This window comes from Chromobacterium sp. FG89, assembly GCF_057808735.1.
The window spans coordinates 1-226511 of sequence record NZ_JBMDIQ010000007.1 but is presented as its reverse complement, the minus strand read 5'-3'; the positions used below and the strand labels follow the sequence as shown (position 1 = coordinate 226511).

General features: G+C 64.2%; 196 protein-coding genes and 1 other RNA gene (1 of these 197 running past the window's edge). 103 read left to right on the top strand and 94 right to left on the bottom strand.

From position 1 onward, the window contains the following. From ACODRW_RS09685 to ACODRW_RS09670, 4 genes are all read left to right on the top strand, one after another. A protein-coding gene (locus ACODRW_RS09685) for a hypothetical protein (RefSeq protein ID WP_488905641.1) crosses the window boundary here: on the top strand, positions 1–6471 show its 3' portion. It extends 702 nt beyond the left edge of the window; the window shows 6471 of its 7173 coding nt (coding positions 703–7173); the start codon falls outside the window, past its left edge; its stop codon occupies positions 6469–6471. A gap of 11 nt (positions 6472–6482) precedes the next feature. Continuing rightward, positions 6483–10253, top strand: a complete 3771-nt coding sequence (locus ACODRW_RS09680; protein WP_488905640.1) for a hypothetical protein — start codon at positions 6483–6485, stop codon at positions 10251–10253. Positions 10254–10263: 10 nt separating this feature from the next. Then, a complete protein-coding gene (locus ACODRW_RS09675; RefSeq protein ID WP_488905639.1) occupies positions 10264–13362 on the top strand; it encodes a phospholipase D-like domain-containing protein in 3099 nt (1032 codons plus the stop codon). A 469-nt stretch (positions 13363–13831) separates the two neighbouring features. Then, the gene (locus ACODRW_RS09670; RefSeq protein ID WP_199225834.1) at positions 13832–14578 is read left to right on the top strand and encodes a hypothetical protein; all 747 of its coding nucleotides are present in this window, start codon (positions 13832–13834) and stop codon (positions 14576–14578) included. Between the two features lie 429 nt (positions 14579–15007). On the opposite strand, the gene ACODRW_RS09665 is transcribed toward ACODRW_RS09670, so the two are convergent. The 5 genes from ACODRW_RS09665 to ACODRW_RS09645 all read right to left on the bottom strand — a co-directional run bounded on the left by ACODRW_RS09665 (position 15008) and on the right by ACODRW_RS09645 (position 21342). Beyond that, entirely contained in the window at positions 15008–16396 is a 1389-nt protein-coding gene (locus ACODRW_RS09665) for a carbohydrate porin (protein WP_488905638.1), read from the bottom strand. Between the two features lie 118 nt (positions 16397–16514). Continuing rightward, entirely contained in the window at positions 16515–17912 is a 1398-nt protein-coding gene (locus tag ACODRW_RS09660; protein WP_235088371.1) for a glycoside hydrolase family 1 protein, read from the bottom strand. A gap of 23 nt (positions 17913–17935) precedes the next feature. Further along, a complete protein-coding gene (locus tag ACODRW_RS09655; protein WP_488905637.1) occupies positions 17936–19789 on the bottom strand; it encodes a beta-glucoside-specific PTS transporter subunit IIABC in 1854 nt (617 codons plus the stop codon). Between the two features lie 154 nt (positions 19790–19943). Next, on the bottom strand, positions 19944–20762 hold the full coding sequence (licT, locus tag ACODRW_RS09650) for a BglG family transcription antiterminator LicT (RefSeq protein ID WP_488905636.1): 819 nt from the start codon (positions 20760–20762) through the stop codon (positions 19944–19946). A gap of 289 nt (positions 20763–21051) precedes the next feature. Next, entirely contained in the window at positions 21052–21342 is a 291-nt protein-coding gene (locus ACODRW_RS09645; RefSeq protein ID WP_488905635.1) for a hypothetical protein, read from the bottom strand. A gap of 469 nt (positions 21343–21811) precedes the next feature. On the opposite strand from ACODRW_RS09645, the gene ACODRW_RS09640 reads away from it, so the two are divergent. The 8 genes from ACODRW_RS09640 (at position 21812) to ACODRW_RS09605 (ending at position 31061) form a co-directional block, all read left to right on the top strand. Further along, positions 21812–25165, top strand: a complete 3354-nt coding sequence (locus ACODRW_RS09640; protein WP_488905634.1) for an EAL domain-containing protein — start codon at positions 21812–21814, stop codon at positions 25163–25165. A 464-nt stretch (positions 25166–25629) separates the two neighbouring features. Further along, positions 25630–26202: a PAAR domain-containing protein gene (locus tag ACODRW_RS09635; RefSeq protein WP_488905633.1), complete on the top strand. Its 573-nt coding sequence runs from the start codon at positions 25630–25632 to the stop codon at positions 26200–26202. Positions 26203–26205: 3 nt separating this feature from the next. Next, positions 26206–27054 (top strand): hypothetical protein, encoded by an 849-nt coding sequence (locus tag ACODRW_RS09630; RefSeq protein WP_488905632.1) that lies wholly within the window; start codon positions 26206–26208, stop codon positions 27052–27054. After that, positions 27039–27491 carry a hypothetical protein gene (locus tag ACODRW_RS09625; RefSeq protein ID WP_488905631.1) on the top strand — a complete coding sequence of 151 codons (453 nt, stop codon included), beginning with the start codon at positions 27039–27041 and terminating at the stop codon, positions 27489–27491. The genes ACODRW_RS09630 and ACODRW_RS09625 overlap by 16 nt, the downstream gene beginning before the upstream one ends. Before the next feature lie 138 nt (positions 27492–27629). Beyond that, positions 27630–28082, top strand: a complete 453-nt coding sequence (locus ACODRW_RS09620; protein ID WP_488905630.1) for a hypothetical protein — start codon at positions 27630–27632, stop codon at positions 28080–28082. A 43-nt stretch (positions 28083–28125) separates the two neighbouring features. Continuing rightward, entirely contained in the window at positions 28126–28497 is a 372-nt protein-coding gene (locus tag ACODRW_RS09615; protein WP_488905629.1) for a hypothetical protein, read from the top strand. 78 nt (positions 28498–28575) lie between these two features. Beyond that, complete coding sequence (locus ACODRW_RS09610) at positions 28576–29232, top strand: hypothetical protein (protein WP_488905628.1); 657 nt, start codon at positions 28576–28578, stop codon at positions 29230–29232. 584 nt (positions 29233–29816) lie between these two features. Further along, complete coding sequence (locus ACODRW_RS09605) at positions 29817–31061, top strand: peroxidase, FMP-type (protein WP_488905627.1); 1245 nt, start codon at positions 29817–29819, stop codon at positions 31059–31061. Positions 31062–31247: 186 nt separating this feature from the next. Here the strand turns inward: ACODRW_RS09605 and ACODRW_RS09600 are convergent, their stop codons facing one another. Further along, positions 31248–31907, bottom strand: a complete 660-nt coding sequence (locus ACODRW_RS09600; RefSeq protein WP_488905626.1) for a BRO-N domain-containing protein — start codon at positions 31905–31907, stop codon at positions 31248–31250. A 336-nt stretch (positions 31908–32243) separates the two neighbouring features. Between ACODRW_RS09600 and ACODRW_RS09595 the strand changes: the two genes are divergently transcribed. Together ACODRW_RS09595 and ACODRW_RS09590 are read left to right on the top strand one after the other, a co-directional pair. Continuing rightward, on the top strand, positions 32244–32672 hold the full coding sequence (locus ACODRW_RS09595) for a CDI toxin immunity protein (RefSeq protein WP_488905625.1): 429 nt from the start codon (positions 32244–32246) through the stop codon (positions 32670–32672). Positions 32673–32674: 2 nt separating this feature from the next. Beyond that, complete coding sequence (locus ACODRW_RS09590; protein ID WP_488905624.1) at positions 32675–33073, top strand: hypothetical protein; 399 nt, start codon at positions 32675–32677, stop codon at positions 33071–33073. 323 nt (positions 33074–33396) lie between these two features. On the opposite strand, the gene ACODRW_RS09585 is transcribed toward ACODRW_RS09590, so the two are convergent. The 8 genes from ACODRW_RS09585 to rluD form a co-directional block, all read right to left on the bottom strand. Then, positions 33397–35280, bottom strand: a complete 1884-nt coding sequence (locus ACODRW_RS09585) for an ATP-binding protein (protein ID WP_488905623.1) — start codon at positions 35278–35280, stop codon at positions 33397–33399. Positions 35281–35364: 84 nt separating this feature from the next. Then, a complete protein-coding gene (locus ACODRW_RS09580) occupies positions 35365–36444 on the bottom strand; it encodes a ribonucleotide-diphosphate reductase subunit beta (RefSeq protein ID WP_048410338.1) in 1080 nt (359 codons plus the stop codon). 19 nt (positions 36445–36463) lie between these two features. Then, on the bottom strand, positions 36464–36688 hold the full coding sequence (locus ACODRW_RS09575) for a hypothetical protein (RefSeq protein WP_227103441.1): 225 nt from the start codon (positions 36686–36688) through the stop codon (positions 36464–36466). A 13-nt stretch (positions 36689–36701) separates the two neighbouring features. Beyond that, on the bottom strand, positions 36702–37088 hold the full coding sequence (locus tag ACODRW_RS09570) for a hypothetical protein (RefSeq protein WP_019102819.1): 387 nt from the start codon (positions 37086–37088) through the stop codon (positions 36702–36704). A 184-nt stretch (positions 37089–37272) separates the two neighbouring features. Beyond that, entirely contained in the window at positions 37273–37653 is a 381-nt protein-coding gene (locus ACODRW_RS09565) for a DUF6841 family protein (protein ID WP_107798793.1), read from the bottom strand. 615 nt (positions 37654–38268) lie between these two features. Continuing rightward, positions 38269–41124, bottom strand: coding sequence for a ribonucleoside-diphosphate reductase subunit alpha (locus ACODRW_RS09560; RefSeq protein WP_107798794.1), 2856 nt, complete (start codon positions 41122–41124; stop codon positions 38269–38271). 650 nt (positions 41125–41774) lie between these two features. Beyond that, a complete protein-coding gene (pgeF, locus tag ACODRW_RS09555; RefSeq protein ID WP_107798795.1) occupies positions 41775–42530 on the bottom strand; it encodes a peptidoglycan editing factor PgeF in 756 nt (251 codons plus the stop codon). Next, positions 42520–43623, bottom strand: a complete 1104-nt coding sequence (gene rluD / locus ACODRW_RS09550; RefSeq protein ID WP_488905622.1) for a 23S rRNA pseudouridine(1911/1915/1917) synthase RluD — start codon at positions 43621–43623, stop codon at positions 42520–42522. Before rluD ends, pgeF begins: the two co-directional genes overlap by 11 nt. On the opposite strand from rluD, the gene ACODRW_RS09545 reads away from it, so the two are divergent. Together ACODRW_RS09545 and ACODRW_RS09540 are read left to right on the top strand one after the other, a co-directional pair. Beyond that, on the top strand, positions 43622–44413 hold the full coding sequence (locus ACODRW_RS09545; protein ID WP_107798797.1) for an outer membrane protein assembly factor BamD: 792 nt from the start codon (positions 43622–43624) through the stop codon (positions 44411–44413). The two genes, rluD and ACODRW_RS09545, sit on opposite strands and share 2 nt — an antisense overlap. A 142-nt stretch (positions 44414–44555) precedes the next feature. Next, entirely contained in the window at positions 44556–46070 is a 1515-nt protein-coding gene (locus ACODRW_RS09540; protein WP_488905621.1) for a hypothetical protein, read from the top strand. Positions 46071–46130: 60 nt separating this feature from the next. Here ACODRW_RS09540 and ACODRW_RS09535 read toward each other — a convergent pair whose 3' ends face one another. Continuing rightward, complete coding sequence (locus ACODRW_RS09535) at positions 46131–46469, bottom strand: P-II family nitrogen regulator (protein WP_019100167.1); 339 nt, start codon at positions 46467–46469, stop codon at positions 46131–46133. Between the two features lie 148 nt (positions 46470–46617). On the opposite strand from ACODRW_RS09535, the gene purL reads away from it, so the two are divergent. Continuing rightward, entirely contained in the window at positions 46618–50577 is a 3960-nt protein-coding gene (gene purL / locus ACODRW_RS09530; RefSeq protein ID WP_488905620.1) for a phosphoribosylformylglycinamidine synthase, read from the top strand. A gap of 81 nt (positions 50578–50658) precedes the next feature. Here the strand turns inward: purL and ACODRW_RS09525 are convergent, their stop codons facing one another. Further along, the gene (locus ACODRW_RS09525) at positions 50659–51579 is read right to left on the bottom strand and encodes a LysR family transcriptional regulator (protein WP_107798800.1); all 921 of its coding nucleotides are present in this window, start codon (positions 51577–51579) and stop codon (positions 50659–50661) included. Positions 51580–51693: 114 nt separating this feature from the next. On the opposite strand from ACODRW_RS09525, the gene ACODRW_RS09520 reads away from it, so the two are divergent. From ACODRW_RS09520 to ACODRW_RS09495, 6 genes are all read left to right on the top strand, one after another. Continuing rightward, a complete protein-coding gene (locus ACODRW_RS09520; protein ID WP_197081470.1) occupies positions 51694–52458 on the top strand; it encodes a sulfite exporter TauE/SafE family protein in 765 nt (254 codons plus the stop codon). 217 nt (positions 52459–52675) lie between these two features. Then, the gene (locus ACODRW_RS09515) at positions 52676–52966 is read left to right on the top strand and encodes a helix-hairpin-helix domain-containing protein (RefSeq protein ID WP_107798801.1); all 291 of its coding nucleotides are present in this window, start codon (positions 52676–52678) and stop codon (positions 52964–52966) included. Further along, a complete protein-coding gene (locus tag ACODRW_RS09510) occupies positions 52966–53592 on the top strand; it encodes a paraquat-inducible protein A (RefSeq protein WP_488905619.1) in 627 nt (208 codons plus the stop codon). The genes ACODRW_RS09515 and ACODRW_RS09510 overlap by 1 nt, the downstream gene beginning before the upstream one ends. Beyond that, positions 53574–54206 carry a paraquat-inducible protein A gene (locus tag ACODRW_RS09505; protein WP_107798803.1) on the top strand — a complete coding sequence of 211 codons (633 nt, stop codon included), beginning with the start codon at positions 53574–53576 and terminating at the stop codon, positions 54204–54206. The genes ACODRW_RS09510 and ACODRW_RS09505 overlap by 19 nt, the downstream gene beginning before the upstream one ends. Further along, positions 54196–55824, top strand: a complete 1629-nt coding sequence (locus tag ACODRW_RS09500; RefSeq protein WP_488905618.1) for a PqiB family protein — start codon at positions 54196–54198, stop codon at positions 55822–55824. Before ACODRW_RS09505 ends, ACODRW_RS09500 begins: the two co-directional genes overlap by 11 nt. Continuing rightward, a complete protein-coding gene (locus ACODRW_RS09495) occupies positions 55821–56414 on the top strand; it encodes a PqiC family protein (protein ID WP_227103423.1) in 594 nt (197 codons plus the stop codon). Before ACODRW_RS09500 ends, ACODRW_RS09495 begins: the two co-directional genes overlap by 4 nt. On the opposite strand, the gene ACODRW_RS09490 is transcribed toward ACODRW_RS09495, so the two are convergent. Both ACODRW_RS09490 and ACODRW_RS09485 read right to left on the bottom strand, forming a co-directional pair. After that, a complete protein-coding gene (locus ACODRW_RS09490; RefSeq protein ID WP_488905617.1) occupies positions 56404–57915 on the bottom strand; it encodes an amidase in 1512 nt (503 codons plus the stop codon). The genes ACODRW_RS09495 and ACODRW_RS09490 overlap by 11 nt on opposite strands. 227 nt (positions 57916–58142) lie before the next feature. Continuing rightward, on the bottom strand, positions 58143–58931 hold the full coding sequence (locus ACODRW_RS09485; protein WP_488905616.1) for a helix-turn-helix transcriptional regulator: 789 nt from the start codon (positions 58929–58931) through the stop codon (positions 58143–58145). 103 nt (positions 58932–59034) lie between these two features. Here ACODRW_RS09485 and ACODRW_RS09480 point away from each other — a divergent pair, with 103 nt between their 5' ends. Beyond that, positions 59035–60609, top strand: coding sequence for an MFS transporter (locus ACODRW_RS09480; protein ID WP_488905615.1), 1575 nt, complete (start codon positions 59035–59037; stop codon positions 60607–60609). Positions 60610–60714: 105 nt separating this feature from the next. Here the strand turns inward: ACODRW_RS09480 and ACODRW_RS09475 are convergent, their stop codons facing one another. After that, positions 60715–61623, bottom strand: a complete 909-nt coding sequence (locus ACODRW_RS09475; RefSeq protein WP_488905614.1) for a LysR family transcriptional regulator — start codon at positions 61621–61623, stop codon at positions 60715–60717. Positions 61624–61747: 124 nt separating this feature from the next. Between ACODRW_RS09475 and ACODRW_RS09470 the strand changes: the two genes are divergently transcribed. The 4 genes from ACODRW_RS09470 to ACODRW_RS09455 all read left to right on the top strand — a co-directional run bounded on the left by ACODRW_RS09470 (position 61748) and on the right by ACODRW_RS09455 (position 65681). Continuing rightward, positions 61748–62935 carry an MFS transporter gene (locus ACODRW_RS09470; RefSeq protein ID WP_488905613.1) on the top strand — a complete coding sequence of 396 codons (1188 nt, stop codon included), beginning with the start codon at positions 61748–61750 and terminating at the stop codon, positions 62933–62935. Between the two features lie 368 nt (positions 62936–63303). Then, on the top strand, positions 63304–64032 hold the full coding sequence (locus ACODRW_RS09465; RefSeq protein WP_107801719.1) for a pseudouridine synthase: 729 nt from the start codon (positions 63304–63306) through the stop codon (positions 64030–64032). A 34-nt stretch (positions 64033–64066) separates the two neighbouring features. Next, on the top strand, positions 64067–65068 hold the full coding sequence (locus ACODRW_RS09460) for a hypothetical protein (RefSeq protein ID WP_235088418.1): 1002 nt from the start codon (positions 64067–64069) through the stop codon (positions 65066–65068). A 253-nt stretch (positions 65069–65321) separates the two neighbouring features. Next, on the top strand, positions 65322–65681 hold the full coding sequence (locus ACODRW_RS09455; protein ID WP_107798808.1) for a hypothetical protein: 360 nt from the start codon (positions 65322–65324) through the stop codon (positions 65679–65681). Between the two features lie 92 nt (positions 65682–65773). Here ACODRW_RS09455 and ACODRW_RS09450 read toward each other — a convergent pair whose 3' ends face one another. Beyond that, positions 65774–67039, bottom strand: a complete 1266-nt coding sequence (locus ACODRW_RS09450) for an Hsp70 family protein (protein WP_488905612.1) — start codon at positions 67037–67039, stop codon at positions 65774–65776. A gap of 214 nt (positions 67040–67253) precedes the next feature. On the opposite strand from ACODRW_RS09450, the gene ACODRW_RS09445 reads away from it, so the two are divergent. The 3 genes from ACODRW_RS09445 to ACODRW_RS09435 all read left to right on the top strand — a co-directional run bounded on the left by ACODRW_RS09445 (position 67254) and on the right by ACODRW_RS09435 (position 69496). Next, on the top strand, positions 67254–67922 hold the full coding sequence (locus ACODRW_RS09445; protein ID WP_488905611.1) for a YiaD family glycine zipper/OmpA-like lipoprotein: 669 nt from the start codon (positions 67254–67256) through the stop codon (positions 67920–67922). A gap of 171 nt (positions 67923–68093) precedes the next feature. Next, the gene (locus ACODRW_RS09440; RefSeq protein WP_488905610.1) at positions 68094–69161 is read left to right on the top strand and encodes a DNA-binding protein; all 1068 of its coding nucleotides are present in this window, start codon (positions 68094–68096) and stop codon (positions 69159–69161) included. 98 nt (positions 69162–69259) lie between these two features. Next, positions 69260–69496 carry a hypothetical protein gene (locus ACODRW_RS09435; protein WP_107798812.1) on the top strand — a complete coding sequence of 79 codons (237 nt, stop codon included), beginning with the start codon at positions 69260–69262 and terminating at the stop codon, positions 69494–69496. Between the two features lie 99 nt (positions 69497–69595). Here the strand turns inward: ACODRW_RS09435 and ACODRW_RS09430 are convergent, their stop codons facing one another. The 5 genes from ACODRW_RS09430 to ACODRW_RS09410 form a co-directional block, all read right to left on the bottom strand. Then, a complete protein-coding gene (locus ACODRW_RS09430; RefSeq protein WP_253313612.1) occupies positions 69596–70078 on the bottom strand; it encodes a GAF domain-containing protein in 483 nt (160 codons plus the stop codon). A gap of 106 nt (positions 70079–70184) precedes the next feature. After that, the gene (gene phbB / locus ACODRW_RS09425) at positions 70185–70925 is read right to left on the bottom strand and encodes an acetoacetyl-CoA reductase (protein WP_474453587.1); all 741 of its coding nucleotides are present in this window, start codon (positions 70923–70925) and stop codon (positions 70185–70187) included. A 115-nt stretch (positions 70926–71040) separates the two neighbouring features. After that, positions 71041–71916, bottom strand: a complete 876-nt coding sequence (gene rsgA, locus ACODRW_RS09420) for a ribosome small subunit-dependent GTPase A (protein WP_227103405.1) — start codon at positions 71914–71916, stop codon at positions 71041–71043. Continuing rightward, positions 71913–72239, bottom strand: a complete 327-nt coding sequence (locus ACODRW_RS09415) for a 4a-hydroxytetrahydrobiopterin dehydratase (protein ID WP_048415508.1) — start codon at positions 72237–72239, stop codon at positions 71913–71915. The genes rsgA and ACODRW_RS09415 overlap by 4 nt, the downstream gene beginning before the upstream one ends. Before the next feature lies 1 nt (position 72240). Further along, complete coding sequence (locus ACODRW_RS09410) at positions 72241–73485, bottom strand: M48 family metallopeptidase (RefSeq protein ID WP_488905609.1); 1245 nt, start codon at positions 73483–73485, stop codon at positions 72241–72243. Positions 73486–73566: 81 nt separating this feature from the next. Between ACODRW_RS09410 and orn the strand changes: the two genes are divergently transcribed. The 3 genes from orn (at position 73567) to ACODRW_RS09395 (ending at position 76501) form a co-directional block, all read left to right on the top strand. Further along, positions 73567–74112, top strand: a complete 546-nt coding sequence (gene orn, locus ACODRW_RS09405; protein WP_107798817.1) for an oligoribonuclease — start codon at positions 73567–73569, stop codon at positions 74110–74112. Between the two features lie 228 nt (positions 74113–74340). After that, on the top strand, positions 74341–75990 hold the full coding sequence (gene pgi, locus ACODRW_RS09400) for a glucose-6-phosphate isomerase (protein ID WP_488905608.1): 1650 nt from the start codon (positions 74341–74343) through the stop codon (positions 75988–75990). 22 nt (positions 75991–76012) lie between these two features. Next, entirely contained in the window at positions 76013–76501 is a 489-nt protein-coding gene (locus ACODRW_RS09395; protein ID WP_370646600.1) for a CinA family protein, read from the top strand. 39 nt (positions 76502–76540) lie between these two features. Here the strand turns inward: ACODRW_RS09395 and xerC are convergent, their stop codons facing one another. The 4 genes from xerC to ACODRW_RS09375 all read right to left on the bottom strand — a co-directional run bounded on the left by xerC (position 76541) and on the right by ACODRW_RS09375 (position 79210). Beyond that, positions 76541–77425 (bottom strand): tyrosine recombinase XerC, encoded by an 885-nt coding sequence (xerC, locus tag ACODRW_RS09390; RefSeq protein ID WP_107798820.1) that lies wholly within the window; start codon positions 77423–77425, stop codon positions 76541–76543. Between the two features lies 1 nt (position 77426). Continuing rightward, positions 77427–78281, bottom strand: a complete 855-nt coding sequence (locus tag ACODRW_RS09385; protein WP_107798821.1) for an AAA family ATPase — start codon at positions 78279–78281, stop codon at positions 77427–77429. Between the two features lie 65 nt (positions 78282–78346). Then, complete coding sequence (locus ACODRW_RS09380) at positions 78347–78760, bottom strand: tellurite resistance TerB family protein (RefSeq protein WP_107798822.1); 414 nt, start codon at positions 78758–78760, stop codon at positions 78347–78349. A 12-nt stretch (positions 78761–78772) separates the two neighbouring features. Next, a complete protein-coding gene (locus tag ACODRW_RS09375) occupies positions 78773–79210 on the bottom strand; it encodes an acyl-CoA thioesterase (protein WP_107798823.1) in 438 nt (145 codons plus the stop codon). 117 nt (positions 79211–79327) lie between these two features. On the opposite strand from ACODRW_RS09375, the gene ACODRW_RS09370 reads away from it, so the two are divergent. Continuing rightward, complete coding sequence (locus ACODRW_RS09370) at positions 79328–79777, top strand: universal stress protein (protein WP_107798824.1); 450 nt, start codon at positions 79328–79330, stop codon at positions 79775–79777. A gap of 125 nt (positions 79778–79902) precedes the next feature. Here ACODRW_RS09370 and ACODRW_RS09365 read toward each other — a convergent pair whose 3' ends face one another. Together ACODRW_RS09365 and ffs are read right to left on the bottom strand one after the other, a co-directional pair. After that, a complete protein-coding gene (locus ACODRW_RS09365; RefSeq protein ID WP_107798825.1) occupies positions 79903–80226 on the bottom strand; it encodes a helix-turn-helix domain-containing protein in 324 nt (107 codons plus the stop codon). Between the two features lie 271 nt (positions 80227–80497). Next, positions 80498–80596, bottom strand: an RNA gene (ffs, locus tag ACODRW_RS09360) — signal recognition particle sRNA small type. A gap of 158 nt (positions 80597–80754) precedes the next feature. Here ffs and argE point away from each other — a divergent pair. Both argE and ACODRW_RS09350 read left to right on the top strand, forming a co-directional pair. Further along, positions 80755–81927 carry an acetylornithine deacetylase gene (argE, locus tag ACODRW_RS09355; protein WP_107798826.1) on the top strand — a complete coding sequence of 391 codons (1173 nt, stop codon included), beginning with the start codon at positions 80755–80757 and terminating at the stop codon, positions 81925–81927. A gap of 186 nt (positions 81928–82113) precedes the next feature. Further along, a complete protein-coding gene (locus tag ACODRW_RS09350) occupies positions 82114–83502 on the top strand; it encodes a sodium-dependent transporter (protein WP_227103392.1) in 1389 nt (462 codons plus the stop codon). A gap of 64 nt (positions 83503–83566) precedes the next feature. On the opposite strand, the gene ACODRW_RS09345 is transcribed toward ACODRW_RS09350, so the two are convergent. Further along, positions 83567–83845 (bottom strand): hypothetical protein, encoded by a 279-nt coding sequence (locus ACODRW_RS09345; RefSeq protein WP_107798828.1) that lies wholly within the window; start codon positions 83843–83845, stop codon positions 83567–83569. Between the two features lie 220 nt (positions 83846–84065). Here ACODRW_RS09345 and ACODRW_RS09340 point away from each other — a divergent pair, with 220 nt between their 5' ends. From ACODRW_RS09340 to ACODRW_RS09325, 4 genes are all read left to right on the top strand, one after another. Next, positions 84066–85265 (top strand): amino acid aminotransferase, encoded by a 1200-nt coding sequence (locus ACODRW_RS09340; protein WP_488877105.1) that lies wholly within the window; start codon positions 84066–84068, stop codon positions 85263–85265. 96 nt (positions 85266–85361) lie between these two features. Then, a complete protein-coding gene (locus ACODRW_RS09335; RefSeq protein ID WP_253313617.1) occupies positions 85362–85988 on the top strand; it encodes a YbhB/YbcL family Raf kinase inhibitor-like protein in 627 nt (208 codons plus the stop codon). A gap of 224 nt (positions 85989–86212) precedes the next feature. Further along, positions 86213–86560: a hypothetical protein gene (locus tag ACODRW_RS09330; protein ID WP_107798831.1), complete on the top strand. Its 348-nt coding sequence runs from the start codon at positions 86213–86215 to the stop codon at positions 86558–86560. A gap of 191 nt (positions 86561–86751) precedes the next feature. Beyond that, positions 86752–89691 (top strand): DNA translocase FtsK, encoded by a 2940-nt coding sequence (locus ACODRW_RS09325; RefSeq protein ID WP_488905607.1) that lies wholly within the window; start codon positions 86752–86754, stop codon positions 89689–89691. A 71-nt stretch (positions 89692–89762) separates the two neighbouring features. On the opposite strand, the gene ACODRW_RS09320 is transcribed toward ACODRW_RS09325, so the two are convergent. Beyond that, positions 89763–89897, bottom strand: coding sequence for a hypothetical protein (locus ACODRW_RS09320; protein ID WP_019100128.1), 135 nt, complete (start codon positions 89895–89897; stop codon positions 89763–89765). A gap of 159 nt (positions 89898–90056) precedes the next feature. Beyond that, a complete protein-coding gene (locus ACODRW_RS09315) occupies positions 90057–91241 on the bottom strand; it encodes a vWA domain-containing protein (RefSeq protein ID WP_488905606.1) in 1185 nt (394 codons plus the stop codon). A gap of 102 nt (positions 91242–91343) precedes the next feature. On the opposite strand from ACODRW_RS09315, the gene ACODRW_RS09310 reads away from it, so the two are divergent. The 3 genes from ACODRW_RS09310 to ACODRW_RS09300 are packed head-to-tail and all read left to right on the top strand — an operon-like array spanning position 91344 to position 94907. Next, the gene (locus ACODRW_RS09310) at positions 91344–92771 is read left to right on the top strand and encodes a coniferyl aldehyde dehydrogenase (RefSeq protein ID WP_488905605.1); all 1428 of its coding nucleotides are present in this window, start codon (positions 91344–91346) and stop codon (positions 92769–92771) included. 1 nt (position 92772) lies between these two features. Beyond that, a complete protein-coding gene (locus ACODRW_RS09305; protein WP_227103382.1) occupies positions 92773–93297 on the top strand; it encodes a twin-arginine translocation signal domain-containing protein in 525 nt (174 codons plus the stop codon). Beyond that, the gene (locus ACODRW_RS09300; RefSeq protein ID WP_488905604.1) at positions 93294–94907 is read left to right on the top strand and encodes a GMC family oxidoreductase; all 1614 of its coding nucleotides are present in this window, start codon (positions 93294–93296) and stop codon (positions 94905–94907) included. Before ACODRW_RS09305 ends, ACODRW_RS09300 begins: the two co-directional genes overlap by 4 nt. 75 nt (positions 94908–94982) lie before the next feature. On the opposite strand, the gene ACODRW_RS09295 is transcribed toward ACODRW_RS09300, so the two are convergent. After that, positions 94983–95567 (bottom strand): superoxide dismutase, encoded by a 585-nt coding sequence (locus ACODRW_RS09295; RefSeq protein WP_488905603.1) that lies wholly within the window; start codon positions 95565–95567, stop codon positions 94983–94985. A gap of 118 nt (positions 95568–95685) precedes the next feature. Between ACODRW_RS09295 and ACODRW_RS09290 the strand changes: the two genes are divergently transcribed. Next, the gene (locus tag ACODRW_RS09290) at positions 95686–96858 is read left to right on the top strand and encodes a BaiN/RdsA family NAD(P)/FAD-dependent oxidoreductase (RefSeq protein WP_107798837.1); all 1173 of its coding nucleotides are present in this window, start codon (positions 95686–95688) and stop codon (positions 96856–96858) included. 145 nt (positions 96859–97003) lie between these two features. Here the strand turns inward: ACODRW_RS09290 and ACODRW_RS09285 are convergent, their stop codons facing one another. After that, positions 97004–97342 carry a nuclear transport factor 2 family protein gene (locus ACODRW_RS09285; RefSeq protein WP_107798838.1) on the bottom strand — a complete coding sequence of 113 codons (339 nt, stop codon included), beginning with the start codon at positions 97340–97342 and terminating at the stop codon, positions 97004–97006. 156 nt (positions 97343–97498) lie between these two features. Here ACODRW_RS09285 and dnaB point away from each other — a divergent pair, with 156 nt between their 5' ends. The 3 genes from dnaB to ACODRW_RS09270 all read left to right on the top strand — a co-directional run bounded on the left by dnaB (position 97499) and on the right by ACODRW_RS09270 (position 99997). Next, the gene (gene dnaB / locus ACODRW_RS09280; protein ID WP_107798839.1) at positions 97499–98908 is read left to right on the top strand and encodes a replicative DNA helicase; all 1410 of its coding nucleotides are present in this window, start codon (positions 97499–97501) and stop codon (positions 98906–98908) included. 172 nt (positions 98909–99080) lie between these two features. After that, positions 99081–99389 (top strand): (2Fe-2S) ferredoxin domain-containing protein, encoded by a 309-nt coding sequence (locus tag ACODRW_RS09275; protein ID WP_107798840.1) that lies wholly within the window; start codon positions 99081–99083, stop codon positions 99387–99389. Then, the gene (locus ACODRW_RS09270) at positions 99389–99997 is read left to right on the top strand and encodes an alpha/beta hydrolase (RefSeq protein WP_488905602.1); all 609 of its coding nucleotides are present in this window, start codon (positions 99389–99391) and stop codon (positions 99995–99997) included. Before ACODRW_RS09275 ends, ACODRW_RS09270 begins: the two co-directional genes overlap by 1 nt. 59 nt (positions 99998–100056) lie before the next feature. Here ACODRW_RS09270 and rnk read toward each other — a convergent pair whose 3' ends face one another. The 5 genes from rnk to ACODRW_RS09245 all read right to left on the bottom strand — a co-directional run bounded on the left by rnk (position 100057) and on the right by ACODRW_RS09245 (position 105713). Then, the gene (gene rnk, locus ACODRW_RS09265; RefSeq protein ID WP_107798842.1) at positions 100057–100461 is read right to left on the bottom strand and encodes a nucleoside diphosphate kinase regulator; all 405 of its coding nucleotides are present in this window, start codon (positions 100459–100461) and stop codon (positions 100057–100059) included. A 167-nt stretch (positions 100462–100628) separates the two neighbouring features. Next, complete coding sequence (locus tag ACODRW_RS09260; protein ID WP_253313623.1) at positions 100629–101486, bottom strand: flagellin N-terminal helical domain-containing protein; 858 nt, start codon at positions 101484–101486, stop codon at positions 100629–100631. Positions 101487–101642: 156 nt separating this feature from the next. After that, entirely contained in the window at positions 101643–102437 is a 795-nt protein-coding gene (gene map / locus ACODRW_RS09255) for a type I methionyl aminopeptidase (protein WP_048415481.1), read from the bottom strand. Between the two features lie 99 nt (positions 102438–102536). Next, positions 102537–103916: an ATP-dependent RNA helicase DbpA gene (gene dbpA, locus ACODRW_RS09250; RefSeq protein ID WP_107801722.1), complete on the bottom strand. Its 1380-nt coding sequence runs from the start codon at positions 103914–103916 to the stop codon at positions 102537–102539. 168 nt (positions 103917–104084) lie between these two features. Further along, positions 104085–105713 carry a methyl-accepting chemotaxis protein gene (locus ACODRW_RS09245; protein WP_488905601.1) on the bottom strand — a complete coding sequence of 543 codons (1629 nt, stop codon included), beginning with the start codon at positions 105711–105713 and terminating at the stop codon, positions 104085–104087. Between the two features lie 241 nt (positions 105714–105954). On the opposite strand from ACODRW_RS09245, the gene ACODRW_RS09240 reads away from it, so the two are divergent. From ACODRW_RS09240 to ACODRW_RS09230, 3 genes are all read left to right on the top strand, one after another. Then, complete coding sequence (locus ACODRW_RS09240) at positions 105955–107193, top strand: TIGR03862 family flavoprotein (RefSeq protein ID WP_107798845.1); 1239 nt, start codon at positions 105955–105957, stop codon at positions 107191–107193. 189 nt (positions 107194–107382) lie between these two features. Continuing rightward, positions 107383–107595 carry a sigma factor-like helix-turn-helix DNA-binding protein gene (locus ACODRW_RS09235; RefSeq protein ID WP_048415477.1) on the top strand — a complete coding sequence of 71 codons (213 nt, stop codon included), beginning with the start codon at positions 107383–107385 and terminating at the stop codon, positions 107593–107595. A 150-nt stretch (positions 107596–107745) separates the two neighbouring features. Beyond that, positions 107746–109104 (top strand): aspartate aminotransferase family protein, encoded by a 1359-nt coding sequence (locus ACODRW_RS09230; RefSeq protein WP_488905600.1) that lies wholly within the window; start codon positions 107746–107748, stop codon positions 109102–109104. 141 nt (positions 109105–109245) lie between these two features. Here ACODRW_RS09230 and ACODRW_RS09225 read toward each other — a convergent pair whose 3' ends face one another. Next, positions 109246–111402, bottom strand: coding sequence for an HDOD domain-containing protein (locus tag ACODRW_RS09225; protein WP_488905599.1), 2157 nt, complete (start codon positions 111400–111402; stop codon positions 109246–109248). Between the two features lie 208 nt (positions 111403–111610). Between ACODRW_RS09225 and cysD the strand changes: the two genes are divergently transcribed. The 3 genes from cysD to ACODRW_RS09210 all read left to right on the top strand — a co-directional run bounded on the left by cysD (position 111611) and on the right by ACODRW_RS09210 (position 115399). Beyond that, positions 111611–112537 (top strand): sulfate adenylyltransferase subunit CysD, encoded by a 927-nt coding sequence (gene cysD / locus ACODRW_RS09220; protein ID WP_107798848.1) that lies wholly within the window; start codon positions 111611–111613, stop codon positions 112535–112537. Beyond that, a complete protein-coding gene (cysN, locus tag ACODRW_RS09215) occupies positions 112537–113973 on the top strand; it encodes a sulfate adenylyltransferase subunit CysN (RefSeq protein ID WP_488905598.1) in 1437 nt (478 codons plus the stop codon). The genes cysD and cysN overlap by 1 nt, the downstream gene beginning before the upstream one ends. A gap of 421 nt (positions 113974–114394) precedes the next feature. After that, positions 114395–115399, top strand: coding sequence for a BMP family lipoprotein (locus ACODRW_RS09210; protein ID WP_107798850.1), 1005 nt, complete (start codon positions 114395–114397; stop codon positions 115397–115399). A gap of 237 nt (positions 115400–115636) precedes the next feature. Here ACODRW_RS09210 and ACODRW_RS09205 read toward each other — a convergent pair whose 3' ends face one another. From ACODRW_RS09205 to dhbC, 4 genes are read right to left on the bottom strand one after another with little or no spacing between them, the layout of a single operon-like run. Beyond that, a complete protein-coding gene (locus tag ACODRW_RS09205) occupies positions 115637–116431 on the bottom strand; it encodes a 2,3-dihydro-2,3-dihydroxybenzoate dehydrogenase (RefSeq protein ID WP_107798851.1) in 795 nt (264 codons plus the stop codon). Continuing rightward, a complete protein-coding gene (locus ACODRW_RS09200; RefSeq protein WP_488905597.1) occupies positions 116428–117318 on the bottom strand; it encodes an isochorismatase family protein in 891 nt (296 codons plus the stop codon). Before ACODRW_RS09200 ends, ACODRW_RS09205 begins: the two co-directional genes overlap by 4 nt. Continuing rightward, positions 117315–118961, bottom strand: coding sequence for a (2,3-dihydroxybenzoyl)adenylate synthase (locus ACODRW_RS09195; RefSeq protein ID WP_235088450.1), 1647 nt, complete (start codon positions 118959–118961; stop codon positions 117315–117317). The genes ACODRW_RS09200 and ACODRW_RS09195 overlap by 4 nt, the downstream gene beginning before the upstream one ends. After that, the gene (dhbC, locus tag ACODRW_RS09190) at positions 118958–120142 is read right to left on the bottom strand and encodes an isochorismate synthase DhbC (protein ID WP_166451738.1); all 1185 of its coding nucleotides are present in this window, start codon (positions 120140–120142) and stop codon (positions 118958–118960) included. The genes ACODRW_RS09195 and dhbC overlap by 4 nt, the downstream gene beginning before the upstream one ends. A gap of 377 nt (positions 120143–120519) precedes the next feature. On the opposite strand from dhbC, the gene ACODRW_RS09185 reads away from it, so the two are divergent. Then, positions 120520–121365 (top strand): hypothetical protein, encoded by an 846-nt coding sequence (locus tag ACODRW_RS09185; protein ID WP_488905596.1) that lies wholly within the window; start codon positions 120520–120522, stop codon positions 121363–121365. Between the two features lie 7 nt (positions 121366–121372). Here ACODRW_RS09185 and ACODRW_RS09180 read toward each other — a convergent pair whose 3' ends face one another. From ACODRW_RS09180 to ACODRW_RS09135, 10 genes are all read right to left on the bottom strand, one after another. Further along, positions 121373–122278 (bottom strand): GGDEF domain-containing protein, encoded by a 906-nt coding sequence (locus ACODRW_RS09180; RefSeq protein ID WP_488905595.1) that lies wholly within the window; start codon positions 122276–122278, stop codon positions 121373–121375. A gap of 75 nt (positions 122279–122353) precedes the next feature. Further along, positions 122354–123691, bottom strand: a complete 1338-nt coding sequence (gene gntU / locus ACODRW_RS09175) for a gluconate transporter (RefSeq protein ID WP_253313630.1) — start codon at positions 123689–123691, stop codon at positions 122354–122356. Position 123692: 1 nt separating this feature from the next. After that, positions 123693–124220, bottom strand: a complete 528-nt coding sequence (gene gntK, locus ACODRW_RS09170) for a gluconokinase (RefSeq protein ID WP_488905594.1) — start codon at positions 124218–124220, stop codon at positions 123693–123695. A gap of 206 nt (positions 124221–124426) precedes the next feature. After that, positions 124427–125428 (bottom strand): substrate-binding domain-containing protein, encoded by a 1002-nt coding sequence (locus tag ACODRW_RS09165; protein ID WP_107798859.1) that lies wholly within the window; start codon positions 125426–125428, stop codon positions 124427–124429. 219 nt (positions 125429–125647) lie between these two features. Further along, complete coding sequence (locus tag ACODRW_RS09160) at positions 125648–127114, bottom strand: GDL motif peptide-associated radical SAM/SPASM maturase (protein WP_488877024.1); 1467 nt, start codon at positions 127112–127114, stop codon at positions 125648–125650. An 80-nt stretch (positions 127115–127194) separates the two neighbouring features. Continuing rightward, positions 127195–127797 (bottom strand): DUF1842 domain-containing protein, encoded by a 603-nt coding sequence (locus ACODRW_RS09155; protein WP_488905593.1) that lies wholly within the window; start codon positions 127795–127797, stop codon positions 127195–127197. Between the two features lie 45 nt (positions 127798–127842). Then, the gene (locus ACODRW_RS09150) at positions 127843–128466 is read right to left on the bottom strand and encodes a DUF1842 domain-containing protein (RefSeq protein ID WP_107798862.1); all 624 of its coding nucleotides are present in this window, start codon (positions 128464–128466) and stop codon (positions 127843–127845) included. Positions 128467–128513: 47 nt separating this feature from the next. Continuing rightward, positions 128514–128702, bottom strand: coding sequence for a DUF1843 domain-containing protein (locus ACODRW_RS09145; protein ID WP_107798863.1), 189 nt, complete (start codon positions 128700–128702; stop codon positions 128514–128516). Positions 128703–128993: 291 nt separating this feature from the next. Further along, on the bottom strand, positions 128994–129944 hold the full coding sequence (locus tag ACODRW_RS09140) for a M14 family metallopeptidase (RefSeq protein ID WP_488905592.1): 951 nt from the start codon (positions 129942–129944) through the stop codon (positions 128994–128996). Next, positions 129932–131512, bottom strand: coding sequence for an ABC transporter substrate-binding protein (locus ACODRW_RS09135; RefSeq protein ID WP_488905591.1), 1581 nt, complete (start codon positions 131510–131512; stop codon positions 129932–129934). The genes ACODRW_RS09140 and ACODRW_RS09135 overlap by 13 nt, the downstream gene beginning before the upstream one ends. A gap of 121 nt (positions 131513–131633) precedes the next feature. Between ACODRW_RS09135 and ACODRW_RS09130 the strand changes: the two genes are divergently transcribed. The 9 genes from ACODRW_RS09130 to ACODRW_RS09090 all read left to right on the top strand — a co-directional run bounded on the left by ACODRW_RS09130 (position 131634) and on the right by ACODRW_RS09090 (position 144738). After that, the gene (locus ACODRW_RS09130; RefSeq protein ID WP_488905590.1) at positions 131634–132857 is read left to right on the top strand and encodes a D-amino acid dehydrogenase; all 1224 of its coding nucleotides are present in this window, start codon (positions 131634–131636) and stop codon (positions 132855–132857) included. Positions 132858–132891: 34 nt separating this feature from the next. After that, on the top strand, positions 132892–133503 hold the full coding sequence (locus ACODRW_RS09125; RefSeq protein ID WP_486637285.1) for a M15 family metallopeptidase: 612 nt from the start codon (positions 132892–132894) through the stop codon (positions 133501–133503). A 281-nt stretch (positions 133504–133784) separates the two neighbouring features. Beyond that, on the top strand, positions 133785–134972 hold the full coding sequence (locus ACODRW_RS09120) for an O-succinylhomoserine sulfhydrylase (protein WP_488905589.1): 1188 nt from the start codon (positions 133785–133787) through the stop codon (positions 134970–134972). A gap of 202 nt (positions 134973–135174) precedes the next feature. After that, positions 135175–135822, top strand: coding sequence for a TetR/AcrR family transcriptional regulator (locus ACODRW_RS09115; RefSeq protein ID WP_019102939.1), 648 nt, complete (start codon positions 135175–135177; stop codon positions 135820–135822). A gap of 90 nt (positions 135823–135912) precedes the next feature. Continuing rightward, on the top strand, positions 135913–138366 hold the full coding sequence (locus ACODRW_RS09110) for an acyl-CoA dehydrogenase (protein ID WP_253313636.1): 2454 nt from the start codon (positions 135913–135915) through the stop codon (positions 138364–138366). Positions 138367–138492: 126 nt separating this feature from the next. Further along, positions 138493–138870 (top strand): acyl-CoA thioesterase, encoded by a 378-nt coding sequence (locus tag ACODRW_RS09105; protein ID WP_107801726.1) that lies wholly within the window; start codon positions 138493–138495, stop codon positions 138868–138870. A 185-nt stretch (positions 138871–139055) separates the two neighbouring features. After that, entirely contained in the window at positions 139056–140510 is a 1455-nt protein-coding gene (locus ACODRW_RS09100; RefSeq protein ID WP_488905588.1) for an OmpP1/FadL family transporter, read from the top strand. Positions 140511–140985: 475 nt separating this feature from the next. After that, positions 140986–143361, top strand: coding sequence for a 3-hydroxyacyl-CoA dehydrogenase/enoyl-CoA hydratase family protein (locus tag ACODRW_RS09095; RefSeq protein WP_488905587.1), 2376 nt, complete (start codon positions 140986–140988; stop codon positions 143359–143361). A 174-nt stretch (positions 143362–143535) separates the two neighbouring features. After that, the gene (locus tag ACODRW_RS09090; protein ID WP_488905586.1) at positions 143536–144738 is read left to right on the top strand and encodes an acetyl-CoA C-acyltransferase; all 1203 of its coding nucleotides are present in this window, start codon (positions 143536–143538) and stop codon (positions 144736–144738) included. Between the two features lie 82 nt (positions 144739–144820). Here ACODRW_RS09090 and ACODRW_RS09085 read toward each other — a convergent pair whose 3' ends face one another. Continuing rightward, positions 144821–146254, bottom strand: coding sequence for a PilZ domain-containing protein (locus ACODRW_RS09085; protein WP_227103326.1), 1434 nt, complete (start codon positions 146252–146254; stop codon positions 144821–144823). Between the two features lie 311 nt (positions 146255–146565). On the opposite strand from ACODRW_RS09085, the gene ACODRW_RS09080 reads away from it, so the two are divergent. The 3 genes from ACODRW_RS09080 to ACODRW_RS09070 all read left to right on the top strand — a co-directional run bounded on the left by ACODRW_RS09080 (position 146566) and on the right by ACODRW_RS09070 (position 150839). After that, positions 146566–148701 carry a patatin-like phospholipase family protein gene (locus ACODRW_RS09080; protein WP_488905585.1) on the top strand — a complete coding sequence of 712 codons (2136 nt, stop codon included), beginning with the start codon at positions 146566–146568 and terminating at the stop codon, positions 148699–148701. Between the two features lie 297 nt (positions 148702–148998). After that, positions 148999–149928, top strand: coding sequence for an esterase/lipase family protein (locus tag ACODRW_RS09075; RefSeq protein WP_107798874.1), 930 nt, complete (start codon positions 148999–149001; stop codon positions 149926–149928). Then, positions 149928–150839: a lipase secretion chaperone gene (locus ACODRW_RS09070; protein ID WP_488905584.1), complete on the top strand. Its 912-nt coding sequence runs from the start codon at positions 149928–149930 to the stop codon at positions 150837–150839. The genes ACODRW_RS09075 and ACODRW_RS09070 overlap by 1 nt, the downstream gene beginning before the upstream one ends. 11 nt (positions 150840–150850) lie before the next feature. Here the strand turns inward: ACODRW_RS09070 and trpC are convergent, their stop codons facing one another. From trpC to bluB, 3 genes are all read right to left on the bottom strand, one after another. Further along, positions 150851–151657, bottom strand: a complete 807-nt coding sequence (gene trpC / locus ACODRW_RS09065; RefSeq protein ID WP_227103318.1) for an indole-3-glycerol phosphate synthase TrpC — start codon at positions 151655–151657, stop codon at positions 150851–150853. Between the two features lie 79 nt (positions 151658–151736). Continuing rightward, positions 151737–152249 (bottom strand): prolyl-tRNA synthetase associated domain-containing protein, encoded by a 513-nt coding sequence (locus ACODRW_RS09060; RefSeq protein WP_488905583.1) that lies wholly within the window; start codon positions 152247–152249, stop codon positions 151737–151739. A 31-nt stretch (positions 152250–152280) separates the two neighbouring features. Continuing rightward, complete coding sequence (gene bluB / locus ACODRW_RS09055; RefSeq protein ID WP_227103314.1) at positions 152281–152922, bottom strand: 5,6-dimethylbenzimidazole synthase; 642 nt, start codon at positions 152920–152922, stop codon at positions 152281–152283. Positions 152923–153258: 336 nt separating this feature from the next. Between bluB and ACODRW_RS09050 the strand changes: the two genes are divergently transcribed. The 6 genes from ACODRW_RS09050 to aroF all read left to right on the top strand — a co-directional run bounded on the left by ACODRW_RS09050 (position 153259) and on the right by aroF (position 159942). Then, a complete protein-coding gene (locus ACODRW_RS09050; protein ID WP_227103309.1) occupies positions 153259–154713 on the top strand; it encodes an aminoacyl-histidine dipeptidase in 1455 nt (484 codons plus the stop codon). 267 nt (positions 154714–154980) lie between these two features. Continuing rightward, positions 154981–156189: an MFS transporter gene (locus tag ACODRW_RS09045; protein WP_166451425.1), complete on the top strand. Its 1209-nt coding sequence runs from the start codon at positions 154981–154983 to the stop codon at positions 156187–156189. Positions 156190–156584: 395 nt separating this feature from the next. Next, positions 156585–157658, top strand: coding sequence for a prephenate dehydratase (gene pheA / locus ACODRW_RS09040; protein ID WP_227103307.1), 1074 nt, complete (start codon positions 156585–156587; stop codon positions 157656–157658). Positions 157659–157739: 81 nt separating this feature from the next. Then, positions 157740–158321 carry an LOG family protein gene (locus ACODRW_RS09035; RefSeq protein WP_488905582.1) on the top strand — a complete coding sequence of 194 codons (582 nt, stop codon included), beginning with the start codon at positions 157740–157742 and terminating at the stop codon, positions 158319–158321. Positions 158322–158339: 18 nt separating this feature from the next. After that, positions 158340–158903 (top strand): hypothetical protein, encoded by a 564-nt coding sequence (locus ACODRW_RS09030; RefSeq protein ID WP_199225839.1) that lies wholly within the window; start codon positions 158340–158342, stop codon positions 158901–158903. Between the two features lie 22 nt (positions 158904–158925). Further along, entirely contained in the window at positions 158926–159942 is a 1017-nt protein-coding gene (gene aroF / locus ACODRW_RS09025; protein ID WP_107798883.1) for a 3-deoxy-7-phosphoheptulonate synthase, read from the top strand. Between the two features lie 73 nt (positions 159943–160015). Here the strand turns inward: aroF and ACODRW_RS09020 are convergent, their stop codons facing one another. From ACODRW_RS09020 to ACODRW_RS09010, 3 genes are all read right to left on the bottom strand, one after another. Next, positions 160016–160660 carry a TetR/AcrR family transcriptional regulator gene (locus ACODRW_RS09020; protein ID WP_107798884.1) on the bottom strand — a complete coding sequence of 215 codons (645 nt, stop codon included), beginning with the start codon at positions 160658–160660 and terminating at the stop codon, positions 160016–160018. 96 nt (positions 160661–160756) lie between these two features. Further along, entirely contained in the window at positions 160757–161623 is an 867-nt protein-coding gene (locus ACODRW_RS09015) for a mechanosensitive ion channel domain-containing protein (RefSeq protein ID WP_235088474.1), read from the bottom strand. Between the two features lie 20 nt (positions 161624–161643). Continuing rightward, entirely contained in the window at positions 161644–163254 is a 1611-nt protein-coding gene (locus ACODRW_RS09010) for a peptide chain release factor 3 (protein WP_227103300.1), read from the bottom strand. A gap of 196 nt (positions 163255–163450) precedes the next feature. Here ACODRW_RS09010 and ACODRW_RS09005 point away from each other — a divergent pair, with 196 nt between their 5' ends. The 9 genes from ACODRW_RS09005 to ypfJ all read left to right on the top strand — a co-directional run bounded on the left by ACODRW_RS09005 (position 163451) and on the right by ypfJ (position 171879). Then, entirely contained in the window at positions 163451–165610 is a 2160-nt protein-coding gene (locus tag ACODRW_RS09005; RefSeq protein ID WP_235088476.1) for a TonB-dependent receptor domain-containing protein, read from the top strand. A gap of 101 nt (positions 165611–165711) precedes the next feature. Beyond that, positions 165712–166329 carry a riboflavin synthase subunit alpha gene (locus ACODRW_RS09000; protein ID WP_107798888.1) on the top strand — a complete coding sequence of 206 codons (618 nt, stop codon included), beginning with the start codon at positions 165712–165714 and terminating at the stop codon, positions 166327–166329. Then, entirely contained in the window at positions 166326–166988 is a 663-nt protein-coding gene (locus ACODRW_RS08995; protein WP_488905581.1) for a Dph6-related ATP pyrophosphatase, read from the top strand. The genes ACODRW_RS09000 and ACODRW_RS08995 overlap by 4 nt, the downstream gene beginning before the upstream one ends. 190 nt (positions 166989–167178) lie before the next feature. Next, entirely contained in the window at positions 167179–168285 is a 1107-nt protein-coding gene (gene ribBA, locus ACODRW_RS08990) for a bifunctional 3,4-dihydroxy-2-butanone-4-phosphate synthase/GTP cyclohydrolase II (RefSeq protein WP_235088479.1), read from the top strand. A gap of 79 nt (positions 168286–168364) precedes the next feature. Further along, complete coding sequence (gene ribH, locus ACODRW_RS08985; RefSeq protein WP_081547190.1) at positions 168365–168835, top strand: 6,7-dimethyl-8-ribityllumazine synthase; 471 nt, start codon at positions 168365–168367, stop codon at positions 168833–168835. Between the two features lie 64 nt (positions 168836–168899). Continuing rightward, the gene (gene nusB / locus ACODRW_RS08980; RefSeq protein WP_081547192.1) at positions 168900–169346 is read left to right on the top strand and encodes a transcription antitermination factor NusB; all 447 of its coding nucleotides are present in this window, start codon (positions 168900–168902) and stop codon (positions 169344–169346) included. 80 nt (positions 169347–169426) lie between these two features. Next, complete coding sequence (thiL, locus tag ACODRW_RS08975; protein ID WP_488905580.1) at positions 169427–170377, top strand: thiamine-phosphate kinase; 951 nt, start codon at positions 169427–169429, stop codon at positions 170375–170377. After that, entirely contained in the window at positions 170361–170873 is a 513-nt protein-coding gene (locus ACODRW_RS08970) for a phosphatidylglycerophosphatase A family protein (protein WP_107798892.1), read from the top strand. Before thiL ends, ACODRW_RS08970 begins: the two co-directional genes overlap by 17 nt. 148 nt (positions 170874–171021) lie before the next feature. Next, positions 171022–171879 carry a KPN_02809 family neutral zinc metallopeptidase gene (gene ypfJ, locus ACODRW_RS08965; RefSeq protein ID WP_488905579.1) on the top strand — a complete coding sequence of 286 codons (858 nt, stop codon included), beginning with the start codon at positions 171022–171024 and terminating at the stop codon, positions 171877–171879. A gap of 64 nt (positions 171880–171943) precedes the next feature. Here the strand turns inward: ypfJ and ACODRW_RS08960 are convergent, their stop codons facing one another. The 5 genes from ACODRW_RS08960 to ACODRW_RS08940 are packed head-to-tail and all read right to left on the bottom strand — an operon-like array spanning position 171944 to position 177111. Next, on the bottom strand, positions 171944–172801 hold the full coding sequence (locus tag ACODRW_RS08960) for an efflux RND transporter periplasmic adaptor subunit (protein WP_488905578.1): 858 nt from the start codon (positions 172799–172801) through the stop codon (positions 171944–171946). Between the two features lie 43 nt (positions 172802–172844). Further along, complete coding sequence (locus ACODRW_RS08955; protein ID WP_107798895.1) at positions 172845–173042, bottom strand: DUF1656 domain-containing protein; 198 nt, start codon at positions 173040–173042, stop codon at positions 172845–172847. Further along, positions 173032–175191 (bottom strand): FUSC family protein, encoded by a 2160-nt coding sequence (locus tag ACODRW_RS08950; RefSeq protein ID WP_488905577.1) that lies wholly within the window; start codon positions 175189–175191, stop codon positions 173032–173034. The genes ACODRW_RS08955 and ACODRW_RS08950 overlap by 11 nt, the downstream gene beginning before the upstream one ends. Next, positions 175178–175693, bottom strand: a complete 516-nt coding sequence (locus ACODRW_RS08945; protein ID WP_107798897.1) for a MarR family winged helix-turn-helix transcriptional regulator — start codon at positions 175691–175693, stop codon at positions 175178–175180. Before ACODRW_RS08945 ends, ACODRW_RS08950 begins: the two co-directional genes overlap by 14 nt. Continuing rightward, entirely contained in the window at positions 175690–177111 is a 1422-nt protein-coding gene (locus tag ACODRW_RS08940; protein WP_488905576.1) for an efflux transporter outer membrane subunit, read from the bottom strand. The genes ACODRW_RS08945 and ACODRW_RS08940 overlap by 4 nt, the downstream gene beginning before the upstream one ends. A gap of 275 nt (positions 177112–177386) precedes the next feature. Between ACODRW_RS08940 and ACODRW_RS08935 the strand changes: the two genes are divergently transcribed. Together ACODRW_RS08935 and ACODRW_RS08930 are read left to right on the top strand one after the other, a co-directional pair. Next, positions 177387–179021 carry a methyl-accepting chemotaxis protein gene (locus tag ACODRW_RS08935; protein ID WP_107798899.1) on the top strand — a complete coding sequence of 545 codons (1635 nt, stop codon included), beginning with the start codon at positions 177387–177389 and terminating at the stop codon, positions 179019–179021. A gap of 134 nt (positions 179022–179155) precedes the next feature. After that, positions 179156–180775 (top strand): NAD(P)/FAD-dependent oxidoreductase, encoded by a 1620-nt coding sequence (locus ACODRW_RS08930; RefSeq protein ID WP_107798900.1) that lies wholly within the window; start codon positions 179156–179158, stop codon positions 180773–180775. Positions 180776–180873: 98 nt separating this feature from the next. Here the strand turns inward: ACODRW_RS08930 and ACODRW_RS08925 are convergent, their stop codons facing one another. Next, a complete protein-coding gene (locus tag ACODRW_RS08925; protein ID WP_488905575.1) occupies positions 180874–181656 on the bottom strand; it encodes a copper chaperone in 783 nt (260 codons plus the stop codon). A gap of 6 nt (positions 181657–181662) precedes the next feature. Further along, positions 181663–183207 carry a tyrosinase family protein gene (locus ACODRW_RS08920; RefSeq protein WP_488905574.1) on the bottom strand — a complete coding sequence of 515 codons (1545 nt, stop codon included), beginning with the start codon at positions 183205–183207 and terminating at the stop codon, positions 181663–181665. Between the two features lie 259 nt (positions 183208–183466). On the opposite strand from ACODRW_RS08920, the gene ACODRW_RS08915 reads away from it, so the two are divergent. After that, on the top strand, positions 183467–184360 hold the full coding sequence (locus ACODRW_RS08915) for a TraB/GumN family protein (RefSeq protein ID WP_488905573.1): 894 nt from the start codon (positions 183467–183469) through the stop codon (positions 184358–184360). Positions 184361–184367: 7 nt separating this feature from the next. Here ACODRW_RS08915 and ACODRW_RS08910 read toward each other — a convergent pair whose 3' ends face one another. Both ACODRW_RS08910 and ACODRW_RS08905 read right to left on the bottom strand, forming a co-directional pair. Continuing rightward, on the bottom strand, positions 184368–184796 hold the full coding sequence (locus ACODRW_RS08910) for a cytidine deaminase (RefSeq protein WP_107798904.1): 429 nt from the start codon (positions 184794–184796) through the stop codon (positions 184368–184370). Between the two features lie 130 nt (positions 184797–184926). Next, positions 184927–185817: a LysR family transcriptional regulator ArgP gene (locus ACODRW_RS08905; RefSeq protein ID WP_488905572.1), complete on the bottom strand. Its 891-nt coding sequence runs from the start codon at positions 185815–185817 to the stop codon at positions 184927–184929. A gap of 189 nt (positions 185818–186006) precedes the next feature. Between ACODRW_RS08905 and ACODRW_RS08900 the strand changes: the two genes are divergently transcribed. The 4 genes from ACODRW_RS08900 (at position 186007) to ACODRW_RS08885 (ending at position 190601) form a co-directional block, all read left to right on the top strand. After that, a complete protein-coding gene (locus tag ACODRW_RS08900) occupies positions 186007–188397 on the top strand; it encodes an EAL domain-containing protein (protein WP_107798906.1) in 2391 nt (796 codons plus the stop codon). Between the two features lie 69 nt (positions 188398–188466). Further along, complete coding sequence (locus ACODRW_RS08895) at positions 188467–189096, top strand: LysE/ArgO family amino acid transporter (RefSeq protein ID WP_107798907.1); 630 nt, start codon at positions 188467–188469, stop codon at positions 189094–189096. Positions 189097–189302: 206 nt separating this feature from the next. Then, a complete protein-coding gene (locus tag ACODRW_RS08890) occupies positions 189303–189854 on the top strand; it encodes a neutral zinc metallopeptidase (RefSeq protein WP_227103273.1) in 552 nt (183 codons plus the stop codon). A 6-nt stretch (positions 189855–189860) separates the two neighbouring features. Continuing rightward, positions 189861–190601, top strand: coding sequence for a hypothetical protein (locus ACODRW_RS08885; RefSeq protein ID WP_253313656.1), 741 nt, complete (start codon positions 189861–189863; stop codon positions 190599–190601). A 265-nt stretch (positions 190602–190866) separates the two neighbouring features. Here ACODRW_RS08885 and prmB read toward each other — a convergent pair whose 3' ends face one another. From prmB to wecB, 13 genes are all read right to left on the bottom strand, one after another. Beyond that, positions 190867–191781, bottom strand: a complete 915-nt coding sequence (gene prmB, locus ACODRW_RS08880) for a 50S ribosomal protein L3 N(5)-glutamine methyltransferase (RefSeq protein ID WP_107798910.1) — start codon at positions 191779–191781, stop codon at positions 190867–190869. A gap of 102 nt (positions 191782–191883) precedes the next feature. Then, a complete protein-coding gene (locus tag ACODRW_RS08875; protein WP_488905571.1) occupies positions 191884–193260 on the bottom strand; it encodes a phosphomannomutase/phosphoglucomutase in 1377 nt (458 codons plus the stop codon). A gap of 69 nt (positions 193261–193329) precedes the next feature. Next, complete coding sequence (gene trpD, locus ACODRW_RS08870) at positions 193330–194358, bottom strand: anthranilate phosphoribosyltransferase (protein WP_107798912.1); 1029 nt, start codon at positions 194356–194358, stop codon at positions 193330–193332. Between the two features lie 58 nt (positions 194359–194416). Next, positions 194417–194812 (bottom strand): lysozyme inhibitor LprI family protein, encoded by a 396-nt coding sequence (locus ACODRW_RS08865; protein ID WP_488905570.1) that lies wholly within the window; start codon positions 194810–194812, stop codon positions 194417–194419. Continuing rightward, complete coding sequence (locus ACODRW_RS08860) at positions 194812–195381, bottom strand: aminodeoxychorismate/anthranilate synthase component II (RefSeq protein WP_488905569.1); 570 nt, start codon at positions 195379–195381, stop codon at positions 194812–194814. Before ACODRW_RS08860 ends, ACODRW_RS08865 begins: the two co-directional genes overlap by 1 nt. A 166-nt stretch (positions 195382–195547) precedes the next feature. Beyond that, positions 195548–195823, bottom strand: coding sequence for a recombinase RecA (locus ACODRW_RS08855; RefSeq protein ID WP_488905568.1), 276 nt, complete (start codon positions 195821–195823; stop codon positions 195548–195550). Positions 195824–196066: 243 nt separating this feature from the next. Then, entirely contained in the window at positions 196067–196852 is a 786-nt protein-coding gene (locus ACODRW_RS08850) for a hypothetical protein (RefSeq protein WP_107798918.1), read from the bottom strand. Next, positions 196849–197679: a YaiO family outer membrane beta-barrel protein gene (locus tag ACODRW_RS08845; RefSeq protein WP_488905567.1), complete on the bottom strand. Its 831-nt coding sequence runs from the start codon at positions 197677–197679 to the stop codon at positions 196849–196851. Before ACODRW_RS08845 ends, ACODRW_RS08850 begins: the two co-directional genes overlap by 4 nt. Beyond that, entirely contained in the window at positions 197669–199546 is a 1878-nt protein-coding gene (locus ACODRW_RS08840) for a polysaccharide deacetylase family protein (RefSeq protein WP_488905566.1), read from the bottom strand. The genes ACODRW_RS08845 and ACODRW_RS08840 overlap by 11 nt, the downstream gene beginning before the upstream one ends. Continuing rightward, the gene (locus ACODRW_RS08835; protein ID WP_488905565.1) at positions 199543–200511 is read right to left on the bottom strand and encodes a hypothetical protein; all 969 of its coding nucleotides are present in this window, start codon (positions 200509–200511) and stop codon (positions 199543–199545) included. The genes ACODRW_RS08840 and ACODRW_RS08835 overlap by 4 nt, the downstream gene beginning before the upstream one ends. Continuing rightward, positions 200508–201518, bottom strand: coding sequence for a hypothetical protein (locus ACODRW_RS08830; protein WP_488905564.1), 1011 nt, complete (start codon positions 201516–201518; stop codon positions 200508–200510). The genes ACODRW_RS08835 and ACODRW_RS08830 overlap by 4 nt, the downstream gene beginning before the upstream one ends. Then, the gene (locus tag ACODRW_RS08825) at positions 201515–203113 is read right to left on the bottom strand and encodes a glycosyltransferase family 2 protein (protein ID WP_488905563.1); all 1599 of its coding nucleotides are present in this window, start codon (positions 203111–203113) and stop codon (positions 201515–201517) included. The genes ACODRW_RS08830 and ACODRW_RS08825 overlap by 4 nt, the downstream gene beginning before the upstream one ends. Positions 203114–203115: 2 nt before the next feature. Beyond that, entirely contained in the window at positions 203116–204285 is a 1170-nt protein-coding gene (gene wecB, locus ACODRW_RS08820) for a non-hydrolyzing UDP-N-acetylglucosamine 2-epimerase (protein WP_235088516.1), read from the bottom strand. A 406-nt stretch (positions 204286–204691) separates the two neighbouring features. On the opposite strand from wecB, the gene ACODRW_RS08815 reads away from it, so the two are divergent. Continuing rightward, positions 204692–205264, top strand: coding sequence for a hypothetical protein (locus ACODRW_RS08815; protein ID WP_488905562.1), 573 nt, complete (start codon positions 204692–204694; stop codon positions 205262–205264). Positions 205265–205271: 7 nt separating this feature from the next. Here the strand turns inward: ACODRW_RS08815 and ACODRW_RS08810 are convergent, their stop codons facing one another. The 3 genes from ACODRW_RS08810 to ACODRW_RS08800 all read right to left on the bottom strand — a co-directional run bounded on the left by ACODRW_RS08810 (position 205272) and on the right by ACODRW_RS08800 (position 209344). Further along, the gene (locus tag ACODRW_RS08810; RefSeq protein ID WP_488905561.1) at positions 205272–206615 is read right to left on the bottom strand and encodes an MFS transporter; all 1344 of its coding nucleotides are present in this window, start codon (positions 206613–206615) and stop codon (positions 205272–205274) included. 20 nt (positions 206616–206635) lie between these two features. Further along, the gene (locus tag ACODRW_RS08805) at positions 206636–208099 is read right to left on the bottom strand and encodes a 2-hydroxymuconic semialdehyde dehydrogenase (RefSeq protein ID WP_488905560.1); all 1464 of its coding nucleotides are present in this window, start codon (positions 208097–208099) and stop codon (positions 206636–206638) included. A gap of 267 nt (positions 208100–208366) precedes the next feature. Then, the gene (locus tag ACODRW_RS08800; RefSeq protein WP_488905559.1) at positions 208367–209344 is read right to left on the bottom strand and encodes a LysR substrate-binding domain-containing protein; all 978 of its coding nucleotides are present in this window, start codon (positions 209342–209344) and stop codon (positions 208367–208369) included. Positions 209345–209516: 172 nt separating this feature from the next. Here ACODRW_RS08800 and ACODRW_RS08795 point away from each other — a divergent pair, with 172 nt between their 5' ends. The 7 genes from ACODRW_RS08795 to ACODRW_RS08765 all read left to right on the top strand — a co-directional run bounded on the left by ACODRW_RS08795 (position 209517) and on the right by ACODRW_RS08765 (position 215187). Next, on the top strand, positions 209517–210329 hold the full coding sequence (locus ACODRW_RS08795; protein ID WP_488905558.1) for a 2-keto-4-pentenoate hydratase: 813 nt from the start codon (positions 209517–209519) through the stop codon (positions 210327–210329). Then, positions 210326–211264, top strand: a complete 939-nt coding sequence (locus ACODRW_RS08790) for an acetaldehyde dehydrogenase (acetylating) (protein ID WP_227103237.1) — start codon at positions 210326–210328, stop codon at positions 211262–211264. The genes ACODRW_RS08795 and ACODRW_RS08790 overlap by 4 nt, the downstream gene beginning before the upstream one ends. A 10-nt stretch (positions 211265–211274) precedes the next feature. Beyond that, complete coding sequence (gene dmpG / locus ACODRW_RS08785; protein ID WP_107798930.1) at positions 211275–212294, top strand: 4-hydroxy-2-oxovalerate aldolase; 1020 nt, start codon at positions 211275–211277, stop codon at positions 212292–212294. Further along, positions 212291–213070 (top strand): 2-keto-4-pentenoate hydratase, encoded by a 780-nt coding sequence (locus ACODRW_RS08780; protein WP_488905557.1) that lies wholly within the window; start codon positions 212291–212293, stop codon positions 213068–213070. The genes dmpG and ACODRW_RS08780 overlap by 4 nt, the downstream gene beginning before the upstream one ends. Continuing rightward, on the top strand, positions 213067–213483 hold the full coding sequence (locus ACODRW_RS08775) for a RidA family protein (RefSeq protein WP_227103231.1): 417 nt from the start codon (positions 213067–213069) through the stop codon (positions 213481–213483). Before ACODRW_RS08780 ends, ACODRW_RS08775 begins: the two co-directional genes overlap by 4 nt. A 65-nt stretch (positions 213484–213548) precedes the next feature. After that, positions 213549–214112, top strand: a complete 564-nt coding sequence (gene nbaC / locus ACODRW_RS08770) for a 3-hydroxyanthranilate 3,4-dioxygenase (RefSeq protein ID WP_488905556.1) — start codon at positions 213549–213551, stop codon at positions 214110–214112. A 91-nt stretch (positions 214113–214203) separates the two neighbouring features. Continuing rightward, the gene (locus ACODRW_RS08765; RefSeq protein WP_488905555.1) at positions 214204–215187 is read left to right on the top strand and encodes an amidohydrolase family protein; all 984 of its coding nucleotides are present in this window, start codon (positions 214204–214206) and stop codon (positions 215185–215187) included. A gap of 6 nt (positions 215188–215193) precedes the next feature. Here ACODRW_RS08765 and ACODRW_RS08760 read toward each other — a convergent pair whose 3' ends face one another. Then, positions 215194–216102 (bottom strand): aspartyl/asparaginyl beta-hydroxylase domain-containing protein, encoded by a 909-nt coding sequence (locus ACODRW_RS08760; protein ID WP_199225841.1) that lies wholly within the window; start codon positions 216100–216102, stop codon positions 215194–215196. Positions 216103–216384: 282 nt separating this feature from the next. Here ACODRW_RS08760 and ACODRW_RS08755 point away from each other — a divergent pair, with 282 nt between their 5' ends. The 4 genes from ACODRW_RS08755 to ACODRW_RS08740 all read left to right on the top strand — a co-directional run bounded on the left by ACODRW_RS08755 (position 216385) and on the right by ACODRW_RS08740 (position 219667). Continuing rightward, positions 216385–217146, top strand: a complete 762-nt coding sequence (locus tag ACODRW_RS08755; RefSeq protein ID WP_107798935.1) for a dimethylarginine dimethylaminohydrolase family protein — start codon at positions 216385–216387, stop codon at positions 217144–217146. A gap of 98 nt (positions 217147–217244) precedes the next feature. Beyond that, on the top strand, positions 217245–218003 hold the full coding sequence (locus tag ACODRW_RS08750; RefSeq protein WP_253313668.1) for a transporter substrate-binding domain-containing protein: 759 nt from the start codon (positions 217245–217247) through the stop codon (positions 218001–218003). Between the two features lie 250 nt (positions 218004–218253). Continuing rightward, positions 218254–218928, top strand: a complete 675-nt coding sequence (locus ACODRW_RS08745; protein WP_107798937.1) for an ABC transporter permease — start codon at positions 218254–218256, stop codon at positions 218926–218928. 10 nt (positions 218929–218938) lie between these two features. Continuing rightward, the gene (locus ACODRW_RS08740) at positions 218939–219667 is read left to right on the top strand and encodes an ABC transporter permease (protein WP_488905554.1); all 729 of its coding nucleotides are present in this window, start codon (positions 218939–218941) and stop codon (positions 219665–219667) included. Here ACODRW_RS08740 and ACODRW_RS08735 read toward each other — a convergent pair. Beyond that, the gene (locus ACODRW_RS08735) at positions 219659–220132 is read right to left on the bottom strand and encodes an Lrp/AsnC family transcriptional regulator (RefSeq protein WP_107798939.1); all 474 of its coding nucleotides are present in this window, start codon (positions 220130–220132) and stop codon (positions 219659–219661) included. The genes ACODRW_RS08740 and ACODRW_RS08735 overlap by 9 nt on opposite strands. Positions 220133–220250: 118 nt before the next feature. On the opposite strand from ACODRW_RS08735, the gene ACODRW_RS08730 reads away from it, so the two are divergent. Both ACODRW_RS08730 and ACODRW_RS08725 read left to right on the top strand, forming a co-directional pair. Then, entirely contained in the window at positions 220251–221366 is a 1116-nt protein-coding gene (locus ACODRW_RS08730; protein ID WP_488905553.1) for a succinylglutamate desuccinylase/aspartoacylase family protein, read from the top strand. 73 nt (positions 221367–221439) lie between these two features. Further along, positions 221440–222480 carry an arginine deiminase-related protein gene (locus ACODRW_RS08725; RefSeq protein ID WP_253313671.1) on the top strand — a complete coding sequence of 347 codons (1041 nt, stop codon included), beginning with the start codon at positions 221440–221442 and terminating at the stop codon, positions 222478–222480. A 49-nt stretch (positions 222481–222529) separates the two neighbouring features. On the opposite strand, the gene ACODRW_RS08720 is transcribed toward ACODRW_RS08725, so the two are convergent. The 4 genes from ACODRW_RS08720 to ACODRW_RS08705 form a co-directional block, all read right to left on the bottom strand. Further along, positions 222530–223585, bottom strand: a complete 1056-nt coding sequence (locus tag ACODRW_RS08720) for a hypothetical protein (protein ID WP_488905552.1) — start codon at positions 223583–223585, stop codon at positions 222530–222532. Between the two features lie 4 nt (positions 223586–223589). Continuing rightward, a complete protein-coding gene (locus tag ACODRW_RS08715) occupies positions 223590–224654 on the bottom strand; it encodes a hypothetical protein (protein ID WP_488905551.1) in 1065 nt (354 codons plus the stop codon). Beyond that, a complete protein-coding gene (locus tag ACODRW_RS08710; protein ID WP_488905550.1) occupies positions 224651–225499 on the bottom strand; it encodes a hypothetical protein in 849 nt (282 codons plus the stop codon). The genes ACODRW_RS08715 and ACODRW_RS08710 overlap by 4 nt, the downstream gene beginning before the upstream one ends. 2 nt (positions 225500–225501) lie before the next feature. Then, positions 225502–226511: DUF2345 domain-containing protein (locus ACODRW_RS08705; protein WP_488905549.1), on the bottom strand; the 1010-nt coding region annotated here is incomplete at its 5' end.

The window sequence follows — 226511 nt, the reverse complement described above, 5'->3', positions numbered from 1 at the left end:
ACGCCGCCCTATGCCTTTGTCGGCGACGGGCAGGTGGTGGGCTTCGGATTCCGCTCCGCCACGCTGGACCTGGCCGACGGCTACACGCCGCCGGAGGTGCTGGACCAGTTTGGCTTCGACGAGAGCTGGACCGGGCTTTATCTGCCGGAGATCCGCCTGTTCGTGGCCCCCAACGGCATGCAGGACTTCGCCGTGGACGCCGGGGTGCGCAACTTCCTGATCGGCTTCGGCCAATCCAGCGGCGTGACCGGCGATTTCGAGCTGATGGTGATCAATCAGGGCGCAGGCCAGCTCAATGTGTCGGCGCGCTTTTTCACGCCGGACGGCGCCGCCATCGGCATCCGCCGCACCGGCGAGCACACCGCCGAGGCGTCCTTGCCCGCGCACACGCGCATGGTGATCGACATCACGGGGGGCCGCGCGCCCTATGTCGGGCAGGCGAGCTTCGGCGGCGGCGCGCATAACGGCCTGGTGCACGACATCGATCTGTCCGGCGCCGCCGACATGAGCATAGGCGTCACCGCCACCGACGCGTCCAATCCGCAGAAAAGCGCCACCCTCACCATCACCGCGCGGCGGGAGCAGGCCGCGCAGAGCCTGCCCGCGCCCGGCGCCGCGCCCGGCCAGCCGGCCACGGTGCGCACCACCTCCATCACGCTGGAAGGGCAGCCGCAGACCACGCCCGAGCTGCTGCTCGTCCGTCAGGACGCGAGCTCCGTCACCGTCAGCCTCAACCCGGCCAATCCGGCCACGGCCTGGACCGTGGACGGCGCGGCGCAGAGCCCCGGCGCCACGGTGACGATCCCGGTGTCCGCCGGGCAAACCCGGGCGATACGCGCGGAGCTGAGCAGCGGCTCCGTGACCGGCATCACCTGCTACTACCGCTTCGATCACCCCAATGACAGCGATCCGGCCGACTACGCGCTGATCCCCGACAACACCAACAGCTCGCCGGCGGTGGACCCGAGCGGCAGCGCCGTCTGGACGCCGCCGGCGACGCCGTTCATGCAGCAGTACCGCGCGGCGCTCAAACGCATTTCCGCCGCCGCGCTGACGCTGACCGGCGTGGCCAGCTTCGAAGGCAATGTGGCCAAGGCCAAGTACAACTACCTGCTCTCGCGCCGCCGCGCGCGGGCGCTGCAGCAGATCCTGAGCGCGGAGGAGGCCAATCCGGACGCCAATCTGCGCATCCCCAGCTTTACGCTGACGCTGGACCCGCCCGACATCGGCGCGGCGGAGCCGCCGCCGGCCTGGACCGCGGACTGGCAGACGCATTCCGGCGCGCGCAATCTGTGGTGGAAGGCGAGCATCGGCGGCTTCGGGCCCATCGCCTTGCCGGGCACCGTCACCCAGGGCGACGCCACGCGGCCGGCGGCCCCGCCGCCGCCGCCGCCCACCATCCCCACGCGGGATCCCGCGCCCGCCACGCCGCCGCCGCCGGACTGGTTCCGCTCCGCCGCGCTCAAGGTGCGCATCGTGCGCGATCAGTTCGTCGCCATTGAATTGAGCGGGTCGATCGACTTTGAAACCGCGGCCGAACAGCGGCTGCGCAACGGCGGCGTCGCCCAGGGCGACATCCCCACCTTCCAGGGCCTGGGCAGCCAGAACCCGTCGGACGGCATCGTCAATTACCAGATCCTCTACCAGCGCGATCCGGCCAGCCAGACCGACGAGGTCAAGCTTTACCTGGGCGCCGATCCCAACGACCGCGACGGCCTGGTGATGACGGGGCAGCTGGCCGGCCAGCCGCTGCAAGCCCCCAGCACCGGCCGCAACGTGCTGGGCATGACCACGGTGTTCACGCCGCTGCTGGCCGCCACCGCGCCCGCCAATCCGGCCGACGGCGACGTCGGCGCCCTGGTGCTGACCGGGGCCGCGCTCGCGCTGCCCATCACGCTGGCGGAGCTGGGTCTGTTCAATGTGGAGCGCGTGGTGCTGTACGGCGGCGAGTTGCATGTGACGACGCGAGCGGGGCAGTGGGTTTCCACGCTGCTGTTCGACGTGGAAACGGCGGTGTCGGCCAATGTCTCCATCGGCGGCTTCCAGCTGCTGGAGATTCCGCGCAACAAGCCGCTGGCGGTGCGCTACAAGGCGATAGGCCTGCAGATGGGCTATCCGCCGGGCTCGGCCAACCGCTTCCAGCTGCGGCCGATGTTCGATTCGTCCAAGGGCTATTCCATCGACCTGTCGGGGCCGGGCGCGGTGCGCGTGCCGGACCCGCTGGGCCAGATCATCCAGGTGTTGGGCGCGCGCATCGCGCGGACCAATCCGCTGACCTTCGAAGTGGATCTCGGTTTCGCGGTCAACCTGGGCGTGATCACCATAGAACGCGCGCGGGTGCGCATTCCCGTGGACCCGGCGGGTCCGCCGGAGTTGACCGCCTTCGCCGCCAGCCTGAAAGTGCCGGGCACCATAGAAGGGCGCGGCTATATGGAGATCAACGCCAACCCGTTCGAGATCAAGGGGCAGATCGACGTATCGCTGGTGCCCATCAAGCTGCGGCTGGCGGCGGGCATCGCGGTGTCCGACATCCCGGCGGCCCTGGGCGGGCCGGCCACGGCGGTGGCGATCTCGCTGGAACTGGAGCTGCCGGTGGCGATACCGCTGGCGCAGTCTGGCTTCGGCATTTACGGCTTCCTCGGCCTGTTCGCCATGCACTACGCCCGCAACGAGGACGGCATCACCTCGCTGACGCCCGCGCTCACCTGGCTGAAGGACCGGGCCCAGGGCAATCCGACCAACCTTCAGGCGTGGAAGCCGCAGATAGACCATTGGGCCTTCGGCGTGGGCGCCATCCTGGGCACGATGGAAGGCGGCATCATCTTCAACGTCAAGGGGATGGTCCTGCTGGAACTGCCGGGGCCGCGCCTGCTGCTGGTGGTCAAGGCCAATCTGCTGGCCAAGCTGCCGGACCTCAAGGACAAAACCGCCGAAGGCACCTTCCTGTGCGTGATCGATCTCGACTTCGGCCGCGGCACGCTGACCATCGGGCTGTCCATCGATTTCAAGATCACCCCCATCGTGCAGATCACCATCCCGATCGAGGCGTATTTCAACCTCAATCACGGCGGCGACTGGCACGTCTACCTGGGCACCTTCCCGGGCAGCGACAGCATGAACCGTCCGCTGCCGGGCCCCATCCACGCCAACATCCTCAAGGTGTTCGACGGCCAGGGCTATGTGATGGTGTCCGGGCACGGCATCCCGGCGTACAAGGGCTTGTCGGCGGTCTCGGGCGTGGGCTTGGCCGTGGGCCTGGAGGTGTCCATCACCTGGGGCAACACCTCGATCAACCTTTATCTGCGCGCCACCGCCGGTTTCAACGCGGTGCTCGGCTTCGACCCGTTCTACGTGGGCGGCCTGCTCTATGTCCGCGGGGACTTGCACCTGTTCATCATCAGCATCAGCGCGTCGGCGGATTTGACAGTGCAGATCGGCACCAAGTCCGACGGCTCGCAGATCTCGCGGATAGACGGCGAGATCTGCGGCGAGATCGATCTGTTCTTCTTCAGCATCAAGGGCTGCGTCGATTTCCACATCGGCGAGCAAAACCCCATCATCCCGGCCGCGCCGGAGCTGGTCCGGGCGGTGAGCCTGGTCAGCCGTTCGCCCGCGCTGGTGGTGGGCACCGGGGTGGACCGCGGCATTGATTCGAAAATCGGCGACGCGCTGCGCGGCGCGGCGCAGCCGGCCGCCAACAATCCGGCCTTGCCGGTGGTGCCCATAGACGCCATTCCGGTGATCACGATGTCGGCCACCCCGGTGGACGACGCGCTGACGATTCTGGGCCAGACGCCGGGCGGATCGCCCGGCGCGCCGGCCGACGGCTTCGTCAAGCGCGGCGACTACGCCTACCGCTACGACGTGACCGCCGTGGAGCTGACGCGCGCCGACGGCGGCGTCGCGGTCGGCCCGGGGCCGACGCCGTCGACCTGGTGGACGCTGAACGACCCCACCGAAGGCAATCTCGTCGCCAATCTGTCCCTGCTGAACTGGGTGCCCAATCCCACGCCCAAGGCGCTGGAGCGCAGCCAGTTCCTGGAAGAAAACATCACCGAACGCTGGGGCACCGTCTGCCACGACGCCGCGCCCGCCGCCGCCGTGCTCTGGACCTTCGAGCACGAACCCAGCGGCCCGTCGGAAACCGGCTGGCAGGTGGACGGCATCGCCTGGCCGGACCCGGACAAGACCAAGCGCTCGGAAGCGCCGGACCTGGAGCTGGAGGTGAGCGAACGCTGGCGCACTGGCCAGCGCCAGCTGGACCGCCAGCGCGGCATCGTGCCGGCCGTCATCGCGGGCACGCAAGTGCCGTGCCGCCAGAAGCCCGGACTGCCGTCCTCCACCGTGCCCGCGGGCGCCGCCGCGCCGCTCAATCTGTCGGGTTTCGCCAGCCGTCTCGCCGTTGGGCGCGCGGTGCTGGAAGCCGCCACCGCGCCGTCCATCGCGCTGCGCCGGACCGACCGCATCGACGTCGCCCCGGTCGCGTTTGCCGACACCGTGCGCCAGCTGGCAAGCAGCACCGTCATCAACCGCGCGGCGCTGACGCAGATCAGCGCCGGTCTGGCCACGCTGGCGCCGCCTGCCGCCGCGCCGGGCGCCGCCACCGTGCCGCCGCGCCGCTGCGACAGCCGTCTGCTGGCGTCTCCGCTGTACGACATCGGCCTGCCGGTGGTGTTCGGCGACAAGCGCCGCGCGGGCGAGGTGGCCGCGCAACTGGAGCAGGCCGGCTTCAAGCAAGGCCCGCTGGACGATGTGATCGTGGTGAGCTGCGGCGCCATCGTCGACGGCCGCATCCTGCTGCTGGCCCGGCGCGAACTGCCGCCCAACCCCACGCCGGCGCGCGGCCTGGTGCTGCGTCTGCTGGACGTGAACGGCGCCGAGATCGGCCGCCGCGTGGTGAGCAACGCCGACGCGCTTGGCCTGCTCGGCCTGCCGCCGCGCTGGACGGACGCCAACGGGCCGTGGGTGGACCCGGTGTCCCACGTAGTGCTGCAATCCCAGCTGATGCAGGCGCAGGGCTATGTGCCGTATCTGATCCACCTGGACAAGGCGGAGAAGCTGGACCGCATCGAGATCGGCGTGCCGCACGCGAAGGACCCGGCCGCGGCCAAGAAGCGCGAGGTGAGCGGGCGGCCGTACTATGTGGCCGCGCTGGAGTTCACCCGCTGGGCCGAGGCCGCACGCGAAGACTGGGATCAACGCCAGACCCAGCGCAACCGCGGCGTGCTGGAGCAATTGCTGGGCGCCGCCAGCGGCGACGTGGCCTTGCTGGCGCCGGACGAGCTGTACCACCTTCGCACCACGGTCCATATCCGTGCCCGCGACAAAGCCGGCAACGAAACCGACGGCGGCGCGCAGACGCAGGACTTCTGGTTCCGCACCGACGCCAACAGCCCCAAATCGCTGGAACCGTGGATGCTGTGCACGCTGCCGGCCGCCGGGGAAGCGCATTATTTTGGCGAGGAGCACGTGCGCCTGGTGTTCGGGACCAACGATGTGGACAAATTGTGGGGGGCCTACGGCAAGGAATTGCGCGTGCGCCTGAAGGCCGCCTCGTTCGCCCAGGTGAACGTGCCGGGCATCGAGCATCCTGTGCCCATCGTCCATCCCGCCGGGGGCGGCGCCGGCATTCAGCCCAAGCTGGGCGATGTGAAGGCGAGCGTGATGTCGCCGTTCGAAGGCGCGCTGGTGGACAAGCTGGCCGAGTTCGGGCCGTGCATCCCGGTCGATGTCGACCGCTCGCGCCACAGCGAGCTGACCCTCCCGATCCCGCTCGATCCCTACACCGACTACGTGCTGGACATCGAAGCCGTGCCCATAGGCGCGCCCAAGAACGCCGTGGGCGAGCGCGTGCTGCGGCGGCATTTCTCAACCGGCGCCTTCGGCACCTTCGACGCGTTCGCCACCGCCTTCCAGGGCGTGCTGACCGAGCACCGTTACGCGCCGACGGGGGCCATGCAGGGCATTTTCGCCACCGCCGCCTTCGCCAGCCGGGACCCGCAGGGGCCGGAGCTGGATCAGGCGATGATGGCCGCCGGGCTGGAGCCGATGCCGGTGCCCAAGGACCCGCGCGTCGTCGTGTTCTGGGAACAGGCCAACCCCGCGGCCACGCCGCAGCCGGTGGCGGTGATGATAGACGCCCCCGAACCCATGCGCCGCACCCGTCCGCTGCCCAGCGAGGAACCCAGCGGCGACACGCCGCCCAGCAAACGCTGGCAGATGACCGAGCAAGTCTGGCTGGATCTGACCCCGGCGGCCGGCAATGCGGCCGGCGTGAGCCAGACGCTGTGGGCGCCGGGCAATCAACGCGCGCTGATCCGCCTGGGCGCGGGCGCGCGCGGTCAGCGGCTGCGCCTGGCGCTGGAGCGCAAGGTCTTCAAGGCGGCTTATCTCGATGGCGCGGGCGCCGCGCCCACCGATTTTGTGATCGTCGACGAACCGCTGGCGCATGCGCCGTGGGAAGAGTTCTGAGGAGCCCCGAGATGGCGACCCGTATCTACGACCCCGCGATCCTGAACGCGCAAGGCGCCCTGGTGGATTTCACCGCCCTCCTGCGCCAGCGCGGCGGAGTCAACCCCAATATCGGCGCGGCGACCATGGTGCCGCCCAAACGGCGCGCGCTGCTGCTGCGCTGGCAGACCAGCCCCGCGGCCGGGCTGCCCAGCGAGCCCTTCAAGGTTTGGCGCCGTCCGGCCACGCCGCTGGGCCAGCCGCATCCGGTGGGCTATGAAGAACTGGCCTTGCCGCCGCTGTTCCGCATCATTCAGTTCGACGCGCCGCTGGCTTCGGCGCGGCTGACCGTGCATTCCAGCGCCGGCGGCATGCTCAGCGTGGCCGTGCTGGCCGGGCCGCCGGTGCTGGAGGCCATCGTGGCCGTGCAGTCCCGCACCCTGGCCGCGGGCGGCAGCGACACCCTGGAGTTTCAGGCGCCGCTGATCACCGGGCTGATGCTGGTCAACGTCTCCAGCTACGACGCGCCCACCGGGCTCAACGCCGACGAACTGGAAAAAGTGGAAGGCTGGCAGCTGGTGGAAACGGTGGGGCTGCCGGTGGCGGAGGCGGACTGGGCGGGGCTGGGCCAGCGCCACGGCGTCAAACAGGGCAGGGTGGGCGCGGAAATGCCGGCGCCGGACGCGGCGGTGGACCGCTACCAGCGCGGCGTCAATCCGCTGGGCTGGTGGCCGGCGTTTCCGGACGCCGCGCCGGCGCCGATGTGGCAATTGCCGGACCCGGCCAAGCTGGTGGACGAGAGCGCCATCGAACTGCTGCCCATGCTGCATGACGTGGCCTCGCTGCCGCCCAATCAGCAGGCGGCCAAACGCTTCACCTTCACCATCGATCCGCCGCAGAACCCGGCCGGCGAAACCATGCCCGCCACGGACCCGGGCAAGGCCGATCTGTCGCCGGTGGGGCTGTTGGCGATGGCGGCGTCGACCGATCCGCTGCTGGCCGTGACGCTGGGCTACGGCACCGGCTACGCGGACGAGGACATTCCGCCCATCAACTTCGCCAGCAGCCAGCTGTTCGGCGACGCCAGCCGCAGCGATTGGGACTGGCTGATCACCGGCCTGTGGGACAAGGGGCTGGACGGGGCGTCGGGGCCGGTGGAGTTCGCCGCGCTGGTGCCGCGTCCGGGCCTGGCCTTGCCCGCGCCCACGCCGGCGGATTTCGCGGTGGACTTCCAGGCCAATCTGCGGCCGTCTCAGGCGGACCGGGACTGGCTGGCGTCGATCCGGGCGAGCTGGGAGCGCTTTCCCTTGAACCAGCTGAGCGCGGTGGCCAGCTACGCCGCGGCGCGGCGCCGCAACGGCGCGCCCGGCGCGGCCGAGGCGCTGCTGCAAAAGCACGCTCAGGCCGGCGGCCATCGCCCCATCGGCAGCGCGCGCAACGACCGCGACCCGGAGCCGACGCGCCAGAGCGCCACCGACGGCGCGCTCGCCGTCCCCAATGATCCGGGCAGCGTGGCCATGACGTATGCGGCGGCCACCCAGAATATTTTCGGCATCTGGAGCCCCTGGGCGGCGGCGGCCATCACCGTGGGCCAGCCGGACCTCTCGCCGGTGCAGTTCCTGTCCGCCGATCTGCGCGCGACGGACCCGGGCAGCGGCAGCGTCTGCGCGGCGTCCCTGGTGTGCGAGATATCGGTGGACTGGCGCGTGCGCACCCCGTCGCGCATCGATCTGCGCGGCCGCCTGTTCGCCGCGGCCACGCGCAGCAGCGCTCCGCCGGTCGCGCCCGCGCCGGCGGGGCTGCAAAAATCGCTGGGCGGCGCGGCGGCGGCCATGCAGCTGACTTTCGCCGGCGACGCGCCCGCGCTGGCCGGCGGCACGGTGGACGCGCTGGACGCGGAAGGCGCGGCGGTGGTGACGCCCGGCCACGCCGCGCAGGGCAGCAGCCGGCGTTACCGGCTGACGATTCCCGGCTTCTCGCTGGACTTCGGCGCCGCGCCGCATATCGGCCTGGTGCTGGAGGCGCGCGCGGTGGAGGCCATCGCGCCGCACCGCAGCGGCCCCTGGCCGCCTACGCCGCGCCTGGCTTACGCCTCCGATCCGCGCGCGCGGCCCACCGTCGTGGACATCGTCCAGCTCGCCAGCCTGCCGGACGCCGCCGGCGAATGCCACGCGCACCTGAGCTGGGCGGCCGTGGCCGGCGCCGTGGGCTACGCGGTGTACGAAAGCACCGAAACCCGCATCTTGAGCAGCCACCCCGGGCAGCCGGAACCAACGCCGGAACGCACGCTCAGCCAGCGGCTGAGCACGATCAAGCAGGCGTTCAAGGCCAACCCCATCCGCCGGGACTTCATCCGCCGCAACGCCGAACTGATCACCGTCACCGCCGCCGACGTGACGATGCCGCGCGGCTCGCGCGACATCCACGTCTACACCGTGCTGCCCATGATGGCGGGCGGCCACGAAGCGGCCTGGCCCAGCGGGCCGAACGCGGATCAGGCGCTCATCGCCTACGCCGCGCCGCGCGTGGCCGAGCCCGCGCCGCCAACGATAGAAGTGCAGATGGTGTTCGACAAACCGCCCGCCGCGCCGGACTACCGGGCGCGCATCCGGGTGGGCACGCGCGGCGGCGCCGGCGCGCGGCCCAAGCGCATAGACCTGTACCGCGTGCGCGTGGACGACGCGGCGCGCGCGCTGGACAGCATGGGCCCGCCAATCGCCAGCGTCATGGCCAGCGGCGGCGGCTGGACGGTGAGCGCGCCGGACGGCGGCGGCGACTGGATCGCCCGCCTGGCCGGCGAAGACCGCCCCAGCGGCTCATGGCGCAATGTCTGGTATCGCGCCGTGGCCTGGAGCGACGACGACGCGCTGCGCGGCGTGCTCAAGGGGCGTTCGCGGCCGTCGCCCGCGGTGTCGGTGCTGATCCCGCCGGCCGGGCCGCCGGACCTGTCCCCGCTGACGATGAGCTGGCCCGGCGGCGATCCGGCCGCGGTGCTGCTGCAGTTCAGCTCCAACGCGCCGGTGGCGGCCACGCCGGCCGGGCCGCACATGCTGTCGGTGGAAGCCGTCCTGGCCGGCGGCGCGGCCCTGTTGCGGCGGCAGACGGCGCTGGACAAACTGAGCCTGGCGCCGCCCGTCACCGGCACGGACGTCTGGCGCATAGACGGCGGCCCCACCCAATACCGGCTGCTGGTGCGCCGCGCCGCCATGGGCGACGCGGTGTCGGTGACGGTGCGGATGACGGACCCGCTGGGACGCGCGAGCGAGCGCACGCTGGCCATCCCGTCCGGCTCCATCGTCCCGCTGCCGCTGTTGTCGCCCATCGTCGGCGCGGCCCTGTCGCCGTCCGGCAAGGCCTACACCTTTAGCAGCAACGCGCCGGACAGCGATGCGGGCGGGGTCTATCGTCTGCGCATAGAACTGACGCCCGAACCGTCGGTTCCGCCCATTACGCCGATACCGCCCATCCGGCCCTTGCCGACCATTCCGCCCCTCTCGCCGCGGCTGCCGCCCGGGCTGGGCGGCATAGGCGGCATAGGAATCCCGCCCATCATCATCGGCCCGCGTCCCGCGCCGTCCCAGTTCAAGCTGATCAACGGGGTCTATGTGTTCGAAGCGGAGCTGGGCTCGGTGCCCACCGTGTCCGGCAGGCCCGTCCTAGGCGTGTCGGGGCCGGCCGTGGCGCGGCAGGCCGCGCCGGCGCACGACCATTTCGCCATCGTCTCGGCGCTGGCCTTGCGCGGCGTCTTGGTTCGCATCATCACGCCCGACGGCCGCACGGTCGAACAACGGGCCCACGGATAAGGAGCGCGCCATGGTGACGGTTTTCACGTTGACGCCGGCGGGCGCCGCGCAGGCGCTCAAGGACCACGGACTGGACGCGCTGGGGCTGACCGCGCTGCGGCTGGGGCCCCGCTGGGGCGGGGCCAACCCCGCGTTTGACGGCGCGGCGCTCACGCTCGCCTTTGCCGGCGCGCCCAAGGCGCCGTGGCGCGGCATTCTTGAATACCTGGACAGCCTGGCCGCGTTCCGCGCGGCGGACGGCGCGCCCCTGAGCGGGGCCGGCGCGGCGCTGCGCCTGCACCCGCAGGCGGCGGCGCGGCTGGAGACGCTGGCCGCCGGCCGTTACGCCGCGCCCGGGCAGCCCCAGGTGCGCGCCGTGCCGCATACCCTGATTGTCCGCGGCCTGACGGACAACGTCTCGCCGCACAGCTACGATCCGGGCGATGACCTGCCGGCCGGGGCCGCGGGCGCGGCGCTGAGTTTTCACGATGCGCGCGGACTCATCGTCGACCCCGTCGCGGTGGCCGCCATGTTGGACGATCTGCAAACGGCGTTTCCCGCGCTGGATATCAGCGCCGGCGCGGTCTCGCCCGCGGCGGCGGGCGGGGTGCGCAGCATTGCCGGCTTGGCCGGCGGCGTGCTCGCCCAGGTGGCCACGTTGCACGGGCGCGCGTTTTCAGCGGTGGGCGGTGGCCCCGGCGTGGAAAGGCAGGCGTCCGGCGGCGGCTCGTCCACGGCGCTGGGCGCGGCAGGGCTGGTGGCCATGAGCGCCGGCCAGCAACTGGCTGGCGCGGGAGCCGGCGCGGCGGCCAGGCTGCGCCTGGGCTGGGCCGGCGGCGGCACCATGTCGGCCGGACCGCTCACCGTGCCCAATCTGCCGGCGGGGGTGACGCTGGCGCGCCAGTTTGTCCGCGCCTTCGCCGTGGACCTGGATTGGCATTTGCGCGGCAACCGCACCGCCTCCGCGGTCAACGGCATCCCCGCGGACGACCAGAAAATACCGGCGGACCTGCAGCCCCAGGTCAGGGACGGCGTAACCGTGGATTACCTGGTGGACGGCCCGGACATGTTGGCCGCGGCGTCTCAGACGGCGGGGCGCATGATGGGGGCCGGCGCCGGCGCGCTGATGTTCGCCGTGTCGCCCACCTTTGAACCCGGCGTGGGCACCGCCGCCGCGCCGGGCGCGGGCGCGCACTGGCCGGCTTTTCCCGGCCCCAACACCAATGCCGGCTTTGGCGCGGGCATGGCGCCGCCGGCCGGCGTCACCGCCGCCTGGTCCGGAACCAACGACGTAGTGGTGGCCATCCCGGCCGATTTCGCGCCCAGCGGCGCCACCGTGCGCGTTTTCGCGCAGCGCTTCCAACTGATCCAGGCCATAGGCGAGGAGCTCTCCTTCCTGCGCGCGGACGGCGGCGCGGCGATCGCCGCGGCGGGCAGCCCGGTGCAGGTGTTGGTGCGCAACCCGTTTGGCTTGAAGCCCGGGGACCCGCTGCCCAGCCCCGGCACCCTGGTCTATGACCTGGTGATCGCGCCGCGCACCGGGCGGCGGCGCATGTGGGCGGCGCAGCGCGCCGTCATCGCCGCCGGGCCGGCGGCCGCGCCGGCCGACCCCTTCGCCGCCGGAGACCCGCTGGCGGCCTGGCCGGACAACATCAAATCCATCTGCCCGGTGCCGCTCTTCGGCCTGCCGCGCACCGTGACGCCGCCGGGCGGCTCCCCGGCCACCGCGGCGGACCTGGCGCGCGCGCTGATGTCCGAAACCCAGCCGCGCCAAGGGCCGCGCATGCCCACCATGGCGCGCTTCGACGCGATCGTCGTCACCGGCGTCCCCAGCGCCAACGTATCGGCGGGGCTGGACTGGGACGCGGTGCTCAGCGGCGGCCGCTGGGCGCGCGAAAGCCGATCGGCGGACCACGCCAACGCCAACCCCGGCAACCCCGCCGGCCCGGACACCCATGCGCCGGGCGTGCGCGTCACCGGCGCGCTGGCTTACGACCTGGCCCAGCACGCGCTGCGCCGCGTCCAGCCCATCTTTCCCTTGCCCGGAGACAGCACGCCGGGCTGGATCGCCATGTCCGGCGGCAACAACTTCAACCCGCCCGCCGCCGCGCCGGCGGCCACGCCCGGCAGCTCCTCGGGCGTGGCGCTGGAAACGGTGTGCGCGGTATGCGAAACGCCGGAGCTGTCCTTGCTGCCCGATGACAACCCGCTGGGCTCGTCCTCGCCCATCACCTTCCAGAACCTGCTCAACCAGCTGGCCGCCGCCTTGGGGCTGGGCAGCGCGCCGTCCATCACCATCTCCAACGAAGACCGGCTGATCAACGCGGTGCGGCGCGAATTCTTCGTCTCCAAGCACGGCAACCGCGATTCGCTCTGGGCGCTGACCCGCGCCATCGGCGAGGCCGATGAACTGATCTACATCGAAACCGCCGGTTTCGCCCGCACCGCGCGGCCCAGCGGCCCGCCCGCCGCCTATGAGATAGACCTTGCGCAAAAGATAGCGGACCGGATGGCGGCCAACCCCAATCTGAAAGTGATTGTCTGCCTGCCGCGCGAGACGGACTTCGCGCCCGCGTACGCGCCCTTTGTGCGCAGGGCGATCGCCCAGCGCAAGGACGCCGTGGACATCCTGCAAAGCGCCGGCGCGGCGCGCGTGGCGGTGTTCCACCCGCGCGGCTTCCCCGGCCGCTGGGCGCAGCTGCGTACCACCACCGTCATTGTCGACGACGTCTGGTGCCTGAGCGGCGCCACCCATTTCCGGCGCCGCGGCATGACCTTCGACGGCAGCATGGCGGTGGCCTCGTTCGATCGGGACATCGCCGGCGGTTACAGCCGCAAGGTGAGCGCTTTCCGCCGGCAACTGATGGCGGCCAAGCTGCAGGTGAGTCCAACGGACGCGGCGGGGCTGCCGGCCTCGGAATGGCTGCGCCTGCAATCGCCCGCCGCGGCCTTTGATCTGATCTCGGATCTGCTGATGCAAGGCGGCCTCAGCCGACTGGCCCCGCTGTGGCTGGGCCCGACGGATGCGTCGGTCATCCCGCAGAGCGAGGATGTCGCCGATCCCAACGGCGCCACCGGCGCGTCCGGGCTGCTGACCCTGGCGGGGCTGCTGAGCGAGAGCAGCACCTGAGGCCCGCCGGCCGCCGGCAGGGAGGCCAGGCGGGCTAGACCAGGCTTAAGCTCAGGCTCAGGCTCAGGCGCTGTTGCGCAGGGCCTATCCCAACTATTGCAATCGTCAGATCGACGTTTGTCGGGAACAGGACGTGCCTTTCATGGCTGGCGTCGTTGAGTTCTGACAGTTCCCTTTTCTTGGCCGGGCGTAGCTTCCATTCCAGCGACCTATCCGCTGCGGCAATCTTGGGAGCAAGCAGGATACGCGTCTCATGGCAACATTCCATTGTCTGTTAAATAAATTTATCGATAAAAAATATATTAGACAAAATTAATTTAGTACCAGTCCTATTAATAGAATGAAAAATTGGGAGTAGGGTTGCGTCTGGCATTTTTTAATGTCAATGAGATTGTGCTTGGCTTAAATGACTGCACTTTTTTATGGCTTACCGGCGCGGCTGGTATGGATTAAGTTTTAGGAATAAATGATGAAAATAAAGAGAGCAATTTTCAGTTCTGTGGTGTTGGCAAGTCTATCTTGTGCGGCTTATGCGGAAATCTTGGCGGATCAGAACATGCCCAATGGAGATCTCAGCGTAGCCTATCCGCAAGTCTGCATTAGAACCAATCGGACTCCGGAAAAAACGGATATGGCTCCCATTGTCAAGAAGGCTGATGAGGTAGCTAATCGGTTTCCGCAAGAGGATTACAACAATCGATCCAAGGCGGTGATGATGCATCTGACCAAGGAGTTTGGATCAGGAAAATTTGGGCATACCTGGATCAATGTGTTTCATGATCGTGGAGGTGCGACAGCTCCCACGTCTTATAGCTATCGAGAAGGCAAAGGCTATGTCAAAAATCATGCTCTAGATAAGCCTACTAGATCATTTCACCTCCAAAGGTGCGTGACGCTGAATAGCCCGAAAAAACAAATCAAAATCCTTGAAGATGTGATTGTGCCAGAGCTGAATATGGCGAGTTATTTTGCTGGCCTAGCCATGGGGATGCCCAATGCCGATCCGCAGAATGGCGCGTATACGCCCATTCATAACTGCGCATGGTTTGGCGGGATAGTGTGGAATGTATTAATGCAAGAAGAGCATGTATTTGCGCAGCCGTTCAATGGCGCTGCGCATGCCAATGTGTGGGGTATGCCCTTCATGAAAGCGGTGAAATCCATTTATGAACCAGGAATGATTGCCGAGGGGCTTAAAAAGGCCGGCAGCCGTTAAGTCACGTTTACCTGACGTTGGAATCCGCCGATAAATACCGCTGAGCGCCAAGTAGCGTAGATGCCACCTGGCGGCGGGTAGCCTAGACCAGGCGGTTGATGCGGCTTAAGCCCTGGCTCAGGCGCTGTTGCAGCGGCTCCAGCAGCGCCGCGGCTTCCTCGCTGCTCCACAGCAAGGGCTCGTCGCGGCGCTGCAGCAGGGTCAGGATGGCCTGCAGGCCGAGATGGGCGGATCAGGCCCTGCGTCAGACGGGCGTCCATCTCTTCGCATTGCCGGGCCAGTTGCCGGCCAAGCTGCGGCAAGGCGCTCTGGTCCTGTGTATTGCTCAGGTTCTGGTTCAAGCGCCTTAATTGCTCCATGGCGGGCAAGGTCGTTGTCATGGCATTCCTTGGTTTGACCCCTCTGAAAAACTCAAGAAGATTGGCGATATCAGAAGTTGAGGGTGGTTTTTAGGCCCACGACCCAGGCATTGGGCGTCTGAACCAGCCCTCCCGGCCGCACCCAGTATTGGAGTCCGGGTTGCAACTCCAGCCAGGGCCAGACCTGGTAGCGGTAGATCAATTCGGCGTTGACCGAGGATTCCGGCAGCGGCGCGTAAAGCGGGTCCTGATAGTCGCTGACGCCGGCTCGCTGATTCAGCAGGTTCTGGCTGCGGCGCCAGTTGGGGCTGGCCTGAAATTTGGATACGCCCAAGGCCAGCCAGTCATTTGGCCGGGCATCAAATGGTCCGCGATAGCGTAAGGACAAGGAGCTGGCATAGGACCGGGCGTTGCTGCGTTGATCGGCCACGCCCAAGCTCCAGGAGAGGCTGAGCCCGCGGTTGGCTGTTTCAAGGCGGCGAGTCAGCTGTTGATTGAAGCCGGTGTACAGATACCATGTATTGCGGTAGTGCCGATACCCCGCGGGGTCGTCCGTTCCCGCGCCTCCGGATGCTCCGGCGTAGAAGTCGCGTTGCTTGGCATTGGTATAGAGCAATCCCAGCATGTAAATGCCTGGCAGGCCAAAATGGCGGGTTTTCCATTCCGCTTCCAGCGGCAGCAGGATGCCGCGGCTGCCGTCGGTGGATACGCTCCAGGCGTGGCTGCGTGATGGCGCTTGCGGGTTCTGTTCCAGCAGGCCGGTTTTCAGGGTGACTTCCGGAGTGAGCCGGTACTGTAAGCTTGTGCCCCAGTAGTGCACGTTCCAGTTGTACCAAGTGCGCGAGCCGGCGGATTTTCCTCCGCACAGATTCAAGGTCTGGAAATCGCAGGGAATGATCTGGTCGAAGTCCTGCACCTTGTTCATCAGTCCTATCCGCCACTGCAATCTGCCGTCGAGAAAGCTGCGACGGAAGGTCAGCCAGCCCAGCCGGGTAATGGACTGGCCGCCCCAGCTTTCCTGCGCCAGATCGTTGAAACCGACGCGTGGGTCTTGCAGCCGCGTGCTGGTCAGATTGTTGTCATGATTGCGGTTGACGATATTGCCCTCGATCGCGGCATCGGGCATGCCGGTCAGCGCCTCCAGGTTTTGAGTGAAGGTCAGCGAAAACTGGTCGATGTATTCGGCTTTCTTGTCCGTGTTGTAACCGCCTTTGGCGTTGTAGGCGGTTTGGCTGACGTGGGCCAGGCGATAACGAAAACCATATTGTTCCAGCCGGTTGCGAATACCGGTATCGGCGCTGAGCAAGTCGCCGGCCTGCGGTTCGAAGCCCAGAACCGTGCCGTTCCAGGCTGGGTTTTGGCTTTCGGCTTGAATGACATCGGGGCTTAGCAATACCCCTAAGCTCAGCGCCAAAGCCAAGGGACCGCGACGCGGGGCGGTAGAGAACAAGGTAGGCATGTTTGTCTCCTGATCTTTCCGGCGGCTGCCTAGGCGCGGGCAAAGCCCGCTCCTGGCCTATGGCAGCGCCTGCTATGGCTTGGCCCGCTGTTGGCGAGCCGCGAATGTTCCCGTGCGATTAGCCGGCCGGCTTAAGCGTTTGTCCCCGGCTGCGTATCACGTCTCGATACCAGTAAAAGCTGTCCTTGCGCCGTCTCTCCAGGCTGCCTTGGCCTTGGTCGTCCAGATCGACGTGGATGAAGCCGTAGCGTTTGGACATCTCCGCCTTGGAGGCGCTGACCAGATCAATAGGCCCCCAACTGGTGTAGCCAAGGAGTTCCACGCCGTCGTCCAGCGCCTCGGCCGCTTGCAGCAGGTGATCGTTGAGGTATTGGATGCGGTAGGGGTCGTGGATGCGGCCGTCCGGCGTCACCTCGTCGCGCGCGCCCAGGCCGTTCTCCACGATGAACAGCGGCTTCTGGTAGCGGTCGTAGAGCAGATTGAGCAGGTAGCGCAGGCCCTGCGGGTCGATCTGCCAGCCCCATTCCGAACTGGGCAGATGAGGGTTGGGCACCATGCCCAGCACGCCGTTTGCCTGTTGGCCCACTGTGGGATCGGCTGAGGCGCAGCCGGACATGTAGTAGCTGAAGGAGATGAAATCCACGGTGGCGCGCAGGTCGTCAAGGTCGGCAGCGCGGATGTCCAACGCGATGCCTGCCTCGCGGAAGAAGCGCTGCATATAGGCCGGATAAGCGCCTCTTGCCTGCACATCGCCAAAGAACAGCCACTTTCGGTTTTGCCGCAAAGCTTCCTGCACGTCTTCCGGCCGGCACGTGAGCGGGTAACGAACGCCTCCCAACAACATATTGCCGATCCGGGCGCCCGGTATCAGTTCATGGCAGGCTTTGACGGTACGGGCGCTGGCCACCAGTTGGTGATGGATGGCTTGGTAAACCGCTTGCTTGCCGCTGTCCGGCGGCAGACCGACGCCGGTAAACGGCGCGTGCAGCGCCATATTGATTTCATTGAAGGTCAGCCAGTATTTGACCTTGTCGCGATAGCGGGCGAACACGGTGCGGGCGTAATGCTCAAAAAAGGCGATGGTCTGGCGGCTGGCCCAACCGCCGTGTCGCTGGGTCAGCGCATAAGGCATTTCGAAGTGCGACAGCGTGACCAAGGGTTGAATCCCGTGCTTGGCCATTTCGTCGAACAGGCGATCATAAAACGCCAGCCCGGCCTCGTTGGGCGCGTCCTCGTCGCCTTGGGGAAAGATGCGGCTCCAGGCGATGGACACGCGCAGGCAGCTAAAACCCATCTCGGCGAACAGGGCGATGTCCTCCGGATAGCGGTGATAAAAGTCTATGGCCTGGTCCTTGAGGCCGCTGTCGCCGGCCACGCGCTGGGCGATGGGGCCAAACACCCCTTGCGGCAGCACATCCGAGGTGGACAGGCCTTTGCCGTCGGCCAGGTAAGCGCCTTCAGCCTGATTGGCGGCCAAAGCGCCGCCCCATAGAAAATCAGCGGGAAACAATGTCATCTCTATATCTCCTGATGCGGTGGTTAACGACTGACGGCCAGCAGAGGGGCCAACTCCGCCACCTCGGCCATGGTGAGAGGCCGCACTTGCGGGCAGCCGGGGTTGCTGATCAGCACCAAGCTGGTCATGTCGAAGCCGGCCTCGGCAATGGCGGCGCGGTCAAACTCCAACAGCAGATCGCCCGCCGCGATGGCGTCGCCAGTCCGGATATGGGCGTTGAAGTGGCGGCCATCGAGCTTGACGGTGTTGATGCCGATATGGATCAGCATTTCGGTGCCGTCGTCGGCGACGAGCGCCAGGGCGTGGCAAGAGTGGAATAGGGATTTGACCCGGCCGCCAAACGGCGCCACCACCCGGCCGCTGTGGGGCAGGATGGCCACGCCCTTGCCCAGCACGCCGCTGGCGAAGGCGGGGTCCGACACGGTGTCGAGCGCCTGGGGCTGGCCATGAATCGGGGAGAGGACTTGATAAGACGATGCGGCATCGACCGCGGTTGGAGCCTCTGTCGTCGCGGCGGCGGCCGCCTCCGCTTTGGGCTGGCCAAAAAAGAAGGTGAGCAGCGCGGCGAGACTCGCCGCCAGCAGGCTGCCGGCAATCGCTCCCCAAACCGTATAGTCGATGCCGCTGTCGGGAATGAGCTGAGCAAAGGAAAAAATGCTGGCCAGACCCATCGAGTATTTTTTTGCCTGCACATAGCCGACAAACAGGCCGCCTAGCGAGCCTCCCACGCAGCCGAAGATGAAAGGGCGTTTGGCCGGCAAATTGATGGCATAGATGGCCGGTTCGGTAATGCCGAACAGGCCGGACGTGACCGCCGAGCCGGCCAGGGCGCGTTTTTTGGCGTCGCGGCTGCGCAGCATCACCCCAAAGGCTGCGCCAGCCTGCCCTAAAACAGCGGGGATCAACATGGGCGTCAAGGTGTCATAACCCAGCGCGCTCAGATTGTTGTAGAACAGCGGGATGAAGCCCCAGTGCAGGCCGAAGATCACCAAGACCTGCCAGCCCGCGCCCAAGGCGGCACCCGCAAGCATGGGCATGAAGCCGTACAAGACCTGAATGCCGCCCGCCAGTGTTTGGCTGGCCCAAGTGGCCAGCGGTCCTATCAGAATGAAGGTGAGCGGCACAACCAGGATCAGGCAGGCCAGGGGCGTCAGGATGTTGCGCACCGAGTCATGCAGGCGTGGACGGAGCCTACGCTCGACTTGGCAACTGACCCAGGCCGCAAACAGGATGGGCATCACCGAGGAGCTGTAATTCATCAAGGTCACGGGCAGGCCGAGAAAATCCAAAGCCGCCGTCCCCGGGTCTTTGGCGGCCTCAAAAGCACGGAGCGCTTGTGGATGCACCAAGGCGCCGCCAATCGCCATGGTGAACAGAGGATTACCGCCAAATTTTTTGCCGGCGGTATAGCCCAGCGCCATCGGCAGGAAATAAAACAAGGCGTCGCTGGCGGTGAACAAGAGTAAATAGGTGCCGCTGCTCTTGCTCAGCCAAGCGCAAGCCACGAACAGGGCCAGCAGCCCTTTTAAAACACCGGAGGCGGTAAGAATGCCCAGGACAGGCATGAAGATGGCCGATACCAGGCTGATAAAACGATTGAACAGCCCATCCTTTTCTTCCTTATCGGCGTCCTCCTGGGCACCCATCAGCGGCTGTATCTCGGCATAGACCTCCGCCACCCGGTTGCCGATCACCACCTGGAATTGCCCGCCGCTCTCCAGCGCAATGAGAACGTCGGGCAGGCTGTTCAAGCTTTCGGCATGGGCCAGCCCCGGGTTGCGCAATTTGAAGCGCAGACGGGTGGCGCAGTGCACCAGGCTCAGAATATTGTCCTTGCCGCCCACTCCCGCGACGATCAGCTTGGCGAGTATGTCCATTGTTCTCCTCCCTATGGCGAGCGAACGCTCAAAAAAAAACCTGACCGCGCCCGCCCGCAATGGGGGAGGCGTGGTCAGGTTTTGCCTGTTCTAGACAGTAACAACCCTGTTGATGTCTCGGCGGCTCAAAGCCGCCGGCGAGTAAAGATCAGGCTTACAGACGGCTGATGTGAATGGCGAGGAACATCATCTCGTCCAACTCAAGTTCCTTCTGGTACTGCTCCCAAATGAAGCCTCTAACGCTTTCCGCGCTGCGCCACGCCTGCGGGTAGCTTGCCTTCACCGCCGCATGCAAGGAGGCGTCTCCAACAGGCAATGTCTGCTGCGACAACACGCGTTGCGCAAAAAACTTCAGGTGGGCAATGAAGCGGTGGTAGTTCAGCATTTGCTCGTCAAGCTCACGCCCTTGCTGGTAGGTGACAATCCGGAGTATCTGCTGCATCAATTGGGAAATAGCTTGCATCCCGAGAGCCTCGGTTGATATTTGGGCATTGGTCAAATGCCAGGCGATGAACCCCGCTTCATCTTCCGGCAGGCTCAGACCCAGGCGCTGCTCAATCAGCATCAGCGCTTGCTGGCCAAGAGCGAACTCTCTTGGGTAGAGTCTGCGCATTTCCCATTGCAGCGCGTTGTGGAGGGCAATGCCCTGGCGCTGGCGTTCAATCGCGAAATGGCAGTGATCCAGCAGCGCCAGATACACCTCCTCGGGCAGTTTGCCCAATTGCTTTTTCGCCAGGCTGAGGATATCGGCGCACACCGCCATCACCTCCGCGGGGATGCCGCTCAAGACTTCGCTCAAGCGGGATGTCAGCTCATGGTTTTGCAAGGCGAAGAGTTTTTCGATCCGGGCCGGGTCCAGCGCGTCTCCCGGGCGCTTTTGGTACCCCAGGCCGCAGCCCATGGCCACCAACTCATGCTGGTGTTCGTCCAACACGAGGGCCGCGTTGTTGTTCAAGATTTTGCTGATTTTCATAGCGCACACCCTGAAAACAAAAAAACCTGACGGCTTGGCCTCAGCCAAGTCATCAGGTTTTGCCTGCTTGCGCAGTAACAATCCTTGAGCACATACATCCGGTTTGACGACGCGGGAACCCTGTCACGGCTTTGGTCCCAGCTGTCATCAACGCATAAGACCATAGGATGGTAGGAATGACAACTTAATTTGTTAAAAATATGACGATTCAACGCCGACTGATGCGGGCGTCTGACAGAGCGGGCAGCCGGGGGCGGTTTAGCGGCCGTGGCGAAAGAGAGGGAAGGCGTCATTGCGGTCTCCAAGTCAGTGTTGGAAACCCGTCGTTCTGCGGGCAGGGAACGGCGTCGGGGCAAAGGCTGTGCAACTGGCTGGCGCAATCGTCCAGCACCGAGGTGGCGGCGCAGGCCAGATGCTGCAAACGGGGTTGATGTGACTGTGCGGCGTGGGATTGGAAGGCGTCAAGCGCATGACGCAGGGTGGCGAGGCAGTTCAAGGCCAGGGCGCAGGCGGCCAGGGTTTGGCTCTGTGGATCAGGCGGCGGTTTGGCGAAAGCGGAGTGCGGATGGGAAGGGGTCATTGCGGTCTCCTAGTCAGCTTTGAAGCCTGCCCGGAGAGGCTTGGACAGGCACGTGACAAGGTTGGAAGACCGGAGACCTTTCAGAACCGGTAGCCCGTGAAGGCTCCCTGCCACAGCCTGTCCAGGAGTGGGGACATGCGTGGCACCAGACGGGCTGCGGTCTTTTGGACTTGAGCTGGTCTGGGGAAAGGTTTTGTGGGCTTCCAAACCCGGCGCGACGTTATTGGGCGCAGCGCGAGGCACAGGGTACTGAGGCGGGGGTGGGGCGTCAAGCCAATGGCGGAGGAGAGGAGGGTTTCTTGATTGTCATCCTTCAAAGGATGCGTCGTGGTTCATCAAGTTGGAATTTTCAAGGGGGAGCGGACTGGAGTTTGTGGGGCCTCAAGACCAAACCCTTGGTTAATGCCTTGTTCTACCGTGGCGGAATTTACTATCTATATAGGATATTGATTGGGGTCAGCACGCCGGGGTGGACATTTTGCCAGACCGATTTGAAGCCAAGTTGCGAGTCGCCATTGCCGTTGCCATGTTGTTTGTAGCGGCGCTGTCGCTTTCCATCTGGAAGGTTGTCGACAACGCCAGTCAAGCCGCGCACTGGCTGGCGAACAGCGTTCTGGTCATGGACCAGTTGGCGCATATCCGCGGCGATACCACGCAAGTGGAAATGAGCACTCAGAACTATCGTCTGACAGGCGATGAATCCAATTTAAAGGAGCGCGACAGGGCAATTGACGCACGCGAGCGCTTGTTGGCGCAGCTTCGTGTGCGAGTCGGCGATAGCCCGGAACAGCTTAAGCGTTGGATAGCTCTGCGCAGGGTCGTCAATCAGCGATTGGCAATCTCCCGTGAGGTTGAGCGCTTGTATCGCCAGCAGGGCGGAACCGCAGCCAGCGCCTATGCGACGCAAGCGCCGCTACGCGCCTCCCGCACACAGGTATATCGCTTGCTGGACGAAATGGACCGGGAAGAGCACCACGTGTTGGAACGGAGGCAGATCGATTATGAGCGCTCACAGCAGTGGCAGCTATGGTGGAACGGCCTGAGCGGCATCACGCTTTACCTGCTGCTGGCCGGGACTTTTTTCATGGTGCGGCGGCAATGGCGGGCGCTCAAGGCCAGCCGGGAGGCATTGGCGTCCAGCGAGGAAAGCCTGGCCGCCACGCTGCATTCGATTGGGGACGCGGTTGTTTCCGTCAATGCGGCTGGCTTGATTACCCGTTGCAACCGGGTGGCCGAGTTGCTCACGGGTTGGCCTGCCGCCGAGGCCGTCGGCGTGCCCCTGTCACAGATATTGACCGTGCGGCGGGATAAAGACGACCGGGCTATCGATTTATTGGCGTGCGGCACAAGAATGGTGACTCAGGCCTTGCACATGCCGGAGTCCTGGCATGGGGAACTGGTGGCGCGCGACGGCCGGCAGTGCCCGATCAGCTACACCGTGGCCCCGATTATCGCCAGCGGCGGTCAGCTAAACGGCGTGGTGGTTGTATTCCATGACTCCACCGCGGAACGGGATGCCCGGCTGACCATACTGGCGCAGAATGCCCTGCTTACCGAGAGAGTGCAGGACCGGTCCTTGCGCTTGGTGGAAAGCGAGGCGCATCTGGACGCCATCCTCAGCGCAGTGCCGGTGCTGATTGCCTATGTCAATGCCGATCGCCTCTATGTGTATGTCAACGAACAGTACCGGCAGCGCTTTGCGCCAGAGCGCGTGAACATCACCGGCTGTGCGGTGAAGGAAATTCTGGGGGAAGAGCGTTACGACATAGCCTGTCCGCGCATTGACAAAGCGCTGGCAGGCGAGCCGCTGGACTATGACTGGCAGCCTTTTCCGGGGGTTTGGCAAAACATACGCTATGTGCCCAAACGCAATGAGCAGGAGGAGGTGATCGGTTATTACGTGCTGGGTATCGACGTCACCGAGCGCAAGGCGGCAGAGGAGCATATCCAGCTGCTCAACAACGAACTGTCTCAGCAAGTGCGCGAGCTGGAGCATGTTTCCCGCGCCTTGCGTACCCTCAGCGCCGGAAACCGCGCCATGTTGCGCGCCAAGGACGAGCAGGAGTTGCTGGACAGCAGTTGCCGGGCCATTGTTGAGGCCGGCGGTTACGACACGGCGGTGATCTGGTATGGCGACGGAGAGGCGCAAGAGCTACAGCCGATGGCTCAATGCGGCTTTGCCGGCGGGCTGGACGAACTGAAAGGCATTGTCCTGGGCAGGGCCGATGCCGCCGGTGGCATCAGCATCACGCCGACAGCCGTGCGTACCGGCAAGGTGCAACTGGCGCGCGACATGCAGAACGACAGCCGGTACCAGGCGCTGCGGGCCTTGATGTATGGGGCGGCATCCGGCCTGGCCTGCCCGTTGCGGGTGGATGGCCGCGTGATCGGCGCCCTGACCATTTACGACAAGCAGGCGGATACCTTTGACGACGACGAGATTGATTTGCTGATTGAGGCCAGCGCCGATCTCGCGTTCGGTATCGGCTCCTTGCGGGCGCAGCGGGAACGAGAGCAGGCCCGCGCAGCCATGCAGCAAATGCTGCGCCATGATCAACTGACCGGCCTGCCCAATATGTTGCAGTTTGAAGAGGCATTGACGCTGGCCGTTGTGCACGCCAGCCAGGAGGGCCGCATGCTGGCCGTGCTGCAGTTCAATATCGAACGGCTGGGGGAAATCAACGAGGTGCTCGGTTTTGCGCAGGGCGACCAGGTATTGCGTGAGTTTGGCGCTCGCCTGAGGGCTTGCCTGCCCGCCGCCGCGTTGGCCGCGCGCGTGCGAGGCGACGAATTTACGGTCTTGCTCCCCGGCGCTGATGCGCAAGAGGCCTTGGTGCTGGTCACGGCGGTCACCTGGACGATGACCACCGCTTTTGAAGTGGCGGGGCTGACCCTGGACGTTGCTGCAAGAGTGGGAATCGCGCTGTTCCCTCAACATGGGGGGAACGTACACGATTTGTTGCGTCATATGGGCAAGGCCGCACAGCAGGCCAAGCAGCGAGGGGTGGCTTATTGCCTGTACGAACCGGGCAAAGGCGAGACGCAGGCCGAGCGGCTGACGCTGGCCAGAGAACTCCGCCATGCCATAGCGCAGGGCGAGCTGCGGCTATACCTGCAGCCCAAGGTCAGCCTGGCCGATGGCCGGGTCTGCGGCGCTGAGGCCTTGGTGCGTTGGCAGCATCCGCAGCACGGCTTGTTGGGGCCCAGCGCCTTCATTGATATCGCTGAGCGGTCCGGGCTTATCCACCCGCTGACCGAGTGGGTCATTACGGCAACGCTGGAGCTTCTGCAAGCCTGGCAGCGGCAGCGGCTGATGCTGCCCATCGCGGTCAATTTATCGGCGCGCAATCTGCAGGACGACGCCTTGCCGGACAAGCTGCGGCTTTGGCAGGAACAGCGTTCGATTCGCACCGGCTTGCTGGAGCTGGAAATCACGGAAAGTTCCGTGATGCTGGACCCGGAGCTGGCGCTGGCCTTGTTGCATGAACTGCGATGCGCTGGTGTCGCACTGTATGTGGATGATTTTGGCACCGGCTACTCGTCGTTGAGCTATCTGCAAAAACTGCCGGTGGATTACATCAAGATTGATCAGTCTTTTGTGATGAATATGTCGCAGGACAAAGACTCCGCCATGATCGTGAAATCCACCATCGAACTTGTCCACCATCTGGGACGGCTGGTGGTTGCGGAGGGAGTGGAGTCCGCCGCTGACTGGCAGAGCCTGCGCGAGCTGGGCTGCGACTATGCTCAGGGGTATTTTATTGCCGCGCCGATGCCGGCTGAGCAGTTCGCCGCCTGGACCACCACTTTCCAGGCGCCATAGCGTGGGAAAGCCTCCTGTGCCGCAAGCCGCTTTGCTTGGGTGGTTAGCTGCGGCAAGGTGTTGTGCTCCTGTTGCGCGAGCAAGCGCGGGCTTAAGCCCCGCAATGCTTTGATGACCGGCGGCCCGGCATATCCCATGGACGAGGCATACCCAGCAGAGTGCGGAGGGGAAGGCGTTATTGCGGCCTCCTGGTCAACTTTGGCGCCAGCTGGGAGAGGCTTGACCAGGCGCGCGACAAGGTTGCAAGGCCGCGATCTACTACGGCAGCCGTCAGGCTTGGCCTTCTTGCGGGTACGACGAGGGCGCAGCCAGACGAACCTATACAGCGGCGGAGCCGCTAGGTTCGGTTGCCTCCGTATGGACAAATCGGAGCAGGGGACTTCGTTTAGTTGATATCTTAAGAATAATTGCCGAGAATGCCCGTGGCGTGCCGGAAGCTACTTTCTTGAATGGAAAGGAAAACTATGGCTGCGCGCGCAATCGTCCGGGAGGGCGATACCACTTCACATGGCGGCACCGTGCTGGAGTCATTCCCCAACTTCAATATCTATGGCAAGAACGCATCCGGCATCGGCCACCGTGGCTACTGTCCGCAGTGCAAGACAGAGTTCGTCATCGTGGCCGGGGCGCAAAACGTTATCTTCATGGGCAAGAATGTGGCGGTGGAAGGGATGCTTACTTCCTGCGGCGCAGTCCTGATTGCCTCCCAGTCTCAAGCCACGGTAGATACCGACCCTGGCGCAGCCAAGAGGATGCCGGGGCCGCTGAGCGCGATGATTGCGGCGGGGTCGGCCTTGCCGGCTCAAGGCCCGAACTGGATCGAGTTTGCCTTACCGGGCCAGGAGAACTACCAAGGCTTGGCTTGCACCATCAACTTTAACGACGGCAGTTCGAAGGAGATGACATTTGACCAGGCCAGCTGTTTGCGGATCGACTCCATTGCGGAGATCGCGGGCATCCATGTTGAAATCCCGGAAAATGAAGACGTTAGCGACGAAAACCTCTCCAGTAAAATCCTTAATCTGATCGAGGGCTGAGACATGAGCGATACCGTAACTTATGGCAGAAGCCGCAGCGCCGGTACTTCCACTACCAGCGGGGCCAGCGCTCCCGAGTATAAGATTGAGTACCGGGGCTATTATCAGGTGAACCAGCGGCATGAGCTGGAGTCCCCGCTCAAGAAAAGCTTGGATATGCTGGAGGCTGCAGCGGCAAGGTTTGCAACGGATGTGATTAAAGACGCGAATGTTAGAATGTCATATCAAGAAAACATCAAACGGATGGCCCAAACTGTTCTTGATGAAGTCAATGCAGGGAGAGTGAGTGCGAAAGACGGAATGGAGTTCTCATATGCGATGCGTAATAAAATAATGGCAGAGCATAGAGTTGTAACTTCTGCACAGGGCCTCGCGATAGCGGAACGCCACAAATTGGAACCTCCAACTATAAAAGAGCTGTTAGATAAAAAAGCGAAATCTCTTTTTGGGAAACAGTTTGATTTATTAACTCCAGCTGAAAAAAATAAAGTGTATTATGCCATTATTGAGTCATCGGCAAAGCCCAATCAAGATTTTAATGTAAAAGCAAAAAAATTGGGTGTTATTGGTAAGGTTGGGTGGGTCGTGACTGCTGCATTGGCAAGCTATGCAGTGGCGTCATCAGAAAATAAGACCAAAGAAACCATTAAACAGGGGGCTGTCATTGGGGGAGGTATGGCTGGCGGTGTTTTTGCTGGTTTAGCCGTGTCGACGTTGTGTGGGCCTGGTGCTCCCGTTTGTGCTGTTGCTGTAGTTTTGGCAGGGAGTGTAGTTGGTGGGGCGTTGGCAGAAAGCGTCGTAGATAATTACGATGAGGAACTGGAGGAATTCACAAAGTGGCGCATCCAATAGATTTGTTTGGCTTGCAAGAGGTGAAATCCTCAAAGGGCGTAGACGAATGCTTTGACTTGATGTTTGATGGTCATGCTACAAGAGTTAGGGTGGATTATGAAACTGTTTTTGCTCAATATAAGATAGGCCATTTTTTTCTTGTTGTTCTTGAGAATGATTTTTGGGAGGGGACAAACTATTTGTTCTATCTGCTTGATGAGGGTTTTCACGTTGTCGATCGGATTAATTTGAGCGCAACGCCTGAGGATAATGGGTTTATTCAAGAACGCCGCCTTAAAGGGAATGGTTTGGTTTTTGAAAAATATAAGAGTGGGAAAAGATATGAGTTGTCAATTCAGGCGGATGGTCGGGTGAGTTATTTGTTGAGTGAGCTAAAATATAGGTCATGTTTTGATTTTATGAAGCCAAAAAAGTATCTTGAACTACGAGAGATATAATGTGATTTCTCGCATAATTGTAATTGATGGTGGATTGCTTGCGGTTGATTTTATGTGTGATGCTGTATGAATGTGGATTGTCGAGGAAGGGGTGGTGGTCTAGATGAAGAGTTAGAGGGGCTCTAGATGGTAAATGCAATGAAAGACTTTGATGTGGTGGAAAGTCCAAGAAAGCCAGGGGTTGTAATCGTTTATTTTGATCTTTTGTTCTGCGGCCAAAAGACAGGTGTCAAGGTTATGAGCGAGTCAGTTTTTGCTCAGTACTGGCTGGGAGATTCTGAGCGATATTTTTTGGTGCTTCAAAATGCGACTTGGGAAGATACAAACTATGAATTCTATCTGCTGTCAAAGGACTTCAAGGTTTTAGATTGTTTGAGCTTACTGTCACCTCCTGATCGTGATGATGAGTTGATTGATAGTTATGAGTTTAAGGGTGGAGTATTTTTCTTTAAAAAGTATGGAAATGATAATAGGTATAAAGTAGTAATTGATAATAAGGGGAAAGTTAGCTACTCCTTTGATGATCTGAAATATAGGCTGATTTTAGGAGCGCTAAAGCCGGTCAAGTATCTGCAGTTAACCCCCTTATGAGTCTTTGGAAGGGGAGTGTTTTGGGTTGTGCCAGGGAGGTGGTATGGGGTTTTTGTATCGATTGTTTAAGTGGAAGTCAAGTCGAACCGTGGAGAAGGTTGTTTTTGATGAGAGTAAAATTATCCATAGTCCATCGAGGGGTGAGGATATTGAGTTCCATTGGGCTGATCTGTGCGAGGTAAGCATCGAAACCACGGATCAAGGGCCGTTTGTAGATGACGTGTTTTGGGTGCTTGCTGGAGGTGGTCGGTTTTGCCGCATTTCAAGCAATGCGGAAGGCATGGAGAAACTCTTGGAGAAATTGGGTGAGTTACCTGATTTTGATCACCAGGTGGTTATCGTTGCGATGAGCGTAGCAACAAACGCAAGGTTTGAATGTTGGAAAAAGCAGGGATTGGTTCCTGTTGAAGGGTAAAATGCTTAGTTCTGAAACCTATGCAGGCTAAGTGGCGCTAGAACGGCTTGTTTCTGCTGACCTTAAAATGATATGCGCATGAATCATTTCGCGGTTTTACTGTTTCTGCCAACCTGGGCCCAGGCTGCTGGGCTGTTTGATGGGTATGAGACCTATTACCGCAGCCTGCCAAATCGCTTATTCCAGTCTTCGGGTGTCGAGCTAGAACCTTTCAGCCTGGAGGGGGAACAAGACATCCGATATGTTTGGCAGGGCATGGCAGCGGGTGGCCGTCATAAGGTAGAGCTGAAAGAGGGTAAGATCATCCTGGATGGCAGGACATGGTTGGCCAAGTCGATCAAGGCTTTCCCTGGCGAGGTGGTTAATGCAGGGGATTTGGGGAGAGGGGCTGTGGCGTATTTCGCCGCCGGCTGGGCATGCGTGGAAAATACGCCTGCATCGGCCTCGGGTACGGCGGTGAGACATAAGTCGGTCTACCTGTTGCGCTTGGGCAGATCCAAGCCTCAAGGATGGAAGCTACCCAGCCTGTTTGCATCCTGTCAGGGCCTTAGGTTTTTGAACGGCCAAGTACGGTTCGACAAGCTTGAGTATCGCTATCAGGGTGGCAAGGATGAGCCGGCTGGGGTGGTACTCAATGAGTACGCGATTAAGTCCGGCCGATTTGTGCCGTTGGCGGGCAAGCATTTCGCTTCCTTTGTGGAGGAGGGGAATGTGTATAGGTTTTTGCTTGATTGATTACTGTGGAAGAGCCTGCACCAATCAGTTCCGTGCCCCGTTTTCTATCACACCGATGCGCGCCGGCCCTAGCATAAGGCGTGCTCATCGCTCCAGCAGCATCCTCCCCGTTTCTAGTCTTCGCAAGCGCTCGCCATAAGTTAAGGAGTGGCTTGCGGGCTTTGGCGGAAGCGAGGTGCGGATGGAAGACGGTGGCTGTACCGCAATCGCCCGGGAGGGCGATATCACTTCCACTGTGCTTGGGTTTCGGTTCTACCGTCCCCATGACCGCATTCTCTCCAAAGATGGTTTCTCAGAAAATTTCGCCTAACTTAGACGTTCTCTATTCATAATAAAATAATCAATAGAATTTGTCTTGACATTGTCATGTCTAGTGCTAGGATTTTTGTATGGCGGAATTTACTTAATTTCGTGGCTGAAGATTTGCAGAATATTTCAGTCATGCAAATACAAATTTTGCTAGAAAACCAGTTTTTCATTGACGTGTTTTTATTTGTACAGCAAGTCCCGTAAAGCTGACACGGCTTTTATCGTCTTTTCGCTGCACCGCCCTTTATCAAAATGAATGATCATGCGAGGTGTGTATGCCTGAAAACAATGTGGTTCAAACGCCAGCTCCGCCCTATCCGGAATATTCGGATAAAGTACTGGATCAGCCGGCTGATTATGGTGTGCTGAAGCAGCTGGAAGGCACATGGGTTAACTACAATCCGGATAAGACGAATCTGGGATGGGGCTTGCATACCACCTGTATGCCGTCTCCAGGGACAAATTCTGAAACCATTTTCGGCATATTCCACTTCCTCTGTGAAAACTATACCGAAGAACTCACGTTCTCCCTGGTGGATGGCGGGGTGCGGAATCGGGGCGGCACCAACGAGCAGTTTGCGGGCGCGGTGAAATACAATCAAAGCATACAGCGCGTCAGTGACGGCGTGGGCATTCACGAAGAAGATGGCATGTATTTGTGGATGAATCCGATGTACAACCATGCAGCTACTGAGGAATCCGTCATTTCTGATAACGGTTTCCCTGGGATTGCCATTGGCGCCGGCGCCAACGGGCCAAATTATGTGCCGCCTTATTCCATTGCGCGTAGCGGGACCATACCCCATGGCAGTGCGATGATGATCACCGGCGGATTTCAGGCGGACATTCCAGGCAAACCGGAATATCCCACCGGCACCGACTGTTGGACTCAGCCCTTTAGCAACTCGTGGCCAACGACTCCGCAGCCGCAAGACAATAATACGGTGCCGGCTGCCGTTGCTGCCAACCCCGTGCCCCTGGCTGGGTCTCCGCTCGCCATTTCACCCAGCATGGGCGCAGCCGCACTGCTGTCGGTTCAGGAGGGCACACCGGCCGCGCCGCTTAATCTGGATGAACCCGCGCCGGCTTGGGCGTTTGACAAGTCATTGCCGGCCACCCAGCCTGACAGCAATCTGACTTATTTCCAACGGATTGTCGCTGATCCAAACTATCCGTATTCCGTACGCCCTGATTTGCGGTTGCGTGATGTGATCAAAGACCAGCGCATCAAAAAATACACGCTGATTCAGCTCAGCAGCAAACACAATGGCGGGCCGCAAGGCGGGATTCTAAACACCCCCTTTGTGAGCACCTTTGCCAATGTTACCGAGATGAATCTGAACTTGTGGATACAGACGGTGATAGACAGCGACGGCTGTGAGGTGTTGCAGCTGCAATATGAACAAGTGCTGTTTTTTGAGTTCATGTTCGGCTCCAACGGGCAAGTGACGCGCTGGCCGCATATCCAGGTCAATACTTTGAGAAAGAAGCCGACGGGTAGGTCGCATTTAAACTACTAGGACTCTTTTGACGAAAACACCGCTTCGCAATAGTGAAGCGGTGTTTCTTATTACGCTGCGCGATTAGCCGACTAAGAGTGGCTAACAAAACTCAGTTTTACGGCTGAGGCAAGGCGGGTCGAGGCAGACAGTACCTTGAGTACGGCAAGTCGGCGCAACGCAGCATCAGGGCTTTTGTGAGCCGCTCTAACTGCCTATGCGCTCCGCCAAACGCAACTGGCAGGCGGTGGCTAGCTTCACCAGTTCCGCCTTGCTGACCGGCATCTTGCCGGGCGGGGCGATCAGCTCCGCCATGCCGCTGAGCGTGGAGACGCTGCTATCCAGGCCGATCAGCCTGCCTTGCGGCCAGCGCTGCTTGTTGCTGGGCGCGTAATCCAGTGTCAGCACCCAGCGTGAATGCAGCCATGGGCCGGGTTCGCGCAGAACGGTGTCCAACACCGCGCGGCTGACCTGTTGCGCCGCCTCCGCGGCGAGGGCGAGCGCCAGGTGCAGGGCTTCCGCGGTGCCAGCCGCGCCGGCCTGATGCAGCAAGGCCGGGCGGGTTTCCTCAAGCCACCAGCGCCGCAGCCGCCGCGCGCCCGGTTTCTTGATGCGGCGGAACACCTCGTTCAATTCGCCTTCTGATAGGCATAACACCGGTTCCGCCTCATCCGCCAGGCGGAAGGATTGTCCCAGCGGCTCGCCCAAGGCCTGCTGCAAATCCTTCACCTCCAGCTTCATGGACGCAGCCACCTCCGCCGCGATAAACCAGAATCCCTCGGGCCGCCGCAGCACCCGCATGGACAAATCCTTGGCGAAATCCAGCTGTAGCGGCGTATTCATTTCCAGATTGATAGCGGCATTCATGGCCGAGCCTCCCCAGTGAGGCGCGTAAACCTTGCGGCCAAAAACGCACGGCGATACGCGGCGCGCAGGCGCAAGCAGGCATGTGATAGGCGGTGGGGAGAGTAAATAAGGGGAGGGGAAACGATAAGACGAGCATCCATAGCGATGTCTCCAAATGGCTTTGCCCGACCAAGCATTGCGAGCGCAAGGGCGCGTTGAGATGCAATGCGTGGGCGTGTTGCACAACCACGGCTTTCGGGCGTGGGCGACCGCTAACGGAGGTGTGTTGGGCACCATTGATTAATCTAACAGTGATGCTGCTTGGTAGCAATTCATTCAGGTAGAATGGACAGTAACTTGGCTTTGGAGATGTCTATGTCAGTTTTATTTTCTGAATGTTTGCAAGCTTTGGGTGGTGATGCAAAGGTTGTAAGTGCTAGCGATGCGGAAGTTGTTTTTTCTGATATTGAAAAGAAATTTCAATTTTCAGTATCTGGTAGTCTTCAAATCGGCGATGGGTACCTATCGAAGAGAGGGGAGACTAGGGAGTTGTTAGATGAATTTAATAAAGAAAGTGAGAGACTCTATATTTTTTGGGATGATACTGCTGTACCAGTTTTGGAAATTCCAGCTTCGTGTATTTCAAAAATTGTAAGCTGTATTGATGATATTCTTGCCGTTGGATTCAAAACTTACATCTATCAATCTGAGACAGTGGTGATTATGGAAGCATCGTCATTTGGAACTGGACTATTGGTTAGCCATGACTCTGCAGGAGAGGTGTGAGAGTGTTGTTAGTGCATGAGCGCGAGAGGTTAAAAGCGCAGCTTAATGAATTTCATGAAAATGCCTATGGGATGGGTGTTGCTGCTGTTTGGTGCCAGATTGAATTAACCCTAAGTATGGAAAAGAAAAGAGAGATATTTCTATACATCTTACGCTTGTTTTTTGATTCAAGCCTAGTTAAATGGGGCTGTCGATCTGAGATTGTCCAAGATTTTAATCTTGTTCTTGAGATGATGGAGAACTGCTGGCCAGATGATGATGAGTTTGATGATGATCAATTTTTGACTGTACTGCCATACGACAGTGACGGAGTATCAAAGACGCATGCTTGGATAGAGGGTGATTTAGTCTGGGTTGATGATTGTGGGAAGTATTTATGGTGTACGGATGCTGAATTATAAGCTTAGAAGGGCGATCGAGCCAATTTGCCAGCAGCCTCCTTCAGCGCAAGCCGACTTTCAAACCAGACGCGGGATTTTAAGCTGCCGGTTGTTCGACGCGGCGGGACGGTAGCGCGCCGCTAGTTCCGGCAGCTCCTCGAGTCCGGTTTGAAAGGTGGGGCTTTGTCGCGCTGTAGGGGTGGCCTGGGGTTGCAAGGGGATTGGCCGCGCAATCCCCTTGCCCGTTTGCCGGGCGGAACCGGCATGACAAGCGTTATCCGCGAAGCGGATTTCAAAATCCAATGATCATCCTAATAGGCTACTTCAACTTCGCGGTAAATAAGTTATGGTTTAGAGTAATTTACGTTAAATGTTTTTTTAATTAAATCTCTTAGGCAAATAACTTTTACAGTTCTATCAGGGTATTGGCCTCCATCATTGCTTTCAATCTCATATATTTCCCAGAGGTCATTAATTTTTCTTACTTTGCCGAAGCAGGTATAGTCATCATTTATTTGCTCCCCATCCTTGAGCTCCACTTCCCAAGCAATAATGTAGTCTACAATGGCGAGAGCATGATTGAATGGTCCAGAGTTAGTAAATGAGTATTTGTATTCAATGGATATTAAATTTGAATCTCCAAGCAAAGTTTTTGCGTTTACATCATCTATGCCAATGCTGTCAATTCCTTGGGTGGAAAATGTCAGAACCTTTTTCCAGCTTTCGGTGTAGGGGGAGTTGCTTGGTAAGAAGTTGTAAAGAGATGAATATATCACGCCGACTAGATATTCTTCCCCTGGTAGGGGGGATAAGAATATTTCACTAGCTTTTGTTGAGGTTTGTATTCTGAATCTTTCACGGCTTCTTATTAGTTTCTTGGAATTTTCTAGTATTTCAATTTGCTCATTTAACTTATTCTCAGTGCTTTCCCTTTTTATTCTGGAGAGGAAGCCTGAAAATACAGTGTTCTTTCGGCGAAAATCATCAAGGCATTTTTTTATTTCACTCAAAAATTCGGGGCTGGACAGAATGTCAAAAGACTTTCTGCTGAGTGAATTTCTATTCGTTACCAAATCAAAATCTCCATTTATGATTAATGAGAAATGATTTGAGTTATCCTTCTCTGTCAATATGGAGTAATCATTTAGGGCAGGGGAGTTCAAAAGATCTAAATGCTGACAGATCTTTATGCCACCTACAGCAATAAATACACCACGTTGGTCGCTGAGCCTAACTCCAGATTTTGCCTTGCCTTTTCGGCCTAGATTTTTATATTCTTCATGAGCTCTTCTGTTGCCGTCGATGGCAAAAATAATAGAAAACTTCTTGCCGGAGATGTTAAACGTCTTTGCTGTTCGTGCAAAAAATCTACCGTCACGAAGGCGTGCTATTTGATCGGGTGATTTGATATCTGCTGTATTTTCTGGTATTTCTAAATATGGATATCCATAAGGGATTTCTTTAGAATTTCCTTTGTCAAAAACTTCTAGTCTTGCTTTGTGAAATCCTTTTCCAAGTTGTAATATTTGATTGGATTCAAAGCCTTGGTCTTTGGTTAAAAATCTAATGTCACCATGTCGTGTGTAGAATCGAATGTAATTGTTTATGTACGATTCCTCAAGCATTTCTGTAATCATAAAATGCTTGTGGTAATTTTCGGTGTCTAAGCCAGTAATTGCAATAAAAGTGCCTTTGTGGAATTTTTCTTTGAAAAACTCCTCGGAAAATTTGTTTAGTATGTTTTTTGTTTCAAATGTTTTACTTGTAAAAAAGTCAGATAAGGTGATCCATGGGCTTTCTTCAGTTTTAGGCGTTATGTCATAGTCTATGGTTAGTTTGTCGCGAGGATTTTCAATTACTATTGAGCGCCAATTTTTCTCGCTCAAGCACTTTGTTATTACAATGATGCGCTGACATGCGAAGCATAGTTTTGATCCTTGACATTTATAGCCAATGGCCTCACCTTTTAATTTTGTTGATTTTCCAATTGAGAAGAAGGCCTCGTACGGGGTTATTTCATTGATTTCCTCTGTGGAGGATAGACCGGTTCCATCATCAAAGAATGCGAACCCTTTTTCCTCTCCGATCGGGGCATAAACCATATTACTAGCTTCAGCATCATATGAATTTGATATTAATTCTCTGATGACTTCGCAAGGATCATTTCTATTTACAGATAACTCACCTAAAACGTGACGAAATTCAATCTTGGGTCGCAAGGATGTCATTTTTCTTTATATCCATTTCTCATTTGTCAATGTCATTTTTTGTTTGTAAAACAAAGCACGCTATTTGCGTGCTTTGTTTTTAAATCAATCCCAGCTCAAAGCCCCGCCAGTCTGGTACTCAGTAACCCGCGTTTCAAAGAAGTTTTTCTCCTTCTTCAAGTCGATCATCTCGCTCATCCACGGGAAGGGGTTGTTCACGCCGGGGTAGAGCTGGTCCAGGCCAATCTGCTGCATGCGGCGGTTGGCAATGAAGCGCAGGTATTCCTTGAACATGCTGGCGTTCAGGCCCAGCACGCCGCGCGGCATGGTGTCTTCGGCGTAAGCGTATTCCAGTTCCACCGCGTGTTTGAACAGTTCGGTGATCTCGGCCTTGAAGCTTTCGGTCCAGATTTCCGGCTGTTCCAGCTTGATGGTGTTGATCAGGTCGATGCCGAAATTGCAGTGCATGGACTCGTCGCGCAGGATGTACTGGTACTGTTCCGCCGCGCCGGTCATTTTGTTCTGGCGGCCCAGCGCCAGGATTTGCACAAAGCCCACGTAGAAGAACAGGCCTTCCATGATGCAGGCGAACACGATCAGGGATTTGAGCAGCTTCTGGTCGTTTTCCAGCGTGCCGGTCTTGAAGGCCGGGTCGCACAGTACATCGATGAAGGGGATCAGGAATTCATCTTTGTCGCGGATGGATTTGATTTCGTTGTAGGCGTTGAAGACTTCGCCTTCGTCCAGGCCCAGGCTTTCCACGATGTATTGGTAGGCGTGGGTGTGGATGGCTTCGTCAAAGGCCTGGCGCAGCAGGAACTGGCGGCATTCCGGGCTGGTGATCTGGCGGTAGGTGCCCAGCACGATGTTGTTGGCGGCCAGGGAGTCCGCGGTCACGAAGAAGCCGAGGTTGCGCTTGACGATGCGCATTTCGTCTTCGGTCAGCTGGCCGGTTTTCCACTGTTCAATGTCGCGCTGCATGTTCACTTCTTGCGGCATCCAGTGGTTGGCGCATTGGGCCAGGTATTTTTCCCATGCCCATTTGTGTTTGAAGGGCACGAGCTGGTTGACGTCGGTGGTGCCGTTGATCACTTTTTTGTCCACCACGTTGACGCGGCCGGCGGCGTTGGCGCCCGCGGAGGGGGCGGCCGGTTTGGTTTCGATGGTGTCGTCAAAGTTCAGCATTAAGGGCTCCTGTCTGGATTTACTCCGCGTCCGGCGCGGTGATTTGGGGCGGCAGCGGCTGCTTGTCGCCAGCCAGGCTGGGGCTGAGCGGCAGGCTGCTTTTGCGCAGTATTTGTATCTGGCGCGGCGCGGCGGCGATTGCCGGCACCGGGTCCAGGTCCACGTGCAGGCTGCCCAGTTTGCGGTAGCCTGCGTCTTTGCCATTTTCGCCATGGCGGGCGATACAGAATGCGGTGGCGCTCATGAGCGGCGTCCTTTCAGAAGCGCAGCTGTTGGCTGAGGCGGTGGATCAGCTGGCGTTCGCTGCTTTCCTCCTGCTCCACCTGGCTGCCGCGCGGCTGCCGCAGCTTCAGCAGCTGGCGGTATTGCCGGTTGGCTTGTTCTATGTCTTGCTTGAGCAGCTCTATTTGCTGCTGCAGTTCTTCCGGCTGGCAGTACACCACCAGCGCATCCGCTTCCACCCAGGCTTTGCGCCACACTTTCTGGCGCGGCAGGCGGCGGGCTTCGTTGAACAGGTCCTTCCATTCGCAGGGCGGGGCCTGGTTCAGCGTCAGGTACATATTGAACAGCACAAACTGCTTGTCGGGGTTGTGGGTTCTTTGTTCGCAAAACCCGTTGATCCGGATGTTTTCAAACGTTTGCATCTGACCTCCTGCTGAAGCCTGGCTTGTGGCGGCGGGGCCGTGGGCCTCGTCTTCCTGGAACCCGCTCAACACCCGCCGCGCTTGCTTGCTTGGCCTTGAGCTGTTTCCGTCGCCCGCATCGCGGGCCGGCGGCGTTTCCATCCCGAAGCCGCCTGAGGGCAAGCGGCTTGAGGCTGGGCACTACTTACTGTTGCGGCGCGTCCTGATACTGGACCAGGCCGTAAATCTTCCACTGGCCATCCACCCGTTTCAGGTGGTAGCCGGTGCAGTATTCCCAGGCCGGCTGGTCCTGGCGCTGCACAATCCAGCGCACGCGGGCGCTGGCGGCGTCTTCGCCAAAATTCAGCACGCTGTCCAGCTGGTGGCTGGCGCTGAGAAAGCCCTGGCTGCGGTACCACGCCAGCAAGGCGGTGGTGGTGTCGCGCAGCGATGCCATGTCTTCCCAGCTGCTCAGGTCTCCCTGGTGGATGGCGGTGAAGGGCACGGTGAAGTGCGCGGTCACTTGGGGCACATCCAGCTGGCTGTAGCCAACGGCGTAGCTGTTGAAAAATTCCTCTATGTTCATCCGGTTTCCCCTGGTTTTGTGTGTGTGCGGCTTCCCTTGCCCTTACGGTCTGGCGCGGGTTGTTGCTGCGTTCCCCATTGGCCAGCCGTCTGAACGGGCAGGCGGCTGGCCAATGGGTGGGGCGGCCGGATTACGGGGCCATGTCACAGCCGGCTGCGGGCAGAGGGCTGTGAGATGGAGCCTGGCCGGGGCCAGGCTGGATGTTTCTGAGGAAGGCTGGCTAGGGGCCGCTTCCATTAGAAGTCGCCAAAGTCGTGCTAGCTGGTGTGACACTCTCTCGAGCAATGGACACAACCGTTTGACTGCGGATAGACCGCTCGTGCAGCTATGACTGCGCTTCTGCAGCCTGCATGCTCACCCAGCGGGTGACGGTTGGCCGGAAGTGGCAAATGGTGGCAGTTCTGAGTGTGGACCTCATGGTCGCCATTTTGCTGCTTCTGACGGTTTACATAGTACGTAGCCATGTGTTGCTCCTTTCGCGAAGGTGTTCAGAACAAAATCAACATTGCTGCAACTACTTCTACTGCCATTGCTCATTGTTTTTACTAAGAGTGCTTCACCTAACCTTTCTTGGTTGGAGGGCTCAGCAGGCCTGAGCCCTCCATGTACAACTCTTTACTGGCAGCTCTCGCAATCCGGGTTGTCGATGCTGCAGAACTTGGCGTCGGTGGCCGGGGTGTTGTCCACCATGGCTTCCGGAGCCGCGGCGGCTTGGCTGTGGCTGTTGGACACCGCGTTCAGTTCGCCGCCGCGGCCGGTGGATTTCTCGGCGCTGGTGGCGGCCAGGGTGCGCAGGTAGTAGGTGGTTTTCAGGCCGCGCAACCAGGCGTGCTTGTACAGCTCGTCCAGTTTCTTGCCGGAGGCGCCCGCCATGTACAGGTTCAGGGACTGAGCCTGGTCGATCCACTTCTGGCGGCGGGAGGCCGCTTCCACCAGCCAGCGCGGGTCCAGTTCAAAGGCGGTGGCGTAGATGGCTTTCAGCTCGGCCGGCACGCGGTCGATCTGGCCCAGGCTGCCGTCAAAGTATTTGAGGTCGGCCACCATCACTTCGTCCCACAGGCCGGCGGCTTTCAGATCGCGCACCAGGTATTCGTTGGTGACGGTGAATTCGCCGGACAGGTTGGATTTGACGAACAGGTTCTGGTAGGTCGGCTCAATGCTCGCCGATACGCCGATGATGTTGGCGATGGTGGCGGTGGGCGCGATGGCCAGGCAGTTGCTGTTGCGCATGCCGTGGGTTTTCACGCGTTCACGCAGCGCGTTCCAGTCCATGCGTTCGCTGCGGTCCACTTCCAGGAAGCCGCCGCGTTCGGCCGCCAGCAGGTTGATGCTGTCGTGCGGCAGGATGCCGCGGTCCCACAGGCTGCCCTTGTAGGACGGGTAGCGGCCGCGTTCTTCCGCCAGTTCGGTGGACGCCCAGTAAGCGTAGTAGGCCACCATTTCCATGGATTCGTCGGCAAACTCCACCGCGGCGTCGGAGCCGTAGGCCACGCGCTTCTGGTGCAGGCAGTCCTGGAAGCCCATGATGCCCATGCCCACCGGACGGTGTTTCAGGTTGGAGTTGCGCGCCTTCTTCACCGGGTAGAAGTTGATGTCGATCACGTTGTCCAGCATGCGCAGGGCGATGCGGATGGTGCGCTGCAGTTTTTCGGAGTCCAGGCTGCCGTCGGCCTTCAGGTGGGCGGACAGGTTGACGGAACCCAGGTTGCAGACCGCGATTTCGTCCTCATTGGTGTTGAGGGTGATCTCGGTGCAAAGGTTGGAGCTGTGCACCACGCCCATGTGCTGCTGCGGGCTGCGGATGTTGCACGGGTCCTTGAAGGTCATCCACGGGTGGCCGGTTTCAAACAGCATGGTCAGCATTTTGCGCCACAGGGACAGCGCCGGGATGCGCTTGTACACCTTGAGTTCGCCGCGTTCGCCCATGGCTTCGTATTCTTTGTAGCGCTTCTCGAAGGCCGCGCCGTACAGGTCGTGCAGGTCCGGGGCTTCGGACGGGGACAGCAGAGCCCAGTCCGCGCCTTCCATCACGCGCTTCATGAACAGGTCCGGAATCCAGTTGGCGGTGTTCATGTCGTGGGTGCGGCGGCGGTCGTCGCCGGTGTTCTTGCGCAGCTCCAGGAATTCTTCAATGTCCGCGTGCCAGGTTTCCAGGTAGGCGCAGACGGCGCCTTTGCGCTTGCCGCCCTGGTTCACCGCCACGGCGGTGTCGTTGACCACTTTCAGGAACGGCACCACGCCTTGGGATTTGCCGTTGGTGCCCTTGATGTGGGAGCCCATGGCGCGCACGGAGGTCCAGTCATTGCCCAGGCCGCCGGCAAACTTGGACAGCAGGGCGTTTTCCTTGATGCCTTCGTAGATGCCGTCCAGGTCGTCGGCAATGGTGGTCAGGTAGCAGCTGGACAGCTGGCTGCGACGGGTGCCGGAGTTGAACAGGGTGGGGGTGGACGACATGAAGTCGAAGCTGGAGAGCACGTTGTAGAACTCGATGGCGCGCTCTTCGCGGTTCACTTCGTTCAGCGCCAGGCCCATGGCCACGCGCATGTAGAAGGCCTGCGGCATTTCGATGCGGTTGCCGTCCACGTGCAGGAAGTAGCGGTCAAACAGGGTTTGCAGGCCCAGGTAGCCAAATTTCAGGTCGCGGTTGGCGTCCAGCGCGGCGCCCATTTTTTTCAGGTCGTATTCGCCCAGTTTTTCATCCAGCAGTTCGGCGTCGATGCCGTTCTTGATGAAGGTGGGGAAGTACAGCGCGTACTGCTTGGCCATTTCTTCCTGGCTGACGGCTTCGCCCAGGATTTCCAGGCGGATGTTGTTCAGCAGCAGGCGGGCGGTCACGTAATCGTAAGCCGGGTCCTGCTCAATCATGGAGCGGGCGGCCAGGATGGCGGATTTGTTGACTTCGTCTTCGCTGACGCCGTCGTAGATGTTCTTCAGGGTTTCGCTCAGGATGGCGTCGATATCGATGCCGGCCAGGTTCTGGCTGGCGGATTCGATGGTGGCGCGCAGGCGGGCGATGTCCAGCGGCAGCTTGCGGCCGTCTTTGCGCACCACGTTGATCTGCACCTGGGTCAGCGCTTCGCCGCGGGCGGCGCGCTCTTGGGCGCGCTGTTCGCGGTACAGCACGTAGGCGCGGGCTACATCATGCTCGCCAAAGCGCATCAGAGACAGTTCCACTTGGTCCTGGATGTCTTCAATGTGGATGGCGCCGCCTTCCGGCTTGCGGCGCATCAGGGCGCTGGCCACTTGCTCGCTCAGCTGGGCGACTTTTTCGCGCAGGCTGGCGGAGGTGGCGCCTTGATGGCCCATGACGGCCAGGAAGGCTTTGGTCATGGCGATGGAGATCTTGACGGGCTCGAACGGCACCACCGCACCGTTGCGACGGATGGTTTTGTACTGGCTGAAATCGGCCTTGGGCGCGGCTGCGCGGCCGAGTTCTGCGGCGGTCTGCCCTTCAAAGGTGGTCAATTGCATGTAGCCCTCGATAAGGTGGGTGGTTGCGTCCTTCCGTTGCTGCGTTTCCCGAGGGGCAGGCCGGCTGTGGACAAATCTGTTGAAAAGCTGTGCGCGAGCTGTGGGTAAACACAATATGTATTGTTTGTAGCTCGCGGAACACCCAAATTCTAGTGTTGAGTATGGGGCAGTACAAGTCTTGACAGCGGAAGATTTAATGGCTGTTTTGGCGCGGACGAGGGGCGAAAGCCCGTGGTTGTTGGCTTTGCGGGGCCTGAGATTTTTTTTGGCCGGCTGACACATTTCATTCTGTAGGCAGGAAACCTTGCTGAAACAAGCCGCAGCGGGGAGGGCGGCGCAGGCCACTAGATGTTGTGGATTTGCATCAGGGCGCGGACGGCATCGCGCGGGCGGAAATTGGTGCGTAATTGGTGTGTTGGGTTTTTGGCCTGTCCGACCGCGCGGTCAATAAAAAGCCCCGCGGGCGGCGGGGCTGTGGGGTGGGTGGCTTAGAACCTGTTTACGATCTGCTGCGCGTCGGCGATACGGCGTTGAAACCGGATTCGAAATGCTCATGTACTGTATGTACACTCCGCTTTCTCAGCCGTTTTCGCCTTGTCTCGCTCTTGCTCGCGAGATCGTAAACACGCTCTTAGAGCGTAAACAGGTTCTTACTCCAGCCAGATCAGGCTGGCCATGCGGCCGGTCTGGCCGTCGCGGCGGTAGGAGTAGAAGCGCGCGCGGTCTATCACCGTGCATTCTTCGCCGCCGTAGATCTGCTCCACGCCGGCGGCGTTCAGGCGCTGACGCGCCAGCGCGTAGATGTCGGCCAGGAATTTGCCGTCGCCGATATCGCTGAAGGCGGCCGCGGCGGCGGGGTCCCGCTCCATGAAGGCGGCGCGCACTTCCGCGCCCACTTCAAAGGCGTCCGGGCCGATGGCGGGGCCCAGCCAGGCCATCAGCCGCGCCGGGCGTTCCTGGCAGGCGGCCACGGCGGCTTCTATCACGCCTTCACACAAGCCGCGCCAGCCGGCGTGGGCGGCGGCCACCACCGTGCCTTCGCTATTGCACAGCAGGAGCGGCAGGCAGTCCGCGGTCATCACCGCGCACACCGCGCCACTTTGGCGGCTGAAGCTGGCGTCGGCGTCCGGCGGCTGGGCGCCCACCTCGGCCGCGTTCAGCACCGTCACGCCGTGCACCTGGTTCAGCCAGGCCGGCTCCGCCGGCAGTTGCTGGCGCAGCAGCGCGCGGTTGGCGGCCACGGCGGCCGGGTCGTCGCCCACGTGCTGGCCCAGGTTCAGGCTGTGGAAGGGCGCGGCGCTGACGCCGCCGTTGCGGGTGGTGATCAGGGTGCGCACATTGGGCGGCGCCGGCCAGTCGGCCTCCAGCCAGTCCGGCGCTTGTTCGGCAGGCCGTTCAGCGGACATAGATCACCTCCACGTCGCCGTCGTCTTCATCGTCCTCTTCGTCCCAGTCCTCGTCTTCCGGCTCGTCCTGCAATTGCGGCAGCGGCGCGGCGTCGGCGGTGTCGCCGTCTCCGCGCAACACGTCCAGCAGGTGGCGCAGGTCGTCCGGCAGCGGGGCTTTCCAGTTGCGTTCTTCGCCGCTGGCCGGGTGCACCAGGGTCAGGGAGTAAGCGTGCAGCGCCTGGCGGCCCAGCGTCTTCACCACGGCGGCCACGCCTTCGTCCATCTTGTGGCGCAGGTTGCCGTAGACCGGATCGCCGGCCAGCGGGTGGTTGGCCTCGCGCATGTGCACGCGGATCTGGTGGGTGCGGCCGGTTTCCAGCTTGCATTCAATGTAGGAGTGGCTGGCGAAGCGTTCCAGCACCCGCACATGGGTGATGGCCTGTTTGCCGCCAAACTTCAGCACGGCCATTTTCAGGCGGTTGTGCGGATCGCGGCCCATCTGGGTTTCTATGGTGCCGTCAAACGGCACGTTGCCGTCGGCGATGGCGCGGTAGATGCGCTTGACGGTGCGCGCCTGCAACTGGCGCACCAGCTCGGTCTGGGCCGGCAGCGTCTTGGCCACCACCATCAGGCCGCTCGTGTCCTTGTCCAGGCGGTGCACAATGCCGGCGCGCGGCACCTGGGCCAGAGCCGGGCAGTGGTGGAGCAGGCCGTTGAGCAAGGTGCCGCTCCAGTTGCCGGAGGCGGGGTGGACCACCAAACCGGCCGGTTTGTTGATCACCAGGATATGATCGTCTTCAAAGATGATGGGCAGGTCCATGGCTTCCGCCTGGAAGGCCATCTCCTCGTTGCTGCGCATCAGGGTGACGTCCAGCTTTTCGCCGCCCAGCACTTTGGTCTTGGGCGCGACGGGCTTGCCGTCCAGCAGCACATGGCCGTCCTTGATCCATTGCGTCAGCCGGCTGCGCGAGTATTCCGGCATCAATTTCGCCAGCGCGGCGTCCAGCCGTTCGCCGCACAGCGACAGCGGAACATCAAGTTGTTGTGTGGCGGATACCTCGTTTTCCGAGATGTCGCTATAATCGTCCGGGTCAAAGTAAGGATCAGTCATGAAAAGATACGTTGTCGCTGCAATGTTGGTGATGGGGCTTGCCGGTTGTGCAACCACGGAAACCTACGATGAGACTCGCGGCTGGACCGTGGAAAAGCTGTATTCGGAAGCGCATGATGAGTTGAACAGCGGCAATTATACCCGCGCTGTCAAGCTCTACGAAACGCTGGAAGCGCGTTTCCCTTACGGGCGCTACGCCCAGCAGGCGCAGATGGACCTGGCTTACACCCATTACAAGGATAATGAGCCGGAGCAGGCCATCGCCTCCGCCGACCGTTTCATCAAGCTTCATCCCACCCATCCAAACCTGGACTACATCTATTATCTGAAAGGCTTGGTGTTTTACAACGATGATTCCGGGCTGCTGGCCAAATGGGCCGGTCAGGACATGAGCGAGCGCGATCCGCGCGCCGCGCGCGAGGCTTTCGCCGCCTTCCGCGAGCTGGTGACGCGCTTCCCCAACAGCATTTACAAGGAAGACGCCTCCAAGAAGATGGAGCGGCTGCTGGACGCGCTGGGCGGCAACGAGATGCACGTGGCCCGTTATTACATGAAGCGCGGCGCTTACCTGGCGGCGGCCAACCGCGCCCAGGGCGTGGTGAAGAGTTACGCCAACACCAAGTATCCGGAAGAGGCGTTGGGCATCATGGTGGCGGCTTACGACAAGCTGTCCATGCCGCAACTGCGCGACGACGCCAAGCGCGTGCTGGCGCTGAACTACCCCAATAGCGAATACCTGAAAGAAGGCTGGTCCATCGAGGACATGCCGTGGTGGAAGCTGTGGAAGTAAGCCGACCTTAAATGGTTTGAAAGCCCCCGGAATCCGGGGGCTTTTTGTTTGACGCCGCGCAGGCGCAGCGGGGCAAGGGTTTGAGGGCAATGCCTGCGGGATGATATGGTTTCGCCCTTTAAGCCGATAATCATAATTAGCCATGTCCAAAACCTTCGCCTCCCTATTGGCGCTGGCCGTCTTGTGCGCGCCGCTTGCCGCCGCCGCAAAACCAGACTTCGTCCTATTGAAGGCGCGTTACCCGGAAAAGCTGTCCTACGACGGCTCGGCGCAGCTGCTGAGCGCCGGCGGCGGCGAACTGAACGATTCCGCCATGGGTTTGATCGACGCGCTCAAGCTGCGTTTTCCCTGGCATGAGCTGTGGGCGCTGCGTTCGGCCAATGGCCTGAGCTTGCGTCAGGGGGGAATGGAGGCGGCCCTGCCTTTGCCCAAGGGCGGCTATTTCACCGCCAGCTATGTGGCGATGTCGCGAGACGGCCTGACCTTGGCTTTTGGAAGCGGCCGGGACGGCAAGCTGGAGGCGGTGCGTTGGCGGCGCGGCGGAGCGCTGGAGACGCTGGTGCCTGTCGGCCTGGCCTGGCTGTCCGGCGTCACCGACATCAGCGCCGACGGCCGCACGGTGATTGGCTGGCTGCTGAGCGATAAAGGGGCGATGCCGCGCGGCTTCCAATGGGTGGAGGGCAAGGGTTTCAGCTTGTTGCCGGAGCCCATGAGCCTGCCGCTGGCGCTGAGCGCGGATGGGGCCGTAACGGCCGGCATCGCCCTGCGCGGCGATCTGGACACGCTGCGACGGATGCGGCGCATGCAAGATTTCATGAATGAAAGCCCGCTGATGAGCGATGGCGTGGCGACTCAGCTGCATGTTTCCGGCGTCCATCTGGGGCGCGGCGATGTGGCCGGCTACTTCAAGCATGCCGACACCGGCGTGTGGCACGGCTTTGTCTGGAACTCGGACGAGGGCAAGCCAAGCCGGCGCGAGCCCTTGCCGTGGCCGGCCGAGGCGGAAGGCAAGATGGATGGCGCGCAGCGCGACGCTCAGGTGTTGGCCTGGGCCGGCATGAGCGGCGCAGACGGGAAGATCTTCACGGAAAGCGACGCCGTGCGTTGGCGTGGGGGCGAGGGCGTCAGCGTGATCCGCGCCAAGTCGGTGTTGGAGGGCTTGTCCGCGGACGGGCGCACGGTTTTTGTGTCCTTCGACCGGGAAAACGACCATAGGCGCGCCTTCGTGCAAATCTCGCCGGAGGGCGAGGCGGATCTGGAGGCGGCGGTGCGCGCGGAAACCCGCAAGGAGAGCCTGGGGATGTTCTTGCGTTCGGTTTCCGAGGATGGCCGCCGCGTATGGCTGAGCGCGTCCGCTACGGACGGAGAACACCCGCTGCGCTTGGAAAACGGCAAGCTGGCGCCGTTCTCGCCGGTGATCGGCGATCTGACGCTGACCGCTTATAGTCAGGACGGCCGCGTGGTGGCGGGCATCTCCACCCAGCCGGAGCAGGGCGGCTACGCCACTTTGCGCTGGCGCTTTGGCGCGCCCAAGACGCAGCGCCTGTTCTGCCCGGGCGAGGAGCGGAGCAGCAGCCACATCGTCATGTCCGGGGACGGCAAGGTGGTGGCGGCGGGGCAGGATACGCATACCTGCCTGTTCGGGCCTTTGGATTAAATGACAAGGCCCCGCGGAAGCGGGGCCTTGGAGAACGGGTTCCGGCGCTTGCCGGTGGGCTTAAATCGCCTGTTCGTTGGTTTCGCCGGTGCGGATGCGCACCACTTGCTCCACCGGGGTGACGAAGATCTTGCCGTCGCCTATCTTGCCGGTGCGGGCGGTGGCGACGATGGTTTCGATGGCGCGCTCCACCAGGTCGTCCGGCAGGATCACTTCCACTTTCACCTTGGGTAAAAAGTCCACCACGTATTCGGCGCCGCGATAGAGCTCGGTATGGCCCTTCTGGCGGCCAAAGCCCTTGACCTCGGTGACGGTCAGGCCGTTGATGCCCAGCTCGGACAGGGCCTCGCGCACCTCGTCCAGTTTGAACGGCTTGATCACGGCTTCAACCTTTTTCATGCTGGAAGCTCCTTGCTGATGAGATGAAATGCTGTCTAAATGCGGATTATTTTATTAAGCGGCGGACATCCGGGCAATTAGCCGCTTAAAACAAACAGTGAATTGCTGTATTATGACGCGCTTTCCTGATACTTGTCGCGGGTGTCTAATGTCTTACCTTACCAAGCTCCGTGGCGGCGTTGCGCTGTCGCCGTTCCGTCTTGAAAAACTGCTTGCCGCAGCCGCCGAAGCCGGGCTGCCGGACCTCAGCATCAGTGCCGAATTCTGGCATTTCGCCGAAAGCGAAACCGAACTGACGCTGGAAGAGCAGGCCACCTTGGGCAAGTTGCTGAGTTACGGCGAAGCGCCGTTGGCCGGCCAGCCGGATGGCGAACTGTTTCTGGTGACGCCGCGATTGGGCACTTTGTCGCCCTGGGCCTCCAAGGCCACCGATATCGCCCAGCACTGCGGGCTGGGAGGGATTTACCGCATCGAACGCGGCACCGCCTTCTGGGTTAAGTCCGCGCAACAATCTTTAAATGAAGAGGCTCGTCATATTTTGACGGGCCTCTTGCACGATAGGATGACGGAAACGGTGTTGGCCTCGCTGGACGCCGCCGCCCGCCTGTTTGTCCATCAAGATCCGCAGCCGATGAGCAGCGTGGACATCCTCGCCGGCGGCCGCGCGGCGCTGGAGGCGGCCAACGCCGATCTGGGCCTGGCCCTGTCCGAGGACGAGGTGGAATATCTGGTGGAAAACTTCACCAAGATGCGCCGCAATCCCACCGACGTGGAATTGATGATGTTCGCGCAGGCCAACTCCGAGCACTGCCGCCACAAGATCTTCAACGCCAAATTCATCATCGACGGCGAGGAGCAGGAAAAGTCGCTGTTCCGCATGATCCGGGACACCCACGACGCCAATCCGCAAGGCACGCTGGTGGCGTACAAGGACAACGCCTCGGTGATTGAAGGCGCTTTCATCGAGCGCTTCTATCCGCAGCCGGAAGGCCACGGCTACGCTTACCACAGCGAGCCCACCGATATTCTGATGAAGGTGGAAACCCATAACCACCCGACGGCGATTTCGCCGTTCGCCGGCGCGTCCACCGGCAACGGCGGCGAGATCCGCGACGAGGGCGCCACCGGCCGCGGCTCGCGTCCCAAGGCCGGCATGACCGGTTTTACCGTGTCCAATCTGAACATCCCCGGCTTTGTGCAGCCGTGGGAGCGTTACAGCGACGTAGCGGCGCAATACGGCAAGCCGGAGCGCATCGCCTCCGCCTTGCAGATCATGCTGGAAGGCCCGATTGGCGGAGCGGCGTTCAATAATGAGTTCGGCCGTCCCAATCTGACCGGCTATTTCCGCACCTTCGAAGAAGTGGTGGAGGGCGAGATGCGCGGCTATCACAAGCCGATCATGATCGCCGGCGGCCTGGGCAATATCCAGCAGCAGCAAATCCACAAGAACGAGATTCCGGAAGGCGCGCTGCTGATTCAGCTGGGCGGCCCCAGCCTGTTGATCGGCCTGGGCGGCGGCGCGGCTTCGTCCATGGACACCGGCGCCAATAGCGCGGACCTGGACTTCGACTCCGTGCAGCGCGGCAACCCGGAAATCGAACGCCGTTGCCAGGAGGTGATCGACCGCTGCTGGCAGATGGGTGACGCCAACCCCATCGTGTCGATTCACGACGTGGGCGCGGGCGGTCTGTCCAACGCCTTCCCGGAGCTGGTGAACGACGCCGGCCGCGGCGCCGTCTTCTATTTGCGCAAAGTGCACCTGGAAGAAAAGGGCATGACGCCGATGCAGATCTGGTCCAACGAGTCGCAGGAGCGCTATGTGATGGCGGTGCTGCCGCAGGACCTGGAACGCTTCACCGCGCTGTGCGAACGCGAGCGCTGCCCGTTCGCGGTGCTGGGCGTGGCCACCGACGACGGCCATCTGCAGGTGCGCGACGATCACTTCGACAACCATCCGGTGGACATGCCGCTGGAGGTGTTGCTGGGCAAGCCGCCGCGGATGACCCGCGACGTGAGCACCCGCGAACGCGATCTGGCCATCTTCGACGCCTCGCGCTTTGAATTGAAGGAAACCGCGCTGCGCGTGCTGCGCAACCCGACGGTGGCGGACAAATCCTTCCTGATCACCATCGGCGACCGCACCGTGGGCGGCATGACCGCGCGCGATCAGATGGTGGGCCGCTGGCAGGTGCCGGTGGCGGACGTGGCCGTCACCACCATGGGTTTCAACACCTACCGCGGCGAAGCGATGGCGATGGGCGAACGCACGCCCACCGCGCTGTTCGACGCGCCGGCCTCCGGCCGCATGGCGATAGGCGAGGCGCTGACCAATATCGCCGCCTCTTTCGTCGGTCACTTGGGCAACGTCAAGCTGTCCGCCAACTGGATGGCCGCCGCCGGCCACCCGGGCGAGGAAGCGCGCCTGTACCGCACGGTGGACGCGGTGTCCAAGCTGAGCCAGGACCTGGGCATCAGCATCCCGGTGGGCAAGGACTCCTTGTCGATGAAGACGGTGTGGGAAGAGGCCGGCGAGAAGAAAGCCGTGACCGCGCCGCTGTCGCTGATCATTTCCGCTTTCTCCCCGGTGGAAGATGTGCGCAAAACCGCGACGCCGGAGCTGAAAGAGGACAAGGACACCGATCTGATCCTGATCGACCTGGGCTACGGTCGCTGCCGTCTGGGCGGTTCCATCTACGGCCAGGTATGGAAGGCGATGGAAGGCAAGGCGCCGGACGTGGAAAGCCCGCACCAGTTGGCGGCCTTCTTCAACACCGTGCAGACGCTGTTGCGCGACGATATGTTGCTGGCCTATCACGACCGCTCCGACGGCGGCCTGTTCGTGACCTTGTCGGAAATGATGTTCGCCGGCCATATCGGCGTCACCATCGATCTGCAGGAACTGGTGATCGAGCGCAAAAACACCCAGCGCATCATCGACGACTTCGTGCAGCCCACTCAGGAAGCCGCCACCCATGGCCGCCTGATGCGGGTGCTGTTCAATGAAGAGCTGGGCGCGGTGTTGCAGGTGAAGAAATCCGACACGCCGGAAGTGATTTCGCGCTTCATGAAGGCCGGCATCGGCCGCGAGCTGTTCGTGATCGGCCGCGTGAACAACAAGGACCGCCTGGTGATCAAGCACCGCGGCGTGGAGTTGTTCAACGAGAGCCGTTCCGATCTGCACCGCGAATGGTCCGAGACCAGCGCCCGCATGCAGCGCCTGCGCGACAACCCTGCCTGCGCCGACAGCGAACACCTGCTGCGTTCCAGCCCGAAAGCGCCGGGCCTGAGCGCCAAGCTGAGCTTCGATGTGCACGCCGATCCGGCGGCGCCCTTCGTCGCCGGCGGCGCGCGCCCGCGCCTGGCGGTGCTGCGCGAGCAGGGCGTCAACGGTCAGCTGGAGATGGCGGCGGCTTTCGACCGCGCCGGTTTCGATACCGTGGACGTGCATATGAGCGACGTCATCAGCGGCCGCGTGTCGCTGGCGGACTTCAAGGGCCTGGCCGCCTGCGGCGGCTTCAGCTACGGCGACGTGCTGGGCGCCGGCGAAGGCTGGGCCAAGAGCATTCTGTTCAATCCGCGCGCCCGCGATCAGTTCGAGGCCTTCTTCGGCCGCGGCGACACTTTCGCGCTGGGCGTGTGCAACGGCTGCCAGATGATGTCCAATCTGTCGTCCATCATCCCGGGCGCCGAACACTGGCCCAAGTTCCACCGCAACGCTTCCGAGCAGTTCGAGGCGCGCTTCGCCATGGTGGAGGTGACGGCCTCGCCGTCCATCTTCCTGGGCGATATGGTGGGCAGCCAGCTGCCGGTGGTGGTCAGCCACGGCGAGGGCCGCGCGGTGTTCGCGCCGGGCGCGCAGGAGCAGGCGCTGACGGCGTTGCGCTATGTCGATTTCGACGGCCGCGCCACCCAGACCTATCCGCTGAACCCCAACGGCTCGCCGGCGGGCATTACCGGGGTGACCACGGCCGACGGCCGCTTCACCATCATGATGCCGCACCCGGAACGGGTGTTCCGCACTGTGCAGAACAGCTGGCACCCGGCGGATTGGGGCGAGAACGGCGCTTGGTACCGGATGTTCGCCGCCGCCCGCCGCTGGGTGGGTTGAGCGGGGCCATGGCGGGCCGGTGTTCCGGTCCATGGTGAACATGATCGAAACGGAAGCTTCGGCTTCCGTTTTTTTTATGGTTCAGCGCGCTTTAAGCCCGTAGCCGGCGTCGCGGGCGGCCGCGCGCACCTCCTCCAGCAATAGCCGGGCTTTGCGCGGAATGCGGCGGTTGGCGAAGACAGCGTGCATCTGCGGATTGTCGCCGTGGCTGGAGACGATGCGGTAATCCGGGCACAGCCGCAGCAGCTGGCCGGCGCGGACCAGCGGCTCGGCCAGCCAATCGCCCAGGCGGGCGACGCCCAGGCCGGCCAGCACGGCGTGGAGCACGGCGCTGCCGGAGCTGACGCGGTGCCAGGGCGTCAGATTGAGGCTGAGCTGGTGGCCGGCGGACACGAAGTTCCAGGCTTTCAGCACGCGCGGCGCGGAGTGGATCAGCACCCGGTGCTCCGGCAGTTGTTCCGGCGTTTGCGGCGCGCCGTGGCGCTCGACATAGGCCGGGCTGGCGTAGAGGTGGCGCTGGTAATCCCACAGCGGGTAGCCGATCAGCTCGCTGGAGGCGGGGAAGGCGCCGCGGATGCTGAAGTCCAGCTTCTCGCGTATCGGGTCCAGTATGGTGTCGCTGTACAGCACGTCGAAGCGCAGCTCCGGGTTGGCGTCGGCCATGCGGGTCAGCACCGGCGGCAACAGAGCGTGGCTCATCGCCTCCGGCGCGGAAAAGCGCAGCAGGCCGCGCGGCGCCTCGCTCAAGGCCGCCAGCTCGTCCTCGGCTTCTTCCTGCAGGTCCAGCATCTTGCGCGCCGCGGCGTAATAGCTTTCGCCGGCCAGGGTCAGATTGACCTGTTTTTGCGAGCGCGCCAGCAGGCTGCCGCCCAGCGCTTCTTCCAGCGTCTGCACCGCGCGGGTGGCGCTGCTGGGCGATGTGCCCAGCTGGCGCGCGGCGGCGACAAAGCTTTTTCTTTCTACCACCGCGCAGAATACGCGCAATTCCCATAAGGATTTCATCCCGGCCCCGGCATTCTGATTGCGATTTTCGCAATACGGTATTGCAAGCACGCTTGGCTGGCAAGGCATAGAATCTTGTCCTAACTGTAAGCGGCGCGGAGCCGGGAGAAGTGGATGCTGTTGACCTTGAGTTTTTTGTGCGTGATTGCCTTCGCCGCCGGCCTGGTGGACGCGGCGGTGGGCGGTGGCGGCCTGATTCAGATTCCGGCCTTGTTCAGCGCCTTGCCCAATCTGGCGCCGGCCACGGTGTTCGGCACCAATAAGCTGGCGGCGGCCATGGGCACCTTGTCCGCCGCGCGTTCCTATCTGAAGCGGGTCAAGGTGCCGTGGCGCTTGGTGCTGCCGGCGGCGGTGGCGGCCTTCTTCATGTCCATCGCCGGCGCGGCCACGGTCAGCCTGATCGACAAGGCCGTGCTGCGCCCCCTGGTGTTGGCGCTCCTGGTGGTGATGGCGGTGTACACCTTGTGGAAGAAGGACTTCGGCTCCCTGCACAAGCCGGTGGCGATAGGCCGGCGCGAAATGGCGATAGGCATGGCCATTGGCGGCGCCATCGGTTTTTACGACGGCCTGTTCGGCCCCGGCACCGGCAGCTTTCTGATGTTTTTGTTCATCCGCTTCTTCGCTTTCGATTTTCTGCACGCCTCGGCCTCGGCCAAGGTGGTGAACCTGACCACCAACTGCGCGGCGCTGCTGTTCTTCATCCCCGCCGGCCATGTGCTGTTCCAGTACGCGCTGCCGATGGCGGTGTGCAATATGGCCGGCGCGACGGTGGGCACCTGGGTGGCGATGAAGAAGGGCACCGGCTTTGTGCGGGTGCTGTTCCTGCTGTTGACCAGCACCTTGATCCTCAAGCTGGGCTGGGACATCTTCCACGGCTGAGCGTCTGTTCAAGTCCGCCGTGCTGGACCGGGCGCGGCGGGCGCCGTTGCGCAAGGCGCATGCGCCGCCTCCCTTCCGTTTCTTCCTTTCCTCCTTTCCTCCCTCCTTGTCTCGCCTAATTCTCGGGATGTTGAACGGCCTCCGGGCCGGGCCGGCTTTTGAACTCTGGCGCGGCCTCCTTTATGATGCGGGTTGTCGCCATCTGCGCAGAGAGTTTATGCATCCATCACGTTGTCCGCCCGCGGCGCGGGCGCGGCATTTGCGCGAGCTGCCCAATATCGGCCCCAGCCTGGCCGAGGATTTGCGCCTGCTCGGCATCGAAGAGCCGCGCCAATTGCGCGGCGCCGAGCCTTTGCGGCTGTACCACCGTTTGTGCGAACTGACCGGAACCCGGCAGGACCCGTGCGTGCTGGATACGCTGATGTCGGTGGTCCATTACATGGACAGCGACGAGGCGCGGCCGTGGTGGAGCTTCACCGCCGAGCGCAAGGCGAAAGGCGGCTACTGATGACGCAGCCGGACGCCGATTCCAAGCTGACCGCCTGCCACGATTGCGATCTGCTGATGCGGGTGGCGTTGAAGGGGGAGGGCCGGGCGTGCTGCCCGCGCTGCGGCGCTTTGGTGCGCCGTTACGGCGCGCAGCGGCAGGACGCCGAGCTGGCGCTGCTGCTGACCGGGGTGATCGCCTTTCTGCTGGCCAACGTCTATCCGGTGGTGACCCTGGAGGCCGCCGGAGCCCGCAGCGCGGCCACCTTGTGGCAGACGGTGGTGGCGCTGGAGCGCCAGGGCATGTTGTCGGTGGCGATGCTGGTGATGTTCACCGGCATCGTGATGCCGTCGCTGGAGCTGGGCAGCATGCTCTATGTGCGGCTGCCGCTGGCCTTCGGCCATGTGCCGCGCGGCTTTCCCTGGCTGATGCGGCTGAAGATACTGACCCGCCCGTGGTGCATGGTGGAAGTGTTTTTGCTGGGCATCCTGGTGTCCCTGGTCAAACTGGTCAGCCTGGCCACCGTGCACGTGGGCGTGGGCCTGATGGCCTTGTTCGCCTTGATCGTGTTGATGGCGGCCAGCGCCAGTCGTTTCAATCCGGAAGACTTGTGGGAGCGTTGTCAGCAATGTCGGACTACCGCGTGAAAACCGCCGCGCAGTCCGGCCTGTGGCTGTGCCACGGCTGCGGGCTGCTGTGCCGGGCCGGAGAAGGCGCCCAATCCTGCCCGCGCTGCCACGCCGCGCTGCACTCGCGCAAGCCGCACAGCCTGCAGCGCAGCTGGGCCTTGCTGCTGGCGGCGATGGTGGCCTATCTGCCCGCCAATCTGCTGCCTATCATGGAAACCTCCACCATCATGGGCATGCAGAACGACACCATCATGAGCGGGGTGGTGTATTTGTGGAAATCCGGCTCCTGGCCGCTGGCGCTGGTGGTGTTCACCGCCAGCGTGCTGGTGCCGCTGTTGAAGATTCTGGCCTTGCTGCTCTTGCTGGTGACGGTGCAGCTGGGTTCCGGCTGGGCGCCGCGGCAACGGACGCGGCTGTATCGGGTGGTGGAGGTGATCGGCCCGTGGTCGATGTTGGACATTTACGTGGTGGCCCTGATGGTGGCGCTGGTGCAATGGCAGTCGCTGGCGTCGATCAAGGCCGGGCCGGGGGCGATCGCCTTCGGCACGGTGGTGGTGCTGACCATGGTGGCGGCGATGAGTTTCGACCCCAGGCTGATCTGGGATCAGGTAAAGGAAGACGATGAGCAGTGATCAACCCGAAAAACCGGCCGCAGCCGGCGAGGACTTGCCGGCCGCGGTGCCGGTGAAGCGGCGGCGCTGGTCGCCGTCGCTGGTGTGGCTGATTCCGGTGGTGGCCGCGGTGATAGGCGGCTGGCTGGCGGTGAGCGCGGTCTTGTCGCGCGGGCCCACCATCACCATCGCCTTCCAGAACGCGGAAGGGCTGGAGGCGGGCAAAACCCGGATCAAGTACAAGGACGTGGAGATAGGCGAGGTGAAGGCGGTGTCGGTGAGTCCGGATCGCCAGTCCATCCTGGTCACCGCGGAACTGAGCAAGAACGTGGACGATTACCTGGTGGCGGACAGCCGTTTCTGGGTGGTGCGGCCGCGCATCTCCGGCGGCAGCGTGTCCGGTCTGGGCACGGTGCTGGGCGGCTCCTACATCGGCATGGACGTGGGCAAGAGCAAGGAGCGCCGCACCGAGTTCAAGGGCCTGGAAGTGCCGCCCATCATCAACGCGGACCTGCCGGGCAAGATGTTCGTGCTGCGCTCCGACAATCTGGGCTCGCTCAACGCCGGCTCGCCGGTGTATTTCCGCCGCGTGCCGGTGGGCCAGGTGGTGGGCTACGAGCTGGACCCGGCCGGCAGCGCGGTGAAGCTGTCGGTCTTCATCAACGCGCCTTATGATCACTTCGTCACCGTCAACAGCCGCTTCTGGCACGCCAGCGGCATCGACGTGGCCATCGGCGCCAACGGCCTGAGCGTCAACACCCAGTCCTTGGCGGCGATCGCGCTGGGTGGCATCGCCTTTGAAACCCCGCTTAGCGACGGGCCGGACAAGGCGCCGGACGCCAAATACCTGTTCCTGCTCAATGAAACCCGCGAAAAAGCGCTGCAGAACCGCGACCGGGAAACCCAGTCCTTCCGGCTGAAGTTTCGGCAGTCGGTGCGCGGCCTGACCGTGGGCGCGCCGGTGGATTTCCGCGGCATCACCTTTGGCGAAGTCACCGCCATCGGCATCGAATACGCGGCGGCGCGCAAGGACTTCGACATGACGGTGGACATCCGCACCTATCCCAGCCGGCTCAACACCCTGTCCGGCGATCACAGCCTGTCGGCCAAGATTTCCGTGGAATCTCTGGTGCGCAACGGCCTGCGCGCCCAGCTGCGCTCCGGCAGCCTGATCACCGGTCAGCTTTACGTGGCGCTGGACTTCTTCCCCGAGGCCAAGCCGGCCAAGGTGGCTGTGCGCAACGGCATGACCGAGTTGCCGACGCTGCCGGGCGATCTGGAAGAACTGCAGCGGGTATTGCAGCGCATTGCGCGCCGGCTGGACAAGGTGCCGTTCGACAGCATAGGCGAGGAGCTGAATCAATCGTTGAAATCGCTGCACCAGACGCTGGACGGCATGCGCAAGCTGTCCGAGAACATGGACGGCAAGGTGCTGCCGCAGGCGGTGAAAACGCTGGAAGACTTGCAGAAAACGCTGGAAAGCACGCGCCAGACGATGCAGGCGGATTCGCCGCTGCAGCAGGACGTGCGCGCGGCGGCGCAGGAGGTGTCGGAAACGGCGCGCAGTTTCCGCGCGCTGGCCGATTACCTGGACCGCCATCCGGAAGCGTTGATACGCGGCAAGGGAGAGAAAAAATGAAATCCATCGCGCTGAGCTTGATCATGCTGGCGCTGCTAAGCGCCTGCGCCTCGCCGCCCACCACCTTCCATCAATTGCGGCCGGCGCTGTCGACGGCGGCCGCGACCCCCGTGCTGGGCGTCAGCGTGATGGTGGGGCCGGCTAGTCTGCCCGCGGGGCTGGAGCGACCCCAGCTGGTAGTGGAAGACGCCGCCGGCAATGTTGAATTGCTGGACTTGCAACGCTGGGCCGGTCCGCTGGACCGCATGCTGACGCAAGCCGTGGCGGCGGACCTGTCCCGCTCGCTGGGCCTGGCCAGCATCTACGCCTATCCGCAACCGGGCATGGGCGGCGGGGACGTCCGCTTATTGCTGGACGTGCGCCAGCTGCGCCTGCGTCCGGGGCGCGACGCCTCGCTGGAAGTGGCTTGGCAGGCGCTGCCGACGCAGGGCGACAAACGGCCGCTGGCCAGCGGTTATTTCCTGCAGAGTCAGCCTTTGGCGACGCCGGACGCCGCGGCGGCCGCGGCCGGCCTGCAGACGCTGGTGACCGAGCTGGGCCGCCGGCTGGCCGGCGAGTTGGGGCCGGCTCTGGCCGGCTTCAAGCGCTAGGCGGGGCCGGCGGGCGCCGTTGCGCCCACGGTCTGGCCTGCTCCAACTGGCGGGCCAGCCGCAGCAGGGTCAGGTCGTCGCCGCAGCGCGCGACGAATTGCACGCCTATCGGCAGCCCGGCCTGGCTCCAGTACAGCGGCACGCTCATTGCCGGCTGTCCGCTCATATTGAAGGGTATGGTCCAGCCCAGATACTCCATCAGACGGCGCGAAGTGGCCGGAATCAACTGGCCGAAGCGCAAAGTCCAATCCCAGCCCAGCTTGCCCAGCATCCAGCGCGAGATCGCGGTTTCGGCGGCGCTGGGCCCCAGGCCGCCGACGAGGGCGGGCGGCTGGTTCAGGGTCGGGGTGGCCAGCGCGTCGTAGCGCTGGTGGAAGGTTTCCATGATCCGGGCCTGCTCCCAGGCGAAACCGCGCGCCCAGGCCAGCTCACCGGCGCTGAGCCGCTCGCCGTAGCGCGCCAGCGCCCAGCTGGCCGCTTCCAGTTGCTGGTGGCGCGCCGGTTTGCCGGTGCGGCGCTCGATGTCGCGTAGCAGGCCGGCCATTTCGCCGCAGATGATGGCCAGCATCGCGCGGTTGTATTCCTCCTGCGACGCCAGCGGCGGCGACGCTTCTTCCACCTCGTGTCCCAGCTCGGTCAGCAAGGCCAGCGCGTCGTCCAGCGCGGCGGCGCAGTCCGGGTGCAGCGCGCCGCCCAGGATAGGGCGCTTGCTCCAGGCGACGCGTAGCTTGCCGGGCTCGCGCTGATGCGCGGCGAAAAAGCTTTGTTCCGGCGCCGGCCAGTAATAGGCCTCGCCGCCGCGCGGGCCGCCGGCCAGCAGGTCCAGCATCGCCGCGCTGTCGCGCACGCTGCGCGTCAGCGCGTGTTGGCAGACCAGGCCCTGCCAGCCCTCGCTGTAGTCCGGTCCGGCCGGGCCGCGTCCGCGGCTGGGCTTGAGGCCGAACACGCCGCAGTTGGAGGCGGGAATGCGGATGGAGCCGCCGCCGTCGCCGCCGTGGGCGATGGGCACGATGCCGGCGGCCACCGCCGCAGCCGAGCCGCCGCTGGAGCCGCCCGGGGTGCGGGTCAGGTCCCAGGGATTGCGGCTGAGGCCGTAGACCTCGGATTCGGTGTAGGGACTGAGGCCCAGTTCAGGCGTGGTGGTCTTGCCGATGAAGATCAGGCCGCCCTGGCGATAACGTTGGATGATGTCGGCGTCGCGCGGCGCGACATAGCCGTCGAACAGGCGGCTGCCGTTGCGAGTGGGCACGCCGGCGATGTCGGCCAGCAAATCCTTGATCAGCACCGGGCAGCCGGCGAGCGGGCCGGCGCCTTGCGCTTGCCGCAACTGGGCCTGAGCCTGTTCCGGCAGCGGCAGGCAGACCGCGTTCAGCGCCGGATTCCAGCGCTCCAGCCGTGCCTGGGCGGCGGCCGCGGCCTCGCCGGCGCTGATCTGGCCGCCGGCGATCAGCTGGGCCAGGCCAATGCCGTCGTATTGTTCATAGTCGTTGAAAACGGTCATGCGATCCTCGTGGCGATGCGGTGGCGTCGTCTTATGCTAACGGTATCGTTGGCGCAAGGCCAGGCCAAAGCCTTTTGGGGCGCAGGCGGGCGCAAAGGGCGCATCGATGCACTTGCCAGAGCTAGGAGGGCTCCTTGCGTGGCGGAGGCGTATCGAGGGAGATGGCTGGCAATCAAACTTGGGCTCTGGCCGCATCACGAGCGTCGCGATTCCGGCCGCGTGCCGAATCATTTTTGGAAGTACACCACCATTCTCAAGTGTCGGTGTTCGTCCACCACCAGCGTTTCGTGATGGAAGTCCTGCGGTTGCCCTGCCGTGTTCAACATGGATCCGATGCCGCGTTGCGCGACTGCATTGCCAGGCGTGTCCCACCCGCGGCGAAAATCCGGTGACAGTGCCTTCAAGTCTTCGATCAAGGCCCGCATGGCGGGGTCTTCCGGCGCAACGGCAACGTCATAGCGAAATTGCGCCAGCAACCGCGGTGCATCGTTGCGCCAGGTGGGCAGCCGTTGCCGTAATTCGGGGTTGCTGAACACCATGCGCAGCAAGTTCCGGTCTTCCCGTGACTTGGCCGCCAGTTCAAGCAGCGCGTCTGCCGTACTATTCCATGCCACGACATCCCAGCGCAGGTTCTGAACATAGGCGGGCCTGGGGAGCTCATCCAGCAATTGTTGGATGCCGGGCGTCACCGACATCCATTGATGCGCTTCTGGCGGCGGTGGGCGCCCGTGAGCCAGAAGAAACAGATGGCTGCATTCGGCATCATCCAGCTTGAGCGCACTGGCCACGCTCAACAGGAATTTCTCTGACACCTTGAGCTCGCGGCCTTGCTCGAACCACGTGTACCAAGTCAGCCCCACGCCAGCCAGGGCGGCGACTTCCTCCCGGCGCAGGCCAGGGGTTCGGCGTCGCTCGGTTGCGGGCAAGCCAACATCGCCCGGCGTCAGCTTCTTACGATGGCGAATCAGAAACTCGGACAACTCTTGTCGCGTGCGGCTGAGGCTGCGTTCTCGCATGGCTATTGTCACTGGTAATAGGATAAACAGTTAAATTGTCATGTGACTATCTTGCATGGAAGATGCGGTTCTAGCCATCGAATCGTGCAAGGAGCCGCCGCCCATGACGCAGTCAAAACCGCCTGCAAGCCCTGTCTCCGCAACCACGGACAATGTTCGCAAAGAGACCGAGCGCGCAGGGCCTCGCGCCTGGGCGGGGCTGGCCCTTCTATCCCTGCCAACCGTCATGCTCGGCCTGGACCTGACGCTATTGCATCTGACCCTGCCTGCCTTGGCGGTGGATTTGCAGCTCACCAGTTCACAAGCGCTGTGGATCATGGACGCCTACGGCTTCCTGATTGCGGGCTTTCTCATCACGATGGGGACGCTGGGCGACCGGATTGGCCGTCGCAAGCTCCTGCTGATCGGTGCTGTCGCGTTTGCCGCGGCGTCGGTGCTCGCCGCTTTTTCCTCCAGCGCCAAGATGCTGATTGCAGCGCGGGCAGCGCTCGGCGTGGCAGGCGCCACCCTGATGCCGTCCACGTTGGCCTTGATCGGCAATCTATTCCCCAACCCGCGCCAGCGAGCGCTGGGCATTGGCATCTGGGCAACGATGTGGGGGATCGGATATGCATTGGGGCCGGTCGTGGGCGGGCTGTTGCTGGAGTGGTTCTGGTGGGGGGCGGCATTTCTGATCGCTGTGCCGGTGGTGATCCTGCTGCTGTTGCTCGCGCCATGGCTGCTTCCAGAGTGCCGTGCGCCAAAGGCAGGACGGCTGGACTTGCCCAGTGTGTTGCTATCGCTGGCGGCCATGCTGCCGTTCGTCTATGGCGTCAAGCAGATTGCCCAATCCGCTATCACGCTGGATGCCGGCGTCGCCATCCTGGTCGGGGTGTTGTTCGCCGGGGTCTTCATCCAGCGTCAGCGGCGCTTGGCCGATCCGTTGCTTGATTTGAGCCTGTTCTCCAAGCGCGCATTCTCGGTTGCGCTCATCGTGCTCTTGTTCGGTCTCGTGGCAGTCGGTGGCACGATGATGCTGGTCGCTCAGTACCTCCAGTTGGTGATGGGGCTGTCTCCGGCGGCCGCGGGGCTGTGGATGGGCCTGGCCGCACTGGCCATGGTCATTGGCGGTACGGGCGCGCCGCTCGTGGCCAGGGCGATCCGGCCGGGATTCGTTGTCGCGGGTTCATTGGCGCTGTCGATGGTGGGCTATCTGATGCTGACGCAGATGACGGCTGATGCCGGAGGCGTGACGGTGGCGGTTGCTGCACTGGCCTTGACTTATTTGGGCAACGGCACGATCGCCGCTTTGGGAACTGATTTGGTGGTTGGTTCTGCGCCAGCGGAACAAGCCGGGTCGGCCTCGGCAATGACCGAGATGGTGCAGGACTTGGGCATTTCGTTGGGCATTGCGCTGCTTGGAAGCATTGCCAGCGCGGTTTATCGCCACACCATGTTGAGCCATTTGCCCAGCGGCCTTGAGGCGAGCATGCGCGAAGCGGTCGTGGATAGTTTGTGGGCGGCGTCCTCTCTCGCATCGGCGTTGCCCGTTGGCCTCATGGCGCAGGCGCAGGCGGCGTTCATGGCAGGGCTGCATGCCGCCGCCATTTTCAGCGCCGCAAGTGTTGCGGTGTTGACCGTGCTGTCCGCCGTGGCCTTGCGCCAGGTCGGCGTGCTCACTGCCCAGGAAAGGGGGTGAGCGTGGAGCGGTGGCACTTTCGCTGTGTCCTGATCCGGGGCGTGTGATCTAGCTGGCCAAGTCCAGAGATGGGGTGGGAGCGTTGCCCCGTGTTTACGATCTCTTTCATTGAATCGTCAATTTTTCTGTCAGGAGTTCTAGGATGGCGTCTACCTTGGTCAATAACTGACGCCCTACCGGCCATACGAGGTTGAGGGGGAGGCCGTCTGTCGCCCGCTCCGGCAGGATCGGCACCAAGGTCCCTCGCTCGATTTCGTCGCGCACCAGCCAAGTTGCCAACTGCGCGACGCCGCAACCAGCCTCAACCGCTGCAACTTGAGCCTCGCCGTTTCCGACGATGATGCGTCCTTCCATCGTGCGTCGCTCAATCGTCCCGTTGTCATGCGCAATCAGCCATGGACTGGTCGTGCCATCAGCTTTGCCGTAGAGCACGGCATCGTGCTTGACCAGATCGGCAGGGGATGTTGGTACGCCATGGATCTCCATGTAATCGGGGGACGCGCAGAAGACGAGGCGCTCACGGCCCAGGAAGCGATGGGCCACCGCCGCGGGCCAGTGCTCCGGGCCGCCGATGCGCACTGCCGCGTCTATGCCCTCATCAGCCAGATCGACGAAACGATCGGTCAAGGAACAATGCACGCGTAGATGAGGGTGCTGCTGGGAGAAACGCAGCATCAAGGGCCAGACGTGCATTCGACCGAACGTCGCCGGTGCGTCGAGTCGCAAGCGGCCTACCGGTTCGCTACCTTGTGCGGCGAGCACAGCTTCCGCTTCTTCGAGATCAGCCAACACTCTCACGCATGTGCGGTAGAACGCTGCCCCTGCATCCGTCAATGCCAAGCGGCGGGTCGTGCGCTCAAACAGCCTGGCGCTGAGTCGGCCTTCCAGACGAGCCACGCTTTTGCTGACGGCGGAGCTGGTCAGATGCAAGCGTTCTGCTGCGGCCGTAAAGCTGCCCGCATCTGCCGTAGCCACAAAGGCTTCAATGCCCTTTAAGCGCTCAGACGGAATCATGCATGCCTCCATGCGTTTATTGACGAATATTTATCAATAAACGGCAGAAAATTTATCAGAGATAGTATTTTATTTCTCAAATAGGATGGCTTCAATAGTGAACCTTATGTTAGGAGTCTCCTTAATGCTTTCATTTGCAACGCCCGGCGTCGGCACTTCAGCAGGTCGCGGTGGCCTTTCCATCGCCATCCTCGCCGTAGCCGCCTTTGTCATCGTTACGACGGAATACCTGATTGTTGGGCTGCTGCCGGCGCTCGCCCGCGATCTGGATATCTCGATTTCGGCCGCCGGTCAGCTCGTGACCCTGTTCGCCTTCACCGTGATGCTGTTCGGTCCGGTGCTGACCGCTCTGTTGTCTCACCTCGAGCGCAAGCGTCTGTTCATCGCCATCCTGCTGATCTTCGCAGCGTCCAATGCCCTGGCTGCGATAGCGCCCAACGTGTGGGTGCTGGCGCTTGCCCGGTTCATTCCGGCGCTGGTGCTGCCGGTGTTCTGGGGCACGGCGAGCGAAACGGCGGGGCAGATCGTAGGCCCGCAACAGGCTGGCCGCGCGGTGTCGCAGGTGTATCTCGGCATCTCCGCCGCTTTGCTGTTCGGCATTCCGCTGGGTACGCTGGCGTCCGACGCCATCGGCTGGCGCGGGACCTTCTGGGTGCTGGCCGGGCTGTCGCTGGTGATGGCGTTGGCGTTGACGGTCTTCATGCCGACCGTGGCAAGGCCCGAGCGGCTGCGTCTGGCGGAACAGACGCGCATCCTGAAAGATCCCTATTTCGTCGGCAATGTCGCCCTGTCGGTGGCGGTGTTTACGGCGATGTTCACCGCATATACCTATCTGGCCGATACGCTGGAGCGTATCGCTGCCGTGGCGCCGGCGCATGTCGGCTGGTGGCTCATGGGCTTTGGCGCTATTGGCCTGCTTGGCAATTGGTTGGGGGGACGCTTCGTGGATCGCAGTCCATTGGGCGCGACCGCCGCATTCTCGCTGCTGCTCGGTGTCGGCATGGCTGCCAGCGTGCCGCTGGCCGGTTCATTGGTCTTGCTGGGCCTGGCGCTGGCGGTTTGGGGCATCGCCTATACGGCGCTGTTCCCCATCTGCCAGGTGCGGGTGATGAAGTCCGCCACACACGCCCAGGCACTGGCCGGTACCTTGAACGTGTCGGCAGCCAACGCCGGCACGGGTCTGGGAGCCATCATCGGCGGCTTGGTCATTCCTCAATGGGGATTGGAGAGCATCGGCTATGTCGCCACAGGCATTGCGGTCGTGGCGATCCTCATGGCGGCTTGGGTTGCGCGCTTGCAGCCTCGGCGATGATCGTGGGGAAGTTGCAATAGTGCTAAGACGCCTGCGTTGTTTCCTTGGCGTGGGCAGGGAGTATCGCCCGGTAGCGGATGGCCAGCGCATAGCGGGTGCCGATCGGCGCAGCGTCATGCTTGCCGCCGAGCGCTGCGCAATGCTCGACGACGAGCTGGGGTTCAGTCTAGCGTCCTGGCTGAGTAAGTCTCCAACAAGAAGGTGATGGTTGGCGCATAGCCAGTTGCAGTGGCATCCCCTACAATAGCGGGAATGCAACAGCGGACTTGCCGGTGGTTGCGGGTGGCCCGAGCGTCTGTCTTGGAAGATGGAGACGGAGCGGGCGCCGCAGCGGGCGCAAGCCGCTTTTTTTATTACGGAACGAAATGATGGAACCAGTGCGCCTGTCGAAACGCATGGCCGAGTTGGGTTTGTGCTCGCGCCGCGAGGCCGATAGCTATATCGAACAAGGGTGGGTGAAAGTGGACGGCGAGGTGGCCGTCCTCGGGCAGAAAGTGCTGCCGCACAATCTGATCGAAGTGGACAAGAAGGCGCAGGACGCTCAAGCCTCGCGCGTCACCATCCTGCTGAACAAGCCCATGGGTTATGTGTCCGGCCAGGCCGAGGACGGCTACGAGCCGGCGGTGGTGTTGGTCAAGCCGGAAAACCAGTGGGCGGAGGACAAGAGCCGCCGCCGGTTTTCTGCGCAGCATCTGAGAGGGCTGGCGCCGGCCGGCCGCCTGGACATCGATTCGGTGGGCCTGTTGATCCTGACCCAGGACGGCCGGGTGGCCAAGCAGATCATCGGCGAGCATTCCAGTGTGGACAAGGAGTACCTGGTGCGGGTGGAGGGCGAACTTTCCGACGAAGGTTTGAGTCTGCTCAATCACGGTCTGGAGCTGGATGGTAAAAAATTGCTGCCTGCCACCGTGGCTTGGCAAAACGAGGATCAGTTGCGTTTTGTGCTGCGCGAGGGCAAGAAACGCCAGATCCGCCGCATGTGCGAACTGGTGGGCTTGCGCGTGGTGGGCCTGAAGCGGATTCGCATCGGCAAGGTCAAGCTGGGCAATCTGCCCACCGGCCAATGGCGCTATCTGCGCGACGACGAATCGTTTTGATCCGGCCGGACGGCCGGTTGTCAGTGGGGGACGCATGTTAGGGCGCTTGTTGCAAAGATGGGGGCTGGATGCCGAAAGCCGGCAGCAGCAGCGGGAGTTGACGCAGGCGATAGAGAGCCTGGTCGACGGCACGGACAAGCGTTTGCGCCTGTCTCCCGGCTATCTGGACGCGCTGGCCCCGGGCATGCGCGTCACCCAGGCCTATCTGGCCGAGTTGCCCAGCCGAATGCCGGAGCCGCTGGCGCTGTCCTTGCGCGGCTTTGCGCAGGACCCGCGGCTGGGCTTGCTGTTTTCCGGGCCGGCCAGCCTTTTGTCCTGCCTGCGGCAGAGCGAAGCCTTGCGCAATTTCTTCCTGTCCGCCAGCCAGGGCGACGAGGCCTGGGCCTTGTTGTCGATGGCGCGCAGCGAAACCGGCCGCCTGGGCGTGGCGATGGAGGGCGGGGAGCTGCGCCGCGAAGTGCCGCAGCAGGTGGTGAGCTTTGACGGTCATAGGCTGGCCATGCCCTGCGCGTCGCGCGAGCTGCTGCTTGAGAGCAGCGCGCGGCGCAGCGAGGAAATGCTGGTCACGGTGATCGCGCGGCGGCTGAGCCTGCTGGAGCAGTTGCGCCAGACCTTGGACAATGAGATGTCGCGGCTGCAATTGCGCTTGAGCGTGCTGCGTTGCGAGGCCGGCACCGTGGTGGACGGCTCCTCGGACGGTTCGCCCTTGCCCGATACCTGCGAAGGGGTGCAGCGGCGCATGGCCGAGATCGAGCCCCAATTGCGCGAGGCGCGCGGCGCGCTGAGCCTTGAGGGCTTGCTGGAGACGGTGCGCCATGTGCTGGAGCATCCGGCCGAATATTTTCGGCTGGAATGGCGGACCTTGTACCTGAACCGCATGGGGATCAAGCAGGACGCGCCGGGCGAGGACGCCACCGAACTGGAGTTCGAGGAGCTGGTGCTGGGGCAGGCCCAGCCTTTGCGCCGCGCCTTGATGCCGGTGCGGGTGACGCGCCAGGCGCTGGCGGAACTGGAGCGGGAATTCGGCAGCGACTGAGACGGGGCCCGACTACGCCAAAGCGGGCTGTGCAAAGCCGAAACAAGGGCTATGCTGGAACTGTATAGTCGCTTTCGATCAGCCTTCAGGGCGGCTGATTGAGTCTGCCCCGGCACCAGGCCGGGGTTTTTTTGCGCCCGCCGCATCGCAATGGGATATTTTGCGCCGGGAATGCGTGAAACGCCCGCCAGGGCTTGTTTTGTGCTATCCTTGCGCCCCTCTTCAGCAACGACCGTGACCCGTCACTCAAGCCATGAAAGATCCTTGCGATCACTACACCTTCGATCTGATTGGCGGCGTCCGCAAAAAGCCGGGACGCAAGCCCCTGGGCGAACGCGCGATGACGGTGGCCGAGCGCAAGCGGCGCAGCCGCGAACTGCGCCGCAGCCGCCTGCAGGAGCTGTCGGTGACGGTGGAGCTGAGCCGGGACGCGCAGAAGTCGCTGGATAAAATGATAGAGTGGTGGGGCGTCAGCAAGAAGGAGGCGATCAACCGCGCGCTGATGATAGCCTGTCAATCGCAGACCGGGCGCACCGCGCAGTTGTTCGAGTTCGATCTGCCGCCGGAGGCGCGGCGCAAGGGCAAGAAGACTAACGGCGGTTCCGGCGCGTAAGCACCGCCGCCGTGCGAATAAGCGAAAAGGCCGAGCAAGCATGCTCGGCCTTTGGCGTTTCCGGGTCCGGCGGGCCGGGCGCGAATCGTGTCTTAACCGTAGCGTTTGGCGGCCTCGATCGCCAGGCCGCTGCCGATGCTGCCGAAGAGGTCGCCTTCCACATGGCGGGCCTGGGGCAGCAGGCGCTTGATGCTGTCGCGCAGCGCCGGCACGCCGCTGGAGCCGCCGGTGAAGAAGACGGTGTCGATGTCGTCGGCCTGTGCGCAGGCGTCGGTCAGCAATTGGCGCACCGTGGCGCCGATCTGGCCCAGCATCGCGTCTATGCTGTGATTGAATTGATCGCGGCTCAACTCGCAATGCAGGCCGGCCTCGATATGCCCCAGGTCCAGCCGGTGCTGCGCCTCGTCCGACAGCGCGATCTTGGCGGCTTCCACCTGCATCGCCAGTCGGTGGCCGGCGCGGTCCTGGATCAGGCGGAACAGGCGGTCCAGCACCTGCGGCTGCGCCGCGTCGCGGTGCACGTCCTGCAGGTCCATCCAGGCCTTGCGGGTGTAGGCGAAGTTGATGGTGTGCCAGGTGGCCAGGTTGAAGTACTGGCTGGACGGCATCTCCGCGTTGTTGCGCAGCCGGCTCTTGAAACCGAACAGGGGCATCACGCCGTGCAGGCTCAATTGCTTGTCGAAGTCCGTGCCGCCAATGTGGACGCCGCCGGTGGCGAGAATGTCGTCGAGGCGCTCGTCCAGGCGGTGGCGCTCGGGCGCCAGGCGGATCAGGGTGAAGTCCGAGGTGCCGCCGCCGATGTCGACGATCAGCACCAGCTCTTCGCGCTCCAGCCGGGCTTCGTAGTCGAAGGCGGCGGCGATGGGTTCGAACTGGAAGGACACGTCCTTGAAGCCGACCTGGCGCGCGATCTCGCCCAGCGTGGTCTCGGCTTCGGCGTCGGCCTTGGGGTTGTCGTCGACAAAGTGCACCGGGCGGCCCAGCACCACTTGTTCGAACGGGCGCTCGGCGGCGCGGTCGGCGCGCAGCTTCACTTCCTGGATGAACAGGCTGAGCAGGTGGCGGAAAGGCAGGGCCTTGCCTTGCACTTCGGTTTGGCTGTCGATCAGGTTGGAGCCCAGCAGGCTTTTCAGCGAGCGCATCAGCCGGCCTTCATAGCCTTCCATGTACTCCTGCAGCGCCAGCCGGCCGAACACGGAATGATCTTCCTCGTAATTGAAGAAAACCACCGAGGGCAAGGTGATCTTGCCGTCCTCCAGCGTCAATAGAGTGGCTTGGTTCGGGCGCAGCCACCCCACGGTGGAGTTGGATGTGCCAAAGTCAATGCCGCAGGCGCGGGCCGTAGTCTGCGTGTTCATATTCCCTCCCGTAAAGCGAGGCGCGATGGTACGCGGATTGGCGCGGCAAGGGAAGGCTTTGGCAAGCGAATCAAGCGTTTTGTCGCTTTGGAGGTTTCAGCCGCGCCTGTCTTTTGGCCGGGGCGCGCGGTGGCCGCAACGCAATGGGTATATGCTGAAAGCGCGTCCCGCAGGAGCCGGGGCGGGTAATGGACTGAATGGAAAGGATCCAGGCATGAATAAACTGATCGTGATGTTTGTTGCATTGGCGCTGGGGAGCGGCGGCCTGTCCGGCTGCGCGAACATGTCCGAAACCCAGAAAGACACCGGTACCGGCGCGGCGATTGGCGCGGTGGCCGGCGCGGTGCTGGGCGGCCTGACCGCCGGCGGCAACCCCGGTCGCAGCGCCGCCACCGGCGCGGCCCTGGGCGCGGCGCTGGGCGCCGGTGGCGGCTATTTGTGGTCTAAGCACATGCAGGAGCAGAAGGCGGCGATGGAGCAGGCGACCAAGGGTTCGGGCGTCAGCGTCAGCCAGACCGCGGACAATCAGCTGAAGCTGGACATCCCCAGCGATGTGTCTTTTGACGTGGGCCGCTACGACATCAAGCCCAATCTGCGGCCGATTCTGGACCGTTTCGCCACCACCTTGAACCAGAACCCGGTGACCACGGTGAAGATCGTCGGCCATACCGACAACACCGGTTCCAATGCGGTCAATGACCCGCTGTCGCTGAACCGCGCCCGCGCCACGCGCGACTATCTGACCGCGCGCGGCGTGGCGGAGGGGCGGATCAGCATCGCCGGCCGCGGCTCGCATGAGCCGGTGGCGAGCAACGCCAGCGCCTCTGGGCGGGCGAAGAACCGGCGGGTGGAAATCTTCGTGGGCGAAGCTGCGCGCGGTTGACGCGGGCGGACGGAGCGATGCGGGGCGGGCGCCGTAAACGGCGCGCCGCCCTTTGTGTTTTCCGGCCGAGGCATGCGCAGGCTGTCTGTTAAATTTTAAATGTAATACGTAATATATTTTAAAGCGACGCTTTGCTAGAATGTCGGCCACGACAAACGGGCATTTTCAGGCATGGCGACAGATATTTATTCGCGCATCCGGCAGGCGGCGTTCGAGCTGGTGGGCGAAGGCGTATGGCCGACGGTGATGGAGGTGAGGGCCAGGATAGGCGCGGGCTCCAACACCACGATCAACAACACCTTGAAAGAGTGGCGGCAGGAGTTTCTGTCGCGGGTGGCGGTGTCGTCGCGGCGGCCGGATTGGCCGGCCGGCCTGGCCGAAGTCTTTGAACAAGTGTGGCAGCGGGCCTGCGACGAGGCGGACGGGCGGCTGGAGTCTTTGCGTCAGGACGCGGAAACCGCGGTGGCCCAGGCCGCGGCGGAGACCCGCGAGCTGGAAGCCGGCCTGGCGGCGCGCCAGGCCGAGTTGCAGTCCGCCTTGCGCGAGCTGGAGTTGCGCGCCGCGAGGCTGGCGGACTTGGAAGGACGCTTGCAGGGCGAGGAAACCCGGCGCCAGATGCTGGAGCGGGCGCAGCTGGAGCAGGAGTCGAGGCTGGAGCAGTCCAGGAAAGAGCTGTCCGAGCTTAGGCGTCAGGCGGAGCAACGTCAGCAGGAACTGGAAGAGCGCGCCGAGCTGAAAGTGCAGGAGGCGCGGGAGGAAGCCGCGCGGCGCGAGGCGCTGGCCTATGAGCGGCTGGAAGGTTTGCGGCTGCGGCTCTACGAACAGATGGAAGAGGAGCGTCGGGCGATGCAGCAGGCGCAGGCGCGCCAGGAAGAGGCTTTGCAACAAAGCCGGCGCGAGCGGACGCGGCTGGAGGGCGAGTGGCGCGACCGTCTAGCGGAGCGCGAGCGAGACAACGGCCGTTTGGAAGCGAGGCTGGAGTGGCTGGAAGGGCGCAACGCCGCCTTGGAGCAGGATGCGTTGCGGCAGGCGGTGCAGTTGGAGCAGACTTCGGCGCGCTTGCTGGATATGGCCAGCGAGAACAGCCGGCTGGCCGGCGAGGTGAATCTGGGCGCCGAGCGGCAGCTGGCGCGTTTGGTCGAGGTTCTGGCCGGTTCGCGCCAGGAGCTGTTGGCGCTGGACGAGGCCGGCTTGCGCGAATGGCTGGGGCGGCAACTGCAATTGCCCCTGCTGGGCTAGCGCGCTCCGGGCGCGTGTTTCTACTAAGTGCTTGCCACGATGCCGGCGGAAGCCGGCTTTGCTAGTTTGACGTGAGGATTGTCTTGATTGGAGGCAATATGACTTTCGTCGAATATTATCGCGCGCCGGCGCTGATCTCCCTGCTGGCCTTGTTCGTGTGGTGCGGCTTGTGCTGGGCGGACGGCGGCTCTTTCTGGCAGGGTTTGCTGGCGATGGCCGCGGGCAAGAATCTGTCCATTCTGTCCGGTCTGGCCGTGTTCTGGGTTCTGGAGCTGGCGGGGCGCGCGTGGTCGAGATCCCGCGAGGGGCGAGACCCTATGCATTTGCAGTCGTAGCCGGCGGCAAGGGCCGGCAATGAAAAGCGCGCCAAAGGGCGCGCTTTTTTCATGGCCGCGGCGGCCTCGAAAGCTCTTGAGGCCGGTTTGCGGGCTTTCTCAGAACAAGCGGGCCAGCCCCGCGGCGATGCGCTCCAGATATTCGGCGTCCACCGCGTCGAAGCTGGCCGGTTCGCTGGAGTCCACATCCAGCACCGCGACCACTTCGCCGGCGGCGTTGCGGACGGGCACCACGATTTCCGAACGGGCGCTGGAGGAGCAGGCGATATGGCCGGGGAAAGCGTCGACATCTTCCACCACCAAGGTTTTTTCGGCCTGCCAGGCGCTGCCGCACACCCCTTTGCCAAACGGGATGCGAGTGCAGGCGATCGGGCCCTGGAAGGGGCCAAGCACCAGTTGCTTGTCCTTGACCAGGTAGAAGCCGGTCCACAGCCAGTCGAAGCTGCTGTGCAAGGCGGCGCAGAGATTGGCCAGCGCGGCGATCTGATCGGTCTCGGACTCAATCAGCGCCAGCGCCTGCGGCAATAGGGTTTGATAGCGCTCTTGTTTGTCGGCGCCGTGGATGATCAGCTGTTCTGCCATGGGGTGTCGTCGGGGTGTGGCTTGGGAAAGCGACAGCATACACAGCGGGCGGGCAAAAGAAAACGCCGCCCGGCGGGGCGGCGTCGCGCGGCGGGCCGGGGCCCGTTTACATCATGTGTTGACCGCCGTTCATCGCCACGTTGGCGCCGGTGATGAAGCCGGCTTGTTCGGAGGCGAGGAAGGCGACCAGGGCGGCGATTTCCTCGGGCTTGCCCAGGCGGCCCACCGGAATCTGCGCCACGATCTTGTCGCGCGTCTCCTCCGCCACCGCCATCACCATATCGGTGGCGATATAGCCGGGCGAAATGGTGTTGACGGTCACGCCCTTGCGCGCCACTTCCTGCGCCAGGGCCATGGTGAAGCCGTGCATGCCGGCCTTGGCGGCGGAGTAGTTGGTCTGGCCGAACTGCCCCTTCTGACCGTTGATCGAGGAGATGTTGATGATGCGGCCGAAGCCGCGGTCGCCCATGCCGTCCACCACCGGCTTGGTCATATTGAACAGGGAGTCCAGATTGGTGCGCAGCACCGCGTCCCAATCGTCCTTGGTCTGCTTCTTGAAACTGCAGTCGCGGGTGATGCCGGCGTTGTTGACCAGCACGTCCACCGGCCCCAGGTCTTTGGCCACCTTTTCGGCCAGTGCCTTGCAGGCTGCGGTGTCGGTGACGTCGCATTGGTAGGCGTGGATATCCTTGAGTCCCAGCCCCTTCATGTCGGCGAGCCAGGCTTGTTCGCGGCCGGGCTTGCTGTAGGTGGTGACTACGATGTGACCGCTTTCCGCCAGGGCTTTGCAGATGGCGGTGCCAATACCGCCCATGCCGCCGGTTACGAGTGCGATTCGCTTAGTCATAGTGCTGGCTCCTTTTTTGGCTGTCTGTCTGGATATGCTTATGCGATACGACTTTCAGTTTTTTAGGATAAGTGAATTACCCGCGTATGTGAATGGAAAGTACGCACACCCTTCGTCACGGCTTGGACGGTGAAAGTTCATCCGTTAGACGTTGCAGCAAAGAGAGCCGGGACTTGGCGATGGCGCCCGATTCACATGCGGTCATGATGGCACAGTTCGGTTCCACGCGGTGCGAACAATTGTGGAAGCGGCATTGACCAATCAACGGGCGTATTTCCGGGAAGTAACGGGTTAGTTCGGCGGCCTTCAAATGCTTGAGGCCAAACTCCTGCAGGCCGGGGGAATCGATCAGATGACTGTCCGCGTTCAGATGGTAAAGCGTGGCGTGGGTGGTGGTGTGGCGGCCGGAGTCCAGCGCGGTGGAAATGTCGCCGATGCGGGCGTTGGCGTCCGGCAGCAGCGCATTGGTCAGCGTGGACTTGCCCATGCCGGACTGGCCGACGAAGACGCTGGTCTGGCCTTGCAGCAAGGGCAGCAGCGGCGCGACGTCCTGCTTGGCGGACAGGGTGACCACTTGGTAGCCCAGTTGGCGGTACAGCTCCAACTTGCGCAGCAAGCCCTCGGTTTCCGGCAGGTCGGCCTTGTTGACCACGATGACGGGGTCGATGTCGCCGGCTTCCGCGGCGATCAGGCAGCGGCCCAGAAGTTCTTCGTTGGGGCTGGGCACGGCGGCGATCACGAACAGGATGCGGGTCACATTGGCGGCGATGACCTTGGTTTTCCAGTCGTCCTGGCGGTAGAGCAGGCTGCGTCGCTCTTGCGAGCGCTCGATGACGGCCTGTTCCTTGTTCTGCACCAGGATGTCCACCCAGTCGCCACAGGCGAAATCGACGCGTTTGCCGCGGGTGGTGCAATCGTAAACCTGGCCGTCGGATTCAACGATGAAGCGGCGGCCGTGGCTGCGGATGATTTGTCCGGTCTGACCTGTCATGGGCGGGCCAGCAGCGCTTCGGTCTTGGCGGCGCAGATGAAGTCGTTCAGGGTTAGGCCGCCGGCGTCGTGGGTGCTGAAGTTGACGACGACGCGGTTGTAATGCACCGACAGATCCGGGTGGTGGTCTTCGCGGTGAGCGATCCAGGCCAGCGCGTTGACGAAGGCCATGGTGTCGTGGAAGTTGGCGAAGGGAAAGGTCTTGGTCAGTTCGATGCCGCGGATGTTCCAGCCGGGCAGGGAACCCATCAATTGGTTGACGGTGCTGGCGGCCAGCGGGCTGGCGCCGTGTTGGGCTTCGCAGGACAGTTCGAGCAGGTTCATGTCAGCGGTTTCCTTGTAGATGGTTGATGCGCAGCGCGGCGGGCGGGTGCGAGTCGTAAAAAGCGGAATGCAGCGGGTCCGGCGTCAGCGTGGACGCGTTGTCGCGATAAAGTTTGACCAGGGCGGACACCAGTTTGCCGGCGTCGGTTTCGCTGGCGGCGAAGTCGTCGGCCTCGTATTCGTGGCGGCGCGACAGGCTGCTGGACAGCGGGGTGAACGGAAAGGTGAAGGCCGGCACCGCGGTGAAGAACAGGATCAGCGCCATCGCGGTGCTGGGCGTGGAAACGCCCAGGCCGGCGTAGAACCAGGGCGCGTCCAGCAGCTGCCCCAGCAAGAAGAGGAAGCCCAGCGACAGCGCGAAGGCCAGCGCGATGCGCTTGACGATGTGGCGGCGCTTGAAATGGCCCAGCTCGTGAGCCAGCACCGCTTCGATTTCCTGGTGGTCCAATTGCCCCAGCAAGGTGTCGAAGAACACGATGCGCTTGCCGGCGCCAAAGCCGGTGAAGTAGGCGTTGCCGTGGCTGGAGCGGCGGGAGCCGTCCATCACGAACACGCCCTGGCTCTGGAAGCCGGCGCGTTGCAGCAGCGCTTCGATGCGCGCCTTGAGCTCCAGGTCTTCCAGCGGAGTGAATTTATTGAACAGCGGCGCGATCAGCGTCGGGTAGATCGCCACCATCAGCAGCTGGAAGCCGGTCCAGACCAGCCAGACCCACAGCCACCACAGCGGGCCGGAAATGTCCATCAGCCACAGCACTAGCGCCACCAGCGGCAAGCCGATGACGGCGCCCAGCAGCAGGCCCTTGATCTGGTCGATGATGAACAGCTTGGGCGTGGTCTTGTTGAAGCCGAAGCGGGCCTCGATGCCAAAGGTGGAGTACAGGCTGAGCGGAAAGCTGACGCAGCCGGTCAGCGTCGCCACGCCCACGATCAGCAGCAGGCCGGACGGCAGCGGCGAGACGCCTGCGGCGGCCACGGCGCCGGCCAGCCATTGCAGCACGCCGCCAAAGGTCAGCGCCAGGATCACCAGGCTGTCCAGCACGGCGGAAAACAGGCCGAAACGGGTCTTGGCGATGCAATAATCGGCGGCCAATTGATGTTGTTGCAAGGCGATGGCGTCGCGAAAAGCGGCGGGCACTTCCGCGCGGTGGCGGGCGATGTGGCGGGCGTGGCGCCAGCCCAGCCAGAGTTTTAGCGCGAGTGTGGCCGCCAGCGCGGCCAGGAAGAGAGAGCTGAATGCCTCGGTCATCGGAGTCCGTTATCTGCTGTCAGGTTTGCCGCCAGCGCGGCAATGAAGGAAAATAGAAGGGTTTTGCAAAGATTGGCAAGTATGACACAAGATCAAATGAACCTCATCTGGCTCGACATGGAAATGACGGGCCTGAATCCAGAGACCGACCGCATCATCGAAGTGGCGATGATCGTGACCGACAGCCAGCTGAACGTGGTGGCGGAATCGCCGGTGTTGGTGATCCACCAGCCCGACGAGGTGTTGGACGGCATGGACGACTGGAACAAGAACACCCACGGCAAGAGCGGCCTGATCGAAAAGGTCAAGGCCTCCACGCTGGGCGAAGCCGAGGCCGAGCAAATCCTGCTGGATTTCATGGCTCTGCACGTGCCGCCGCGGATCACGCCGATGTGCGGCAACACCATCCACCAGGATCGTCGTTTCATGGTGCGCTGGATGCCCAAGCTGGAAGAGTATTTCCACTATCGCAACCTGGATGTGTCTACGCTGAAAGAGTTGTGCAAGCGTTGGAAGCCGGAGGTGGCGCGCGGCGTGGTCAAACGCGGCAAGCACGAGGCGCTGGCGGACATCCTGGAGTCCATCGAGGAGTTGCGTTACTACCGTGAGCATTTCCTCAAGCTCTAAGAACCTGTTTACGATCCGCCGCGTGTCGTGAGACGTGGCACGGCGAGTGCCGCTTCGAAATGCGCATGTGCCACGAGTACATTCCGCTTTCTCAGCTGCAACGCCTTGTCCCGCTCTAGCTCGCGAGATCGTAGACACGTTTTAAGCGGGGTACTGTCCCACAGGAGCGGCTCCGCAGCGGAGCTTGCTCCTTTTTATTGGCGAACACTTATTCCAGCGGCAATCCATATGGCTTCGCAACGCAGTTCCGACATTAATTCCACCCGGGTCTGGGCCCGGCTGCATCAGCATCAGCGCGCGACCCGGCACATGCATATGCGCGAGTTGTTCGACGCCGACCCGCAGCGTTTCCAGCGCTTTTCGCTGGAGCTGGACGGCCTGTTGCTGGACTACTCCAAGAACCGCATCACCGAACGCACGCTGGAGCTGTTGTTCGAATTGGCGCGCGAGGCCGATCTGGCCGGCTGGATGGAGAAAATGCGCGGCGGCGAGCGCATCAACGTCAGCGAGGACCGCGCGGTGCTGCACACCGCCTTGCGGCTGCCGGCCGGCGAGAGCCTGCTGCTGGACGGCTGCGAGCTGGTGGCCGAGGTGCAGGCGGTGCTCGCGCGGATGCGCGCTTTCAGCGAACAGGTGCGCGGCGGCGAGTGGAAAGGCTTCAGCGGCCGGCGCATCCGTCACGTGGTCAATCTGGGCATAGGCGGTTCCGATCTGGGGCCGCTGATGGTGAAAGAGGCGCTGGCCGCGTACGCGTCGCCGGAGCTGGACGTGCATTTCGTCTCCAATGTGGACGGCGCGCACGTCGCGGGCACGCTGCAGCGGCTGGACCCCGCCGAAACCCTGTTCATCATCGCGTCCAAATCCTTCACCACGCCGGAGACGCTGCTGAACGCCCAGGCGGCGCGTCAGTGGTTTTTGCAGGCGGGGAGCGAGGCCGATATCGCGCGTCATTTCGTCGCGGTGTCCACCAATCAGCCGGCGGTGCAGGCTTTCGGCATCGATCCGGCGCATATGTTCGGCTTTTGGGACTGGGTGGGCGGCCGCTACTCCACGTGGTCGGCCATCGGCCTGCCGGTGATGCTGTCGATAGGCTTCGACCGCTTCCAGGAGTTCCTGGCCGGCGGTCACGCGATGGACCGGCATTTCTTCAGCGCGCCCTTCGCCGCCAATATGCCGGTGCTGCTGGCGCTGATCGGCGTCTGGTACAACACCTTCTATCGCGCCCATACCCACGCCATCATGCCTTACGACCACGGCTTGCGGCGTCTGCCGGCCCATGTGCAGCAATTGGACATGGAGTCCAACGGCAAGCGCGTCGGCCGTTACGGCGAGGCGCTGGACTTCGACACCGGCCCGGTGATCTGGGGCGAAGAGGGGGCCAATAGTCAGCACGCCTTTTTCCAGCTGCTGCATCAGGGCACGCGACTGGTGCCTTGCGACTTCATCATCCCGATGCGCAGTCATTATCCGGTGGCGGACCAGCACCAGGTGCTGGTGGCCAACTGCCTGGCCCAGACCGAAGCCTTGATGCGCGGCAAGAGCGAGGCCGAGGCGATGCGGGAGCTGGCGCATTTGCCGGGCGAGCAGCTGGACATGCTGTTGCCGCAGAAGCTCTTCCCGGGCAATCAGCCGTCCAACACCCTGGCGCTGGACGAGGTGAGTCCGCGCAGCGTGGGCATGCTGCTGGCGCTGTACGAGCACAAGGTGTTCGTGCAGGGCGTGATCTGGGGCATCAACTCCTTCGATCAGTGGGGGGTGGAGTACGGCAAGCAACTGGCGCGCCGCATTCTGCCGGAGCTGGCCGCCGGCGACGACGCGCTGGCGCACGACAGCTCCACCAACGGCTTGATCCGCCATTTCAAAGCGCGGCGAGGCTGAGAGGATGGCCATGCAAGAAAGTCTGGAATTGGCTCGCCGTCTGGGCGAGCGTTTGCTGGCGGCGGGCGAGAGCGTTGCCGCCGCCGAATCCTGCACCGGCGGCATGATCGCCGCGGCGCTGACCGACATCGCCGGCAGTTCCGCCTGGTTCGGCTACGGCGTGGTCACTTACAGCAATGAGGCCAAGCAGCGTCTGCTGCGGGTGGAGGACGGCGCCTTGCGCGAGCACGGCGCGGTCAGCGAGGCGGTGGTGAGGCAGATGGCCGCCGGCGCGCAGGCGTTGTCCGGCGCGGATTGGAGCGTGGCGGTGTCCGGCGTCGCCGGCCCCGGCGGCGGCACGGCGGCCAAGCCGGTGGGGCTGGTCTGGTTCGGCATCGCCGGCCCTGACGGCTGGAGCGAGGCTTTCAGCTGCCGCTTCGACGGCGATCGCGCGCAGGTGCGCGCGCAAACCGTGATCCGCGCCTTGCAGCGTCTGGACGAGCTGTTGGCCGCGCGCAGCCGCGCGGCTTAGCGTCCACCCGCTGAAGCGCGGCGGGCTTTGAACAGGCTTTTAGTCTTTGTTGTCCGGTTTTTTGCGCGCGCGCGGGTGCGCGCCGTCGTAGACCTTGGCCAGGTGCTGGAAGTCCAGCGCGGTGTAGATCTGGGTGCTGGACAGATTGGCGTGCCCCAGCAGTTCCTGCACCGCGCGCAAGTCCCCGGATGATTGCAGCAGGTGAGAGGCGAAGGAGTGGCGCAGCATATGCGGATGCACGTGTTGTTGCGCGCCGGTCTTGATCGCCCAGTCACGCAGGCGTTTTTCCACTTGCCGTCCGCCCAGCCGTCCGCCGTGGCGGGCGATGAAAACCGCGCGCTCCTCCTGCGCCGCCTGGCGTTGCGCCAGCCAGCGTTGCAGGCAGGCGCGCGCCTCGGCGCCCAGCGGCGCAATGCGTTCCTTGCCGCCCTTGCCGCGGATGCGCAGCAGATCGTCGGAAAAGTCCAGGTCTTCCAGATTCAATCCCACCGCTTCGGACAGGCGCAGCCCGCAGGAATACATCAGCTCGAACAGCGCGCGGTCGCGTATGGAGAGCGCGTCGTTGTCGTCGATGCGGTCCAGCAAGGCCGCGGTGCTGTCCACCGGCAAGGCCTTGGGCAGCGGCTTGTCCTGTTTGGGCGCGCGCAGGCCCTGGCTGGGGTCGTCCCCGCGCTGTCCGTTGTCCAGCAGCCATTGGTAGAAGCGGCGCCAGGCGGAGAGCTTGCGCGCCAGGCTGCGGCTGTGCAGGCCTTGCGCGTGCAGCTTGGCCAGGATTCTGCGCAACTGGGCGTGTTCGGCCCGCTCCAGCGGAGCGGGGCTCAGCAGGGCGGCCAGTTGTTCCAGATCGCGCAGGTAGGCGGCGGCGGTGTGGCCGCTGCGGCCGGCCAGCGCCAGCGAGGCGGCGAAGCGCTCCAGGATGTCCATTTCAGCGGCGCAGCCTGGCCATCTGCATCAGGCGCTCGAACAATTGCAGATCCTGTTCGCTCTTGAGCAGCGCGCCCGCCAGAGGCGGCGGGGCGTTGTCCTGATGGCGCTGCTTCAGCGCGGCGGCGTCCATGTTTTCCGCCGACAGCAGTTTCAGCCAGTCCAGCAATTCCGAGGTGCTGGGTTTCTTCTTTAGGCCCGGCAGCTCGCGTATGGAGAAGAACACCTCCAGCGCTTCGCTGACCAGTTGCTGGCGCAGGGCGGGGAAGTGGGCGTCGATGATGGCCTGCATGGTGTCCCGGTCCGGGAAGCGAATGTAATGGAAGAAGCAGCGGCGCAAGAAGGCGTCCGGCAGCTCTTTTTCATTATTGGAGGTGATGATGATGATGGGGCGCTGGCGGGCGCGCACGAACTCCTGGGTTTCGTGGACGAAGAACTCCATCTGGTCCAGTTCGCGCAGCAGATCGTTGGGGAATTCGATGTCGGCCTTGTCGATTTCGTCGATCAGCAGCACCGGGGCGGCGTCGGCGTCGAAAGCCTGCCACAGCTTGCCCTTGACGATGTAGTTGCGGATGTCGTGCACGCGGGCGTCGCCCAGCTGCGAGTCGCGCAGTCGCGACACCGCGTCGTATTCGTACAGGCCGTGCTGCGCCTTGGTGGTGGACTTGATCGGCCAGACAATCAGCTCTCGGCCCAGGCTGCGGGCCACTTCCTCGGCCAGCATGGTCTTGCCGGTGCCGGGTTCGCCCTTGATCAGGAGCGGGCGCTCCAGCGTGATGGCGGCGTTCACCGCCATCATCAGGTCTTCGGTGGCGATGTAGTTGTCGGTGCCGGAAAATCGGGTATTGCTCGTCATGGGCGGGGGAGGCTTCAAAATGGCCAAAGCAGCCGCGCGGACGGCTGCTTTGGCGCGGAAAGGGGTTAACGGGCGAATTCGCGTTCCAGATCGTCCAGCGAAATGCCCCAGCTTTTCATCATATGGCTCAGCAAGGCCATTTCCGGCTCGCTGATGGTGCCGTCTGACTTGCTGATATCCATGGCCAGCACGCAGGCCAGGATGCGTTTGCGGTGGTCGCTCACCTCGGCCAGCAGGCCGTTGATGCGCTCCGCGTCCAGCAAATGAATGGTGCCGTCGTCGTTGGCTTCGTCGGAGACGTCGTCGCAGTAATCCACCAGCACCTTGGTGAACTGCTTGCGCGGCAGGCCGATCAGGTCGTAGACGTGGAGTTTCTCCAGCAGCTCCAGCTCGCGCGGGTCCATATTGCCATCCGTGATCATAAACATGGCCAGCAGGCGCGCCAGTGCTTCCGGGCTATTGAGTGCGTATTTTCTCATGACGCCTTTCCTTTATTCTGATGTGACGCCTAGCCGCTCCAGAAACGCTGGGGGCATGGCGGCAGGCTTGCGGCTGACGTAGTCGAAGAAGACTAGGCCTGTCTTCAATCTTGCCACTTCTTTCCCGGTTTTGTCATTGCTTGCCTGATAGAGCAGATCGAAACCGCGCGCGCCGACGTCGTCCACGGCCAGCGCGAAGCGCAGCACCTCGCCGTGAAAGGCCTCCGCGCGATAGAGGATGGCGGTGTCCGCCACCACGACGCCCAGGCCCTCGATGCTGAGTTCGTGCGGATAGCCTAGACTTTGTAAAAAGCGCAGCCGCGCTTCCTGAGCCAGTCTCAGCACGGCGTCGTTGCCTAGGTGGCCGGCGTAGTTGATGTCTCCGATGCGGATGTCGACGCGGGTTTCGAATGCGAAGCGCTCAGGCAGGACAATCTGGATTCTGGGCATGATGTGGGCTTTGGGCGAGTGGTTTGGCTGAGTTGTTTGTCTTAACCTGAGTCAACAGGGCAGTGGCATGGTTTGATAGACTGCAAGTGTAAGGCAAATACAACAAGGAGCAGAGTCATGTATCAGCGCATATTCGTACCCGTGGATGATAGTGAAACCTCCAACCTGGCATTGCACGAGGCTTGCCATCTGGCCAAGGAGGTGGGCGCCAGCCTGAAGTTGGTGCATGTGGTGGATTTGGCCCAGTTCGGCTGGGGCGGCACCGAGTTTCTGGACGCGACCGAGCTGCAGAAATCGATCAAGCAGGCGGGCGAGCAGGTGTTGGGTCAGGCCGGGGCCAAGGCCAAGGAGCTGGGCGTGACGGCGGATTGCAAGATCCTGGAAAGCTGGGGCGACAAAATCGCCGCGGTGCTGGTGGACGACGCCGGCGTCTGGGGCGCCGATTTGATAGTGATGGGTACCCATGGCTGGAGCGGCTTAATGCATTTGCTGATGGGCAGCGTGGCGGAGGGCGTGCTTAAACTGGCGGACGTGCCGGTGTTGCTGGTGCGCAACCCGGGGGACTAGGCTGATGGCATGGCGGGCGCCTTGCATGGACGGAGTGAGGCGCGCCGTTGCTTGTCGGACAATCACGCGGGCAAAAATAAAGCCAGCCGGCATCGCTGCGGGCTGGCTTTCCTCGCGGAAGGGGATCAGCCGGCGGTGGCTTCCACGCTGCCGTCCTGGGCTTCCAGCTTGGTGCGAACCGCTTTGCGCAGACTCTTGTACAGGTCCGGGTGGGTTTCCTTCAGGTACTCGACGATTTCGAAGTCTTCGCGGCGAACCTTGGACAGGTCGATCTGCTCGACGTGAACCAGGCGCAACAGTTCGCGCACCGGCTTGGGCATGTTGCGGCCGCTTTCGTAGCGGGAGCCGCCGGACTGGGTCACGCCGATGCGGCTCCAGAATTCTTGCTGGTTCAGGCCGAGCTTGCGGCGGATCTCACGCGGGTTGGGGATCTTTTCAAACAGTTTCATGAGTGTTCCTCTCAGTATCAAAGAATATTGGTTCTAATATTTTTTAGGTTTCGTGCCCTGCACCCTAAAAATAGCAAAAAAAATCCATCAGGAATAATTCTGATGCAAAAAAGTTCATGAAGTTCCGTTAAGAGTCGACTTCGTTTTTTGCAATGTTAGTGGATTCTTATTGTCAAGGACAATGGGATTTGCAGGTCGAGACGCAAAAAGATACTGTGTGGTCGCTTTTTTGTAAAGCGTTTTGGCATTTGAGACTGAAAAAAAGGGGAGGGGCGGCGAGCCTGACCCCCGGCACTTGCGCTAAATAACTGTGGCTGCTTCCTTCCGGACCTGACCAGGTTCGCTATCGCGCAATGCGGGGAGACCCGCCTCAAGAGAAGACGCATTCTAACGACAAGCGGCCGTTTTGCCAAGCTCGGCGTGCGTTTTTGTCGCGACGCCGGCCGCGGCGTCGGTTGCCGAAGCGCGGCCGCGCAGGCAGACTGGGCGGCATCTATATTAATACCGCGGCAAGCGTGGGAGTGTGTGATGGTTCAATCGGCGCAAGAACTGTTGGCGGAACTGATCCGCTTCGACACCACCAGCCGGCATTCCAATCTGCAATTGATCGAGTGGACGCGCGCTTATCTGTCGCAATTGGGCGTGGAGTCCACGCTGACCTTCAACGACGAGGGCAGCAAGGCCAATCTGTTCGCCCGCATCGGCGCGCCGGAGCTGCCGCTGGTGGTGCTGTCCGGCCATAGCGACGTGGTGCCGGTGGACGGCCAGGTCTGGAGCAGCGATCCCTTCGTTCTGACCGATAAGGGCGATGGGCGCTTGTATGGCCGCGGCTCCGCCGATATGAAGGGCTTCATCGCCTGCGTGCTGTCGCTGGCGCCCTGGTTCGCGGAGTTGGCCGCGCGCGGAGAATTAAGGCAGGGCATAGGCATCGCCCTGTCTTACGACGAGGAAGTCGGCTGCCTGGGCGTGGGCCGGCTGATAGATCGCCTGGCGGCGGACGGGGTCAAGGTGTCGGGCTGCATCGTCGGCGAGCCCACCAGCATGCAGCCGGTGATCGCGCACAAGGGCATCGCTCATTTCCTGTGCAAGGTGGGCGGCCGCGCCGCGCATTCCTCGCTCACCCCGCAAGGCGTCAACGCCATCGAGTTCGCCGCGCGGCTGATCACCCATATCCGCAAGCTGGCCGACGCCGAAGCGTCCTTCGGCCATCGTCAGTCCTTATATGATGTGCCGTTCACCACCTTGCAGACCGGCACCATTCATGGCGGCACCGCCTGCAATATCGTGCCCAAGGATTGCGAATTCATGTTCGAGTGCCGCTGGTTGCCGGGCGATGGGCCTGAGCGTTTTGTCAGTTCCGTCCGGGACTACGCCGCCACCTTGTTGCTGGAGATGCGCGAGGTGGCGCCGGAGGCGCAGATCGAGATCGAACGGGTGGTGTACAGCCCGGCCTTCGAATCGTCTGAAGACAGCGCGGTGCGCCGCACCGTGGCGCGCTTGTGCGGCTGCGACGGCGGCAAGGGCGTCGCCTACACCACCGAGGCCGGCCTGTTCAGCGAGGCCGGCATCGCTTGCGTGGTGTTGGGGCCCGGCAACATCGAACAAGCGCACCGGCCCGACGAATACATCGACATCGATCAACTGGAGCAGTGCGCGGCCTGGTTGCGGCGACTGGGAGATGAGCTGACGCAAAAACCGTGAAGATTTTTTTGCGCTGATGACCGAATAGCCGCAAAATCGCTGCCGGCGACAAGCCGAACACTCAAGTTGCCCGCCGGGGGGATCCCTTAGGCGGGCTTGTTTTATGGCGGCGTGAGCAGCTGTTCAACGCCCGGTCCCAAGGGGCCGGCGAGCGTTGGCGCCGCGGTAGTCAGAAAGAAAAAATAAATGAGTCAGAACGTGGGATCTGTGCGGCAGGGAGGCGCGGCCAAGTCGCGAGACGGCTTCACCTCCAGCTTTGGCGTGTTGGCGGCGACTCTCGGTTCCGCCGTGGGCCTCGGCAATATCTGGAAGTTTCCTTATCTGACCGGCACCAATGGCGGCGCCGGTTTTTTGGTGGTGTACGTGTTGGCCACGCTGCTGGTGGGTTTGCCGGTGATGATCGCCGAGATCATGCTGGGCCGCAAAGCCAAGCGCGACGCGGTGACGGCGCTGAAGACGCTGGCGCCGGCCGGTCAGCCCTGGTGGCTGATCAGCGCTTTCGGCGTGCTGGCCGCCTTCCTGATCATGGCTTTCTATTCTGAAGTGGCGGCCTGGGTCTTCGCCTATGTGTTCAAGTCCTTGGGCGGCGGCCTCTTGTCCAGCGATCCCAAGGTGACCTCGCAGGCGTTTGGCGCCTTGATCTCCGATCCGGTGCAATCCTTGCTGTGGCAATGGCTGGTCTTGCTGCTGATAGGCGGCATTCTGCTGATGGGGGTGTCCAAAGGCATCGAGGCGGTGACCAAGAAGCTGATGCCCTTGCTGTTCCTGCTGTTGCTGGTGATAGGCGCGCGCAGCCTGATGCTGCCCGGCGCGGCCAAAGGGCTGGACTTCCTGTTTACCCCCGATTTTTCCAAGATCAGCGGCGCGGTGGTGCTGACCGCGGTGGGGCTGGCCTTCTTCAAGCTGTCCATAGGCATGGGCACCATGATTACCTACGGCAGCTATTTCCGCGATGATCAGAACATCCCGGTCACCACCTTCCGGGTGATGTGCGCGGACCTGTTCGTTTCCCTGCTGGCAGGCATCGCCATTTTCCCCGCGGTGTTCGCTTTCGGCTTTGAGCCGGCGGCCGGTCCGTCGCTGCTCTTCATCACCATCCCGGCGGTGTTCGCCAGCATGCCGCTGGGCAATGTGTTCATGGTGGCCTTCTTCGTGCTGGCCGCGATCGCCGCCACCGGCGCGATGCTGTCCATTCTGGAAGTGCCGGTATCGGTGTTCAGCGAGCGCTTCGGCATCAGCCGCGTCAAGGCCACGGTGATCAACCTGTTGCTGCTGGCCTTGGTGGGCGCGGGCTGCGCCTTGTCCAACAGCACGCTGTCCGGCTTCAAGCTCTTCGGCATGACCTTGTTCGACCTGTTCGACTTCGTGACCTCCAATCTGCTGATGCCATTGGGCGGCATCTTCCTCTGCCTGTTCGTCGGCTGGGTGTGGGGCTTCGAACAGCTGAAGCAGGCGCTGAGCAATCAGGGCGCCCTGAAGAACGAGGGCTTGTTGAAAGCGCTGTTCTTCGTGCTGCGCTATGTGTCGCCGCTGTTGATCCTGGTGGTGATGCTGAAGGGCCTGGGCGTGATTTGAGCCCGTGCCGTCAAACAGAAAAAGGAGCCGCGAGGCTCCTTTTTTCATGCCTGCCGGCAGGGGTTTAGGGCTGGGCGGCGTCGTCTTCCGGTATCACCACCGGCGGCGGGGTGAAGCCGTTCAGTTCGCGGGCGTTTTTTTCCAACAGCAGCACAATGCTGGTGTTGAGCGCGCCGAAAGCCCAGCTGACCAGGAAAAACACCGAGTAGGCCGATAGCTTGTCGTTGAACAGGGTTTTGCCGTGCAGACTGAGCTCGGCCGGATCGAAAATGGAGAAGAACACCCCTGTCGCCAGAATGGCGATGATGAAGGAGGGCCAGAACAGCAAGATGCCTTTTTTCATTGAGTCATGCTCCTATGGCTGCCGCAAGGAAATGCTTGGGTGGCTGATGTCAGGGTAATGGCCGGGCGACGCACTGTCAAAACGCGGCGACGGTGGATGAGAGCCCGGAGAGCGGCTCTCCATGTTAGACTGTGGCCATCCGGTTTTTCTTGTCCAGCCGGCCAGGGCGAGCGCTTTTGGCCGGTTGTTGCGTAAAGTAATGGAGCCTTGCATGACCTCGATCTTCTCCGCCGTAGAACTGGCGCCGCGCGACCCTATCCTGGGCCTGAACGAAGCATTCAACGCCGACACCCGCACCACCAAGGTGAATCTGGGCGTTGGCGTTTATTCCGACGACAACGGCAAGATTCCGCTGTTGGCGGCGGTAAAGGCGGCGGAGAAGGCGCGTCTTGAAACCATGCCGCCGCGCGGCTACCAGCCGATCGAAGGCGCTCAGGCTTACGACAGCGCGGTGCAGAACCTGCTGTTCGGCGCGGACAGCGAGCTGATCAAGGCGGGCCAGGTGGTGACGGCTCAAGCGCTGGGTGGCACCGGCGCCCTGAAAATCGGCGCGGATTTCCTGAAGCGCCTGAACCCGGCGGCCAAGGTCTATATCAGCAACCCGAGCTGGGAAAACCACCGCGCGCTGTTCGAGTCCGCCGGCTTCGAGGTGGAAAACTACCCGTATTACGACGCGGCCACCCGCGGCGTCGATTTCGAAGGCATGCGCGCCTTCCTGGCGCAACTGCCGGCCGGCTCCGTGATCGTGCTGCACGCTTGCTGCCACAATCCCACCGGCGCCGACCTGTCCGACGCGCAATGGGCCGAGGTGGTGAAGGTCTGCCGCGAGCGCGGCCTGGTGCCTTTCCTGGACATGGCTTATCAGGGCTTTGCCGACGGCATCGACGCCGACGCCGTCGCCGTGCGCCTGTTCTCGGCCTCCGGCCTGCAGTTCTTCGTGTCCAGCTCCTTCTCCAAGAGCTTCTCGCTGTACGGCGAGCGCGTGGGCGCCTTGTCCATCGTCACCGCCGGCAAGGAAGAATCCGCGCGCGTGCTGTCCCAACTGAAGCGCGTGATCCGCACCAACTATTCCAACCCGCCGATTCACGGCGGCGCGGTGGTGGCCGCGGTGCTGTCCAACCCTGAACTGCGCCAGCTGTGGGAAGACGAACTGGCCGGCATGCGCGATCGCATTCGCGCGATGCGCGTCGGCTTGGTCGAGGCGATCAAGGCCGAAGGCGTGGCTCAGGACTTCTCCTTTGTCGCCCAGCAGCGCGGCATGTTCTCCTATACCGGCCTGAGCGCGGCCCAGGTGGAGCGCTTGCGCGCCGACTTCGGCATCTACGCCGTGTCCACCGGCCGCATCTGCCTGGCGGCGTTGAACAGCAAGAACCTGACCTATGTGGCTTCCGCCATCGCCCAGGTGGTGAAGGCAGGCTAAGCCTGGCCGGTTTTGATATCCAGCATCGCCAAAGCCCCGCAAGTCGGGGCTTTTTTTCAATCGGCCTATCGCCGGCCGTAGTCAAGGAGCAGATTCATGCAATTGCACAGCCGCAGCTTTCAAGACGGGGAACGCATTCCGGGCCGCCTGGCCTTCTGCGTGCCGGACGCCGACAGCCATGTCGCGCTGTCCGACAACCTCAACCCGCATCTGGTCTGGAGCGGAGCGCCGGAGGGGACGCGCTCGTTCGCGCTGATATGCCATGATCCGGACGTGCCGTCGCGCGGCGACGACGTCAATCAGGAGGGCAGGGAGGTGCCGGCGGATCTGCCGCGGGTGGACTTCTATCACTGGCTGCTGCTGGACATTCCCGCCGGACAGAGCGAGATCGCCGAGGGCGGCCACAGCGCGGGGGTGAGCGCGCGCGGCAAGAGCGGTCCGGACGCGCCGCAGGGCTTGCGTCACGGCATCAACGACTACACCGGCTGGTTCGCCGGCGACGCGGCTATGGCCGGCGACTACTACGGCTACGACGGCCCCTGCCCGCCGTGGAACGACAGCCTGGAGCACCGCTACGTTTTCACCGTCTACGCCTTGGATGTGGCCGCTTTGCCGGTGGACGGCGCCTTGACGCCTGCGAATATCGTCGCGGCTTTGGACGGCCATGTGTTGGCCTCGGCCAGCCTGAGCGGCCGCTATACGCTAAATCCGCGTTTGCTGTAATCGTCCCGCAATGTGAAGAAGTGGCAAAAAGGACAGTTTGTCCGTCTCGCAACGCAGAGGCCTCTGGCAAGGGATTGCAGTAGGCCAATGAAATGCAGCATGATGTTGCGGCGTTTCCCGTCTCCGCGGCTGATTTAGTTCGGGAGCCCGCGCCCGCGCGGCGCTTTGAACCGCGGCCAGCCCAAAGCGGCAAACGATAACAACATCAAAGGGGATTAACTGTCATGGTTGCAAACACTGTTAAAGACAAGCTGCCGGCCGCCGCGTTGGCGACGGGCGCTTTTGACGCGGACGATGCCGATGTGCGCAACAATCTGGGGCTGATGGGCTTGTTGGATGTGAACTCCGGCGATGGCCGCTATCGCCTGACCGCGACGCTGGAGCCGGAAGTCGAAGGCGTGGACGACGTTCAGGCCTGGGTGTTGGAAATGGAGCTCGTGACCCTGGCCACCGGCCAGGTGCTGCGTTGCAAACAGGCCGGCGTCGCCTACGCCGGCCCCACGCCGGGCAGCCATCTGCGCCGCTTGTTGGCCAATGGTCAGCTGCAGGGGTATTTGCAACTGGCCGCCTAGCCGGACCGTGCCGCCAGCAGGGATTAAGCCGCCGCATCATGCCGCGGCTTAATTTTTTTCTCCGTCTGGGCGCTCATCGTCCGCGCGCGCCTGCCGCGAACACTATAAAAAACGGTACAATCGCCGCAGTCGGGCCCGCAGCGGGTGCGGGTCCGGCCGTTAATTTTCGACATCGTCAGAGGTTGTGAACTGTGTGGTTTGTGCTGTGTGTGCTGCTGTTGGTGCTGGGTGCGCTGGCTTGGCTGGTGTATACCGGCCGCGTCGTCTTGTCCGAATGGACCCAAAAGCTGGATCGCTTGTTGGGCATGTCGCCGACGGAGCGTCATGAGCCGGACTACTTCGCTGAGGAGGCCGACGCCGGGTCGCACGCCGCGGAGGCGTGGAGCCGTCCTCGGACCGAGCCGATCGCGCCCCGCGACGCGTCTCCCGCTTCAGCCGAGCCGGAGCCGGCCAGACCGTCCGCGCCACAGCCGTCCCCTGAACGCGAAGCGCCGCCGGCCGCCGTCGAGCGCGAAACCGTAGTCTTGCCGAAACGGCCGGCCGCGCCGCCGCAGGCCAAGCCGGAACTGCCGACGCTGGAACTGTCCCGCGAATACCGCAAGCGCGTGCGCCAGCCGTCGGCCGAGCAAGAACAGGCCAAGGATCTGCCGGTGATCGGCCTGCATGAGCTGCAACATAATCTGCAGTCGGATTATCGTCGCCGCCAGGCCTCCCGGGTTCTGACGCAGAGCGCCAAGGATCAGGGCGCGTCCGCCTTGCCGGTGATCGAGCCCAGCGAGGTGCGCGAGCAGTTGCGCCACATCCATTCCAAGCGCGGCAAAACCATGGCCGCGCCTCAAGCTTTCGTGATTCGCCCCCAGGCGCTGAAGCCGCAAGAGGCGGAGGAGCCGCAAATCGTGCCGCCGCCCGTGGTGCGGCATGAATTGCCGGCCAGCGCGCGGCCCGCGCATCACGGCTGGCTGTCTCCGCCGCCTGCGCAGGCGCGACCGGCGCCGCCGTTGATCGAGCCCGAAGTGGTGGCGTTCGAGGAGATGTCCGCGCCGATGGCGGAGATCGCGCCGCCTAGGCCGGAGGACGAGGCCCAGGCCCCGTCGTCGGAGCCGGCGTCGCCGGTATTCGCGCCGGTCGAGCCCGCCGCGCCGGCGTTTCTGCTTGACGTGGAGCCCAGGTCCGAGCAGGAATGGGCGCCGCCGGCCGAGGCCGCGCCGCCGGCTCCCGCGGCTGACGAGGCGGCGTTGCCGCTTATCGACCCGGTTCCGGTTTCCGTTCCGCAGACCGTAGACGAGACGGAGCCGACGCGGCCGCCGGAGCCGGCGCCGTGGCGCTGGCCGCAAACGCGTTCGGTTCTGGTGCAGGAGGATGAAAAGCCCGCGGTGGTGCAGCAGGCGGTGTTGCCGGCGGAAGAGCCGCCTTCGGCGGCGGCCGCGGCGCGGCAGCTGGCGGCCAAGCCCATGCCCTGGGTCTTGATCGAGCCGCCGGCGGCGGAAGCGAAGCCGGCGGAAGTCTTGGCCGAGCTTCGTCCGCCCTGGGACGCCGAGCCGGCGCCGGAGGCGTCCGAGACATTGGCGCGGCAGGCGCAGGCCGAGGTGGAGCAGGCGGCGACGCCGGACGCCAAAGCGGAAGCCAAGCCGCGGCCGGTCTACGACGATTACGGCTTGCCGGGGCTGGATTTGCTGCGCCCGGCGGACGAGGCGACGGTGACGTGCTCGGAGGAGGAGTTGCTGGAGCGCGGCATCGTCATCGAGGAAAAGCTGGCCGAGTTCAAGGTCAAGGTCAGCGTGGTGGACGCTTACGCCGGCCCGGTGATCACTCGTTACGAGGTGGAGCCGGCGGTGGGCGTGCGCGGCAATCAGGTGGTCAATCTGATGAAGGATTTGTCGCGCGCGCTGGGTCTGGCCGCGATCCGGGTGGTGGAAACCATACCCGGCAAAACCTGCATGGGTCTGGAGCTGCCCAATCCCAAGCGCCAGATGATACGTTTGTCCGAGATCTTCTCCTCCGAAGTGTTCCAGCAGCCGCGTTCGCGCCTGACCCTGGCCTTGGGCAAGGACATCACCGGCCAGCCGGTGGCGATGGATCTGGCCAAGGCGCCGCATCTATTGGTGGCCGGCACCACCGGCTCCGGCAAATCGGTGGGCGTCAACGCGATGATTTTGTCCATGCTGTACAAGGCGCGGCCGGACGAAGTGCGCTTCATCATGATAGATCCCAAGATGCTGGAACTGTCGGTGTACAACGACATCCCGCATCTGCTGGCTCCGGTGGTCACCGATATGAAGCTGGCGGCCAACGCCTTGAACTGGTGCGTGGGCGAGATGGAGCGCCGCTACCGGCTGATGAGCGCGCTGGGCGTGCGCAATCTGGCCGGTTACAACGACAAGGTGAGCGAGGCCGAAGCCATGGGGCAGCGCATCGGCAATCCGTTCAGTCTGACGCCGGAAACGCCGGAGCCCTTGGAGGCTTTGCCCTTCATCGTGGTGGTGGTGGACGAGTTCGCCGACCTGATGATGGTGGCCGGCAAGAAGATCGAGGAATTGATCGCGCGGCTGGCGCAGAAGGCGCGCGCCGCCGGCATCCATTTGATCCTGGCCACTCAGCGGCCGTCGGTGGACGTGATCACAGGTCTGATCAAGGCCAATATTCCGACGCGGATCGCCTTCCAGGTGTCCAGCAAGGTGGACAGCCGCACCATTCTGGACCAGATGGGCGCGGAAAGCCTACTGGGTCAGGGCGATATGCTGTTCCTGCCGCCGGGCACCGGTTATCCGCAGCGCGTGCACGGCGCCTTCGTCACCGACGACGAAGTGCACGCCATCGTCGAACATTTGAAGCAGTTCGGCGAGCCCGATTATGTGGAAGGCCTGCTGACCGGCGAGAGCGAGGCGGAGGAGGAGTCCGCCGCGGCCACGGCCAAGGCGCAGGCGGCGACGGAAAGCGACCCGCTGTACGACGAGGCGGTGGAAATCGTGATGCGCACCCGCAAGCCGTCTATTTCATCGGTGCAGCGCCATCTGCGCATAGGCTATAACCGCGCCGCGCGGCTGATCGAGGAAATGGAGGCGGCGGGCATCGTCAGCCCGATGGAAAGCAACGGCAACCGGACGGTGCTGGTGCCGCAGCGCGAGTTCTGATCCGCGTGTCGCCGCATGAAAAAAGCGCGCCCTAGCGGCGCGCTTTTTCGTTTCTTATGCGTGGACGGGGGTCAGCGACGGCGCTGGTCCTGATCGTTGCGAATGCGGATCGGAGCCAGTTGGTCCTGGTCTTCCACCGGGCCGCTCAACATCTTGGCGACGACGACCACAGCGGCGATGAGGGCGAATAAAAGCAAAATTTCCATGGCATGGCTCCCCGAGGCTTGAGTACGAACTTGTTGGTGAAGACGATTGCCGGCCAACCGGCCTGGAAGCAAAGTCGTCTATGGCGGCCCCCTGTGATTTCATTCTGGAACACAAGCCGCCGCAAGCTCAAGTAATAATTTGTGTCGGAAAGTTAAAATTCAAGGCGCGCTGCGCTTCAGCGCCCGCATCGCCTGATCAATGCCTTGCAACGTCAGCCCGTACATGCGCCCGGACATCAGTTGCCGCAGCATGTGCAGCGATTGGGTGTAGTCCCAGTGCGCTTCCGGCACCGGGTTGAGCCAGGCGGCGTGCTTGAAGTGAGCGAGCAGGCGGCGCAGCCAGACTTCGCCGGCCTCCTGGTTCATGTGTTCCACGCTGCCGCCCGGATAGCTGATCTCATAGGGGCTCATGGTGGCGTCGCCGACGATGATCAGTTTGTAATCGCCGCCGAAAGTATGGATCAGGTCCCAGGTGGGCAGGGTCTGGGTGCGGCGGCGGGCGTTGTCCTTCCATACCGCTTCGTAGACGCAGTTGTGGAAGTAGAAATACTCCAGGTGCTTGAACTCGGACTTCACCGCCGAGAACAGTTCCTCGCAGGCCTTGACGTGGTCGTCCATCGAGCCGCCGATGTCAAACAGCACCAGCACCTTGACCGCGTTGCGCAGCTCGCGCTGCATGCGCAGGTCCAGCATGCCGGCCTTGCCGGCGGTGGCGGCGATAGTGGCGTCCAGATCCAGCACTTCCTCGGCGCCGTCGCGGGCGAACTCGCGCAGCCGGCGCAGCGCGATCTTGAGATTGCGGGTGCCCAGCTCGACCGAATCGTCGAAATTGCGGAATTCGCGCTGGTCCCACACTTTCACTGCACGGCGATGGCGCGACTCATGCTGGCCGATGCGGATGCCGGCCGGATTGTAGCCGAAGGCGCCGAAGGGGCTGGTGCCGCCGGTGCCTATCCATTTATTGCCGCCCTGGTGCCGTTCCTGCTGCTCTTGCAGCCGCTGGCGCAGGGTGTCCATCAACTGCTCCCAGCCCAGCGCTTCCAGGCGGCGCTTGTCTTCCTCGGACAGGTGCTTTTCCACCTGCTTGCGCAGCCAGTCTTCCGGGATGCCGGTTTTCAGTTCGTCCAGCGCCAGCGACAGGCCTTTGAAATGGCTGCCGAACACTTGGTCGAAACGGTCGAAGTGTTTCTCATCCTTGATCAGCGCGGTGCGCGCCAGATAGTAAAACGCGTCCAGATCGCCGAAGGCGACGCGTTTTTGCAGCGCCTCCAGCAAGGTGAGGAATTCTTTCAGCGTGACCGGCAGGCCGGCCTCGCGCAGGGCGTAAAAAAAATCGATCAACATGGCGCGGCTAGAGGGTGACAGCGTGGGTGGGCGATGATATTCTTGTTTTAGAGTCACGGCTCTAAACAATCGTTCGGATACTGCTATCCTAAGGATAATACAATGAATGCCGCCGCCATGCCCATTTGCCGGGATGATCATCTGCAAGCGGAGTTTTCCCGCCTGTACCGCCTTAGCCGGGCTTCAGCGTTTCCGCCGCTGGAGCAGCGCCAGGATTGGCTCAAGCGCCTGGAGAGCATGTTGCAGGACAACCGCCAGGCTTTCGTCGACGCCATCAGCCAGGACTTCGGCCACCGCAGCGCGGTGGAAACCCGGCTGGCCGAGCTGTTTCCCTCGCTGGAGGCCATACGTTACGCGCGTCGGCGGCTGCGGCGCTGGATGCGGCCGGAACGGCGCGGGGTGTCTATGTGGTTCCAGCCGGCCGGCAACAGCGTGATGCCGCAGCCCTTGGGCGTCATCGGCGTGCTGGTGCCGTGGAACTATCCCTTGTTTCTGGCGCTGGGGCCGGTGGTGTCCGCCTTGGCGGCCGGCAACCGGGCGATGGTGAAGATGTCGGAATACACGCCGGCAACCGGCGCGCTGTTGCAGCGCCTGGCCGAGCGCTACCTGGGGCCGGAGGTGATGGTCGTGGTCAACGGCGACGCCGAACTGGCCCAGGACTTCAGCCGGCTGCCTTTCGACCACCTGTTCTTTACCGGCTCCACCGCGGTGGGCCGTCACGTCATGCGCGCGGCGGCGGAGAATCTGACGCCGGTGACCTTGGAGCTGGGCGGCAAATCGCCGGTCATCGTCGCCCGGGGCGCCGATCTGCGTCACGCGGCCGAGGCCATCGTCGCCGGCAAGATGCTGAACGCCGGCCAGACCTGCGTGGCGCCGGACTATGTGCTGGTCAACGATAAGGACCGCGCCGCTCTGCTGGAAGAGTTGCGCGGCGCGGCGCGGCGCGCCTATCCAACGCTGGCGGACAATCCCGATTACAGCGCCATCATCAACGAGCGTCATTGCCAGCGCCTGCTGCAATGGCTGGAGGAGGCGCGCGCGGCCGGCGCCGAGGTGGAGCAGATCAACCCGGCGGCGGAGGACTGGCGGCCCAGCCGCAAATTCCCGCTGACCCTGGTGCAGGGCTGCCCGGAAGACGCGACTTTGTTGCGGGAGGAGATTTTCGGGCCGATTCTGCCGGTGCTGAGTTACGACAAATTCGACGAGGCGCTGGCCTACGTCAACGCGCGGCCGCGGCCGCTGGCCTTGTATCTGTTCGACCGGGATGCGCTGCGCATAGAGAAAACCTTGCGCGAAACCGTGTCGGGCGGGGTGGCGATCAACGACATCGCCCTGCAGGTGGTGCAGGAGGATTTGCCTTTCGGCGGCGTCGGTCCGTCCGGGATGGGCCATTGCCACGCCAAGGAGGGCTTTATGGCCTTCTCCAAGCTCAAGCCGGTGTTCCGGCAAAGCCGCTGGGCCGGCACCGCCTTGACGCGCGCGCCTTACGGCGCCGGCGTGGAGCGGCTGTTGAAGTGGATGCTGCGCTGAGATGCTGAGCCGCCGCCAATTGCTCAAAACCGGTCTGGGCGGCGCCGCGGCCTTGGCGCTGGCCACATTGTTGGCCTCGCCGCAGCCGGACGGCCCGGCCGAGGACTGGGCCAAGCCCTTGAAGCTGCGCGCCTTGACGCCGCGGGACGCCCAGTTGCTGGCGGCGATCGCCCCAGGCGTCCTGGGGGCGGGCGTCGCGCCGCCCGAGGACGTGGTGCGCGGCGTGGACCGCGCGGTGGCCGGCTTGCCGCCGGCGATGCGGGCCGAACTGCGTCAATTGCTGGATTTGCTCGGCAACCCCTGGGGGCGGCGCTGGATCGCCGGAGTGTCCGCGCCGTGGCGGCAGGCGTCGGTCGAGGACATCGAAGCCTTTCTGCGGCGCTGGCGCGGCAGCGTTTTTCCCTTGCTGCGCAGCGGCTATCAGGCCTTGCACCAGTTGCTGAACGCGGCCTGGTACGGCAATCCGGCCAGTTGGCCGGCGCTGGGCTATCGGCAGCCGGCGGCGGTGATGGAGATGCTGCCGTGAGCCGCGCGACGATACCCGATCCGGTGGCCGCCGGCGTCGCCGCGGGCTGGAAGGCGCTGGACGGCGCGAGCCTGCCCGATCTGGAGCTGCAGGCCGATGTGGTCATCATCGGCAGCGGCGCCGGCGGAGGCATGGCGGCCGAGCAATTGGCCGCGGCCGGGTTGGACGTGCTGCTGTTGGAGGAGGGCGGCCTGTACAGCTCGCGCGATTTTCGTCTGTTAGAAGCCAAGGCCTACCCGGAGCTGTATCAGGAGTCCGCCTGTCGCAAAACGGCGGACAAGGGGATTTCCATCCTGCAGGGCCGGGCCGTGGGCGGGAGCACCGTGGTCAACTGGACCAGTTCCTTCCGCACGCCGCCGGACACGCTGAACTGGTGGCGGGAGCGCCACCGTTTGAGCGGCGTGGGCGAGGAGGCGATGCGGCCCTGGTTCGAGCAAGCCGAGGCGCGGCTGGGCATCGCCGACTGGCTGCCGGATCCGAACCCCAACAACGCGGCGCTGGCCCGCGGCTGCGCGGCGCTGGGCATCGCCCATGCGCGCATCCGCCGCAATGTGCGCGGCTGTTGGAACCTGGGTTATTGCGGCATGGGCTGCCCCACCAACGCCAAGCAATCCATGCTGGTGACGGCGATTCCCGCCGCGCTGGAGCATGGCGCCAGGCTGATCAGCCGCGCGCGCGTGGACCGGCTGCGCGCCAATGCCGCCCGGAACCGGGTGGAAGGCGTGGAAGGGCGTTTTCTGGCGGCGGACGGGGTGGGGGAAACCGGGCGCCGCTTCACGGTGAAGGCGGCTCAGGTGGTGCTGGCCGCCGGCGCCATCGGTTCGCCGGCCATCCTGCTGCGCAGCGGCCTGATCGATCCGGGCGGCCATACCGGGACGCGGACCTTTCTGCACCCGGTGCTGCTGTCGGCGGCCTTGATGCCGGAACCGGTGGAGCCGTTCAACGGCGCGCCGCAGACGGTGTACAGCGATCACTTCATGCATGTTCACGCGCTGGACGGTCCCTTGGGCTACAAGCTGGAGGTGCCGCCCATCCATCCCTTGCTGGCCGGCATCACCTTTCCCGGCTTCGGCGCGGCGCAGCCGGCCTTGCTGCGGCGCTTGCCGCATCTGCACGCGACGCTGGCCTTGTTGCGCGACGGTTTTCATCCGGAAAGCCGCGGCGGCCAGGTGCGCTTGCGCGGCGATGGTTCGCCGGAGCTGGACTATCCCTTGAACGAGGTCTTGTGGGAGGGCGCGCGCCGCGCCTGGTTGAGCATGGCCGAGATCCAGTTCGCGGCCGGCGCCAGGCAGGTGCTGACGGTGCACGAGCAGGCCGGCCTGGCCCGCAGCTGGGGCGAGGCTCGGAGCATGATTGCGGGGCTGACGCTTAAGCCCTTGCTGGCCAAGGTGGTCAGCGCTCATGTGATGGGGGGCTTGGCGATGTCGGGCGACGCCGAGTCCGGGGTGGTGGACGAATGGGGGCGGCATTGGCAGCTGGACAATCTGACCGTGGTGGACGGTTCGGTGTTTCCCAGCAGCGTGGGGGCCAATCCGCAGCTGTCCATTTACGCCTTCGCCCTGCGCGCGGTGGCGGCCTTGCGGCAGCGGATGCAGGGCGTAAAAACCTGAGAGGCCATGGCGCGAGGGCGACAAAAAAGGGACCGCGTAGGTCCCTTTTGCATCAGGCAGTCAGGCAGCGTCGAATCAGGCGAAGTTCTTGGCGACGAAGTCCCAGTTCACCAGCTTCCAGAAGCTGTCCAGATAGTTCGGGCGGCTGTTGCGGTAATCGATATAATACGCGTGCTCCCACACATCACAGGTCAGCAGCGGCTTCTTGTCGGTGGTCAGCGGGGTGGCGGCGTTGCTGGTGGATACCAGGTCCAGCGAGCCGTCGGTATTCTTCACCAGCCAGGCCCAGCCGGAACCGAAGGTGCCGATGGCGGTTTGGGTGAAGGCTTTCTTGAATTCGTCGTGGGAACCCCATTTGGCGTTGATGGCGTCGGCCAGCGCGCCGGTGGGCTTGCGCTCTTCGCCGGCGTTGGGGGCGAAGCCCAGCCAGTAGAAGGTGTGGTTCCAAACTTGGGCCGCGTTGTTGAAGATGCCGCCGGAGGATTTCTTCACGATCTCTTCCAGGGAGGCGTTTTCAAACTCGGTGCCCTTGATCAGGTTGTTCAGGTTGGTGATGTAGGTCTGATGATGCTTGCCGTAGTGGAATTCCAGGGTTTCCTTGGAAATGTGCGGGGCAAGCGCGTCCAGCGCGTACGGCAGTTCCGGCAGTTTGTGTTCCATTATGCTCTCCTTGTTGAGAAAGTAAGCCGCATAAGCGGATGCTTTAGCCGCAAGTTTACTGGATTAAGCCGCTGGTCGCCAATAGTTGACTAAAAAAGTAAAGTAAGGATGAACGCCATTGCAGTATGATGTCATTGTCATTGGGGCCGGCGCCGCCGGCCTGATGTGCGCGGCCACCGCGGGCCAGCGCGGCCGGCGCGTGCTCTTGCTGGACCATGCGCGCAAGCTGGCCGAGAAGATCCGCATTTCCGGCGGCGGCCGCTGCAATTTCACCAATCTCCACGCCCGTTTCGACTGTTATCTGTCGGCCAATCCGCATTTTTGCCGTTCGGCGCTGGCGCAGTACACGCCGCAGGATTTCATCGCCATGGTCGAGCGCCACGGCATCGGCTATCACGAGAAAAAGCTGGGCCAGCTGTTCTGCGACGACGGCAGCGAACGCATCATCGCCATGCTGGACGAGGAGTGCCGGCTGGGCGGGGTGGACCGGCGCATGGAGGCGCAGGTTCTGCGGGTGAGCCGGGACGCGGACGGTTTCGCGCTGGAGACCGGCGCCGGCGTTTTTCGCGCGGCGTCGCTGGTGGTGGCGACCGGCGGTTTGTCCATCCCGCAGATCGGCGCGACGCCGTTCGGCTACCAGTTGGCCGAACAGTTCGGCCTGGAGCTGACGCCGCTGACGCCGGCCCTGGTGCCGCTGACCTTTCACGTGGAGGACGCGGAAGCGTTCGCGCCGCTGGCCGGCGTGTCTTTGGAAGTGGAAGCGCGCGCCGGCAAGGGGCGCTTCCGCGAGAACGTGTTGTTCACTCACAAGGGCGTGTCCGGCCCGGCCATTTTGCAAGTGTCGTCCTATTGGCAGCCGGGCATGACGCTGGAACTGGACCTGCTGCCGGACGCGGACGCCGCGGCCTGGCTGGAGCAAAAGGCCGGCAGCGAGCAGCTTATCGCCAACGCGCTGGCCGAGTTCGGCTGGCCCAAGCGCTTCGCCGAGGCCTGGCTTGAGCGCGAGGGCTGCAATAAGCGGCTGAAGGACTTGTCGCCCAAGCAGCGTCAGCAGCTGGCCGAGCGCTTGCACGGCTGGCGGGTCAAACCCAACGGCACCCAAGGCTATAAAAAGGCCGAGGTGACGCTGGGCGGGGTGTCGACCAAGGCGCTGTCGTCCAAGACGATGATGGCCAACGCGGTGCCCGGCCTGTTCTTCATCGGCGAGGTAGTGGACGTCACCGGCTGGCTGGGCGGCTACAATTTCCAGTGGGCCTGGTCGTCAGGCTATGTGGCCGGGATGCATTGCTGATCTTGGAGCCTGTTTATGATTTCGCGAGCCAAGGCGAGACAAGGCGAAAACGGCTGAAAAATCGGAGTGTACATACGGTACATGAGCATTTTGAAGATGTTTTCAACGCCGTATCGCCGACGCGTAGCAGATCGTAAACAGGTTCTTAGTCCGCCGCCAGGAACCACACGTTCTGGATCTTGCCGTCGATGATTTCATAGACGGCCGCCACTTCGAAGGGCTGCTCGGCCACGCCGCTAACGCGTTCGTGGTCGATTACCTTGTTGCCGAACTCGATGCGTTTGACCAGTTCGGCGTGCAGGTCCGGCAAGTTGAAGCGCTGGCCGGCGTAGAAATCTCTCAGGGCGGCTTTGCCGCGCAGGCTGGGTTCCGCGCCGGGCAGCCGGTACACCGTCACGTCGTCGGCGTAGACGGCGAGGAAGGGCTCCAGCTGGCGTTGGTTGTAAGCGTCGAGTTGTCTTTGGACGAGGGCGGTGGGCGTCATGGCGGCTCCAGATGAACGAAGCTTCGATGCTGGGGCCGCGCGGGGCGCTTGTCAACGCATGCTCAGCGAGTGGCGGTTTCGGGTTAAAATCGGGTTTTGCCTGATCCAGGCTTGCTTCATTCGCGCGGCCAGGCCGCGCCATCACTCCGAGTCTACATGACTGAATCGTACGAGAATTTTGACAGCGAGATGGCGGCGATCCGCACGCCGCCTCATTCGATCGAAGCCGAGCAATCGGTGCTGGGCGGCTTGTTGCTGGACAACAGCGCCTGGGACAAGATCGCCGACGTGGTGTCCGAGGCGGACTTTTACCGCCATGACCACCGGCTGATCTACAAACACGTGGCCAGGCTGGTGGAATTGGCGCGTCCGGCCGACGTGGTCACCGTTTCCGAAAGCCTGGACAAGAACGGCGAACTGGGCAATATCGGCGGCCTGTCCTATCTGGCCACGCTGGCGCAGAACACGCCGTCCGCCGCCAATATCCGCCGCTACGCCGAGATCGTGCGCGAGCGCTCCATCATGCGCCAGCTGGCGCTGGTGGGCACCGAGATCGCCGAGGCCGCCTACGCGCCGATGGGGCGCGACGCCTCGCAGCTGCTGGACGAGGCCGAGGGCAAAGTGTTCCAGATCGCCGAATCCACCGCCAAGTCCAAGCAGGGCTTCCTGGAAATGCCGGGCCTGTTGAAAGAGGTGGTGGAGCGCATCGACATGCTCTACAGCCGGGAGAACCCGGACGAGGTCACCGGCGTGCCCACCGGCTTCATCGATCTGGACGCCAAGACCTCGGGCCTGCAAGCGGGCGATCTGATCATCGTCGCCGGACGTCCGTCCATGGGCAAGACCGCGTTCTCGATGAATATCGCCGAGCACGTGGCGGTGGAGCAGCATCTGCCGGTGGCGGTGTTCTCGATGGAGATGGGCGGCACGCAGCTGGTGATGCGTATGCTGGGTTCGGTGGGGCGGCTGGATCAGCACACGCTGCGTACCGGCAAGTTGGGCGACGACGACTGGCAGAAGCTGACTTACGCAATAGGCAAGCTGTCCGAGGCGCCGATGTACATCGACGAAACCGCTGCGCTGACCGCGCTGGAAGTGCGCGCGCGCGCGCGCCGCCTGGCGCGCCAGCACGGCGGCAAGCTGGGTCTGATCGTGATCGACTACTTGCAGCTGATGTCGGGCTCGGGCCGCGGCGACAACCGCACCGCCGAGCTGGGCGAGATTTCGCGCGGCCTGAAAGGCCTGGCCAAGGAGCTGCAGGTGCCGGTGATCGCGCTGTCCCAGCTGTCCCGGGCGGTGGAGCAGCGCCCCAACAAGCGGCCGATGATGTCGGACTTGCGGGAATCCGGCGCCATCGAGCAGGATGCCGACTTGATCGTCTTCATGTACCGGGAAGAGTATTACAACCCGGAGAACCAGGAAGTGAAGGGCCTGGCCGAGGCCATCATCGGCAAGCACCGTAACGGTCCCACCGGCGCGGTGCGGCTGGCCTTCGTCGGCAAGTACGCCAAGTTCGACAACGCCGCCACGCTGGGCGTCAGCGGTTGGGCGGACAGCGACTCCTAAGAACCTGTTTACGATCTGCTGCGCGTCGGCGATACGGCGTTGAAAATGGTTTCGAAATGCTCATGTACCGTCTGTACACTCCGCTTTCTCAACCGTTTTCGCCTTGTCTCGCCTTAGCTCGCGAGATCGTAAACACGTTCTAAGATGGTTCTGTGAGCATACGAGGCATTCCATGAGCTTTTTCGACAAGCATGTATTCATCTGCTGTAATCAGCGCGCCGGCTGCGAGGATTGCTGCAATAATCACGGCGCCAGCGAACTGCTGGGCTATATGAAGGACAAGGTCAAGGCCCTGGGCCTGGCCGGCGAGGGCAAGATCCGCGTCAACAAGGCGGGCTGTCTTGGGCGCTGCGACGACGGTCCGGTGATGGTGGTGTATCCGGAGGAGACCTGGTACACCTTCGTCGACAAGGAAGACATCGACGAAATCGTCGCCGAGCACATGGTGGGCGGGCGCGTGGTGGAAAGGTTGAAGATCTGATGTTGAAGGCGATGAACAAGCAAATGGTGGCCGGGCCCACCGGCGGTCTGGAAACCATCGTGGTGGCGGCCCAGGCGGAGGCGCGCGGCATTGCGGTGATCTGCCATCCCAACCCGCTGCAGGGCGGCACCAACACCAACAAGGTGGTGCAGACCGCGGCCAAGGCCTTGTCGCAGCTGGGCTATGTCTGCTACTGCCCGAATCTGCGCGGCGTGGGCGACAGCGAGGGACAGCACGATTACGGCATCGGCGAGGTGGAGGACGTGATCGCCGTGGTGGAACACGCGCGCCGCGAGCAGGGCGATCTGCCGCTGGCGCTGGCCGGTTTTTCCTTCGGCGGCTTCGTCGCGGCGCGCACCCGCGCGCGTATAGCGTCGGACAAATTGCTGCTGATGGGCGTGGCGGTGGGCAAGTACGAAACGCCGACGCCGGAGGTGCCGGCCGATGCGCTGGTGATTCACGGCGAGGAGGACGAGGTGATTCCGCTGTCCGCGGTGATGGCATGGGCGCGGCCGCAAGGCTTGCCGGTGGTGGTGTTTCCCGGCGCCGGCCATTTCTTCCATGGCCGCCTGGTGCAGCTGGCGCAGACGATTCAGCGCTGTTGGTAGGGCGTCGTCAGGCCCTGGCGCAAAAAAACCGGTCATCCATGCGATGGCCGGTTTTTTTATCAGCGGTGCAGTTCGCCCGCGGCTTCTGGCTGGTAGGTGACTTCCAGCACCTTCAGGCGGATGCTGCCGGCCGGCGTCGGCCAATCTATGCTCTGTCCGGCGGAGAGGCCGAGCAGCGCGGCGCCGATGGGCGCCAGCACCGAGATCTTGCCCTGTTCGCTGTCCGCTTCGCGCGGGTAGACCAGGGTCAGGGTTTTTTCCTGGGCGTCGTCCAGCTTGACCCGCGCGCAGCTGTTCATGGTGATGATGCCGGCGGGCATGGCGGCGGGCTCCACCACATCGGCGCGCTCCAGCTCGGCTTCCAGCGCGGCCGCGGTGGGGTGGCCGCTCTCGCAATCCTCCAGCAGCGCGGCGAGGCGCTCATAGTCCAGAGAGGACACCGTGATGGCCGGGCTTGTCGACATATGCAACTCCTTCAGATAGACAAAGGGCACCGCAGGGTGCCCGATGATTTAGTGCGCGAAAAGCGTGTGTGCCAATGATATCGCTTGTAACCGCGTGTAACAAGGCTTGGCGGCGCAATCGCCGCTAATACTGGGCTTTGGGCCGGGGGGAGCCCCGGCCTTGTGCTTTAGCCCAGCAGGGACAGCGCCGCGCGCGGGCCGACATTGGCCTGAGCCTGGGCGGCGAGGCCGGTTTGCCCCAGGATCTGTTTGGCCGCCAGCTGCGCCGTCGCGGCGGCGAAGTCGGTGTCGCTGATCCGGCTATTGGCGGCGGCGGTGTTGACCGAGGCGGTTTGCAGATTGTTGATGCTGGCCTCGAAACGGTTGCTGATCGAGCCCAGCGTGCTGCGGGTGTTGGCCAGCGTGTTCAGATCGGCGTTGGTGCTTTGCTGCGCGGCCAGCGCGCCGGCCTGGGTGCTGATGTCTATGGTGCCGGTGGCGTTCAGATTGGCGTTGTAGCTGTTGAGCCCGCCGCTGGCCGGCGCGGCGGACAGGTTGACGCCGGAGATGTTCACCTGGTTGTCCGCGCTGCCGTTGGGGCCCACCTGGAAGGTGGTGGAGGCGTTGCTGTTCAGCAGCGGGGTGCCGTTGAATTCGGTGCTTTGCACGATGGCGGAGTTGGCCTGGGTCAGCTGGTCCACCTGCTGTTGCAGCGCCTGGCGGTTGCTGGCGCTGAGCGCGCCGTTGCCGGCCTGGATCGCCAGCTCCTGGATTTGCTGGGTATTGCTTTGCAGCTGATTGAGCGCGCCGTCGGCGGTTTGCGCCAGCGAGATGCCGTCGTTGGCGTTGTTGATCGCCTGATTGTTGCCGTTGATCTGGGCCAGCAGCGCTTCGGAAATGGCGGCGTTGGCCGGGTTGTTGGCGGCGTTGTTGGTGGTCTTGCCGGCCGAGAGTTGAGCCAGCAGCTTGTCTTTGGCTTTCTGGGTCTGGTTCAGCTGGTTCTGCCCCTGCAGCGCGCTCAGATTGCTATTGATGGTCAGTGCCATGGCCGGCTCCCGCTGGATGTGGTTTCACTTCTTCAGTGTAAGAAAGCGCGCGGGGCAGGGCAAGCCGGGTTTTGGGTAAAGTCGCGCCGCGGCGGATGGCGCGGGCATGGGCGTGAAAAAGCCCGGCGGCGCCGGGCTGGGGATGGCGTTTCCGGCTTATTTGCCGGGCTTGGGCGGCGTGCCCGCGGACTGGGTCAGGATTTCGTAGCCGCTGTCGGTGACCAGCACGGTGTGCTCCCATTGCGCGGACAGGCTGCGGTCCTTGGTGACCACGGTCCAGCCGTCGCCCAGCATGCGCAGGTGGCGCTTGCCCTGGTTGATCATGGGCTCGATGGTGAAGATCATGCCGGCCTGCAGTTCCAGCCCGGTGCCGGGGCGGCCGTAGTGCAGCACTTGCGGCTCTTCGTGGAATTTGGTGCCGATGCCGTGGCCGCAGAACTCCTGCACCACGCTGTAGCCGGAGTTTTCCGCGTGCTGCTGGATGGCGTAGCCGATATCGCCCAGCGTGGCGCCCGGCTTGACCTTGTCGATGCCGCGCCACATGCATTCGTAAGTGATGCGGGACAGGCGGCGGGCGTGTTCGCTGACGTTGCCGACGTGGTACATGCGGCTGGTGTCGCCGTGGTAGCCGTCCTTGATCACGGTGACATCCAGATTCATGATGTCGCCGCTCTTCAGGGGCTTGTCATTGGGGATGCCGTGGCAAATCACATGGTTGACCGAGGTGCACACGGATTTGGGGTAGGGATTGTGGCCGTCCGGCGCGTAGTTCAGCGGCGCCGGGATCGCGCCCTGCTCATTGACGATGTAGTCGTGGCACAGCTTGTCGATGGCTTCGGTGGTGACGCCGGGCTTGATGAAGGGGGTGATGTAGTCGAGGACTTCCGACGCCAGGCGGCCGGCGATCCGCATCTTTTCGATGTCTTGGGCGTTTTTCAGTTGGATGCTCATGGGATTCTGGTGATGTGCGTGTCTGCGGCTAATGAGACGTATTCTAGCAAAAACGCCCCCGGCCCGGCAGTGCTTGTCGGGCCGGGGGCGCGTCGTCGTTCAAATCAGGCGCATCTTGAACTGCTTGCCCTTGATCTTGCCGGCGGACAAGCGCTCCAGCGCCTGCTCGGCGATGGCGCGGTCCAGCGCGACGAAGCTGGCGAATTCGAAGATGCTGATCTTGCCGATCTGGGCGCCGCTAAAGCCGGCGTCGCCGGTCAGCGCGCCGAGGATGTCGCCGGGGCGCAGTTTTTCGCGCTTGCCGCCGGCGATTTCCAGCGTGACCATCGGCGGCAGCAGCGGGCCGCCGGGGGCCGGGGTCAGTTGTTCCAGCTTGGCCCAGGTCAGCGGCGCCTGCTGATAGCTTTCGATCAGCGCCAGCCGCTTGTCGTCGTTGTCGGCGGTCAGGGTCAGCGCCAGGCCCATCGCCTCGCCGCGGCCGGTGCGGCCGATGCGGTGGATGTGGATTTCCGGATCATGGGTGACGTCGACGTTGATCACCAGGTCCAGTTCCTTGATGTCCAGGCCGCGCGCGGCGACATCGGTGGCCACCAGCACGGTGGCGCTCTTGTTGGCGAAGCGCAGCAGGATCTGGTCGCGTTCGCGCTGCTCCAGGTCGCCGTACAGCGCCAGCGCGCTGAAGCCGCGCGCCTGCAGGTCTCGCACCAGTTCCTTGCAGCGTTCTTTGGTGTTGCAGAAGGCCAGCGCGGACGTCGGGCGCAGGTGCCGCAGTATGGTGGTGACGGTTTCCAGCCGCTGTTCCGGCTTGATCTTGTAGAACCATTGTTCGATGCGTTCGCCGCTGTGCAGCGATTCCACCTGGATTTCCTGCGGCCGGCGCATGAACTGGGCGCTGATCTTGCGGATGTTTTCCGGATAGGTGGCGGAGAACATCAGGGTCTGGCGCTGGCGCGGGCAGGCGCGCACGATGCCGACGATTTCCTCGATGAAGCCCATGTCCACCATGCGGTCCGCCTCGTCCAGCACCAGGGTGCCGACGCCGGACAGATTCAGCGAGCCGCGGAACAGGTGATCCTGCAGCCGGCCGGGGGTCCCCACCACGATGTGGGCGCCGTGTTCCAGCGAACCGATTTGCGGGCCCATCGGGCTGCCGCCGGTCAGGGTAACCACTTTGACATTGTCTATGCTGCGCGCCAGCCGGCGGATTTCCTGCGCTACCTGGTCGGCCAGCTCACGGGTGGGGCAGAGTACCAGCGCTTGCACGCCGAACCAGCGCGGGTTCAAGCGCGCCAGGATGCCGAGTCCGAAAGCCGCTGTCTTGCCGCTGCCGGTCTTGGCCTGGGCGATCAGGTCCTGGCCGTCCAGAATGGCCGGCAGGCTGGCCGCTTGGATGGCGGTCATGCTGTGGTAGCCCAGGCTGTCCAGATTGGATAAGAGGGCGGCGGACAGGGGCAGGGTGGAGAAAGCGGCTTTTTTCACAATGACTTGGCGTATTACGGTATCGGGCTGCGAGTGTAACAGGCCGGCGGCCAACGGCCAAATCGGATATCCGCCGCCGGCGGATTTATTTCGGCTCCGGCCCGCAAGAAGGCGAAGGCCCCGCGCGAACGGGGCCAGAAATTGACTGGCGGCTCCATGGAGTTGGATTCACACGGTGAAGCGCGACACCGATTCCGTCAGCCGCTGGGCCAATTGTTCCAGTTGTTCGGCGGCGTTCACGGTTTGGCCGATCTCCTGATCGTTGGTCTGCGCCATTTCGGCGATGGCGTCTATGCTGCCGGTCACGGATTGGCTGGCGGCGCGCTGCTGCTCGGTGACGGCGACGATCTGGCGCAGGCCCTGGCGCACCTCGGCCACCGATTGATTGGCGGCGTCCAGCACGCTGGACACGCTGTCGGCGGACTGGCGGCTGGCGGCCAGCGAGCTGAGGCCGGCGTTGACCGCGGTGCGCACCGCGTCGGTTTTCTGGTTGAGCGCGCCGGTCACGGCGTCGATCTCGCTGGCGGAGCGGGCCGATTTCTCCGCCAGCTTGCGCACCTCGTCGGCCACCACCGCGAAGCCGCGGCCCTGTTCGCCGGCGCGCGCGGCCTCGATCGCCGCGTTCAGCGCCAGCAGATTGGTCTGTTCGGCGATCTCGCGCACTTCCTTGGTCATATTGGTGATGCTGGAGGTGGAACTGGCCAGCTCGGTTTCCGCCTGCGCCATCAGCCGCACCGCCTGCTCCACCTGGCTGACTTCGCGTTGCAGCTGGCTCAGGCTGGCGCGGCCGTCTTCGGAGCGTTGCAGGCTCTGGTCGGCTTCGGCGCTGACGTCTTCGGCCTTGCCGGCGATTTCGCCGATATGGCTGGCCAGTTGCTCCACCGCGCCGGCGGCGGACTGGGACTGGCGGTTTTGCCTGTGCGAGCTTTCCGCCAGGTGGGCGGCGCCGTCGGCCAGTTGGCGCGAGGACTGCGACACCGCGCCGGCGGAGGCGCCGACGTGGCGCACCAGCTCGGCGATGGCGGCCAGCATCTGGTTGAAGCGCAAGGCGGTGTCGCCGATTTCGTCGCGGCTGCGCACCGGCAGCCGTCGCGTCAGGTCGCCTTCGCCCTGGGCCAGTTCGGCGAGCCCGGCCGACATCGCCTGCAGCGGGCGGGTGACGAGGCGGCGCGCCAACAGGAAGACCACCGCCATCAGGGGCAGGGAAGCCAGGATGGCGAACAGAATGCTCTGATCGCGGAAACGGCTGACCGAGGCGTAAGGCTTTTCCAAGGAGACGCGCATGCTGACCACGCCCAGCGGCGTCTTGTCCGCCACCTGGTGGCACATCATGCAGTTTTTGCCCAGATAGTTGCGCGAGGCCAGCGCCGGATAGACCACGCGCAGATGTTCGCCCAGCGCCGGCGTGGATTCAATCCGGATATGAGCCTTGCCGTCCCGCAGCGCCTGTTGCTCCACCGCGTCGCCGTTCAGATTCTTGTCGCCGGCGTTGCCGGGACCGAACTGCTTGCTGACGGCCGGGGCGCGGATCACCCTCAGATCGCGCACCGCGGACAGTTCCTTGATCTGGTCCAGAAAAACGTCGCGTTGGCCCACGGTGCCGGTAATCATCATGCCGGTGAGCCCGGCCATGGTCATTTCATTCATGCTGTGGGCCAGGTCTTGCGCCTGTTCCACGGCGATGTCCCGGCTGACGCTGGTTTCCCAGGCAATCAGCCCGCTCCAGGCCAGGACCAGGCAGCACCATACCGCCATGGTCAGTTTCAGCCAGATCGGCCAATCGGAAAATTTGCGCATGCGTGTGCGGACGGAGGGTCCGTTCTCCCGGTGTGTTTGTAGAATCGCGCGATTGCCGCTATAGGTTTATTGAAATGGGTCGCAGCGCGATGGTAGTGATTTGATGACGTAGGAATGTTGGTTTAAATCAAACTTATAGTTAAAACGATTAGGCTTGGGTTTGCGGCGGTTTTCTGTGAAAATCCCGCCCTCGCCGCAGTTTGGGCGCATTCTTCACCATGGATTTCAAGGAGCGCAGTATATGGGTGACACAAGCGGACGCCGCGTAGCCATCATCGGCGGCGGGCCGGCCGGCCTGGCCGCCGCCGAGCAACTGGCGGCGGCGGGCGTGCGGGTCGATGTCTACGACGCGATGCCGTCGGTCGGCCGCAAATTCCTGCTGGCCGGCGTGGGCGGCATGAACATCACCCATTCCGAGCCCCACGCCAGCTTTGTGCAGCGCTACGGCGCTCACAGCGCCGAGTTGCGGCCCATGCTGGACGTGTTCAACGGCGAGCATGTGCGCGCCTGGGTGCACGGCCTGGGCATAGAAACCTTCATCGGCAGTTCCGGCAAGGTGTTTCCCAAGGAAATGAAGGCGGCGCCGCTGCTGCGCTCCTGGCTGACGCGCTTGCGCGAGGCGGGGGTGAGCTTCCACGTGCGCCATCGTTTCCTGGGCTGGGACGAGCGCGGCCGCCTGCGGCTGTCGTCGCCGGACGGCGAGCGCCTGGCCGAGGCCGACGCCGTGGTGCTGGCCATGGGCGGCGGCAGCTGGCGCAAGCTGGGTTCGGACGGCAGCTGGGCGGCGATGCTGCGCGAGCGCGGCGTGGAGGTGTCCAAGCTGCAGCCGTCCAACTGCGGCTTCGACGCCGGCTGGAGCGAGTATTTCGCCGACAAGTTCGCCGGCGCGCCGTTGAAATCGGTGACCTTGCAGTTCCATCCGGCCGTCGGTCATCCGTTCAGCCGCCGCGGCGAGTTCGTCATCACCGCCGGCGGCGTGGAGGGCAATCTGATTTACGCCTGCTCCGGCGCCATCCGCGACGAAATCGCGCGCAGCGGCGCGGCCTTGTGTTATCTGGACCTGATGCCGGACTGGAGCTTGCAGCGCATTCTGGGCGAAGTGGCGCGGCCGCGGGGTTCGCGTTCGATGTCCAGCCATTTGCAAAGCCGTTTGGGTCTGAAGGGCGTGCGCATGGGCTTGCTGCGCGAATGCCTGGACAAGGACGTGTTCAACGACCCCGCCAAGCTGGCCGAGGGCATCAAGGCCTTGCCGTTGCGCTTGCTGGCGCCGCGGCCGCTGGACGAGGCGATCAGCACCGCCGGCGGCGTGACCTTCGGCGCGTTGGACGACAATCTGATGTTGCAGGCGATGCCCGGCGTGTTCTGCGCAGGGGAGATGCTAGATTGGGAAGCGCCCACCGGCGGTTATCTGCTGACCGCCTGCTTCTCCACCGGGCGCGCCGCCGCCGGCGGCGTGCTGCGCTGGATGCGGCAGGCTTGAGGCCTGTTGCGTCCACGCCAGCGCAATAGGCGGCGACTGCGTATTTACACGGAGCGCTGCCTGCATTTTTTTTGCAAGCCCCTATACTGGTAATGTCGCGCGAAACGCGCGGCCACGTCATTGTCGAGAAAGCCGCCCACTGCATGGACTGTCATGATGCGAAGGCGAACGCCTGAGGAGAACAGCGCGATGAAGCTTGACGATTTCAACCAGGTGGCCGATCTGATCGGCCTGAAAAAACGCTCGCGCGAAGCGGTGTGGCTGATGGAGGTGGAGGGCATGACCGGCTACTTCGCCGCCCAGCAAATGGACATCAGCGAGTCCACCGTGTCCCGCGCTCACAGCCGCTTCCGCCGCGCGCTGCAAAAAATCAACGCTCTGGCAGGCCATCTGCCCTTGTAAAGCCGCCATCGCGGCGCTGACGAAACCCGGCCTCGGCCGGGCTTCGTCGCATTCAGGCTGTTCCTTGTGCCGGGGAGGGCCGGCGCCGCTGCCGCCGTCGACGGCATCTGGATATACTGACGCGCAGTCTTCCCCTTCAAGGAGAGCTTCATGGCTTTGCGTCACGGCATCGATTTCGACAAGGCCCAGGCCTTGCACCGGCAGGAACTGGCGATGTTTTCCGAGCGGCGCCCGCGTTCGCGGCAGCTGTCCGCCGCCGGCGGCGAGCATTTGCTGTTCGGCGCGCCCTTGCACTGGATGGCGGACTGGTCCACTCCCTTCAATCTCTACGTGGAAGAGGCCCGGGGCGCGCGGCTGCGCGACGTGGACGGCCATGAATACCTGGATTTCTGCCTGGGCGACACCGGGGCGATGTTCGGCCATTCGCCGGAGCCGGTGGCGCGCGCCATCGCCGAACAGGCGGCGCGCGGCCTGACCGCCATGCTGCCGTCGCCGGACGCGGTCTGGGTGGCGGAGGAACTGGTGCGGCGCTTCGGCCTGTCGCACTGGCAGTTCGCCCTCAGCGCCAGCGACGCCAACCGCTTCGCGCTGCGCTGGCTGCGCGCCGCCAGCGGCCGGGACCAGGTCGTCGTGTTCAACGGCTGTTACCACGGCACGGTGGACGATGCCTTCGTCGATCTGGTCGACGGCCGGCCCAGGCGGCGCGCCAGCCTGCTGGGTCAGGTCCACGATCCGGCCGCGCATACCAGGGTGGTGGAGTTCAACGATCTGGAAGCGCTGGAGCGGGCCCTCAGCGACGAGCGGGCGGCCTGCGTGCTGGCCGAGCCGGTGATGACCAATATCGGCATGGTGTTGCCGGATCCCGGTTACTGGAGCGAGGCCCAGGATTTGATCCGCCGCTACGGCAGCTATCTGCTCTTGGACGAAACCCACACCATCAGCAGCGGGCCGGGCGGCTACGGCGCGGCCTACGGCCTGAAGCCGGACGCGCTGGTGTTGGGCAAGCCGCTGGGCGGCGGCCTGCCGTGCGCGGTCTATGGGTTCAGCGCGGAATTGGCGGAGCGGGCGCAGCGCGCCAAGCGCGCGGCCGCGCCCGGTCATTCCGGCATCGGCACCACCTTGAGCGGCAATATGCTGGCCGCGGCGGCGATGCGCGCCAACCTGGCCGAGGTGATGAGCGACGCCGCCTATCAGCGGATGTTCGCGCTGGCCCAGCATCTGGCGGACGGCTTGCAGGACTGGATAGAACGCTGGCGGCTGCCGTGGTGCGTGAGCCGCGTCGGCGCGCGCTGCGAGTTCCAGTTTTCCCCGCGTCCGCCGCGCAACGGCAGCGAGGCGGGGGCGATGCTGGACGAGGAGCTGGAGCGGGTGATCCATCTTTACCTGCTCAACCGCGGTTTCCTGATCACGCCCTTCCACAATATGTTGCTGCTGTGTCCGGACGCGGAGTTCGCCGACATCGATCGCCTGCTGGAGGCCTTGGACGGTTTCGCCGGCGAGGTGGTTTAGCGCCGGGTCAACCCCTCGCGAGCCAGAGCGGAACAAAGCGTTGCAGCTGAGAAAGCGGAATGTATAAGGGGGGCGTGAGCATTTCGAAGCGGTACTCACCGTGCCACGTCTCACGACGCGCAGCAGATCGTACACCGCTTCTTAGCGCGCGGGCTGCTGGCGGATGGCGAGCAAGGCCTGATTGCGCAGCGTCTTCAGCAGGCTGAGCTGCTCCGGCGCGATGGCCAGCGAGCCGGCTTGGCGGCGGTCGCCGTAGAGTATGCCCAGCTTGCGTTTGTCCAAGGACAGCGGCAGCAGCACAAAGGTATGGGCGACGCCCATCTGGCGGAACCAGGCTGGGATGTGCTGGGCGATGGCCGGCGCGTCGATGTCGTCTATCAGCATGTCGGCGTTGCGTTCCAGCGCCTTGCGGAACAGGCTGTCGCCGCTGTCGATGTCGGCGCGCAGCGCCGGCAGCAGCAACTCCACTTTTTCGCCGAAACCGAAGCGCGCCTGCAGCGGCAGATCGGCCCCGCTGCGCGCGCAGATCAGCGCGTGGTCGAAGCCCAGTCCGCGATACATGGTTTCCAGAATGATGCGCAGCAGGTCATTGAGCTTGTAATCGCCCAGCAGGGTGTTGGTGATGTCCTGCACGCCGGCGGACAGCACGGCGATCCGGCCGGCGGAGCCGGCGGTGGCCTGCAGCCGGGTGGGGTCCGGCGCGGGCGGCGGCGGCGCGGCGGGGCTGGGCGGCGGCGCGCTCTTGTCCAGCCTGGCCTGGCGCAAGGCCTGCGAGCGCGGCCCTTGGCCGGCTTCCGGACCCAGTTCCGCCAGATAGGCGGTGAGCTGGGTTTGCGCCTGCGCCAGTTCCCGTTCCAGCGGCGCCCACTCCAGCGCCAGCGCCCGGCTGTAGCGTTGCAGCAGTTTGCGGCTGGCGTCGGCCTGGTCGATGCCGCTCTGGGTCAGTTGGCAGACCAGTTCGCGGCACAGCGAGCTTAGCGCCTTCATCCGCATCTCGCCGGTTTGCGGCTGGCGCACCGCGCCGGCCGGCATCGGTTCCATGCCGGTCAGAATCCGTTCCGGAAAACGCCACAAGGCGGCGGTGGCGGCGCCCAGGTCGGCGTAATGGGCGCCCAGCGTCTGGTGCGCGGCCTGGTCGACGCCGGCGCCGGCGGCGATCAGCGTCTGGATTTGCCGGTACTCGTCGCGGAAGTAGTTGACGCACAGCAGTTCGCCCAGGTTTTGCAGCATGCCGCAAATCAAGGCTTCTTCCGCCTCGCGCACACCGCAGGCCGGCGCCAGCGAGCGGGCCAGCAGGCCGGTGAACAAGGTCTTGATCGCCACGTCGCGGATCTCGTCGGCGTGGGCGCGGTTGTGCAGGTGTTCGAACAGCAGCAGGCTGAGCGCCAGATTGCGTATGGTGTCGAAGCCCAGGATCACGATGGCGCGCGAGATGGTGCTGACCGCGCCGCCGTACTGACTGAAATTGGCGGAATTCACCACTTTCAGCAGCTTATTGGTCAGCGACACGTCTTTGAGGATGGCGCTGGACAGCGCTTGCAGGCGCTCGCTGTCGGCGTTGTTGCTCTTGTTGATCGCGGCGATGGCCTGGGACAGCGCCGGAAAGTCCGGCGCGTGGCGCATGCGTTGCAGCAAGTGGTCCAGCGCGGCGCGGCCGCCTTCCTGGCGGTTGAAGCGTTGATGGCGGGCCAGCCAGTCCTGCAGCCCGGCCAGCGCGCGGCGACAGGCGCCGGCGTCGGCAGCCGGGTCGCGCAGCGCGTCCAGCCATTGCTCCAGCTCCGGATCGCAGTCCCGTTCCGGCGCGCCGGCGCTGATCAGCCAGCGCAGCAGTTGTTCGGCCTGAGACAGCTCTTGGCGCAGCCGTTCCGGGCTCAAGGCCTGGCAGGCGTGTTCGCCCAGCAGCGCGACGCGCTGGTGGATGTCGGCGAGCACGGTTTCGGGATAGAGCCGCCCCAGGCATTTGCCGCTGGCGTGCAGGTGGATCAGCGGCTCCAGGATGTCGCAGGCCAGGCCGATGCGCTCGGCCAGCGGCAGCGCGGCCAGCGCCTTCAGACGCAAGGGCTGCAGCGTGTCCTGCCGGTAGACGGCGTAGGGTTTGCCGTCCAGGCGGGCCTGGCCCTGCCAGGCTTGCAGCAAGGGATGGCGGAAGGCCGGGCGCGGTGGCGCGTCCGGCAGCTCGGACGCGGACTCCACCAGCGCCAGCGCCGCGCCGTCGCGGCTGGCCAGCAGCACCGACAGGCCGTCCGGGCAGTGCAGCGTGGCGACGATTTGGTATTCCGGCTCTGCGGCGGGGCTCATCGCTGTCTCCGTGCGGCTTGCGTATTTGTACTAATGTAGACAGTTATTGCCGCGTGGGCCGAAGATTCCGCAGCGTCCGTCCTGGCGTTCTTATTGCCCTTTGGACTAATTGTTGATTTGCTAAGAGCATATTGATATAACCCATCGGTTTTGATGCGCCGATGGGCTTTCGGTAGATTTGAGCGCATCTACAGGATGGGCAGGAAGCATGAACATCGGTCAACAGAGGCTGACTCACCTCAAGCAGTTGGAAGCGGAGTCTATCCACATTATTCGCGAAGTGGCCGCGGAATTCGAAAACCCGGTGATGCTGTATTCGATAGGCAAGGATTCGGCGGTGATGCTGCATCTGGCCAAGAAAGCGTTTGCGCCGGGCAAGCCGCCGTTTCCCTTGATGCACGTGGACACCACCTGGAAGTTCAAGGAAATGATCGCGCTGCGCGACAAGCAGGCGCGCGAGTACGGCTGGGATCTGATCGTCCACGTCAACCAGGAGGGCGTGGACGCCGGCATCAATCCGTTCACCGCCGGCAGCGCCAAGCACACCGACGTGATGAAGACCGAGGGCCTGAAGCAGGCTTTGAACAAATACGGTTTCGACGCCGCTTTCGGCGGCGCTCGCCGCGACGAGGAAAAAAGCCGCGCCAAGGAGCGGGTGTATTCCTTCCGCGACCGCAACCACCGCTGGGACCCGAAGAACCAGCGGCCCGAGCTCTGGAACATCTACAACAGCAAGATAGACAAGGGCGAGAGCATACGGGTGTTCCCGCTGTCCAACTGGACCGAGCTAGACATCTGGCAATACATCTTCCTGGAAAACATCGAGATTGTGCCGCTGTACTTCGCCGCCGAACGGCCGGTGATAGCGCGCGACGGCACGCTGATCATGATAGACGACGAGCGGATCCTGGATTATCTGAGCCCGGCGGAGAAGGCGAGCATTGAAACCCGCCGCGTCCGCTTCCGCACCCTGGGCTGTTATCCGCTGACCGGCGCGGTGGAATCGCAGGCGGCCACGCTGCCGGACATCATTCAGGAGATGCTGCTGACCCGCACTTCCGAGCGTCAGGGCCGGGTGATAGACCACGACAGCGCCGGTTCGATGGAAAAGAAAAAGATGGAAGGATATTTCTGATGACCCACCAATCCGATCTGATCGCCGGCGACATCCTGGAATACCTGCGCCAGCACGAAAACAAGGATCTGCTGCGCTTCATCACCTGTGGCAACGTGGACGACGGCAAGTCCACCTTGATCGGCCGGCTGCTGCACGATTCCAAGCTGATCTTCGAGGATCAGCTGGCGGCGATAGAGCGCGACTCCAAGAAATACAACACCACCGATCAGGAGATAGACCTGGCCTTGCTGGTGGACGGTTTGCAGGCGGAGCGCGAGCAGGGCATCACCATCGACGTCGCCTACCGCTATTTCAGCACCGACAAGCGCAAGTTCATCATCGCCGATTGCCCGGGCCATGAGCAGTACACCCGCAATATGGCCACCGGCGCGTCCACCAGCAATCTGGCCATCATTCTGATCGACGCGCGGCGCGGGGTGCAGACCCAGACCCGCCGCCACAGCTACATCGTCAGCCTGCTGGGCATCCGCCACGTGATCGTGGCGGTGAACAAGATGGACCTGGTGGATTACGACCCGGCGGTGTTCGAGCGCATTCGCGACGAGTATCTGGCCTTCGCCGAGGGCCTGGCGATTCCGGACATCCGCTTTGTGCCGATCTCCGCGCTGCGCGGCGACAATGTGGTCAGCCGCGGCGAGGGCGCGCCCTGGTATCAGGGGCCGACGCTGATGCAACTGCTGGAAACGGTGGAAGTGCGCAGCGACGCGGCGCTGGAAGGCTTCCGCCTGCCGGTGCAGTACGTGAACCGGCCCAATCTGGACTTCCGCGGCTTTTGCGGCACCATCGCCGCCGGCGAGGTCCGCCCCGGCGACGAGGTGCTGGCGCTGCCGTCCGGCCGTCGCAGCAGGGTCAAGGCCGTGGTGGCGTACGAGGGCGAACTGGCCGCGGCCGGCGCCGGCGAGGCGATCACATTGACGCTGGAGGACGAGATCGACGTGTCGCGCGGCGATATGCTGGTGCGCGCCGACCAGCCGCCGCCGGCGGTGGCGTCCAGCCTGGACGCGCATCTGGTGTGGATGCAGGACGCGCCCTTGCGCGCCGGCAAGGAATACGGCTTCAAGCTGGCCGGCAAATTCGTCACCGGCCGGGTGGAGGCCATCCTGCACCAGGTGGACGTCAACACGCTGGAGCAGAAGCCGGCCGATGCGCTGCACCTGAACGAGATCGCGCTGTGCCGGATCAGCCTGAACGCGCCGGCGGTGATAGACGCCTACGCCGCCTGCCGCGGCACCGGCAGCTTCATCGTGATCGACCGGCTGAGCAACGCCACTGCCGGCGCCGGCATGATCACGGCGGCCAGGACGGAGCAGGCGGCCGCGCCGCAAGACGAATTGCAGCGCTTGCGCGCCTTCGAGCTGGAGTTGAACGCGCTGGTGCGCAAATACTTCCCGCACTGGGAGGCCAAGGACATCGGCCAGCTGTTTCCGCGCTGAGCGTATGTTGAGCGTTGCCGACGGCCCGTCGCCCTAGTGTTCAGAGCCTGTTCAAAGTCTAGCGAGCCGGAGCGGGACAAGGTGTCGCGGCTGAGAAAGCGGAATGTACGTTTGGTATATGAGCATTTCGAAGCCGCACTCACCGTGCCGCCTCTCATACGGCGGGCTGTCCGTTTTTCGACCTGTTGTTGCAGGATTCGGCCACGCCGGTTTACAGCCGGCGGCGGGCTGCCTACAATCCGGCAGCTTCAATTGGCGCGTTGTATCCGCTGCGGTTCGCAGCGGCGTGGTTCTGTTTCGTCCCGTCTGCTCCGGCAGCCGCGGTCCACTCGGTTTCCCCCTCCGTCTTTCGCTTGAAGCGCCGGCAACGCCGCCCGCGGCGCTGTCGCATCGCCTGTAATCCACATAGAAAAGATAAAACATGACGTTTGCGCTGAAACACATCGCAGGCGCAACCGCTGCCATCTTGCTGGCAGGCCCGGTTGCAGCCAAGGATTTCACTGTCGCCGTGATCTACGATCAGGCGGGCAAGTTCGACAAGAGCTTCAATGAAGCGGCATTCAACGGCGCCGAACGTTTCAAGAAAGAATTCCACATCAACTACCGCGAAGGCCAGGTCAGCAACGACGCTCAGAAAGAGCAGATGCTGCGCAATATGGCGCGCAAGGGCGCCGACCTGGTGGTGGCGGTGGGCTTCGCCTACACCCAGTCCATCGAGACCGTGGCCAAGGAATTCCCCAAGGTGAAGTTCACCCTGGTGGATTCGGTGGCCAAGGGCCCGAATGTGCAGAGCATCGCCTTCAAGGAGCAGGAAGGCTCCTTCCTGGTGGGCATGGCCGCCGCGCTCAAGTCCAAGAGCGGCAAGGTGGGCTATCTGGGCGGCATGGACGTGCCGCTGATCCGCGCCTTCGGCTGCGGCTACGCCCAGGGCGCCAAGTACGCCAATCCCAAGGCGGTGGTGATGCAGAACATGATAGGCACCACCCACGCCGCCTTCAACGACCCGGCGCGCGGCGGGGAGCTGGCCAAGAGCCAGTTCGATCGCGGCGTGGACGTGGTGTTCGCCGCGGCGGCGCTGTCCAATATGGGCGTGATCCAGGCGGCCAAGGGCGCCAAGAAGTTCTACATCGGCGTGGACAGCAATCAGAACTATCTGCAGCCGGGCGTGGTGCTGACCTCCATGGTCAAGCGCGTGGACAACGCGGTGTACGAAACCATGCGCGACGCCAAGAACGGCGCGTGGAAGCCGGACGTCAAGCTGATGGGCCTGAAGGAAAACGGCGTGGACTGGGCGCTGGACCCGCACAACCGTTCGCTGATCACGCCTGAGATGGAGAAGAAGATTCTGCAGGCGCGCAAGGACATCGTCAGCGGCAAGATCAAGGTGGTGGATTACCGCGCCGCCAACCGCTGCCCGGTGAACTGATCCGCCGGAGCCGCGCAGCGCTTGGCGCGGCGACGTGACAACGGGCAAGACCAATGGTCTTGCCCGTTTTTCTTTGCGGATCGTGAATCGGTGTTCAGAACCTGTTTACGATCTCGCGAGCTAAGGTGAGACAAGGCGAAAACGGCTGAGAAAGCGGAGTGTACATACGGTACATGAGCATTTCGAATCCGGTTTCAACGCCGTATCGCCGACGCGCAGCAGATCGTAAACAGGTTCTCAGATCCCCAGCGTCGCGCCGCCGTCCACGTACAGATTGTGCAGCGTAATGTGGCGCGCCTGATCCGACAGCAGGAACAGCGCGGCATTGGCCACATCCTGCGGCGCGGCGATGCGTTGCAGCGGGATGCCGGTGCGGTACTGCTCCAGCGAGCCTTGCAGGATGGCCGGCGGGATGGCGTCGTCGCTCCACAACTGGCGCTGCATCGCGGTGTCGGTGGAGCCGGGCGACACGATGTTGCAACGCACGCCGAACTCGGCCAGCTCCAGGCCCAGGCATTTGCTGAACTGGGTGGTGGCGGCTTTGGACGCGGCGTAGGCCGCCATCTGGGTGCGCGGCACTTCGGCGGCGTTGGAGCCCACGGTGACGATGCCGCCCCGGCGGCGCGCCTGCATGCGCCGCGCCACCGCGCGGCTGAGGAAGAACACGCCGTGAGTGTTGACCGCGAAACTTTGCAGCCAGTCCTCGTCGCTGAGCTGTTCCACCGTGCCCAGGCGCAGCACGCCGGCGACATTGGCCAGCATGTCGATGGCGCCGATCTCGTCCTCGATGCGGGCCACCGCCTGTTCCACCGCCGCGCCGTCGCGGATGTCCAGCGGCAGCGGGATGATGCGGCCGTCGGCGTGGGCCGGCGCGTGGAGCGCCAGCTGCTGCAGGCCGTCGGCGCGCAGGTCCAGCGCCGCCACGCGGCAGCCCTGGTCCGCCAGCGAGCGCGCCAGCGCCGCGCCTATGCCCTGGGCCGCGCCGCTGACCACGGCCAGCCGGCCGTGGAATTCCGGGTAGCTGGCGCTCATGCGGCGGCCCCGTCCAGCTGGCGCGCCAGCAGCGCCTGCCAGGCGTTGACGGTGGGTTGTTGCGCCAGTTCGATGAAGTCGATTTCCGCGCCCAGCGCGCGCCATTGTTCCAGCAAGCTCATCAGGCGGATGGAGTCCAGGCCCCAGTCCAGCAGATTGTCGTCCAGGCCGATGTCGCTGGCCGGCTGTTGCAGCAGTTCGGCGATGGCGGCGCGCAGCGCTTCCGCGCTGGGCGCGGCGCTGGCCGGTGCGGCCTGCTGGTCCAGCTGGCCCAGCAGACGCTGGCTGTCCAGGGTCACGCCGCAGCGCTGGGCCACGTATTCCAGCGCCATCGCGTGGCGGTCGGCGGAGAAGTCGGCCAGGCCGTCGGCGACGAAGAAGGGCTGGATGTCGTACATGAAGGCGTCCAGCGCGGTGCTCATGCAGCCGATGTGGGCGTAGATGCCGCAGATGATCAGCTGGTCGCGGCCTTGCTGGCGCAGCAGGTTGAGGAAGGGCGAGCGCTGGAAGGCGCTGTAGCGCCACTTGGTCAGCACGGTGTCGTCGGCGGCCGGGCTCAGGCTGGCGACGATGGGGTGGCGTTCCGGGCGCGCCGGCAGGCCGGGGCCCCACATATCGTTGAGCAGGCCGCGGTCGCTGTCGGCCTGTTCCGCCGGCTGGGCGGTGTAGAACACCGGAATGTTCAGCGCGCGGCAGCGCGCGCGGATGGCGGCGATATTGCGCAGCGCGGTGGCCACCGGCTCGGCCTCGCGGTCATAGAAATCCAGGAAGTATTCCTGCATGTCGTGGATCAGCAGCGCGGCGCGCTGCGGCGCCACCGTCCAGTTGACGCGGTTGTCCGGCAGTTGCGACGGGATGGCGTAGGGGGCGATGCGGGGAATGCTCATGCTTGTGACCTTTGGGTGGACTGCGCGGCCAGTTTCTGTTCCAGCATCTGGCGCAGGGTTTTCTTGCTGACCTTGCCGACGCTGGTTTGCGGCAGGGTGTCGACCAGCTCCAGCCGGTCCGGAATCTTGTAGGCGGCGAGGCCGCGCTCGCGCAGGAAGGCGGCCACCTGGGGCAGGCGGATCGCCTGTTGCTCGCGCGGGATGATGAAGGCGCAGGAGCGCTCGCCCAGATAGGGGTCGCTCATCGCCACGATGGCGACGTCGCGCACCAGCGGGTGGGCCAGCAGGTGGTTTTCCACTTCCTCGGCGGAGATTTTCTCGCCGCCGCGGTTGATCTGGTCCTTGGCGCGGCCTTCCACCGTCAGATAGCCGTCGGCGTTCATGCTGACCAGGTCGCCGGTGCGGTAGAAGCCGTCGGCGGTGAAGGCGCGCTGATTGTGGTCGGCGGCGCGCCAGTAGCCGCGGATGGTGTAGGGGCCGCGCGTCAGCAGGTGGCCGACTTCGCCCGGCGCCACCGGCTGGTCCTCGTCGTCGACGATGCGCACTTCGTCGTCGGCGCTGATCGGCCGGCCTTGTGTGTTCAGCACCTGCTCCGGGCCGTCGTCCAGCCGGGTGTAGTTGACCAGGCCTTCGGCCATGCCGAAGACCTGCTGCAGCTTGCAGCCGAGCGCGGGCTCGACGCGGGCGGCGAGCTCGGGGCCGAACTTGGCGCCGCCCACTTGCAGCAGGCGCAGGCTGGCGAGCTTGCCCGGCTGCTTGGCGGCGGCGTCCAGCCACAGCGGCACCAGCGGCGGCACCAGGGCTGCGATGGTGACGGCCTCGGTCTCGATCAGCTCGAAGGATTCGTCGACGCTGGGGCCGGAGGCCAGCACCACGGTGCCGCCGGCGTGGAAGACGCCGAAGCTGCCGGGCGAGCTCATCGGGAAGTTGTGGCCGGCCGGCAGCACGCACAGATAGACGCTGTCGCGGCTCAGGCCGCAGATTTCGGCGCTGGCGGCGAAGCTGTACAGATAGTCGTCATGGGTGCGCGGAATCAGCTTGGGCACGCCGGTGCTGCCGCCGGAGAGCTGGAAGAAGGCCAGGCCGCTGGGGTCCGGCTCCGCCGGCAAGGGCTGGTCCATCAGGTAGAGGCTGTTGAGCGGGGTGTAGTCGCCGGCGTCGCCAGCCACGATCACCTGCTGCAGCGAGGGCGCCAGCGGCAGCAGCTCGGCCGCCAGCGCGCGGTAGTCGAAGCCGGCGTGCTGATCGGCGCAGATATAGACCGCGGCGTCGGTGTGCTGGCAGAAGTAGGACACTTCGGCGCGGCGGTGCGCCGGCAAAGCGAATACCGGCAGCATGCCGAGGCGGAACAGCGCGAAGGCGACGATGAAGAACTCGGCGCAATTGGGCAGCTGCACCACGGCACGCTGGCCGGGACGCAGGCCGCGGGCGTACAGACCGGCGGCCAGGCGCTCGGCGTAGAGCTTGAGCTCGCGGTAGTTCAGCCGCTGCTTGCCGGCCACCAGCGCCAGCTTTTCCGGCTGTTGCTCGGCCTGGGCCGCCAGCATGGAAAACAGGGTCTGGCCTTGCCAATAGCCGGCCTCGCGGTAGCGGCGGGCGAAATCTTCAGGCCACGGCGTCCAGTCCAGTTGTTGCTCGCTCATGCCGCCTCCGCCAGGTCGGCCAGGCCCATTGCGCGCAGCATGGTGCGGAATTTGGCCGCGGTTTCGGCCAATTCGCTTTCCGGCAGCGAGCCGGTGACGATGCCGGCGCCGGCGAACAGGCGCAGCGTGCGTTCGGCGATTTCGGCGCAGCGGATGGTGACCGCCCATTCGCCGTCGCCCTTGCCGTCGCACCAGCCCACCATGCCGGTGAAGAAGCCGCGGTCGAAGGGTTCGATCTCGCGGATCAGGCTGCGCGCCGGGTCCGCCGGGAAACCGCACACCGCCGGGGTGGGGTGCAGCGCGCGCGCCAGTTCGAAGGAGCCCACCGCCGGATCGATCAGCTCGCCGCTGATGCGGGTGGACAGATGCCACATGGTGGCGGTGGAGACCAGGGACGGGCCGGCCGGCACTTGCAGATCGCGGCAGTACGGCGCCAGCGCCTCGACTACGGCGTCGATCACCAGCTTGTGCTCGAACAAGTCCTTGCCGGACTCCAGCAGCGCGTCGGCGCGGCGGCGGTCTTCCGCCGGGTCCGGGCTGCGCGCGGCGGAGCCGGCCAGCGGATTGGTGATCACTTGCCGGCCGTAGCGCGCCAGCAGCAGTTCCGGGCTGGCGCCCATCAGCGCGCGGCGCGGCGCGCCGTCTTCGCTCAGCTGCACGGCGAAGGTGTAGCCGTGCTGGTTCTGGCTGGCCAGATTGAGCAGCAATTGACGCTGGTCTATGGCCTGCTTGGCGGAAAGCTCTAAGGTGCGCGACAGCACCACCTTGTCCAGCGCGCCGCTGCCGATGCGGGCCAGCGCGTCGCTGACGCCCTGGCAGTAAGCGGCCGGCGCCGGCTGCGGCGTCAATTGGCAATCGGCTTGCAAGGGCTGGCGCAGGGCGCTGCGCTGTTCCTGACGCAGCGCGTCGGCGCGGCGCACTTGTTGCGGCACGAACAACCACGGCTGTTGTTCCGGCATGAAGGGGATGGCGCCGACGACCACGGCCTGAGCCGGGTCCGGCTGGGCGGCCAGCGCGGCGGCGATGGCGGCGCTGGGATCGGTGTCGGTGATCACTTGCTGGATGCCTTCGGCCAGCAGGGTGTGGCATGGCGAGGCGAAGAAGAAGGCGGAATCGGCCTGGTAGGCGGCCAACAGGTTGTGTTCGCCGCTATAGGCTGGGTCGAGTGAGGTTTGGTTCATCGCTATTCCTGAGTCCACTGGGTAGGTGGGGGATGGCTCGTCTGAGCGTCGAGGGCGAATATAAATGATAATCGTTATCCATTGCAATACGGTGATATTGCGTACAGATGATATTGATTCCACATTTTTGCTCTAGGACTTCGTGGAGGCGCAGGTCCGGATTTGGCGGCGCCGTCTCATGTTGACGTCATCTAAAAGGCGCGCCAGAGGCCGTTCTCAGCTACTTTTTGGCATGCTGCGCAAGGGCGGGAGGCGGTGTCTCATGCCGAGGGATTGGACTAATTTTGGTAAAAACGCAATTGACAATCATTCTCAATAAAAATATCGTAGCCGCCAATTGAACCGCTTGCATGGCAGGCGCAGGATGGAGAACGACAATGTATTTTGAAGGCAGCGACAGCATGGACGGTGTTCCCGATAGTGCGCAGGCGGCGGAGCCGATGGGCTTGCTGCGCTTGCCCTCGCCGCGGGAACTGATGGCCGACGCGATGGCGGACGACAGGGCGCGGGAGACGGTGGCGCGCGGCCGCCGCCTGACTCAGGCCGCGATAGCCGGGGCGGGGACGCGCCGCCTGCTGTTGCTGCGTTTGCCGCTGCCGGCCTTGCTGGAGCAGGCTGAACAGCTGAGCGCCTGGCTGTCGCGGGAGGCGGGCTGGAGCGTGTTGGCCCAGCCGCTTGCCGTCGCGACGACGGGGCGCGGACGGCAAGCGCTGTTGGAGCAAAGAAAGATTTATCTGCAATGCCTGGTCGCGGGCGTTCCCTTGGCGCATGTCTTGATTCAGCCCAATGAGATGGCGTATCTGAGCGATCTGGTCAGCGCGGTGTTGCTGCCGCCCACCGTGATCGAGAGTCAGATTCATCGGGAGCTGGCTTCGGCGCTGCCATGCCCGGTATTGCTGGAGCCCGGCGACGCGGACAAGCTGCAGATCGCTCGCGACGCGCGCCAGGCGGTGGCGGCCAGCCATCGTTTCCCGATGCTGCTGAACGAGGGGCGGGTGGGCCTGGTGGAAAGCGCCGGCAATCCGGACGGCGCGGTGTTGCTGGGCGCGGGCATGGCGGCCGGCGGCGCGCCGCATTTGCTGGCCTTCGACGACGCGCCGGAGCGCGCGGAAGACTGGGCGCCGGCTTGCGGCGGCCTGACGCTGACCGCGTCCAGCGTGGCGGCGGCGCAGCGGCGATTCCAGCGCTGGCAGGCGTCCGAGCTGTTGGCCACGGCCGACTGAGCCGGTTTTAACGCACGCTGCTCACGCAATCCCGCCCGCTGCCCTTGGCGTGGTACAGCGCTTCGTCGGCGCGCGCGTAGCAGCTGGCGATGTCGTCGTCGGGCCGCAGCTCGGTCAGCCCGATCGAGCAGGTGTAGCCCAGCTCGGGCTTGGCCGCCAGGGGGCGGTCCAGCCGCGCGGCGGCGAGAATCCGTTCACAGCATTGCTCGGCCTCCAGCAGCGAGGTTTGCGGCAGCAGCAGCATGAATTCCTCGCCGCCCAAGCGGCCGAAGCCGTCTCTTTGCCGCAGCTGAGCGCGCACGGTCTGGACGAAGCCGCAGATGACGTGGTCGCCGGCCGGATGGCCCTCCAGGTCGTTGATGCGCTTGAAGTGGTCGAGATCGAGAATGGCGAGACAGGACGGCGCCGCGTGTTGAAGCCGCTGCTGCAACAGCAGTTGCAATAACTGCATCAGATGGGTGCGGTTGCTGATGCCGGTCATCGGGTCGGTCTGGGCGGCGCGCACGGCCACGTCGCGGGCCTGGCGCAGTTCGCGCTTGTCGGCGCGCAGTTCTGTGATATCGCTGGCCTGGCACAGCATCCAGCCGTCCGCGCTCATGGTTTCCGTCATCCACATCCAGCGGCCGTCGCATAGATCGGCCTCGAAAGCGCGGTAAGGCAGTTTGCCGCGGCGCGAACAGGCGGAGCGCAGCCAGGCTTCGATATCGTCGGTTTCTATCCGCGAGCCTTGCTTCTGCCGGTAGTTTCGTCGCATGAGTTCCGCCCAACTCAGGTGTTCTTCTTGGGACAGGAAGAAGCTTTGGCGAAAGGCGGTGTTGGCGTAGCGCAGCATGTCTTGCGGGTCGAACAGCGCGATCAGGACCGCGCTGTCGTCCAGCAAGGCAAGCAGGGTGGTGCAGAGGGGGTCCGTCATGGCGGTGGGCTACTCAAGCGTGTTTCAGTGAGTATCGTACCCGGCGGCCATGCTTGCCAAGGCGCATGCCGCGCGTCACAGCATGGCGAAGGCCGCCATGCCGACCAGCGCGCCGGTCGTGCCCAGTATGGTCTCCATCAGCGACCAGGTTTTCAGCGTCTGAGCCTCGTCGGCGCCGGTGAATTTGCCGAACAGCCAGAAGCCGGAGTCGTTGACGTGGCTGAGCACGATGGAGCCGCCGGCGATGCAGATGGACAGCGCCGCCAGCTGCGCGCCGGACAAGCCCATGGTTTCGATGGCCGGCAGCACCAGGCCCACCGTGGTCAGGCAGGCGACGGTGGCCGAGCCCTGTATGACCCTGACCGCGGCCGCCAGCGCGAAGCAGGCGACGGCGATGGGCAGGCCGGCGCCGATCAGCGCGTTGCCCAGCGCCGGCCCCACGCCCGAATCCACCAGCACCTGCTTGAACACGCCGCCGGCGCCGGTCACCAATAGGATGATGCCGGCCGGTTGCAGCGCGGCGTTGCAGACGCGCATGACCTGTTCCGCGTCCATGCCGCGGCGGATCGCCAGGCCGTAGATGGCGATCAGGCAGGCGGCCAGGATGGCGCTGAACGGGTGGCCGATGAACTGCAGCCAGTGGTAGACGGCCGAGCCCGGCGCGGCCAGATGGCTGCCCAGGGTCTTGCAGGCCACCATGACCAGTGGGAACAGCACCAGCGTCAGGCTGAAGGCGAAGGAGGGCATGCGGCCGCGGTCCAGAGCCGGCTCGCTGATGTCGTCCGGCAGCGCCAGGCTGACGTGCCGGCTGATGAAGCTGCCGAACAGCGGTCCGGCCAGCAGCATGCCGGGAATCGCTGCCGCCAGCCCGATCAGAATCATCCAGCCGAAGTCGGCCTGCATCTGCGAAGCCAGCAGCATGGGCGTGGGGCCGGGCAAGAGGAAGGCCGCCGCCGCGGCCACGCCGGCGAACAGCGGCACCGCCAGCTTGACCACATTGCCGCCGGTGCGGCGCGCCACCGCGAACACCACGCCGATCAACAGCACGATGGCGACGTCGAAGAACAGCGGCAACGCGCAGACCAGGCCGGCCACGCCCAGCGCGTAATGCGCGCGCCGTTCGCCGAAGCGGCTCAGCAGCCGGTCGGCGATCTGATCGAGCGCGCCGGTTTCGTGCAGGATCTTGCCGAACATGGCGCCCAAGGCCACCACCACGGCGAGGAAACCCAGCGTGCCGGCCATGCCTTTTTGCATGGTGTCGGCGATTTTCTCCACGGGCATGCCGGAGGCCACGCCGGCGCCGATCGAGACCAGCATCAGCGCGATGAAGGCGTGCAGGCGCGCCTTCATCACCAGCAACAACAACAGAGCGACCGAGCCCAGCGCGGTCAATACCAGGGTTGCGATGGACATGTCAGCGCTCCTGGCGGGACTGGATCAGGCGCAGCGCGCCGGCGACGACGCTGTCCAGCTCGGGGCGGATGTCCAGGGCGTGGACGTCGGTCTCGTCCGGTCCCGGCTCTTCCAGCGCGGCGAATTGAGAGGCCAGCATATCGGCCTTCTGGAAATGGCCTTGCCGGGCTTGAAGCCGTTGCAGGATCAAGTCGAAATCGCCTTTCAAGTAGAGGAAGGACAGCTGGGGATTGCCGGCGCGCAACTGATCGCGGTATTGCCGTTTCAGCGCGGAGCAGACGATGATGGACAGCGCGTTGCTGCGTTGCATGGCGTAGGCGGCGTCGCTGAGCGCGGCAAGCCAGGGCAGCCTATCGGCGTCGTCCAGCGGCGTTCCGGCGGCCATTTTGTCGATATTGGCGCGCGGATGCAGGAAATCGCCGTCCAGCACGGCGCATGTCAGGTGTTGGGCCAGCCTCGCGGCGAGCGCCGATTTGCCGCAGCCGGAGACGCCCATCAGCACGTAAACCTGATGTGGTGTGGAATTCATGAAGCCACTCCAATGAGTTGTCGCTTTCGTTTGAAGGCGGATCGTGATTGTTACCGGTAACATCATGCCGATGACAATATGTCGGCTTTGCGGCGAGCAGGCAAGCGTTTTGAGCGCCGGGCTTGATCCGGAACCGGCGTCATCGCTTGAGGGCTTGATTGCTAAGGGATTTTACGGGGAGGCCGGTGTCGTATTCCGGCACCGGCTTAGACGCTGCCGCCCAGGCTCAGGGTATAGCCCAGGTCCACGACCGGATCGGCGTAACGCTGGCCGTGGATGCGGCCGAGCAGGCGTTGCGCCGCCAGCCGGCCTATCGCTTCGCGCGGCGTGACCACGCTGGCCAGCCGCGGGTGCAGCGCGGCGCCGATGTCCAGCGCGTTGAAGCCGGCGACGGCGATGCGCTCCGGCACCGCCAGGCCCATGGCCTGGGCCTCCAGCAGCGCGCCGGCGGCGATGTCGTCGTTGGTGCAGAACACGCCGTCCAGATCCGGCGCGGAGGCCATGGCCTGGCGCAGCATTTCGCCGCCAAGCTGAAAGCTGGAATGTTGTTCGGTCTGGATCTCCAGCGGGATCAGCCCGGCCTGCTCCATCGCCGCCCGGTAGCCGGCGGCGCGCAAGCGGGTGCGGCGGTCGAGGCGGGCGGCCAGATAGGCGATGCGCCGCTTGCCGCGCGCGATCATGGCCCGGGTCATGTCCTCGGCGGCGGCCTGATGGTCCAGGCCCACGGCCAGGTCTATGGGCTGGGTCGGCAGCTCCATCACTTCCACCACCGGGATGGCCGCCACCTGCAGCATGCGTAAAGTGCGTTCGGAGTGAACGGTTTCGCACAGGATCAGCCCGTCCACCTGAAAGGACAGCAGCTGCTCCACCTGCCGGGTTTCCTGTTCGATGTCGTAGCAGTAATGGCCGTAAAGCGTGTGGTAGCCGGCCTCGCGGGTCATGGCTTCGACGCCGTGCACCAGGCTGGAGAACACCTGATTGGACATGGACGGCAAGAGCACGCCGATGGCGCGGCTTTTGGCGCGGGCCAGCAGGTCCGGCACCCGGTTGGGGATATAGCCCAGTTGCTCCATCGCGCCGGCGATGCGCTGTCCGGTGGCGTCCGACACCAGGCTGGCGTTGCGCAGATAACGGCTGACCGTCATCTTGGAAGTGCCTACCCGGTCGGCGATGTCCTGCAGCGACGGACGGCGCGGCTTATCGCTCATGACGCGGGCCCGGCAAGGCGGAAGCGACGGCTTCCGGGGATAGGGCGAACGGCGCGAAACGGTTCATGCGGGCATCGGGCTCCCATGGCGGCGTGGTGAGGCTAGGCAAGCCGCGATTGTAGACCGATTTTCGTCAAATGAGCTATGGCCAGTGGATGGCCGTGGCGGCGGCGCCGAGTTTTTTGGCATAAAACCGCGTTTCGGCGCCGGCGCGGCGCCTTAATCGTCCGGCAAACCCAGCAGGCGGCGCAGATTGTTGATTACCTGCTGGCGTTTGGCCTGTTCTTGCAGGTAATCGCGTTCGGCGGCGGCGACGTCGGCCGCGCAGTGCGGACAACAGGTCTCGTCGGGGTGGATGTATTGCTGGCACTGCCGGCACAGCGCCAGCTTGGCCGGCGGCCGGCCTTCGCGCGGCGCGGTCTTGCCCTTGTTTTTCCAAGTCAGCGCGATCACCTGGCCGCTGCGGCTGATGCGGCCGACTTCCTGGCCGCTGGCGATGTCCTCGGTGATCAGGTCGAAACGCCCGACGGCGAAGGAGGCCGGCGCGGCGTCCTGCAGTTTGACGATGCGCTCGCGCAGGCCCTGTTTTTCCAGTTCCAGCGCGCGGTAATGGCAGTAGGGATTGTTGCCGGGCTTGCCCAGCAGCGAGTGGGAGGTCCAGGTGCAGCCGCCGCGGCAGACGTCGTTGTAGTAGCAGCCGCGGCAATAACCCCATAAATCGTCCACTGAGCGCAGCCGGCCGAAATGGATGCCCTCGCTGTGGTGCCAGATGTCGTCCAGGCTCATGTCGCGCACATTGCCGCCGGAAAAGCCGACGGTGGCCAGCGAGGGACAGCCCTTGACGGTGCCGTCCGCCTCCAGCGCCAGCACGGTCTGACCGGCGGCGCAGCCGCTCCAGTGCACCCGCTCGTCGCCGAAGCCGCGCCACAGCCGCTCGTAAGGGCCGTAGTAGCCGATATTGTTGCCCACGTTCATCAACAGGCCGCGTTCCACCCCCTCGCGGTAAAGCCGCGCCAGCAAGGGCATCAGCTCCAGCAATTGGTAGGGCTGCAGCAAGAGTTCGTCGTTGTCCACCGCATTGCCCATCGCCACCGTCAGCTGGATCTGCCAGTGGGTGGCGCCCAGCTCGATGATCTGATCCATCAGCGCCGGCAAGTCCGGCATGGTGGCCGCGCCGATCTGGGTGTTGACGCTGACGGCGAGGCCGGAGGCCTTGGCGCGGCGCAGGGCGTCCACCGCCTTGTCGAAAGCGCCCGGCACATTGCGCACCTTGTCGTGCAGGGGCGCGAGGCCGTCCAGCGACACGCCGACGCCGTTGAGGCCGGCGTCTATCGCCTGTTGCAGCCGGGCGGGGTTCAGATTGCGGCCGCCGGTCTGAATCGCGCAATACATGCCGTGGCCGCGGATGGCGCGGATCAGCTGGGTCCAGTCCTTGCGCAGATAGGCCTCGCCGCCGATCAAGGTGATTTCGCGGGTGCCCAGCGCCGCCAGCGCGTCTATCACTTCCAGGCATTCGGCGGTGGACAGCTCGTTGGGGCGGCGGTGGCCGGCGCGGGAGCCGCAGTGCAGGCATTTCAGATCGCAGGCCAGGGTGATTTCCCAAACCACGTGCACCGGGACGTAGCGCTTGAAGTCTTCGTCGTCCAGATAGCGTGCCGGGCGGACGGCGGGGCTGTCGTCTAGCATGGGCGGGTCCTTGAGAGAGGGCGAGGAGCGCCCGGCGGGCGCTCCTGGGCTTTGAACAAGCGCGGATGAGGCGGGGCGGTTTAGTGCCTGCCTTCGAGGCGGGCGATTTCAGCATGCAGCTGCTTCAGCGCGGCCTCGATATTGTCGTGCTGCTTCAGCTGCTCTTCCGCCTGGCCGGCCAAGGACTTCATCTGCGTCAGATTGCTGCTGACGCGCGATTGTTGCAGCGCGGCGGCGTACAGCGGGATGGGGTGCGGATAGGGCTTGCTGCCGGCGCGCGGCTCCGGGTGCACGGCCGGCGCTTCGGTGACGATGGCGTGCGCGACGGTGTGCCAGGCTTCCTGGTAGAAGAAGCGATAGCTGGCGTGGCCGTCCTGCCAGTCCTGATCGAGGATGCCTTGCAGATGGAAGGTTTCGGCGATCTGGCTATTGGGCGAACTGGGGCTGCCGTCCAGCGACAGCACGATGTGATGCTCGGCCGACGGGTCCAGCTTGGCCTGGCTGTAATGGCCCCAGACATTGGCCTGGAACTGCAGCGGCGGGCTGACGCTCTGGGTGATGCTGGCGTGGCCGCTGATCTTTTTCTGCGGCGTGTCGACCAGCAAGTCCAGGGTCAGGACCGGCGCGCCCAGCACCGGTTGGGAAATGAGGTAACGGACATGGAACAATCCTGTTGCTGACATGGAGCACTCCTTGACGAATGGGAAGGTATCGGCGCGAGCGCCTGCTTATTTGCGGTCCAGCTTGGTGATTTCCGCCTTCAGCGCATCCAGTTCCTTGCGCAGTTGCGGCTGGGCGTCCAGCTGCTGTTTGGCGTAAGCGGCCAGGGTTTTCATATGGGCCAGGTCGCCGCTGGCGATGGCGCTTTGGATCGGCACGCCGTACAGGGCCATGATGGGCGGATTGGGCAGGATCACCGGGCCGGGTTCCAGCGGCAGCGGGAAATAGCGGGATTTCAGTTCCGGGTTCAGCTTGGCCGGCACATTGTCCACTTCCACCCATGTGGAGCCGTCGAGATAGCTGTAATTGGCGATGCCCTTTTTCCAGTCGTGGCTGAGCACCAGGTGCAATTTGAAGTTGGTGGTGTTGCCGTTGTGGCCTTGGGCGGAGATCAGGATGCGGCCCTCGCTGGTCGGCACCACGCCCAGGTAGGCGTATTGGCCGTGAACATGGGAGTGCAGGTTCAGCGGCGGGTGGAGGCTTTGGTTGACGACGTGGGCGCTGCCGGTCACCGAGTGGGTGGGGGGCGCCACCAGCAGGTTCAAGAGCAGCGTCGGCGCGCCCGCCAGATCGTTGCCGATGAGGTAGCTGACGGGGAACAATCCGATTTCAGTCTGAGTATTGCCTGACATAAGACCTCCAAAACTAAAGGTGAGGGATGCCTCGGGCTGCGCGGCGCTCAGCGCCGTTCCAGACGAGTGATTTCCAGCTTCAATTGCTCAATGGCGGCGTGCAGATCGCCGTATTGGTGCAGATGCTGCTCGCCTTGCTCCAGCAAGGTTTTCATCTGCGCCAGGTTGCCTTCGGCGATCGCCTGATGAATGGCGACGCCATAAGGCAGCGTTTGATGCGTGGGAAGATGGCTCATGGTGTTCACTTCCTTGCGCTGAATGATTTGAGGTGGACGCACGGCCAGGGACGACCGGGCGCGGTAGCGGCTGCCGGCCGCGCGGCAGTGCTTATCGGTGTAGCAGTTGGGATGGGGGGCGTGCTGGCCTAAATGGCGGTTTTTATGAAAAACAAATACTTAAGTGGAAATGCTGAGTCGTGCAGAATGGCGCTGGGAGCCGGTCTTGGAAAGTGAAATGCTCATGCGGCGCATGAGCATTTCGAAGCGGTGGCCGCGCCTCGCTGCGCGCGGCGGATCGTCAACAGCTTCTCAAAAGCGGGAGGACGCCCGGGCCAGATAGAACCACTCCTGGCCGCTAGGGCTGCGGGGGTTGGGGAAGACGATGCGGCCGTCGTCCAGCGCCGTTACCGGGCTGGCGTCGGCGCGCCAGCCTATCAGCTCGCCTCGGCTCACCGGGTCGAAGCTGGTCCAGTCGCGGGCGAAGCGGTCTCCGTCGTCGAGCTTGTCCACCACCTCGTACAGGCTGAGCGCCTCCAAGGGGCCGGCCGCGGGCGGCGGCGCGTCCAACATGCCCAGATGAGCCAAGGTGTTGACGATGGCCTGGTAGGCGATGCTCGGCGCGGCCGGGTCGTCGTGCTGGCCGCACTCCAGCGTCAGCGCCCAGCCGCCTTGTTGGCGCATGTACTCGGTGGTGCCGACGCCGTAGCGGACGTCGCCGTCCGGGGCCTTGCCGCGTCGGCTCACGCCCAGCGCGTAAGTGGCGAGCCAGCCGTCCACCGCGCGGGCCACGCCCAGCCTTTGCGCCAGCGCTTCTTCTTGCGCGGCCAGGGCGAAGGGCTCCAGCTCGCCGGCGTTGTCGCGCGGCCCCAGGAACACGAAAGCCTGGCCCTGGGACTGGAAGGAATGCAAGTCCAGCAAAACCTCGTGCTCCGCCAGCAGCGGACATAGCCAGTTGGCGACATGGTCTTCGTAATCGCGCGGCGCGTCGCTGGGGGCGAGATGGCGGTTCAGATTGCGCTCGCCGCCGCGCTGGCCCAACTGAAAGGCCAGCGGATTGCTCACCGGAACCAGGGTCAGCCGGCCGGCGCGCAAGGTCAGCGCGCCTTGTTCCAGCTCCGCCATCAGCCGGCGGACGGCGAGCGTGCCGCAGCCCTCGTTGCCGTGCACGGCGGCGGTGACGATCAGGCGGGGGCCGGCCCGTAAGCCCTGATAACGGTGGCTGACGAAATAGGGCGGCCAGCTTGGGTTTATTTGAGCCATACGTCCTCGAAGTCGAAAGAGCCGTTGGGATTCATCACGAAACCCTGCACATTGTTGCGCAGCGGAATGTAAATGCGGGAATGGGCCATGGTGATCCAGGGGCGCTCGTATTTGAAAATCTCCTGGGCTTTCAAATAGTACTGGGCGCGTTGCTTCTGCTCGGTGGCCTGCCGGCCCAGCAGCAGCAGCTTGTCGAACTCGGGGTTGCAAAAGCGCTGGCCGCCCTTGCTGACGCTGCAGGACAGCGAGTTCCACAGGAAATCGTCCGGGTCGCCGGAGTTGCTGGTCAGGCCGGACATATAGACATCGTGTTCGCCGGCGGCGGCGCGTTTCAGGTATTCGCCCCATTCGTAGGATCGAATATTGGCCTTGACGCCTATCCTGGCCCAGTCCTGCTGGATCATCTGCGCCATCAGCTTGCCGTTGGGGTTGGTCGGTCTTTGCACCGGCAGCGCCCACAGATCGAGGGCGAAGCCGTTGGGGTAGCCGGCCTGGGCCAGCAGCGCCTTGGCCTTGGCCGGGTTGTATTCATTGCGGGTTTTGGGGTTCCAGCTCCAGGTGGACGGCGGGTAGGGGTTGACCGCCTGGGTGGCGCCGCCCTTGGGGAACATCGCCTTGAACAGGGCGTCGCGGTTGATGGCGATGTCCAGCGCCACGCGCACTTCGCGCTTGGCGAATTGCGACCGTTTCAGATTGTAGGCCAGATAGGAGATGTTGCTGGCGCCGGTGGCGGCGATCTTGATGTTCTTGTCGGCGTTCAAGGTGTCCAGATCGGCCTCGCGCACCGCCGCGGCCACCTGGCATTCATTGGCTTTCAGTTTCTGGATGCGCACTTGAGGATCGGTGACGATGGCGAAAATCAGGCTGCGGGTTTTCTGCGGCGCGCCCCAGTACTGGGGGTTGGCCTCGTAGCGCACGGTCGAGTCCTTGGCGTAGCTCTTGAAGCGGTAGGGGCCGGTGCCTATGGGCTGCAGATTGATCTGCGCGGGCTTGCCGGCCTGCAGCAACTGCTGGGCGTACTCCGCCGACTGCATGCCGGCGAAGCCCATCGCGAAGAAGGTCAGGAAGGTGGCGTTGCGTTCCTTCAGCCGGATCTTGACGGTGTTCGGGTCCAGCTTTTGCACCGAGTCTATCAGCTTGACCAGGCCGTAGCCGTCCGGGCCGGTCAGCGGGGTCTTGAACGCCTGGTTGAACGGCAGCTCCGGCCGGATCCAGCGGTTGACGGTGAAAACCACGTCGTCGGCGGAGAAGTCGCGGCTGGGCTTGAAGTAATCGGTTTGATGGAATTTGACGCCGCGGCGCAGCTTGAAAGTGTATTCCAGTCCGTCCGCCGACACGCTCCAGCTTTCCGCCAGCCCAGGGCGCAGCGCCACGCCGCCGCGTTTGAATTCGGTCAGACCCTGAAAGACGGGCTTGACGATGTTGTAGGTGGAGGCGGTGTCCCACATCGCCGGGTCGAAGCCTTCCGGCGCGGCTTCCGCGCAAAAGACCAGGGGCTTGGCGGCCAGCGCGGCGGCGGGCAAAGCGCCGGCCAGCAACAGGGAAAGGGAGAGGATCGATTTTGTCATTTACGCTATCCTGAGTTCTTGTTCGCGGCAGGCGAATTGTCCGTCATCTACCGCTGTCGGTCCAAGGTCTTGGCGATTGGTTCCCGGCGTCGGGGTTTGATGGACTTTGCGAGGGGGCGGAATGGACGAAGCGAGGGTGCTGATCGTGGGCGCCGGCGTGATTGGACTGTGCAGCGCGTGGCGGCTGGCGCGGGCGGGCTGGCCGGTCACGGTGCTGGAACGGCGCGGCGAGGCGGCGGCCGGCGCCAGCCACGCCAACGGTGGCCAGCTAAGCTACAGCTATGTGGCGCCGCTGGCCGACGCCGGGGTGCCGGCCAAGGCGCTGGCCTGGCTGCTGAGCGCGGACGCGCCGATGCGTTTGCGCCCGCGTTGGGACGCGGCCCAGTGGAAATGGCTGTGGCGCTTCTACCGCGCCTGCAACCGCGAGGCCAACCGCGCCGGCAGCGCCCAATTGTGGCGTTTGGCGCAAAGCAGCCGCCAGCAGTTGGACGCACTGCGCGCGGAAGGCCTGGACGGTTTCGCCTGGCGGCGCAACGGCAAGCTGGTGCTGTACCGCGGCGCCGCGGCGCTGGAGCATGCGCGACAGGGCGTGGCGGCCTTGAGCGAGCTGGGCGCGCGCCAGCGCTTGCTGGACGCGGACGCCTGCCGCGCGCTGGAGCCGGCCTTGGCCGGCTTGAGCGGGCCGCTGGCCGGCGGGGTGCATACCCCGGACGAGGAGGTGGCGGATTGCCGGCTGTTCTGCCTGGCCATGCAGCGAAGAATGCGCGACGAGGGTCTGGACGTAGAGTTCCGCTTCGGCGAGGAGGTCGTAGGCTTCGAACTGGCCCAGGGGCGGGTGCGGCAAGTTTGGCTGCCTGGAGGCGCTCTGCCTTGCTGCCATCTGGTGCTGGCCGCCGGCGTCGGCGGCGCGGGGCTGGCGCGCAAACTGGGCCTGCGGCTGCCGCTCTACCCGCTGAAGGGCTATAGCCTGGACATGCCGGCGGGTGAGGGTTTGCCCGCGCTCAGCGTCACCGATTTCGAGCGCAAGATCTTGTACGCGCCGATAGGCGGCCGTCTGCGGGTGGCGGCGGCGGCGGACCTGGTTGGCTATGACGAAAGCCCGGACCCGCGGCGCGTGGCCGGCTTGCGCCGGCAAGTGATGCGAGATTGGCCGCGGGCGGGCCGCCTGGAACAGGCGGCGGAATGGGCCGGCTTGAGGCCGGCCACGCCGGACGGGGTGCCCTTGATAGGCCGCGCGCCCGGCGGACCGGCCAATCTGTGGCTGAATCTGGGACACGGCGCCTTGGGTTTCACCTTGGCCCTGGGCAGTGCCGAGCGGCTGGCGCGGGAGATGGCGGGGGAGTGAGGGCCGGGGGATGGACGAGGGAAGCGAGGCGAGCATGAAAGCGGTGATCGGGATGGAGGACTTGGCGGCGCATCCGGAATACCTGTCGATAGCGGACATCGACGGGGTGAGACTGGACCTGCGCTATGCCTGCGCCAACAATTTCGTGGGGCGAAACCTTTACGGCGAGGCGGCGCCGGCCTTATTGCACCGCCGCGCGGCCGAAGGCCTGGCCATGGCCGCGCGCGAGCTGCGCCGGCTGCGTCCCGGCTTTCATTTGCTGGTTTTCGACGCGCTGAGGCCGGGGCGGGTGCAGCGGGTGCTGTGGGACATCGTCAAGGACACGCCGCAGCGCATCTACGTCGCCGACCCGGCGCGCGGTTCGATCCACAGCTTCGGCATGGCGGTGGACCTGAGCGTGGAGGATGCCGACGGGGACGAGCTGGACATGGGCACCGGTTTCGACGACTTCACCGAACGGGCGCAGCCGCAGCGCGAGGCGGAGCTGCTGCGGACTGGCAGGCTGAGCGAGGCGCAAGTGGCCAACCGTCAGCTGTTGCGCCATTGCATGAGCCAGGCCGGCTTTAACGGCATCGCCACCGAGTGGTGGCACTTCGAGGCGGCGGATCGCGACTGGGTGCGCGCGCATATGCTGCTGATCGAGTGAGCCGGCCGCCGTCGCCGGCTGGCGCTAATGCCGCCGGGCCGGCGGCTTTATGCCCGGCAGGCATTTAGCAAACCGCGGATTTTCAGGCAATATGGCCGTTGGCCTTATCCTTGGCGCCTGTTCATGCTCCCGCGAGGCAAGGCGAGACAAGGCCTTGCGGCTGGGAATGCGGAGTGTGCGCACGGCGCATGAGCCTCTCGAAGCAGTATTCGCCGCGCCAGGTCTCATGACGCGCAGCCGATCGTGAACAAATTCTTAGAAGCACCCGCAGAGAAACATCAATGGCATCCGACAATACCGAACAAGCCTGTTGGCACCCGGAAACCCAGGCAATCCGCGGCGGCCGCGAAATCAGCGATTATCGCGAGCACAGCCAAAGCCTGCATCTGACTTCCAGCTTCACCTACGATTCGGCGGAACAGGCTGCGGCCATGTTCCTGGGCGAACTGGACGGCTACACCTATTCCCGCTTCACCAACCCCACCGTCGCGGCCTTTCAGCAGCGGCTGGCGCTGATGGAGGGCGGCGAGCGCGCCATCGCCACCGCCACCGGCATGGCGGCGATCCAGGCCATCATGATGAGCTTGCTCAAGGCCGGCGATCACATCCTGTCCTCGCAAAGCCTGTTCGGTTCCACCACCAATCTGTTTGCCGGCCTATTGGCCAAGTTCGGCGTGGAAACCACCTTTGTCGACGCCACCGACCTGCAAGCCTGGCGCGACGCGGCGCGGCCCAATACCCGTTTGTTGTTTCTGGAGACGCCGTCCAATCCGCTGACGGAAATCGCCGACATCGCCGCCATCGCGGCTATTGCCCATCAGCATGAGGCCCTGCTGGTGGTGGACAACAGCTTCTGTTCCCCGGCCTTGCAGCAGCCGCTGAAACTGGGCGCGGACCTGGTGATGCACTCCGCCACCAAATACCTGGACGGCCATGGCCGGGTGATGGGCGGCGCGGTGGTGGGCAGCGACGCGCTGATCGAGCAGATCTACCTGCACGTGCGCACCGCCGGCCCCACCTTGGCGCCGTTCAACGCCTGGGCTTTGCTCTCCGGCATGGAAACCCTGCATCTGCGGATGGAAAAGCACAGCGCCAACGCGCTGGAGTTGGCGCGCTGGCTGGAAGCGCAGCCGGCGGTGGAGCGGGTGTTTTATCCAGGGCTGGCCAGCCATCCGCAATATGAACTGGCCTTGCGTCAGCAAACCGGCGGCGGCGCGGTGGTGTCCTTCGTGGTCAAGGGGGGCAGGGCCGAGGCCTGGCGCGTGGTGGACCGGGTCCAGCTGATTTCCCGCACCGCCAATCTGGGCGACGTCAAGTCCACCATTACGCATCCCGCGTCCACCACCCACGCCCGCATCACGCCGGAAGCCAGGTCCAAGGCCGGCATCGTCGAAGGCCTGTTGCGGGTGGCGGTGGGCCTGGAGCATGTCGAGGATCTGAAGCGGGATTTGGCGCGCGGCCTTGACTAAACGCTTTCAACATGTGTTTCATTCAAACGGCAGTCTAAAATACGGACTGCCGCTTTTGTTGCCGCCCTGAGAGTTTGGCCCGAGCGCCGTCGAGACATGTCTTGACATTCGTCAAATTAAAACGTAAGTTTGAAACGCTTGTTCGAAAGCTGAAATGAGCAAGACCATAAAACCAGCAAATACAAAAAAGGCACTGGAGAACATGGAAGCAAGCCGCCCCGATACCGCCACCCGCATTCTGGACGTTGCAGAACGCTTGTTTGTGGAGCACGGTTTCGAAGCGACCTCGCTGCGCATGATCACCCAGCAAGCCGAGGTAAACCTGGCCGCGGTGAATTACCACTTCGGCTCCAAGGACGCGTTGTTCGAGTCCGTGTTCATGCGCAGACTGGCCCCGCTGATAGCGGACTGCCTGGCGGAACTGGACAAGCTGGAGGCGGAGGCCTCGGAGGAGAAACTGTCGGTGGAAGGCTTGGTGCTGTCGTTCATACGGCCCTGCCTGTCGCTGTCCAAGGACCCGTCGCGCGGCGGGGCGATGTTCGTGCGCCTGTTGTCGCGCACCTTGGTGGAGAACCACCGCCTGTTGCGCGAAACCATCTCCCAGCAGTACAGCGTGTTTGTCCAGCGTTACAGTCGCGCGTTTCAGCGCGCCTTGCCCTTGCTGGACACGGAGCAGTTGGCCTGGAGAATGCATCTTGCGTTCAGCGTCATGTTCAATGCCTTCGCCGGCAACGATGTGCTGAAGATCTTCACTCGCAGTCAGATCGTCAGCGCGCGGGATCCGGACATGATCGTCAAATACCTCGTGCCCTTTGTCATGGCTGGCCTGGTCGCGCCCATGGAAGGCTGATTCCGGAGCGCAGGGCAGGACGCGTCGACCAAGGCCGCGTCCCTTGCTGTTGCCGCCGGAATGGAAGGGTCAACACGAGGGTAAAACAAAATGATATCTGCCGTTGTTCTGGTCGTGCTGCTGGGCGCGCTGGCGTATTTCCGCGCGCCTGTTCTGGCCTGGACCGTGGGGCTGGCCGCCTGGCTAGCCGCGCTCCAGTTCGTCTTCCATTGCCCGCTGCCGCCGGCGGCCTGGGCTGTTTTCGCGGTGATCGCCGCCGTTCTCAATCTTCCGCCCTTGCGCCGCGCCGTGTTCACCGGCCCGGTGTTCGGCGTGTTCAAGAAAATCACGCCGGCGATGTCCCAGACCGAGCAGGAAGCCATCAACGCCGGCACGGTCTGGTGGGATCGCGACCTGTTCTCCGGCAAGCCGGACTGGAACCGCCTGCTGTCCTTTCCCGATCCCAAGCTGACGCCGGAAGAACAGGCCTTCATCGACGGCCCCACCGAACAGCTGTGCGCGATGATTGACGATTGGAAGATCACCCACGAGCTGAAGGATCTGCCGCCGGAAGTGTGGCAATTCATCAAGGACAACGGCTTCCTGGGCATGATCGTCAAAAAGCAGTACGGCGGTCTGGAGTTCTCCAACTACGCTCACGCCAAAGTGGTCACCAAGATCGCCACCCGCGGCGGCACCGCCGCGGTATCGGTGATGGTGCCCAACTCTCTGGGGCCGGGCGAATTGCTGCAGCACTACGGCACCGAGGAGCAGAAGGATTATTATCTGCCGCGCCTGGCCAAGGGTCTGGAGATTCCCTGCTTCGCGCTGACCAGCCCCTATGCGGGCTCGGATGCCGGCAGCATTCCCGACTACGGCATCGTCTGCCGCGGTTCCTACACCCATCCGCGCACCGGCGAGCGTTTCGACGACGTGCTGGGCCTGCGCGTCAGCTGGGAAAAGCGCTGGATCACCTTGGCCCCGGTGGCCACCATCCTGGGCCTGGCGTTCAAGATGTACGATCCCGAGCATCTGCTGGGCGATAAAGAAGACCTGGGCATCACCTGCGCGCTGGTGCCCACCGAACACGAGGGCGTGGCCATCGGCCGTCGCCACTTCCCGGGCGGCGCCGCCTTCATGAACGGCCCGACCTGGGGCAAGGACGTGTTCATTCCGCTGGACTGGATCATCGGCGGCCGCGAATTCGCCGGCCAGGGCTGGCGCATGCTGGTTGAGTGCTTGTCGGTGGGTCGCTGCATTTCCCTGCCGGCGATGTCGGTGGCATCCGGCAAGATGAGCACCTTCGTCACCGGCGCTTACGCGCGCATCCGCGATCAGTTCGGCCTGCCAATCGGCAAGTTCGAGGGCGTGGACGAGGCGATGGCGCGCATCGGCGGCTACACCTATCAGATGGAGGCCTCGCAGGACCTGGCCCTGACCGGTCTCGATACCGGCGAGAAGCCGTCGGTGCTGTCCGCCATCCTCAAGTACCACAACACCGAGCGCATGCGCAAAGCCATCAACGACGCGATGGACATCCATGGCGGCAAGGCCGTGGTGCTGGGGCCGCGCAACTATCTGGCGCGCGCCTATCAGGCGATTCCGATCGGCATCACAGTGGAAGGCGCCAACATCCTGACCCGTTCGATGATCATCTACGGCCAGGGCGCGATCCGCTGCCATCCCTTCGTGCTGCGCGAAATGAAGGCGGCGATGACCGACGACGGCAAGGAATTCGACGCCGCCATTACCGGTCACATCAACTTCGTGATCAGCAATGTGGTACGTTCGCTGTGGCTGGGTCTGAGCGGCGCCCGTTTCGTCGGCGCGCCGCGCGGCGGCGAAGTCGGCGCCTACTATCGCCGGCTGACCCGTTTCTCCAGCGCCTTCGCCTTGTTGTCCGATATGGCGATGTTCAGCCTGGGCGGCAGCCTGAAGTTCCGCGAGAAGCTGTCCGCGCGTCTGGGCGACATGCTGTCCGGTCTTTACATCGCCTCCGCCTGCCTGAAGCGTTTCGAGCGCGACGGCGCGCCCAAGGAAGACCTGGCGGTGTTGCAATGGTCGGTGGAAAACGCCTTGTACGATGTGCAGCAGGCGATGGACGGCTTCCTGGCCAACTTGCCCAGCCGCATGCTGGCGGCGGTGCTGCGCAAGCTGATCTTCCCGTGGGGCCTGACGCTCAAGCCGGCGTCCGACCGCGTCGGCACCCAGGTGGCGCGCGCGATGATGGAGCCGGGCGCGACCCGCGAGCGGCTGACGCGCGGCATGTATCTGCCCAAGGAGGAAACCGATGCGGTGGGCGTGCTGGCGCACGCGCTGGAGGCGGTGCTGGCCACCGAGCCGCTGGAGCAGAAGCTGCGCAAGCTGGCGCGCGACGGCAAGTTCGTGTCGGTGACCGCGCGCGAGCGCCTGGCGGAAGCCTTGGCGGCCGGTTTGCTCAATCAGGCCGAGTTCGACGCCGTCAGCCGCGCGCGCAAGCTCAAGCGCGACGTGATCATGGTGGACGATTTCGACAAGATGCTGGAGCAACATGACGATAAGCTGCTGCAACGCTTGATCTTCTGAGCGTAAGGGGTAAGATTTGCCGGGATCCGTCCCGGCATTTCACGCCAGCGGCTGGCAGACGGCCGCTGGCGTGAAATGATGAAAAGTCGCCAAGATCGAGCGATGAACAAGAACAAAGGAGTGAGCATGGACCGCCCTGAAGTCCGGATTCCCACGCTGCGCGTGCGCGCGCTGCCAACCAGCACCAACGCTTATGGCCGAGTCCAGGCCGGTTGGCTGATGAATCAGATCGACATGGCCGGCAGCCTTGACGCCGAGCGCCTGTCGCGCGGCCCTGTGACCACGGTGGCGGTCAATACCTTTCAATTCGCCGCGCCCATCCTGCTGGGCGACGTGGTGGACCTTTATGTGGAACGGCTGAGAATAGGCCAGAAATCCATCACCCTGAAAATCACCGTCGAAGCGGAGCGCATCGATGGCTCGCACGAGGCGATCACCGAAGTGGTGGCTACCTATGTGGCGGTGGATTGCGATGGAAAATCGCGTCTTTTAGGTGTTATTTAGCGTATTTCCATGCTTTTTTGCGTGCTTGTTGCAGAAATGTCTCATTAAACGTTTGTTTGGAACAAACACTCCAAAACCTTGTGGAATTGCTCTAATTCTCTGGTAGCATCAAATATGACCAGTGCTTGTTATTGGTCATCTAACACCTAAGAACACTATAGCAACGCCAAAGAGAGAGGGAGAACATGAAACTCAAGCACCTCAGCCTGTCCGTGATGGTCATGGGCGCAACATTCGGTCTAATGTCCACCCAGGCCGTGGCCTCGGGTTATCAGTTTGGTTCGCAGAGCGTGTCCGGCCAGGGCACGGCGCATGCCAACGGCGCCGAGGCCAACGATCCTTCCACTATTTTCGCCAACCCGGCCGGTCTGTCCCGGCTGGAGGGCACGCAGTTTTCCGGCGGCGCGACCTTGGTCGTGCCGCATTCCGAGTACACCGATAACGGTTCGACCAATATTCTTGGCAAATCGACTGGCGGCGGCAATGGCGGTTCCTTTGCGCCCAAGGCAGTGGCGGCGCCCAACTTTTACCTGTCGCACAAGCTGAACGACAAGATCAGTCTGGGCTTGGGCGTGTTCGTGCCCTATGGCGCCAAGTTGGACTATGGTTTCGACTGGGCCGGCCGTTATGCCTTGAAGAGTGTGAATCTGCAATCGTTCAACTTCAACCCTTCGATGTCGTTCAAGCTGGATGACCGCCATTCCTTCGGCTTTGGTCTCTCCGCGCAGTATATGGACGCTAAGCTGCAGCAGATGGCGGATGCAACCTCCGGCCTGACCTTGAAGGTTGCTAGTGGGCTACCTGGTGGGTTGACTCCTGGTAACCTGAATACGGCTGCGGGCCTGCTGGCTGCGGCAGGAGTTCGTGGAGATGGGCTTGCCGATGTTCAGGGGGATGATTGGGGGTTTGGCTGGAATGTCGGCTATATGTTCAGCCTCGATGAGAATACCCGGTTTGGTTTGGCCTATCGCTCGAGCATTAAGCATACTCTGAGTGGCTCTTCCACTTGGACATTTAATAATGTCACCGGCTCTCTCTCTGGGGTGCCTGCAGCAACTCTCGCTAAAGGGGCTCATCCGAATGCCTCGGCTAGGGTAGATGTCACTACGCCGGAAACCGCATCGGCCAACTTCTTCCATCAGTTGAATCCGAAATGGGCGGTGATGGGCGATGTGACCTGGGTGGCCAACTCGCAAATGAAGGACATCGTGATCCAGCAGTCCACCGTGGGTGGAGTGGCTCAAGGCGATATGGTGATTCACCAGAACTGGCGCGATACCTGGCGCGTGTCCTTGGGCGCCAACTACCAGTACAGCGATGCCTGGCTGTTCCGCGGCGGCGTGGCTTGGGAGCAATCGCCGCTGCAGTCCGACAAAGATCGTCACCCGGCGCTGCCGGATAGCGACCGCCTGTGGCTGTCGCTGGGCGCAAACTACAAGATCAATAAGCAAAGCTCGGTCGACGTCGCCTATAGCTTCATCAACTTTACCAATGCCAATGTGAACTATACCGACGGCTGCAGCCCGGCGGGCAAGAGCCCGACAACAGGCGCGGCGTGCACCGGCAACGGCGGCACGGTCAAAGGCAGCTACAAGACCTATCTGCAGTTGATCGGTCTGCAGTACAACTATCGGTTTTAATTGAATCGGCGCCTTTGGGCGCGCGGATTTCGGGTCGGGCGGGCGCGGTGGCGCTCGCCCGGCTTTTGCGTCTGCGCCGCGCCGGTTTTTCCGCTTGTTTTCTCTCTCTATTTTTCCATGAACCCCCTGTTTTTTTGCCCAAATTGGGTTAGACTTATTTGAGAGAAAAGCGAGTGTTTGATATTTTTCAATGCAGATCTTTTCCAGCTGCGCTTGATCCGCCGCGATAGTGGCTGCCGGCGCGGTTTTTCAGTAGATTGACGGATGTCCGCGGCGGTGGGAAAACCATCTCTCGCCAGGCTTCCGGGCGGGCCGGGCTTCATCATAATCATTCTCCCGGCCGGCCGAGTTGTGCCGGCTGCAGCGGCGGCGCGCCGCCGACTCAGCGCAAGGACGAACAACGCCCGTCCTTGAGGCAGGCTGAGCAGGCGAGAGGGGCCTGTCTCATGTTGTGTTTCAACAAAACGAGGAAACCATGTCTCAAACCAAGTTCAACGTACGCAAGGTAGCCGTGTTAGGCGCTGGCGTGATGGGGGCTCAAATCGCCGCCCATCTGGTGAATGCCAAAGTTCCGACCATCCTGTTCGACTTGCCCGCCAAGGAAGGCGACAAGAACGGCATCGTGCTCAAGGCGCTGGAAGGCTTGAAAAAGCAGAAGCCGGCTCCCTTGGCCAATAAGGATGCCGTCAACCACATTCAGCCGGCCAACTACGACGACCACCTGCACCTCTTGAAGGATTGCGACCTGGTGATCGAAGCCATCGCCGAGCGCATGGACTGGAAAGCGGATCTGTACCACAAAGTGGCGCCGCACCTGGGCGAACACACCATTTTCGCCACCAATACGTCCGGCCTGTCGATCAACACGCTGGCGCAAAGCTGCCCGGACAATGTGCGCCCGCGTTTCTGCGGCGTGCACTTCTTCAATCCGCCGCGCTATATGCATCTGGTGGAAATCATTCCCTGCCTGACCTCGGACGCGCACATCCTGGATAATCTGGAGCGCTTCCTGGTGTCCAGCCTGGGCAAGGGCGTGGTTCGCGCCAAGGACACCCCCAACTTCGTCGCCAACCGCATCGGCGTATTCTCGATGCTGGCCACCATCGCCAACGCCGACAAGTTCGGCATCCGCTTCGACGTGGTGGACGACCTGACCGGTCCGCGTCTGGGCCGCCCTAAATCGGCCACCTTCCGCACCGCCGACGTGGTGGGTCTGGACACTTTCGCCCACGTGGTCAAAACCATGCAGGACACCCTGCCGCAAGACCCGTGGCACGGCCTGTTCCAGACTCCGGAATGGATGCAGAAGCTGATCGCCGCCGGCGCGCTGGGCGCCAAGACCAAGGCCGGCATCTATAAGAAAGACGGCAAGCGCATGTTGGTGCTGGACCCGGCCAAGGGCGAGTACGTCGGCTCCGGCGAGAAGGGCGACGACGCGGTCAAGGAAATCCTGAAGATCGCCAATCCGGCGGAAAAATTCCAGAAACTGCGCGAGAGCAGCCATCCGCAGGCGCAATTCCTGTGGGCGTGTTTCCGCGATGTGTTCCATTACATTTCCCACCATCTGGCCGATATCGCCAATAGCGCGCGCGACGTCGACTTCGCCATCCGCTGGGGCTTCGGCTGGAGCGTGGGTCCGTTTGAAACCTGGCAGGCCGCCGGCTGGCAGCAAGTGGCCAAGTGGCTGGACGAGGACGTGAAAGCCGGCAAGGCGCTGAGCGCCGCCGCGCTGCCGGCCTGGGTGCTGCAGGGCGACCGCGCCGGCGTGCACTTCGCCGAAGGCTCTTACGATCCGGCCGGCAACAAGCTGGTGGGCCGCTCCACGCTGGACGTGTACCAGCGTCAGCTGGCGCCGGCCAAGGTGCTGGGCGAGGCGGCGCCGCCGCTGGGCGAAACCGTGTTCGAAAACGAGGGCGTGCGCGCCTTCACCACGGGCGACGAAGTGCTGGTGGTGTCGTTCAAGTCCAAGGCGCATGCGATCGGCCCGGCCGTGATCGAGGGTCTGAACAAGGCCGTCGACATCGCCGAAGACCGCTTCAAGGGCCTGGTGATCTGGCAGACCGAGGAGCCGTTCTCCGTCGGCGCCGATCTGCAGTCTATGATGCCGGCCTTCATGATGGGCGATTGGGACGCGATCGACGCGACGGTGCGCCGCTTCCAGGAAACCTCGATGCGCCTGCGCTATTGCCAGGTGCCGACGGTGGCGGCGACCCAGGGCTATGTGTTCGGCGGCGGCTGCGAATTCGCGATGCACTGCGACAAGACCGTGGCGGCGCTGGAGTCCTATGTCGGCCTGGTGGAAGTGGGCGTCGGCCTGCTGCCGGGCGGCGGCGGCTGCAAAGAATTCGCCCTGCGCGCCGCTCAGGAGGCGCGCGGCGACGTGCTGGCCGCGCTGAAGGACTACTTCATGGCCATCGCCACCGCCAAAGTGGCCACCAGCGGCTTCGAAGCGCAGGAAATCGGCTTCTTCCGCAACGGCGACCCGGTGGTGTTCAACGCTTACGAGTTGTTGCACGTGGCCAAACAGCAGGCGATCGCACTGGCCGAAGCCGGCTACCGTCCGCCGCTCAAGGTCAAGGGCTTCCCGGTGGCCGGCCGCAGCGGCGCCGCGTCCATCAAGGGCCAGTTGGTGAACATGCTGGAAGGCAACTTCATTTCCAAGCATGACTTCTTCATCGCCGGCCTGATCGCCGACGTGATGACCGGCGGCGACGTCGAAGCCGGCACCCTGGTCAACGAGCAGTGGATTCTGGATCTGGAGCGCAAGGCCTTCATGACCTTGCTGAAGAACTCCAAGACCCAGGATCGCATCGCCAATATGTTGACCACCGGCAAGCCGCTGCGCAACTAATACGAACCGCCCACAAGGCGTCTGATGCTGCGTTGCGCCGACTTGCCGTACAAGATGTACTGTCTGCGTCGGCGCGCCTTGCCTCAGGCGCTTGTGAACGGTTCGCAAATCCAAGAATGCAAAGGCTGGCGGCAGGTATGAAGACCTGGCCGCTGGTCGCGAAGGAGCAAAAGAATGGTTAAGCAAGTACAAGAAGCTTACATCGTCGCCGTCACCCGCACGCCGGTGGGCAAGGCGCCGCGCGGCATGATGCGTCATGTGCGTCCGGACGATATGCTGGCGCACGTGATCACCGGCGCGCTGGCCCAGGTGCCTAATCTGGATCCGAAGCTGATTTCCGACTGCGTGGTGGGCTGCGCCTTCCCGGAAGCGGAACAGGGTCTGAACATGGCGCGTATCGGCGTGTTGCTGGCCGGCCTGCCCAATACCGTGGGCGGCATCACCATCAACCGTTACTGCTCGTCGGGCATCAACGCGGTGCAGATGGCCGCCGACCGTATCCGCCTGGGCGAGGCCGACGTGGTGATCGCCGCGGGCGCCGAGTCGATGTCGCTGGTGCCTATGATGGGCAACAAGGTGTCGCTGAACCCGGAAATCTTCGCCAAGGATGAAAACTACGGCATCGCTTACGGCATGGGCCTGACCGCCGAAAAAGTGGCGCAGCAGTGGGGCGTGTCGCGCGAAGACCAGGACGCGTTCGCGGTGGAATCGCACCGCCGCGCGCTGGCCGCGATCGACGGCGGCAAGTTCAAGAGCGAGATCACGCCGCTGGAGGCGACCTACCGCACGCCCAATCTGGAAACCGGCGAAGTGGCGGTCAAGACCCGCGTGCTGGACACCGACGAAGGCCCGCGCCGCGAGACCACGCTGGAAGGCCTAGCCAAGCTGAAAACGGTGTTCGACGCCAAGGGTTCGGTCACCGCCGGCAATTCCTCGCAGATGTCCGACGGCGCCGGCGCGGTGATTCTGGTGTCCGAGCGCGTGCTCAAGGAGTTCAATCTGACTCCGCTGGGCCGCTACGTCACTTTCGCGGTCAAGGGCGTGCCGCCGGAAATCATGGGCATTGGTCCGAAAGAGGCGATCCCGGCCGCTTTGAGCCAGGCGGGCCTGAAGCAGGACGACCTGAAGTGGATCGAACTGAACGAGGCGTTTGCGGCACAGGCTTTGGCGGTGATCCGCGATCTGGAGCTGGATACCTCCAAGGTCAACCCGCATGGCGGCGCCATCGCTCTGGGTCACCCGCTGGGCGCCACCGGCGCCATCCGCACCGCCACCTTGGTGCACGGCATGCGCGACGCCGGCCAGAAGGGCTACGGCATGGTGACCATGTGCATCGGCACCGGCATGGGCGCCGCCGGCATCATCGAAGTCTTGTAAGCGGGACGGTTCTCGCGTAAAAAAACCGGCTCGCCATGGCGAGCCGGTTTTTTATTGCCCGCCGTGCGGCGGAGGGCGGGGCTTAGTCCACCTTGGACAGCGTGTCGAAGTCGCTGTGGCTGCAGTCCTCGTATTCGTGCTGCGGGGTTTTGAGGCGAATCTGGTAAGACTTGCCTTGCGCCGCTAGCACCAATTGCTTGTCCGGCAGCGTCAGGGCCTTGGGCATCAGGAAGTAGCGCTGGCCTTTGCGGGAGTTGGGCTGGGTGATGTAGATGGCGGTGGAGGGCGGGGATTCCGAGTGCTCGGGGTCCAGTAGCGATACGCCGACGGGGTTTTGTCCGAGGATTTCTATGCCCACCTTGGTGCCGTTGCTTTGGCGCAGGATGCGGCGGATCACGCCCAGCAGCTGCGGGTGATTGTCCGCTTTGACCAGGATGACGCGGCCGATGGCCAGCTGTTCCACCGCCTTGCCGATGAAGGTGAGGCCCATGCCGGTGGAACTGATGTCGTTGATGCGCCAATCGCTGGCGCGCTCGGGATCCTGCGTCGGCACGTCCTGAACCTTGACCTGATAGGCGACGCGTTCGAAGCCTATGCTGACGTGGGCGTTGGACGCGTGCAGCGAGCGCTCCGACTTGCGCAGCGATTTGCCGCCGTCGGTAGACCAGCGAATGGCCAGTTTTTCGCATAGAATGGCCCATTCCTCGCGCTCCAGCCCGCCGTCCATGGCCGCCAGGGCGGGAGGGATCCGCCTGTCCAGATCGAACATCAGATCCGCCAGGCGGCTGGTGATCTCGTAAGCGGACCAGTAGCGGTGCCATTTGCCGGCCATGCCGCGCAGCATGGCTTGCGGCGGTTCGGGCATCGACAGGTTGTAGACGAAGATGGGCTCTTCCACCGGCGGCTGTTTGTCCAGCGGAATGCTCTGGCTCAGCATCATCAGCAACTGGTCTACCGCGATGATCTCCTTGTGCAGCATATTGTCGGTCTGCGCCAGGAAGAGCATGCCGGCCTGGATCAGTAGTTGTTCACAGCTGAATTCGTCCGGGCTGTTCAGATAAAGCTTGATCGGGTGCCGGGAAAAACCGCTTTCCTCCGCCTGGCTGAAAAAGCGGAAACCGTTTTGCCAGGCGGCGCCTTCCGGCTTCAGATAGCGCAGGGAGTTCCAGGCGATCAGCCGCATCTGATGATGCAGGCCGCGGATGGTGACGATGCGGATTTCGTCTTCCGGCACCGCGTTGGGGTGGCTTTTGTACAGTCTCAGGCAGATCTGGTAGGCGGAGGACAGCTCGTGCCAGTAGGCGAGGATGGTGGGCAGATAGCCTTTGCTGCCGCCTTTGGACTGCAAATAGTCCCGGCACAGCTGGCGATGGATGTTGTTGGCCTTGTCGTCGACGTAGACCAGGGTCTTGACGCGCTCTTTCAGCGAGATATCGGTGTCGGTATTGATTTTGGCGACGGCTTTGATGATTTCCACCAAGGCGCCGAAATACTCGGTTTCAGGCAGGTCGCGCACTAATAGCGTTGCAGACTGCGCCACTTCGGAGGCAGTCGTGTTTTTGTTCAGTAGGGAACTGACTAGTGATTTGAAGTCAAACATTTAGCCCGGCTTTATAGGAAATTATGTTTTCATTGGCATATCGCTATATCTTACGCCACGCACAGGCGTGGGTGAAACGGTAATTCTCATTATTTACCCATATGCTTACAAATAACAATCGCTGGAATCGGCGACAGCGGCTGACATCGCTGCTGTTGCTCGGGGTTTTGTCGCAAACGGCCTGGGCGGGCAACGGGGAAGAGCTTGGCGCATATCCGCCGCAAGGCGTGGGTTTGGTACTGGGTGGCGGCGGCGCGCGCGGTTTCGCCCACCTGGGGGTGCTGAAGGAGCTGGAGCGTTTGCGGATTCCCATCGCCTGTATCGCGGGGACCAGCGCCGGCGCCCTGATTGGTGGTATTTATGCGAATGGGCTGCCTTTGGCGCAGATGGAGCACGAGTTCGACGCCGCCGATTGGGACGCCTTGCTCTCCGGCAAGCCGACGCGGGCGGACGTGCCCTACGATCGCAAGCGCGACGATTACAAGAACTATCTGGACGTTACCTTTGGCTTGAAGAAGGACGGCCTGAAAGTGCCGCGTAGTGCGATCAATTCGCAGGAAATCGAGCTGTACATCCACAAGCTGACGCGTGATCGCGTGGTGGGCAGTTTTGATCAGTTGCCGATCCCGTTTCGCGCGGTGGCCACCGATCTGGCCACCGGTGAACCGGTGGTGTTCGCGCAGGGCTCGCTGGCGCGCGCGCTGCGCGCCAGCATGGCGGTGCCGGGCTTGTTCGATCTGATAGAAGACGACGATGGCCGCCTGCTGGTGGACGGCGGCCTGGCACGCAATCTGCCGATTCAGGATGTCAAAGGCCGCTGCGCCGATCGGGTGATCGTCGTCGACGTGTCCACGCCGCTGATGAAGGCGAAAGAGATCAACAGCCTGTTCGATGTGGTGGCGCAGACTTCCAATCTGATGGTCAGCCGCAATGCCAAGGAGCAGTTGCGGAAGCTGGATAAGCGCGATCTGGTGATCAAGCCGGATTTGAGCGGCTATACCGCGGCCTCTTTCAGCGAACACCAGGCAATCACCCAGCGCGGCGAGGAGGCGGCCAAGGCTCTGGCCAAGCAGCTGTCGGCCTATTCGGTGTCGGAAGAAGAGTACGCGGCGTGGAAGCGCCGTTTGGAGCGGCCGCACTTCCCCTTGATCGACAAGATTCAGGTGGAAGGCAAGCCCGGCCAGTTCACCAAGCCGGAGCAACTGGCCAAATCGCTGGCTTTCTCCTCGGTGGTGGAGCCGATCAGCAGCGCTCAGACCCGTCTGCGCGGTGTGTTCGCCGGCGGCGACTACGACCGGTTGACCTACCGCGTGGACAGTGTGTCCGGCCGCAATGTGATGACGGTGTCGCCGCTGGAGCGCAGCATAGGCCCTAACTTCCTGCGCTTCGGCCTGAATCTCAGCAGCGCGACGCCGGGCGAGAGCAATTTCAACTTTTTGGCTTCGCATGAATGGCGCAATGCCAATAGCGCCGGCGGCGCCTGGCGCAACGATGTGTCCATCGGCCAGAACAAGCTGTTCAAGACTGAGTGGTACCAGCCGCTGTACGAGGGCAGCCCGGTGTTCGGCGCGGCGTCCTTTGGGTATCGACAGGATTTTTTGTCGATTTATAACGCTGACCATACGCTGAATATGGCGTGGAACAATGATGTGGGCAGCGTGCGTCTGGATGGCGGCGTGGCCTTGGGGCGTTACGGCGAGTGGAGGATTGGTGCGTACCGGGACGATAATCACTTTGGCTCGCGTGTGACATGGGCTTCTGGTGTGGCGCCGTTCAATTATAGGGATACCGGGATCAGCACTAGCCTGGTGGTGGATCAGTTCGACAATCCGCGCTGGCCGCGTGCCGGGTATTTCTTTAGCGGCCGGGTGACCAAGAGCATTCCGTCCTGGGGCAGCGATGTCAATCTGACCAACTACGATACGGCCATGGAGTATGTCAAGACACTGGGCAGCGTGACGATGCGCTTGACCGCCAAGAACAAGGGCGCTTTGAATCTCGACAACAGAGAGGGTACCCAGACCTTGCCCAGATCGCTGGGCGGCTTCTTGAATCTGAGCGGTTATCAGGATTCCGAATTGGTGGGCATTCGCTCGTCGCTGTTCCGCTCGATGCTGTATTGGCGAGCGTCCAGCCTGCCGTCGGCAATTGGTTCCGGCGTCTACGCCGGCGTTTCGATGGAGCTGGGCAAGATTTGGGGGCGTATCAGCTTTGACGACTCGGTATCGCAAAACACCGATTGGATTCCCGCCGGCTCGGTCTTCCTCGCCGCGGACACCATCATCGGGCCGTTCTTCCTTGGCGTCGGCACCGCCAAGGGCGGCAAACCCACCGCCTATCTGTATCTGGGGTCCGACTACTGAGTCGATTGTGGCTTGGGCCTGAGGCTCATCAAACTAAAAACGCTATATGGCAGCCGCCATATAGCGTTTTGTTTTTATTGGCCTGGTGGGGGCGAACGGCTGCTCCGGCCCACGCTTATCGATCTTTCGGACGGTTGAATTTTAAGTTCTTGTATTTTCTGTTGTTGATATGTGACGTAAAAATACAAACGTTTGAATAATTCTGGTGTTTTGGACCGCTTTCTCCTATTACCAATCTTGGGCATGCAAATAAGAGCAATTACTCAGCCCGCATTGATCAACTAGAGGAGAAACACCATGAAGAAGTTGTTACACGGAGCATTGCTGTGTCTGGGCCTGCTGTTGCCCCTGTCCGCCGCCCACGCCGCCGGCGGCTATACCCAGACGCGCTACCCCATCGTGCTGGTGCATGGCTTGTTCGGTTTTGGCCAGTTGTTGGGAGTGGATTATTTTTATCAAGTGCCGGCGGCCTTGCGCGCCGACGGCGCGCAGGTGTTCGTGGCTGAGGTGTCCGCGCTGAACAGCAATGAGGCGCGCGGCGAGCAGTTGCTGCAGCAGGTGCAAAAAATCATCGCCATCACCGGCGCCGCCAAGGTCAATCTGATCGGCCATAGCCAGGGCGCGCCCACGGCGCGCTACGTGGCCGGGGTGCGGCCGGACCTGGTGGCTTCGGTCACTTCGGTGGGCGGGGTCAACAAGGGGTCGGCGGTGGCCGACATCGTGCGCGGCGTCGCGCCTCCGGGATCGGTGTCCGAGGCGGTGGCGTCCGCGGTGGCCAAGGCCTTGACCGCGGTGATGCAGTTCTTCGCCGGCACCACCGGGCAGCCGCAATATCCGGTGGGCGCGTTGGATTCCCTGACCACGGCGGGAGCCTCCGCCTTCAGCGCCAAATTCCCGCAAGGGGTGCCGACCAGCGCTTGCGGCGAGGGCGATTATCAGGTCAACGGCATCCGCTACTATTCATGGACCGGTTCGGCCACCGTCACCAATGTGCTGGATCCGCTGTCGGTGCCGATGGGCGTGCTGGGCCTGGCCTTCGGCTCCACGCCCACCGATGGCCTGGTCAGCGCCTGCTCCGCGCATCTGGGTCAGGTGATCCGCGATAACTACCGGATGAACCACGTCAACGAGATCAATCAGAGCTTTGGTCTGGTCAGCCTGTTCGAGGTCAGCCCGGTGAGCTTGTACCGGCAGCAGGCCAATCGCCTGAAGAACACGGGCCTGTGATGCTGCGGGCCTGGATGGGGTGGGGCTGCGCGCTGCTGCTGGCCGCGCTGGGCTGGCTGTGCGTGTCCGGAGCCGACGACGCGGCGGCGCAAACCGGAGTCGCCGCGCCGGCGGCGGCGCCGTCCTTGCGCGGCACCCAGGCGGATGGCCAAGCGCGCGTGGAGGCGAGCGGGGCGCTGAGAGTGGACGCGGAGCTGCGGCGCTTGTTCGATTACCAGTTGGCGACGCTGGGGGAGCGGGACTTGCCGGCGGTGCGCAAGGCGGTGCAGCAGGCCTTGCAATCGCAATTGGGCGCCGCGGCCTTGGGGCAGGCTTTGGCCTTGTTCGACCGTTACGTCGCCTATCGGCGAGCCTTGAGCGAGACCAAGCTGGCGGCGGGAAACGCGGCTGAGGGTTTGCAGCGGATGAGGGCGTTGCGTCTGCAATTCCTGTCCGCAAGCGAGGTGGCGGGCTTGTTTGGCGATGAGGACGTTTACGACGACTTCACCGTCCAGCGGCTGCACATCGCCGCCGACGCCGGTTTGAGCGCGGAGCAGAAGGCGGCTAGGCTCAAGGCCTTGGAGACGGCTTTGCCGGCCGAGCTGCGCGCGGCGCGGCAGGAGCCGGTCAAGCATCTGGCGCTGGCGGAGGCGGAGGCGGCTCTGAGGAAGAAGGGCGGCGGCGAGCAGGAGTTGTACGCCTTGCGCGCCGGCATGGTGGGGCAGGCCGCCGCCGACCGTTTGTCGCAGCTGGATCGCGAACAGGCTCAGTGGCAGGCGCGTATAGACGGCTACCGACGGGAGGCGCAGCGCTTGCGGGCGGCGCCCGGTCTGGACGCCGCGCAAAGACAGCAGGCGCTGACCGCCTTGCGCGCGCAACGCTTCAATGCGCAGGAGCAATTGCGGCTGGACGCTTTCCTCCCGCCGCAATAGCCGGCGATGTTTTAGCGGTCCGTCGGGTTTCGAAACAGCCGGGAGAGTCCTTCTCCCGGCTCTTTTTCGCGCATGAAGGCTTCGCCCACCAGGAAGGTGTGCACCTCGTGGCTGCGCATCAGCCTCACGTCGTCGACGGTGGCGATGCCGCTTTCGGTGATGGCGATGCGGCCGTTCTCGATTTGCGGCAGCAGCTTCAGCGTGGTGGCCAGGCTGACTTCGAAGCTGCGCAGATTGCGGTTGTTGACGCCGATCAGCTCGGTTTGGAGTTGCAGCGCCTGTTCCAGTTCCTCGGCGTCGTGCACCTCGGCCAGCACCGCCATGCCCAGTTCCATCGCCAAGGCCTCCAGTTCGCGCATCAGCGGCAGTTCCAGCGCGGCGGCGATCAGCAGAATGCAATCGGCCCCCATCGCGCGGGCTTCGTATACCTGGTAGGGGTCGACGATGAAGTCCTTGCGCAGCACCGGCAGCCGGCAGGCGGCGCGGGCGGCCTGCAGATAGGCGGCGTCGCCCTGGAAATACTGGCGGTCGGTCAGCACCGACAGGCAGGCCGCGCCGTGTTCGGCGTAGCTGGCGGCGATGTCGGCCGGACGGAAGTCCTCGCGGATCACGCCCTTGCTCGGGCTGGCTTTTTTGATCTCGGCGATGACCGCGGCCTGGCCCAGCGCGTGTTTGGCGCGCAGTGCGGCGACAAAATCGCGACGATCGCCGCTGCGCGCTTCCGCTGCGGCGCGGACCGCGCTCAGCGATTGCTGGCGCAAGGCGGCGGCGATTTCTTCACGCTTGGTGGCGATGATGGTGTTGAGTATGTCTGACATGCTTGGGTCTGCAATCCGGGCGAATCGAAAGAAACGACCATCATGCAGGAACTGCCGTGGCCTTGACAAGCCACGGCGCTCAGGGCCGGCCGGCTTGCTCCTGCCGGCGCGGCACCTCGACGATGCGCGGCGCGTGGCCGGTCAGGTCCAGGAAGCGCATCAGCTCCGCCATCGGCAGCGCCAGCGTGCTGGTATTGACCAGGGGGTGGCAGAGGATGGCGTCCCGGCGGCTCAAGTCCTGATCGACGACGACGGCGACCTGGCGGTCGCGGTCGTTGAAGGCGGCCAATAGCGTCACCGCGCCCGGCGTCAGGCCCAGATAGCGTTGCAGGCGCTCCGGCGAGGCGAAGCGCAGGCCTTTGAGCTCCAGTTGCTCGCCCAGGGCCTTGATGTCGACGCCGGCGTCGGCCGGCACCGCCAGCAACACGTGCTGGCGGCCCTTGGCGTCGCATAGAAACAGGTTTTTGCATTCCGCGCCGGGCAGGCCCGGCGTCAGGCGCGCGGCTTCTTCGCAGGTGTAGACCGGCGGGTGGTCGAAGCGCTGATGGCGGATCTGGTGCTGATCGAGAAAGTCGTACAGAGTGTGTTCCATCGTCTCAGGCTAGCATGGCGACGCGGGGGGCTCAATGGTCGCGCCAGCGGTCTTCGAACACCAGTTGCTCCAGCGGCTGGCGGCTGGCCCACTTTTCCTGTTCCAGCATCGGTTGGGCGTAGAACTCGGCGACATGGCCGAGGCAGAGCACGGCGATGGGCTTGGCGCCTTCCGGCATGCCCAGCAGCGCGGAGAGCGCGACGGGGTCGAACAGTGACACCCAGCCCATGCCCAGGCCTTCGGCGCGCGCCGCCAGCCACAGGTTCTGGATGGCGCAGGCCACCGAGGCCAGATCCATCTCCGGCAAGGTGCGGCGGCCGAACACATGGCGTTCGCGGCCGTCCATCAGGGCGGCCACCAGCACCTCGCCGCAGTCGCGGATGCCTTCCACTTTCAGGCGCAGGAATTCCGCCTGGCGCTCGCCCAGTTGATCCGCGGTGCGCAAGCGCTCCGCGTCCACCAGCGCGCCTATTTTTTCGCGCAGGCCGCGGTCCGCGATGCGGATGAAGCGCCACGGCTGCATATAGCCGACGCTGGGCGCGTGGTGGGCGGCTTCCAAGAGGCGGCGCAGCAGCGCCGGGTCCACCGGGTCCGGCAGAAAATGGCGCATATCGCGCCGCTGCTCTATCACCCGGTAAATGGCGGCGATGTCTTGATCGGGGTAACGGTGCATGGCGGGCCTTTCTTTAGATGCTGTTCAAGTCTGCGGCGCTCCAGCTCGCCAGCCTTTGAACAGGCTCTGACAAACAGATGCGGGGATTATTCAGTGTCGGAGGATAGCGGCTTTGTCACAGCTGGCAAATAGCATGGCGGCGCTTGCCGGCGGACTCATGACTTCGGTCAAGCGATTCAGCGGATTAGACGCTTTTGGCATGAGTTTCCCACATGACGCGGCGCATGCGGGCGTGATAAAGTTGACAGTCTGAATTCCAACGTCGCCGCGCCTGGCGCGGCGCGTTCGGCCATAGCCCGAACCGCTATCGCATCTTGATGATTTAGAGGACTTTCCGTGACCCGAATTGCAGAACTAGAACCCAAAGTCGTCTGGGAGCACTTCCAGACCCTGTGTGAAATCCCGCGTCCGTCCAAGCATGAGCAGCAATTGCGCGACTACCTGAAAGGCTGGGCGGAACTGCGCGGCCTGGACACCGTGGTGGACGAGGTGGGCAACCTGATTATTCGCAAGCCGGCGACCCCGGGCTACGAAAACCGCGTCGGCGTGGTGCTGCAAGGCCATCTGGACATGGTGTGCCAGGCCAACACCGGCACCGAGCACGACTTCTTCAAAGACCCGATCCGCCCGACGCTGCAAGACGGCTGGCTGGTGGCGGAAAACACCACGCTGGGCGCCGACAACGGCATAGGCGTGGCGCTGGGCATGGCGGTGCTCAATAGCGAGGAGGTGCCGCACGGTCCGATCGAGGTGCTCTTGACGCTGGACGAGGAAGCCGGCATGGGCGGCGCGCTGGGTCTGGGCACCGGCCTGCTGCAAGGCCAGTACCTGATCAATATCGATACCGAGGAGTGGGGCGAGTTCTATATGGGCTGCGCCGGCGGCGTGGACGTCAACGTCAGCCGCGGCTACGCGAGCGAGACGCTGCCCGCCGGCTACCAGGCCGCCAGCCTGGTGATCAAGGGGCTGCGCGGCGGCCATTCCGGCGCCGATATCCATCTGGGACGCGGCAACGCCAACAAGATTCTGATCCGCCTGATCCGCGAACTGGAAGCGGAAACCGATCTGCGCGTGGCCTCGTTCAAGGGCGGCACTGCGCGCAACGCCTTGTCGCGCGAGGCTTTCGCCGCCGTGGCCTTCCCGGCCGCCGACGCGGCCAAGGTGGCGGCCAAGCTGGACGCCTTCCAAAGCCTGCTGCGTTTCGAACTGGCCGGCGTCGACGAAGGCGTCACCGTGGTGCAGGAGCGGATTGAGCTGGACAAGGTGCTGGCGCGCGCCGACCAAGGCGCCATCTTCGCCGCGCTGCACGCGGCGCCGCATGGCGTCAAGCGCATGAGCCAGCGCGTCGAGGGCGTGGTGGAAACCTCCAACAATCTGGGCGTGGTGGTGCTGGAGGACGGCAAGCTGTTCGCCAACCTGATGGTGCGCTCCTTGCTGGATTCCGGCACCTGGATGCTGGCGCGCGAAGTGGAAAGCCTGTTCCTGCTGGCCGGCTGCCAGGTGGACATGGAAGGCGGCTACCCGGGCTGGGCGCCTAATCCGCAATCCAAGCTGCTGGCCCTGTTCCAGCAAGTCTACGCCAGCGAGTTCGGCGGCGAGGCCCAGGTGCAGGTGATCCACGCCGGCCTGGAGTGCGGCATCCTGGGCTCCAAGTATCCGGGCATGGACATGGTGTCCTTCGGCCCCAATATCCGCGGCGCGCACGCGCCGGGCGAGCGCGTGGAAGTGGAGTCGGTGGGCAAGGCCTGGCATTTGCTGAAGGCGGTGCTGGCCGCGGTGCCCGCGCGCTAAATCGCGGTCCTTGACGGTTTGAAGCGAACACCGGCCGGCGCCAGCGCTGGCCGGTTTTGTTTTTGCCGTCCTGGTTTTGCCCTATGATCACAACTGATCACAACAGCCGCGCTGCTGTTAGTCCTTGTTCAAAGTCCGCCGCGTAGCGCGAGACGGATGGTTAAAGGGGCGTTGAAAACCCGCTCATCGCTTTTTCAGCCGCAAGGCCTTGCCTCGCCCTGGTGCGCGAGATTTTGAACAGGCTCATCTTTCGCATGGAGACAAGCGATGAACGATTCCATCAAGCGATTATTGCTGACCGGCGGCCTGATCGTGTCGCTGGCCATGGGCATACGCCATGGCTTCGGCTTTTTCATGCCGCCGATGACTCAGGCCTTCGGCTGGAGCCGGGAAGCCTTCGCCTTCGCGCTGGGCCTGCAAAACCTGGTCTGGGGCCTGGCGCAGCCCTTCGCCGGCGCGCTGGCGGATAGGCACGGCTCCGGCAAGGTGTTGCTGGGCGGGGCCTTGCTTTACGTCGCCGGCCTGGCTTTGATGACGGTCTCAGGCACGCCCTTGCTGTTTTCTCTGTCGGCCGGCGTGCTGCTCGGCCTGGCCTTGTCCTGTGTCACCTACAGCGTGATTTTCGGCGTGGTGGCGCGTAGCGTGCCGCCGGCCTATCGCTCGCGGGCGATGGGCATCGTCGCGGCGGCGGGCTCTTTCGGCCAGTTCGCGATGATTCCGGTGGAGCAGGGCTTGATCGACGGCCTGGGCTGGTTGCCGGCCTTGCTGATTCTGGCCGGCTGCGCGGCCTTGATGCTGCCGCTGTCCGGCTGGCTGGCGCGCGAGGACCGGCCGGCGCAAAGCGCTGCGAGCGCGCATTTGTTGCGCAGCATGGCCGATACCTTCGCCGCCGCCTGGGCGGAGCGCGGCTTCCGCCTCTTGATGGCCGGTTATTTCGTCTGCGGCTTCCAGGTGGTGTTCATCGGCGTGCATCTGCCGGCCTATCTGCGCGACCACGGCCTGGGCGGCGGCGTCGCCAGCCTGGCGCTGGCCTTGATCGGCCTGTTCAACATCTTCGGCACCATGGCCTTTGGCGAACTGGGCAGCCGCTGGTCCAAGCCCGGCCTGCTCAGTTTCATTTACCTGGCGCGCAGCGTGGTGATCGCGGTCTTCCTTCTGCTGCCGCTCAGCGGCGTTTCGGTGGCGGTGTTCGCCGCGGCGATGGGCTTTCTGTGGCTGTCCACGGTGCCGCTGACCAATGGGGTGATCGCCGGCATGTTTGGCGTGCGTCACTTGGGCATGTTGTCCGGCGCGGTGTTTTTCTCGCATCAGGTGGGCAGCTTCCTGGGGGTGTGGCTGGGCGGGGCGCTTTACGATCTGCTCGGCAACTACGATCTGGTGTGGATGCTGGCGATAGCGCTGGGTTTGCTGGCCGCCGCCGCCAATCTGCCGGTGCGGGAAACCCCGTCGGCCAGTTTCGCCAAGGAGGACGCGTGAGAACCTGGTTGTTTTCCATCGGCGCGGTCTTGCTGCTGGCCTGGCTGACCGGGATGTATCTGCGCGCGGATTTCGTGGTGGATCTGGCCAACCGGGTGTGGACCTGCTTTGGCTAGGAAGCGGTTCAAGGTCCGCGGCGTTTCGGCGATACGGTGTTGAGAGCGTCTTTGGAATGCCGGCGCACTCCGCTTTCTCCGTCGTTTTCGCCTTGTCTCGCTCTAGCTCGCAAGATCGTAAACACGTTCTAAGCGCGGGCTGGTCTCTTGGGTTTTCTCGCGACAAAGGCTTGCGAGCCTGGCTCATCTCGCGGAAACTGAGTGTTTAGAGACGCGCTCGCGGCCAAGCCGGGCGGCGCGTCTTCACAGGATGTGTGCAATAGAGAAAGACTGGAAGCCGTGTCGGAACATTTACTTAAACAGCACCGCGACGCCATCGACAACATCGATGTGGAAATCCTCAATCTGCTTAACCAGCGCGCCACCCATGCGCGCGAAATCGGCGAGATCAAGGGCGGCGGCATCATTTATCGGCCCGAGCGCGAGGCGCAGGTGCTGCGCCGCGTCAAAGAACTGAATCCCGGCCCCTTGCCGGGCGAGTCGGTGGCGCGCTTGTTCCGCGAGGTGATGTCCGAATGCCTGGCGCTGGAAAAGCCCTTGTCCATCGCCTATCTGGGGCCGGAAGGCACGTTCAGCCAGCTGGCCACGCTCAAGCATTTCGGCCACGCGGCGCGCACCGTGGCCTGTAGCTCGATCGACGAGGCCTTCCGCCTGGTGGAGTCGCGCGGCCTGGATTACGTGGTGGCGCCGGTGGAAAACTCCACCGAAGGCGCGGTGGGCCGCACGTTGGACCTGATGGTGACCAGCCCGCTGAAGATTTGCGGCGAAGTGGTGCTGCGCATCCATCACCATTTGCTGCGCAAGGTGGAGGGCCTGGACGGCATCCGCCGCGTGTACGCCCACGCCCAGGCGCTGGCGCAGTGCCACGAGTGGCTGAACAAGAATCTGCCGGAGGCGGTGGAGCGGGTGTCGGTGGCCAGCAACGCCGAAGCGGCGCGGCTGGCGGCCGAAGACGAGGGCGCGGCGGCGATCGCCGGTCAGGCCGCGGCCGAGCGCTACGCCTTGCTGAAGCTGGCGTCCAATATCGAGGACGAGCCCAACAACACCACTCGTTTCCTGGTGCTGGGGCTGCAGGACGTGGGCGTGACCGGTCAGGACAAGACTTCGGTCGTGGTGTCCGCGCCCAACCGCCCGGGCGCGGTGCACCATCTGCTGGCGCCCATCGCCGGCAATGGCGTGTCCATGAGCAAGTTCGAGTCGCGGCCTTCGCGCGCCGGGCTGTGGGACTATGTGTTCTTCATCGATATGGAGGGGCATAGAGACGACGCCAATGTGCGCCAGGCCTTGGCCGGCCTCGCCGAGTGCACTTCCTTCGTCAAGGTATTGGGTTCTTATCCGCTCGCGGTGCTTTGAGCGCCGGAGGGGGATGCAAGCGGGCCGCGCAGCGGCCCGTTGTGTTTTTGACGCTGATGTTTCAATAGGGGAAAAATAAAAATGAAAGCCATCTGTCTGTTTTGCGGCTCCAATAAGGGCGCCAAGCCCGAATACGAAGCGGCCGCGCGCGATTTTGGCCGCACCTTGGCCGAGCAGGGCGTGACCCTGGTTTACGGCGCCGGCAAGGTCGGCCTGATGGGCGTGGCGGCGGACGCCGCGCTGGCGGCCGGCGGCAAGGTCGTCGGCGTGATTCCGGAGTTTCTCAAGGCCAAGGAAGTGGCGCATACCGGCCTGACGGAGATTCATGTCACCAAAACCATGCATCAGCGCAAAGCGCTGATGGCGGAGTTGTCCGACGGCTTCATCGCCTTGCCGGGCGGCTTCGGCACTTTCGACGAATTGTTCGAGATCCTGACCTGGGGCCAGCTGTCCTTGCATGGCAAGCCGGTGGGCCTGCTCGACGCCGCCGGCTATTACCAGCCCTTGCACCGGATGATGGAGCACGCGGTGGCCGAAGGCTTCGCCCGCCCCGGCAATATGGACCTGTTCCGCATCAGCGAGGACCTGCCCACGCTGCTGACGGAGATGCGCGCCTACCGGCCGCAAGAGGTGGCCAAGTGGCTGGACCTGGCCAAGGCCTGAGCCGGCGCTGAAACCGAGATGCGCGCAAGGGAAACGGCGGCGCTGGGCTGGCGCCGGCTGAAACGGGTGTTGACCTGGCCGCCGGCCTTGCTGGCGGCCTTGATCATCCTGTTCGAGGAATACGCCTGGGACGAGTTGTCTGCGGCGCTGGGACGCTTGGCGACCTGGCCGCCGCTGGCGGCGCTGGAGCGGCGCATCGCCGCCTTGCCGCCGTGGGCGGCCTTGGCGATGTTCGCGTTGCCGGCCGCCTTGCTGCTGCCGGTCAAGCTGGCGGCGCTTTTCCTGATCGGACGCGGCCACGCGCTGCTGGGCTTGCTGATCATTCTGCTGGCCAAGCTGGGCGGCACCGCGCTGGCGGCGCGGCTGTTTGCGCTGACCCGGCCTGCGCTGATGCGGGTGGCCTGGTTCCTGCGGCTGTATAATGGCTTCGTTTACTGGCGCGGGCGCATTTTCGAACGCTTGCATGCTTCGGCGCCGTGGCGGCTGGCGCATGCGCTGGCCGGCTTTTTCCGGCGCGGCGCGCAGCGTCCGTCGTTCTGGTCGCGGCTGGGACGGCGTTTGGCCCGGCGCTGGCGGCGATGAAGGGTTTTGAACGGGGTAGCGGATGATCATCATCATGAACCGGCAGGCGCCGGAAAGCGAAGTGGCGGCCGTGGTGGCCAAGATCCGCGGGGCGGGACTCAGCGAGCATGTGTCGCGCGGCGCGGAACGCACCATCATCGGCGCGGTGGGCGACGAGCGCAGCCTGTCGCCGGAAATGTTTGAATCCATGCCTGGCGTGGAGCGGGCGATGCGAGTGGTGCGGGAATACCGCATCGTGTCGCGGGAAACCCATCCGCAGAACAGCGTGGTGCAGGCGCGAGGCCTGGCTTTCGGCGGCGAGGCCTTGCAGGTGATCGCCGGTCCGTCGGCCGTGGAGTCGGCGTCGCAAATCGCTCAGGCCGCGACCGCGGCGCGGGCCGCCGGCTGCCGGCTGCTGCACGGCGGGGTGTTCAAGCAGCATCCCAGCCCTTACGGTTTCCAGGGCTTGGGCGTGGAGGGCATCGAGCAGTTGATCGCCGCCGGCCGCGCCGAAGGTTTGCCGGTGGTGTCCGAATTGGCCGACGTGCGCATGCTGGACGTGTTTCTGGAGCAGGGCGTGGACATCATCCAGATCGGCTCGCGCAGCATGCAGAACGTGGAGTTGTTGAAGGAAGTGGGACGTTTGAACAAACCGGTCATCCTCAAGCGCGGCGTCGCCGCGACCTTGGGCGACTGGCTGATGGCGGCCGAATACATCGCCGCCGGCGGCAACCACAACATCGTGTTCTGCGAGCGCGGCATTCGCAGCTTCGAGCCGGCCTACCGCGCCACGTTGGACGTCAGCGCGATTCCCCTGCTCAAGCGCGAAACCCATTTGCCGGTGATCGTCGATCCCAGTCACGCCGCCGGCAAAGCCTGGCTGGTGCCCGCTCTGGCCAAGGCGGCGCTGGCCGCCGGCGCGGACGGCTTGCTGCTGGACATGCATCCGCAGCCGGAAGCCGCCTTGTGCGAGGCCGATCAGGCGCTGACGCCGGACGGCTTGGCCGCCCTGATGGCAGAATTGCGGCCCTTGGCGGCGGCCTTGGGGCGTAGCCTGTAATCCGCTTTAGAAGCGCCGACGCATGAAAAAAGCCGCGGTTACGCGGCTTTGCTCTTTTCGCGGAGGCGGGTCGTCACACTTTGTGGCGCTCGCACAGCGCCTGGAAGGCGCCCATATACTGATCCTGCACATAGGGCTTGAGCAGGGCCAGCACCTGCAGCACGCCGCGATGGCCGGATTCCTCGGTGATCGGCGCCTTGGGGCGCGCGGTCTGTTCAAAGGCGAACCAGAACTTCACCACCAGCCAGATATTGATGCTGACCGGTTCGATGTCTTCCTCGTCCATTTCCAGCAGGCCCAGGCGGATGAATTCGCGAAAGTGCTCGGCCAGGATGTTTTTCAGCTCGGTGTTGACGAACTGGTGGTACTCCGACTGCATCTGAGGGTTGCGCGCCAGCATGCCCGGCAGGTCGTAGAACATGAAGCGGAACTGCCACATCGCCAGGAAGGCGGTGTCCAGGTAGTTGACCAGATCGTCCACCGTCATTTCGCGGTTTTCCGGCACCGCCAGACGCTGGTTGATGAACTCGCGGTACATCAGGAAGATCTGGTAGACGATTTCTTCCTTGTTGCGGAAGTGGTAGTACAGATTGCCTGGACTGATGCCCAGATGCGCGGCGATGTGATTGGTGGTGATGCTGCGCTCGCCCTGTTCGTTGAACAGCTTGAGGCTCTCCTGGATGATGCGGTCGTAGGTTTTGATTCTGTTTTTGCTCATGATGCGCTTGGGCTGTTCAATGACATTCGCGATGCGCCATTCTAACGCAAATTTGGAGTTCTTGCTCTAATTATTTGCGCGCGATACGCCTTCGCTTCAGGCCGGGGCGGCGTCGTTCTGCTCCGGAAAGCATTGCGCCAGAAAACTGTGCAGGATGGTTTGTTCGATACGATGCCGGTCTCGGGCCGGAATGGCGATGCGCAAGATCAACTGATAGCGTTTTTCATCCACCGGCTGCAAGGCGATGCGCGGCTCCACCGACGGAATGTCCACCAGATTGCGTTTGGCCATGTCTTCCATGTGCTGACGCGCCACTTCCAGGTGGGGTTGGCAGGATTCTTCCGCCGCCGCCATCAAGAGGCGTTCGGCGCGGATGGGCGGCACGGTGTAGGCCATGGGCACGTTGACGATGTGCATCACATAGTCGCCCATATAGTTTTCGCGGATCACCGGCGTGGACAGCAGCAGGCTGTTGGGGAAGGTCAGCGCGCGCCCGGTCATCTGGTGCGAGCTGTGATTGGGTCCGATCTCCATCACCGTGGTGGACAGCAGGCCGATGTCCACCACCCGGCCGCGCACCGCGCCCACTTCGATGTGGTCGCCCAGGCTGTAGCTGTTGGAGGTCTGGCGCACCAGGCCGCCGGACAGGCACATGATCAGTTCCTTGGTGGCCAGGATCAGCGCGGCGGCGAAGGCCAGCATCGACACCGCGATGGTTTGCAGCTCGCTGGCCCAGATCAGGCCGATGCCCGCCAGGCCGGAGATGAACAGGATGTTGCGGGTGTTCACCGACCAGCGCCGTTTCGACTCGATCGCTATGCTGTTGTTGGCCGCCAGCAGCCGGTCCATCACCAGGCGGATGATCAGCAGGGCGGCGATCAGGATCAGCGAGCGCGCTATCTCGTGCGAGTAGTTGTCGCGCAGATAGCCTATCAAGTCGAATAGGGTGGCCTTGGGCTCCATGTCGGGCGTCGGTTTCAGCTTCAGTCGTTGAGTTTGACCGCGTGTTCGCGGGTTTCGTGGAATACGATGTCCGGCCAGCGTTCCTGGGTCAGTTGCAGGTTGACGCGGTTGGGGGCCAGGTAGGCGAGGTTGCCGCCGGCGTCGGTGGCGATGTTGATCTGCAGCGCCTTGACGAATTCGTCCAGCTTTTTGCGGTCCTCGCAGCTGAACCAGCGCGCGGACCAGATGCTGGCGGATTCGAACATCGCGTCCACGCCGTATTCGGCGGCCAGGCGCGAGGCCACCACTTCAAACTGCAGCACGCCCACCGCGCCCAGAATCAGGTCGCCGCCGCTGTGCGGCTTGAATACTTGCACCGCGCCTTCCTCGCCCAGTTGCTGCAAGCCTTTCTGCAACTGTTTCAGCTTCAAAGGGTTTTTGATGCGCACGCCACGAAACAGTTCCGGCGCGAAGAAGGGAATGCCGGTAAAGGTCAGTTCCTCGCCTTCGGAGAAGCTGTCGCCGATCTGGATATTGCCGTGGTTGGGGATGCCGATGATGTCGCCGGCAAACGCTTCTTCCACGATCTCGCGGTCGTGAGACATGAAGGTCACCACGCTGGAGGCGGCGATGTCGCGGTTCAGGCGCAGATGCTTCATCTTCATGCCGCGCTCGAACTGGCCGGAACACACGCGCAGGAAGGCGATGCGGTCGCGGTGCTTGGGATCCATATTGGCCTGGATCTTGAACACGAAGCCGGAGAACTTTCCTTCGGTGGGCGCGACATCGCGCACGGTGGCGTCCCGCAGCTGCGGCGCCGGCGCCCAGTTGATCAGCGCGTCCAGGATTTCGCGCACGCCGAAGTTGTTGATGGCGGAGCCGAAGAACACCGGCGTCAGTTCGCCGGCCAGGAACTGGTCCAGATTCCACTCGTTGGACGCGCCCTTGACCAGTTCGATCTCCATGCGCAGTTGTTCCATTTCCAGCGGGAACAGCTGATCCAGGCGGGGATTGTCTATGCCCTTGATCACTTCCACGTCGGTGATCAGTTTTTCCGCGCCCGGTTCGAACAGGATGACTTCATCGTTCAATAGGCTGTAGACGCCGCGGAAAGCCTTGCCCATGCCGATGGGCCAGGTGATGGGCGCGCAGCGGATCTTCAGCACGTTTTCCACCTCGTCCAGCAGCTCCAGGCTGTCGCGCACCTCGCGGTCGTATTTGTTCATGAAGGTGACGATGGGCGTGCTGCGCAGGCGGCAGACGTTCAGCAGCTTGATGGTCTGCTCCTCCACGCCCTTGGCCGCGTCTATCACCATCAGAGCGCTGTCCACCGCCGTCAGCACGCGGTAGGTGTCTTCGGAGAAGTCCTGGTGGCCCGGGGTGTCCAGCAGGTTGACGGTGTGGTCGCGGTATTCGAACTGCATCACAGAGGAGGCCACCGAGATGCCGCGCTGCTTCTCGATCTCCATCCAGTCGGAGGTGGCGAACTTGCCGCCTTTCTTGCCCTTGACGGTGCCGGCCATCTGGATGGCGCCGGAGAACAGCAGCAGCTTTTCGGTCAGCGTGGTCTTACCGGCGTCAGGGTGGGAAATGATGGCGAAGGTGCGGCGGTGGGACACTTCTTCGGCGATGCGGGCGAGTTCGGCGGACATGGGGATGCTTGTATTGGAATTCGATAAAGCCGGCTATTTTACCGGACTTGCCTTAAGGTGGAAGTTTTATGTTAATATTGAGAATGATTATCATTAATATAACAAAACCGTGATGCCTGGCTGCTACCTTTTCTCGTCTTGCCCCGATTCCATTTCCCCCGCTCAAAATCCGCCGCGTTTCCGCCCCAAGGCGCTCGTGCTCAGCCTGGCTTGCCTGGCCGCGCCCGGCGTCTGGGCCGCCGAGGCGCCGGCGCGCCTGGACACCGTCCACGTCACCGCCGACGGCCCGCAGGCGCGGGTGGGCAGCAATAAGCTGGACCGCGAAGAAATCGAGCGGCCGCAAGCCCGTTCGCTGGCCGAAGTGCTGGACGCTCTGCCCGGCGTCAACGCCGGCGGTTCGCAGCGCCCCGGGGGCCAGACTATCAATGTCTGGGGCTTCGAGTCGGTCGAGCATGTGCAAGTGTCCCTGGACGGCGCGCCGCAAGGCTTCGACAAATACCAGCAGGGGACGTCTTTCATCGACCCGGAATTATTGGGCTCGGTGGAAGTGATGAAGGGGGGGCATTCTCCGTTTTACGGCAACGGCGCGTTTGGCGCCGTGGTCAAGGCGGAAACCAAGACCGTGGCGGAGTTGCTGCAGCCGGGCAAATCGGTGGGCGGCTTCGCCAAGCTGATGTACCAGGACAACGGCAATCAGTTCGGCCAGTCGCTGGCCGCCTACGCCGGCGGTCCGGGCAGCAAGGCCGACATCCTGGCCTATGTGACGCGCTCGCGCGCCGGGGACGGCAAAAAGGGCGACGGCTCCAGCACGATGTTTTCCGGCAACGATCTGGAGGGCGGCATGCTGAAACTGGCTTGGCGTCCGGCGCCCGGCCACAGGCTGCGCCTGGGCTGGGTGAGCCAGGAGGAGGAGCGGCGCACGCCGTGGGCGGCCAAGCGCGGCGATATTCCCGCGCCAAGCGCGGCCGATATCAAGAAGTACGGCTGGGAAGGCGCTTGGTTGCGTCAGAGCGTGTGGCGCGAACAGCAAAACGAGACGGTGAGCGCGGACTGGACTTTTGTCAGCGATTCGCCGTGGCTGGATCTGCAGCTGAGTTACGCCCAGTCGCGGCGTTACCAGCACGATACCCGGCCGCCGACGGCCAGCATCTACGCTTTTTCCTCCTTGTTCGGGAACGAGAGCTGGGTGACTCAGCGCGACCGGCGTCTGGAGCTGCGCAATACCGCCCGCTTTGGTTCCGGCTGGGCGCGTCAGGAAGTCACGATGGGCGTCAGCTGGGCGCACAAAACGCTGGACGCCTTGTTCTATCGCCCGGACAAGGTGAAGGATCCGGCTTACAACTACGGCTATTTGAATCCGCGCTACCAGCCGCCGGGCGAAGAAACCGTGCGATCCGCCTATTGGGTGCATCAATGGCAGCCCTTGGACAGCCTGACGCTGACCCCGTCGCTGCGCTACGATCATGTGTGGATACAGGGGCGGGAAAATCTGGCTTCCGCGTATAACGATCCGGCCAAGGGGCATGATTACAGCGGTCTGGCTTATTCCGGTTGGTCGCCGCGGCTGGGCGCGCGTTGGAACTTCCGCCCGGGCTGGACGCTGGATGCGGGCTATACCCGCACCTGGCGGGCGCCGTCGGTGGACGAAATGTACGATACCCAGACTTTGGGCAGCACGACGGCAAGCAGCCGCCAGCTGCGGCCGGAAACGCTGAACGCGGTCAAGCTGGGCCTGGAGTACGAGCGCGGCAATGTGTTGACGTCCGGGGACAATCTGTCGGCGGCGGTGACCTGGTATCGCCAAACCGTCAAAAACGACATCGCGCAGCGCCTGGGGCCAAACCGTGGAGACGCGCCGGGCGCGCCCTTGCCGCCGGTGATCGGTTTCTATCGCAATATGCCCGGCTACGTGATCCAGGGTTTCGAATTGGAAGGGCGTTATCAGGCCGGAGGCTGGTTCGGCAGCCTGTCCCTGTCGTCCACCAAGGGCGAGCGCAACCATAGCCTGATGGACCCATGGGGCAAGGACGAGCCCATCACCAATATTCCGCCGCGCAAGGCGGTGGCCAATCTCGGCTATCGCTGGAACAAGATCGGCCTGTCCTTGAGCGGGCAGGGCAAGTTCGTGCGCAAGCAGGACCGTGTCTTGGTCGACTCGCCCTACGCCTATCCGGCGCAGCACGGCTATTCGCTGTTCGGCCTGTCTCTGGGCTGGCAGCCCAAGGGCAGTCTCAAGGGCTTTGAGGCGCGTGTGGCGGTGGACAATCTGTTCAATGTCCAATACGAGCCCTATCTGACCGAGGGCGCCGAGGGCATGGGGCGCGCGATCCGCACCAGCGTGTCCTGGCGTTTCTAAATGCCGGGAAAAAGCTTGAGTCCGATTTAAGACCAGGAGGGGCCGCGCGCCCCTCCTTGCGTTACAATGGCGCTCCGAATCCCTAGCAAAGGAGCGTCTTCGTGTTTACCGGTATCGTCCAAGGGGTGGCGGAAGTGATCGCCATCACGGAGAAGCAGGACTTCCGCACTCATACGCTGCGCTTGCCCGACGCGCTGTTGCCCGGTCTGGAACTGGGCGCCTCGGTGGCCCACAACGGCTGCTGCCTTACCGTCACCGCCATCAACGGCGATCAAGTTTCCTTCGACCTGATGCGCGAAACCCTGCGCGTCACCAATCTTGGCCTGCTGCAAGCGGGCGATCTGGTCAATATCGAGCGCGCCGCGCGTTTCGGCGATGAAATCGGCGGCCACGCGATGTCCGGCCATATCTTGTGCCTGGCCAAGGTGTCCCGAGTGATCGATCTGCCCAATAATCGCACCGTTTGGTTCGAATTGCCGGCGGAACACATCAAATACGTGTTCGCCAAGGGCTATATCGGTATTGACGGCATCAGCCTGACCATAGGCGAGGTGACGGACAACCGCTTCTGCGTGCATCTGATTCCGGAAACCCTGGAGCGCACCATCATCAAGTCGCGCAAAGTGGGCGATCTGATCAATATCGAAGTGGACCCGCAAACCCAGGCCATCGTGGAAACGGTGGAGCGGGTGCTGGCCCAGCGCGGAGCCGCTGAGTGAACAGAGCCGGCCGGCGCGTGCTGGCCTCCTGGAGCGGCGGTAAGGACTCTTGCCTGGCCTTGTGGCGCGCGGTGAGCGCCGGCGCCAGCCCGCAGGCCTTGCTGACCATGATGGACGAGGATGGCCGGCGCTCGCGCTCGCATGGGGTGCGTCCGGAAGTGCTGGCGCTGCAAGCCGCGGCGCTGGGCCTGCCCTTGCGGGTGGGCCGCGCGAGCTGGGACGGTTATGAGGCCGAGTTCATCGCCCGGCTGGAGGAGGCGCGCGCCGACGGCTGCGAGGCCGCGGTGTTCGGCGACATCGATCTGGACGCCCATCGCGAGTGGGAGGAGAAGGTTTGTGCCGCCGCCGGCCTGCAAGCTTGGCTGCCGCTGTGGCAGCAGCCGCGCGCCGAGCTGGTGCGCGAATTCATCGACGCGGGCTTCCAAGCCCGCATCGTGGTGGTGAACACCAGGCTGGCCGGCGAAGAGTGGCTGGGTCGCGAGTTGAGCCGCGAGGTGGTGGACCGGATGTTGGCGGAAGGTTTGGACCCTTGCGCCGAGGCCGGCGAGTTTCACACATTGGCGACGGACGGGCCCTTGTTCGCGCGGCCCTTGCGTTTGCGCGACGGCGACATCCATCGCCATGGAGATTATGTCAGCCTGGACCTGTTGCCCGGCTGAGAAGCGGTTCAAAGTCTGTTGCGCTTCGCGAGGGCGCGGCACGGCGAGTTAGCGCTGCAGAATGCCGATGCGCCGTATACGCTCTTCAGTTGTTTTTGCCTTGGCCTGCGAGACTTTGAACAAGCTCTGATAACGAATTCAGGCGGGCGGCGGCCCGCGCCAAAAACAAGTGCTTACGAAGGAAGACGGTATGACTATTTCCCCGATTCAGGACGTTATCGCCGACATCAAGGCCGGCAAGATGGTGGTGCTGGTGGACGCCGAAGACCGCGAGAACGAAGGCGATCTGGTGATGGCGGCGGAGTTCGTCACCCCGGAGGCGATCAACTTCATGGCCAAGCACGGCCGTGGGCTGATCTGTCTGACCTTGACCGAGGAGCGTTGTCAGCAATTGAACCTGCCGCTGATGGTCAGCAATAACGGCACCCCGTACAGCACCAACTTCACCGTGTCCATCGAAGCTGCCGAAGGCGTGACCACTGGTATTTCCGCTGCGGACCGCGCTCGCACCGTGCAGGCCGCGGTGGCGCGGCTGGCCAAGCCGGCGGACCTGGTGCAGCCAGGCCACATCTTCCCGCTGAAGGCGCAAAAGGGCGGCGTGCTGATCCGTGCCGGCCACACCGAGGCCGGTTGCGATTTGGCGATGCTGGCCGGCTTGGAGCCGGCCGGCGTGATCTGCGAAATCATGAACGACGACGGCACCATGGCGCGCTTGCCGGAACTGGTGGAGTTCGCCGGCGAGCACGGTTTGAAGGTGGGCACCATCGCCGACCTGATCCAGTACCGCAGCCGCACCGAATCGCTGGTGGAAAAAGTGGGCCAGCGGCCGGTGGATACGCCGTTCGGCGCATTCGAGCTGCACGTGTTCCGCGACATCACCACCCGCGCCACCCATCTGGCCCTGGTCAAGGGCGAGATCCAGTCGCAGCGCGAAACCCTGGTGCGCGTGCACGAGCCCTTGTCGGTGATCGACGTGCTGGCGCCCTTGTGCAGCCAGCACTCCTGGACCGTGCCCAATGCCTTGGAAATGATCGAGGAGGCCGGTCACGGCGTGGTGGTGCTCTTGTATCGCGACGAAACCGGCGAGGCGCTGGCGCAGCGCGCGCTGGGTCAGGAGCAGCAGAAGCAGCGTTGGGACAGCAAGACCTTCGGCATCGGCGCGCAAATGCTCAAGGCGCTGGGCGTGGGCAAGATGAAGCTGATGACCGCTCCGGTCAGCCTGCCGTCTATGACCGGCTTCGATCTGGAAGTGACCGGCTTTTGCCAGCCGAGCGCCTTCCACGTGGATGAAGAATGAGCGGCTGCGCAATGGCTAAGGCCCGGGGATTGAGGTAGAATCTCCGGTTTTCCGTAGTGATTCCGCCGCGAGGAACAAGATGCTTCAAGCTATCCAGCGTATAGAACCCGATCTGACGGGCAAGGGCCTGAAAATCGGCGTTGTGATGTCGCGTTTCAACACCCCGGTTTGCGAAGGCTTGCGCGACGCCTGCTTGGGCGAGCTGGCCCGGTTGGGCGTGGCCGCCGAGGACGTGACCCTGGCCACGGTGCCGGGCGCGCTGGAAGCGCCGCTGGTGTTGCAGACCATGGCCAAGAGCGGCCGCTTCGACGCGCTGGTGGCGCTGGGAGCGGTGATCCGCGGCGAAACCTACCATTTCGAACTGGTGTCGAACGAATCCGGCGCGGGCGTGACCCGCGTCGGCCTGGACTTCGACATCCCGATCGCCAACGCGATTCTGACCACCGAAACCGACGAGCAGGCCGAAGTGCGCATGGAAGTCAAAGGCCGCGAGGCCGCTGCCGTGGCGGTGGAGATGGCGAATCTGCGCAAGCGCATCCAGCGCGGCTGATCGGCTCCCGCCAAGATACCGGAGCCGGGCGTGCCCGGCTCACCGCTCTTTACAAGGAACCTCTATGAAAACCGCTCGCCGCCGCGCCCGCGAATTTGCCATCCAAGGCATTTACGAATGGGAGCTGAACCCGGATCGTCCGGCCTCCCTGATCGAAAAGCATCTGCGCGAGAATGAATACTTCGCCAAGGCCGATGAAGCCCTGTTCCGCGAAATCCTGTACGGCGTGCTGAAAGACGTGGGCGCGCTGTCCAAGCAGATCGGCCACTATTACGAACGCGCCGAAGACGAAGTCAGCCCGGTGGAACGCGCCGTGCTGTTGATGGCCGCGCTGGAACTGACCCAGCATCCGGAAACCCCGTATCCGGTGATCATCAACGAAGCCATTGAAATCACCAAGACCTTCGGCGGCACCGACGGTCATAAGTTCGTCAACGGCGTGCTGGACAAGCTGGCCGCCGAAGTGCGCGCCGACGAAGTGGCGTCGCAGAAGGCGCGTCGTCAGAACTAAGGCCTTGTCGCCGGCGCCGTCAGACCAGAACACACCCGCTGCCGCGGGTGTTTTCATATCGGCCGGGCAGAAAGATCGTGATGAATGAATTTGAATTGATCCGCCGTTATTTCACGCGGCCGGCCGGCGGCGCGGTCCTGGGCGTCGGCGACGACGCCGCCATCCTGCGGCCGACGCCGGGCTGCGATCTGCATGTCTCGGTGGACATGCTGGTGGAAGGGCGGCATTTTTTCGCCGATGTCGCGCCGGAGGCCTTGGGCCATAAGACGCTGGCGGTGAACTTGTCCGATATGGCGGCAATGGGCGCCGCGCCGCGCTGGGTGGTGCTGTCGCTGGCCTTGCCGGCGATGGACGAGGCCTGGGCCGCCGGGTTTTCCCAAGGATTCTTCGCATTGGCGGGGCGTTACGGCGTTGACGTGATAGGCGGCGACACCACGCGCGGCCCCTTGACGCTGTCGGTGACCGTGGGCGGGGAGACGCCGGGCGGTCAGGCGCTGCGCCGCGCCGCCGCCCGCGCGGGCGACGATGTCTGGGTCAGCGGCGAGCTGGGTCTGGGCGCGATGGCGGTGCGCAGCCGGCTGGGCAAGCTCGCGCCCTTGCCGGACGGTTTGCGCGAGGCGGCCTGGCGCAAGCTGGAATACCCGGAGCCGCGCATTGCCCTGGGGCGGGCTTTGCTGCCCTTGGCGCACGCCGCCGCCGACGTGTCCGACGGCCTGCTGTCGGATCTCGGCCATATCGCCGCCGCCTCCCGGGTGGGCGCGGAAGTCTGGGCCGAGGCCTTGCCGTCCCACCCGCTGGCGGAGGCCGCGCGCGGGCAATGGCTGGATTGCCTGGCCGCGGGCGGCGACGATTACGAACTGGTATTCACCGCGCCGGCCGAGCGCCGGGCGCAGATCGAGGCCTGCGCCGCGACGGCGGGCTGCCGTCTCAGCCGCATCGGCCGCATCGTTGCCGGCCAGGGCGTCAGCCTGCTGGACGGCGAGGGCAACATCATTCAACTGGAAAGCACCGGCTATGACCATTTCAAATGAGACCGAAACCCTGAAACTGCAGCCGGACTGGCGCTTCGTCCTGAGCCATCCCGCCCATTTCCTGGCCTTCGGCTTCGGCAGCGGCCTGGCGCGCAAAGCGCCCGGCACCTGGGGCACGGTGGCCGCCTATCCCTTGTTCTTTGTGTTGAACGCGCTGGGGGTGCAGGGATTGGCGCTGGCGGCGCTGTGCCTGCCGCTGTTCATCGCCGGGATCTGGATCTGCGGCTACAGCGGCCGGGCGCTGGGCGTGCACGATTACGGAGGCATCGTCTGGGACGAGATCGTCGCCATGTTGCTGGTGCTGGCCTTCGCGCCGGCCACGCCCTTGGCCTGGTTGCTGGCCTTTGTCTTGTTCCGCTTTTTCGACATTCTCAAGCCCTGGCCTATCCGTTGGCTGGATCGTCATGTGGGCGGCGGTTTCGGCGTGATGGTGGACGATTTGCTGGCGGCCTTGTTCGCGCTGGCGGTGCAGTGGGGCATTTGGCGTCTGCTGTAAGAACGGGTTCAAGGTCCGCTGCGTTCGCCGGGCGGGTCTGGCCGGTTTCAAGTCAAACGCGTAGCATGCGGTACTTTTTGATGTCCTTGTTCTAAGGTGCCGCGGCGAAGCGGCCTGAGCGGGCGAGAATGGACTTGGGGGGGTAGGCATGCGTTGGGATGGGAACCGGGAAAGCGATAATGTGGAAGACCGCCGCGGCGAAAGCGGCGGGGGCGGGGGCGGGGCGTTCGGCATCGGCGCGGTCTTGATCGGCCTGGTGGCCTGGCTGGTGTTCGACGTCAATCCGATAACGGTGATCAATCTGATCAGCGAGATGGAGCCGGCGGCCGAACAGCAGGCGCCGGCCAGGGCCAGCGCGCCGGACGACCGCGACGCCAAGTTCATCCGCGTGATGCTGGCGGACACCGAAGACGTGTGGCGGCCCTTGCTCCAGGCGCAAGGCGAGCGTTACCGGCCGCCCAAGCTGGTGATGTTCACCGGCGCGACGCCGACGGCCTGCGGCCGCGGCGACGCGGCCATCGGTCCCTTCTATTGCCCCGGCGACGAGAAAATCTACATCGATCTGTCTTTCTTCCAGACCCTGGGCCGGGAGTTGGGCGCGCCGGGCGAATTCGCCCAGGCGTATGTGATCGCGCATGAAGTCGGCCACCATGTTCAGCATCAGCTCGGCATTTCCGCCAAGGTGGACGAGGAAATGGCGCGCAGCAGCGAGAGTCGGGCCAAGGCCTTGTCGGTGCGGCAGGAGTTGCAGGCGGATTGCCTGGCCGGGGTATGGGGGCATCACGCCGATCAGGCGAGGAGGATTCTGGAGCCGGGCGATCTGGAAACGGCGCTGACCGCCGCGGCCAGGATAGGCGACGACGCCTTGCAGCGTTCGGCCGGCCGCGAAGTGGTGCCGGACTCCTTCACTCACGGCAGCGGCGAGCAGCGGGTGCGCTGGTTCCGCCGCGGCTTCGACAGCGGCGACATGGCGCAGTGCGATACCTTCCGCGCGCGGCGGCTGTAACAGCGGCTCAGTGGGGAAATGAAAAATGGGGCCAACGGCCCCATTTTTCATGCTTGTCGCGGAGCTAGCGCACCACCACGGTGCAGGTGGTGCCGGCCACCAGCAGCTGCCCGGCCGGCAGCGCGTCCAGCTCGATGCGCACCGGCACCCGTTGAGCCAGCCGCACCCAGTTGAAAGTGGGATTGACGTCGGCCAGCAGTTCGCGGCCGGTGCCGGCGTCGCGGTCGGTGATGCCGCGGGCGATGCTGGCGACGCGGCCGCTCAAGGTCGGGCCGCCGCTGAGCAGGGTGATCTCCACCTTGGCGCCGGGTTTGAGCATCGGCAGCTTGGTTTCCTCGAAATAGCCTTCCACGCGATAGGAGTTGCGGTCTATCAGCGCCAGCTTGGGCGAGCCGACGGCGGCGAAGTCGCCGGCATGGACATTGAGATTGGTCACATAGCCGTCCACCGGGGCGCGCACCACGGTGCGTTCCAGATTGAGCCGGGCCAGATCGCGCGCCGCCAGCGCCGCCTGGTATTGGGAGCCGGCCGCGGCGGCGGCGAAGGCCGCGGTTTCGCGGTTTTCGGCGGACACCACGGCGCTGTCCAGGCCGTCGCGACGCGCCGCCTCCTTGCCGCGGCGGTTTTTCTCGGTGCGCTGACCCTCCAGCGCGGCCTCGGCCTGGGTCAGCGCCGCCGCGTAGCGGCTGCGGTCGACGACAAAGAGCACGTCGCCCTTGCGCACCGGCTGGTTGTCCTTGACCGCCACCTGGGTCACCAGGCCGGCCACGTCGGCGGAGAGCGTGATCACGTCGGCGCGCACGCGGCCGTCGCGGGTCCACGGCGAGTGCATGTAGTGGTCCCACAGCGCCTTGCCCAGCCAGACGGCGAGCGCCAGCAGCAGCAAGGTGATCAGGTAGCGGATGAGTGTGTTGATTCGCATATTGATTATCCGGAAGGGTGTTCGGGGTGGGCCGGAGGCGTATTCAGTACAGCAGCAGAGCCAGACCGCTGAACACGCAGATCAGCAGGCTGAGACGGAACAAGGCCGGGTGCCAGACCCGGCGGTAAAGACCGGCCCGGCCCAGCAGCCAGTCCAGCCCGGCCTGGCACAGCAGGCTGAACAGGAACAACGGCAGCAGGGTGGGGATCAGGATGCCGAATACGGCGATTTCACGAGTCATGCTCAGTTCCTTGCGCAGCGGTTGCGGCGGCTTCGGCCACGTCCAGCAATGAGGTGTGGATCAGGTGCAGATCGGTCAGCGCCCGCTGGATGCGCGCGGCGCGTTCGGGTTCCGCCAGCGCCAGATGGGCGCGCAGCGCCGGTCCGGCCGCGCGCATGGTGGCGATGGCCTGTTGCAGCCGTTCCGGCGACGGCGCGGCGAAATAGCGTTCCAGCTGCGCCACCGTGTGTTCCAGATCGGCGCGCAACTGCGGCGACGGCGATTCCGCGGTCAGCGCGCGCAGATTGATCACCGCCAGGCCCAGCTCCAGCAAGGTGATGGCCTGGGCGGTGATCGCCTGTTTCAGTTCGGCCTGGGCCGGGCTCAGCGTGTTCAGCAGATTGAGCAGGTCGCGGATGCGGTTCTCGTAGCGCTGCTTCAAGTGGGGCAGCTTGGCGTCGCAGGCGCGGCGCGCTTCCCGCCACAGGGCGGCGGCGATGTGGCGCGGCGAACCCATGGTGTGCTCGGGCAGCACCAGCTGGAAGAAGGCCGCCGCCAGCGCCAGCCCGAGGATGCGGGCGATGCCGTTGTTGAGAAAGGCCACGATGTCGTAATTCATCGGGTTTTGCGGGTTGACGGCGCTGGCCAGCACGATGGTCATGCCGGCGCCGACGCCGGCGTATTTGGGCAGGCATTTCAGATAGCTGCCCAGCGCCAGGAAGGGCAGCAGGCCCAGCATCAGTATCGGGAAGCCGTTGCCCTCGCTCAGCAGCCAGAACAGGCTGACATAGGCCAGCGGCGTGCCCAGCGCGAAGCCGGTCAGGAATTGTTTGACCATCAGCACCGGCCGCGGCGAGGAGGCGGCGAGACCGCAGAGCACGGTGGCCAGCAGCACCGCCTCCAGCGCGCTGGGCCAGGCCAGCCAATACCAGGCGACGGACAGGGTGCCCAGGGTCAGCGCCGCGCGCACGCCGCCGGCGACGGCCACCGGCAGCGGCGTGCCCGGCACATAGGCGGCCAGCGCGTCGATCTGCTGCGGCGTCTTGCTGGCGAAGCCGTGGTAGACGCCGACGAAGGCGTGCATTTCCTCGATGAAGCGGCTCAGCAGCTCGGTGGCGGTGTCGAAGTCTATCCGCCAGTGCTCGGCCCGCTCGCCGCCCGGCAGCAGCGCGCGGGCGGCGTCTATGCGGCGCGGCCAGCCGGCGCGGAGCCGGCCCAGCTGCGCCTCGGTGTCCCGGGCTTCCGCGGCGTTGCGCGCCGGGCCGTCGACGCCGCTGAGCACCGCGGCCACCTCGGAGAACAGCGGCAGCAGCAGGCCGGGCAGCGGGGAGTCCGCGTCGCGGCGCAGCCGCTCCATTTGCCGGTGCAGGGTGTGGAAGGTGGTCAGCGCGGCCATGAAGGTGGCGTTGAAGGCGTGCAGCTGATTGCTGCGCGAACGCACGTGTCCGGCTTCGAAAAAGGCGGTGGCGCGGCCGGCCTCCAGCGCGGCGATGTCGGCGGCGAACTTGAGCTGGGCCTGCTCCAGATCGCTGGCGTGCAGCTTCTGCGCCAGCGCGTCCTGGCACAGCAGGATGAAGCGCAGATAGCGGCCGCGCACATTGCTGACCACCAGCTCCGCCTGGTAGCGCGGAAACACGATGTCGTAGACCACCGCGCTGCAGATCAGGCCCAGCGAGATTTCCGAGACCCGGGTCACCGCCAGGTCGAACACCGTCAGCGGGCGGCCGATGGCCGGCAGCGCGATGATGCAGGCGGTGTAGCCGGCCAGCACGAAACCGTAGGAGCGCGAGTTGCGGTACAAGGTGGCGCAGCCGGCGCACAGGCCTATCCAGAGCGACAGCGCCGCCAGCAGCAAGACCGGCTGCGAGGCCAGCATGCCGACCAGGATCAAGGCCGCCGCGCAGCCGGCCAGCGTGCCCAAGAGCCGGTAAAAGCCTTTTTCCAGCACCAGGCCGCTTTGCGGCGAACCGACGATGAGCACGGTGATCAGCGCGGTGCCCGGCGAATCGAAGCCCAGGCGGAAGGCCAGCCACAGCGCGGCGAAGCAGGCCAGCAGCGTCTTGAGGATGAAGATCCAGCGCTCGCCCTCCTGCCGCAGCCAGTCCTGTCCGGCGCCGCGCAGCGCCCGGCCCAGCCAGCGGCGCCGGGCGGCGAGGCTAGTCGTGCTCATCGTTGGGCGCCGCCTGGTTCAAATTGCTGAGCTGGCGCAGGTAGAACTGTTCCTGCTGCTGCATTTCCTCGGCGCTGAAGCCGGCGAAGGTATTGCCCAGGTTGCCCCAGACATCGGGCAGCAGCTTGCGGATGCGTTCGCGGCCGGCGTCGCTGAGGGTGACGGCGACCGCGCGGCGATCGTCGCTGAGGCCGCCGCGACGGATCAGGCCCTGCTTTTCCAGGTCGTTGCAGATGCGGGTCATATTGGCCGGTTTTTGCGAGCAGGTTTCCGCCAGAGAGCCGGGCGTCGTCGTCTCTTGCTCGGAGCCGTAGAGCACCGCCAGCACCAGATAGCTGCTCTCGGTCAGCCCGTGTTTGCGCAGGGCGGCGTTGGTCAGGTCCTGCAGGCGTTTTTGCACGTGGTAGTTCAGCCGCGTCAAGGTCAGCAGCGCCAGCGGAAATTCCGGAATTCTGGTCTTGACGCGGAGCAGGCGTTTGCGGGTTTCTTCGAAGTGGCTCATGGGTTTTCTCCGCCGACGATGGGATTGGGGGATTCGACGCCGCCGCCCAGCGCGGCCATCAGCGCGGCGTAGCTGTCCAGGCGCTGGGCTTGGGCCTGAGCGCGCTTTTGCCGGGCGGACAGCTCGTTCAGCCGCAGCTGGCGCACCGCGCTCTGATCGCTGAGGCCGGCGCGGTAAGCCTGTTCGGCCAGCGCCCGTTCGCGGCTGGCGGCGTCCAGCGCCTGTTCGGCCTGCCGGCTTTGCTGGTCCGCGGAGCGGGCGCGGACGATGGCGCTGGCGGTTTCGCTCAGGGCGTTGATCAAGGCGGCGTTGTAGCTTTCCACCGCCTGATCGTAGGCGGCGGTTTGGGCGCGCAGCTGGCCGCGCAGGCGGCCGCCTTCGAATATCGGCAGGCTGATCGCCGGGGCGAAGCCGCGCAGAGCGGCGGCCGGGGACAGCAAGTCGGCGAAGCCTATCGCCTGATAGCCGGCGAAGGCGCTGAGATTGATATTGGGATAGAAGGCGGCGCGGGCGACCTTGATGCGCGCGGCCTCGGCCTCCACCCGCCAGCGTTGCGCGCTCAGGTCCGGCCGCCGGCCCAGTAATTGGGCCGGCACCGCGGCGAGCGGGTCCAGGGCCTGGTCCAGGCGCAGCGCGGGGCGCGTCGGCCGGTTTCCGGCGTCGGGCGCTTGCCCGCTGAGCGCGGCCAGCTGATTGCCCAGGGTGGCGATGCGTTCGTCGATTTGAGCCAGCTGGACGCGGCCGGCCGGCAGCCTGCCGCGCTGCTGTTCCACCTCCGGCTGGGCGGCCAGCCCGGCGGCCTTGCGGCGCAGGCTGAGGTCCAGCAGCGCCTGCTGCTGTTCCAGCTCCGCCGCCGCCAGATCTCGCTGCTGATATTGCTCGGCCAGCTGCAGATAGCCGCGGATGATGGCGCTCTCCAGGTTCAGCGCGCTCAGCCGGGCGTCGGCCGCGGCCATCTGGGCGTCGCTCAGCGAGGCGGACAGCGCCTGGCGTTCGCGCCCCCAGGCGTCCAGATCGTAGCTGAGGTTGACGGCGGCGCGTGTCTGCCAGTCGTAGTTGCCGTGACCCGCCGGCGCCACCAGGTTTTTCTCCGCGTGCAGCTGCCGGGTGCTTTGCCATTGCGCGTTGATTTGCGGCTGGGAGGCGGCGGCGCTGACCTCGCTCAGCGCCTGAGCCTGGCGCAGCCGCGCCTCGGCCCCGCGCAGGCCGGGGTTGTCCTGCAAGGCCTGGCGGATCAGCCGCTCCAGCTGGGGGTCCCGCCATTGCCGCCACCAGGCCGCCGCGGGCATGCCGGCCCAGGGCGGGTTCACGGCGGGCGGCGTTTTGAGCTGGGACTGCGGTTTGACGGCGTCCATCTGGGCGCAGGCGCTGAGCAGGAGCGCGCCGGCAAGGGCGAGGGTGGCGGAAAACGGCTTCATCTGTCTATCCATGTTTTACATCTGTGTATATTTTATTTGTAGATATTACATTTGTAAAATATAAAATCGATGCGGTATCGCGAAGCGGCCAAGTCATGCGCCTAGCCGGGCCGCTTGCGACTGACGCAAATCAAGCATATGTCATTAATCATGGTCAGATGATTAATGACGGGTGTATTATTTGGGTTTGCTTAATAAAACCAGCGAATAAACCGGACCGCCGCGGCATGCCTGCGACCCGGTTTGCCGCCTCGTCAGCGATTTTTGGAGACATCATGCAAGCGGGCCTTTCCTTGAAGCAGCGTTTGTTGTTATTGATTTTTAGCGTGATCGCGTTGACTTGTCTGCTGGGCGGCCTGGTGCTGCGCAGCATGCATCAGCAAATGATGGCGGACCGGCAGGATCTGATCCGCGGCCAGGTGGAGAACGCCTTGAGCCTGGTGGCCAATTACGAAGAGCGGGCGGCGGCCGGCGCCATGCCGGAGGCGGAGGCGCAGCGCCAGGCGCTGCTGGCGCTGACCCGGCTGCGTTTCGCCGGCAAGGAGTATTTTTTCACCCTGGACAAGGGACTGGTCTGGCTGGCGCACGGGGTCAACCCCAAGCTGGTGGGCAAGGACATGCACGCGGTCAAGGATTCCAGCGGCAGCAGCCTGGGCGATAAGTTCGACCAGACCCTGAGGCAGGGGCAGGGCAAGGGCTTCGCGGAATTCGTCTGGGACAAGCCCGGCTCGGCGGAGCCGCAGCCCAAGCTGGCGTATTTGCAGTCCAGCCCGCGCTGGGGCTGGGTGGTGGGCACCGGCCTGTATATGGACGACGTCTGGGCGGCCTTGCGCGTGCAATTGCTGGGCGTGGCGGTCCAGGTGCTGCTGATCGCCGCGGTGTGCGGCGGCCTGGGCTGGTGGCTGTTCCGCAGCGTGATGCGGCAATTGGGCGCGGAGCCGGCGCAGACCGCGGCCGTGGTGCGGGAAATCGCCGGCGGGCGGCTGGATGTGCCGGTGCCGGTGCGGGCGGGCGACGCGGACAGCCTGATGGCCAATATCGCCCATATGCAGCAGGCTTTGCGGCAGATGGTGGCCGACATCGTGGCCAGCGCCGGCGAACTGGGGCGGCTGAGCGAGGAGGTGGTGACCGGCGCGCAGGCGGTGGCGGACAACTCCCAGCAGCAAAGCGAGAGCGCCACTTCGATGGCGGCGTCGATCGAAGAGCTGACGGTGAGCATCAACCACATCTCCCAATACGCGCAGGACGCGCGCCAGGTGTCGCAGCAGTCCGGCAGCTTGTCGGACGAGGGCGGCGAAGTGATCGCCAAGGCCGTGGCGGAGATGAAGGGCATCAGCGAGACGGTGGACCTCACCGCCGGGGCGATCTCGGCGCTGGCGGACAAGACCGCCACCATCTCCAGCATCATGCAGGTGATCAAGGACATTGCCGATCAGACCAATCTCCTGGCCCTGAACGCGGCGATCGAGGCGGCGCGCGCCGGCGAAACCGGCCGCGGTTTCGCGGTGGTGGCGGACGAGGTGCGCAAACTGTCCGAACGCACCGCGCAGGCCACCGAGGAGATCGCCGGCATGATAGACGAGATCCAGCTCAGCTCCGACCAGTCGCGCGCCAATATGAGCCAGACCGTGGAGCGGGTGCGCGCCGGGCTGGCGCTGGCCGAGCAGGGCGGGGAGATGATTCAGCAAATCCGCGGCAGCGCCGGCCAGGTGGTGCAAGTGGTGCGCGATATCTCCCATGCGCTGCAGGAGCAAGGCGTGGCCAGCCAGGACATCGCCCGCCACGTGGAGCAGATCGCCCAGGTGGCCGCCGGCAACGCCGCCGCCGCCACCCAGGCGTCCAGCGGCATTCAGAGCATGGACGAGGTGACCGGCGGCCTGCGGCAGACGGTGGCCGGATTCCAGGTGTAGCGCGGTAGACGGCGCGCGGCAGGCCGGCGAACAGATTCTTACGGGAAGTTTGCGTCTTGGCGATAGGGTTAAGAGCGGTTTGCCGCTACAATACCGCCTCGTTGAATAGACACCAACCCGTACTGGAATTCAAGATGTTGCGCATTACCGAATTGAAACTGCCGCTGGAACACGCCCCGGAAGAGCTGAACGCCGCGATCGCGGCTTATCTGGGCGTGCCGGAGCAGGACATCCGCCAGGTCGTCGTCTTCAAGCGCAGCTACGACGCGCGCAAGGGCATGATGAACCTGGCCTACATCGTCGACATCGACGTGGCCAACGAAGCCCGTCTGCTGGCCCGCTTCAAGGCCGACAAGCACGTGATGCCGACGCCGGACACCCAATATCACTATGTGGGGCAGGCGCCGGAAAACCTGGAGCGCCGCCCGGTGGTGGTGGGTTTCGGCCCCTGTGGCATCTTCGCCGCGCTGCTGCTGGCGCAGATGGGCTTCAAGCCCATCGTGCTGGAGCGCGGCAAGAAGGTGCGCGAGCGCACCAAGGACACCTGGGGCCTGTGGCGCAACAAGGTCTTGAACCCCGAGTCCAATGTGCAATTCGGCGAAGGCGGCGCCGGCACCTTCTCCGACGGCAAACTGTACAGCCAGATCAAGGACCCGCGTCATCTGGGCCGCAAGGTGCTGACCGAGTTCGTCAAAGCCGGCGCGCCGGAGGAAATCCTCTACGTGGCCAAGCCGCATATCGGCACCTTCCGCCTGGTGAGCATGGTGGAAAAAATGCGCGCCGAGATCGAGGAGCTGGGCGGCGAAATCCGCTTCCAGCAGCGTGTCGCCGACATTCATCTGGAAGACGGTCCGGACGGGCGCAAAGTGGCGCGCGGCCTGACCTTGGCCAGCGGCGAGCAGATCCGCGCCGATCACATCGTGCTGGCCCTGGGCCACAGCGCGCGCGACAGTTTCGAGATGCTGCACGGCCACGGCGTGTATATGGAAGCCAAGCCGTTCTCGGTGGGCTTCCGCATCGAACACCCGCAGACGCTGATCGACAAGGCGCGCTGGGGCAAATACGCCGGCCATCCGCTCTTGGGCGCGGCGGATTACAAGCTGGTGCACCACGCCGGCAACGGCCGGGCGGTGTACAGCTTCTGCATGTGCCCGGGCGGCCAGGTGGTGGCCGCCACCTCGGAAGAGGGCCGCGTGGTGACCAACGGCATGAGCCAATACTCGCGCGCCGAGCGCAACGCCAATTCCGGCCTGGTGGTCAGCATCGGTCCGGACGATTATCCGGGCGATCCGCTGGCCGGCATCGCCTTCCAGCGCGAGCTGGAAAGCCGCGCCTATGTGCTGGGCGGCGGCACTTACGAAGCGCCGGCGCAGCTGGTGGGCGATTTCCTGGCCGGCAAGCCGTCCACCCAGGTGGGTTCGGTGCCGCCGTCCTATCAACCCGGCGTGCACTGGACCGATCTGGCCGCGGCCTTGCCGGATTATTGCATCGCGGCGATGCGCGAGGCGCTGCCGGAGTTCGGCAAGAAAATCCGCGGCTACGATATGCACGACGCGGTGCTGACCGGGGTGGAAACCCGCACCAGCTCGCCGCTGCGCATCACCCGCGGCGAGGATTGCCAGAGCTTGAACGTGCGCGGCCTGTACCCGGCCGGCGAGGGCGCCGGCTACGCCGGGGGGATTCTGTCCGCCGGGGTGGACGGCATCAAGGTGGCGGAGGCGGTGGCGCAGGCCATCGCGGCGGAGCGCCGTTAAGGAAGGCGTTTAGGGGTCATTGCCGCAATGCCTTGAATCCGCCGCTTGGCTGAGGACGCGCTGAAACGGCCCGCAATCGCGGGCCGTTGTCTTTGGCGCTAGGGACTTCCCGCCGCATGGCCTTTCACGCCGCCGGCCGGGCGCTCGCGCCCGCCTGGGCGCAAAGCTTTGGGGATGGACAACAAGGGCGGCGCGCCCTCCGGCCGGCGGCGTTCCAGCAGCAGCCACAGGCCGATCGCCGCCATCAAGGGCAGATGCCCTGGCCCCGCGAGCAAAGGCGGCAACATCCAGGCCCAGCAGGCGCCCGCGCACCAGAGGCCGGCGGCGAGGCCGGCGCGCAGCGCCGACAGCGCGGCCGGCCAGCCGAACGGCGACAGCCTGGGCTGGCGGTGGCAGGCTTGCAGGCAGCGCAGCCGCTGCGGCGCCGCCTGCCAGAGCGCCGCGACGCCGCAGGCGACGACGAAGGCCTGCCACGGCGCGGCGCTGAAGGTCAGCAGCGCCAGGCCGAGCAGGTGCAGCAGCAGGCCGGCGACGAGCCAGGGCACTAGATAGCCGCAGCAGAACATGGCCAGCGCCAGCGCGCGCTTGCGCGCCAGGCTGCGCAGCCACAGTTGCCGCAGCGGGTCGGCCAGCAGCGGCGCCATCATCGCCAGCAGCATCAACAGCCAGGACGGCAGCCATTGCGCCGGCGGGTTCAGCCACAGCGCGCCGGTCAGCGCGTCCCAGCCGCCGCCGGGACGCTCCAGAACCCAGGCGCCGCAATAGCCCGGCGCGGTCAGCCGCCGCTCCAGGACGATCAGGCCGAGCCAGCCCAAGAGGCTGGCGCAGCACAGCGGCCAGGGCGTGTCCCGCAGCGCGGCGATCAGGGTCTTGACCGGCATGGACGCTTACTGGCCGTGGCGGTAGACGCTGATGCGGCCTATCGTCACCTCGTCGTCGTCCTCGATGTCGGACACCGGCACCAATTGCACCCCCATCGGCGCCGTGTCCAGCGTCTGGCTTTGACACATGCGGTCCACGATGTCGGTGATCTCCAGCGTCTGGCTGACGCCGTTGCCGCCGTGCTCGGCCAGCGAAGCCTTGCGCGCGCCGAACAGCGCGATGGTGCCGGCCAGGTTCTGCGGGTGTTGCGCCGGGTCGGCGCCCTGGGGCAGGCCGACGTAGACGTTGAACGTGCCGCCGTCCACTTTGCAGCGGATGTTCTCCAGGCTGAGAAAGACGCGGTCCGGCTCTTGCGGCGCGGCGTCTGGCTGGGCCTTGAACTGGCGGGCGGCGGCCTGGCTGGCCTGGAAGCTGCTCAGCACCTTGTTCTTGGCGTCGTCGTCCAGCTGCATCTGCGCGTGGACGGTGCTGTTGCCCAGTTTGATCGCCGCGGCGTTGGCACCCAGCAGTTCGGTTTTCGGATTGTTCTCCATGGTGTTTGCCGCCGCGGTGTCGGGATGGATGGCCGCCAGCGTCTGCATGCGCTGCGCGACACGGCTGGCGCCGCCGAGAGGGTCCGATACGTCCTGGTAGACGTAGTTCAGGTTCGGCGCCTGGGTGTTGAGCATGTCCTTGGCGACAAAGGTGTAGCCGCTGCCGTTGGGGCGCGGCATCGCGAACTTGCGGTTGACCGGGCCTTCCAGCCAATTGTCGTTGCTGGGGTTTTTGTGGCCGGGATTGCGATTGAGCCATACCTGCCACAGCCGGTCGATATTGGAGTGGTGGATCCAGAACACCGGGTCCAGGCCGGCGAGGTCGGGGTCTGACATCAGGCCGTTGCGGCCGCCGATATTGGTGTGCACCGGATTGTGCGGCAGGTTTTCCAGCCCGCCGCTATTGCCTCCGCCGTGCCAGAACGGCGTTTGCGGCCCGCCGTAGCCCGGCGGAATGCCGTTGGCGGTGCCGATGAACTGCGCGTCCTTCAAGGCGGTGAGCTGCACGGTTTCCGGGCGCAGCGTGATGTGATTGGGCTGGTTGTTCCAGCCGTAGCGTTGGGCCAGCCACAAGGGATTGGCGCCGCCGTCCGGCAAGGTCTTGGACTGGAAACAGGTGGGCAGGTCGCGCGCCTTGGCGTTGGCGCCGTCGCTGTAGTTCCAATAGGGCAAGGCCCAGTCGGCGGGGCCGCCCAGCTTGACGATCTCCGCCAGCACAATGGCTTCGAAGGCCGCCAGATAGCCGCGGTGCCAGGGCATGAAATACCAGCTCTGGTGCTGGCATTGCCGCCAGTAGGTGTTCTGATCGGCGGCGCTGGGCAGCGCTTCGCCGGCTTGCAGATAACCGTGTTGTTGCCAGAGCTGGGAATCGAAGCCGTGGATGGCGGCCAGGTAACGCCAGCTGGTGGGGTCCTTGATTGGGCGTTTCTGCATTTCCCGCACCGCCCGCGCGTACCACAGCACGGTGGGGTCCCAGGGATTGCTCATTTTCAAGATGTCTTTGCGGACGCGAGCCATGTCGTTCTCCTCGATGCGAACGCCGTTCCGGCGCGGCCGAGGCGGGAGTGGCTAAGGCTGGCGGTGAGGCGGTGTATTCGGATTAGCAAACCGCAAAGCTTTCGAACTGTCCTAAAGAACAGTTTTTGCCTCGGGGCAATTACTTATTTGAAGCGCCGCTTGCAAGTGGCTGGGCTTGGGCGCGGCAAGGGCTTGAAAGCGCGCCGGCGGGAAGGCGCCAAGCTGGTATCCTTGACCGGTTTTGATTTGGATCGCAGACATGAAACGATGGCATTGCCTTTGGGGCGTCTGGCTGGCGCTGTGCTGGCTTCTGCCGGCGGCCTTGGCCGCGGCGGCGCCGGCCTACGGCCCCTTGTTCACCTTCAGCAAGCAGGGCCGCACCCATTATCTGTACGGCACCATGCATGTGGGCCGGCCCGGTTCCGACGCGCCGGACTGGGGCTTGGAACAGGCGCTGAGCGCCAGCGACGTGCTGGTGCTGGAATTGGACCCGACGGCGGAGGCGGCGGTGGCCGAGGTGACTGCGCTGGCCGGCGCCGCCGCGCCCAGGCAGTGGCGGCAGTTGGACGCCGCCAGCCGGGACTCCTTGCTGAGCCAGTTGGATCAGATGGGCGTGGCGCGCGAGCAGGCGCGCGGCCTGGCGCCCAGCCTGTGGCTGATGCAGCTGGCGCTGCGGGAATACCAGCGCATGGGGCAGCAGGCGCAGCACAGCCGCGAAGCGATGTTGCTGGAGATGGCGCGCGCGGCCAGGCGGCCGGTGCTGGCCCTGGAAACGGCCGGCCAGCAGAGCCGTTTATTGTTTGAGATGCCGGCGCCGGCGCTGCGCGAATGGGTGCGTCAGAGCGCCGAATGGCAGGGCGCGGAGGAGGCGGATCGTTATTACCGGGATTTGATTTCAGCTTGGGAGCGCGGCGATCTGGACGCCTTGCAGGCCTTGGTGGCGCTGCCCGGCTATCCGCGGCTCAGCGCCTGGACCCAGCATGAAATGCTGGACCGCCGCAATCTGGCGATGGCGCGCCGCATAGACGACTGGGCGGCTTCAAAGCGGCTGTTCGTGGCGGTGGGCGCGCTGCATCTGGCCGGCCCCCAGGGCTTGGTGCGCCAGCTGCGGCAGCGCGGCTACCAGCTGAGGCCGGCGCCGCGCGCGCCGTGAGCGGGCTTTAGCTCGCGTCCTTGAGGTTCTTGGGTCCGAAAGCGCCCGGCAGCAGCACTTTCAGCGTGGTGTCTATCTGATCCTCGCCGTCGCAGATGGCGCGCACGCGCATGGACGGGCCGAATTCGTTCAGCACCTGGCGGCAGGCGCCGCAGGGCGGCGTAGGCGTGGCGGTGGGGGTGTAAATGCAGACCGCCAGGACATCCTGGATGCCGTGGTTGGCGCGCGCGGCGTAGATCGCGGTGCGCTCGGCGCAATTGGTCAGGCCGTAGGAGGCGTTTTCCACATTGCAGCCAATGTGGATCTTGCCGGCGCCGTCCAGAATGGCGGCGCCGACGGCGAACTTGCTGTAAGGGACATAAGCCTGGCGAGCCGCCAGGCGGGCGGCCATTTCCAACTCGGCCCATTGCTCGTTGTTGGGTGTGTTGCCGGTCATATTGCCTCCGTTGCGGTTGGCGTGGCATGTTGCGCCGCGCGCGGCCGGGCTGTCAATATCCCGCCGCGGCGCGCGCGTCCGGCTTCAGTACAGCAGAGGCGTCCGCTCCGGCGCAAGCGGCGCCGACTGGTCATTGGCGCAGGTGGTCCCGGCAATGCAGCGCCATCGCGTCGGCCAGCGCCTGCGACAAGGCCGACTCCACCCGCCAGTGGTGCCAATACAGCGGAATGTCCAGATGCTGCTGCGGAAACAGGTCGATCAGCCGGCCGGAGGCGATGTCGTCTTCCAGCATCAGTTCGGGCAGCAGGCTGTAGGCCAGGCCCTGGCGGGTGATTTCGACGAAGCCCTGCGGCGTGGGCACCGTCAGATAGGGGAAGCCGCCGTGATAGGACACGGTGTGCAGCAGGAATTCGCGATGCACGTCGTCCTTGCGGCTGTACAGAATGGTGGGCGCGGCGGCCAGCGCCGTTTCGGTGACGCCGTCCGGAAAGTAGCGGCGGGCGAAATCGCGGGTGGCGACGCATAGATAGCGCATATGGCCCAGGAACAGACTGTCGCCGCCCTGGATAGGCTGCGGCCGGGTGCTGACGCAGCCGACCACGTGGCCGGCGCGCATCAACTCATGGGTGTAATCCTGATCGTCCACCATGATGTCCAGCAGCACCGGCTGGCTGTCCAGCACCGGCTGCACCGCCTGCAAGAACCAGGTGGCCAGGCTGTCGGCGTTGACGGCGATGGCGAGGGTGGTGAACTCCGGCCGCGGCCCGCTGGGCAGCAGGGTGTTCATCAGCTGGTTTTCCATCAGGCTGATCTGGCGGAAGTATTGCAGCAGCTGGCGGCCGGCCTCGGTGGGTTCGGCCGGGATGGTGCGGGTCAGCACCGGCTGGCCCAGTTGTTCTTCCAGCTGGCGGATGCGTTGAGAAATGGCGGACTGAGTCAGGAACAGCTTTTTGGCCGCCTTGTCGAAGCCTCCGGTTTCGGCGACGGCCGATAAGGTTTCCAGTTGTTTCGGATCAAGCATGTTTTTACGTCCTTGCCGTGATAATTCCACGGTGTTTCTTGCCTTATCGCCGCCACCTATGGCATGTTGTGCTGCTTCGTCCGAACACGGACGGTGCAAAGGTTTGCCTGCACGCGGTGGCGGCATAAAAATAATTAGAGCGGCTGGCGGCGACGGTTCTGATCGGCTGGCGCCGGCGGCTCATGGCCAATGACAGGCATGTTGAAGATGCAAGCAGATAATAAGGCACTATTGGATGGCATGTGCCGTTTTATCGGAGTTCGGGCGGATCATATGGCGACGCTCAGCGCCCATGCTCCGTTGTTGTTGTCGCGCAAGGAGGCCTTGGGCAAGGAGTTCTACTGGTATGCGATGAAATGCCCGGACACGCTGGCGCTGCTGAGCGAGCGCCTGCCGGGCGGCATCGATTCGCTGGTGGACGCCTTATTGCAGTATTGCGAGCGGATGCTGACCCGCCCGGTCAACGGACGCGCCGCCCGGCGCGTGGTGGAGCAAGGGCGTTTGATGCGCCAGCTGGGCGTGGGCCTGATGTGGGTGGTGGGCGCTTACGAGCGCTGCCAGGCGCATTTCCTGGCGCGCTTGACCGAGGCCGGGCTGGCCCTGGACGAGCTTGCCGCGCTGTCGCGGCTCTTGCGCAAGCGCATTCTGCTGGACCAGATGCTGCAATTGCACGGCCACCAGCAGTCCTTGCAGGAGGCGGTGGACAGCAAGCACCGCCATTTGCAGACCATGTCCGGCCTGTACGCCACTCTCAGCGGGGTCAGCATGGCCCTGGTGCGCTGCTCTGAGCGCCGCGAACTGTTCCAGGCGATTTGCGACGTCTGCGTCCGCGAGGGCGATTTCTCCCATGCCTGGGTGGGCCTCTTGGACGCCGACTCCCAGTGCGTGCGTCCGGCGGCGATGGCCGGCGTTCACGCCGAAGCCTTCATTCCCCGGCTGCAAGTCTCCGCGCTGTCCGAAAGCCTGCATGGCCGCGGCCCCAGCGGCCGGGCCATCCGCGGCCTGGCGGTCCAGGTGGTCAACGATTGCGGCGAAGACCCGTCGATGCAGCCGTGGATGCGGGTGCTCAACGCCAGGAATGTGCGCAGCGCGCTGGTGGCGCCGCTGACGCTGCGCGAGCAGGTGATCGGCACCTTGTCGCTTTACTCCGGCCAGCCGGGGTTTTTCGACGACACCAAGGTGGCGCTGGTGGACACCATGGCGCGGGAGATCAGCCGCGCGCTGGAGCGCCAGGACGCGCTGGAGCGCAGCCATCGCGCCGAATCCGAACTGGCCTTCCTGTCCTTCCACGATCCGCTGACCGGCCTGCCCAACCGGCACCTGATGAAGGAGCACATCAACAAGCAGCTGCAGATCCGCCGCGCCAACGCGCGGCTGGCGGTGCTGGTGCTGTCCATCGAGGGCTTTCACGAAATCAACGCCCGCCTGGGTCACGAGGGCGGGGACGCGGTGCTGTGCGAGGTGGCCAACCGGTTGCGGCGCTGCATCTATCCCTATGGCTACGTCGGCCGGGTGGGCGCTTCGCGCTTTGTCGCCTGCAGCGACCGTCACGAGCAGCTGGACCAACTGGTGGACAGCCTGATGGGCAGTCTGCAGCAGCCGGTGGACTGCATGGGGGTGGTGATCCACACCCGTTGCAGCATGGGCATCGTGGTGGAGCCGGTGAACGGGCGCAGCGACGCCGCGGCGCTGCTGCGGCGCGGCGAGCTGGCGCTGAGTCGGGCCAAGGAAGCCGGCGGCGGCCACTGCCGTTACTACCATGTGACCATGGACGAAGAAATCCAGCACATGCACGCGGTGCGCAACGCCTTCGCCGTGGCCATCGCCCGCGATGAACTGGCGCTGTTCTACCAGCCCAAGATCAATCTGCGCGACAACCGCATCGAGGGCGTGGAAGCGCTGGTGCGCTGGCGCCGGGACGGCCGGCTGGAAATGCCCGGCGCCTTCTTCCCGGCGATAGAAAACACCGATCTGATGCGGGAGCTGGACTGGTGGGTGCTGCGCGAGGCCTTGCGCCAGTCCGGCGAATGGCTGGCGGACGGCCGCCATATTCCGGTCAGCGTCAATCTGTCCGCCATCACCTTGAAACACGAGGGCTTCGTGCCCGGCATCCAGGCCTTGTTGCAGGCCTACCCCTTGCCGGCCGGTTATCTGGAGCTGGAGGTGCTGGAGAGCGTGACCCAGCAGGAGGCGGAGCAGATCACCGCCAAGCTGGAGCATTGCCGCGACCTGGGCCTGTCCATCGCCTTGGACGATTTCGGCACCGGCGCGTCCTCGCTGGTGCATTTGCAGCAGCTGCCCTTCGACACCATCAAGATCGATCAGCGCTTTGTCCGGCTGCTGCTGGATACGCCGGGCAACGAGGCCATCATCCGCAGCATGGTGTCCTTCGCTCATTACACCGGCCGCAAGCTGGTGGTGGAGGGGGTGGAGAGCCGGGCGATCTGGGACCGTCTGCTGGAGATAGGCTGCCTGGACGGGCAGGGCTACGAGATTTCGCCTCCGGTGGACCCCAAGCACTTGCCGGCGTGGATCGCGGATTGGGAGCGGCGGGTAAGTATTAATTCAGCTTATATATAATAATTTTTATTAGTTTTACTTTGATGCGTCGCTCCCTTAGTCTGTGTCCAAACTTTCCGGGAGCGGTACGTGTTCAACTTCAGCGTTTATCTGTCTGCCCTTGGGCTATCCATCGGGCAGATTGTCGGCATTGGGCCGCAGAATGCCTTCGTGCTGCGGCAGGGCATAGGCCGCAGCCACATCCTGCCCATCATCGTCATCTGCATCGTCGCCGACGTGTTTCTGATCGCCTGCGGGGTGATGGGGGTGGGCAAGCTGCTCAACGCCATTCCCGGCTTCATCGTCACCGTGACCTGGCTGGGCGCGGGCTTCATCCTGTGGCTGGGCTACAAGGCCTTCCGTTCCGCGCTGACGCCGGGCGCGATGTCGCTGGCCGGCGGCGTGGAGCGGGACCGCAAGCGCGCCATCCGCACCGTGCTGGCGGTGACTCTGCTCAATCCCTATACCTGGCTGGACACCGTGGTGTTGATCGGCGGCGTGTCCGCCATCTACGGCGAGAGCGCCGCGCCGTCCTTCCTCTTGGGCAGCCTCAGCGCCTCGGTGCTGTGGTTCGGCGGCATCGGCTGCTTCGCCGGCAAGCTGGCCCCCTTGTTCCAGCGGCCGCAAAGCTGGCGGGTGCTGGATTGCGTGATCGGTCTGGTGATGTTGTTCACCGCCTTCATGTTGTTGCGCAATTACGGCTTTGAAGGGATGGCCTGAGCGGCTGAGACGGCGTTTGACGCGCGGTTTTTTGAAAGTGACGGCTTGCTTTTGGGCAACCCGTCACTTTTTCATATGCGGTTTGTCGTGACAAGGTAATTTTTCACTGCGTAAATATTCATTTGGAATTGCAAAATAACTTTGTAAATACCAAATCATTTACCATAACTAAATCTCCGTTGTGAACAACATAAGGAGAGTTAGTCATGAAAGCTTTGATTCAAGCCAGTCTGATGGCGGTTTCCGTGTTGGGCGGTCTGTCTTCCCCGGTGGTGGCAGCCCCGGTGAACAACAGTTATATCCAGTCCAGCGCCAATGAGATCCGCGGCTTCCTCGGCGGCTACGCGCGGCCGACGGTCTACGTCAACCAGTATGCCTGCCGCGAGCCTCAACTCAGCGCGATGGCGTGCGGTCCTTACACCATCAGCGTGGGCACCGGCTTCCTGCAGCAGCAGGAAAACAGCTATGGCAACTATGTGGCCAAGTTCATCCTGGCGCACGAATGGGGCCATTCCATCCAGTTCACCCATAACATCTACCGCCAGGCGCCGATGCAGGAGCTGCAGGCCGACTGCGTGGGCGGCACTTTCGCCAAGTACGCTGAAACCAATCTGCGTTATCCGAGCTTCATCGAGAACGCGGTGGCTTCGGCGCGCAACGCCGCCGATTACGGCGAGCACGGCACGCCGTCGCAGCGCGATTACTATTCGCGCTACGGCCACGCCAACGGCCTCAACGCTTGCCTGAACTCGATCTGATCGATAATGGGCAAGCGAGCGTGGGGGCTGGCCGGCGGGCTGGCCTTGCTGGGCTTGGCCTGGCTCAGCCTGCCTGAGCCGGTCCGCGCGCGGCTGGGTCTGAGCGAGCCGGCGCCGGAGGCTCCTGCGGCCTTTGTCGCCGCTCAGTCGGGGACTGCCGCGCCGGCCAAGGGCGCCGGTCCGGCGCGGGCTTACCAGGGCCTGAGCTTCGCGGTGGGCGACGGCCCGCCGCCGGCCGCGGCCCCGGCGGAGCCCTTGCCGGAGAGCAAGGCCGAACGCCAGCGCAAGCAGGCCTTGCGCCAGCTGGGCTATGCCATCGACGAGCGCTTCTACCGGATGTCCCTGGCCGACTTGCGCAAGCTGGCCGCCGCCGGCAATGTCCAGGCCCTGACCCATCTGGCCGAACGCTATTTGTTCGAGCTGGACGGCAAGCCGCAGCGGCCGGGCTTCGAGCCGGAGATGCGTTACCGCGAGGAGGCGCGCGCCGCCTTGCAGCAAGCGTATCGGCTGGGCAACCGGCATGCGGCGGCGATGATCTCCGAGAGTTATCTGCTGGAGCGGCAGCCCTTGGAGGCCGCGGCCTGGAATCTGGTGGCGCGGCGAGCCGGGGACGCGCTGAGCGCGGACTGGTTTCTGACCACCAAGGACTACCGGCAGTTGAACGCCGGGCAGAAAGCCGCGGCGGCGGAGCGGGCCGAGCAGATCTGGCGCGAACTGCATCCGGGCGCGGTTCAGTCCAAGGGCTAGCGGTCGCAAAAAACCGGCGACATCCGCAAGGGGGTCGCCGGTTTTCTCCTTAGAGCCTGTTCAAAGTCTCGCGAGCAATGGCGAGACAAGGCGAAAACAAGCGAAAAAGCGGAATGTACAAGTGGTACATGAGCATTTTGAGGATGTTTTCAACGCCGTATCGCCGAAGCACAGCAGACTATGAACAGGTTCCTAGCCGAAGCTTGGCGTTTTCCACGCCCTTGTCCAACAATTCCGCTGGAGCGCAGCGGACTTTGACACGTTTTTACTGCGCGTCGGCGGCCAGGCCGGCCACCAGATCCTCGCGGGTGATCAGGAAGACGAAGCCGTCGCCGCTTTCGGTTTCCATCCACATGAAGGGCAGGGTGGGGAAGCATTCTTCCAGCATGTCGCGGTTGTGGCCGATTTCCACCAGCAGCACGCCCTTGTCGTTCAGGAAGTCCGGCGCGCGGCGCAGGATTTCGCGGGTGGCGTCCAGGCCGTCTTCGCCGGAGCCCAGCGCCAGTTCCGGTTCGTGCAGGTATTCCGGCGGCAAGGCGTCCACCGATTCGGCGTCGACATAGGGCGGGTTGGAGATGATCAGATCGTACTTGTCCTCGATGCCCTCGAACATATCGGTGTGGATCAGCTGCACGCGCTCGTCCAGGCCGTAGTTCTGCACATTGATGGCCGCCACTTCCAGCGCGTCCAGCGAAATGTCCACCGCGTCGATTTCCGCGTCCGGGTAGTGGTGAGCCAATTGAATCGCCAGGCAGCCGGAGCCGGTGCACAGATCCAGCGCGCGTTGGACCAGCTCCGGGTGTTCGATCCACGGCTGCAGCGGCTCGCCCAGCAGTTCGTAGATGAAGGAGCGCGGCACCAGCACGCGTTCGTCCACGTAGAAGTTGAAATCGCCCTGCCAGGCTTCGTGGGTCAGATAGGCCACCGGCACGCGCTGTTCGGCGCGGCGCTCGATCATGTCGATCACGTCCTTGACCTCGGTGGGCAGCAGCTTGGCGTCCAGGAAGGGCTCGAGCTGGTCCACCGGCAGCTTGAGCGCGGACAGCGTCAGATAGGCGGCTTCGTCGTAGGCGTTCTGGGTGCCGTGGCCGTAGAACAGGCCGGCGTCGTTGAAGCGGGACACGGCGAAACGCAGCAGGTCGCGCAAGGTGTTGAAGCTGGATGCAGCCTGGGCGTACATGGTTTTCCTTTCAATACAACAGGGACATGGCGGCGGCCATGTCCCCGGCGGTGTGGGTTCGCGCTCGCGCGGAGCGCGGTCAATGTGGCTGGGCCGTCGGCGTCAGAACGGCAGCTTGGCGTCGGTGGCGGTGCCCAGCACGCGGCGGAAGTCGCCCTTGATGCGTTCCAGCGCCGCGTCGTTGTCGGCCTCGAAGCGCAGCACGATCACCGGCGTGGTGTTGGAGGCGCGCGCCAGGCCAAAGCCGTCCTTGTATTCCACGCGCAGGCCGTCCAGAGTGTTGACCTCTTCGGCGCCGTCGAAGCGGGCGGAAGCCTGCAGCTTGGCGATCAAGGCGTGGTTTTCGCCTTCCTTGGCCATTTTCAGATTCAATTCCGGCGTGGACACCGCATTGGGCAGCGCGTTGAGCAGTTCGCTCGGGTCGTCCACGCGGGACAGCACTTCCAGCAGGCGGGCGCCGGCGTACATGCCGTCGTCGAAGCCGTACCAGCGCTCCTTGAAGAAGACGTGGCCGCTCATCTCGCCGGCCAGCAGCGCGCCGGTTTCCTTGATCTTGGCCTTGATGAAGCTGTGACCGGTGCGCGCCATCACCGGCACGCCGCCGTTCTGTTTGATCCAGGGCTTGAGCAGACGGGTGGATTTCACGTCGTAGATGATCTTGGCCTTGGGGTTGCGCTCCAGCACGTCGGCGGCGAACAGCATCAGCTGGCGGTCCGGCCAGATGATGGCGCCGTCCTTGGTCACCACGCCCAGGCGGTCGCCGTCGCCGTCGAAGGCCAGGCCGATTTCGGCGTCGGTCTTCTGCAGCGCGTCGATCACGTCCTGCAGGTTTTCCGGCTTGGCCGGATCCGGGTGGTGATTGGGGAAATTGCCGTCCACGTCGCAGAACAGCTCGCGCACGCGGCAGCCCAGGCGGCGGAACAGCACCGGGGCGAAAGCGCCGGGCACGCCGTTGCCGCAGTCCACCACGATGTTGAGCGGGCGCTCCAGCTTGATGTCGGAGGTGATGCGGTCCAGATAGGCTTCCGCGATGTCGTGGGTGCCGTAGCCGCCCTCGCCGCTGGCGAGATCGCCGTCGACGATGCGCTGGTACAGCTTCTGGATGTCGTCGCCGGCCAGGGTGTTGCCGGCCAGCATCATCTTGAAGCCGTTGTAGTCCGGCGGATTGTGGCTGCCGGTGACCATGACGCCGGACACCGAACCCAGCTCGTGAGCGGCGAAGTACAGCATGGGGGTGGCGACGCGGCCGACGTCGATCACGTCGACGCCGGCGGCCTGGATGCCTTCGGCCAGCGCCTGGCACAGATCCGGGCCGGACAGGCGGCCGTCGCGGCCGACCACAACGGTTTTCACTTTGCGGGCCTTGGCTTCGGACCCGACGGCCTGGCCGATCTGGCGGGCGACTTCATTGGTCAGAGTCTTGCCGACGATGCCGCGGATGTCATAGGCCTTGAAGATGTCTTTGGACAGTTTGCTCATGGCGTTCTTATGCAATCGAAATGAAAGAGGCGCGCGGAGCGGCGGCGCTCCGCGTCGGAAATTAGGGGCTCAGGCGGCCAGCGCGGCGCTCAGGCTGATCAATTGGTCCAGCTTGGCGCGCGCCTGTCCGGAGTCGAGCGCTTCGCGCGCCATGGTAACACCGTCGGCCAGGGTAGGGGAAACGCCGGCCGTGTAGATGGCGGCGGCGGCGTTGAGGCAGACGATGTCGCGCGCCGGGCCGGCTTGGCCGTCAAGCACCGACAGCAGAATGTCGCGCGAGGCGGCGGCGGTGTCCGCGCGCAATTGCTTGAGTTCGGCGAAGTCCAGGCCCAGTTCGCGCGGGTCCAGCTCGTACTCTTCGATTTGCCCGTTCTTTAGTTCAGCCACCATGCTGGGGCCGGACAGGGTCAACTCGTCCAGGCCGTCCAGGCCGTGCACGATCAGCGCGTGGCGGCTGCCCAGCTGTTTCAGCACCCGCGCCTGGATGCCCACCAGGTCCGGGTGGAACACGCCCATCAACTGGTTTTCGGCGTCGGCTGGATTGGTCAGCGGCCCGAGGATGTTGAAGATGGTGCGGGCGCCCAGCTCCTTGCGGATGGGGGCCACGTGGCGCATCGCGGTGTGGTGGTTGGGGGCGAACATGAAGCCGATGCCGATTTCGTCGACGCAACGGCCCACTTGCTCGGCGTTCAAGCTCAGCTTGACGCCCAGCGACTCCAGCACGTCGGCGCTGCCGGAGCTGGACGACACCGAGCGGCCGCCGTGCTTGGCCACGCGGGCGCCGGCCGCCGCGGCGACGAAGGCGGAGGTGGTGGAGATATTGAAGGTATGCGATTTGTCGCCGCCGGTGCCGCAGGTGTCCACCAGGTGGTCGCGTTGGCTGATGGGCACCGGGGTGGCGAACTCGCGCATCACCGTGGCGGCGGCGGCGATTTCCAACACCGACTCCACCTTGACGCGCAGGCCGATCAGGATGGCCGCGGTTTGCGCCGGCGTCAGTTCGCCGCGCATGATCTGGCGCATCAAGTCCAGCATTTCGTCATAGAACAGCTCGTTGCCGTCGATCAGACGGTTCAGCGCGGCCTGCGGGGTAATCATCGGGGGAGTCCTTTTGCTTGCGTGGGCGGCGTCGCGCGAAGGCTCGCCGTCCGGTGATTCAATTGCCGGCGTGCGCCGCCAGTTGGGAGAGGCGCTGCTCGATCAGATCGACGCGGCAGGCGGTCCGCGCCTGATCCGCGCCGTTGCCGCTGGCGTAGCTGCTGGCCACCCAGCGGCACTGCTTGTCCAGATAGGTCTTGAAGGCGCGGCCGGATTGGCTGAGCGCCAGCCGGGCGCGGTAGCGGTTGCCGGTGATCTGGTCCAGTTCGCGCATCGCCGCGGCGGCCTGGTTCTCGCCGCGGGTCAGCTCGGTCTCGGCCTTGCTCAAGCGCTGTTGCAGACAGACGGACACGGCCGGGCTTTGCGCCTCGGCCCGCATGCAGTCGTCCAGCGCGCCGGCCTGCGCCGCGCTGGACAGAGTCAGTGCGGCGCTCAGCATCAACATCCTCTTCATCAGGCGAACTCTTTCAGGAAGTTGTCCAGCATCGCGTGGCCATGATCGGTGAGGATGGATTCCGGGTGGAACTGCACGCCTTCGATCGGCAGCGTCTTGTGGCGCACGCCCATGATTTCGCCGTCGTCGGTCCAGGCGGTGACGTCCAGGCAGTCCGGCAGCGTCTCGCGCTCGATCACCAGCGAGTGATAGCGGGTGCAGGTCACGGGATTGGGCAGGCCGCGGAACATGCCGACATCGCGGTGTTTGACCGGCGACACCTTGCCGTGCATCAGTTGTTTGGCGTGGACGATGTGGCCGCCGAAAGCCTGGCCTATGCCCTGATGGCCCAGGCATACGCCCATGATGGGCAGTTTGCCGGCGAAGTGCCGGATGGCCGGCACCGATACGCCGGCCTCGTTGGGCGTGCAGGGGCCGGGGGAGATCACCAGGTATTTGGGCTGCAGCGCTTCGATTTGCTGCAAGCCGATTTCGTCGTTGCGGAACACCTTGACCTCCTGGCCCAGTTCGCCGAAGTACTGGACCAGGTTGTAGGTGAAGGAGTCGTAGTTGTCGATCATCAATAGCATGTTTGGCTTAAACCTTTGATTTCACTGGCCTTAAAGGGTTTGCCAGCTATTTGATGCCTCCGGAGGCGTCCGCGCGTTTGAGCACGGGCCGAACGGGGAGGCGGTTGGAGCATGAGAATCAATATACCGGATCGGGCAAAAGTGCGCAGCTAGCTTGGCGGCCTGCCTATTCGGCGATCGGGTCAAGGTCCGCCGCCGCGGCCTGGCCGCGCTCCGCCCGCGCCAGATCGACGACGGCCTGGATCGCGGCCCTGGCCTGCGGGCTGTTGTGCCAGCAGCTGGAGCCCATCATGTCGGCGATCTGGCGGGTCAGCAAGGCCGGGTCCTGGTCCGCCAGTTGCGGCAAGGAAGAAAAGCCGATTTGCTCCAGCCTTGAAACCACGGTGGCGCCCACGCCTTTCAAAGCCACCATCTTGTCTTTCTCCTCTGCGCTGAAACCCATGCGGCCTCCCGGTCTTGATTGCGGTCCGCCTCACAGGATACACGCGCGGCGCGGTTTGAATGAGAGGCGGCGGAGATGTTTCGCGCCGATGCCGCTCTTAGAACGTGTTTACGATCTCGCGAGCAAGAGCGAGACAAGGCGAAAACGGCTGAGAAAGCGAAATGTACAAGGGGTAGGTGAGCATTTCGAAGCGGTACTCGCCGTGTCACGTTTCACGACGCGCAGCGGATCGTAAACAGGTTCTTATTCCCAACTCATCGCCCAGGCGTACAGCGCAATCATCATCATGACTTCCATCATCAGGCTGCCCAGTATGAAGAGCAGGGGCATGAACAGCAGCGAGCCGTAATGCAGCACCAAGGCGGCGGCGAAATAATGCAGCGGCGCTTCCAGCAACAGGTAGGCGAGGGACGCGCCGCTCAGGGCAAGCTTGTGCCAGAGCGGCTTTTCCAGCACGTGAAAGGTCAGCGCGTGCACCCAGGGCATCAAGAACAGCAAGGTCAGCACAAAGGTCAGGCAGGAGCTGTGATATTCGGGAAGCGAGTGGCTGAAGGCCGCCGGCAAGAAGGCGAAGTACACGCAGGCGCAAGCCTGGATGATGACGAACAAGCGCAGCAGATAGCGCAGCGGCATGTTTTCCGGACTGATCAAGAACGACAGCAACAGCAGCAGCAAGCCGGCAAGCCCATTGCTCCACCATTGCCAGAACGAGGGCACCGAGGCCGGCAGATCCAGCCACGGCAGCCATAAACCCGGTATCCGCCCGTCCAGTATCTCCAGGCGGGAGAGCTGGGCGGGCACGCCGGTCGCCGCGATGCTCCACTCCGTAACCGCCTGCCAAAAGGCAAGCGTCTGCGGCAGGAAGGCGAGCAGCAAGAGATTGAACAGCAGCGGCAAGCCTAGGATCTCCAGCCAGCGCAGACGCCGGAACGGCTCGGTGCGCATGGCCCGGTGCAGGGAGATGCGCTCGCCGCCGTGACCGGTGTGGCGGACCGCCTTGAAGTGTTGCAGACGTTCTTGAAGGCTCATGGCAGGTTCCAGAACACGGCGGTGGTGATGCCGGAGCGGTCGTAATAAGGGCTGTGGTAGCGCTCGACCCCGACATGGATGCCCCAATGCCGGCCTATCCATTCCCTCCAGCTCAGTTGATAGAGCTGGCTGTCGAAGCTTTGCTTGGGCTGATCGACGCCGATGGGCATATAGCCCTCGCCGCCGGCGTTGACGGCCAGGGTGATCAGGCGCCAGCGGTCGCGTCCATAGGTCACCGCGCCGTAAGCCTGCATCGAACTCACGCTGCCGGGATTGCTCAGCGTGCGGTGCACGCCGCCTTCCACCACCCAGGGCGAGTCGAAGTAATAAGCCATGCCCAGGGTCAGAATGCGGTCGCTATAGCCTTGGCGGTTGTCGTTGTAGGCCAGGCCGAAGGTGCTGACCAGGTTGCGGCCGGGCAGCCATTTGCGGTTGAGGGCGGCGCCGTAATGGGTGCCGGGCCAGAAGGTGCCGCTGCTGCTGCGCCCCAATTCCAGCCGGCTGTACCAGTCCGGGTTGATGTCGTGGTTCCAGCCCGCGTTCAAGGCGATGCCGTGTTCGCCGAAACGGCTGTCCTGCTCCGCGATCCAGTCGAAGACGTTGCCGGCGTCGGTTTGCCATACCCCGGACAGATAGACGCCGTTCCAGGCGGGATTGTTTGCGGTGAGGCTGGAATGCTGTCCGCCGACTTCGATGCTGCGCGCCCAGGAGTACGGCTCCGGCGTCGAGGCTTCCATCTCGACATCGGCGGCGGCCTCGTCGGCGCGGGCTTGGCCGGCAAGGCAGCAGGCCAATAGGCAGAGGTGGGCGAGTGGTTTACTGAGCATGGCGGGTCTCCGTCGTGTCGCTCGTTGTTTGCAGATAGTCAAAGCGCAGGTCCTGCCCGGATTGGGCGCTGACGCGCCAGGCGTCCGGCAGCGCTTCTATTTCCGCCTTGCCGGAGCGCAGCACCGGTTTTGCCGAGCTTTTGGGCAGCAGCCAGCTTTGCCGCGCCAGGCTGCCTGGGTTGTGCGCGCTCACGCTGACCCAGGACGCGTCCCGGCCTTCCGCCGGCGCGACTTGCCATTGAGTCAGTTCGCGCTGGGACAGGAAGTGGGATAGCTGGGTCATCGTGTACCAGTGAAAGACGCCCTGGTCGCGCAGCGCCCGGGTTTGAGCCAGCCATTGCTTGACCGTCTGCTGATAGAAGTAGACGCCCGGCGGGTGGAAATAGACCAGGCGCGCCACCCGCTGTTGCACGGCGAAGCGGGTCATGTCCTGCAGCCAAAGCGTCATTTGCTCGCTGGGCAGCTTATTGCGCACCGCTTCTTCGAAGGAGGCGATGCCGCCGTTGGCCGATACCGGGAAGGCCCAGGGCCGGCCATGCATGTCGGCGGGGTCGATATAGGTCCGGGTGGGGCCCATGGACAGATCGCCCACATAGTAATAAGCCAGCACCCCGTGTTGGCGCAGCCAGGCGGTCACCCAGTCCGGATGGTGGCCGTTGGGCGCCGAATACTCGGTGAGCGCTTGCTGGGTGAGGTTTTCCAGGTCTTGCTTGTTGTTGGCGAGATAGGACGCCCACTGCTTGCCGTTGTGCTCGTTGATGTTGAAGGCGAAGTAGTTGTGCATCCAGCCGCCGTGCGCGCCGATGTCGTAACCCAGCGCCCGCAAGCGGCGAACCCAGTCCTGGGCTTGCGCGTTATGGGCAAGGTCCATGCCCCGGCGGTCGCCGGGCTGATTGGTGTCCGGACCGGTGGTGAAATGGACGGAATAGGGGCCTTGCTCGAGAAAGCCCAGTTTTTTCAGCAGGTCCAGATAGGGGATGGCGTTGGCGTCGTCCACGTGCCAGTTCATCACCAGGCCGCCGACGCCGTCCGGCACCGAGGCGAGCTGAGGCAGATGCAGCACCCGCGTATTGAAAAAGTTCAGATAGGACTGCAGCCACAGGCCGTCGGTGCGTATCTTGAGAAAGGTGACCGGCAGATTGACGAACAAGACTTTGCCGCGGCCGTAATCCCGCAGGCCGGCAATCAAGGTGCCGTCCGGGCCTTCGGCCAGCACCCGTCCCTGGAAAGAACCGCGGGTCGCCAGATAACTGAAGGCGGCCTGGTCGTAGCCGTAGGTCGAGGCCTGCAGCAAGGAGGGCTTGCCGCCGGCATAGGGCTGGAAGCGGCCGGGAGTGATGCCGAGTTCGGCCACCGCGGACGGCGACATCAGCATCAGGTCCCTGCGCACCATCTGCTTGCCCAGTTCCCGGTACAGCAGATAATCCACGCCCACCATGCGAGCGAGCGTCGGCTTGTCCAGAAAACGGCCGCCGGCGTTTTCGCTGGCGGCGTCGTAATTGATCCATAAGGCGCCGCCCGCCTGCACGTATTCCTCCAGCACCCCGGCCAGCGCCGCGTCGACATGGCGGTGAATGGTGTCCGGCAAGATGATGCCGCGGATGCGGGCACGTTGTTCCGGCTCCATGTCCACCAATTGGCTGGCGGTGATCTGCATCATCGCCACGCCGCCTTCGTTGGCCGCGTCCTGCCAGGCCAGCGCGTATTTGTTGCTGGCCGGCTTGTCGGGCAGCAACAGGGCGATGAAGGCCCTGGGCGGCGGCGTCCGGCTTGCGCTCAGCTTGTGCCAGATCGCGCTTGCCGCCAGCAATAGTCCAAGCAATAGGATGATGAACACCCAAAGAGGACATGATCGAATCTTGTTCATTCTTCCTGCCTTTGCTCTTGCTCCGCCGCTGTCGCCAGGCGGTGCGTCAATCCTTGAAAAACCGCTTCCTCCAGCACGTTCCAGCGCGGCGTTCCGCGCGCCGGCGCCGCCTGTCGCAGCCAGGCGCGCGCCGCGTCCTCGCGGCCGCCTCTCAGCGCGGCCAGGGCCAGCACGCCCCAGGGAAAGTCCAGATGAGCCTTGTCCTGGACAAGCCAGGGTCGGCCTTCGCCGCGCAGCCAGGCGTCGAAGGAGGCTTGACCGGGCATCGCCGGCAAATCCGCCATGTCGGGGAAGAGTTGCGCGGCGGCTTCCGGGTAGAAGGCGATGGGCGGGATGTCGCGGCTGGCGACGCGCCAACGCCGGGTTTTCGCCTCCCAAAAGGTCTTGGGCAGCGCCGCGGCCAGCTGGCGCATCCTCCGGCAGCTGGCGCCGGCGTTGACGCAGTCGTCGCGCAGCGCCGCGTAGACCTCGACGTTGTCCATCAGGTAAGCCAGCTTGGCGCCGGCTGTGTAATCGTAAACGCCGCTGCGCGCTTGCCTCAGCCGCCACAGCGCGCGCCGGGCGCGCGCCAGCGAGGCCTGCAGGGCCGGCGGCATTTCTTGTCGCCGGTAGCGCCGGCTCAGCAATGAAATCCACATGGCCAGCGTGGAGTCGTCGGCGTCGGCGTCGGCCGCCCGACGCCAAACGCCGTCGGCCTGGCGTTCGAAACGGGGAAAACTGCCGTTGCTTTCCTGTCTGGGCGCCAGCCACGCCGTCCAGGCGTCCGCGGCGGAGGCGATGGACAGGCCCAGTTCGTCGGCCGTCAGCAAGGCTTTCATCGCGAAATAAGGGTCGACATGGCGACCATGCGCTTGCAGCAGGATGGCACCGTCCTCGTCTTGATAGCCGGGCCAGCTGAGCAGGCCGGCTGCGGCCTGTCCCGCCCCGCAGCACAAGGCCAGCAGCAGATAGAGACGCTTCATCATCCGCGCGCCTTGCCGCGGACGCGGGCCCAGATGGTGCCGTGCGCGCGCAGAGGCGGCGTCAGCAAAACCCGGCGCGAAGAAACGGTGTTGGGCGCGTCCGGCGCGCCCAGCGCGGAATGGGCGCCGATGGCGACGAGCCGGTCCGCCACGACCGGGCCCAGCAGCTGGCAGTGTTCCCGGCAGATGATGGAGTGGTCGGATACGACGGCGCCGGTCACGACTACCCCGCGGGCCAGGCGCACCGGCCCGCTGGCCTTGACGCTGCCTTCTATCCGGCAGCCGGCGCCGATGCGCAAGCCGCCGCGCACCACCAGATGGCCGCGCAACAAACTGTTTGCCGGCAACTGGAAATCGCCGTCCACCACCGCGCGGCGCATTTCCGCGTTAAAGGGATGGGTCGCGGGCAAGCCGCCGATGTCCACCTCCCTGAGCGGCCCGGCCGCGGCCTGCTGCGGCGGCGCGTCTCCCAGGCGTATGCTTGCGGCTTGGATGCGTTGGAACAGGATGGGGCCAGCAATGTCCAGCGTCTCCTCCGCCACGGCCCGTCCGAACAGCTGGCTGTCCGGTTCGATGCGGACGTTCCGGGCGCCGGCCCAGCGCAGGATGGAGCTGCCTCGCCCCAGGCTCAGCTCACCGTCGGCCAGGACGCTGCGCAAGATCGCGCCCGGTCCGGTGGCGATGTCGTCATCGCAATGGATTTCCTTCAGAAAGCTGAAGTGGGCGGGGATGCGCAACGCGCCCGCGGCCAAGACTTCTTCGTCCACGACGGGGCGGGGTGTTTGTCCGAGGGCTTCCAGGCGGGCGTTCCAGTCTTGCCGCCATTCGCCCGAGTCCAGCGCGTCCAGCCGCTGCCGGTAGTTGCGGGCGAAGACGTTGGCTGTGCCGATATGCAGCCGGTTGATGCCCAGCGCGGAGGTGTCGGTCTTGCGCAGCAATTCCAGCAGGCCGGGCAAGAGCGGCAGGGCGACCAGCGGCGCGACGCCCAAGATATAGATCAAGGCCATCATCCCGGCTGCCTCCGATAACGCTTGGTTTTGTCCCAGTGCAGCGTTCTGTTCTTCTTGAAGGGTTCGATCAGCGACTGCTGCAGCGTGGCGCGGGAAATGGTGACCAGGCTGATGAGAAAACCCAGAATGGCGAAAGGCAAAATGCGCAGCCTTTTGCCGTTGCCGTCCAGATAACAGGCGACGCCGATCTCGAAGAAGGCGGCGAAATTGCCCATCGCGCTGTAGCAGACCAGGGCCAGGATCAGCAGCACGCCGGGAGACGGCAACATGCTGTCGAAAAAGAACAGCAGCAGGGTAATGGCCCAGCCCAGCAGCAAGAGCGGGGACATGGCGTAAGTGCCCAGCAGCAGGAGCCCGTCCAGTTTTTCCCGCTTTTGCACCCCGCGGGTGCTCAGCAGGCGGCCGACGTGCCGCGCCAGCGCCTGATTGTGGCCGCGCGTCCAGCGCATCAATTGCCGGATGCGCACCGGCCAGCTTTCCGGCACCTCCTCGTAACACTCGGAGCGATTGGTGTAGACCGTGAGCCAGCCGCCGATCAGCAGCCGGTAGGTCAGATCGGTGTCTTCGGCCAGCACGTCGTCGTGCCAGCCGCCCACGCTGTTGAGCGCGGCGACGCGGATGCCGCCGACCGTGCCGCCGTACTGCGGCACCAGCTTCATATTCATCCTGGCCTGCTGGTCCACCTGATAGCCGCCGGCGCGCTCCATGTCCAGCATGCGGGTCAGCAGATTGGCGCCCGGATTCAAGGGCACCACGCGGCCCATCACCGCGCCGACCTCGGGATCGAAAAACGGTGCGATCAATTGCTTGAGCAAGCCGCGGCTTGGCAGGTAATCGGCGTCGAAGACGATGAACAGCTCGGTGTCGATCAAGGCCGTCGCGTCCTTCAGCGCCGCGGCCTTGCCGGGCTTGCCCTGGCTGCGGTGAAACGGCCTGATCACGTCCGGCCTGCGCGCCGCGATGCGGTCTATGATGGCGCGGGTGCCGTCCGTCGAGCGGTCGTTGACCGGCATGATGATCATTTGCCCCGGCGGGTAGTCGGACTCGAGCAAGGCCTCCATCGCATCGGCAATCACGGCCTCCTCGTTGTGCGCCGCGATGAAGACCGTGACTTTGGGCCAATGCGCCGTCTCAATGTCCAGATAAGGATGTCGCTGATGGCCGAACAGCCGGTTCAAGGTGAAGGCCATATGCCGCGCCGCGTACACCATGATCAGGAGCACCACGCCGTACAGCACCATGTTCAGCGCGCGCAAGGGCCAGATGAAGGGTTGGGCGCTGGCGCGCAGCAGCAGAGGGTCGTCCTCCTGGCTGACCGTGCGGCGGCGCGCTTCTTCGATCTGATCCAGGATCAGCTGCTGGGTATGGCGCAGGTCGACGTTGTCCGACGCCCCCTTGATGCTGACGGAGGGACGGACGGCGGCGGGGAGCGCGTCCGGGTCCATGGGCAGCGCCTCCATGGCGGCCCGGCTTTCCGACGACGCGGCCGCGCCGCGCCGGGAAGCGTGATGGCCGGCGGCGGCCGGCTCCTTGGCGGACCAGGCCGGCGAACAGAAAATCAGCAGGATCAGCCAGAGCAGGGCTCGCGGTGCCATTCCTATCTCCCCGGCGCGGAGGCGAGAGCGCTGGCGGCCTGCCGCGGGCGCGGCAAGGCGGAGAGAATGGCGGCGATGCGTCTGCCGGCGCTGCCGTCGCCATAGGGGTTGTGGGCTTGAGACATGCGCTGGTAAGCCGCCTGGTCGTCCAGCAAGGCGCTGGCGTGGCGGACGATAAGATCCGTTTCGGTGCCCACCAGCTTGGCGGTGCCGGCCGCGAGCGCTTCAGGCCTTTCCGTGGTGTCCCGGGTGACCAGAACCGGTTTGCCCAGCGCCGGCGCCTCTTCCTGTATGCCGCCGGAGTCGGTGATGATCAGGTGGCAACGGGCCATCAGGTAGACGAAGGGCAGGTATTGCAGCGGCTCGATCAGGTGAATGTTGCGCACCCGGGACAGCAGCGCGTACACCGGTTGGCGAACATTGGGATTCAAATGCACCGGGTAGACGATGTCCACGTCCGGATAACGTTCCGCCAATTGGACCAGCGCGCGGCAGAAGCTTTCGAACTTCTCGCCGAACTTCTCCCGGCGGTGGCCGGTGACCAGCACCACTCTCGCCTCCGGCCGCAGATAGGAGAAGGCGGCGGCGACGCCGGCCTTGAGCTCCGGCTGCTGCTCCAGCTTCTTCACCGTCAGCAGCAGGGTGTCGACGACGCTGTTGCCGGTGATGAATATCCGCTCGGGGTCGACCTTTTCATTGCGCAGATTGAGACAAGACTCCTCTGTCGGAGCGAAATGCCAGGACGCCAGAATATCGGTGACGCGGCGGTTCATCTCCTCCGGCCAGGGGGAGTACAAGTCTCCGGTCCGCAAGCCCGCTTCCACGTGTCCAATCGGAATCCTGCGGTAAAACGCCGCCAGGCTGGCGCCTAGCGTGGTGGCGGTGTCGCCGTGCACCAGCACGACGTCGGGCTGGACTTCCTCCAGCACCTTGTCGACGGTTTCCACCAGTCTGGCGGTCAAAGACGCCAAGCCCTGAGCCTGTTGCATCAGCTTCAGGTCGAAGTCCGGCTTGATCTCGAAAAAATCCAAGACCTGATCCAGCATCTCGCGGTGCTGGCCGGTCACGCACACTTTTGACGCCACGCCCGGGCAGTCTTGCAGCGCGTGGATCACGGGCACCATCTTGATGGCCTCCGGACGGGTGCCAAAGATTGTCAGTACAGTAAACATATTGTCTCCATTGCAGCGATTCCAGGGCCTTGATACGGCTGACTTTGTTTGTTTTGTTAAAACTACTGTTTTTATTTGTTTAAATTAAGCTAGCACAGGTTTCGCTAGAAACAAAGTTAAATATTTGTTTAAATCAAGTGGTTTAATATTGAGCGAGTCAGTCGCCTGTTCGCCAGCGGGCCGAGGCCGTAGCGGATTGGGCGGATCCGCAGGCGTCGATCGCAGGATTCCGCCGGAATGCACCTGACCGAAGCGCTAGTGCCCGTGCCGGGATTACGGTGTGAAACTGCAATGGCATTTTTTTGTTAGCATGCGAGGACATATGCATGGGGAGCGTTAAATCGTTTGGGAAGCGGGCCTGAAGCGCCGGTGAGCGCGGTCGGCTTCAATCTGGGGAGTTGTGCCCATGGAAAAGAAACAATGCCTTCATTGCGGGTACTGGCGCGGCGACGCGCCGCGCGATAGGCGGGCGCCGGCTTACGCCTGCCCGCTGTGTCAGGCGCCTTATCAGGAAATGTATCCGCAGCCGTTGCCGCGGCGAGAGCCGGAGCCGGCGTCCCGGCTCAAATGGGCGCATGTGGGCGCGGTGATCGTCGTCCTGCTGGCCGGCGCGGCGGGTTTGACGTACATGGTTTGGCCCAGCCAGCAGCAGGCCGAGGCCAGGAACGAGGCGGAACTGAGGGAAATCGCCGGCGTGGTGTTGCCGGGCGCGGAGCAGGCCAAGGAGGAGCTGTGCGGCGGCGAGGCTTTCGCCGCCGGCGCTTTTTGCCGCTGGGCGCCGGAGCTGGCGGCGGTGGGGCGCCGGGCGACGCTGGCGCGGAACTGCATGGAGGTGGTCTCCGTCCGGATTCATCCGGGCAGCAAGAGCCCGGAACGGCCCGATTTCGCGGTGGGGTGCCGGGACGCCGCCGGGGAGATGATGGAAATGAGTTTCAACGAGGAGGATTTGAAGGCCGGCGGCGCGGCGCCGGCCGAGTAGGGCCCGTTCAAGTCTCGCGGGCCGGGCCTGGGGCGTAGCTTCGCCGTTTGAACAAGAGGGCGACGGCGATGAGCGCGGCCGGCAACAGCAGCATGCTGAAAATCCAGTCCGGGCGCACCTGCTGGCGCATCAGCTCGGCGCCGGCCAGCACCCCGAAGATGGCGCCGCCGCGGCCGACGCCGTACATGCCGCCCACTCCGCTGGCGCGGCAGCGGGTTGGATAAAAGGCGGCGGACAGCGAGGCCAGCGCCGATTGCCCGCCGCCGGAGGCGAAGCCCATGCAGAACACCAGCAAGCCCAGCTGTCCGCCTTGCTCGCCCTGGGCGACGGCGGCGCCTATCGCCCAGGCCAGCAGGCCGGCGACGGCGAAGTTGGCCGCCAGCAGGCGGTGCGGCTCGGCGCGGCCCATCCACCAGCCCAGCAGAATGGAGCCGACACCGCCGCCCAGCGGAAACAGCGCGCTGATCCAGGCGAAGCGGCTCAGCGAGAGGCCGGCTTCCTTTAACAGCAGCGGCATCCAGTTCACCACCAGGTAATAGATCAACATGCTCATGAAGCAGCTGAGCCAGAGCAGTAAGGTGCCGGCCGTCAAGGGCCGGCTCAGCACCGCGCGCAGGCCGGCGCGCGGCGCGTCGCCGTCGTCGCCCAGGCGGAAAGCGACGGCTTGCTCCAGTTCCGGCGTGGCGGCGAGGCGGCGCAGCCGCGCTTTAATCTCGTTGACTGAGCGCCGGCGCGCCGCCAGATAACGCACCGATTCCGGCAGCCAGCGGTATAGCGCCAGCGCCAGCAGCAGCGGGAACACCCCGCCCAGCCACAGCGGCGCGCGCCAGCCGTAGGAGGGGATCAGCCAGCCGGCGCACAGGCCTCCGGCGCCGGCGCCCAGCGGAAAGCCGCACAACATGGCGCTGACCAGCAGCGCGCGGCGTCGCGCCGGGCTGTATTCGGACAGCAGGGTGATGGTGTTGGGCAGCGCCGCGCCCAGGCCGACGCCGGTGAACAGGCGGTAGACGGTGAGCGCGTTCAGCGAGTCCGCCGCCGCGGTCAGCAGGCTGCCGACGCCGAACAGCAGCGTCGACGCGATCACCGCGGGCTTGCGGCCCAGGCGGTCGGCCAGCGGCCCGCCCAGCAAGGCACCGCCGGCCAGGCCGAACAGGGCGGCGCTGAGCGCCTGGCCCAGCTGCGGCTTGCTCAGCCCCCATTGCTCCATCAGCGCGGGCGCGATGTAGGACAGGGCCGCCAGGTCGTAGCCGTCGGCGAACATGACCAGAAAGCACAGCGTCAGCAAGACGGCGTGAAAGGATCCCAGGCGGCTTTGGTCGATGAAGCGGTCAACATCCAGGGCGGCGGACATGGCGGCGTTCTCCCGGCGCGTCACAGCTTGACGCAGACATTGCTGATGTCGGAGTAGAAATCCAGCGAATGGCGGCCGCCTTCGCGGCCGAGGCCGGACAGCTTGCTGCCGCCGAAGGGGGTGCGCAGATCGCGCGCGTACCAGGCGTTGACCCAGACGATGCCGACCTGGATGCGCCGCGCCAGCTTGTGGGCGCGGTCCAGCCGCTGGGTCCACAGCGCGCAGGCCAGGCCGTAGGGACTGTCGTTGACGCGGCGCAGGATCTCCTCGTCGTCGTCGAAGGGCGCGATGTGGCAGACCGGGCCGAAGATTTCCTCGCGCACGCAGCGGGCGTGGTCAGGCAGGCCGGTCCAGATCGTCGGGCGCACATAAGCGCCCTGATCGCGCGCGTCGCCGAACTGCGGCGTTTCGCCGCCGGTCACCACCACCGCGCCTTCCTCGCGCGCCAGCGTGAAATAAGACAGCACCTTCTCGCGGTGCTGGCGCGACACCAGCGGGCCCAGGTCCACGCCGTCCTCGTCCGGATAGCCCAGTTTCAGGCCCTCGGCGCGGGTTTTCAGCGCGGCGACGAAGCGATCGAAGATAGGGCGCTCCACATAGACCCGCTCGGTGCACAGGCAGACCTGCCCGGTATTGAAGAAGGACGATCTGGCCACCCCGGCCACCGCCGCGTCGAAGTCGGCGTCGGCGAACACCACGGCGGCGTTCTTGCCGCCCAGCTCGAAGGAGATGTCCTTCACGCCGTCGGCCACCGCCTTCATGATGGCGCTGCCGGTGCGCGATTCGCCGGTGAAGGACACGGCGCTGATTTGCGGCGCGCGGGTCAGGTGTTCCCCGGCCGAGCCGGGGCCGAAGCCGTGCACCAGATTGAACACGCCGGTGGGAACGCCGGCCGCGTCCATCACCTCGGCTAGCAGGGCGGCCGATGACGGCGTTTCCTCGGAGGGCTTGCACACCACGGTATTGCCCATCGCCAGCGCGGGGCCCAGCTTCCAGGTCAGCAGCAATAGCGGCAGGTTCCACGGCGCGATCACCGCCACCACGCCCAGCGGCTTGCGCACGGTGTAGTTGAACAGCAGGCCGCCGTCGGCCTGCGGCGTTTCGCAGCAGTCGTCCACCTGGGCGACGGCGAGATCGGCGAAGGTCCGGAAATTGGCGATGGCGCGCGGCAGGTCCAAGGTGCGCGCCAGGTGCAGCGGCCGGCCGGTGTCGGCCACCTCGGCGGCGACGAAGTCGTCGAAACGCGCCTGGATGCCGTCGGCCACCTTGTGCAGCAGCGCGGCGCGCTCCGGCGCGCTATAGCGGCCCCAGGGCCCTTGCAGCGCGTCGCTGGCGGCCTGGACGGCGCGGGCCACCTGGGCGGCGTCGGCTTCTACCGCCTGGTTCAACAGCCGGCCGTCCACCGGGCTGATATTGTCGAAGCGCTGGCCTTCCTCTTCGAATCGGCCATTGATGTACAGCGGCAGCAGGGCGGGGCGGCTCATGGTTTCTATCCTCGTCAACGGGGGTGGACGCCGCGGTCTTAGAACCTGTTTACGATCTGCTGCGCGTCGGCGATACGGCGTTGAAAATGGTTTCGAAATGCTCATGTACCGTCTGTACACTCCGCTTTCTCAACCGTTTTCGCCTTGTCTCGCCTTAGCTCGCGAGATCGTAAACACGTTCTTAAGGGGCGACGCAATATTGGCGAGTGTAGGAAAGGCGGCCTTGGGCGCGAAAATGAATAAATCGAGTCTTGCTATTCCGCGCGCTTATACCTGATCCGCCGCGTCCAGCGCGGCGGCGGCCAGTTTCAGGCTGTCTATCATCTGCCGGGCCGCCGGCGTCAGCGGCTTGTCGGCGCGCACCGAGTAGCCGACGGCGGTGGGCGGTCCCACCTCGTCCAGCGGCAGCACCGCCAGCAGCTTGGCGGCGGCGAAGCGGCGCGCCGCCAGCCGCGGCATCAGGCCCAGGCAGTCCGAATCCACCAGCAGATTGACATTGGTCAGCAAGGACAGCGATTCCAGCAGATTGTCCGGCAGCGGGAGGCCGGCGTCGTGGAAGAACTGCTCGGCCACCTGGCGGGCCGGCGAATCCGGCGGCGGCAGAATCCACGGCCAGTCGCGCAGTTCGGCGAGGCGGGACGGCGGCGCGGCCAGCAGCGGATGGTGGCCGCCGGCCACGATGCACAGCCGGTTCAGATAGAGCGGCTGGTGGCGCAAGGGCAGTTTGCGGGTGAGCGGCGCTTCCGGGTCCGGCAGGCGGCCCACCACCAGGTCCAGTTCGCCGGCGGCCAGCGCCGGGAACAGATAATCCTGCGGTCCCTCGCGCACGGTGACCAGCAGCTTGGGCGCGTGGGCCTTCAGCCGCAGGATGGCCTGCGGCAGCAGGCTGGCGCTGGCGGAGATCTGGGTGCCGATGATGACATGGCCGCAAATGCCGCCCTTGAAGGCGTTGATCTCGTCGGTCAGATAGCGCAGCTCGGCGATCACCGCCTTGACGCGCTCGCCCAGCAGCAGCCCGTATTCGGTGGGCGTCACGCCGCGGTTGCCGCGCAGGAAGAGCACGGTGTCCAGCTGCTGCTCCAGCTCGCGTATCGCCTTGGTCACCGCCGGCTGGGTCAGGTGCAGCTCGCGCGCGGCGCGGGCGATGGACTGGCAGCGCAGCACCCGGTCGAACACCAAGAGCGGCCGCAGCTTGAGCCGGTTCAACACCATATCGTGAACGGAAAAGGGCGTGAGAGGGTCCATCGGCGCTCCTGTGCGGTTGGGACGGCGCGGCAGAAGACTATGGCATAACTTTAGGGAATAGCAGAAGCCCAGATATTCATTTTCTCCTTATTGTCGCGCTCCATAGACTGAACGCGTCCCACTGATACGGCCGGTTTGGTCCGCGCCGGAGCGCTTGAATAAGGAGAACGCCTTGAGCCCAGTTCCACCATCCGCATTGCAAGCCGCCGCCGAGCAGCTGCGTCGCGCCGCCGACGCCGGCCAGCCCTGCGCGCCGGTGCGCGGCCTGCTCGGCGAGGGAGACGTCGACGCCGCCTATCAGGTGCAAACGCTGAATGTCCGGCATGCGCAGGCCCAGGGCCGGCGGCTGGTGGGCAGCAAGATCGGCCTGACCTCGGCCGCGGTGCAGCGGCAGCTGGGCGTGGCGCAGCCGGATTTCGGCCGCCTGTTCGCCGACATGGCGGTGTGCGACGGCGAGGAGATCGACAGCCGGCGGCTGCTGCAGCCCAAGATAGAGGCGGAAGTGGCGCTGCTGCTGGGGCGCGATCTGGACCATGACAAACATACGCTGGCCGATCTGTTCCGGGCGGTGGACGCGGTCTTGCCGGCGCTGGAGATCGTGGACAGCCGCATCGCCGGCTGGGATATCCGCATCAGCGACACCATCGCCGACAACGCGTCCAGCGGCCTCTTCGTGCTGGGCAACCGGCCGCGGCTGCTGGCCGACGTCGATCTGCTCGGCTGCGGCATGACGCTGGAGCTGCGCGGCGAGCCGGTCTCGGTGGGCGCCGGCGCGGCCTGTCTCGGCAATCCCTTATTGGCCGCGCTGTGGCTGGCGGACACGATGGCGCGGCGCGGCGAGCCGCTCAAGGCCGGCGACATCGTGCTGACCGGCGCTTTGGGGCCGATGGCGCCGGCGCGCGCCGGCGACGTGTTCACCGCCCGCATCCAGGGCCTGGGCGAAGTGTCGGCCCGCTTCGCCCCACTTCAGGGAGCATCCTCATGAGCCATCCCGCTCGCGTCAAAGCGGCCATCATCGGTTCCGGCAATATCGGTTGCGATCTGATGGTCAAACTACTGCGTCACGGCCAGCAGCTGGAATTGGCCGCCATGATAGGCATCGATCCGGATTCCGACGGCCTGGCCCGCGCGCGCCGCCTGGGCCTGGCCACCAGCCACCAGGGCGTGGAAGGGCTGTTGGCCATGCCCGGCGCCGCCGACATCCGCCTGGTGTTCGACGCCACCTCGGCCGGCGCCCACGCGCGTCACGAACAGCTGCTGCGGCCGCGCGGCGTCCGGGTGATAGACCTGACGCCCGCCGCCATCGGCCCCCATGTGGTGCCGGCGGTGAACCTGGACGCGCATCTGGACGCGCCCAATATCAATATGGTCACCTGCGGCGGCCAGGCCACCATTCCCATCGTGGCCGCGGTGGCCGCGGCGACGCCGGTGTTCTACGGCGAAATCGTCGCCTCCATCGCCAGCAAATCCGCCGGCCCCGGCACGCGCGCCAATATCGACGAATTCACCGAAACCACCGCCCAGGCGATTGTCGGCGTCGGCGGCGCGCGCAGCGGCAAGGCCATCATCATCCTGAACCCGGCGGAGCCGCCGCTGATGATGCGGGACACGGTGTTTTGCCTGACCGCGCCGGCGGACCGGGACGCCATCGCCCGCTCGGTGGCCGCGATGGCGGACAAGGTCAGCGCCTATGTGCCCGGCTACCGGCTGAAGCAGGAGGTGCAGTTCGAGGCGCTGCCGGCGGAAGCGCTGACGGCCTATCCGGAACTGGCGCGGAGCGGCGGGCTCAAGGTGTCCGTCTTCATCGAGGTGGAAGGCGCGGCCCACTATCTGCCGGCCTACGCCGGCAATCTGGACATCATGACATCGGCGGCGATGGCCTGCGGCGAACGCGTCGCCGCCCGCCTGCTGCAAGCCTGAGGAGCCCGGCATGGACAAACTGTATATTTCCGACGTGACCCTGCGCGACGGTTCGCACGCGGTCCGTCACCGTTATTCGCTGGCCCAGGTGCGCGCCATCGCCGCGGCGCTGGACGCGGCCGGGGTGGATTCCATCGAGGTGGCGCACGGCGACGGTTTGGAGGGTTCCAGCTTCAACTACGGCTTCGGCGCCCATAGCGACGTGGAGTGGATTGCCGCGGCGGCCGAATCCGTGCGCAACAGCAAGATCGCCACCTTGCTGCTGCCCGGCATCGCCACCGTGCGCGCCTTGCGCGAGGCCTACGACGCCGGCGCGCGCATTGCGCGCATCGCCACCCACTGCACCGAGGCCGACATCGCCAGACAGCACATCGGCTACGCGCGGGAACTGGGCATGGACGCCGTCGGCTTTCTGATGATGTCGCACATGACCACGCCGCAGCGATTGGCCGAGCAGGCCAAGCTGATGGAAAGTTACGGCGCCCATTGCGTCTACGTGGTGGATTCCGGCGGCGCTCTGCTGATGCAGCAGGTGCGCGACCGCTTCCGCGCCTTGCGCGACGCGCTGCGGCCGGAGACGGAAACCGGCATCCACGCCCATCACAATCTGTCCCTGGGCGTGGCCAACAGCATTGTGGCGGTGGAAGAAGGCTGCCGCCGCGTCGACGCCTCGCTGGCCGGCCAGGGCGCCGGCGCCGGCAACGCGCCGCTGGAAGTGTTCATCGCCGCCGCCGAGCGCCTGGGCTGGAACCACGGCTGCGAGCTGATCCGGCTGATGGACGCCGCCGACGATCTGGTGCGGCCCACCCAGGACCGCCCGGTGCGGGTGGACCGCGAGACGCTGGCGCTGGGCTACGCCGGCGTCTACTCCAGCTTTCTGCGCCATGCGGAAACGGCGGCGGCGCAATACGGCTTGAAAACCCTGGACATCCTGCTGGAAGTGGGACGCCGCCGCATGGTGGGCGGGCAGGAGGACATGATAGTCGACGTGGCGCTGGACTTGCTCAAGGCCAAAGGAGGCGCGGCATGACGGACTTTGTTCAAAACTGCGCCCGCGAACTGGACATCGCGACCCAAACCGGCGAAGCCGTCGATCAACTGAGCGCGCGGCGGCCTTTCGATCTGGCGCAGGCCTATCGCATCCAGCAGGCCGGCATCGCGCTGCGCCAGCAACGCGGCGAGCGCGCGCTGGGCTTGAAGCTGGGCTTCACCAGCCGGGCCAAGCGCGTGCAAATGGGCGTGGACGCGCTGATCTGGGGCGAGCTGACCGACGCCATGCAGCTGGCGGACGGCGGCGAACTGGCGCTGGGCCGCCTGATCCATCCGCGGGTGGAGCCTGAAATCGCCTTCATCACCGCGCAGGAGATCTCGCGGCCGCTGTCCCTGGCCGAGGCCGGGCTGGCGCTGGCCGGCGTGGCGCCGGCGCTGGAAATCATCGATTCGCGCTACCGCGACTTCCGTTTCAGCCTGGAGGACGTGGTGGCGGACAACTGCTCATCGTCCCATTTCGTCGTCGGCCCGCTGAGCCCGCCGGACACGCCGCTGGACAATCTGGGCGTGACGCTGCGCTTCAACGGCCGGCCGGTGCAGCTGGGCAGCAGCGCCGCCATCCTGGGCCAGCCGCTGCGCGCGCTGATGGAAGTGTCCGCGCTGCTGCACGCGGAAGGGCGCACGCTGCCGGCCGGCTCCTTGCTGCTGGCCGGCGCGGCCACCGCGGCCGAGCCCTTGCGCGCCGGCCTGCACGTTGGCGTGGAGATCGCCGGCCTGGGCCGCTGCGAGTTTGAAACCGAAGGGAGCGCCGCATGAGCACTCAAGCCACCACCGTCAGCGGCAAGGCCGCGCCGCGCGGCCGCTTTCCGCACCTGAAGCGGGCCGGGGACTTCCTCTTTGTCTCCGGCACCAGTTCGCGGCGGCCGGACAACAGCATCGCCGGCGCCGAGGCCGACGCCATGGGCGCGACGCGGCTGGACATCGCCTTGCAAACCCGGGCGGTGATCGAGAATATCCGCGACATCCTGGCCACGGCCGGCGCCGGGCTGGCCGATGTGGTTGAAATCAGCGCCTACCTGGTGGATATGAACGATTTCGCCGCATACAACCGGGTTTACGCCGACTACTTCGACGAGGAAGGGCCGACGCGGACCACGGTGGCGGTGCATCAGCTGCCGCATCCGCATTTGCGCATTGAGATCAAGGCGATCGCCTACAAGCCGCTTTAGAACGTGTTTACGGCGACGAGTAGGTTCTTTTAGGTGTAATCAAGCACAAGAGAAGGAGAGAGGAGATGGAACTGCAATACGGCATGCCGCTCAATCTGCTGGACTGGGCGCAGCGCAACCAGGGTCTGCTCAAGCCGCCGGTGTGCAATGCGGCCGTTTGGTCGGACGGCGACTACATCATCAATATGGTGGGCGGGCCGAATACCCGCACCGATTTTCACGACAACCCCACCGAGGAGATTTTCTACCAGATCCAGGGCAACGCTTATCTGGATATCTGGGACCGCGGGCGCTTCGATCGCATCGAGCTGCGCGAAGGCGACGCCTTCCTGTTGCCGGCCCACGTCATCCACTCGCCGCAACGGCCCGAGCCCGGCCTATGCCTGCTGGTGGAGAAGCCGCGGCCGGTCGGCCAGTACGACAGCCTGCAATGGTACTGCCCGGTCTGCGCCGCCGAGATCTGGCGTTTCTCCAAGCAGCTGGAAAGCCTGGTGGACGATCTGCCCAAGGCCTATCAGCTGTTTTACGCCTTGAGCGAGGACGAGCGCCGCTGCCGCCATTGCGGCACCGTCCACCCCGGCAAGGATTACGCCGCCTGGCACAAGTTGCGGCAGTGCTCCCGTCATTGAGCGTCCGTTCCATGACCGCCGCGTTCCCGCCCTAGCTCGCAAGACGGGAACCGATTCTTGAAGCAAGCTTAATTAACCGAGAAACGCAGCCATGATAGACATCCACTCCCATTTCTTCCCGCGGATCAGCCAGGCCGAGGCGGCCCGGCTGGACCCGCGGCGCGGGCCCTGGCTGGAGACCTCCGGCCGCAACGGGCAGATCATGGTGGGCGAGCAGCCGTTCCGGCCGGTGCACGACGCGCTTTGGGACGGCGCGCGCCGGCTGGCCTGGCTGGACGAGCAGGGCATAGACATCCAGATCATGTGCGCGACGCCGGTGATGTTCGCCTACGCCGCGCCGATAGAGCGCGCCTTGCCGTGGGCGCAGCTGATGAACGACCGCGCGCTGGACATGGCGGCCATCGCGCCGCAACGCTTGAAAGTGCTGGCGCAAGTGCCCTTGCAGGACGTGGACGCCGCCTGCCGCGAAGCCAGCCGCGCCCGCGACGCCGGCCACATCGGCGTGCAGATCGGCAACCACGTCGGCGAGCGGGATCTGGACGACGCGGGCCTGCTGACGTTTCTCAGTCATTGCGCGGCCGAGAACATCCCGCTGTTGGTGCATCCATGGGACATGATGGGCGCCGGCGCGCGGATGAAGCGCTGGATGCTGCCCTGGTTGGTGTCGATGCCGGCGGAAACCCAGCTGGCCATCCTGTCGCTCATCCTGTCCGGCGCTTTCGAACGCCTGCCGGCCAGCCTGAAAATCTGCTTCGCCCACGGCGGCGGCAGCTTCGCCTATCTATTGGGCCGGGTGGACAACGCCTGGGAGCAGCGCGACATCGTGCGCGAAGACTGTCCACGGCGGCCGTCCAGCTATCTGGAGCGCTTTTACGTGGATTCCGCGGTGTTCGATCCCGGCGCGTTGCGGCTATTGATCGCCACCATGGGCGCGGAGCGGGTGATGCTGGGCTCGGACGCGCCTTTTCCGCTGGGCGAGCAGACGGTGGGCGGCCTGGTCCGCGAGACGGTGGCGGACGCCGAGATCCGCCGGCGGCTGCTGGCGGACAATGCGCGGGCCTTCTTCAGTTTATAGGGCGGCTCAACTCAGCAGCCAACCCAGCAACAAGCCGCCGAACAACAGCCATTTCAGCGCGTAATAGCCGAGGCGGCTCTGCGCCTTGATGCGCTTGCCGAACAGCCGCACCGCCTGCACATAGCGGAACAGGCGGTTGAGCGCGCCGGTGCGGTCCCCGTCCTGATTGGGGGCGCTGGCGGCGCCCAGCAGCAGGCGGCTGAGCCGGCGGTTGAACCAGGCGGCGAGCCGGAAGCGCATCGGCCGTTCGATATCGCAGAACAGGATGATGCGCTGGTGCTTGGTGGCGTTTTCGGCGTGGTGCAAATAGGTTTCGTCGAACAGCACCGCCTCGCCGTCGCGCCAGCTATAGCGTTCGCCGTCCACTTCGATGTAGCAGGCCTCGCTTTGCGGCGTGGACAGACCCAGGTGGAAGCGGACCGATCCGGCGAAGGGGTCGCGGTGGCGCACCAGGCGGCTGCCCGGCGGCAGGCTGGCGAACATCGCCGCCTTCACCGTGGGGATGCCCTCCAGCAAGGCGGTGGTGTACGGGCACAGCTTGGCCGCGGACGGGTGCGGCTGGTCGTACCACTTGAGATAGAAGCGCTTCCAGCCGGTTTTGAAGAAGGAATTGAAGCCCAGATCGTCGTAACGGTCGGAGGCCTTGATCGCGCCGCCGTCGGACAGGGCCAGCGCCTCGGTGCGGATGCGCTGCCAGTTGTCGTTCAGCGTCCGCAATTCCGGAAACTGTTGCAAGGGCAAATAGGGGCGGGCCGGCAAGGTGGAGAACAAGTAGCAGAAGCAGTTGATCGGCGCCATGAAGGTGGAGTGATCGGTCAACTGCCGCCAGAAACCCAGACGTTGGCGGCCGCGATAGTGGATGTAGACGGTACAGAGCGCGAAAACGAGGAGGATGGAGAGTTTGATATACGGCATATGGGCTCGCCTGTGCATGGATATGCTCAATTTCAAGCAAATACCGGTTTTGGACGACTGGTAGTTGGGATAGTTTAGCAAAATCCTGCCGCCGCCGCCCCCCGCGGCGGGCCGCGCAAACGGCTGTATTGGGCCGGAAAACAGCCGAAACCGGCTGTGCCGGCCGCCGCATACGGCCGACACCCGCAAGGGGCGCTGCCTAGAATGGTTCGAGCGAGAACGGCCCCGCGCCGTCCCCGGCAATCATTCGCTTGCCGGGCCGCCCGACCAAGGAGCCTGCCCATGCATTTCACCCACGCGATCACCCGTTTGCCGGCCGACACCGTGGCCGGCGGCCTGACCACCGCCGATATCGGCGCGCCGGACCCGGCGCTGACCCGCGCCCAGTTCCGCGACTACGTGGACATCCTGCTGAGCCTGGGCCTGACCGTCAGCACGCTGCCGGCCCAGCCCGATTATCCCGACGCCCATTTCGTTGAAGACACCGCGGTGCTGATGCCGGAACTGGCGGTGCTCACCCAACCCGGCGCGCCGTCCCGCCGCGGCGAGGTGCGCAGCATCGCGCCGCTGGTGTCCCGCTTCCGCCACGCCGTATGGATGGACGGCGACGCGCGCATGGACGGTGGCGACGTACTGATGATAGACAAGCGCTTCTTCGTGGGCCTGACCAGCCGCACCAACGAGGCCGGGGTCAGCCAGTTCGCCGCCGCGGTGGAAAAGTTCGGCTATGTCGTCACCGCGGTGGAAGTCAGCGCCGGCCTGCATCTGAAATCCATCGTCAACTACGTGGGCCGCAACACGCTGATCCTGTCCGAAGACCGCGCCGACGATCCGGTATTCCGCGGCTATCAGCAGATCGTGCTGGCCAGGGACGAGGAATACGCCGGCAACACCCTGTGGATCAACGACACCCTGATCACGCCCAGCGGCTACCCGGACACCCTGCGCAAGCTGAAGACGCTGGGCCTGCCCATCATCGAGACCGACACCAGCGAAATCCGCAAGATGGACGGGGGTTTGACCTGCATGTCCCTGCGCTTCTGAAAAACCGTTCCATTCGCCACCGGCCGCAGAGCCGGGAAGATTCAGAACCTGTCGCCGACGCGGAGCCGGCGAGGAACAGGCTCTCAAGGAGAAACCAGATGAAAACCATCAGCATCGCGCTCTTGCTGGCGCTGAGCGCCGGCCCGTCGCTGGCCAAGGACATCAAGCAAATCCGCTGGGGCGTGGACGGCGGCTACCCGCCCTTCGACGTGCTGGCGCCCAACGGCGAGATCACCGGCTTCGATCCGGACATCGCCAAAGCCGTCTGCGCCGAACTCAAGGCCCGCTGCGTTTTCGTCAAGCAGCCGTTCGACAGCATGATAGCCGCGCTCAACGCCAATAAGTTCGACGCCGTCATCGCCTCGCTGAACGTGACGGCGGAGCGGCGGAAGCAGGTGGATTTCAGCGACAAATACTACGCGTCCGCCTCGCAGCTGGTGGCGCGCAAGGGCAGCCCGCTGCGGCCCACGCCGCAGTCGCTGGCCGGCAAGACCGTGGGCGTGCAGTCCGGTTCGGTGCACGAGCAGTACGCCAAGGCCAACTGGGGCGGGGGCAAGGTCAAGATCGTCACCTACGCCAACCAGGACAATGTCTACCTGGACCTGGCCTCCGGCCGCATCGACGCCGCCTTGCAAGACAATATCCAGGCCGAGACCAGCTTTCTACGCACCGAGCGCGGCAAGCAGTTCGCTTTCGCCGGCCCCAAGCTGGGCGAGTCCAATCCGGTGGCCGTCGCGGTGCGCAAGAACGATCCGGAACTGAAGGCGGCGATCAACCGCGCCATCGCCGCCATCCGCGCCAACGGGGTGTACGAGGGGATACGCAAGAAGTACTTCGGCTTCGATATCTACCACTAAGCACCTGTTCAATGTCTGCTGCGCTTCGTGAGACGTGGCACGGTGAGTACCGCTTCGAAATGCTCATGTACCACGCGTACATTCCGCTTTCTCAGCTGTTTTCGCCTTGCCTCGCCTTAGCTCGCGAGACTTTGAACAGGCTCTAAGAGCCAGTTCATCGTCTGCTCTGCGTGTCGCGGCGCGCGCACGGCTTCCATCCCTATCCACCCCCGGCCGGCGCCCGCCGGCCGCTTCCCCAAGGAGGGCGGCCATGGTGGCGTCCTATCTGCCCCTGTTGCTGAGCGGGGCCTGGCTCAGCCTGCGCGTGGCGCTGGCCGCGCTGGGGCTGGCCCTGCTGTTCGGCCTCGCCAACGCCTGCGTCAAGCTGTTCGGGCCGCGCTGGCTGCGGGCGGCGTCCATCGCCTACACCACGGTGATCCGCGGCATTCCGGAGCTGGTGATGATGCTGCTGCTGTTCTACGGCGGCGAGAAAGTCTTCAATCTGCTGCTGGCGGCCTTGGGGCTGCCGGCGGTGGAGTTCGACAAATTCCTGGCCGGGGTGCTGACCATAGGCTTCATCTTCGGCGCCTATTACACCGAAACCTTCCGCAGCGCCTTCCTGGCGGTGCCGCGCGGCCAGTTGGAGGCCGGCGTCGCCTACGGCATGCGGCCGTGGCGGCTGTTTCGGCGCATCCTGTTTCCGCAGATGCTGCGCCACGCCTTGCCCGGCATCAACAACAACTGGCTGGCGCTGATGAAGTCGGCGGTGCTGGTCTCGCTGATCGGCCTGGAAGACATGGCCTGGCTCGCCGAGCAGGCTGGCCGCGCCACCCAAATGCCTTTCCTGTTCTATTTCCTGGTCTGCCTGGTCTATTTGCTGTTCACCGCCGCCTCCGGCGGGGTGTTCCGTTGGCTGAGGCTGCGTTACAGCCGCGGCCTGCTTTGAGGGGGAAACGATGACGCTAGACGAAATCCTGCGCGCCTTGCCCAGCTATTTATGGGGAGAGGGCGGCCAATGGAGCGGGCTGGCGCTCACCGCCAAGCTGTTCCTGGTGTCCGGCGGCCTGGGCATGTTGCTGGCGGTGCTGCTGGCGCTGCTCAGGGTCTACGGCCCGGCGCCGCTGCGCTGGGCGGTGGCCGCCTTCAGCTATTTCTTCCGCGGCACGCCCTTGTTCATGCAGCTGATGCTGATCTATTACGGCGTGTCGCAATTCAGCTGGGTGATAGAAGGCTGGCAGGCGGAAGACCCGTTCTGGCTGCTGTTCCGCGACGCCACCTTCTGCGCCATCCTCGCCTATGTGTTGAACACCGCCGCTTACGCGCAGGAAATCCTGTCCGGCGCGCTCGCCGGCTACCCGCGCGAGGAAATCATGGCGGCGGAGGCCTTCGGCATGTCGCGGGCGCGGGTCATCCGCCGCATCGTCTTGCCCGGCGCGCTGCGGCGCTCGATACCGGTGCTGAGCAATGAAATGGTGTTTTTGCTGCACGCCACCGCCTTATCGTCCACGGTCACGCTCTTGGACGTCACCGGCGTGGCGCGCGCCTTGTACGCGGCCACCTACGCGCCGTTTTTCCCTTTTCTGATGGCGGCGGCGATCTACCTGGGCTGCACCTTCGCGCTGTTGGCGGGCTTTCGTCAGGCGGAACGCCACTGGCTGAAGTTCCTGCGGCCGCGTTCAGCCTAGCGCGCCGGCGCTGCGCTTGATCTCCTGCAGCTCGGTGATGGTGATGATCTTGTCGATCTTGAAGGCGGCGCTGTTCAGCCATTGCTCGGCCAGCTCGCGGTATTGCTGGATGTCGCGACAGCCGACGCGCACCTGGAAATCGAAGCTGCCGGCCACCAGCCAGGCGTCCAGCACCGCCTCGCTGCGTTGCAGTTCCTTGATGAAGGCCTGCTGCGACAGCGCGTGATCGGCCAGCGCCACCTGGGCCACCACGATGACGGGGTAGGCCGGTTCCGGCAGCTGCACCACGGCGCGGTAGCCGCGGATCACGCCGGCTTTTTCCAGCCGGCGCACGCGCTCCAGGCAGGGCCGAGGCGTCAGATTGACCTGCTCGGACAAACGTTGAAAGGACATGCGGCCGTCGGCTTGCAAAGCGGCGAGGATTTTCAGGTCGATACGGTCCAGGCTGGGTTTCTTGTCGTTCATGGCGGGTTTCAGGATGGATGGGCTGCCTGATGATTTGAGCCTCAGGCGCCGACAGTGTCAAGGCGGCGCGTCCAGCGTGGTTTTGATATTTCAATGACATGGAAAGGGAGGGCGTTTTATGGAGCTCGTCACCCAGGCGTTGCCGCAGGCCAGCATAGGCATGCGGCGCGAACTCTTGAGCCTGCATTACGGCCGGCGCGGCGCCGGGCCCAAGGCCTATTTGCAGGCCAGCCTGCACGCGGACGAACTGCCCGGCATGCTGGTGATCCACCATCTGCGCCGGCTGCTGGACCAGGCCGAAGCGGCCGGCTTGCTGCGCGGCGAAATCGTGCTGGTGCCGGCGGCCAATCCCATCGGGCTGGCCCAGGCGCTGTTGCAGCAGCAGCCCGGGCGTTTCGAACTGCGCAGCGGCGAGAACTTCAACCGCCGCTTCACCGATTTCCACCCGCTGCTGCGCCCCGGCCTGGAGGCCGGCCTTGGCGATGACGCCGCCGCCAATCTGCGGACGGTGCGCGCCCGGATGCGCGCCGCGCTGGACGCGCAAACCCCGGTCACGGAACTGGAGGCGCTGCGCCTTGCCCTGAGCCGGCTGGCGCTGGACAGCGACCTGGTGCTGGACCTGCATTGCGACAGCCAGGCGCTGCTGCACGTGTACGCCGACGCGCCGTTCTGGCCGGCGCTGGAGCCGCTGGCGCGCTATCTGGGCGTGGCCGCGGCGGTCTTGAACGAGGCGCCGGGCGGCACGACTTTCGAGGAATCCTGCGGCCAGAGCTGGTGGCGGCTGGCCGGCGAACTGGGGCCGGCGCATCCGCTGCCGCTGGGCTGCGTGGCCGCCACGGTGGAGCTGCGCGGGCAGGGCGATCTGGATCACGGCCAGGCGCGGCGGGACGCGGAGGCTTTGTACGCCTATCTGCAAAGCCGCGGCCACATCGCCGGCGCCGCGCCGGCCTTGCCGCCGCCGGTGCCCGCGCCGTGGACCTGGCGCGGCATGACCAGCGTGAGCGCGCCCGCGCCCGGCCTGGTGCTGCGCCATTGCGCGGTCGGCGCGGAAGTGGAGCGCGGTCAGCCGCTGCTGGAGCTGATCGACCCGCTGGAAAACCGGGTCGTCCCGGTGCTCAGCCCGGCGGCGGGCCTGCTCTACGTCAGCCACCCGCTGCGCTACGCCCAGGCCGGCATGGAGTTGTGCCGCATTCTGGGCCGGGCCGACGTCGGCGCGCGCGTGTCGCTTGCTTGAACGTTCGCGTCATGTTTCCGGCATGGCCGCAACGCGTACTGTCAGTAGAATGATTTGCCGCCCGCGGGCGGCCATGCGAACCCCCACCCAAGAGCCGCCCACCATGCAAGCCCAAGCCATCGCCGCCGCCGACGCGCCGGCGCAAGAAAACCTGGAGCCCATCTGGCTCCGCGCCAGACAAGGCCAATTGGCCCGCGCCGTCGTGATGGTGCGCCCTCACGATTTCGCCTTCAATGAACAAACCGGCGCCGACAATGTGTTCCAGCACCGGCTGCAACTGCCGCCGGCCCAGGTCACCGCGCGGGCGCTGGCGGAATTCGACGCCATGGCGCAGCGGCTGCGCGACCGCGGCGTTGAAGTGCTGGTGCTGGAAAAAAGCCCGGACGGCTATCCAACCCCGGACGCGGTGTTTCCCAACAACTGGTTCAGCACCAGCGTGGATGGCAGCCTGCACGTCTACCCGATGCACACGCTGAACCGCCGCCGGGAACGGCGGGTGGAGGAACTGTGCCAATTACTGCTAAGCCACGGCTACGAGGTGGAGCAAGTGGTGTGGGCCGGCCATCCGCTGGAAGAGGAGCTGATCCTGGAAGGCACCGGGGTGATGGTGTTCGACCATCCGCGCAAGCGCGTGTACGCGGCGCGCTCGCAGCGCTGCCATCCGGGCGCGCTCTACCGTTACGCGCGCCGGCGCGGCCTGGAAGCGGTGCACCTGTTCGACACCGTGGACAGCCGCGGCGTGCCCATCTACCACACCAATGTGATGATGAGCGTGGGCGAGGGCTTCGCGGTGATCTGCTCCGAAAGCCTGCACCGGCCGGAGCAGCGGCGGCAAGTGCTGAGCGCGCTGAGCGAACATCACGAGGTGATCGACATCAGCCTGGCCCAGGTGGAGCGCAGCTTCTGCGGCAATATCCTGCAACTGCGCGGCGCCGGCGGCCAGCCGCTGATCGCGATGTCGGAGCAGGCCTGGAACGGCTTCACGCCGGCGCAGCAAAGAACGCTGGAGCGCCACGGGCAGCCGGTGGTCAACCCCATTCCCACCATAGAGGCGGTGGGCGGCGGTAGCTGCCGCTGCATGCTGGCCGAGCTGTTCCTGCCGCGCGTCCGCTAGCGGACGCGTTGCGGTTTCTTTGTTTGGCATGGCGTGGGTGGGTAGAGCCTCAGTCCTCTTCCGCGTCTTGCGGCCGGGGCGGCATCCATTCGCCGCCGCGTTGGCCTACGGTTCGGTCGAACTTTTGCTGCCATTCCACCTTGCGGCCATTCTCGATGTCGTAGCCCCAGCGCTTGAGGTATTTGCCGTCCTTGTCATTGCTGATCCATGCTTCTCTTTTGATGACATAGGTGGTTCGCATGGCAGAGTGGACCTTGCCCTCTTGTACCCACAGTTCGATGTGGCGCTGTTCTTCCAGTACATCCCGTTCCGGGCGAGGGAAGCCGGCGCTGCCATCGGGCAGAACGCCGAGCAGATAGCGGCCATCGGTCTTGATGCCGAGGATTTTAAGGGGGATGTCGGTGATGAAGGATTCGGTTTGGGCCTCATAATCAATGGTGTGATCGGTGTCATCCCGGCCCCGCTCGGTATAGGTCATAAGCCAGGTGCGTTTACGGCCCGTTGCCCAAACCCGAAAGCCCTTGATCTCTTTGAGAGAACCGCTTGATTCCCAGTAATTCATCTGGGCACGGCCTATCCGGGTCCGGGTGACTTTTTCTGCTGAGCGGACCTCGGCAACAAAGATGTCAGCCTTGATGTAGACCGGTTCCAATAGCGCTTGCTCTATGCTCAGCAGTTGGTTGAGCTGTCCATCCGCATCCAGGCCGAAGAAATAGATGCCGTTGACCTTGATGCCGAAGCGCTCATAGTCGATGGGGCCGGTATAAGGTTCTCGTTTTGAAATACGGCTCTGTCTATAGGCGATTTTTTGGTTTTGATTAATGGCAATCTGGGCAACGCCATCACTGAGTTCCGCTGCCTCAAAACTCAGAATTTCACCATCGAAATAATTGGTGGAGAAGGTACGTGGCCATTCTCGGACGTAGTAGGGGGTATCGACGTGCAGGCGCTCGCCATTGGAATCAGTGGTGTAGGTGAGGCTCATGGGGAGTATCCATAAAACCAGCCATCGGACGGCTGGGTATTGTTGAATGTGATAGCCAAGCAGGCCCAGCAACATGAGCAGCAGTACGCCGATCAGTGAGGCTTTTTGCCAGGTACGCACGGGCTTAATCGTCCTGCTCATCTTGCGGCCTCGGAGGCACCCATTCGCCACCGCGCTGGCCTATGGTTCGGTCGAGCTTTTGCGCCCACTCCACCTTGCGGCCATTCTCGATGTCGTAGCCGTTACGCCGTTCTAAATTGCCTTTATCGTTGTAGAAGGTCCATTTCTCGCCAGTGACGACATAGGTGGTCAGCGTTGCGCGATAGACCTGGCCATCTTTTACCCAGAGTTCGATGTGACGCTGGTCTGCCAGCGCATCGAGTTCTGGGCGGGGGAAGCCGGCGCTGCCATCGGGTAGGACGCTGAGCAGGTAGCGGCCATCAGTCTTGATGCCGAGGATTTTAAGGGGGATGTGGATGGAGAAGGGCATCGCTCGGATTTGGTAGTCAACGGTGTGAATCGTGTTTTCCACTCCTTGCTCAGTAAAGGCGGCAAGCCAAGCGCGTTTGCGGCCCGTTGGCCAAATCCGAAAGCCCTTGTTCTCTTTGAGTGAGTCGCTGGACTCCCAGTAATTCATCTGGGATCGCCCCATGATAGTCCGGGTGACTTTTTCTGCTGAACGGACCTCGGCAACAAAGATGTCAGCCTTGATGTAGACCGGCTCCAATAGCGCCTGCTCTACGTTCAGCAGCCGGTTGATCTGACCATCCGCATCCAGGCCGAAGAAATAGATGCCGTTGACCTTGATGCCGAAGCGCTCATAGTCGATGGGGCCGGTATAGGGTTCCCGTTCTGAATTGCGGCTTTGTCGATAAGCGATTTTTTGGCTTTGATTAATGGCAATCTGGGCAACGCCATCTCTGAGTTCCGCTGCCTCAAAACTCAGAACTTCTCCGAGGAAGTAATCCGTGGAAAAGGTCCGGGGACTTTCACGCACGTAGTAGGGGGTATTGACGTGCAGTCGCACGCCATTGAGGTCGGTGGTGTAGTTGAGGCTCATGGGGAGTATCCAGTTAAATAGTCGTTGGGCGAGCGGGGTGTGATGGACTTGGTAGATGAACAGCGCCATAGGCAGCAGCAATATGAGCAGCAGCACGCCGATCAGCGAGGCTTTTTGCCAAGTCTTCATAGCCAGTTCCGTCGCTTCAATTCGTCGCGCGTCATCGCGGTGCGCTCAGCCAATGTGTCGGCATAGTCGGGCTTGATGAGCCGGCGCGCGGCGCTGGTGACGGCTGCCACAGCAATGCCTGCCCCGCCATAGGCCGCACCCTTGGCGGTTTCTTTCAGCACCAGACCGCGCAGCTTTTCGAAGTGGGGGTCGATGTCGGAGTTGAGCAATTCCAGATCAATCAGCTGGCAGTCGTGCAGCAAGCGCCAGATGAAAGTGTGACAGTTGTTTTCACCGAAGCTGTCCAGCCGATAGCTCCAGCGGCCACCATATTGCTTCTCGTAAGCGGCGGCGAAGGCGCGGATTTCGTCTATCACTGCCGCCTCCGAGCGTTGGTCGGTCAAGCCCAGGTAGAGCGGCTGGACACTGCGGGCGTCCGGGTTGCCGTGGTTCGGGTCGTAAGGGTAGGGTTTATTGCCGATACCACGGCCGGCTAGGAGGTCATACTTCTGGGGGTCGTTAGCCAGTTCATCAGCTTGACGCCGTTCCTTGGAGTCGCCATTGATGCAGCCTTCAACATCCCACATCGCGCTGAGCTGGTCCTTTGTGCTTTTCATGCCTTTGATGTTCGCCGCCGGATACCAGCCGTAACTTTCCGTGGTGTTGGGATCGTTGTGGTCAATTTCCACCCAGTAGTGGCCTGGGGATTTTTCCCGCACAGCCCCGCCCTTATGGGCGATACCCTTGCCCCAGAACGGAATGCGCTTGAGTCGGACGCGGCTCATTTGGCGCGGGAAGTGGATGGCGGTGTAGCTGGCCAGGCTGGCGGCCTGGGTCACGCCTTCGCCGGTAATCCAGAAGTCCATGCTTATTCTCCTTGTGGCTCAAACACGATCTTGAGTTGGGATTTGGCGTAGCTGCTTTTGATGGTTTGGGTTTTGCCGCCGCTGTCCGTCAGGCCGCGATGGGTGACGCCATCCGGTTCGGTAATGGTGTAGGGCATGCCTGCATGCGGCTTGCCGGAGGCGGGGTTGCTGAGGGTGAAAAAGTGATCGCGCGGCTCCACCACCTTGGCGCTGGGGAAGTCGTAAGCCGGGGTGGGCATGGAGGCCGGGCCGGGGATGCTGAGCGACACGCCGTGCAGCTTGATGTCGCCGCGCGTGCCGGCTTCCACCTTGCAGCTGTCCAGCGTCAGGTAGGAGCCGCCGCATTGCAGGGTCAGTTTTTTGTTGGCGGCGATGATGATTTCGTCGCCGCTGCTGATGATGCGAATTTGCTTGAGCGCGGCCAGTTCGATGGCGTCGTGCTGCGCCTGGATTTCCACCTTGCCTTGCGCGGCGATCAGCTTGGCACCGAGTTTGTTGGCAAACAGGCTGAGGGCTTCGCCGGCCGCCACGGTGAAGCGCTTGATCGCGCCGATGTCGGCGTGGCCGCCTGCGGTGGCGATCAGGTTGCCGCCGGCCGCCAGTTGCAGATGCTGGCCGCTGGCGAGGCTGATGCCGTCCGGCGCATGGGCGAGCAGCGCGGACTTTTGCAGCTGGCTGAGTCGATCCGCCATCAATTGCCGTTGTTGTTCGATGTCGGCGGCCAGCGCCCGCGCCTGGGCGGCCATCTCGGCTAGGGTCTGCATATTGCCCAGCGCGCTGTCCAAGTCCGCTTGCGCCGCCTGCATGTCCAGTTGCTTGCCGCGCGCCTTGGGTTGGGCGTCGGTGCTGAGGAACAGCCCCTTGGCGGCGCGCAGCGCGCCCCAGCCGTCGGTTCTGAGTTCAAAGCCTTCGCCGCGCGGCGCACGCTTCTCGCTCACCAGATGGCCTAGGTTGAGTTGGCTCTTGTCGAACTCGGTGGCCAGCTTGATGTGCTCCTGGCCCTTGCGGTCTT

Excerpts from the sequence above, each read along its gene's own strand:
- ACODRW_RS09680 (WP_488905640.1), top strand. The coding sequence starts at position 6,483 with ATGGCGACCCGTATCTACGACCCCGCGATCCTGAACGCGCAAGGCGCC.
- ACODRW_RS09675 (WP_488905639.1), top strand. The coding sequence starts at position 10,264 with ATGGTGACGGTTTTCACGTTGACGCCGGCGGGCGCCGCGCAGGCGCTC.
- ACODRW_RS09670 (WP_199225834.1), top strand. The coding sequence starts at position 13,832 with ATGAAAATAAAGAGAGCAATTTTCAGTTCTGTGGTGTTGGCAAGTCTA.
- ACODRW_RS09665 (WP_488905638.1), bottom strand. The coding sequence starts at position 16,396 with ATGCCTACCTTGTTCTCTACCGCCCCGCGTCGCGGTCCCTTGGCTTTG.
- ACODRW_RS09660 (WP_235088371.1), bottom strand. The coding sequence starts at position 17,912 with ATGACATTGTTTCCCGCTGATTTTCTATGGGGCGGCGCTTTGGCCGCC.
- ACODRW_RS09655 (WP_488905637.1), bottom strand. The coding sequence starts at position 19,789 with ATGGACATACTCGCCAAGCTGATCGTCGCGGGAGTGGGCGGCAAGGAC.
- licT (WP_488905636.1), bottom strand. The coding sequence starts at position 20,762 with ATGAAAATCAGCAAAATCTTGAACAACAACGCGGCCCTCGTGTTGGAC.
- ACODRW_RS09645 (WP_488905635.1), bottom strand. The coding sequence starts at position 21,342 with ATGACCCCTTCCCATCCGCACTCCGCTTTCGCCAAACCGCCGCCTGAT.
- ACODRW_RS09635 (WP_488905633.1), top strand. The coding sequence starts at position 25,630 with ATGGCTGCGCGCGCAATCGTCCGGGAGGGCGATACCACTTCACATGGC.
- ACODRW_RS09630 (WP_488905632.1), top strand. The coding sequence starts at position 26,206 with ATGAGCGATACCGTAACTTATGGCAGAAGCCGCAGCGCCGGTACTTCC.
- ACODRW_RS09620 (WP_488905630.1), top strand. The coding sequence starts at position 27,630 with ATGAAAGACTTTGATGTGGTGGAAAGTCCAAGAAAGCCAGGGGTTGTA.
- ACODRW_RS09615 (WP_488905629.1), top strand. The coding sequence starts at position 28,126 with ATGGGGTTTTTGTATCGATTGTTTAAGTGGAAGTCAAGTCGAACCGTG.
- ACODRW_RS09610 (WP_488905628.1), top strand. The coding sequence starts at position 28,576 with ATGAATCATTTCGCGGTTTTACTGTTTCTGCCAACCTGGGCCCAGGCT.
- ACODRW_RS09605 (WP_488905627.1), top strand. The coding sequence starts at position 29,817 with ATGCCTGAAAACAATGTGGTTCAAACGCCAGCTCCGCCCTATCCGGAA.
- ACODRW_RS09600 (WP_488905626.1), bottom strand. The coding sequence starts at position 31,907 with ATGAATGCCGCTATCAATCTGGAAATGAATACGCCGCTACAGCTGGAT.
- ACODRW_RS09585 (WP_488905623.1), bottom strand. The coding sequence starts at position 35,280 with ATGACATCCTTGCGACCCAAGATTGAATTTCGTCACGTTTTAGGTGAG.
- ACODRW_RS09580 (WP_048410338.1), bottom strand. The coding sequence starts at position 36,444 with ATGCTGAACTTTGACGACACCATCGAAACCAAACCGGCCGCCCCCTCC.
- ACODRW_RS09575 (WP_227103441.1), bottom strand. The coding sequence starts at position 36,688 with ATGAGCGCCACCGCATTCTGTATCGCCCGCCATGGCGAAAATGGCAAA.
- ACODRW_RS09570 (WP_019102819.1), bottom strand. The coding sequence starts at position 37,088 with ATGCAAACGTTTGAAAACATCCGGATCAACGGGTTTTGCGAACAAAGA.
- ACODRW_RS09565 (WP_107798793.1), bottom strand. The coding sequence starts at position 37,653 with ATGAACATAGAGGAATTTTTCAACAGCTACGCCGTTGGCTACAGCCAG.
- ACODRW_RS09560 (WP_107798794.1), bottom strand. The coding sequence starts at position 41,124 with ATGCAATTGACCACCTTTGAAGGGCAGACCGCCGCAGAACTCGGCCGC.
- pgeF (WP_107798795.1), bottom strand. The coding sequence starts at position 42,530 with ATGTCCGCTGAACGGCCTGCCGAACAAGCGCCGGACTGGCTGGAGGCC.
- ACODRW_RS09545 (WP_107798797.1), top strand. The coding sequence starts at position 43,622 with ATGAAAAGATACGTTGTCGCTGCAATGTTGGTGATGGGGCTTGCCGGT.
- rluD (WP_488905622.1), bottom strand. The coding sequence starts at position 43,623 with ATGACTGATCCTTACTTTGACCCGGACGATTATAGCGACATCTCGGAA.
- ACODRW_RS09540 (WP_488905621.1), top strand. The coding sequence starts at position 44,556 with ATGTCCAAAACCTTCGCCTCCCTATTGGCGCTGGCCGTCTTGTGCGCG.
- ACODRW_RS09535 (WP_019100167.1), bottom strand. The coding sequence starts at position 46,469 with ATGAAAAAGGTTGAAGCCGTGATCAAGCCGTTCAAACTGGACGAGGTG.
- purL (WP_488905620.1), top strand. The coding sequence starts at position 46,618 with ATGTCTTACCTTACCAAGCTCCGTGGCGGCGTTGCGCTGTCGCCGTTC.
- ACODRW_RS09525 (WP_107798800.1), bottom strand. The coding sequence starts at position 51,579 with ATGAAATCCTTATGGGAATTGCGCGTATTCTGCGCGGTGGTAGAAAGA.
- ACODRW_RS09520 (WP_197081470.1), top strand. The coding sequence starts at position 51,694 with ATGCTGTTGACCTTGAGTTTTTTGTGCGTGATTGCCTTCGCCGCCGGC.
- ACODRW_RS09515 (WP_107798801.1), top strand. The coding sequence starts at position 52,676 with ATGCATCCATCACGTTGTCCGCCCGCGGCGCGGGCGCGGCATTTGCGC.
- ACODRW_RS09510 (WP_488905619.1), top strand. The coding sequence starts at position 52,966 with ATGACGCAGCCGGACGCCGATTCCAAGCTGACCGCCTGCCACGATTGC.
- ACODRW_RS09505 (WP_107798803.1), top strand. The coding sequence starts at position 53,574 with ATGTCGGACTACCGCGTGAAAACCGCCGCGCAGTCCGGCCTGTGGCTG.
- ACODRW_RS09500 (WP_488905618.1), top strand. The coding sequence starts at position 54,196 with ATGAGCAGTGATCAACCCGAAAAACCGGCCGCAGCCGGCGAGGACTTG.
- ACODRW_RS09495 (WP_227103423.1), top strand. The coding sequence starts at position 55,821 with ATGAAATCCATCGCGCTGAGCTTGATCATGCTGGCGCTGCTAAGCGCC.
- ACODRW_RS09490 (WP_488905617.1), bottom strand. The coding sequence starts at position 57,915 with ATGACCGTTTTCAACGACTATGAACAATACGACGGCATTGGCCTGGCC.
- ACODRW_RS09485 (WP_488905616.1), bottom strand. The coding sequence starts at position 58,931 with ATGCGAGAACGCAGCCTCAGCCGCACGCGACAAGAGTTGTCCGAGTTT.
- ACODRW_RS09480 (WP_488905615.1), top strand. The coding sequence starts at position 59,035 with ATGACGCAGTCAAAACCGCCTGCAAGCCCTGTCTCCGCAACCACGGAC.
- ACODRW_RS09475 (WP_488905614.1), bottom strand. The coding sequence starts at position 61,623 with ATGATTCCGTCTGAGCGCTTAAAGGGCATTGAAGCCTTTGTGGCTACG.
- ACODRW_RS09470 (WP_488905613.1), top strand. The coding sequence starts at position 61,748 with ATGCTTTCATTTGCAACGCCCGGCGTCGGCACTTCAGCAGGTCGCGGT.
- ACODRW_RS09465 (WP_107801719.1), top strand. The coding sequence starts at position 63,304 with ATGGAACCAGTGCGCCTGTCGAAACGCATGGCCGAGTTGGGTTTGTGC.
- ACODRW_RS09460 (WP_235088418.1), top strand. The coding sequence starts at position 64,067 with ATGTTAGGGCGCTTGTTGCAAAGATGGGGGCTGGATGCCGAAAGCCGG.
- ACODRW_RS09455 (WP_107798808.1), top strand. The coding sequence starts at position 65,322 with ATGAAAGATCCTTGCGATCACTACACCTTCGATCTGATTGGCGGCGTC.
- ACODRW_RS09450 (WP_488905612.1), bottom strand. The coding sequence starts at position 67,039 with ATGAACACGCAGACTACGGCCCGCGCCTGCGGCATTGACTTTGGCACA.
- ACODRW_RS09445 (WP_488905611.1), top strand. The coding sequence starts at position 67,254 with ATGAATAAACTGATCGTGATGTTTGTTGCATTGGCGCTGGGGAGCGGC.
- ACODRW_RS09440 (WP_488905610.1), top strand. The coding sequence starts at position 68,094 with ATGGCGACAGATATTTATTCGCGCATCCGGCAGGCGGCGTTCGAGCTG.
- ACODRW_RS09435 (WP_107798812.1), top strand. The coding sequence starts at position 69,260 with ATGACTTTCGTCGAATATTATCGCGCGCCGGCGCTGATCTCCCTGCTG.
- ACODRW_RS09430 (WP_253313612.1), bottom strand. The coding sequence starts at position 70,078 with ATGGCAGAACAGCTGATCATCCACGGCGCCGACAAACAAGAGCGCTAT.
- phbB (WP_474453587.1), bottom strand. The coding sequence starts at position 70,925 with ATGACTAAGCGAATCGCACTCGTAACCGGCGGCATGGGCGGTATTGGC.
- rsgA (WP_227103405.1), bottom strand. The coding sequence starts at position 71,916 with ATGACAGGTCAGACCGGACAAATCATCCGCAGCCACGGCCGCCGCTTC.
- ACODRW_RS09415 (WP_048415508.1), bottom strand. The coding sequence starts at position 72,239 with ATGAACCTGCTCGAACTGTCCTGCGAAGCCCAACACGGCGCCAGCCCG.
- ACODRW_RS09410 (WP_488905609.1), bottom strand. The coding sequence starts at position 73,485 with ATGACCGAGGCATTCAGCTCTCTCTTCCTGGCCGCGCTGGCGGCCACA.
- orn (WP_107798817.1), top strand. The coding sequence starts at position 73,567 with ATGACACAAGATCAAATGAACCTCATCTGGCTCGACATGGAAATGACG.
- pgi (WP_488905608.1), top strand. The coding sequence starts at position 74,341 with ATGGCTTCGCAACGCAGTTCCGACATTAATTCCACCCGGGTCTGGGCC.
- xerC (WP_107798820.1), bottom strand. The coding sequence starts at position 77,425 with ATGGACATCCTGGAGCGCTTCGCCGCCTCGCTGGCGCTGGCCGGCCGC.
- ACODRW_RS09385 (WP_107798821.1), bottom strand. The coding sequence starts at position 78,281 with ATGACGAGCAATACCCGATTTTCCGGCACCGACAACTACATCGCCACC.
- ACODRW_RS09380 (WP_107798822.1), bottom strand. The coding sequence starts at position 78,760 with ATGAGAAAATACGCACTCAATAGCCCGGAAGCACTGGCGCGCCTGCTG.
- ACODRW_RS09375 (WP_107798823.1), bottom strand. The coding sequence starts at position 79,210 with ATGCCCAGAATCCAGATTGTCCTGCCTGAGCGCTTCGCATTCGAAACC.
- ACODRW_RS09370 (WP_107798824.1), top strand. The coding sequence starts at position 79,328 with ATGTATCAGCGCATATTCGTACCCGTGGATGATAGTGAAACCTCCAAC.
- ACODRW_RS09365 (WP_107798825.1), bottom strand. The coding sequence starts at position 80,226 with ATGAAACTGTTTGAAAAGATCCCCAACCCGCGTGAGATCCGCCGCAAG.
- argE (WP_107798826.1), top strand. The coding sequence starts at position 80,755 with ATGGTTCAATCGGCGCAAGAACTGTTGGCGGAACTGATCCGCTTCGAC.
- ACODRW_RS09350 (WP_227103392.1), top strand. The coding sequence starts at position 82,114 with ATGAGTCAGAACGTGGGATCTGTGCGGCAGGGAGGCGCGGCCAAGTCG.
- ACODRW_RS09345 (WP_107798828.1), bottom strand. The coding sequence starts at position 83,845 with ATGAAAAAAGGCATCTTGCTGTTCTGGCCCTCCTTCATCATCGCCATT.
- ACODRW_RS09335 (WP_253313617.1), top strand. The coding sequence starts at position 85,362 with ATGCAATTGCACAGCCGCAGCTTTCAAGACGGGGAACGCATTCCGGGC.
- ACODRW_RS09330 (WP_107798831.1), top strand. The coding sequence starts at position 86,213 with ATGGTTGCAAACACTGTTAAAGACAAGCTGCCGGCCGCCGCGTTGGCG.
- ACODRW_RS09320 (WP_019100128.1), bottom strand. The coding sequence starts at position 89,897 with ATGGAAATTTTGCTTTTATTCGCCCTCATCGCCGCTGTGGTCGTCGTC.
- ACODRW_RS09315 (WP_488905606.1), bottom strand. The coding sequence starts at position 91,241 with ATGTTGATCGATTTTTTTTACGCCCTGCGCGAGGCCGGCCTGCCGGTC.
- ACODRW_RS09310 (WP_488905605.1), top strand. The coding sequence starts at position 91,344 with ATGAATGCCGCCGCCATGCCCATTTGCCGGGATGATCATCTGCAAGCG.
- ACODRW_RS09305 (WP_227103382.1), top strand. The coding sequence starts at position 92,773 with ATGCTGAGCCGCCGCCAATTGCTCAAAACCGGTCTGGGCGGCGCCGCG.
- ACODRW_RS09295 (WP_488905603.1), bottom strand. The coding sequence starts at position 95,567 with ATGGAACACAAACTGCCGGAACTGCCGTACGCGCTGGACGCGCTTGCC.
- ACODRW_RS09285 (WP_107798838.1), bottom strand. The coding sequence starts at position 97,342 with ATGACGCCCACCGCCCTCGTCCAAAGACAACTCGACGCTTACAACCAA.
- dnaB (WP_107798839.1), top strand. The coding sequence starts at position 97,499 with ATGACTGAATCGTACGAGAATTTTGACAGCGAGATGGCGGCGATCCGC.
- ACODRW_RS09275 (WP_107798840.1), top strand. The coding sequence starts at position 99,081 with ATGAGCTTTTTCGACAAGCATGTATTCATCTGCTGTAATCAGCGCGCC.
- ACODRW_RS09270 (WP_488905602.1), top strand. The coding sequence starts at position 99,389 with ATGTTGAAGGCGATGAACAAGCAAATGGTGGCCGGGCCCACCGGCGGT.
- rnk (WP_107798842.1), bottom strand. The coding sequence starts at position 100,461 with ATGTCGACAAGCCCGGCCATCACGGTGTCCTCTCTGGACTATGAGCGC.
- ACODRW_RS09260 (WP_253313623.1), bottom strand. The coding sequence starts at position 101,486 with ATGGCACTGACCATCAATAGCAATCTGAGCGCGCTGCAGGGGCAGAAC.
- map (WP_048415481.1), bottom strand. The coding sequence starts at position 102,437 with ATGAGCATCCAACTGAAAAACGCCCAAGACATCGAAAAGATGCGGATC.
- ACODRW_RS09245 (WP_488905601.1), bottom strand. The coding sequence starts at position 105,713 with ATGCGCAAATTTTCCGATTGGCCGATCTGGCTGAAACTGACCATGGCG.
- ACODRW_RS09240 (WP_107798845.1), top strand. The coding sequence starts at position 105,955 with ATGGGTGACACAAGCGGACGCCGCGTAGCCATCATCGGCGGCGGGCCG.
- ACODRW_RS09235 (WP_048415477.1), top strand. The coding sequence starts at position 107,383 with ATGAAGCTTGACGATTTCAACCAGGTGGCCGATCTGATCGGCCTGAAA.
- ACODRW_RS09230 (WP_488905600.1), top strand. The coding sequence starts at position 107,746 with ATGGCTTTGCGTCACGGCATCGATTTCGACAAGGCCCAGGCCTTGCAC.
- ACODRW_RS09225 (WP_488905599.1), bottom strand. The coding sequence starts at position 111,402 with ATGAGCCCCGCCGCAGAGCCGGAATACCAAATCGTCGCCACGCTGCAC.
- cysD (WP_107798848.1), top strand. The coding sequence starts at position 111,611 with ATGAACATCGGTCAACAGAGGCTGACTCACCTCAAGCAGTTGGAAGCG.
- cysN (WP_488905598.1), top strand. The coding sequence starts at position 112,537 with ATGACCCACCAATCCGATCTGATCGCCGGCGACATCCTGGAATACCTG.
- ACODRW_RS09210 (WP_107798850.1), top strand. The coding sequence starts at position 114,395 with ATGACGTTTGCGCTGAAACACATCGCAGGCGCAACCGCTGCCATCTTG.
- ACODRW_RS09205 (WP_107798851.1), bottom strand. The coding sequence starts at position 116,431 with ATGAGCGCCAGCTACCCGGAATTCCACGGCCGGCTGGCCGTGGTCAGC.
- ACODRW_RS09200 (WP_488905597.1), bottom strand. The coding sequence starts at position 117,318 with ATGAGCATTCCCCGCATCGCCCCCTACGCCATCCCGTCGCAACTGCCG.
- ACODRW_RS09195 (WP_235088450.1), bottom strand. The coding sequence starts at position 118,961 with ATGAGCGAGCAACAACTGGACTGGACGCCGTGGCCTGAAGATTTCGCC.
- dhbC (WP_166451738.1), bottom strand. The coding sequence starts at position 120,142 with ATGAACCAAACCTCACTCGACCCAGCCTATAGCGGCGAACACAACCTG.
- ACODRW_RS09185 (WP_488905596.1), top strand. The coding sequence starts at position 120,520 with ATGTATTTTGAAGGCAGCGACAGCATGGACGGTGTTCCCGATAGTGCG.
- ACODRW_RS09180 (WP_488905595.1), bottom strand. The coding sequence starts at position 122,278 with ATGACGGACCCCCTCTGCACCACCCTGCTTGCCTTGCTGGACGACAGC.
- gntU (WP_253313630.1), bottom strand. The coding sequence starts at position 123,691 with ATGTCCATCGCAACCCTGGTATTGACCGCGCTGGGCTCGGTCGCTCTG.
- gntK (WP_488905594.1), bottom strand. The coding sequence starts at position 124,220 with ATGAATTCCACACCACATCAGGTTTACGTGCTGATGGGCGTCTCCGGC.
- ACODRW_RS09165 (WP_107798859.1), bottom strand. The coding sequence starts at position 125,428 with ATGAGCGATAAGCCGCGCCGTCCGTCGCTGCAGGACATCGCCGACCGG.
- ACODRW_RS09160 (WP_488877024.1), bottom strand. The coding sequence starts at position 127,114 with ATGCTAGACGACAGCCCCGCCGTCCGCCCGGCACGCTATCTGGACGAC.
- ACODRW_RS09155 (WP_488905593.1), bottom strand. The coding sequence starts at position 127,797 with ATGTCAGCAACAGGATTGTTCCATGTCCGTTACCTCATTTCCCAACCG.
- ACODRW_RS09150 (WP_107798862.1), bottom strand. The coding sequence starts at position 128,466 with ATGTCAGGCAATACTCAGACTGAAATCGGATTGTTCCCCGTCAGCTAC.
- ACODRW_RS09145 (WP_107798863.1), bottom strand. The coding sequence starts at position 128,702 with ATGAGCCATCTTCCCACGCATCAAACGCTGCCTTATGGCGTCGCCATT.
- ACODRW_RS09140 (WP_488905592.1), bottom strand. The coding sequence starts at position 129,944 with ATGGCTCAAATAAACCCAAGCTGGCCGCCCTATTTCGTCAGCCACCGT.
- ACODRW_RS09135 (WP_488905591.1), bottom strand. The coding sequence starts at position 131,512 with ATGACAAAATCGATCCTCTCCCTTTCCCTGTTGCTGGCCGGCGCTTTG.
- ACODRW_RS09130 (WP_488905590.1), top strand. The coding sequence starts at position 131,634 with ATGGACGAAGCGAGGGTGCTGATCGTGGGCGCCGGCGTGATTGGACTG.
- ACODRW_RS09125 (WP_486637285.1), top strand. The coding sequence starts at position 132,892 with ATGAAAGCGGTGATCGGGATGGAGGACTTGGCGGCGCATCCGGAATAC.
- ACODRW_RS09120 (WP_488905589.1), top strand. The coding sequence starts at position 133,785 with ATGGCATCCGACAATACCGAACAAGCCTGTTGGCACCCGGAAACCCAG.
- ACODRW_RS09115 (WP_019102939.1), top strand. The coding sequence starts at position 135,175 with ATGGAAGCAAGCCGCCCCGATACCGCCACCCGCATTCTGGACGTTGCA.
- ACODRW_RS09110 (WP_253313636.1), top strand. The coding sequence starts at position 135,913 with ATGATATCTGCCGTTGTTCTGGTCGTGCTGCTGGGCGCGCTGGCGTAT.
- ACODRW_RS09105 (WP_107801726.1), top strand. The coding sequence starts at position 138,493 with ATGGACCGCCCTGAAGTCCGGATTCCCACGCTGCGCGTGCGCGCGCTG.
- ACODRW_RS09100 (WP_488905588.1), top strand. The coding sequence starts at position 139,056 with ATGAAACTCAAGCACCTCAGCCTGTCCGTGATGGTCATGGGCGCAACA.
- ACODRW_RS09095 (WP_488905587.1), top strand. The coding sequence starts at position 140,986 with ATGTCTCAAACCAAGTTCAACGTACGCAAGGTAGCCGTGTTAGGCGCT.
- ACODRW_RS09090 (WP_488905586.1), top strand. The coding sequence starts at position 143,536 with ATGGTTAAGCAAGTACAAGAAGCTTACATCGTCGCCGTCACCCGCACG.
- ACODRW_RS09075 (WP_107798874.1), top strand. The coding sequence starts at position 148,999 with ATGAAGAAGTTGTTACACGGAGCATTGCTGTGTCTGGGCCTGCTGTTG.
- ACODRW_RS09070 (WP_488905584.1), top strand. The coding sequence starts at position 149,928 with ATGCTGCGGGCCTGGATGGGGTGGGGCTGCGCGCTGCTGCTGGCCGCG.
- trpC (WP_227103318.1), bottom strand. The coding sequence starts at position 151,657 with ATGTCAGACATACTCAACACCATCATCGCCACCAAGCGTGAAGAAATC.
- ACODRW_RS09060 (WP_488905583.1), bottom strand. The coding sequence starts at position 152,249 with ATGGAACACACTCTGTACGACTTTCTCGATCAGCACCAGATCCGCCAT.
- bluB (WP_227103314.1), bottom strand. The coding sequence starts at position 152,922 with ATGCACCGTTACCCCGATCAAGACATCGCCGCCATTTACCGGGTGATA.
- ACODRW_RS09045 (WP_166451425.1), top strand. The coding sequence starts at position 154,981 with ATGAACGATTCCATCAAGCGATTATTGCTGACCGGCGGCCTGATCGTG.
- ACODRW_RS09035 (WP_488905582.1), top strand. The coding sequence starts at position 157,740 with ATGAAAGCCATCTGTCTGTTTTGCGGCTCCAATAAGGGCGCCAAGCCC.
- ACODRW_RS09030 (WP_199225839.1), top strand. The coding sequence starts at position 158,340 with ATGCGCGCAAGGGAAACGGCGGCGCTGGGCTGGCGCCGGCTGAAACGG.
- aroF (WP_107798883.1), top strand. The coding sequence starts at position 158,926 with ATGATCATCATCATGAACCGGCAGGCGCCGGAAAGCGAAGTGGCGGCC.
- ACODRW_RS09020 (WP_107798884.1), bottom strand. The coding sequence starts at position 160,660 with ATGAGCAAAAACAGAATCAAAACCTACGACCGCATCATCCAGGAGAGC.
- ACODRW_RS09015 (WP_235088474.1), bottom strand. The coding sequence starts at position 161,623 with ATGGAGCCCAAGGCCACCCTATTCGACTTGATAGGCTATCTGCGCGAC.
- ACODRW_RS09010 (WP_227103300.1), bottom strand. The coding sequence starts at position 163,254 with ATGTCCGCCGAACTCGCCCGCATCGCCGAAGAAGTGTCCCACCGCCGC.
- ribBA (WP_235088479.1), top strand. The coding sequence starts at position 167,179 with ATGACTATTTCCCCGATTCAGGACGTTATCGCCGACATCAAGGCCGGC.
- ribH (WP_081547190.1), top strand. The coding sequence starts at position 168,365 with ATGCTTCAAGCTATCCAGCGTATAGAACCCGATCTGACGGGCAAGGGC.
- nusB (WP_081547192.1), top strand. The coding sequence starts at position 168,900 with ATGAAAACCGCTCGCCGCCGCGCCCGCGAATTTGCCATCCAAGGCATT.
- thiL (WP_488905580.1), top strand. The coding sequence starts at position 169,427 with ATGAATGAATTTGAATTGATCCGCCGTTATTTCACGCGGCCGGCCGGC.
- ACODRW_RS08970 (WP_107798892.1), top strand. The coding sequence starts at position 170,361 with ATGACCATTTCAAATGAGACCGAAACCCTGAAACTGCAGCCGGACTGG.
- ypfJ (WP_488905579.1), top strand. The coding sequence starts at position 171,022 with ATGCGTTGGGATGGGAACCGGGAAAGCGATAATGTGGAAGACCGCCGC.
- ACODRW_RS08960 (WP_488905578.1), bottom strand. The coding sequence starts at position 172,801 with ATGCGAATCAACACACTCATCCGCTACCTGATCACCTTGCTGCTGCTG.
- ACODRW_RS08955 (WP_107798895.1), bottom strand. The coding sequence starts at position 173,042 with ATGACTCGTGAAATCGCCGTATTCGGCATCCTGATCCCCACCCTGCTG.
- ACODRW_RS08950 (WP_488905577.1), bottom strand. The coding sequence starts at position 175,191 with ATGAGCACGACTAGCCTCGCCGCCCGGCGCCGCTGGCTGGGCCGGGCG.
- ACODRW_RS08945 (WP_107798897.1), bottom strand. The coding sequence starts at position 175,693 with ATGAGCCACTTCGAAGAAACCCGCAAACGCCTGCTCCGCGTCAAGACC.
- ACODRW_RS08940 (WP_488905576.1), bottom strand. The coding sequence starts at position 177,111 with ATGAAGCCGTTTTCCGCCACCCTCGCCCTTGCCGGCGCGCTCCTGCTC.
- ACODRW_RS08935 (WP_107798899.1), top strand. The coding sequence starts at position 177,387 with ATGCAAGCGGGCCTTTCCTTGAAGCAGCGTTTGTTGTTATTGATTTTT.
- ACODRW_RS08930 (WP_107798900.1), top strand. The coding sequence starts at position 179,156 with ATGTTGCGCATTACCGAATTGAAACTGCCGCTGGAACACGCCCCGGAA.
- ACODRW_RS08925 (WP_488905575.1), bottom strand. The coding sequence starts at position 181,656 with ATGCCGGTCAAGACCCTGATCGCCGCGCTGCGGGACACGCCCTGGCCG.
- ACODRW_RS08920 (WP_488905574.1), bottom strand. The coding sequence starts at position 183,207 with ATGGCTCGCGTCCGCAAAGACATCTTGAAAATGAGCAATCCCTGGGAC.
- ACODRW_RS08915 (WP_488905573.1), top strand. The coding sequence starts at position 183,467 with ATGAAACGATGGCATTGCCTTTGGGGCGTCTGGCTGGCGCTGTGCTGG.
- ACODRW_RS08910 (WP_107798904.1), bottom strand. The coding sequence starts at position 184,796 with ATGACCGGCAACACACCCAACAACGAGCAATGGGCCGAGTTGGAAATG.
- ACODRW_RS08905 (WP_488905572.1), bottom strand. The coding sequence starts at position 185,817 with ATGCTTGATCCGAAACAACTGGAAACCTTATCGGCCGTCGCCGAAACC.
- ACODRW_RS08900 (WP_107798906.1), top strand. The coding sequence starts at position 186,007 with ATGACAGGCATGTTGAAGATGCAAGCAGATAATAAGGCACTATTGGAT.
- ACODRW_RS08890 (WP_227103273.1), top strand. The coding sequence starts at position 189,303 with ATGAAAGCTTTGATTCAAGCCAGTCTGATGGCGGTTTCCGTGTTGGGC.
- ACODRW_RS08885 (WP_253313656.1), top strand. The coding sequence starts at position 189,861 with ATGGGCAAGCGAGCGTGGGGGCTGGCCGGCGGGCTGGCCTTGCTGGGC.
- prmB (WP_107798910.1), bottom strand. The coding sequence starts at position 191,781 with ATGTACGCCCAGGCTGCATCCAGCTTCAACACCTTGCGCGACCTGCTG.
- ACODRW_RS08875 (WP_488905571.1), bottom strand. The coding sequence starts at position 193,260 with ATGAGCAAACTGTCCAAAGACATCTTCAAGGCCTATGACATCCGCGGC.
- trpD (WP_107798912.1), bottom strand. The coding sequence starts at position 194,358 with ATGATTACCCCGCAGGCCGCGCTGAACCGTCTGATCGACGGCAACGAG.
- ACODRW_RS08865 (WP_488905570.1), bottom strand. The coding sequence starts at position 194,812 with ATGAAGAGGATGTTGATGCTGAGCGCCGCACTGACTCTGTCCAGCGCG.
- ACODRW_RS08860 (WP_488905569.1), bottom strand. The coding sequence starts at position 195,381 with ATGCTATTGATGATCGACAACTACGACTCCTTCACCTACAACCTGGTC.
- ACODRW_RS08855 (WP_488905568.1), bottom strand. The coding sequence starts at position 195,823 with ATGGGTTTCAGCGCAGAGGAGAAAGACAAGATGGTGGCTTTGAAAGGC.
- ACODRW_RS08850 (WP_107798918.1), bottom strand. The coding sequence starts at position 196,852 with ATGAGCCTTCAAGAACGTCTGCAACACTTCAAGGCGGTCCGCCACACC.
- ACODRW_RS08845 (WP_488905567.1), bottom strand. The coding sequence starts at position 197,679 with ATGCTCAGTAAACCACTCGCCCACCTCTGCCTATTGGCCTGCTGCCTT.
- ACODRW_RS08840 (WP_488905566.1), bottom strand. The coding sequence starts at position 199,546 with ATGAACAAGATTCGATCATGTCCTCTTTGGGTGTTCATCATCCTATTG.
- ACODRW_RS08835 (WP_488905565.1), bottom strand. The coding sequence starts at position 200,511 with ATGATGAAGCGTCTCTATCTGCTGCTGGCCTTGTGCTGCGGGGCGGGA.
- ACODRW_RS08830 (WP_488905564.1), bottom strand. The coding sequence starts at position 201,518 with ATGATGGCCTTGATCTATATCTTGGGCGTCGCGCCGCTGGTCGCCCTG.
- ACODRW_RS08825 (WP_488905563.1), bottom strand. The coding sequence starts at position 203,113 with ATGGCACCGCGAGCCCTGCTCTGGCTGATCCTGCTGATTTTCTGTTCG.
- wecB (WP_235088516.1), bottom strand. The coding sequence starts at position 204,285 with ATGTTTACTGTACTGACAATCTTTGGCACCCGTCCGGAGGCCATCAAG.
- ACODRW_RS08815 (WP_488905562.1), top strand. The coding sequence starts at position 204,692 with ATGGAAAAGAAACAATGCCTTCATTGCGGGTACTGGCGCGGCGACGCG.
- ACODRW_RS08810 (WP_488905561.1), bottom strand. The coding sequence starts at position 206,615 with ATGTCCGCCGCCCTGGATGTTGACCGCTTCATCGACCAAAGCCGCCTG.
- ACODRW_RS08805 (WP_488905560.1), bottom strand. The coding sequence starts at position 208,099 with ATGAGCCGCCCCGCCCTGCTGCCGCTGTACATCAATGGCCGATTCGAA.
- ACODRW_RS08800 (WP_488905559.1), bottom strand. The coding sequence starts at position 209,344 with ATGGACCCTCTCACGCCCTTTTCCGTTCACGATATGGTGTTGAACCGG.
- ACODRW_RS08790 (WP_227103237.1), top strand. The coding sequence starts at position 210,326 with ATGAGCCATCCCGCTCGCGTCAAAGCGGCCATCATCGGTTCCGGCAAT.
- dmpG (WP_107798930.1), top strand. The coding sequence starts at position 211,275 with ATGGACAAACTGTATATTTCCGACGTGACCCTGCGCGACGGTTCGCAC.
- ACODRW_RS08780 (WP_488905557.1), top strand. The coding sequence starts at position 212,291 with ATGACGGACTTTGTTCAAAACTGCGCCCGCGAACTGGACATCGCGACC.
- ACODRW_RS08775 (WP_227103231.1), top strand. The coding sequence starts at position 213,067 with ATGAGCACTCAAGCCACCACCGTCAGCGGCAAGGCCGCGCCGCGCGGC.
- nbaC (WP_488905556.1), top strand. The coding sequence starts at position 213,549 with ATGGAACTGCAATACGGCATGCCGCTCAATCTGCTGGACTGGGCGCAG.
- ACODRW_RS08765 (WP_488905555.1), top strand. The coding sequence starts at position 214,204 with ATGATAGACATCCACTCCCATTTCTTCCCGCGGATCAGCCAGGCCGAG.
- ACODRW_RS08760 (WP_199225841.1), bottom strand. The coding sequence starts at position 216,102 with ATGCCGTATATCAAACTCTCCATCCTCCTCGTTTTCGCGCTCTGTACC.
- ACODRW_RS08755 (WP_107798935.1), top strand. The coding sequence starts at position 216,385 with ATGCATTTCACCCACGCGATCACCCGTTTGCCGGCCGACACCGTGGCC.
- ACODRW_RS08750 (WP_253313668.1), top strand. The coding sequence starts at position 217,245 with ATGAAAACCATCAGCATCGCGCTCTTGCTGGCGCTGAGCGCCGGCCCG.
- ACODRW_RS08745 (WP_107798937.1), top strand. The coding sequence starts at position 218,254 with ATGGTGGCGTCCTATCTGCCCCTGTTGCTGAGCGGGGCCTGGCTCAGC.
- ACODRW_RS08740 (WP_488905554.1), top strand. The coding sequence starts at position 218,939 with ATGACGCTAGACGAAATCCTGCGCGCCTTGCCCAGCTATTTATGGGGA.
- ACODRW_RS08735 (WP_107798939.1), bottom strand. The coding sequence starts at position 220,132 with ATGAACGACAAGAAACCCAGCCTGGACCGTATCGACCTGAAAATCCTC.
- ACODRW_RS08730 (WP_488905553.1), top strand. The coding sequence starts at position 220,251 with ATGGAGCTCGTCACCCAGGCGTTGCCGCAGGCCAGCATAGGCATGCGG.
- ACODRW_RS08725 (WP_253313671.1), top strand. The coding sequence starts at position 221,440 with ATGCGAACCCCCACCCAAGAGCCGCCCACCATGCAAGCCCAAGCCATC.
- ACODRW_RS08715 (WP_488905551.1), bottom strand. The coding sequence starts at position 224,654 with ATGAAGACTTGGCAAAAAGCCTCGCTGATCGGCGTGCTGCTGCTCATA.
- ACODRW_RS08710 (WP_488905550.1), bottom strand. The coding sequence starts at position 225,499 with ATGGACTTCTGGATTACCGGCGAAGGCGTGACCCAGGCCGCCAGCCTG.